The sequence below is a fragment of the Kitasatospora sp. NPDC093679 genome (assembly GCF_040683455.1).
Taxonomy (GTDB): domain Bacteria; phylum Actinomycetota; class Actinomycetes; order Streptomycetales; family Streptomycetaceae; genus Kitasatospora; species Kitasatospora arboriphila.
Window position 1 is genome coordinate 1 of sequence record NZ_JBFBDW010000006.1, and the last position, 219,070, is coordinate 219,070.

General features: G+C 74.6%; 192 protein-coding genes, 1 tRNA gene, 6 pseudogenes and 1 riboswitch. Of the genes and pseudogenes, 87 read left to right on the forward strand and 112 right to left on the reverse strand.

Annotated elements, in window-relative coordinates; all coding sequences use genetic code 11:
- Nucleotides 1-78 precede the first annotated feature (78 nt).
- On the reverse strand, nt 79-786 hold the full coding sequence (locus AB0O09_RS07235) for a hypothetical protein (RefSeq protein WP_363540579.1): 708 nt from the start codon (nt 784-786) through the stop codon (nt 79-81).
- Between the two features lie 199 nt (nt 787-985).
- Here AB0O09_RS07235 and AB0O09_RS07240 point away from each other — a divergent pair, with 199 nt between their 5' ends.
- Nucleotides 986-1,492: a DinB family protein gene (locus AB0O09_RS07240; protein ID WP_363540580.1), complete on the forward strand. Its 507-nt coding sequence runs from the start codon at nt 986-988 to the stop codon at nt 1,490-1,492.
- A 64-nt stretch (nt 1,493-1,556) separates the two neighbouring features.
- Nucleotides 1,557-1,940, forward strand: coding sequence for a VOC family protein (locus AB0O09_RS07245; RefSeq protein WP_363540581.1), 384 nt, complete (start codon nt 1,557-1,559; stop codon nt 1,938-1,940).
- Between the two features lie 29 nt (nt 1,941-1,969).
- Here AB0O09_RS07245 and AB0O09_RS07250 read toward each other — a convergent pair whose 3' ends face one another.
- A complete protein-coding gene (locus AB0O09_RS07250) occupies nt 1,970-2,362 on the reverse strand; it encodes a YciI family protein (RefSeq protein ID WP_363540745.1) in 393 nt (130 codons plus the stop codon).
- A gap of 209 nt (nt 2,363-2,571) precedes the next feature.
- Nucleotides 2,572-3,057: a carboxymuconolactone decarboxylase family protein gene (locus tag AB0O09_RS07255; RefSeq protein ID WP_363540746.1), complete on the reverse strand. Its 486-nt coding sequence runs from the start codon at nt 3,055-3,057 to the stop codon at nt 2,572-2,574.
- A 171-nt stretch (nt 3,058-3,228) separates the two neighbouring features.
- Here AB0O09_RS07255 and AB0O09_RS07260 point away from each other — a divergent pair, with 171 nt between their 5' ends.
- The gene (locus tag AB0O09_RS07260) at nt 3,229-4,149 is read left to right on the forward strand and encodes an RNA polymerase sigma-70 factor (protein ID WP_363540582.1); all 921 of its coding nucleotides are present in this window, start codon (nt 3,229-3,231) and stop codon (nt 4,147-4,149) included.
- 54 nt (nt 4,150-4,203) lie between these two features.
- On the opposite strand, the gene AB0O09_RS07265 is transcribed toward AB0O09_RS07260, so the two are convergent.
- From AB0O09_RS07265 to AB0O09_RS07310, 10 genes are all read right to left on the reverse strand, one after another.
- Nucleotides 4,204-5,034 (reverse strand): hypothetical protein, encoded by an 831-nt coding sequence (locus AB0O09_RS07265; protein ID WP_363540583.1) that lies wholly within the window; start codon nt 5,032-5,034, stop codon nt 4,204-4,206.
- 73 nt (nt 5,035-5,107) lie between these two features.
- Nucleotides 5,108-6,259: a hypothetical protein gene (locus AB0O09_RS07270; RefSeq protein WP_363540584.1), complete on the reverse strand. Its 1,152-nt coding sequence runs from the start codon at nt 6,257-6,259 to the stop codon at nt 5,108-5,110.
- A gap of 354 nt (nt 6,260-6,613) precedes the next feature.
- Nucleotides 6,614-7,438 (reverse strand): sigma-70 family RNA polymerase sigma factor, encoded by an 825-nt coding sequence (locus AB0O09_RS07275; RefSeq protein WP_363540585.1) that lies wholly within the window; start codon nt 7,436-7,438, stop codon nt 6,614-6,616.
- 548 nt (nt 7,439-7,986) lie between these two features.
- Nucleotides 7,987-8,463: a hypothetical protein gene (locus AB0O09_RS07280; protein WP_363540586.1), complete on the reverse strand. Its 477-nt coding sequence runs from the start codon at nt 8,461-8,463 to the stop codon at nt 7,987-7,989.
- Nucleotides 8,460-9,464 carry an SCO0930 family lipoprotein gene (locus AB0O09_RS07285; RefSeq protein WP_363540587.1) on the reverse strand — a complete coding sequence of 335 codons (1,005 nt, stop codon included), beginning with the start codon at nt 9,462-9,464 and terminating at the stop codon, nt 8,460-8,462. Before AB0O09_RS07285 ends, AB0O09_RS07280 begins: the two co-directional genes overlap by 4 nt.
- 173 nt (nt 9,465-9,637) lie before the next feature.
- Entirely contained in the window at nt 9,638-11,074 is a 1,437-nt protein-coding gene (locus AB0O09_RS07290) for an NADH-ubiquinone oxidoreductase-F iron-sulfur binding region domain-containing protein (protein WP_344623297.1), read from the reverse strand.
- A complete protein-coding gene (locus AB0O09_RS07295) occupies nt 11,071-11,730 on the reverse strand; it encodes a hypothetical protein (protein ID WP_344623298.1) in 660 nt (219 codons plus the stop codon). Before AB0O09_RS07295 ends, AB0O09_RS07290 begins: the two co-directional genes overlap by 4 nt.
- A gap of 310 nt (nt 11,731-12,040) precedes the next feature.
- Nucleotides 12,041-13,426 (reverse strand): DUF1996 domain-containing protein, encoded by a 1,386-nt coding sequence (locus AB0O09_RS07300; protein ID WP_363540588.1) that lies wholly within the window; start codon nt 13,424-13,426, stop codon nt 12,041-12,043.
- 70 nt (nt 13,427-13,496) lie between these two features.
- A complete protein-coding gene (locus AB0O09_RS07305) occupies nt 13,497-14,159 on the reverse strand; it encodes a DUF4142 domain-containing protein (protein ID WP_363540589.1) in 663 nt (220 codons plus the stop codon).
- A gap of 262 nt (nt 14,160-14,421) precedes the next feature.
- Nucleotides 14,422-15,189, reverse strand: coding sequence for a helix-turn-helix domain-containing protein (locus AB0O09_RS07310; protein ID WP_344623301.1), 768 nt, complete (start codon nt 15,187-15,189; stop codon nt 14,422-14,424).
- A gap of 524 nt (nt 15,190-15,713) precedes the next feature.
- Between AB0O09_RS07310 and AB0O09_RS07315 the strand changes: the two genes are divergently transcribed.
- From AB0O09_RS07315 to AB0O09_RS07325, 3 genes and pseudogenes are all read left to right on the forward strand, one after another.
- Entirely contained in the window at nt 15,714-16,622 is a 909-nt protein-coding gene (locus tag AB0O09_RS07315; protein ID WP_363540590.1) for a LysR family transcriptional regulator, read from the forward strand.
- Nucleotides 16,623-16,752: 130 nt separating this feature from the next.
- Nucleotides 16,753-16,908 (forward strand): hypothetical protein, encoded by a 156-nt coding sequence (locus AB0O09_RS07320; RefSeq protein ID WP_344623303.1) that lies wholly within the window; start codon nt 16,753-16,755, stop codon nt 16,906-16,908.
- Nucleotides 16,905-17,096, forward strand: a pseudogene (locus AB0O09_RS07325) (heavy metal-associated domain-containing protein); the annotation flags it as partial. The gene AB0O09_RS07320 and the pseudogene AB0O09_RS07325, both read left to right, overlap by 4 nt.
- A 482-nt stretch (nt 17,097-17,578) precedes the next feature.
- Here the strand turns inward: AB0O09_RS07325 and AB0O09_RS07330 are convergent.
- The gene (locus AB0O09_RS07330; protein ID WP_363540591.1) at nt 17,579-19,126 is read right to left on the reverse strand and encodes an alpha-L-arabinofuranosidase B; all 1,548 of its coding nucleotides are present in this window, start codon (nt 19,124-19,126) and stop codon (nt 17,579-17,581) included.
- A gap of 639 nt (nt 19,127-19,765) precedes the next feature.
- Here AB0O09_RS07330 and AB0O09_RS07335 point away from each other — a divergent pair.
- The 6 genes from AB0O09_RS07335 to AB0O09_RS07360 all read left to right on the forward strand — a co-directional run bounded on the left by AB0O09_RS07335 (nt 19,766) and on the right by AB0O09_RS07360 (nt 27,010).
- The gene (locus AB0O09_RS07335) at nt 19,766-20,746 is read left to right on the forward strand and encodes an ABC transporter substrate-binding protein (protein ID WP_363540592.1); all 981 of its coding nucleotides are present in this window, start codon (nt 19,766-19,768) and stop codon (nt 20,744-20,746) included.
- 87 nt (nt 20,747-20,833) lie between these two features.
- The gene (locus AB0O09_RS07340) at nt 20,834-22,351 is read left to right on the forward strand and encodes a sugar ABC transporter ATP-binding protein (RefSeq protein ID WP_363540593.1); all 1,518 of its coding nucleotides are present in this window, start codon (nt 20,834-20,836) and stop codon (nt 22,349-22,351) included.
- Nucleotides 22,348-23,391 (forward strand): ABC transporter permease, encoded by a 1,044-nt coding sequence (locus AB0O09_RS07345; protein ID WP_363540594.1) that lies wholly within the window; start codon nt 22,348-22,350, stop codon nt 23,389-23,391. The genes AB0O09_RS07340 and AB0O09_RS07345 overlap by 4 nt, the downstream gene beginning before the upstream one ends.
- The gene (gene yjfF / locus AB0O09_RS07350) at nt 23,388-24,362 is read left to right on the forward strand and encodes a galactofuranose ABC transporter, permease protein YjfF (RefSeq protein WP_363540595.1); all 975 of its coding nucleotides are present in this window, start codon (nt 23,388-23,390) and stop codon (nt 24,360-24,362) included. The genes AB0O09_RS07345 and yjfF overlap by 4 nt, the downstream gene beginning before the upstream one ends.
- Nucleotides 24,363-24,582: 220 nt before the next feature.
- Nucleotides 24,583-25,281 carry a histone-like nucleoid-structuring protein Lsr2 gene (locus AB0O09_RS07355; RefSeq protein ID WP_363540596.1) on the forward strand — a complete coding sequence of 233 codons (699 nt, stop codon included), beginning with the start codon at nt 24,583-24,585 and terminating at the stop codon, nt 25,279-25,281.
- A gap of 229 nt (nt 25,282-25,510) precedes the next feature.
- Nucleotides 25,511-27,010, forward strand: a complete 1,500-nt coding sequence (locus AB0O09_RS07360; RefSeq protein ID WP_363540597.1) for a multicopper oxidase domain-containing protein — start codon at nt 25,511-25,513, stop codon at nt 27,008-27,010.
- Nucleotides 27,011-27,056: 46 nt separating this feature from the next.
- Here the strand turns inward: AB0O09_RS07360 and AB0O09_RS07365 are convergent, their stop codons facing one another.
- Nucleotides 27,057-27,980 (reverse strand): NADP-dependent oxidoreductase, encoded by a 924-nt coding sequence (locus tag AB0O09_RS07365; protein ID WP_363540598.1) that lies wholly within the window; start codon nt 27,978-27,980, stop codon nt 27,057-27,059.
- A 139-nt stretch (nt 27,981-28,119) separates the two neighbouring features.
- Here AB0O09_RS07365 and AB0O09_RS07370 point away from each other — a divergent pair, with 139 nt between their 5' ends.
- Nucleotides 28,120-29,169 (forward strand): helix-turn-helix domain-containing protein, encoded by a 1,050-nt coding sequence (locus AB0O09_RS07370; RefSeq protein WP_363540747.1) that lies wholly within the window; start codon nt 28,120-28,122, stop codon nt 29,167-29,169.
- Nucleotides 29,170-29,505: 336 nt separating this feature from the next.
- Here AB0O09_RS07370 and AB0O09_RS07375 read toward each other — a convergent pair.
- The 3 genes from AB0O09_RS07375 to AB0O09_RS07385 form a co-directional block, all read right to left on the reverse strand.
- Nucleotides 29,506-29,582, reverse strand: a tRNA-Met gene (locus AB0O09_RS07375).
- On the reverse strand, nt 29,560-30,111 hold the full coding sequence (locus AB0O09_RS07380; RefSeq protein ID WP_363540599.1) for a hypothetical protein: 552 nt from the start codon (nt 30,109-30,111) through the stop codon (nt 29,560-29,562). Before AB0O09_RS07380 ends, AB0O09_RS07375 begins: the two co-directional genes overlap by 23 nt.
- Before the next feature lie 95 nt (nt 30,112-30,206).
- A complete protein-coding gene (locus AB0O09_RS07385; protein ID WP_363540600.1) occupies nt 30,207-31,298 on the reverse strand; it encodes a vWA domain-containing protein in 1,092 nt (363 codons plus the stop codon).
- Nucleotides 31,299-31,520: 222 nt separating this feature from the next.
- Here AB0O09_RS07385 and AB0O09_RS07390 point away from each other — a divergent pair, with 222 nt between their 5' ends.
- The 3 genes from AB0O09_RS07390 to katG all read left to right on the forward strand — a co-directional run bounded on the left by AB0O09_RS07390 (nt 31,521) and on the right by katG (nt 35,276).
- Nucleotides 31,521-32,651, forward strand: a complete 1,131-nt coding sequence (locus AB0O09_RS07390) for a nucleotide disphospho-sugar-binding domain-containing protein (protein ID WP_363540601.1) — start codon at nt 31,521-31,523, stop codon at nt 32,649-32,651.
- Between the two features lie 116 nt (nt 32,652-32,767).
- A complete protein-coding gene (locus AB0O09_RS07395; RefSeq protein WP_363540602.1) occupies nt 32,768-32,962 on the forward strand; it encodes a hypothetical protein in 195 nt (64 codons plus the stop codon).
- Between the two features lie 124 nt (nt 32,963-33,086).
- Nucleotides 33,087-35,276, forward strand: a complete 2,190-nt coding sequence (katG, locus tag AB0O09_RS07400) for a catalase/peroxidase HPI (protein ID WP_363540603.1) — start codon at nt 33,087-33,089, stop codon at nt 35,274-35,276.
- An 85-nt stretch (nt 35,277-35,361) separates the two neighbouring features.
- On the opposite strand, the gene AB0O09_RS07405 is transcribed toward katG, so the two are convergent.
- The 4 genes from AB0O09_RS07405 to AB0O09_RS07420 all read right to left on the reverse strand — a co-directional run bounded on the left by AB0O09_RS07405 (nt 35,362) and on the right by AB0O09_RS07420 (nt 39,931).
- Nucleotides 35,362-36,735 (reverse strand): MFS transporter, encoded by a 1,374-nt coding sequence (locus AB0O09_RS07405; RefSeq protein ID WP_363540604.1) that lies wholly within the window; start codon nt 36,733-36,735, stop codon nt 35,362-35,364.
- On the reverse strand, nt 36,732-37,535 hold the full coding sequence (locus AB0O09_RS07410) for a glycerophosphodiester phosphodiesterase (RefSeq protein ID WP_363540748.1): 804 nt from the start codon (nt 37,533-37,535) through the stop codon (nt 36,732-36,734). The genes AB0O09_RS07405 and AB0O09_RS07410 overlap by 4 nt, the downstream gene beginning before the upstream one ends.
- A gap of 128 nt (nt 37,536-37,663) precedes the next feature.
- Nucleotides 37,664-38,695, reverse strand: coding sequence for a glycosyltransferase family 2 protein (locus AB0O09_RS07415; RefSeq protein ID WP_363540605.1), 1,032 nt, complete (start codon nt 38,693-38,695; stop codon nt 37,664-37,666).
- 339 nt (nt 38,696-39,034) lie between these two features.
- Nucleotides 39,035-39,931, reverse strand: a complete 897-nt coding sequence (locus AB0O09_RS07420) for an alkaline phosphatase family protein (protein WP_363540606.1) — start codon at nt 39,929-39,931, stop codon at nt 39,035-39,037.
- Nucleotides 39,932-40,380: 449 nt separating this feature from the next.
- Here AB0O09_RS07420 and AB0O09_RS07425 point away from each other — a divergent pair, with 449 nt between their 5' ends.
- Complete coding sequence (locus tag AB0O09_RS07425) at nt 40,381-41,715, forward strand: L-serine ammonia-lyase (RefSeq protein ID WP_363540607.1); 1,335 nt, start codon at nt 40,381-40,383, stop codon at nt 41,713-41,715.
- A 36-nt stretch (nt 41,716-41,751) separates the two neighbouring features.
- Here AB0O09_RS07425 and AB0O09_RS07430 read toward each other — a convergent pair whose 3' ends face one another.
- Entirely contained in the window at nt 41,752-42,768 is a 1,017-nt protein-coding gene (locus AB0O09_RS07430; protein WP_363540608.1) for a hypothetical protein, read from the reverse strand.
- 387 nt (nt 42,769-43,155) lie between these two features.
- Here AB0O09_RS07430 and AB0O09_RS07435 point away from each other — a divergent pair, with 387 nt between their 5' ends.
- Entirely contained in the window at nt 43,156-43,359 is a 204-nt protein-coding gene (locus AB0O09_RS07435; protein WP_363540609.1) for a hypothetical protein, read from the forward strand.
- A 40-nt stretch (nt 43,360-43,399) separates the two neighbouring features.
- On the opposite strand, the gene AB0O09_RS07440 is transcribed toward AB0O09_RS07435, so the two are convergent.
- The gene (locus AB0O09_RS07440; RefSeq protein WP_363540610.1) at nt 43,400-44,542 is read right to left on the reverse strand and encodes an acyltransferase family protein; all 1,143 of its coding nucleotides are present in this window, start codon (nt 44,540-44,542) and stop codon (nt 43,400-43,402) included.
- Nucleotides 44,543-44,775: 233 nt separating this feature from the next.
- Here AB0O09_RS07440 and AB0O09_RS07445 point away from each other — a divergent pair, with 233 nt between their 5' ends.
- Nucleotides 44,776-45,363: a GNAT family protein gene (locus AB0O09_RS07445; protein WP_363540611.1), complete on the forward strand. Its 588-nt coding sequence runs from the start codon at nt 44,776-44,778 to the stop codon at nt 45,361-45,363.
- Between the two features lie 81 nt (nt 45,364-45,444).
- Here AB0O09_RS07445 and AB0O09_RS07450 read toward each other — a convergent pair whose 3' ends face one another.
- From AB0O09_RS07450 to AB0O09_RS07480, 7 genes and pseudogenes are all read right to left on the reverse strand, one after another.
- Entirely contained in the window at nt 45,445-46,128 is a 684-nt protein-coding gene (locus tag AB0O09_RS07450) for a DUF998 domain-containing protein (protein WP_363540612.1), read from the reverse strand.
- 109 nt (nt 46,129-46,237) lie between these two features.
- Nucleotides 46,238-47,029, reverse strand: a complete 792-nt coding sequence (locus tag AB0O09_RS07455; RefSeq protein ID WP_363540613.1) for a maleylpyruvate isomerase family mycothiol-dependent enzyme — start codon at nt 47,027-47,029, stop codon at nt 46,238-46,240.
- 234 nt (nt 47,030-47,263) lie between these two features.
- Nucleotides 47,264-49,108: a hypothetical protein gene (locus AB0O09_RS07460; protein WP_363540614.1), complete on the reverse strand. Its 1,845-nt coding sequence runs from the start codon at nt 49,106-49,108 to the stop codon at nt 47,264-47,266.
- Nucleotides 49,109-49,415: 307 nt separating this feature from the next.
- The gene (locus tag AB0O09_RS07465; RefSeq protein WP_363540749.1) at nt 49,416-50,531 is read right to left on the reverse strand and encodes a chitinase; all 1,116 of its coding nucleotides are present in this window, start codon (nt 50,529-50,531) and stop codon (nt 49,416-49,418) included.
- A gap of 42 nt (nt 50,532-50,573) precedes the next feature.
- Nucleotides 50,574-51,128, reverse strand: a pseudogene (locus AB0O09_RS07470) (carbohydrate binding domain-containing protein); the annotation flags it as partial.
- 339 nt (nt 51,129-51,467) lie between these two features.
- Nucleotides 51,468-52,970: a long-chain fatty acid--CoA ligase gene (locus AB0O09_RS07475; protein ID WP_363540615.1), complete on the reverse strand. Its 1,503-nt coding sequence runs from the start codon at nt 52,968-52,970 to the stop codon at nt 51,468-51,470.
- Complete coding sequence (locus AB0O09_RS07480; RefSeq protein ID WP_363540616.1) at nt 52,967-54,064, reverse strand: TauD/TfdA family dioxygenase; 1,098 nt, start codon at nt 54,062-54,064, stop codon at nt 52,967-52,969. The genes AB0O09_RS07475 and AB0O09_RS07480 overlap by 4 nt, the downstream gene beginning before the upstream one ends.
- A gap of 162 nt (nt 54,065-54,226) precedes the next feature.
- Between AB0O09_RS07480 and AB0O09_RS07485 the strand changes: the two genes are divergently transcribed.
- The 7 genes from AB0O09_RS07485 to AB0O09_RS07515 all read left to right on the forward strand — a co-directional run bounded on the left by AB0O09_RS07485 (nt 54,227) and on the right by AB0O09_RS07515 (nt 62,703).
- On the forward strand, nt 54,227-55,240 hold the full coding sequence (locus AB0O09_RS07485; protein ID WP_363540617.1) for an AraC family transcriptional regulator ligand-binding domain-containing protein: 1,014 nt from the start codon (nt 54,227-54,229) through the stop codon (nt 55,238-55,240).
- A 336-nt stretch (nt 55,241-55,576) separates the two neighbouring features.
- A complete protein-coding gene (locus AB0O09_RS07490) occupies nt 55,577-56,635 on the forward strand; it encodes a 3-keto-5-aminohexanoate cleavage protein (protein ID WP_363540618.1) in 1,059 nt (352 codons plus the stop codon).
- Nucleotides 56,636-56,686: 51 nt separating this feature from the next.
- Nucleotides 56,687-57,661 (forward strand): quinone oxidoreductase, encoded by a 975-nt coding sequence (locus tag AB0O09_RS07495; RefSeq protein ID WP_363540619.1) that lies wholly within the window; start codon nt 56,687-56,689, stop codon nt 57,659-57,661.
- A gap of 82 nt (nt 57,662-57,743) precedes the next feature.
- The gene (locus tag AB0O09_RS07500; RefSeq protein ID WP_363540620.1) at nt 57,744-58,658 is read left to right on the forward strand and encodes a TauD/TfdA family dioxygenase; all 915 of its coding nucleotides are present in this window, start codon (nt 57,744-57,746) and stop codon (nt 58,656-58,658) included.
- Between the two features lie 31 nt (nt 58,659-58,689).
- On the forward strand, nt 58,690-60,021 hold the full coding sequence (locus AB0O09_RS07505; RefSeq protein WP_363540621.1) for an MFS transporter: 1,332 nt from the start codon (nt 58,690-58,692) through the stop codon (nt 60,019-60,021).
- On the forward strand, nt 60,018-60,602 hold the full coding sequence (locus AB0O09_RS07510; RefSeq protein ID WP_363540622.1) for an alpha/beta fold hydrolase: 585 nt from the start codon (nt 60,018-60,020) through the stop codon (nt 60,600-60,602). The genes AB0O09_RS07505 and AB0O09_RS07510 overlap by 4 nt, the downstream gene beginning before the upstream one ends.
- A gap of 97 nt (nt 60,603-60,699) precedes the next feature.
- Nucleotides 60,700-62,703 (forward strand): acetoacetate--CoA ligase, encoded by a 2,004-nt coding sequence (locus AB0O09_RS07515; protein WP_363540623.1) that lies wholly within the window; start codon nt 60,700-60,702, stop codon nt 62,701-62,703.
- Nucleotides 62,704-62,721: 18 nt separating this feature from the next.
- On the opposite strand, the gene AB0O09_RS07520 is transcribed toward AB0O09_RS07515, so the two are convergent.
- Nucleotides 62,722-63,822: a putative sulfate exporter family transporter gene (locus AB0O09_RS07520; RefSeq protein ID WP_363540624.1), complete on the reverse strand. Its 1,101-nt coding sequence runs from the start codon at nt 63,820-63,822 to the stop codon at nt 62,722-62,724.
- A gap of 71 nt (nt 63,823-63,893) precedes the next feature.
- Here AB0O09_RS07520 and AB0O09_RS07525 point away from each other — a divergent pair, with 71 nt between their 5' ends.
- On the forward strand, nt 63,894-64,871 hold the full coding sequence (locus AB0O09_RS07525) for a LysR family transcriptional regulator (RefSeq protein ID WP_363540625.1): 978 nt from the start codon (nt 63,894-63,896) through the stop codon (nt 64,869-64,871).
- Between the two features lie 141 nt (nt 64,872-65,012).
- Nucleotides 65,013-65,447 carry a DUF5959 family protein gene (locus tag AB0O09_RS07530; protein WP_363540626.1) on the forward strand — a complete coding sequence of 145 codons (435 nt, stop codon included), beginning with the start codon at nt 65,013-65,015 and terminating at the stop codon, nt 65,445-65,447.
- 140 nt (nt 65,448-65,587) lie between these two features.
- Here the strand turns inward: AB0O09_RS07530 and AB0O09_RS07535 are convergent, their stop codons facing one another.
- Both AB0O09_RS07535 and AB0O09_RS07540 read right to left on the reverse strand, forming a co-directional pair.
- Complete coding sequence (locus tag AB0O09_RS07535; RefSeq protein WP_363540627.1) at nt 65,588-66,292, reverse strand: metal-dependent hydrolase; 705 nt, start codon at nt 66,290-66,292, stop codon at nt 65,588-65,590.
- Nucleotides 66,293-66,966: 674 nt separating this feature from the next.
- A complete protein-coding gene (locus AB0O09_RS07540; protein WP_363540628.1) occupies nt 66,967-68,652 on the reverse strand; it encodes a GAF domain-containing SpoIIE family protein phosphatase in 1,686 nt (561 codons plus the stop codon).
- A 663-nt stretch (nt 68,653-69,315) separates the two neighbouring features.
- Here AB0O09_RS07540 and AB0O09_RS07545 point away from each other — a divergent pair.
- On the forward strand, nt 69,316-69,546 hold the full coding sequence (locus AB0O09_RS07545) for a DUF6458 family protein (RefSeq protein WP_363540629.1): 231 nt from the start codon (nt 69,316-69,318) through the stop codon (nt 69,544-69,546).
- A 336-nt stretch (nt 69,547-69,882) separates the two neighbouring features.
- On the forward strand, nt 69,883-71,991 hold the full coding sequence (locus AB0O09_RS07550) for a cellulose binding domain-containing protein (RefSeq protein ID WP_363540630.1): 2,109 nt from the start codon (nt 69,883-69,885) through the stop codon (nt 71,989-71,991).
- 163 nt (nt 71,992-72,154) lie between these two features.
- On the opposite strand, the gene AB0O09_RS07555 is transcribed toward AB0O09_RS07550, so the two are convergent.
- Nucleotides 72,155-72,703, reverse strand: coding sequence for a GNAT family N-acetyltransferase (locus AB0O09_RS07555; RefSeq protein ID WP_363540631.1), 549 nt, complete (start codon nt 72,701-72,703; stop codon nt 72,155-72,157).
- A 195-nt stretch (nt 72,704-72,898) separates the two neighbouring features.
- Nucleotides 72,899-73,318 (reverse strand): VOC family protein, encoded by a 420-nt coding sequence (locus tag AB0O09_RS07560; protein ID WP_363540632.1) that lies wholly within the window; start codon nt 73,316-73,318, stop codon nt 72,899-72,901.
- Between the two features lie 33 nt (nt 73,319-73,351).
- Between AB0O09_RS07560 and AB0O09_RS07565 the strand changes: the two genes are divergently transcribed.
- Nucleotides 73,352-73,477, forward strand: a complete 126-nt coding sequence (locus tag AB0O09_RS07565; RefSeq protein ID WP_363540633.1) for a hypothetical protein — start codon at nt 73,352-73,354, stop codon at nt 73,475-73,477.
- A gap of 126 nt (nt 73,478-73,603) precedes the next feature.
- Nucleotides 73,604-74,110, forward strand: a complete 507-nt coding sequence (gene msrA / locus AB0O09_RS07570) for a peptide-methionine (S)-S-oxide reductase MsrA (RefSeq protein WP_363540634.1) — start codon at nt 73,604-73,606, stop codon at nt 74,108-74,110.
- 56 nt (nt 74,111-74,166) lie between these two features.
- Here msrA and AB0O09_RS07575 read toward each other — a convergent pair whose 3' ends face one another.
- Nucleotides 74,167-74,889, reverse strand: coding sequence for a flavodoxin family protein (locus AB0O09_RS07575; protein WP_363540635.1), 723 nt, complete (start codon nt 74,887-74,889; stop codon nt 74,167-74,169).
- Nucleotides 74,890-75,104: 215 nt separating this feature from the next.
- On the opposite strand from AB0O09_RS07575, the gene AB0O09_RS07580 reads away from it, so the two are divergent.
- Nucleotides 75,105-75,593 carry a glutathione peroxidase gene (locus AB0O09_RS07580; protein ID WP_344623375.1) on the forward strand — a complete coding sequence of 163 codons (489 nt, stop codon included), beginning with the start codon at nt 75,105-75,107 and terminating at the stop codon, nt 75,591-75,593.
- 92 nt (nt 75,594-75,685) lie between these two features.
- On the opposite strand, the gene AB0O09_RS07585 is transcribed toward AB0O09_RS07580, so the two are convergent.
- Together AB0O09_RS07585 and AB0O09_RS07590 are read right to left on the reverse strand one after the other, a co-directional pair.
- A complete protein-coding gene (locus tag AB0O09_RS07585) occupies nt 75,686-76,330 on the reverse strand; it encodes an HNH endonuclease family protein (RefSeq protein ID WP_363540636.1) in 645 nt (214 codons plus the stop codon).
- Nucleotides 76,331-76,525: 195 nt separating this feature from the next.
- Nucleotides 76,526-76,882 carry a DUF1330 domain-containing protein gene (locus tag AB0O09_RS07590; protein WP_363540637.1) on the reverse strand — a complete coding sequence of 119 codons (357 nt, stop codon included), beginning with the start codon at nt 76,880-76,882 and terminating at the stop codon, nt 76,526-76,528.
- 339 nt (nt 76,883-77,221) lie between these two features.
- Between AB0O09_RS07590 and AB0O09_RS07595 the strand changes: the two genes are divergently transcribed.
- The gene (locus tag AB0O09_RS07595; protein WP_363540638.1) at nt 77,222-79,312 is read left to right on the forward strand and encodes an amino acid adenylation domain-containing protein; all 2,091 of its coding nucleotides are present in this window, start codon (nt 77,222-77,224) and stop codon (nt 79,310-79,312) included.
- On the opposite strand, the gene AB0O09_RS07600 is transcribed toward AB0O09_RS07595, so the two are convergent.
- The 4 genes from AB0O09_RS07600 to AB0O09_RS07615 all read right to left on the reverse strand — a co-directional run bounded on the left by AB0O09_RS07600 (nt 79,275) and on the right by AB0O09_RS07615 (nt 84,135).
- Nucleotides 79,275-80,663, reverse strand: coding sequence for a hypothetical protein (locus AB0O09_RS07600; protein ID WP_363540639.1), 1,389 nt, complete (start codon nt 80,661-80,663; stop codon nt 79,275-79,277). The genes AB0O09_RS07595 and AB0O09_RS07600 overlap by 38 nt on opposite strands.
- A 91-nt stretch (nt 80,664-80,754) precedes the next feature.
- Nucleotides 80,755-81,345, reverse strand: a complete 591-nt coding sequence (locus AB0O09_RS07605; RefSeq protein ID WP_363540640.1) for a TetR/AcrR family transcriptional regulator — start codon at nt 81,343-81,345, stop codon at nt 80,755-80,757.
- 97 nt (nt 81,346-81,442) lie between these two features.
- The gene (locus tag AB0O09_RS07610) at nt 81,443-83,380 is read right to left on the reverse strand and encodes a M12 family metallo-peptidase (protein ID WP_363540641.1); all 1,938 of its coding nucleotides are present in this window, start codon (nt 83,378-83,380) and stop codon (nt 81,443-81,445) included.
- 128 nt (nt 83,381-83,508) lie between these two features.
- Complete coding sequence (locus tag AB0O09_RS07615; RefSeq protein ID WP_363540642.1) at nt 83,509-84,135, reverse strand: hypothetical protein; 627 nt, start codon at nt 84,133-84,135, stop codon at nt 83,509-83,511.
- Nucleotides 84,136-84,249: 114 nt separating this feature from the next.
- On the opposite strand from AB0O09_RS07615, the gene AB0O09_RS07620 reads away from it, so the two are divergent.
- On the forward strand, nt 84,250-85,323 hold the full coding sequence (locus AB0O09_RS07620; protein WP_363540643.1) for a nitronate monooxygenase: 1,074 nt from the start codon (nt 84,250-84,252) through the stop codon (nt 85,321-85,323).
- A 15-nt stretch (nt 85,324-85,338) separates the two neighbouring features.
- Here AB0O09_RS07620 and AB0O09_RS07625 read toward each other — a convergent pair whose 3' ends face one another.
- Entirely contained in the window at nt 85,339-85,569 is a 231-nt protein-coding gene (locus tag AB0O09_RS07625) for a hypothetical protein (RefSeq protein WP_030273247.1), read from the reverse strand.
- Nucleotides 85,570-85,725: 156 nt separating this feature from the next.
- On the opposite strand from AB0O09_RS07625, the gene AB0O09_RS07630 reads away from it, so the two are divergent.
- Nucleotides 85,726-86,298: a hypothetical protein gene (locus tag AB0O09_RS07630; protein ID WP_363540644.1), complete on the forward strand. Its 573-nt coding sequence runs from the start codon at nt 85,726-85,728 to the stop codon at nt 86,296-86,298.
- Nucleotides 86,299-86,464: 166 nt separating this feature from the next.
- A complete protein-coding gene (locus tag AB0O09_RS07635; protein ID WP_344627514.1) occupies nt 86,465-86,833 on the forward strand; it encodes a YkvA family protein in 369 nt (122 codons plus the stop codon).
- An 18-nt stretch (nt 86,834-86,851) separates the two neighbouring features.
- Here AB0O09_RS07635 and AB0O09_RS07640 read toward each other — a convergent pair whose 3' ends face one another.
- From AB0O09_RS07640 to AB0O09_RS07670, 7 genes are all read right to left on the reverse strand, one after another.
- Nucleotides 86,852-87,418, reverse strand: coding sequence for a GNAT family N-acetyltransferase (locus tag AB0O09_RS07640; RefSeq protein WP_344627515.1), 567 nt, complete (start codon nt 87,416-87,418; stop codon nt 86,852-86,854).
- 127 nt (nt 87,419-87,545) lie between these two features.
- A complete protein-coding gene (locus AB0O09_RS07645) occupies nt 87,546-88,481 on the reverse strand; it encodes a Gfo/Idh/MocA family oxidoreductase (RefSeq protein ID WP_363540645.1) in 936 nt (311 codons plus the stop codon).
- Between the two features lie 52 nt (nt 88,482-88,533).
- Nucleotides 88,534-89,202, reverse strand: a complete 669-nt coding sequence (locus AB0O09_RS07650; protein WP_363540646.1) for an O-methyltransferase — start codon at nt 89,200-89,202, stop codon at nt 88,534-88,536.
- A gap of 59 nt (nt 89,203-89,261) precedes the next feature.
- Nucleotides 89,262-89,993 carry a DedA family protein gene (locus AB0O09_RS07655; protein WP_363540647.1) on the reverse strand — a complete coding sequence of 244 codons (732 nt, stop codon included), beginning with the start codon at nt 89,991-89,993 and terminating at the stop codon, nt 89,262-89,264.
- A gap of 119 nt (nt 89,994-90,112) precedes the next feature.
- Nucleotides 90,113-90,988 carry a class I SAM-dependent methyltransferase gene (locus AB0O09_RS07660; protein ID WP_363540648.1) on the reverse strand — a complete coding sequence of 292 codons (876 nt, stop codon included), beginning with the start codon at nt 90,986-90,988 and terminating at the stop codon, nt 90,113-90,115.
- A gap of 140 nt (nt 90,989-91,128) precedes the next feature.
- Nucleotides 91,129-91,998, reverse strand: coding sequence for a fused MFS/spermidine synthase (locus AB0O09_RS07665; protein ID WP_363540649.1), 870 nt, complete (start codon nt 91,996-91,998; stop codon nt 91,129-91,131).
- Nucleotides 91,995-92,960 carry an alpha/beta hydrolase gene (locus AB0O09_RS07670; RefSeq protein ID WP_363540650.1) on the reverse strand — a complete coding sequence of 322 codons (966 nt, stop codon included), beginning with the start codon at nt 92,958-92,960 and terminating at the stop codon, nt 91,995-91,997. The genes AB0O09_RS07665 and AB0O09_RS07670 overlap by 4 nt, the downstream gene beginning before the upstream one ends.
- 244 nt (nt 92,961-93,204) lie before the next feature.
- Between AB0O09_RS07670 and AB0O09_RS07675 the strand changes: the two genes are divergently transcribed.
- A complete protein-coding gene (locus AB0O09_RS07675; RefSeq protein ID WP_363540651.1) occupies nt 93,205-94,110 on the forward strand; it encodes a hypothetical protein in 906 nt (301 codons plus the stop codon).
- A gap of 14 nt (nt 94,111-94,124) precedes the next feature.
- Here AB0O09_RS07675 and AB0O09_RS07680 read toward each other — a convergent pair whose 3' ends face one another.
- The 7 genes from AB0O09_RS07680 to AB0O09_RS07710 form a co-directional block, all read right to left on the reverse strand.
- Nucleotides 94,125-95,234: an AI-2E family transporter gene (locus AB0O09_RS07680; protein ID WP_363540652.1), complete on the reverse strand. Its 1,110-nt coding sequence runs from the start codon at nt 95,232-95,234 to the stop codon at nt 94,125-94,127.
- 186 nt (nt 95,235-95,420) lie between these two features.
- A complete protein-coding gene (locus tag AB0O09_RS07685; RefSeq protein WP_363540653.1) occupies nt 95,421-97,148 on the reverse strand; it encodes an ABC transporter ATP-binding protein in 1,728 nt (575 codons plus the stop codon).
- Complete coding sequence (locus tag AB0O09_RS07690) at nt 97,145-98,887, reverse strand: ABC transporter ATP-binding protein (RefSeq protein WP_363540654.1); 1,743 nt, start codon at nt 98,885-98,887, stop codon at nt 97,145-97,147. Before AB0O09_RS07690 ends, AB0O09_RS07685 begins: the two co-directional genes overlap by 4 nt.
- Nucleotides 98,888-98,945: 58 nt before the next feature.
- The gene (locus AB0O09_RS07695) at nt 98,946-100,055 is read right to left on the reverse strand and encodes a winged helix DNA-binding domain-containing protein (RefSeq protein WP_363540655.1); all 1,110 of its coding nucleotides are present in this window, start codon (nt 100,053-100,055) and stop codon (nt 98,946-98,948) included.
- Nucleotides 100,052-100,750: a glycerophosphodiester phosphodiesterase gene (locus tag AB0O09_RS07700; RefSeq protein WP_363540656.1), complete on the reverse strand. Its 699-nt coding sequence runs from the start codon at nt 100,748-100,750 to the stop codon at nt 100,052-100,054. Before AB0O09_RS07700 ends, AB0O09_RS07695 begins: the two co-directional genes overlap by 4 nt.
- Nucleotides 100,751-100,785: 35 nt before the next feature.
- On the reverse strand, nt 100,786-101,202 hold the full coding sequence (locus tag AB0O09_RS07705) for a TOBE domain-containing protein (RefSeq protein WP_359988571.1): 417 nt from the start codon (nt 101,200-101,202) through the stop codon (nt 100,786-100,788).
- 165 nt (nt 101,203-101,367) lie between these two features.
- Entirely contained in the window at nt 101,368-102,561 is a 1,194-nt protein-coding gene (locus AB0O09_RS07710) for an ROK family transcriptional regulator (RefSeq protein ID WP_363540657.1), read from the reverse strand.
- Between the two features lie 88 nt (nt 102,562-102,649).
- Between AB0O09_RS07710 and AB0O09_RS07715 the strand changes: the two genes are divergently transcribed.
- Entirely contained in the window at nt 102,650-103,840 is a 1,191-nt protein-coding gene (locus AB0O09_RS07715) for an MFS transporter (protein ID WP_363540658.1), read from the forward strand.
- A 110-nt stretch (nt 103,841-103,950) separates the two neighbouring features.
- Nucleotides 103,951-104,979: a S66 peptidase family protein gene (locus AB0O09_RS07720; protein ID WP_363540659.1), complete on the forward strand. Its 1,029-nt coding sequence runs from the start codon at nt 103,951-103,953 to the stop codon at nt 104,977-104,979.
- Nucleotides 104,980-104,997: 18 nt separating this feature from the next.
- Here AB0O09_RS07720 and AB0O09_RS07725 read toward each other — a convergent pair whose 3' ends face one another.
- Nucleotides 104,998-106,326, reverse strand: a complete 1,329-nt coding sequence (locus AB0O09_RS07725; RefSeq protein WP_363540660.1) for a cytochrome P450 — start codon at nt 106,324-106,326, stop codon at nt 104,998-105,000.
- Between the two features lie 77 nt (nt 106,327-106,403).
- Here AB0O09_RS07725 and AB0O09_RS07730 point away from each other — a divergent pair, with 77 nt between their 5' ends.
- The 6 genes from AB0O09_RS07730 to AB0O09_RS07755 all read left to right on the forward strand — a co-directional run bounded on the left by AB0O09_RS07730 (nt 106,404) and on the right by AB0O09_RS07755 (nt 111,678).
- On the forward strand, nt 106,404-107,348 hold the full coding sequence (locus tag AB0O09_RS07730; protein WP_363540661.1) for a deoxyribonuclease IV: 945 nt from the start codon (nt 106,404-106,406) through the stop codon (nt 107,346-107,348).
- A complete protein-coding gene (locus AB0O09_RS07735; protein ID WP_363540662.1) occupies nt 107,345-108,043 on the forward strand; it encodes a VTT domain-containing protein in 699 nt (232 codons plus the stop codon). The genes AB0O09_RS07730 and AB0O09_RS07735 overlap by 4 nt, the downstream gene beginning before the upstream one ends.
- Before the next feature lie 130 nt (nt 108,044-108,173).
- Entirely contained in the window at nt 108,174-108,683 is a 510-nt protein-coding gene (locus AB0O09_RS07740; protein WP_363540663.1) for a DinB family protein, read from the forward strand.
- A 278-nt stretch (nt 108,684-108,961) separates the two neighbouring features.
- Nucleotides 108,962-109,357 carry a cell division protein SepF gene (locus AB0O09_RS07745; RefSeq protein ID WP_363540664.1) on the forward strand — a complete coding sequence of 132 codons (396 nt, stop codon included), beginning with the start codon at nt 108,962-108,964 and terminating at the stop codon, nt 109,355-109,357.
- A 147-nt stretch (nt 109,358-109,504) separates the two neighbouring features.
- Nucleotides 109,505-110,059, forward strand: coding sequence for a helix-turn-helix domain-containing protein (locus AB0O09_RS07750; protein ID WP_363540665.1), 555 nt, complete (start codon nt 109,505-109,507; stop codon nt 110,057-110,059).
- Complete coding sequence (locus AB0O09_RS07755) at nt 110,056-111,678, forward strand: MFS transporter (protein ID WP_363540666.1); 1,623 nt, start codon at nt 110,056-110,058, stop codon at nt 111,676-111,678. Before AB0O09_RS07750 ends, AB0O09_RS07755 begins: the two co-directional genes overlap by 4 nt.
- Before the next feature lie 52 nt (nt 111,679-111,730).
- On the opposite strand, the gene AB0O09_RS07760 is transcribed toward AB0O09_RS07755, so the two are convergent.
- From AB0O09_RS07760 to AB0O09_RS07815, 12 genes are all read right to left on the reverse strand, one after another.
- Complete coding sequence (locus AB0O09_RS07760; RefSeq protein WP_363540667.1) at nt 111,731-113,044, reverse strand: hypothetical protein; 1,314 nt, start codon at nt 113,042-113,044, stop codon at nt 111,731-111,733.
- A 254-nt stretch (nt 113,045-113,298) separates the two neighbouring features.
- Nucleotides 113,299-114,321: a citrate/2-methylcitrate synthase gene (locus tag AB0O09_RS07765; protein WP_363540668.1), complete on the reverse strand. Its 1,023-nt coding sequence runs from the start codon at nt 114,319-114,321 to the stop codon at nt 113,299-113,301.
- A 251-nt stretch (nt 114,322-114,572) separates the two neighbouring features.
- Nucleotides 114,573-115,595: a DMT family transporter gene (locus AB0O09_RS07770; RefSeq protein ID WP_363540669.1), complete on the reverse strand. Its 1,023-nt coding sequence runs from the start codon at nt 115,593-115,595 to the stop codon at nt 114,573-114,575.
- 52 nt (nt 115,596-115,647) lie between these two features.
- Nucleotides 115,648-117,261, reverse strand: coding sequence for a class I adenylate-forming enzyme family protein (locus AB0O09_RS07775; RefSeq protein WP_363540670.1), 1,614 nt, complete (start codon nt 117,259-117,261; stop codon nt 115,648-115,650).
- A 3-nt stretch (nt 117,262-117,264) separates the two neighbouring features.
- A complete protein-coding gene (locus AB0O09_RS07780) occupies nt 117,265-118,809 on the reverse strand; it encodes an arginine decarboxylase (protein WP_363540671.1) in 1,545 nt (514 codons plus the stop codon).
- An 864-nt stretch (nt 118,810-119,673) separates the two neighbouring features.
- Nucleotides 119,674-120,579, reverse strand: a complete 906-nt coding sequence (locus AB0O09_RS07785) for an NADP-dependent oxidoreductase (protein WP_363540672.1) — start codon at nt 120,577-120,579, stop codon at nt 119,674-119,676.
- 115 nt (nt 120,580-120,694) lie between these two features.
- Complete coding sequence (locus AB0O09_RS07790; RefSeq protein WP_363540673.1) at nt 120,695-121,663, reverse strand: leucine-rich repeat domain-containing protein; 969 nt, start codon at nt 121,661-121,663, stop codon at nt 120,695-120,697.
- Between the two features lie 43 nt (nt 121,664-121,706).
- On the reverse strand, nt 121,707-123,176 hold the full coding sequence (locus AB0O09_RS07795) for an oxidoreductase (protein WP_363540674.1): 1,470 nt from the start codon (nt 123,174-123,176) through the stop codon (nt 121,707-121,709).
- Nucleotides 123,177-123,273: 97 nt separating this feature from the next.
- Nucleotides 123,274-127,974, reverse strand: coding sequence for a tetratricopeptide repeat protein (locus AB0O09_RS07800; protein WP_363540675.1), 4,701 nt, complete (start codon nt 127,972-127,974; stop codon nt 123,274-123,276).
- A gap of 109 nt (nt 127,975-128,083) precedes the next feature.
- Entirely contained in the window at nt 128,084-128,401 is a 318-nt protein-coding gene (locus AB0O09_RS07805; protein ID WP_363540676.1) for a trypco2 family protein, read from the reverse strand.
- A gap of 118 nt (nt 128,402-128,519) precedes the next feature.
- Nucleotides 128,520-130,076 carry a glycerol-3-phosphate dehydrogenase/oxidase gene (locus AB0O09_RS07810; protein WP_363540677.1) on the reverse strand — a complete coding sequence of 519 codons (1,557 nt, stop codon included), beginning with the start codon at nt 130,074-130,076 and terminating at the stop codon, nt 128,520-128,522.
- 72 nt (nt 130,077-130,148) lie between these two features.
- The gene (locus AB0O09_RS07815) at nt 130,149-130,745 is read right to left on the reverse strand and encodes a TetR/AcrR family transcriptional regulator (protein WP_363540678.1); all 597 of its coding nucleotides are present in this window, start codon (nt 130,743-130,745) and stop codon (nt 130,149-130,151) included.
- A 77-nt stretch (nt 130,746-130,822) separates the two neighbouring features.
- Between AB0O09_RS07815 and AB0O09_RS07820 the strand changes: the two genes are divergently transcribed.
- The 3 genes from AB0O09_RS07820 (at nt 130,823) to AB0O09_RS07830 (ending at nt 133,792) form a co-directional block, all read left to right on the forward strand.
- Entirely contained in the window at nt 130,823-132,397 is a 1,575-nt protein-coding gene (locus tag AB0O09_RS07820) for an FAD-binding oxidoreductase (protein WP_363540750.1), read from the forward strand.
- Between the two features lie 35 nt (nt 132,398-132,432).
- Nucleotides 132,433-133,338, forward strand: coding sequence for a diacylglycerol kinase (locus AB0O09_RS07825; protein ID WP_363540751.1), 906 nt, complete (start codon nt 132,433-132,435; stop codon nt 133,336-133,338).
- A 67-nt stretch (nt 133,339-133,405) separates the two neighbouring features.
- Nucleotides 133,406-133,792 (forward strand): MmcQ/YjbR family DNA-binding protein, encoded by a 387-nt coding sequence (locus AB0O09_RS07830; RefSeq protein ID WP_344625853.1) that lies wholly within the window; start codon nt 133,406-133,408, stop codon nt 133,790-133,792.
- A 6-nt stretch (nt 133,793-133,798) separates the two neighbouring features.
- Here AB0O09_RS07830 and AB0O09_RS07835 read toward each other — a convergent pair whose 3' ends face one another.
- The 8 genes from AB0O09_RS07835 to AB0O09_RS07870 form a co-directional block, all read right to left on the reverse strand.
- Nucleotides 133,799-134,299: a hypothetical protein gene (locus AB0O09_RS07835; protein ID WP_363540679.1), complete on the reverse strand. Its 501-nt coding sequence runs from the start codon at nt 134,297-134,299 to the stop codon at nt 133,799-133,801.
- 121 nt (nt 134,300-134,420) lie between these two features.
- Nucleotides 134,421-136,892 carry a SpoIIE family protein phosphatase gene (locus tag AB0O09_RS07840; RefSeq protein ID WP_363540680.1) on the reverse strand — a complete coding sequence of 824 codons (2,472 nt, stop codon included), beginning with the start codon at nt 136,890-136,892 and terminating at the stop codon, nt 134,421-134,423.
- 129 nt (nt 136,893-137,021) lie between these two features.
- Nucleotides 137,022-137,681: a TetR/AcrR family transcriptional regulator gene (locus tag AB0O09_RS07845; RefSeq protein ID WP_363540681.1), complete on the reverse strand. Its 660-nt coding sequence runs from the start codon at nt 137,679-137,681 to the stop codon at nt 137,022-137,024.
- Nucleotides 137,682-137,727: 46 nt separating this feature from the next.
- Nucleotides 137,728-139,326 (reverse strand): AMP-binding protein, encoded by a 1,599-nt coding sequence (locus AB0O09_RS07850; protein WP_363540682.1) that lies wholly within the window; start codon nt 139,324-139,326, stop codon nt 137,728-137,730.
- 322 nt (nt 139,327-139,648) lie between these two features.
- Nucleotides 139,649-140,830, reverse strand: coding sequence for an acyl-CoA dehydrogenase (locus tag AB0O09_RS07855; protein ID WP_363540683.1), 1,182 nt, complete (start codon nt 140,828-140,830; stop codon nt 139,649-139,651).
- A 70-nt stretch (nt 140,831-140,900) separates the two neighbouring features.
- A complete protein-coding gene (locus AB0O09_RS07860) occupies nt 140,901-142,829 on the reverse strand; it encodes a biotin carboxylase N-terminal domain-containing protein (RefSeq protein WP_363540684.1) in 1,929 nt (642 codons plus the stop codon).
- A 23-nt stretch (nt 142,830-142,852) separates the two neighbouring features.
- Nucleotides 142,853-144,451, reverse strand: a complete 1,599-nt coding sequence (locus AB0O09_RS07865; RefSeq protein ID WP_363540685.1) for a carboxyl transferase domain-containing protein — start codon at nt 144,449-144,451, stop codon at nt 142,853-142,855.
- On the reverse strand, nt 144,448-146,145 hold the full coding sequence (locus tag AB0O09_RS07870; RefSeq protein WP_363540686.1) for an acyclic terpene utilization AtuA family protein: 1,698 nt from the start codon (nt 146,143-146,145) through the stop codon (nt 144,448-144,450). Before AB0O09_RS07870 ends, AB0O09_RS07865 begins: the two co-directional genes overlap by 4 nt.
- Before the next feature lie 430 nt (nt 146,146-146,575).
- Between AB0O09_RS07870 and AB0O09_RS07875 the strand changes: the two genes are divergently transcribed.
- On the forward strand, nt 146,576-146,806 hold the full coding sequence (locus AB0O09_RS07875) for a chaplin (protein ID WP_363540752.1): 231 nt from the start codon (nt 146,576-146,578) through the stop codon (nt 146,804-146,806).
- 86 nt (nt 146,807-146,892) lie between these two features.
- On the opposite strand, the gene AB0O09_RS07880 is transcribed toward AB0O09_RS07875, so the two are convergent.
- A complete protein-coding gene (locus AB0O09_RS07880; RefSeq protein ID WP_363540753.1) occupies nt 146,893-147,789 on the reverse strand; it encodes a Gfo/Idh/MocA family oxidoreductase in 897 nt (298 codons plus the stop codon).
- 216 nt (nt 147,790-148,005) lie between these two features.
- Between AB0O09_RS07880 and AB0O09_RS07885 the strand changes: the two genes are divergently transcribed.
- A complete protein-coding gene (locus tag AB0O09_RS07885; RefSeq protein ID WP_363540687.1) occupies nt 148,006-148,896 on the forward strand; it encodes an alpha/beta fold hydrolase in 891 nt (296 codons plus the stop codon).
- 18 nt (nt 148,897-148,914) lie between these two features.
- Here the strand turns inward: AB0O09_RS07885 and AB0O09_RS07890 are convergent, their stop codons facing one another.
- Both AB0O09_RS07890 and AB0O09_RS07895 read right to left on the reverse strand, forming a co-directional pair.
- The gene (locus AB0O09_RS07890; RefSeq protein ID WP_363540754.1) at nt 148,915-149,547 is read right to left on the reverse strand and encodes a response regulator transcription factor; all 633 of its coding nucleotides are present in this window, start codon (nt 149,545-149,547) and stop codon (nt 148,915-148,917) included.
- Nucleotides 149,548-149,561: 14 nt separating this feature from the next.
- Nucleotides 149,562-150,902, reverse strand: coding sequence for a sensor domain-containing protein (locus tag AB0O09_RS07895; RefSeq protein ID WP_363540688.1), 1,341 nt, complete (start codon nt 150,900-150,902; stop codon nt 149,562-149,564).
- A 218-nt stretch (nt 150,903-151,120) separates the two neighbouring features.
- Between AB0O09_RS07895 and AB0O09_RS07900 the strand changes: the two genes are divergently transcribed.
- Nucleotides 151,121-153,034 carry an FtsX-like permease family protein gene (locus AB0O09_RS07900; protein ID WP_363540689.1) on the forward strand — a complete coding sequence of 638 codons (1,914 nt, stop codon included), beginning with the start codon at nt 151,121-151,123 and terminating at the stop codon, nt 153,032-153,034.
- A 13-nt stretch (nt 153,035-153,047) separates the two neighbouring features.
- Here AB0O09_RS07900 and AB0O09_RS07905 read toward each other — a convergent pair whose 3' ends face one another.
- The gene (locus AB0O09_RS07905) at nt 153,048-153,641 is read right to left on the reverse strand and encodes a dihydrofolate reductase family protein (RefSeq protein WP_363540690.1); all 594 of its coding nucleotides are present in this window, start codon (nt 153,639-153,641) and stop codon (nt 153,048-153,050) included.
- Nucleotides 153,642-153,711: 70 nt separating this feature from the next.
- Between AB0O09_RS07905 and AB0O09_RS07910 the strand changes: the two genes are divergently transcribed.
- On the forward strand, nt 153,712-154,290 hold the full coding sequence (locus tag AB0O09_RS07910; RefSeq protein ID WP_363540691.1) for a TetR family transcriptional regulator: 579 nt from the start codon (nt 153,712-153,714) through the stop codon (nt 154,288-154,290).
- 21 nt (nt 154,291-154,311) lie between these two features.
- Here the strand turns inward: AB0O09_RS07910 and AB0O09_RS07915 are convergent, their stop codons facing one another.
- The 4 genes from AB0O09_RS07915 to tdh all read right to left on the reverse strand — a co-directional run bounded on the left by AB0O09_RS07915 (nt 154,312) and on the right by tdh (nt 160,013).
- The gene (locus AB0O09_RS07915; RefSeq protein ID WP_363540692.1) at nt 154,312-155,229 is read right to left on the reverse strand and encodes a LysR family transcriptional regulator; all 918 of its coding nucleotides are present in this window, start codon (nt 155,227-155,229) and stop codon (nt 154,312-154,314) included.
- Nucleotides 155,230-155,312: 83 nt separating this feature from the next.
- The gene (locus tag AB0O09_RS07920; RefSeq protein WP_363540693.1) at nt 155,313-157,310 is read right to left on the reverse strand and encodes a phosphatase PAP2 family protein; all 1,998 of its coding nucleotides are present in this window, start codon (nt 157,308-157,310) and stop codon (nt 155,313-155,315) included.
- Nucleotides 157,311-157,671: 361 nt separating this feature from the next.
- Nucleotides 157,672-158,865: a glycine C-acetyltransferase gene (locus AB0O09_RS07925; protein ID WP_344625869.1), complete on the reverse strand. Its 1,194-nt coding sequence runs from the start codon at nt 158,863-158,865 to the stop codon at nt 157,672-157,674.
- A gap of 119 nt (nt 158,866-158,984) precedes the next feature.
- Nucleotides 158,985-160,013 carry an L-threonine 3-dehydrogenase gene (tdh, locus tag AB0O09_RS07930; protein WP_344625870.1) on the reverse strand — a complete coding sequence of 343 codons (1,029 nt, stop codon included), beginning with the start codon at nt 160,011-160,013 and terminating at the stop codon, nt 158,985-158,987.
- A gap of 278 nt (nt 160,014-160,291) precedes the next feature.
- Between tdh and AB0O09_RS07935 the strand changes: the two genes are divergently transcribed.
- On the forward strand, nt 160,292-161,209 hold the full coding sequence (locus tag AB0O09_RS07935) for a tyrosine-protein phosphatase (RefSeq protein WP_363540694.1): 918 nt from the start codon (nt 160,292-160,294) through the stop codon (nt 161,207-161,209).
- Nucleotides 161,193-161,534 carry a DUF5713 family protein gene (locus tag AB0O09_RS07940; protein ID WP_363540695.1) on the forward strand — a complete coding sequence of 114 codons (342 nt, stop codon included), beginning with the start codon at nt 161,193-161,195 and terminating at the stop codon, nt 161,532-161,534. The genes AB0O09_RS07935 and AB0O09_RS07940 overlap by 17 nt, the downstream gene beginning before the upstream one ends.
- Before the next feature lie 83 nt (nt 161,535-161,617).
- On the opposite strand, the gene AB0O09_RS07945 is transcribed toward AB0O09_RS07940, so the two are convergent.
- Both AB0O09_RS07945 and AB0O09_RS07950 read right to left on the reverse strand, forming a co-directional pair.
- Complete coding sequence (locus AB0O09_RS07945) at nt 161,618-164,065, reverse strand: glycoside hydrolase family 9 protein (RefSeq protein WP_363540696.1); 2,448 nt, start codon at nt 164,063-164,065, stop codon at nt 161,618-161,620.
- Nucleotides 164,066-164,381: 316 nt separating this feature from the next.
- On the reverse strand, nt 164,382-165,440 hold the full coding sequence (locus tag AB0O09_RS07950; RefSeq protein WP_363540697.1) for an ATP-dependent DNA ligase: 1,059 nt from the start codon (nt 165,438-165,440) through the stop codon (nt 164,382-164,384).
- A 69-nt stretch (nt 165,441-165,509) separates the two neighbouring features.
- On the opposite strand from AB0O09_RS07950, the gene ligD reads away from it, so the two are divergent.
- Complete coding sequence (ligD, locus tag AB0O09_RS07955) at nt 165,510-166,508, forward strand: non-homologous end-joining DNA ligase (RefSeq protein WP_363540698.1); 999 nt, start codon at nt 165,510-165,512, stop codon at nt 166,506-166,508.
- A 246-nt stretch (nt 166,509-166,754) separates the two neighbouring features.
- Nucleotides 166,755-167,471, forward strand: a complete 717-nt coding sequence (locus AB0O09_RS07960; RefSeq protein WP_363540699.1) for a hypothetical protein — start codon at nt 166,755-166,757, stop codon at nt 167,469-167,471.
- Nucleotides 167,472-167,490: 19 nt separating this feature from the next.
- Here AB0O09_RS07960 and AB0O09_RS07965 read toward each other — a convergent pair whose 3' ends face one another.
- Both AB0O09_RS07965 and AB0O09_RS07970 read right to left on the reverse strand, forming a co-directional pair.
- Nucleotides 167,491-168,036: a YrhB domain-containing protein gene (locus AB0O09_RS07965; protein ID WP_363540700.1), complete on the reverse strand. Its 546-nt coding sequence runs from the start codon at nt 168,034-168,036 to the stop codon at nt 167,491-167,493.
- Nucleotides 168,037-168,089: 53 nt separating this feature from the next.
- Nucleotides 168,090-168,824, reverse strand: coding sequence for a histone deacetylase (locus tag AB0O09_RS07970; protein ID WP_363540701.1), 735 nt, complete (start codon nt 168,822-168,824; stop codon nt 168,090-168,092).
- A 155-nt stretch (nt 168,825-168,979) separates the two neighbouring features.
- On the opposite strand from AB0O09_RS07970, the gene AB0O09_RS07975 reads away from it, so the two are divergent.
- From AB0O09_RS07975 to AB0O09_RS07985, 3 genes are read left to right on the forward strand one after another with little or no spacing between them, the layout of a single operon-like run.
- Entirely contained in the window at nt 168,980-169,408 is a 429-nt protein-coding gene (locus AB0O09_RS07975) for a hypothetical protein (protein ID WP_363540702.1), read from the forward strand.
- 23 nt (nt 169,409-169,431) lie between these two features.
- The gene (locus AB0O09_RS07980; RefSeq protein ID WP_363540755.1) at nt 169,432-169,635 is read left to right on the forward strand and encodes a helix-turn-helix transcriptional regulator; all 204 of its coding nucleotides are present in this window, start codon (nt 169,432-169,434) and stop codon (nt 169,633-169,635) included.
- Nucleotides 169,632-170,600: an NAD(P)-dependent alcohol dehydrogenase gene (locus AB0O09_RS07985; RefSeq protein WP_363540703.1), complete on the forward strand. Its 969-nt coding sequence runs from the start codon at nt 169,632-169,634 to the stop codon at nt 170,598-170,600. Before AB0O09_RS07980 ends, AB0O09_RS07985 begins: the two co-directional genes overlap by 4 nt.
- A 9-nt stretch (nt 170,601-170,609) precedes the next feature.
- On the opposite strand, the gene AB0O09_RS07990 is transcribed toward AB0O09_RS07985, so the two are convergent.
- The 3 genes from AB0O09_RS07990 to AB0O09_RS08000 form a co-directional block, all read right to left on the reverse strand.
- A complete protein-coding gene (locus tag AB0O09_RS07990; protein WP_363540704.1) occupies nt 170,610-171,419 on the reverse strand; it encodes an alpha/beta hydrolase in 810 nt (269 codons plus the stop codon).
- Between the two features lie 127 nt (nt 171,420-171,546).
- The gene (locus AB0O09_RS07995; protein WP_363540705.1) at nt 171,547-172,038 is read right to left on the reverse strand and encodes a tyrosine protein phosphatase; all 492 of its coding nucleotides are present in this window, start codon (nt 172,036-172,038) and stop codon (nt 171,547-171,549) included.
- A 158-nt stretch (nt 172,039-172,196) separates the two neighbouring features.
- The gene (locus AB0O09_RS08000; protein ID WP_363540706.1) at nt 172,197-173,123 is read right to left on the reverse strand and encodes a MerR family transcriptional regulator; all 927 of its coding nucleotides are present in this window, start codon (nt 173,121-173,123) and stop codon (nt 172,197-172,199) included.
- 93 nt (nt 173,124-173,216) lie between these two features.
- On the opposite strand from AB0O09_RS08000, the gene AB0O09_RS08005 reads away from it, so the two are divergent.
- The 3 genes from AB0O09_RS08005 (at nt 173,217) to AB0O09_RS08015 (ending at nt 177,288) form a co-directional block, all read left to right on the forward strand.
- Entirely contained in the window at nt 173,217-174,719 is a 1,503-nt protein-coding gene (locus AB0O09_RS08005) for an alpha/beta fold hydrolase (RefSeq protein ID WP_363540707.1), read from the forward strand.
- A 145-nt stretch (nt 174,720-174,864) separates the two neighbouring features.
- On the forward strand, nt 174,865-175,947 hold the full coding sequence (locus AB0O09_RS08010; RefSeq protein ID WP_363540708.1) for an alpha/beta fold hydrolase: 1,083 nt from the start codon (nt 174,865-174,867) through the stop codon (nt 175,945-175,947).
- 336 nt (nt 175,948-176,283) lie between these two features.
- Nucleotides 176,284-177,288, forward strand: a complete 1,005-nt coding sequence (locus AB0O09_RS08015; RefSeq protein ID WP_363540709.1) for a magnesium and cobalt transport protein CorA — start codon at nt 176,284-176,286, stop codon at nt 177,286-177,288.
- Nucleotides 177,289-177,448: 160 nt separating this feature from the next.
- Here AB0O09_RS08015 and AB0O09_RS08020 read toward each other — a convergent pair whose 3' ends face one another.
- Together AB0O09_RS08020 and AB0O09_RS08025 are read right to left on the reverse strand one after the other, a co-directional pair.
- Nucleotides 177,449-178,777 (reverse strand): divalent metal cation transporter, encoded by a 1,329-nt coding sequence (locus AB0O09_RS08020; protein WP_363540710.1) that lies wholly within the window; start codon nt 178,775-178,777, stop codon nt 177,449-177,451.
- Nucleotides 178,774-180,141, reverse strand: a complete 1,368-nt coding sequence (locus AB0O09_RS08025; RefSeq protein WP_363540711.1) for a CBS domain-containing protein — start codon at nt 180,139-180,141, stop codon at nt 178,774-178,776. Before AB0O09_RS08025 ends, AB0O09_RS08020 begins: the two co-directional genes overlap by 4 nt.
- Nucleotides 180,142-180,452: 311 nt before the next feature.
- Nucleotides 180,453-180,627, reverse strand: a riboswitch (M-box (ykoK) riboswitch).
- Between the two features lie 169 nt (nt 180,628-180,796).
- Between AB0O09_RS08025 and AB0O09_RS08030 the strand changes: the two are divergent.
- Nucleotides 180,797-181,015: pseudogene (locus AB0O09_RS08030) on the forward strand (LysR substrate-binding domain-containing protein); the annotation flags it as partial.
- Nucleotides 181,016-181,100: 85 nt separating this feature from the next.
- Nucleotides 181,101-181,166: pseudogene (locus AB0O09_RS08035) on the forward strand (recombinase family protein); the annotation flags it as partial.
- Nucleotides 181,167-181,364: 198 nt separating this feature from the next.
- Here the strand turns inward: AB0O09_RS08035 and AB0O09_RS08040 are convergent.
- From AB0O09_RS08040 to AB0O09_RS08050, 3 genes are all read right to left on the reverse strand, one after another.
- Nucleotides 181,365-181,862 carry a hypothetical protein gene (locus AB0O09_RS08040; protein ID WP_363540712.1) on the reverse strand — a complete coding sequence of 166 codons (498 nt, stop codon included), beginning with the start codon at nt 181,860-181,862 and terminating at the stop codon, nt 181,365-181,367.
- Between the two features lie 142 nt (nt 181,863-182,004).
- Nucleotides 182,005-182,853 (reverse strand): SMP-30/gluconolactonase/LRE family protein, encoded by an 849-nt coding sequence (locus AB0O09_RS08045; protein WP_363540713.1) that lies wholly within the window; start codon nt 182,851-182,853, stop codon nt 182,005-182,007.
- A gap of 140 nt (nt 182,854-182,993) precedes the next feature.
- Complete coding sequence (locus AB0O09_RS08050; RefSeq protein ID WP_363540714.1) at nt 182,994-184,169, reverse strand: 8-amino-7-oxononanoate synthase; 1,176 nt, start codon at nt 184,167-184,169, stop codon at nt 182,994-182,996.
- Between the two features lie 304 nt (nt 184,170-184,473).
- Between AB0O09_RS08050 and AB0O09_RS08055 the strand changes: the two genes are divergently transcribed.
- The 5 genes from AB0O09_RS08055 (at nt 184,474) to AB0O09_RS08075 (ending at nt 189,394) form a co-directional block, all read left to right on the forward strand.
- Nucleotides 184,474-186,054 (forward strand): PucR family transcriptional regulator ligand-binding domain-containing protein, encoded by a 1,581-nt coding sequence (locus AB0O09_RS08055; RefSeq protein ID WP_363540715.1) that lies wholly within the window; start codon nt 184,474-184,476, stop codon nt 186,052-186,054.
- A gap of 84 nt (nt 186,055-186,138) precedes the next feature.
- Nucleotides 186,139-186,954: a YncE family protein gene (locus AB0O09_RS08060; protein ID WP_363540716.1), complete on the forward strand. Its 816-nt coding sequence runs from the start codon at nt 186,139-186,141 to the stop codon at nt 186,952-186,954.
- 149 nt (nt 186,955-187,103) lie between these two features.
- Nucleotides 187,104-187,343: a hypothetical protein gene (locus AB0O09_RS08065; protein WP_363540717.1), complete on the forward strand. Its 240-nt coding sequence runs from the start codon at nt 187,104-187,106 to the stop codon at nt 187,341-187,343.
- Between the two features lie 114 nt (nt 187,344-187,457).
- The gene (locus AB0O09_RS08070; RefSeq protein ID WP_363540718.1) at nt 187,458-188,039 is read left to right on the forward strand and encodes a TerD family protein; all 582 of its coding nucleotides are present in this window, start codon (nt 187,458-187,460) and stop codon (nt 188,037-188,039) included.
- Nucleotides 188,040-188,359: 320 nt separating this feature from the next.
- Nucleotides 188,360-189,394, forward strand: coding sequence for a hypothetical protein (locus AB0O09_RS08075; protein ID WP_363540719.1), 1,035 nt, complete (start codon nt 188,360-188,362; stop codon nt 189,392-189,394).
- An 8-nt stretch (nt 189,395-189,402) separates the two neighbouring features.
- Here the strand turns inward: AB0O09_RS08075 and AB0O09_RS08080 are convergent, their stop codons facing one another.
- From AB0O09_RS08080 to AB0O09_RS08090, 3 genes are all read right to left on the reverse strand, one after another.
- Complete coding sequence (locus AB0O09_RS08080; RefSeq protein WP_344622933.1) at nt 189,403-189,930, reverse strand: PadR family transcriptional regulator; 528 nt, start codon at nt 189,928-189,930, stop codon at nt 189,403-189,405.
- 52 nt (nt 189,931-189,982) lie between these two features.
- On the reverse strand, nt 189,983-191,632 hold the full coding sequence (pgm, locus tag AB0O09_RS08085) for a phosphoglucomutase (alpha-D-glucose-1,6-bisphosphate-dependent) (RefSeq protein WP_363540720.1): 1,650 nt from the start codon (nt 191,630-191,632) through the stop codon (nt 189,983-189,985).
- Between the two features lie 174 nt (nt 191,633-191,806).
- Nucleotides 191,807-192,028, reverse strand: coding sequence for a hypothetical protein (locus tag AB0O09_RS08090; RefSeq protein ID WP_363540721.1), 222 nt, complete (start codon nt 192,026-192,028; stop codon nt 191,807-191,809).
- A gap of 229 nt (nt 192,029-192,257) precedes the next feature.
- On the opposite strand from AB0O09_RS08090, the gene AB0O09_RS08095 reads away from it, so the two are divergent.
- The 5 genes and pseudogenes from AB0O09_RS08095 (at nt 192,258) to AB0O09_RS08115 (ending at nt 196,178) form a co-directional block, all read left to right on the forward strand.
- The gene (locus AB0O09_RS08095) at nt 192,258-192,899 is read left to right on the forward strand and encodes a restriction endonuclease (protein WP_363540722.1); all 642 of its coding nucleotides are present in this window, start codon (nt 192,258-192,260) and stop codon (nt 192,897-192,899) included.
- A 62-nt stretch (nt 192,900-192,961) separates the two neighbouring features.
- Nucleotides 192,962-193,297: pseudogene (locus AB0O09_RS08100) on the forward strand (hypothetical protein); the annotation flags it as partial.
- A 194-nt stretch (nt 193,298-193,491) separates the two neighbouring features.
- Nucleotides 193,492-193,863 (forward strand): hypothetical protein, encoded by a 372-nt coding sequence (locus tag AB0O09_RS08105; protein ID WP_363540723.1) that lies wholly within the window; start codon nt 193,492-193,494, stop codon nt 193,861-193,863.
- Nucleotides 193,864-194,059: 196 nt separating this feature from the next.
- Nucleotides 194,060-194,659: a carbonic anhydrase gene (locus AB0O09_RS08110; RefSeq protein WP_363540724.1), complete on the forward strand. Its 600-nt coding sequence runs from the start codon at nt 194,060-194,062 to the stop codon at nt 194,657-194,659.
- A 49-nt stretch (nt 194,660-194,708) separates the two neighbouring features.
- The gene (locus AB0O09_RS08115) at nt 194,709-196,178 is read left to right on the forward strand and encodes a SulP family inorganic anion transporter (protein WP_363540725.1); all 1,470 of its coding nucleotides are present in this window, start codon (nt 194,709-194,711) and stop codon (nt 196,176-196,178) included.
- Between the two features lie 69 nt (nt 196,179-196,247).
- Here the strand turns inward: AB0O09_RS08115 and AB0O09_RS08120 are convergent, their stop codons facing one another.
- Nucleotides 196,248-197,675 (reverse strand): FAD-binding oxidoreductase, encoded by a 1,428-nt coding sequence (locus AB0O09_RS08120; RefSeq protein ID WP_363540726.1) that lies wholly within the window; start codon nt 197,673-197,675, stop codon nt 196,248-196,250.
- A 139-nt stretch (nt 197,676-197,814) separates the two neighbouring features.
- Nucleotides 197,815-199,056 carry an erythromycin esterase family protein gene (locus AB0O09_RS08125; protein WP_363540727.1) on the reverse strand — a complete coding sequence of 414 codons (1,242 nt, stop codon included), beginning with the start codon at nt 199,054-199,056 and terminating at the stop codon, nt 197,815-197,817.
- 58 nt (nt 199,057-199,114) lie between these two features.
- Here AB0O09_RS08125 and AB0O09_RS08130 point away from each other — a divergent pair, with 58 nt between their 5' ends.
- Nucleotides 199,115-199,867 (forward strand): TioE family transcriptional regulator, encoded by a 753-nt coding sequence (locus tag AB0O09_RS08130; protein ID WP_363540728.1) that lies wholly within the window; start codon nt 199,115-199,117, stop codon nt 199,865-199,867.
- 125 nt (nt 199,868-199,992) lie between these two features.
- On the opposite strand, the gene AB0O09_RS08135 is transcribed toward AB0O09_RS08130, so the two are convergent.
- From AB0O09_RS08135 to AB0O09_RS08150, 4 genes are all read right to left on the reverse strand, one after another.
- Nucleotides 199,993-200,652: a lactate utilization protein C gene (locus tag AB0O09_RS08135; protein ID WP_363540729.1), complete on the reverse strand. Its 660-nt coding sequence runs from the start codon at nt 200,650-200,652 to the stop codon at nt 199,993-199,995.
- Nucleotides 200,649-202,091 carry a lactate utilization protein B gene (locus AB0O09_RS08140; RefSeq protein WP_363540730.1) on the reverse strand — a complete coding sequence of 481 codons (1,443 nt, stop codon included), beginning with the start codon at nt 202,089-202,091 and terminating at the stop codon, nt 200,649-200,651. The genes AB0O09_RS08135 and AB0O09_RS08140 overlap by 4 nt, the downstream gene beginning before the upstream one ends.
- Nucleotides 202,088-202,930 (reverse strand): (Fe-S)-binding protein, encoded by an 843-nt coding sequence (locus AB0O09_RS08145; protein ID WP_363540731.1) that lies wholly within the window; start codon nt 202,928-202,930, stop codon nt 202,088-202,090. The genes AB0O09_RS08140 and AB0O09_RS08145 overlap by 4 nt, the downstream gene beginning before the upstream one ends.
- 247 nt (nt 202,931-203,177) lie before the next feature.
- Nucleotides 203,178-204,542: a M64 family metallopeptidase gene (locus tag AB0O09_RS08150; protein ID WP_363540732.1), complete on the reverse strand. Its 1,365-nt coding sequence runs from the start codon at nt 204,540-204,542 to the stop codon at nt 203,178-203,180.
- 278 nt (nt 204,543-204,820) lie between these two features.
- On the opposite strand from AB0O09_RS08150, the gene AB0O09_RS08155 reads away from it, so the two are divergent.
- Nucleotides 204,821-206,191: a helix-turn-helix transcriptional regulator gene (locus AB0O09_RS08155; protein ID WP_363540733.1), complete on the forward strand. Its 1,371-nt coding sequence runs from the start codon at nt 204,821-204,823 to the stop codon at nt 206,189-206,191.
- 22 nt (nt 206,192-206,213) lie between these two features.
- Here AB0O09_RS08155 and AB0O09_RS08160 read toward each other — a convergent pair whose 3' ends face one another.
- On the reverse strand, nt 206,214-207,578 hold the full coding sequence (locus AB0O09_RS08160; RefSeq protein WP_363540734.1) for an SMI1/KNR4 family protein: 1,365 nt from the start codon (nt 207,576-207,578) through the stop codon (nt 206,214-206,216).
- A gap of 82 nt (nt 207,579-207,660) precedes the next feature.
- The gene (locus AB0O09_RS08165; RefSeq protein ID WP_363540735.1) at nt 207,661-208,140 is read right to left on the reverse strand and encodes a zinc ribbon domain-containing protein; all 480 of its coding nucleotides are present in this window, start codon (nt 208,138-208,140) and stop codon (nt 207,661-207,663) included.
- Between the two features lie 250 nt (nt 208,141-208,390).
- On the opposite strand from AB0O09_RS08165, the gene AB0O09_RS08170 reads away from it, so the two are divergent.
- The 6 genes from AB0O09_RS08170 to AB0O09_RS08195 all read left to right on the forward strand — a co-directional run bounded on the left by AB0O09_RS08170 (nt 208,391) and on the right by AB0O09_RS08195 (nt 216,061).
- A complete protein-coding gene (locus tag AB0O09_RS08170; protein WP_363540736.1) occupies nt 208,391-209,740 on the forward strand; it encodes a transaminase in 1,350 nt (449 codons plus the stop codon).
- Between the two features lie 91 nt (nt 209,741-209,831).
- The gene (locus AB0O09_RS08175) at nt 209,832-210,272 is read left to right on the forward strand and encodes an Lrp/AsnC family transcriptional regulator (protein WP_344622952.1); all 441 of its coding nucleotides are present in this window, start codon (nt 209,832-209,834) and stop codon (nt 210,270-210,272) included.
- Between the two features lie 156 nt (nt 210,273-210,428).
- Nucleotides 210,429-212,903, forward strand: a complete 2,475-nt coding sequence (locus AB0O09_RS08180) for a DUF3376 domain-containing protein (protein ID WP_363540737.1) — start codon at nt 210,429-210,431, stop codon at nt 212,901-212,903.
- Nucleotides 212,904-213,571: 668 nt separating this feature from the next.
- Nucleotides 213,572-214,093: a SigE family RNA polymerase sigma factor gene (locus tag AB0O09_RS08185; RefSeq protein ID WP_363540738.1), complete on the forward strand. Its 522-nt coding sequence runs from the start codon at nt 213,572-213,574 to the stop codon at nt 214,091-214,093.
- On the forward strand, nt 214,093-214,944 hold the full coding sequence (locus tag AB0O09_RS08190) for a hypothetical protein (protein ID WP_363540739.1): 852 nt from the start codon (nt 214,093-214,095) through the stop codon (nt 214,942-214,944). The genes AB0O09_RS08185 and AB0O09_RS08190 overlap by 1 nt, the downstream gene beginning before the upstream one ends.
- Nucleotides 214,945-215,317: 373 nt before the next feature.
- Entirely contained in the window at nt 215,318-216,061 is a 744-nt protein-coding gene (locus tag AB0O09_RS08195; RefSeq protein WP_363540740.1) for a carbohydrate-binding module family 20 domain-containing protein, read from the forward strand.
- Between the two features lie 89 nt (nt 216,062-216,150).
- Here the strand turns inward: AB0O09_RS08195 and AB0O09_RS08200 are convergent, their stop codons facing one another.
- Nucleotides 216,151-216,429: a hypothetical protein gene (locus AB0O09_RS08200; RefSeq protein WP_363540741.1), complete on the reverse strand. Its 279-nt coding sequence runs from the start codon at nt 216,427-216,429 to the stop codon at nt 216,151-216,153.
- Nucleotides 216,430-216,558: 129 nt separating this feature from the next.
- Here AB0O09_RS08200 and AB0O09_RS08205 point away from each other — a divergent pair, with 129 nt between their 5' ends.
- Entirely contained in the window at nt 216,559-216,816 is a 258-nt protein-coding gene (locus AB0O09_RS08205) for a LapA family protein (RefSeq protein WP_363540742.1), read from the forward strand.
- 207 nt (nt 216,817-217,023) lie between these two features.
- Here AB0O09_RS08205 and AB0O09_RS08210 read toward each other — a convergent pair whose 3' ends face one another.
- Nucleotides 217,024-217,806: an SDR family oxidoreductase gene (locus tag AB0O09_RS08210; RefSeq protein WP_363540743.1), complete on the reverse strand. Its 783-nt coding sequence runs from the start codon at nt 217,804-217,806 to the stop codon at nt 217,024-217,026.
- A gap of 193 nt (nt 217,807-217,999) precedes the next feature.
- Between AB0O09_RS08210 and AB0O09_RS08215 the strand changes: the two genes are divergently transcribed.
- From AB0O09_RS08215 to AB0O09_RS08225, 3 genes and pseudogenes are all read left to right on the forward strand, one after another.
- Complete coding sequence (locus AB0O09_RS08215) at nt 218,000-218,305, forward strand: GNAT family N-acetyltransferase (RefSeq protein WP_344622960.1); 306 nt, start codon at nt 218,000-218,002, stop codon at nt 218,303-218,305.
- A 35-nt stretch (nt 218,306-218,340) separates the two neighbouring features.
- Nucleotides 218,341-218,847, forward strand: coding sequence for an OsmC family protein (locus AB0O09_RS08220; RefSeq protein ID WP_363540744.1), 507 nt, complete (start codon nt 218,341-218,343; stop codon nt 218,845-218,847).
- Nucleotides 218,840-219,070, forward strand: a pseudogene (locus AB0O09_RS08225) (pirin family protein); the annotation flags it as partial. The gene AB0O09_RS08220 and the pseudogene AB0O09_RS08225, both read left to right, overlap by 8 nt.

The window sequence follows — 219,070 nt, forward strand, 5'->3', positions numbered from 1 at the left end:
CGTGTGTCCCCGGGTTGGCGGCGCCCCCGGCCGGGGGGGCCCGCGCCGACGGTGGGGTCCCGACGGTGGCCCCGGGGCTCAGGAGGAGCGGACCTCGCTCAGGCAGAGCGTGTAGACCTTCGAACCGCGCTCCTGGACGTACGCGGCGTCGGTCTGCGGGTAGCCCTTGCAGACGTCGGCGTCGGACACCTCGAACCGGGCGATGATCCGGAACTCGGCGTCCCAGCCGGAGCAGTCGACCACGCTGAGGTCGGGCCGGTAGTCGCTGCCGGTGTTGTTGACGCAGTCGCCGACGTCGGCGTAGTCGGGGTCGCGCTGCGCCGCGAACGCAACGGCAGCGACGACCAGCACCGGCAGCAGCAGGCCGAGGATCTCCACCCGCCGCAGCAGCGGCCGGCCCGGCGTCAGCGGGACACCGGGGGCGCCCGGGACGGGCGGGGCCAGCCTGCGGATCTTCGCCAGGGCCACCAGGTTGACCAGCATGGTGACCGGGTTGATCACCATCGAGGCGATGCCCCACCAGCCCTGCCAGAGGCTCTTCGCCGTCATGTCCCGGAAGACCGCGGTGCCGCAGTCGCGGCAGAACGGGCCGCGCAGTTTCAGGAAGCGCATCACCACCAGGAATCCCTGGTGGCCGCGGACGGTGGCCTGCACGGCCGGCACCGAGCCGCAGCAGCGGCAGAACGGCCCCGCGGCGAAGCCCCCGCCGGGGCCGGGAGCCGCCGCCGACGGGTCGGGAACCGTCGCGGACGGGTCGGACGGGAGCTGCGGTGCGGGTACGGACATGCGGATCCTCTACGGGGGCGGGGTGGGTGAGCAGGGCGGATGCTATCGGTGCGCACCGCCGCCGCGTCACCCCTTTTCTCCGCGGCCGGCGTGCGGTCCCCGGAGGCTCCGTCAGATCGCCTGCGGCGAGCAGGGATCGGTTCTGCGGGTGTGCGAAACCGCTGGACAGGCGGGCGCCGCATGGAAGATCATCCAGTCGATGACTACACGAACCGACGTACCCGCGGCCCTGGACGAGCGCACCCAGCTCACCACCTTCCTCGACTACGCCCGCGCCACCGCACGGGCCAAGTGCGAGGGAGTCAGTGCCGAGAACGCCCGGCGCGCTCCGCTGCCCGGCTCGCCCCTGATGACCCTCGCCGGCCTGATCAACCATCTCCGGTGGGTCGAGCACTGGTGGTTCGAGGTCATGTTCCTCGGCGAGGAGGACCGCGGCCCCTGGACGGACGAGGACCCCGACCGGGAGATGCGGATCGCCGTCGACCGCCCGCTCGACGAGCTGCTCGCCGAGTACGAGGCCGCGTGTGCCCGCCACCGCGAGCTGGTCGCCGCCCACCCCCTCGACACGGTGGCCAAGCGCACCCGCGGCGACGGCGGCCGGTTCGACCTGCGGTGGATCCTGCTGCACATGACCGAGGAGACCGCCCGGCACAACGGACACCTCGACATCCTCCGCGAGCTCGTCGACGGCACCACCGGCGCCTGACGGAGCGTCCCGCGGCACACCGCGGGCGGGCCGGGGACCCGGGTCGTCGCCGTACACTGACGGCATGGCATGCCGCATCAGTGAGCTGGTCCTCGACGCGGCCGACCCCGGCCTGCTCGCCGCCTTCTGGAGCGAGGTCCTCGGCTACGTCGAACTCGGCCGCGAGGACGACGGGAGCATCGAGATCGGGCCGCCCGGCACCGGCTTCGGCGGCCCGCAGCCCACCCTCGTCATCGGCCCCACCACCGACCCCCGGCCGACGAAGCTCCGCCTGCACATCGACGTCAGCGCCACCGACCGCGACCAGGAGGCCGAACTGGCGCGGCTGCTCGCCCTCGGCGCCCGGCACGCCGACGTCGGCCAGACCGGCACCGAGAGCTGGTACGTCCTGGCCGACCCGGAGGGCAACGAGTTCTGCCTGCTGCGCCGCCGGATCGAGCCCGTCTGACGGGCGTCGGCCCAGCCGCTGCCGTCGGATCAGCCGGTGCCGTCGGCCGCGCCCATGCCGAACGAGTCGTGGACGGGCCGCACTTCGACCGCCACGACGTGGAAGTCGACCACCCGTCCGGCGATCTCGCGGGCCCGCTCCGGGCTCGCGCAGTCGAGCACGTAGTAGGCGGTCAGCTGTTCTGCCGCGGCGGTGAGCGGCCCGTCCGACGCGACCGCGCCGCCGTCCCCGCCGACCCCGCCGTCCCCGCGGGCCGGCCGGAGCGTGGTGGTGTCCGCTGGGTAGGCCAGCCCGGCACCGTTGAGCAGCTCGCCGGAGTCCGCCAGGTCCCGGTGCAGCGCCTCGTGCCGGGCGAACACCTCGGCCCGCTGCTCGGCCGTCATCGCCGCGGTCGCCGCCGGGTCCGCGTACATCAGCACCATGTACTTCACGGCGCCCAGCCTGACACCGATGCGGGCGCTCCGGCGCGCACATCCCCGAGCTGCCGCGCCGGGCCGGACGCGAACGAGTGGCACCACCGGCCCCGGCGGCGGGCGGTGGACGCCGGCCCTCGTCCCGGAGGACTGAACCGGCCCCGGACCGGGCCGGTCCGGGGCCGTTCGCGGCAGTCCGGGGCCGTTCAGGTCGGTGGTCAGCCGAGGGCGGCGGCGAACATGCCGGCCTCGTAGGAGCCGCCCTTCTGGTGCACGATCACGGCGAGCCGGTTGGCCGCGTTGATCAGGGCGACCAGGGCGACCAGCGCCGCGATCTGGTCGTCGTCGTAGTGCTTGCGCACCAGGGCCCAGGTCCTGTCGGACACGCCCTCGTGGGCGTCGGCGAGCCGGGTGCCCTCCTCGGCGAGCGCGAGCGCGGCCTGCTCCGCCTCGGTGAACACGGTGGACTCGCGCCAGGCGGCGACCAGGTGCAGCCGGGCGGCGTCCTCGCCGGCGGCCGTGGCCTCCTTGGTGTGCATGTCGATGCACCAGCCGCAGCCGTTGATCTGGCTGGCCCGCAGCGAGACCAGTTCCTGGGTGGTCCGCGGCAGCGGCGACTGGTGGATCACCAGGCCGGCGTTGGCGAACCGCTTGGCGAACTTCGCGGCGAGCTCGTTCTCGAACAGGTTGAACCGGGCGTCCATGACGTCGTCCTCACTCGTGGTGTGCACTGGCGACCACAAGATGCCGCCGCCCCGGCCCGCGTGACGGCCCGTCGGTGTGACGAGCGCCACGTCCCGCGGGTGTCACGCGGCGGCCGCGGGCGGCGTCCTGTGGGCGTGACGCGGACGCGAGCGAGCGGGCAGGAGCAGCCGGTGGAGAACGGGCAGAGCGGGCGGAGCGGGGCCCCGGCGGGGACGGATCCGGCGACCGAGGCGTTCGTCGAGCATCGCAACCTGCTGTTCACCGTCGCGTACGAGATGCTCGGCTCGGCCGCGGACGCGGAGGACGTGCTGCAGGAGACCTGGCTGCGGTGGGCGGGCGTCGACCTCGCCGAGGTGCGGGAGCCCCGCGCGTACCTCGTCCGGATCACCACCCGGCAGGCGCTCGGCCGGCTGCGGACGCTCGGCCGGCGCCGGGAGTCCTACGTCGGGTCCTGGCTGCCGGAGCCGCTGCTCACCGCACCGGACGTGGCCGAGGACGTCGAACTGGCCGACAGCGTCTCGATGGCGATGCTGCTGGTGCTGGAGACGCTCGCGCCGACCGAACGGGCGGTGTTCGTGCTGCGCGAGGTGTTCGACCTCGAGTACGGGGAGATCGCCGAGGCCGTCGGCAAGAGCCCCGCGACCGTACGCCAGATCGCGCACCGGGCGCGGGCGCACGTCGCGGCGCGGCGGCCGCGCGGGGCGGTGTCCCCGGCCGAGACCCGGGACGCACTGGACGCGTTCCGGCGGGCGACCGAGACGGGCGACCTGCAGGGCCTGCTCGACGTCCTCGCGCCGGACGTCGTCCTGCTGGGCGACGGCGGCGGGATCAAGCAGGCGGTGCTCCGGCCGGTCGTGGGCGCCGACAAGGTGGCCCGGCTGCTGGCCGCCGGCTTCGGCAGGCTCACCGCCGACCGGGCGCTCCAGCCGGCCCAGGTCAACGGCTGGCCGGCGCTGGTGCTGCGGCTCGACGGCGAGCTCGACACCGTCCTGGCGCTGCGCTTCGAGGACGGCCTGGTCACCGGCCTCTACGCGGTCCGCAACCCCGAGAAGCTGTCCCGGATGGGGCAGGAGACCGAACTCTGCCGCTGAGCCACGGGCCGGGCCGGCCGCCGCCCGGCGCCCGGTGAGGGGAGCAGAAGGGGCTTACGGGGTCGGAGGTCCGGCCGAGTGGGCGAGGTGGCGGGCTCGGGCCGCGGCGAGGGCGCGGCGGAGGTCGTCCTCGGGGACCTCGGGGGCGAGTCCGGTCCGGCCGGGGTTCTGTCGTAGGCAGTCGCAGGGGCGACGGTAGGTGCGGTCGTCGGTCGAGGTGTCGAGCAGGTCCGGCAGGGCGGCGAGGCGGGGGTGGGCGCGGACGGCTTCGCGGGCCCGGTGGGCCGCGTCGAGCAGTCGCAGCTCCCACCGCAGGACGCAGTACGAGCAGGCAGGGACGGCCGCCCGGTCGGCCTCGGCCAGCTCGGCGAGGGCGGCGCGGGCGGTCGCGGGCAGGGACTCGTCGGCCGCGGCCTGCCGCAGCAGGAGGCCGCGGGACTCCCGGTCCCGCGGGTCGCACCAGGTGAGCCTCAGCAGGGCGGAGGCCAGCAGGTGGTCGCCGCCGTCCGGAGCGGGTGCGACGAGGTGGATCCGGGTCAGCAGTTGCCCGTCCCCTGCCGTCTCCCGCTCGTCCGGTGCGCGCCGGACCTCCCAGTCCAGCTCGAAGCGTGCGGCGTCGGCCTCGCCGTCCACCGGGAACTCCAGCGTGCACCGCCGCCCGCCGTGCACGGTGGGCACGAGCTCCAGGTGCGTCGCCGGGCCGTCGGCGGTGTCGTGCCTCCGGCGCACCCGCACGACCGGGCGGGCCGCGGGCATCACCAGCCGCAGCACGGGGCCGCGGGCCGGCCACCCCGGGGCCGGCGGCACCACCCGGAGCAACGACCTGCCGCCGTCGAGGCCGAGCGGCACCATCTCGTCGTGCGTGACGTCCAGTTCCCAGTCCATCCGCGCTCCCTTCCCCGGCTACCGACGTGCTTCCGGGCGGCACCGGTTGCATCCGGCCGGCCGTGCGGGCCGTTCACGGGGACGCGAGGTCGCCGACGAGCCGTTCGAGGCTGCGGCGCAGCACCTGGCAGGCGCGCCGGTCGGGTCCGGAGTGGGCGGGCTCGGCGGTCATCGCCGCCCAGTGGGCCAGCCGGGTGACGGCCCGGTGGTGGAGTTCGGGGCGGGGCGTGCCGGCGGGGAGGCCGAGCCGGGCGGCCGGGTCGGTGCCGTACTCGCCGGCCACGCGGCGGAGTTCGAGCCGGTCGGGGTCGGAGAGGCCGGTGAGGCGCCCGTCGTAGCAGTCCCGTAGCACGGTGAGTTCGCGGAAGGCGTGCTGCTGCACCTCCAGGTCGACGAAGCGGCCGACGGCCCGGTCGACGGCGGCCCGGTCGCGGGCCGCGGCGGCGTCGGTGGCGGGCGGCAGGAGGGCGGGCAGGGTGTGGGCGCGGTCGACGATGCGGCGCAGTTTGAGGAGGTCGGCGCGGGCCCCGAAGTGGTCGGCGAGCAGCAGGCGGAAGTCGGCGAGGCCGCTGCGCCGGTCGAGTTCGGTGCGCAGCTCGGGCAGCCGGTGGACGCCGTCGCGGACGAGCCCGCAGGCGAGGGTGAGGCCGTAGCCCGCGAGGAGGCCGAAGAGCCGGGCGCGGCGGTCCGCGGGGACGGGCAGGTCGGGGTAGGGGCGGGTGGTGAAGTACGGTCCGCGGGCGGCCCGTTTGGCGAGCAGGGCGGGTTCGACGGCGGCGAGGGCGGTGAGGTCGGCGAAGTCCTGCTCGGTGAGCTGTCCGGCGGCCGCGCCGACGAGGCTGCAGACCGGCCGCAGGTCGTACATCAGGCGGGTGCCGCCGCCGGCGGTCATGACCCGGTCCGCGACGCGGCGGCCCTCGGCGAGCGGGTCGGGGTGCTCGGGCCAGTACAGCTCGGCCTTGGTGAGCCGGCCGCCGAGCGGGACCGGGGCCCGTTCGCCGAGGTCGCGTTTGAACTCGTCCCGGTAGGAGCCCGGTTCCGCCCGTTTGCGGTTCTCCGCCGCGGACCCGACGAGCAGTCTGCCGTCCTCGCCGACGGAGACCGCCGACGGCCACGACAGCAGTCCGCTGGACGGCTCCTTCACCAGCCGCTCGCCCCGGTCCGCCACCACGGCCGCGGCCGAGGAGGACGTCCCGAAGTCCACCACGAGCACCGGCGCTGCCATGCCCCACCCCCTGGACGCATCCGGCCGGTCACAGAGCGTGCCGATCTGGATGTGCCGCGAGACTAGCAGCGCGGAATCCTCCGGCTCCGGCGCTTCCCGGCCCCCGAGGGACACCGATGCGATCTCGTAATCGACCGTCCAAGCAAGAATGTTGATGGACCGTCAGACAATGTGAGCGAGTCGTGCCGACCTCGTCGGACACAGGAGCGGGGGTGCTGCGGGCCTGACGGGCCGGCGGGGATCCGCCCCCGGCGCCGCCCGGGGAGCGCGACCGCGGGGACGGGCCGCCGGTGCCGCCCGTGCGGGCCCGGCCGGCACCGGCGGCGACCGTGGCGGCCGGGCGGCCCGCCGGGGTCAGCAGGGCGCCACCGCCTCGGGCCCGATGGGTATCAGGGACGAGGTGACGATGCGGCGGTTGGCCTGGCGGAACTCCTCGGCCACCCGGCCGCAGCTCAGGCACTCGTCGAGGTGCCGCGCCAGCTCCCGTCCGCGCCGCCGGCCCGGGCGGCGCACGGCGCCGGCCAGCAGCGAGGTGAAGTAGCGGCACTCCAGGCCGGTGCCCTCGTCCACGTGCGCCCGCAGGTACGCCTCGCGCAGCCCGGACCGGGCGCGGGCGGCGAGGGAGCGCACCCCGCTCGGCGTCATGCTCATCCGCTTGCCGACGGTGGCGGCGGACTCGCCCTCCACCACGAAGAACCAGAGCAGCACCTGCCAGCGTTCGGGCAGGGCGCGGAAGGCTCGCGCGATCAGCTCCGCCTCCTCGGCGGCGAGCTGCGCACCCTCGGTGGCCGTCTCGTCGGCCAGGTGGTCGGCCCAGCTGTGGAAGTCCTCCGGCAGCAGGACGCGGTCCGTGGTCTGGGCGCTCCACTCCATCGCCGTCCGGCGGACGCACGCCTTCAGGTACGGGCGCCAGGCGTGCCGCGGCCCTCGGCCGCGGGCGACGGAGTGGTAGGTGCTGGCGTAGGCCTCGGCGGCGAGGTCCTGCGCGGTCTGCAGGTCGCGGCAGTAGCGGCGGGCGTAGGCGAGCACCGCGCCGTGGTGCCGCGTGAACACCTCGGCCATCACCTCCCGGATGCGGGAGGTTCCGGTCGGGGTCGGGGCGGCGATCGCCTCCGCGAGTTCGGCGTCGCTCAGCGCGCTCAAACCGGACTCGGGGGTACTACTGGTACGAGGGGTCACCCTGTTCCTCCTCAGCTCTGGCCTTCTCACGGGGGGAGTTCGCGGGGCCTGGCCGGCGTGTCGGCCGCACGGGCCGGGACGGGGAACTGCCTGAACGAAAGGCATCGACGGCGTTTCGCTGCTGGGGCCGTCGGGACGGTGTGGCGGAAGGGCCACAGCACACCAGTCCCACGGGTTTCAGTGCAACAGTCTTCAAAACGGCAGCGCGCCGGACGATTCCGGATCCGAATGTGGGGGAATCGCGTGCATCGCGTCACGGCTGCGTCTCGATGCCGCCGGACGCGCTCCCACCGCTGGTGGGCGCGTCGGCCGACACTCTGGCGCGACCGCGTCAAGTGGAACGGCCGCGAAAAGTGCGGAAAGTTCATACAGCATTTGCATGGTTGAGCGCCCCCGGCGGGCTTCTTGTGTGACAGAGTGTCAGCAATTTGGGTGACGCTCCGACACATCCCGTGCAGCGCACAGCGACAACACGCGTGCAAGAGGGCGGGGTCACCCCCGGCCGCTGCCGGCGGTGACCCCGCCCTCTGGTTGCTGTGCGTGCCCGGCTACCCCCCGCCGGTGTGCTCGTGCGTTCCGCTGTGGTCGGCCCCGTTCACCACCTTTCCGCCCAGGAGGCCGTGGAGTTGGTCCGCGGTGGCGTCGGAGAGCACCACCACCCAGTCGTCGCCCACCAGATAGGACCCGCCGTAGGCCTCGGCTTCGGTGATCCAGGCCTGCTGGGCCCGCGCCTCCGGGAAGGTCGCGATCCAGATCTCCTCGCCGCCCGAGGTGCACAGTCCCTGGCGGAGGTCGGCCGTGTCCGCGGTGATCTCGGCCGTGCAGCCGATCCGCCGGGCCAGCAGTTCCACCGAGTTGTCGGCGGGGCGCTGGGCGGCCTGCGAGGTGCCGGCCAGTCCTCCCGGCCCCCAGAGGAGTTCGAAGACCCCGAGGAGGAGCAGGAGGACCAGCGCGGACCACTTCAGCGCGGTGCGGACGGAACGGCCGTCCCCGGGCGGCTCGAGGGCCGCGCTCAGGGCCCTCACTTGCCGGCCGCCGCCTTGCCCTGCGGGTTGATGGCCGTCCACAGGCCGTTGGCCAGGCCGTTCCCGAGCGCGTCGCCGGCGCTCTTGTCACCGGTGTAGAGGTAGGCGGGCGTGCAGTTGATGCTCAGCTGCCAGGAACCGTCCGAGCGCTGCATCTTGCCGATCAGCTTCGGGTCCACGCCCTTGATCTTCTTGGGGTCGACCGGCGGCGCGGGCGTCCAGGTCTTGAGGCACTCCCCCTCGCAGTTGGACTTCATCGGCCAGGCGGTGTCCTTGCCGAAGTGGTAGAGCGTCATGCCGTTGGCGTCCACCATGATCGGGCCGAGCTGCGGGTGGTTGAAGATCGAGATCTGCACGCCGGCCGGGGCCTGCTGGGTCATCGACGGCATGGCGGTCGGCTGCGCGGACGCGGTGGCGCCGCCGGCCTTGGCCTTGCTCCCGTCCGGAGCCAGGGCGTGCCAGGTGCCGCCCACGCCCTCGCCCTTGGTGTCACCGGGCGCGGAGTCCTGCGCGTAGCGGTAGGCGGGCCAGCCGCCGACCGTCAGCTGCCGCGAGCCGTCGGCCCGGGTGATCTCGCCGAGCTTGCCGGCGTCGACGCCGGTGCCCGCCGTGGTGGCGTCGTCCTTCAGCACGGGCGGCCAGGTGGTGGCGCAGGTCCCCGCGCAGTTGGACGCCGGCGGCTTGGCGGTGTCCTTGTCGAAGCGGTAGAGGGTGAAGCCCTCGCCGTCCGTCAGCACCGGGCCGAGCTTCTCGTCGACGCGGACGGCCAGCTGGCCTCCCGGCTTGCCCGCGGTGCCCGCCGGCGCGGAGGACCCGTAGTCGCCGTAGGCGCCGCCTCCGCCCGCCGGGGCCGGGGTGCCGCCCGCCGCGGCCAACTGGCCGGTGTCGGCCTTGCCGTTGGACGGGCTGGCGCTGCTGTTGGCGCTCCCGAAGGCCGCCATGAGCACGAGGCCGGCCAGCAGGAGGCAGACCGCCACGAGGCCGTATCGTTTCGTGGTCATCGTCAAGATCTTCCTAGCCTTTCCATCGGTGGTGCTGTTCGAGGGATCGCTGGTCGAGGTCGTTCGGTCAGGGGTGTCGTAGGTACAGGTGGGTCGGGGGTGTCGGTACAGGGGTGTCGTAGGTACAGGGGGTGTCGTGGGTCAGGGGTCGTTCGGTCGGGGAGGTGCGGGGATCACTGGATCTTCAGGGCCAGCGCCGGGCACCGGTCGACCGCGCGGGCGGCCTGCTGGAGCAGCTCCGGCGGGACGGGCATGACGCCGGCCGCGGGGAAGCCGTCCGCCTCCAGGCTGATGACCTCGGGAAGGACGCTGGTGCACAGGCCGTGCGCCTCGCAGAGGGTCCAGTCCACGACGATCGTCCCGGCGCTCTCCATGACCGGCATGGGGAGCACGTCCTGGACGGGCCGGCCGCAGCCGTACTGGTAGGTGTGCATCTGCAGGTCCTCGTCGAAGACCTCCAGCGCCGAGGCGACGAACCGGGCGGCGGCGTCGGGATGGCTGCACGCACCCCGGCCGGTGACCGCCTTCATCCGGGACTCGACGGCCTCCAGGGCGGGCCGGCCGCCGCCCTTCACCACCTGCTCCAGCTCCTTCACCAAGGCCGGCAGACCGAGGTAGCAGGGCCCGCACTGGCCCGCCGTCTCGTCCGCCAGCCAGCGAGCGACCCGGAGGACCTCACCGAGCGGGCAGGTGGTGTGCGGCAGCGGGAGGAGCGCCCCGGCGCCCAGTGCCCCGCCGAGGCTCTGCAGGGACTGCCGGGAGACCGTCGCCTTGCCGGCCGCCTCGGGGCTGAGCCACTTGCCGTGGTAGCCGCCGGTCAGCACGCCCTGGCCGATCTCCAGGTCGAACAGCGCAAGCAGTTGCGGGAGCGGGACGCCGAGGGGCGTCTCCACCACCTGGCGGCCGGCCAGGGTGAGCAGGACCGTCCCGGGCTCCGACGGGGTGCCGGACTCCCGGTAGGGCAGCGCCCCCAACCGGGCGGCGACGGCGAGCTGCGCGTACGTCTCGGCGTTGGACAGCAGGGTCGGCAGGCCGCGGACGCCGCTGTCGCTCGTCCGGACCTTGCCGCCGCGCGGCAGGGCGATCCCGCTGGTGATGCCACGGGCCAGCGAGCTGCCCTCGCCCGAGACGAACCGCTCGGGCAGCCGGGCGACGTTGACCGGCACCCGGGTCGTCCGCCGCTCGGCCAGCGCCCGGCGCAGCGACTGCTCGGTGTCGGCGCGGGTGACCCCGAGCACCACCTGCTCGGCGTCCAGGGCCTCGGCTGCCAGCAGGGCCCCGTCCACGACGAGGTGGGGGGTGCGCAGCAGCAGGGCCGCGTCCTTGAGACAACTCGGTTCTCCTTCCGTTCCGTTGACCACCACGACCGGGCGGGTGCGGCGCCGGGCGGCCGACTTGACGACGGCCCGGAGCTTCCTCGCGAACGGGAAGCCGGCGCCGCCGCGACCCCGAAGGTCGACGTTCTCGGCGAGGTCCGCGAGGTCCTCGGCCTTCATCGGGGACAGCCGGCCGTGGACGACCAGGTGTTCGCGGTAGTCCAGTTGCTCGCTGTGCTCCAGGCCGGCGAAGAGCACGGGCCGGCCGAGCCAGGCGATCGGGGCGCCGCTCATCCGTCCTGCCTGCGTCGTCCGGTGCCGGCCCCGACCGTCGGCCGGCCGGCCGTGTCGGGCCGGACGGCGGTGGCCGGGCGGCGCGGGGCGCCGCGGTCCTGGAAGGCCATCCGCAGCCCGAGGGCCACGATCACGCCGACCACGGCCACGCAGTACATGACGGTGATGTAGGTGGCGGGCAGCCGGCCCGCGTTGAGTCCGTGGACCAGGCCGGCGCCCCAGGCCGGGTAGGCGAGGACGTGGACGATCCGCCAGCGCCGCGAGTCGCCGGTGCGGGCCAGCAGGCCGCGGGCCGCGCCGGCGAGTGCGACCGTGAGGAGCACGTAGCCGGAGAGCACGCCGAGGCCGTAGAGCACCGGCTTCTGCGGGTCGGCGAAGGGGACGAACGCGCCGAGGGCGCCGATCTGGTCCTGGATCAGGTTCATCCACACGTGCAGGACGAGGAAGACCACGCCGCTGATGCCCATCACCCGGTGGATCGCCTGGGCGGCGAGCCGATGGACGGGGTACAGCAGCAGCCGGTCGGTCGCCGCCAGCCCCCACAGCACGGCGGAGGTGAACGACACCAGGGCGAGCACCCCGGCGGCGATGCCGAGGAAGGCCTGCAGTGCGCCGTTGACGGCGACGGCCGTGAGGCCGAGCCCCGCCGCCAGCACGGGGAGGAACGACCAGACCGAACGGGGCTGCCGGCCGCCGGCCTCGGGCCGGTCCGCCGCGACCGCGGCGGGTGCCTGCTCGCTGCGCGCGGCCCGGTCCGACCGGTTCGCCTGGCGTGTTCGGGCCGCTCGGCCCGCTCGCGCCGGCCCTGCGGCCGAATGCCAGGATCGGCGTCCTTGACCTGTCAACATCGCTGAGCCCTCCGGCTGTGTCCTTGCTCTGCTCGAATGGCGCCCGGTCCCACCGGGCCGGCCGCGCGAGGGGTCGCGGCCCGGGCCGCCCGGGGTGAGCCCGGGGCGGCCCGACGAATCAGCCGCAGCGGCGACCCTCGTTGATGCAACTCACCATCTGGTCCAGCAGGTTGCGGTTCATCACGTTGATGAAGTCGCCGTGGTCGGTGATCGGGTTGTGGAGCTGCTCGGGGAAGCTGTCGACGGCGAACTTGGCGCCGGACGGCACGTCGTAGGCGACGCGCTCGACCAGCTGGGGGATGGCCCGGAAGTTCCGCGGGCAGCTGCCGTTCTTGGAGAAGGCGGTGTGGGTGCGGTGGTTGGCGCTGTCGATGTTCTTGCCGTCCCAGCAGTCCGGGAACTTCAGCGTCCGCACGACCCGGCTGCCGCCCGGGCAGATCGGGTACTTGTCGGCGAGCTGGCGGTCCTCGAAGCCGGTGCAGCTCCAGGAGGCGTGGGCGTTGGCCGGCCCGTTGGTGAGCGCCTTGGCGTCACCGGTGATGATCCGCAGGAAGCGGGTCATCGGCTGGACGCGGCTGCCGTTCGGGGAGCTGTAGGTGATCCCGACCTCGGCGGGCTGCAGGATGCGTCCGACGTTCTTGTCCTTGCCGCCGCCCGGTGCCTTGGCGTCCTTGTCGTTGGTGCCGTCGAGGAGCCGCAGCACCGGCCAGTAGTAGGCCGACTGGTCGCCGTTGGAGCAGGTGGTGCCGGCACCGGCGAGCTTCCCGTTGGAGGAGAAGCCGTCGGTGATGCGGTTGCCGACGTAGTCGTGCATGTGGTGGGCGCCGTTGCCGACGCCGGGCGCGACGATGACGTTGTCGGGGTTGAGGTGGCGGTTCTCGTTGCGTCCGCAGCGGGAGGTGAAGGTGCCGGTGGCGGGTCCGCTGCGGGTGGGCCGGGCGGTGTTCGGGGCGACGTTGCGGATGTCGACGAAGCCGCGGCCGGGGCCGGACTTCGACCCGCCGGAGCTCTTGCTCTGCGCGGCGACGTTCTGCGCGTCGTTGGCGTAGTCCTTGGTGGAGGCGTCGACCACCAGGTCCTTGCGGATGGCGCAGTTCGCCAGTCCGGACATGTCCTGCGGCAGACCGGAGTCCTTTCCGGCGCTCGCGGCGAGCTTGCGCAGGGTGTCGGACCGTTTGGCGGCCAGGTCGCCCATGACCCGCTTCTCGCCGCCCCCCGAGCCGGGCTCGGAGAGGCTGCGGTAGGCGTCCGCGACCTGCACGTCGAGGTCGGCGAGGTCCCGGTCGACGTCCGCACGGGCGTTGTCCGGCACCGCGGTCAGACCCAGGCCCACGTCCGCGCAGGCGACCGTGCCCGTCTGCCCGTTGGCCTGTTGCGACCTGGAGGGGCGCTGCCCGGCGAACGCGGCCGCGGCGATGACCGAGCCACCGCCGACCGCCAGCACTCCGGCGAGCAGCAGGGCCAGCATTCTGCGCCCGGCCTTGTCACGTTTGTGAGTCCTCATGTTCGCACTCTCGGTAGTGGTGGACAGGGTATTTACTGCATGTGTCCGGCGCTGCGGACCACGGCTTCGTTCAGCGCTGTCCGGCCGGCTTCGGGCTCGGCGAGGCGGATCCCGCGGGCAGCGCGGAAAGTCCGCCGTAATTGACCAGCCGGGTTTCCTCCAGCACCGTCATGTGGTCGAGCACCGTGGAATTCGCCACGGTTGCCAGGTCCCGGACGGTGGAATTCTGGGTACTGGCGCGCACCTGCGCGACCACCGCGAAGACCTGCCCGTGGGCATTGCGCACGATGTTCGCGAAGAGCCGGTCGAACTCGGCGCCCTGGGCCGCGTCCAGCTGCTGCAGCCAGCCCTTCTGCTGGTCGTTCGGCTCGCTGGGGACGTCCATCCCCAGGGCCGCGGCCGCCTCCAGGTCGGCCCGGTCGAGCGCGGCGTGCCCGTCGACCAGGTGCTGGCCGGCGGTCTTGACCTCGGGCGTGCCACCCTTGGCGAGGGCCATCCGGCCTGCGGGGATCTCCCAGAGTCCGGCCAGCCGGACCCGTTTGACGAAGTCCCGGTCGAGCGCCGTCAGCGGACCCGTCGCGGTCTGCGTCGTCGTTCCCGGCGACGCGCCGCCCGCCTGCGGCGTCCGGTAGGAGCCCGCCGACTTCACGACGGGGACCACCAGCGCGGTCACCGTGGACATCATGGCCACGATGATCGCGAGCGTGGCGAACGACCGCGGGAGACGGCTCACCCTGGGAAGGCCGTAGACGCCTTTCTCGGTTCCGCGTTTCTTCCTGGAAGATGACATCGGTTTCCTATCACGCCGGAGAGGGTGATCGCACCGGCCGCCGCCGGAATTCCTTTTCGGACGGTCCCGACGACCGCGGTGAAAACCCTACGGAACGCGGGGGCGCCCCGTCGGTGAATTCATCAACAATGGACAGATATGGCGACGGCCAGGGACACCGGTCGAAGGTCACGGAATCCGGGGGCGGTCGGGGCGCGCGCAGCACTCACCGGCTGCGGCGGACGTCCTGGCGGGGGCCGAACGTCCGGTGCGGGGGCAGTTCCTCCGCTCTGCGGCGCAGCCGCGCGCATTCGGCGGCCGTGCCGTGGATCTTCAGGGCCAGCAGGATCTCGAAGCGCGCCTGCGAGGTGCGCAGGCTGCTGCCGAAGATCCGCTCCAGCTTGCGGAGCCGGTACCGGACGGTCTGCGGGTGGATGCGCAGCAGCACCGCCGCCTCGGTGGCGCCGCCGCCCTCCAGCCAGGCGAGCAGGGTCTGCTCCATCCGTTCGCGCTGGCGCGGTGTCAGGTCGTTCAGCCGGCCGAGCCACTTGGCCGACAGGCGGCCGGCCAGCAGCGGGTCCTGGAGCAGGAGCACCTCGGCCAGGTGGTCCTCGACGAAGAGGAGTTCCCCTGCGCCGTCCGGCCACTGCGGAGACAGCGAGAGCAGGGTGCGGGCCCAGCGCAGCGAGGCTCCGGCGTCGGACCGGGAGACCACCGGGCCGACCACGGCCGCGCGGCCCTGCAGCCAGCGGGTGAGGTTGCGGCGCATGCTCGGTGCCGGGTCCGGGATCAGCAGGTAGGGCTCGGGTCCGTGCAGGTAGGCGACGACCTTCGCGGTGGAGAGTCCGGGCGGTGGCGGTCCGGGGACGGCGGAGAGGGCCACCGCCTGGACGACTCCGGGGCCGGCCTGCGGCCGGGGCTTGTCGGTGGGCGCGGAGGGCGGGCGCCGGACGAGTTCGCCGCGGCCGCCGCCGGGCAGGGTCAGTGAATCCACGACGCCTCCTTCCACGGCCTGCCGGGCCTGCACCGCGGAGGGCGGTCGCCCGACTCGGCGACGTCGGCGCGGCGGCCGGCCGGGGCGGGCGTCCTGCGCACGGGGACGCCGGAGGACTGGGCGGGTGTCCGCCGCACGGATGCGCCGGACGGGGAATGCACTGCCGGTCGACCGCTGGGGCAAGCGTGCACCGGACCACCTCCCGAGGAACTGCCGGCCACGGGCGGGCCGGTCACCGTGAGAAGAGGGCCGGATCGAGGTTTCGTCCCGCGCCTTTGCCAATCCTTTGCCATTCGCCGGGTTCCGGGCCCGGCGCGACCCGGGGGCGTCGCGGCGGCCGCCGACCGGCCCGACCGCTCGTCAACCCGGGTGCGGGGCAAGGAGAACGGGCGCACACGACCTGTTGATCTTGCAGGTGAACCGCCTGTGACACGGGCCCGGTGCACGGTACATTGCCGTACCGGCCGGTACCGCGGCTGCCGCGCCGGCCCCTGTGTCCCAACCCTCCGGACGCGAGCGAGGCCATGATGCGACTGAACCTCAACCAACTGGCGGTTTTCGCGAAGGTCATCGAGTGCGGAGGGTTCTCGGCCGCCGCACAAGTGCTGTTCCTGAGCCAGTCCTCGGTGTCGAAACAGGTGCAGAACCTGGAGATAGCCCTGCGGACCCAGCTGGTCGACCGCTCGGGTCCGAAGATCCGCCCCACCCTGGCGGGCGAGATCCTGCTCGCGCAGAGCAAGGAGGTGCTCGCCGTCGCCGACCACGCCGTCGAGGCCGTCCAGGCGGCGGCGCTGCTGCGGACGGAGCCCCTGGTCATCGGCAGCACCAGCACCGTCAGCGGCCAGTTCCTGCCGTCCGTCCTGCGGGAGCTGCGGCGCCGCGAGCCGGCCGCCCAGTTCAACCTCGCCATCGGCACCGCCGACCAGCTCGCCGAGGCGCTGGAGGAGGGCCGGACGGGCATCGGACTGAGCGGCGGTCCGCTGCCGCCCGGCCGGTACCGCTCCGAGCGGCTCGCCGAGGACGACATGCTGCTGGTCTGCCCGGCCGACCACCCGCTCGCGGGCCGGACCGTCACCCCCGCCGACCTGGCGGGCGAGACCTTCCTGCTGCGCGAGTGCGGCTCGCAGACCCGCCGCCAGCTCACCGACCTGCTGCACAGCTGGGAGCTGACCGGCGCCCGCACCCTCGACCTGTGGGGCACCGAGGGCGTCAAGGAGGCCGCCCGGATCGGCCTCGGCGTCGGACTGGTGCCGCGCTGCTCCGTCCGGCTGGAACTCCGGCACGGCGTGCTCGCCGAAGTCCGCGTCCGTCCGGCGCCCGAGCGCCGCGCGGTGCTGGTCAGCTGGACGCTGGCCCGACCGCTCACCGCCTACGAGCAGCTGCTCCTCCCCCTCCTGCGGGACGTCGCGGGCACGGCGGCGAAGGCGGCGTGACCGCGGTGCGGCTCCACCCCGGTCGGTCCGATCCGGGATGCCCGGGAACTCACCGCCGCCCCGCCCCGACTGCTGGGGTGTGGAGACTTCGGAGCCGGGTACCCGGCCGCATCGTGTTCTGACGGGCTTCGTGCTGCTGCTCGTCCTGGTGTTCGGCGGGGCGTTCGCCCTGGGCAGGGCGGTCGGCCCGGTGGCACCGGGGCTGCGGCCCGCCACCGGCGGCACGCCCGGCACCGGTCATCCGGGCGGCGGCATGCCGGGCCATGCGGCGGGGGCGGCCCGGTGAGCGCCGCGACCGGCCGCGTGGTCACCGACCTGGCCGTGGGCGGCATGACCTGCGCGGCGTGCGTCGGCCGGGTCGAGAAGCGGCTGGCCCGGATCGACGGCGTGACGGCGACGGTGAACCTGGCCACCGGCCGCGCCCGGGTCGTCCATCCGGCCGGCGTCCCGTTCGCCGACCTGGCAGCCGCGGTGGTACTCCGGGTGTGCGGCCCACACCTCCGCGGTGCTGTCCGGGAGCAGGTCGAGCGGCCGGCGGCCCACCTGCCTGGAGTGGCGCGAAGAGCCGTACTGACCCCGGGCCCCCGGCCCGGACCGGCCCACCACGGCCCGGCCCCGCCGGACAGGCGCTACGGCACCCGCAGGGTGACGGCCGCGGTGTGCAGGCGGCCACCGGTCTGGAACTGCAGGAAGACCCACCAGTTCCCGGCTTCGCGAGGAGGGCGTAGAAGGTCAGCACCGGGCCGCCGCCGCCCGCGGTGACCGGGGTGATCGGGGTGATCGGCCGCACGATCAGGAGATCCGCCCGCACCGCGCCGATAACCGAAATTCGGCAGCCTCTTGCCGGGGCGTCACGTCCGGACGGGGCCGGCACCGCCGAGGAGCAGGCGGTGCCGGCCCGCCGAGCGGCATGGCGGGCCTCACGACCGGGGCAGGCCTCAGGACCGTGACGGGGCTCAGGACCAGGGCTGGGCGGCGAGCCAGCTGGTGTCCTCGCTCCAACTGGTGGCGTTGTCCCAGGTGTTGCTGCCGCCGTCGCCGGCGAGGTAGCCGGTGTAGGCGTAGTGCCGCAGGTACTTGTTCGGGTAGTTGACCGACTGGAAGGAGAAGCCCTGGCCGCTGTGGCCCGCCTGCGGACAGAAGGTCGCGTCCTGCATGAACAGGGCGGTGCCGTCGCTCGCGGCGGTGTGGAGCTGGAAGCCGGAGTGGCGCAGGTACTGGCCGGGGGCGGCGGCGGACTCGAAGGACAGGCAGCTGCTGTCGGCCAGTCCGGCGCGGACGGTCCAGCCCGCGGCGGTCCTGTCGGCGGCCGGGCTGACGGCGTTGATCGGCGAGATGGCCACCGTGCCGTCGGTGTTGCGGCGCAGCGAGTCCGCGGTGCAGCAGGCGGTGGTGGCCCGGAGCGAGATGCGGGAGCCGACGGTGAGCGAGCTCGACGTGACGGGGGCCGTCTGGTAGCCGACGGCGTTGATGTTGGCCTGCACGGCGTTCTCGGTGGCGTCGGAGGGGTAGCCGGAGGTCATGACGCCCTCGTAGAAGGTGCCGCTCGAGGATTTGCTGTTGTCGCCGCCGATGCCGAGGATGATGGCGCCCTCCTTGTGCATCGGGTTGTAGCCGGACGCGTTGGGGCGGGCGCCGCTGTAGAAGGTGGAGAGTCCTCCCGAGCGGGCGTTGCCGGCGCGGATGGCCCACTGGTTCGGGCCGCCCTTGACGACGGCGGTGAGGAAGCGGTGGCCGACGCTCGGGTCGTTGGCGTTGTAGCCGACGTCGGCGCCGGAGAACAGGCCGTTCTCGAGGTCGGCCATCACCCAGGGGCCGTTGCCGGCTCCGGTGCCCCAGATCCGGCTGTCGCCGAAGTAGACGGCCTCCATGTGGCCGTTTCCGGTGTCGAGGTTGTTGGTCTCGGCGTTGCCGTAGTCGAAGCAGCAGCCGCCGCCGAAGTGCGTTCCGTCGAGGACGGCGTACATGCCTTCGGGCTGGTCGCCGGTGGCGATCCCGGAGGTGTGGTTGTTGCGGTAGCCGGTGCCGGCGGCCACGTAGACGCCGTAGACCGGGTGTCCGCCGGCCTTCACGGGTGCGGCCGTGGCGGGCGCGAGGTCGTCGGGGCCGCCCGCGGCCCCGCCCGCGGGTGCCTGGGTGAGGTTGTTGCCGCGGCCCGACTGGTCGTAGACGACGGTGATCAGGCAGGTGGTGGCGGCGCAGAAGGTGTCCTGGGCGGCGGCGGCGTAGCCGCCGGCGCTCAGCGGGCCGATGTCCCTGGTCGCGCCGTCCGAGGCGCGCCGGACCTGGTAGAGGGCTCCGTTGTAGGCGCCGTAGAGGGCACGGGTGGTGCTGTGGGCCGCGACGCAGGGCGTGCCGCCCGCGGCGTAGATGTCGCACGGCCCCTGGGTGGCGGCCTGCGAGGTTGCTTCCGTGCCGGCGAGGAGGGCCGCGGCGAGGACGGCGGTGGTCCCGGACGCGAGCAGGGCGCGCCGGGCGCGGCGCAGCCGTGTTCGAGCAGCCAAGGGTGGGCTCCTTTGCTGGTGGCGGGAGTTGAGTGTTAGCGCTAACAATCTGAGCCGGCGGCAACGCAAGGCAGCTGGGGTGATCGAGAGTTCGGCTCAGAGGCGGCCGGGCATCACTATGAACACTCCGTATGACCGCGTCAAGGTGCCCGACAGCTCCCGACGCACAACCGCCGGTCGCCACCGGTCGCCACCGGAACGGCCCCTCCCCGCACCACCTAGGCATTCGCGACCCGCTACACCCAACGGGGCGACATCCGCACCGGTGCAGCAGGCGCCGGCCACGGATCCCCTGCCCGACGTCCCGGACCCCCGACGCCGTCGGCGACCGGACGAGCGGGCCGGCCCGCAGCGGTCAAGATTCGATAAAGCGGTGCACCACTCTTGCCCCCGCCATATGTGAGCGCTAACAATCATCGGGCGAAGACGCCGGTGCTCCCACCCCAGCGCACGCCGGTGACGCATCGGTACGCCGAAGGATCATCCTCACACCGTCTTTGACGATCCGTCCGATCGCTTCAGGGCCCGGGCCGGCGGCTGCCGCCCGCCCGGACCAGCACACCCGTCCCTCCGCCGACCGCTGCCTGCCGCCCGCTCCGCAGCCCCCGGCCCGGAGGGGACCATCGAGAGGAAGCCCAGATGTCCAAGAGAGCCGCTGCCGCCGTCCTGGCCGGCGTCATGATCGTCGGCCTGTCCGCCTGCTCGTCCACCGGCGGTTCGTCGGACGGCAAGAAGCCGGGCGGCAAGCTCGTCCTCGGCTTCGCCCAGGTGGGCGCCGAGAGCGGGTGGCGCACCGCGAACACCAAGTCCGTCCAGGAGGCGGCGAAGAAGGCCGGCATCACCCTCAAGTTCTCCGACGCCCAGCAGAAGCAGGAGAACCAGATCAAGGCGATCCGCTCGTTCATCCAGCAGAAGGTCGACGTGATCGCCTTCTCGCCGGTGGTCGAGTCCGGTTGGGACACCGTGCTGAAGGAGGCCAAGAACGCGCACATCCCGGTGATCCTCACCGACCGCGCGATCGACTCCGAGGACACCTCGCTCTACGCCACCTTCCTGGGCTCGGACTTCGTCGAGGAGGGCAAGAAGGCCGGCGACTGGCTGGTGAAGGAGTACCAGGGCAAGCCGGGCGAGGTGAACATCGTCCAGCTGGAGGGCACCACCGGCTCCGCCCCGGCGAACGACCGCAAGTCCGGCTTCGCCGACGTGATCAAGGGCGACCCGAAGTTCAAGGTGGTCGCCTCGCAGACCGGCGACTTCACCCGGGCCAAGGGCAAGGAGGTCATGCAGGCCTTCCTGAAGGCGCAGCCCAAGATCGACGTCCTGTACGCCCACAACGACGACATGGCGCTCGGTGCGATCCAGGCGATCGAGGAGTCCGGGAAGAAGCCCGGCACCGACATCAGGATCGTCTCCGTGGACGGCGTCAAGGACGCCTTCACCGCCATGTCCCAGGGCAAGATCAACTTCGATGTGGAGTGCAACCCGCTCCTCGGCGACCAGCTGATGGAACTGGCGAAGAAGGTCAAGAACGGCGAGAGCGTCGAGCGCCGGATCAAGACCGTCGAGGGCACCTTCACCCCCGAGCAGGCCACCGCCGCGCTGCCGACCCGTCAGTACTGACCGGCCGGCGCACCGGGCCGCCCGCCGCGCCGCAGCCCCACGGCGCGGCGGCCGCCCCGGTCCCGACCGACCACGAAAGGAGGACCGATGCAGCAACCGGTCCTGGAAGTACGCGGGCTCCGCAAGGAGTTCCCCGGCGTGCTGGCACTCGACGACGTCGACTTCCGGCTCTTCCCCGGGGAGGTGCACGCGCTGATGGGCGAGAACGGCGCGGGCAAGTCCACCCTCATCAAGGTCCTCACCGGCGTCCACCCCGCGGACGGCGGCGAGGTCGCCCTGGCCGGCCGGCCGCTGCGGATCGCCGGTCCGCTGCAGGCGCAGCAGGCCGGCATCTCGACGGTCTACCAGGAGGTCAACCTCTGCCCGAACCTGTCGGTCGCGGAGAACCTCTTCATCGGCCGTGAGCCGCGCCGCCGCGGTCTGATCCACTGGTCCGAACTGCGCCGCCGCGCCGCGGCCTCGGTCGCCGCACTCGACCTGGACATCGACGTCACGGCCCCGCTGGAGAGCTTCTCGATCGCCGTCCAGCAGCTGGTGGCGATCGCCCGGGCGGTGGACGTCGAGGCCAAGGTGCTCGTCCTGGACGAGCCGACGTCCAGCCTCGACCGCGACGAGGTCGCGCAGCTGTTCGCCGTCATGCGCGGGCTGCGCGAGCGGGGCGTGGCGATCCTGTTCGTCTCGCACTTCCTCGACCAGGTCTACGAGATCTGCGACCGGATGACCGTCCTGCGCAACGGCCGGCTGGAGGGCGAGTACCTCACCCGGGACCTCAGCCAGGTCCAGCTGGTCTCCCGCATGATCGGCGCCGAACTCGCCGACCTGGAGGGGCTGGCGACCGCGAGCCGCCGCACGGACCGGCCCGCGCCGGAGCAGCCCTTCCTCAGGGCGGAGAAGCTCGGCCGGCGCGGCGCGGTCGAGCCCTACGACCTGACCGTGCGGCCCGGCGAGGTCGTGGGGCTGGCGGGGCTGCTCGGCTCCGGGCGCACCGAGGCCGCCCGGCTGCTCTTCGGCGCCGACCACGCGGACAGCGGCACCGTGCGGATCGACGGCCGGCCCGCCGCGCTGCGCACCCCGCAGGCCGCGGTCGCGCACGGCATCGCCTTCTGCTCCGAGAACCGCAAGTCCGAGGGCCTGGTCGGTGAACTCACCGTCCGCGAGAACATCGTGCTCGCCCTCCAGGCCTCCCGCGGCTGGCTCCGGCCCCTGTCGCGCACCGCGCAGGACGACTACGCGCTGCGCTGGATCAGGGCGCTGAACATCCGCCCCGGCGATCCCGAGGCACTGGTGCGCAACCTCTCCGGTGGCAACCAGCAGAAGGTGCTGCTCGCCCGCTGGCTGATCACCGACCCCAAGCTGCTGATCCTCGACGAGCCGACCCGCGGCATCGACGTCGGCGCGAAGGCCGAGATCCAGAAACTGGTCGCGGACCTCGCCGAGAAGGGCATGGCCGTGCTGTTCATCTCCGCCGAACTGGAGGAGGTCCTGCGCCTCAGCCACCGGATCGGCGTGCTGCGCGACCACCGCATGGTCGCCCAACTGGCCAACGACGGATCGCTCACCCCGGAGCACCTCATGGAGACCATCGCGAGCGGAGCCCGGCGATGACGAAACACCGGCTCTTCTGGCCCGCAGCGGTCCTCGTCGCCATGCTGCTGACCAACCTGCTGTTCACCCCGGACTTCTTCGCCGTCCACACCAAGGAGGGGCACCTCTACGGCAGTCTGATCGACATCCTGCACTTCGGCGCACCGCTGGTCCTCGTCTCCCTGGGCATGACGCTGGTCATCGCCACCGGCGGCATCGACCTGTCGGTCGGCTCCACGGTCGCCATCGCCGGCGCCCTGGCCTGCCTGCACATCAGCGAGGCCGCCGACCCCGGCAGCGTCTCCACCGTCCTGACCGCCGTGGCACTGGCGCTGGCCGTCGCACTCGTCCTCGGCACGGTCAACGGCCTGCTGGTCTCCCGCATCGGCGTGCAGCCGATCGTCGCCACCCTCATCCTCATGGTCGCCGGCCGCGGCGTCGCCCAGCTGATCACCGACGGCCAGATCATCACCGTCACCAGCGACCCCTACCGGCTGATCGGCGGCGGCTACTGGCTGACCGTCCCGTTCTCGGTGCTGCTCGCGGCGGCCGCCGTCACCCTGGCCGTGCTGCTCACCCGCTCCACCGCCCTGGGCCTGCTGCTGGAGTCGGTCGGCGGCAACCCCGTCGCCAGCCGGCTGGTCGGCATCCGCGCCCACCGACTGACCACCCTGGTCTACGTCGCCAGCGCCGTCTGCGCGGCCGTCGCCGGACTGATGATCAGCTCCAACGTCTCCGCCGCCGACGGCAACAACGCCGGCCTGTGGATCGAACTCGACGCCATCCTGGCCGTCGTCATCGGCGGCACCTCGCTCAACGGCGGACGCTTCTCGATCGGCGGCACCGTGCTCGGCGCCCTGGTCATCCAGACCCTGTCCACCACCGTCTACACCATCGGCATCCCGCCCGAGACCACCCTGGTCTTCAAGGCCGCCGTGGTCATCACCGTCTGCCTGATCCAGTCGCCGCAGTTCCGCGCCAAACTCGCCCGCCGTCGCACCACCGCGCACGGCGGCCGGCAGCCGAAGCCCGCATCCGCCGATCTGAAGGTGGGCGCATGAACACCACCCTCGCCGCAAGACTGCGCGGCCACGTCCCGCTGCTGGTCACCACCGTCCTGCTCGTCGCGATGTTCGGCGTCGGCTCGGTGCAGTACGAGGGCTTCTTCTCCGGCCAGGTCCTGCTGAACCTGCTGATCGACAACGCCTTCCTGCTGGTCGTCGCCGTCGGCATGACCTTCGTGATCCTCACCGGCGGCATCGACCTGTCGGTCGGCGCGGTCGTCGCCCTCTCCACGATGGTCTCGGCCTGGCTGGTGGAACAGCACCACTGGCCGATCCTCGCCGTCGTCCCGCTGGTGCTGGCGATCGGCACCGGGCTGGGCTGGGCCATGGGCTGGGTCGTCCACACCTTCGAGATCCAGCCGTTCATCGTGACGCTGGCCGGCATGTTCCTCGCCCGCGGCCTCTGCTACACGATCAGCGTCGAGTCGATCTCCATCACCGACCCGTCGTACACCGCGATGGCGCAGACCCGCGTCCCGCTGCCCGGCGGTACCTTCCTCTCCCCCAGCGCCGTCATCGCCGTGCTGGTCGCCGCGGCGGCCTTCGTGGTCCTGCACCACACCCGGTTCGGCCGCAGCGTGTACGCGCTGGGCGGCAGCGAGCAGTCCGCGCTGCTGATGGGTCTGCCGGTGGCCCGCACCAGGATCACCGTCTACGCGATCAGCGGCTTCTGCTCCGCCCTCGGCGGCGTCCTGCTGACCTTCTACATGCTCTCCGGCTACGGCCTGCACGCCGTCGGCCTGGAACTGGACGCCATCGCCGCCGTCGTCATCGGCGGCACCCTCCTCACCGGCGGCTCCGGCTACCTCGTCGGCACCGTCCTCGGCGTGGCGGTCCTCGGGCTCATCCAGACGATCATCAGCTTCCAGGGCACGCTCAGCTCCTGGTGGACGAGGATCGTCATCGGCGCCCTGCTGTTCGTCTTCATCGTGCTGCAGCGCGTCATCACCGCCCGCCGCCGCACCTAGGAGTGTCGTCGAAGGCGTACGGATGCCACGCAGGTGCCCCCACGCGCCCCTGAATCGACCACCCGAGCGCCCTTGAAGCCAGCTCTCCCAGGAGTCTTCGACCGGCACTCGGGGCGCGATTCAGCGGGCGCGCCCCGCGCCCTCACGTGTCGGAGTCGTGGGCTACCGTGCCTCCTGTCCTGACCCGATCCGTGGTCAGGACAGGAGGAACGGGGGCGGCATGGACGAGGGCGGATCACAGCCGGGGGACGTCCTGCGGGAGTGGGAGCGGATCGTCCGCCGGGTTCGGCGGCACGCGCCGGAGGCGGTCGCCGCGCTCGACGGCCCGGGGGACCCGGCGGCGATCGAGGCGGCGCAGCGCCGCACGGGCGTCGTCTTCCCGCCGGAGCTGCGGGCGTGGCTGGCGGCGAGCGGCCTCGGCCGGCTCCGGGCGGACGGCGGCCGCGAGACGCTGGTGGCGTTCGGACACGAGGGGGTCCTGCCGACCGGGGGGCTGCTGCTCGGCCTCACGGACATCGAGCGGGTCCACGGGTTCAAGCAGTCCCTGGAGGAGTCCGACCCGCCGGACGGCGACGACGTCAACTGGCGCAGCTGGTGGGTGCCGATCACCGCCGAGTGCGACGGGTTCTCCGGGCGCTTCCTCGACGCCCGCACCGGCGCGGTGGGGGCGTGGAGCGAGGGGGAGCTCCCGTCGGAGGGCCTCCACCCTTCGCTGTCCGCGTTCCTGCGGGCGGCCGCGGACGAGCTCGAAGGAGTCCCCGCCGCACCGGGGTCCGGCCCGGGCTCCCGGGTCCGGCAGGGGCCGGACGACGAGGCCGTCCGGGCCTGGGCGCGTCGGAGCGGCTACGCGGTCAACGACCGCGGCAGGATCCCGTCCGCCCTCCGCGAGGCCTGGCGGGCGGCGCGGGCCGGCGGCTGACGGGCCGCCACCGGTGGTGGTTCCCGCCGGGCAGGGCCGGCGGGCCCTCGTACGAACGGGTGGTCTACCGCGGCAAGCGGTGGGCTCGGCCCGGTTCGACCACGACCGGTGCCTTCGGCGGGTGTTAGTTTCGAACTCCTCGTCGGGTCGGGCCGGCGCCGGCCGACGGCGCGCGGACGGCGTGTCCGTCGAGCGGTTCCCTGTCCGATCGGCGTCGTGAGGTGGCCGGGTGGGTGTGTGGTCGCGGCGTGCGGTGCTGGCCGGTCTCGTCTCCGCCCCGGTCCTGACGGCGGGTTGTGTCGCCGGACCGGCCGGCAGGGCGGTGCCTGACGGCGAGTCGGGCAGCGGGGCGGCGTCGGAGGGCCCGGGGCCCGCCGGCTACCGGCGGCTGCCCGTCCCGCCGCTCGCGGAGTCCCGCACGGAGGACGGCGTGCGGTGGTTCACGCTGGAGGCGCGGCCAGGCCGGGCGGAGATCGTGCCGGGGAGGTCCACGCCGACCTGGGGCTACTCGCAGGACCTGCTCGGTCCGACGCTGCGCGCCCGCACCGGTGAGACGGTGGGCGTGCGGGTCCGCAACCGGCTGCCCGAGCCGACGTCCGTCCACTGGCACGGCATGCACCTGCCCGCGGCGTGCGACGGCGGCCCGCACCAGCCGATCGCCCCGGACGCCGCCTGGGAGCCGTCGTGGACGATCGCCCAGCCCGCGGCGACCCTCTGGTACCACCCGCACCCGCACGGCTCGACCCAGCTGCACACCTACCGCGGTCTGGCCGGTCTGTTCCTCGTCGACGACGGGGCGGGCGCGGGGGCCGCCCTGCCGCACGAGTACGGCGTCGACGACCTCCCCGTCATCCTGCAGGACAAGAAGCTCAACGCCGACGGCACCCTGGACGAACGCGACGAGGCCGGGACGGGACTGACCGGCCCGACGGTGACGGTGAACGGGATCACGGGCGCGTACGCACCGGTGGCCACCGACCGGGTGCGGCTGCGCATCCTCAACGGCTCGACGATGCGGATCTACAACCTCGGTCTGGACGACGACGGCGAGTTCGAGATGGTGGCCTCCGACGGCGGGCTGCTCGCCGCGCCCGTCCGGCTCCGCCGCCTCGTCCTGACCCCCGGGGAGCGGGCGGAGGTCGTCGTCCGCCTGCAGGCGGGCCGGCCGCGCACCCTGCGGTCCTTCCCGGCCCCGCTGCCCGCCAGGAAGGGCCGCGGCCCGTCCGCCGGAGCCGCCCAGGGCGAGGAGTTCGAGCTCCTGCGCCTGGACCCGCGACCGCAGCTCCGCGCGGGCACGGCGACGCCCCCGGCACTGGCCGTGATCCCCCCGCCGGTGACGGCGTCCGCGGTGGCGCGCGCCTTCGAGCTCGACGGCAACACCATCAACGGCCTGCCGATGGACATGGAGCGGATCGACGTCACCGCCACCGTCGACGTCCCGGAGGTCTGGACGGTGACGAACACCCACAACCGGGTGCACAACTTCCACGTCCACGACAACCACTTCCAGGTCCTCGACGTCAACGGCGGCCCTCCCCCGCCGGAACTCGCCGGCTGGAAGGACACCGTCTCCGTGCCGCCGTCCGGTTCGGTGCGCCTCGCCGTGGTCTTCCGCGACTACGCGGACCCGCGGAGCCCGTACATGTACCACTGCCATCTGATGCGCCACGAGGACGACGGCATGATGGGCCAGTTCGTGGTCGTCGGGAAGGGCGGGCGGACGGGCTGAGCACTCCCCGGGCGGGGGCGGCGCCCCCGGTCCCGGGTGCGGCGGATCAGTCGACGGTGAGGACGATCTTGCCGGTGGTGCGGCCCTGCTGGCCGATCTCGTGCGCCTTGGCCGCCTGCGCCAGCGGCAGGACGGTCTCGACCACGGGCTTCAGCGCGCCGCGCTCCGCCAGGGCGGCGATCTCGCGCAGGCCGAGGTGGTCCGGCTCGACCAGGACCCAGGACGCCCGCACGCCGTCCGGAGCGGCCGGGACGTCGTCCGGGCCGGGCAGGGTGATCAGCCGGCCGCCGGTCCTGAGCACCTTCAGGGAGCGTTCGGCAGTCTCGCCGCCGAGGCCGTCCAGCACCACGTCGACGTCGGAGACCACGTCCTCGAACCGGACCGCGCGGTAGTCGACCACCTCGTCCGCGCCCAGCTCCCGCAGCAGGTCGTGCTTGCCGGCACTGGCCGTGCCGATGACGTACGCGCCGCGGGCCTTGGCGATCTGCACGGCGAAGTGGCCGACGCCGCCGGCCGCCGCGTGCACCAGCACCCGCTCCCCGGGGCGGACGTCGGCCGCGTCCACCAGGGCCTGCCAGGCGGTCAGCGCGGCCAGCGGCAGCGCCGCGGCCTCCACGTGCGTCAGGTTGGCGGGCTTGGGCGCGAGGTGGCGGGCCGGTGCGACCACGTACTCGGCGTACCCGCCGGCCTGGCGGGGGAAGAGCGGCATCCCGTAGACCTCGTCGCCGGGGCGGAAGATCCCGACGCCGGGGCCGACGGCCTCGACCGTGCCGGACACGTCCCAGCCGACCGCCGGCACCGCGCCCCACTCGATGAGGGCGCCGCCGGCCCGGGTCTTCCAGTCCACCGGGTTCACCCCGGCCGCGTGCACCCGCACCAGGACTTCGTTCAGCCCGGGCTCGGGCCGCTCGACCTCGCGCTCGACCAGGTTCTCGGGTCCGCCCCACTGCTCCACGACCACCGCACGCATGTCTGTTCCTCGTCCTTCGTCTGCGTTCCCGTGCGCCGGGCTCCCCCGGCGACGCAGTCAACGATCCGGCACCCGGGCCCGGCACGGTGTTGGCCGTTCGGTCACCATGTGACAGGATCTGGCCATGGCCGGATCACGGATGGACATGACGGAGAGCGAGCGGAAGCGGACGCCGGGTGCACCGGGCCGGCCGCACCGGATCGCCGTGCTCGCCCTGCCCGGGGTCCCGCCCTTCGAGCTCGGCATCCCGTCCCGCGTCTTCGGCAGCGCCGAGGACGCCGAGCGGCGCCCGCTCTACGAGGTCACCGTCTGCACGGCCGACGGCGCCCCCGTCCTCAGCGACGCCGGCTTCACCGTGCAGCCGGCCGCCGGCCCCGAGGCGCTGGCCGCCGCGGACACCGTGATCGTCCCGCCGACGCACGCCATGCCCGAGCTCGGCCACGGCGGCCCCCTGCCGCCCGAGGTCTCGGCGGCCATCGCCGGGATCCGGCCCGGCACCCGGCTGGTGTCGATCTGCACCGGCTCGTACGTGCTCGCCGCGGCCGGCCTGCTCGACGGCCGGCCGGCCACCACCCACTGGAACCTCGCCCCGGAGTTCCGCCGGGCCTACCCGGACGTCAAGGTCGACGAGGACGTCCTGTTCGTCGACGACGGCGACGTGCTGACCTCCGCCGGTGTCGCCGCCGGCGTCGACCTGTGCCTGCACATGATCCGCCGCGACCACGGCGCGGCCGTCGCCAACCGGGCCGCCCGCATGTGCGTCGTGCCGCCGTGGCGGGACGGCGGGCAGGCGCAGTACATCGACCGGCCCGTCCCGGAACCCACCGTCGCCAGCACCACCGCCACCCGCGCCTGGGCCCTGGAGCACCTCGGCGAGCCGCTGCCCCTCGACCGGCTCGCCGAGCACGCGCGGATGAGCCTGCGCTCCTTCACCCGGCGGTTCCGCGACGAGGTCGGCATGACCCCGGTGCAGTGGCTGACCGCCCAGCGCCTGGAACTCGCCAAGCACCTGCTGGAGACCACCGACCTGCCGATCGACCTGGTCGCGCACCGGGCCGGCCTCGGCTCGGGCAACTCGCTGCGCACCCACATGCGGACGGCCTTCGGGGTCTCACCCGCCGCCTACCGCCGCACCTTCAGCCCCCACGACACCGTCACCGCCGTCCCCGCCGCCGGGGCGCGCCGCTGACGGTCCGGCGGGCGGCACCGCGCCGCCCGGGCGGGTGGCACGCCGGCGGCGATCCGCGCGGACGGCCCCGGGGCAGCGGTGGGGCGCGCCCCGGGACCCGCGAGGCGGCCGGCCACTGCTCGGCCGGCCGCCCGTTCGTCGCGACGACCGCGGCTGTGCGCCGATGTTAGAGCCGGTCGGCGCCGCTGTCACCGGACCGCGCGATGGACACCTTCGATGCGTCGCTCCCGCCCACTGCCGTACGGGCGGCCGCGCCGGACGGGAGGGCGGTCGGGGTCCTCGGTGCACGGCAAGCGACCGGGCCCGGTGCGCTGATGCGCACCGGGCCCGGTCGGTTGGTAGCGGGGACAGGATTTGAACCTGCGACCTCTGGGTTATGAGCCCAGCGAGCTACCGAGCTGCTCCACCCCGCGTCGGCGAAGGCGACTCTACGGCACGGGGGCCGCGGAACGCGAACCGCTTCCGCCGGGTCGGCGCGTCGGCCCGCGCGGGGGCGGCGATCGCCGTCGGCGGCGTCTCCAGCCAGCGGCGGTGGGCGGCCTCCTGGTCGGCGGCGGTGGCCGCCAGGTGCGCGGGGGCGGGGGCGAGGATCGGCAGGGCGGGAAGCTCGGTGCCGGCGGCGGGCGGCAGGAGCAGGTAGGCCTCCTCGCCGCCGCTCTCGCGCAGGAACCCGCTGGGCCACGCGTCGCGGCGGGCCCCGGCGACGGCGAGCAGCCAGCCGAGCGGCTCCAGTCGGCGGCGGGCGTCGAGGAGGGCGCCGAAGCCGTCCCATCCGGTGCCCTCGACGTGCCCCCAGGGGCCGTCGGCCCGGATCGTGTAGGTCTGCCGCCGCGGGGCGTCCTCGTCGAACCAGCAGGCCAGACGGCAGGGGGCGGTGCGGCCGCGGTCGGTGGTGGACAGGGCGAGGGCGCTCGGGTTCTCGGTGCGCAGCTGGGGGCTCACGGTCGGTCGGTCCGTCCTGGCGGCAGGGCGCCCGGTCCCGGTGCGGGCTCGGGTGCGGTCGTCGTGGTGGGGTCGGTGCGGTGGCCGTCGCCCCGTCAGAGGAGGACGAGCAGCTTGGTGCCCGGCACCAGCTTCCGGTTCACGGAGGTCGACTGGACGAAGACGGTGTACGAGGGGTTCTCGCCCGGCTTGACGGTGGCCTCCGAGGCCGGCAGGCCCAGGAGTTGACGGGCCGCCGGGCCGGAGAACACCCTGCCCGTCATCCGGCCGGTCACCGGGTCCTTCTCCGCCACGGCGAGCTGCTTGGTGCCCTGGATCTTCTCCCGCTTGGAGAGCTCGTAGAAGGCGCAGCCGGTCGTGTAGGCGTGGCCGGCGCTGGTGACGAACTCGCGGATCGGCAGCTGCTGGTCGACCGGGACGAGGATGTACTTGCCGGTGTCCAGCGCGTCGAGGTTGGCCTTCACCTCGTCGGTGCTCAGGTCCTGGCCCATGGCGAAGAGGTTCCTGGTGCCGCGGACGCCCTGCTCGCGGCCGCGGAGGAAGCTGGTGGCGGCGGACTTGACGGTGCCGATGGCCTCCTCGACGCCCTTGCTGGAGTCGGCGTCCCAGATCGCGATGTTGCCCGCCGGGAAGCCGTACTCCTGGGCGGTGCGCTTGGCCAGGGAGTTGGGGACGAGGATCGCCGACGTCCAGTGGTCGGGGAGGTCGTCCATGGCGCCCTTGATCCGGTTCATCCAGGTGCGCAGGGTGGCGGCGCCGCGGTCGCCGCCGACGCGGGTGTGCATCCGGCCGGTCTCCGACCAGCCGGAGGCGTTCTCCTCGCCGTCGGTGACGACGACCTGGAGGAAGGAGTGCTCGCCGTACCCCTCCCAGATGTTCTTCAGGTCGTCGACCGACTTCACGGCCGCCTCGATCAGCGCCGTCGCACCGCCGTCGACCGCGTAGAGGCCCCGCAGGGACGGCAGGTGCTTCACGTCCATGTCCCAGACCAGGTTCTCCACCTCGTGGTCGAAGGCGTAGAGGCTGATCCGGGTCTCGTGACCGAGCCGGTCGGACTCCTCCTGGAGGCCCTTCACGAACTCGTCGACGACGCGGACGAGCTGCGCCTCGTGCTGACGCATCGAGCCGGACTTGTCGACTACCAGCGAGACGTGGTTGACCTTGTGCTTGATCCTGTTCGCAGACATGGTCCGCCCCTTTTCCAACGCAATTCCGGCGCCGTTCCCGGCGCCCCCTCCGACGTTGGTTCCACCGTAGGGCGGGGCACTGACAGCCCCCGGGCCTCCGGAACGGCCGATTGTCGACGGTGGTGGGAACACGTACTGACGGTCCATCAGTTCGTCCGGGCGGGGCCGGCCCGCGGGCCGGCCCCGGAATCGTCCGAGCGACGCAACACCCGGGAGACACACGTGCGCATCCTCTTCACCGGCCCGGCAGCGCCGAGCCACCTGTACCCGATGGTGCCCACCGCGCAGGCCCTGCGGGCCGCGGGACACGACGTGCTGTTCGCCGTCCCAAGGCCGATGGAGCAGCTCGGCCTGGCGGGCTTCCCGATGGTCGGGATCGGCGACGGAACGTCCCTGCAGGAGGCGTTCGAGGCCTTCAGCGGCGAGGAGGCGGTGAGTTACGCCAAGCCCGACCTGACCCAGGACCAGATCCTCGAACGGGCCGCGGCCGCCTTCGCGTACGCCTCGCGTCCCACCGTCGACGACCTGCTGGAGACCGCCCGCGGGTGGGGGGCCGACCTGCTGGTCCACGACTCCTGCCTGGCCTCCGCGCAGCTGGTCGCAGCCCGGCTGAAGATCCCGGCGGCGCTGCAGAACTTCGGTTTCAGCTCCGGCCTGGACATGGCCGCGCGGCTGGCCCGCCGGGTCACCGACCTCTACGAGCGGTACGGCGTGTCCGCCCCGGCCGCGTCCACCCCGCTGAACATCGTCCCGGCCGCGCTGGGCGGCGATTCGGGCGGCCTGCGGATGCGCTACGTGCCCTACAACGGCGGCGGCGCCGTGCCCGTGGAGCTGCTGCGCCGGGGCGACCGGCCGCGGGTCGCGGTGACCCTCGGCACGGTGATCACCCGGATCGACGGCCTGCGGGCGATCACCCGGCTGATCGGGGCGGCCGCGGCGGTCGACGCGGAGTTCCTGCTCGCCGTGGGTGACGCGGATCTCACCCCGCTCGGTACCCTTCCGGCCAATGTCCGGCCGCTGCCGTGGGTGCCACTGGCCGAGCTGCTGCGCGTCTGCGACGCGGTCGTCCACCACGGCGGTGCCGGCAGCGCGCTGACCGCGCTGCAGGCCGGTGTGCCGCAGCTGCTCCTCCCCCAGGGCGCCGACAACTTCACCGTCGCCGACGTCCTCACCGCCACCGGCGCCGCCCTGCGCAGCGGCTCCGAGGACGTGGACTCCGGGCTGCTCGACCGGCTCGTCACCGATCCGGCGCTCCGGACGGCCGCCGTGCGCCTCCGGGCGGAGAACGACGCCCTGCCCACCCCGGCCGCCCTCGTCCCCGACGTCGAGGCGCTCGTGACCGCCCGCCGCTGACCGGGGCGGGTCCGGACGGCCCCGGCGCCGCAACCCCCGACGCGTCGGCACCTGCGGCGGCAGGCGCCGATCGGACCCGGTCGGCCGCCGCGACCGGCGCCGGCCGTCCGAGCCGGATGCTCGACGACGTCGAGAAGACCGTGCTCCGCGCCCCCTTCGCCCCCGCACCGCGCGGCCTGTTCACCGGCTCGCCCTCCCTCGCGCCGCGCCCGCCCCACTTCGTCACCCACCGCTCCGGACGCGCCGCCCTGGAACGCCTGCCCCCCGCCCGCCGGCTGCCCGGTCTGCTCGCGTCCGCCCTGCGCGGCTGACCGGTCACCCGGCTCGGCGTCGACGAAATCGGACGCTCTGCGTGTTCCTTTCACCCGCGCGGACCGAGGTGGGGGACGATACGGGCAAATCCGAACAAAACCGAGGAAGGAAGAAGGGGCGGACGTGTCCGGCAGCGAGAGCGAGAACCCAGCAATCCCCTCCCCCACCCCCGCATCGACCCGGCCCCGGACGAACCGGGACTGGTGGCCCGACCGGCTGGACCTCCAGGTGCTGCGCCAGCACTCGCCCGGTTCCGGTCCGATGGACGAGGACTTCGACTACGCGGCGGAGTTCGCCACCCTGGACGTGGCCGCGCTGAAGCGGGACGTCATCGCACTGATGACGCAGTCGCAGGACTGGTGGCCCGCCGACTACGGCCACTACGGACCGCTGTTCATCCGGATGAGCTGGCACGCGGCCGGCACGTACCGCATCGCGGACGGCCGGGGCGGCGGCGGCAGCGGAGCCCAGCGGTTCGCGCCGCTCAACAGCTGGCCCGACAACGCCAGCCTGGACAAGGCGCGACGGCTGCTGTGGCCGGTCAAGCAGAAGTACGGCCGGAAGATCTCCTGGGCCGATCTCCTGGTGTTCGCCGGCAACTGCGCCATGGAGTCCATGGGGTTCAGCACGTTCGGCTTCGGCTTCGGACGCGAGGACATCTGGGAGCCCGAGGAGATCTTCTGGGGCCCCGAGGACACCTGGCTCGGCGACGAGCGCTACAGCGGCGACCGCGAGCTGGCCGATCCGTTCGGCGCCGTGCAGATGGGCCTCATCTACGTGAACCCGGAGGGCCCCAACGGCACCCCGGACCCGCTGGCCGCGGCCCGCGACATCCGGGAGACCTTCGCGCGGATGGCCATGAACGACGAGGAGACCGCCGCGCTGATCATCGGCGGCCACACCTTCGGCAAGTGCCACGGCGCCGTCGACCCGTCGTACCTGGGGCCGGAGCCCGAGGCCGCTCCCGTCGAGCAGCAGGGACTGGGCTGGCACAACACGTACGGCAGCGGCAAGGGCGCCGACACGCTCACCAGCGGGCTGGAGGGCGCCTGGACCAACGAGCCGACGAGGTGGGACAACGGCTACCTGGACAACCTGTTCCGGTACGACTGGGAGCTGACCGCCAGCCCCGCCGGGGCCCACCAGTGGAAGCCCACCGACCCGGCGGCGCAGGACACCGTGCCGGACGCGCACGACCCCTCGAAGCGGCACGCCCCGATGATGCTGACGACGGACCTCGCCCTGCGGGAGGACCCGGTCTACGGGCCGATCTGCCGCCGCTTCCACGAGAACCCGGACCAGCTCGCCGAGGCGTTCGCCAAGGCCTGGTACAAGCTGCTGCACCGCGACATGGGCCCGGTGTCCCGGTACCTGGGGCCGTGGGTCCCCGAACCGCAGCTCTGGCAGGACCCGGTCCCCGCGGTCGACCACGAACTGGTCGGGGACGAGGACGTCGCCGTGCTCAAGGAGCGGATCCTCGGCTCCGGCCCGGGCATTCCGCAGCTGGTCACCACGGCGTGGGCGGCGGCGGCGAGCTTCCGCGGCACCGACAAGCGCGGCGGGGCCAACGGGGCGCGGATCCGGCTGGCGCCGCAGAAGGACTGGGAGGTCAACGACCTGCCCGAGATCTCCGGGACGGTCCGGCGGCTGGAGGAGATCCAGCGGGAGTTCAACGGCGCGCAGACCGGCGGCAAGAAGGTCTCGCTCGCCGACCTGATCGTCCTCGGCGGCTGCGCGGCGGTCGAGCGGGCCGCGCGGAACGCGGGGCACACCGTCACCGTCCCGTTCTCTCCGGGACGCACGGACGCCTCGCAGGAACACACCGACGTCGAGTCGTTCGCCGTGCTCGAACCGCGGGCGGACGGGTTCCGCAACTACCTGCGGGACGGCGAGAAGCTGTCGCCGGAGACCCTGCTGCTCGACCGGGCGAACCTGCTGACGCTGACCGCGCCCGAGATGACGGTCCTGGTCGGCGGCATGCGCGCGCTGGACGCCGGCTTCCGGGGATCCCGGCACGGCGTCCTCACCGAGCGACCGGAGGCACTGACCACGGACTTCTTCGTCAACCTGCTCGACATGCGCACGGAGTGGCGGGCGTCGGAGTCGGAGGCGAACGTCTTCGAGGGACGGGACCGCGCGACCGGCGAGGTGAAGTGGACGGCCACCGCCGTCGACCTGGTCTTCGGGTCGCACTCCCAGCTGCGCGCCCTCGCCGAGGTCTACGCCTCCGGGGACGCGGCCGAGAAGTTCGTGCGCGACTTCGTGGCGGCGTGGAGCAAGGTGATGGACCTCGACCGGTTCGACCTTCGCTGAGCCCTCGAACGGCGCCGGGCCGTCGCACGGCGGTGCTCGGCCGGCCCTGTGGGCCGAGCAGGCACCGCCGTGCGACGGCCCGCCGTCAGAGCCGCTCGGGAACGGGGTTGCCGACGGCCTCGACGGCGCGCCGGAGCGGGACCTTCACCAGCACGGCGAAGCCGATCACGAAGAACACCAGCAGGGAGATGATCGCCGAGCGGTAGCTGCCGGTGATCTGGTACGCGAGGCCGAAGACCAGCGGGCCCATCCAGCTGGTGCCGCGGTCGCTGACCTTGTAGAAGCTGAAGTACTCGGCCTCCTTGCCGGGCGGGATCAGGTGGGAGAAGAGCGAGCGGGAGAGCGCCTGGCTGCCGCCGAGGACGAGGCCGATCATGCAGGCCAGGGCGAAGAACCAGATCGGCTTGTGGGCGGGCATGACGTAGCCGAGGGCGAGGGTGAACACCCAGGCGACCAGCGAGCCGAGGACGGTCCGCTTGGCGCCGTACCGGCCCGCGATGCGGCCGAGCAGCAGGGCGCCGCCGATCGCCACGATCTGGACCAGCAGCACGGCGGCGACCAGCGAGGTCTGGTCCATGCCGAGTTCCTCGCTGCCGTAGAGCGAGGCCTGCGAGACGACGGTCTGGATGCCGTCGTTGTAGCAGAGGAAGGCGGCGAGGTAGAGCAGGGTGAGCGGGTACTGGCGCATGCCGCGCAGGGTGCGGGCGAGTTCGCGCAGGCTGCCGCCGGCGGGCCGGTCGGCCGCGGCGGGGTCGGGGGCGGCGCCGGCCCGGGAGGGCAGCCGCAGCATCGGGACGACCGTGAACAGCGCCCACCACAGGCCGGCCGAGGCGAGGCAGATCCGCACGGCGGTGCCGGAGGACAGGCCGAGCGCGTCGTGCCCCTCGAACAGCGCCAGGTTGGCGATCAGCAGGAGTCCGCCGCCCGCGTAGCCGTAGGCCCAGCCCTTGGAGGAGACCGCGTCGCGCTCGTCGGGGGTGGCGAGGCGCGGGAGGTAGGCGTAGGAGAGCGCGACCGACACGGCGTACGCGATGTTGGCGACCACCAGCAGGCCGCCGCCGAGCAGGTAGCGGTCGCCGCCGAGGAAGAACATCGCCATGGTCGCGATCGCGCCGACGTAGGCGAAGCCGCACATCAGTTCCTTGTGCCGCCCGGTGCGGTCCGCGACCGTGCCGGTCAGCAGCATCACCGCGACGGACACCAGCACGGAGAAGGAGACCGTGTACGGGAAGAACGAGCCCGCGCGGATCGTCAGTCCGAGCGGGTGCACGTCGCCGGCCGCGTCGGCGGCGTTCTTGGCGACGGAGGTCAGGTACGGTCCGAGGAACACCGTCAGCACGGTGGCCGAGAAGGCCGCGTTGGCCCAGTCGTTGATGTACCAGCCGAACTGCATCCGGCGCAGGGTCCGGCCGTCGGTGGAGGTGTCGAGGTGGTCCGGCAGTCGGGCCGCTGTGTTCATGGGGCTCCTGTCTCCGTGCTGGAGCCGGTGCTGCCGTCGGTCCAGCAGCCGCGCTCACCGAGGACGTCCCGCAGGACGTCGATGTGATCGGCCATGATGCCATCCACGCCGAGGTCGAGGAGAGCCCCGATCCGTACCGGATCGTCGACCGTCCAGACGTGCACCTGCAGGCCGAGCCGGTGGGCGGCGCGGACGAAGGCCCGGTCGACGACCGGCACGCCCCGGTGACGCTCCGGGACCTGCGCGCAGATCCCGGCGAACGGCGTCCCGCGGCCCCGCAGCAGCGGGCCGGCCAGTGAGCGCAGCCGCAGCCGGGCCACCTCGCGCGGGCCGAGCGAGGTGGCCAGCCGGGGGCCGGCGGCGGCGCGGACGGCGGCGAGGCGGCCGTCGGAGAAGCCGCCGACGCAGACCCGGTCCCAGGCGTCGGTCCGCCGGACCGCCTCGACCAGCGGTCCGACGGCCTGCGCCGCCTTGACGTCGATGTTGAAGCGGGCGCCGGGGAAGGCGTCGAGCAGGTCCTCCAGCAGCGGCACGGGTTCGGTGCCGCCGATCCGGGCCTTCCGGACGGTGTCCCAGGGCAGTTCGGCCACCGCGCCGGAGCTGTCGGTGACCCGGTCCAGACGGGAGTCGTGGAAGGCCACCAGGACGCCGTCGCGGGTGGCGTGCACGTCCGTCTCGAGGTAGCGGTAGCCGAGGGCGACGGCGGCCTCGAAGGCGGCGAACGAGTTCTCCGGGCGTCCGAGGTCGCCGCCCCGGTGCGCGAAGGCGAGCGGCCCCGGGTGGTCGAGGAAGGGGTGCATGGCGTGCTCCGGGGTGCGGGAGGGGCCCACGCGGGGCCGGGTGCTGCTGCCCGCTCCGAGCCGCCTCGGACCGCGCGCGTTACAGTATGACGCAAGGTGTCAAGCAGTAACGCGCACGGCCCGCGGGCTCAGCCCCGGGCGACGGCCTGCCGGGTGCGCCGGGCGAGGCGGTGCAGACGCTGCACGGCGACGAAGCGGCGCATCCGATCGGCCAGCGTCAGCCGGTACTTGAGCCACAGCTGGGTGTTCAGCCCGGCCAGCCGCTCGGGGCCGATCGCCCGGACCAGCCGGCTGACGTGCCGCTGGTAGGCCTCCCGGTAGGCGCGGTCGCCGTCCGGGACGGACCAGAAGAACATCGGGATCTCCTCGACCAGGCAGTTCCGGTCGTAGGCGCGCAGGTGCTCGGCGAACACCGGTTCGGGGCGGCCGAGCAGCCACTCCCGGACGAGCTCCATCGAGCGGACCCGGTCGGCCAGGCCGCGCGGGTCGGTCTTCTTCTGGGTGATCGACGGCTCGCCGTCCTCGCGGACCCGCCAGTGGTAGACCGGGTCGGCGAGCACGTCGACCCGCTCGGCCAGGAAGTGGTGCGGCACGCTGACCGGCGCGTCCTCGTACAGGATGCCCTCGGGGTAGAGGATGCCCGCGACGTCGAAGAACGAGCGCCGGTAGACCTTGTTCCAGGCGGTGCGGTCGGTGACCAGGGCCGGCAGTTCGCTGACGTGGGTGCGCAGCCGCGTCTCGCGGAACGGGCGGCGGTGCGCGTGCGAGGGGGTGAGGCCGTCGCGCCGCAGCCGCATGGCGTTGCCGGAGGCGAAGTCGGAGCCGGTCTCGTCCAGCGTACGGATCATCAGCTGGTACGCGTGCGGCGGCAGGGTGTCGTCGCTGTCCACGAAGGCCAGGTACTCGGTGCCGGGGGTGAGGTGGCGCCAGCCGGTGTTGCGGGCGGCGCCGAGGCCCTTGTTCTCCTGCCGGACCAGCCGGAAGCGGGGGTCCTCGGCGGCGCGGGCCTCGGCGATGGCGGCCCCGCCGTCGGTCGAGCCGTCGTCGACCATGACGCACTCGAAGTCCTCGAAGGTCTGGGCCGCGATCGAGTCGAGGCACTCCCGGAGGTAGCGCTCGACGTTGTGGATCGGAACGACGACGGAGAGGCGCGGGGCCATCCAACGGCCTTTCGCTCAGGGGCGGCCGCGCCGGGCGGGCGCCGGCCACCGATCACCGCAAGTGACTGGTCGCCACCGGTAGCGGCCGAGCGTAGGGAACGCGCACGACCGGCGGATGAACGGCGGTTGGCGGTCGGCCTGCGACTCGGTGCGGCGGCCCCGGCCGGCCGGGCCGGGTCACCCGGCCTTCGCCGGGGGACGGACCGGCCCGGAGATGACACGGCCCGAACGCCCGGAACGCCGAGGAGGGCGCACCCCGGTGCCGCGGAACGCCGTCGCCCGGAACCCCGGCGCCCCGGCCGGGCCGGCCGGGGCGACGGTGGTCCGCTCGGTGTGCCGTCAGTTCCAGACGCCGCTGATGTCGGAGGCACCGGCGGCCTTGCCCGCGTGGCTGCCGACCCCGGCGAGGTCCTCCAGGGTGCGGAGCATGTCGTAGTGGTTGTACTTGGTGGTCGGCTGGGAGCCGGCCTTCACGGGCTGTCCGTAGAGGACGGTGGGGATCTGGTTGCCGCTGTGCTTGTTGTCCTCGTCGTAGGTGATGACGAGCAGGCTGTTGTGGGTCTTGGCCCAGGAGGCGTAGGCGTCGAGGTTCTTCTTGAGCCAGCCGTCGCCGGTGCCGATCGAGCAGTCGTGCATGTCGGAGCAGAGGTTCGGGACGACGAAGGAGACCGTGGGCAGCTTCGAGAAGTCGGACGGGAACTGCCCGAAGGTGTGGCCCGTGTTGGCGGGCACGTTCTTGAAGGCGAACCAGGGGTTGTGCTTCTGCGCGTACTTGCCGCTCTTGCAGGTGGTGGAGCCCTCGCCGGGCAGCCCCTCGTTGTAGCTGCCCCAGGTCTTCTTCGCCGCGATCAGCTCGGAGCCCAGGTTCGCGGCGGTCATGGAGCCGGCCTGGTAGCAGCCGTCGCCGCTGATGCCCTGGGTGCCGCCGGAGAACAGCGCGAAGTAGTTCGGCTGGCTGGGGTGGGTGATGCCGTACGAGGCCTTCAGCACGGCGCCGCCCTTGGCGAGCTGGTTGATGTAGGGCGCGTCCTTGCTGCCGATGATCTGGTTGTACGCGTGGTTCTCCATCACGACCACGACGACGTGGTCCGGCTTCGGCACGGTCGCCGCGGCAGAGGCCGCACCGGTGCCGGTCAGGGTGGTGGCGAGGCCGGCGGCCGCGGCCGTCGGCACGGCGACGGCGAGCGCGATCTTCTTCCGGCTGCGGCGATGGCGGCCGGGGGTGCTGATGGGCATGCCTGTCTCCTGTGTGAGGGGAGGATGGGGGTGGCCCGGTACGTCGGCGGCGGCGCCCGGCTGCCGGTCCGAACCGGACTCGACAGTTCTCCACCGACCGGGGTGCGTCAAGCGCTCGTCGGCCGGCGTCCTCCGCTCTGTCGAAACCGGATCAAATCCTTGAACGGCCGTGCCCGTGCGGGGCCGGGGCACCGCCGGGTCGACGCCCCGGCGAGCGCCGCCAAAACTGTGTTGGCCAACCGGGCACGGACGGGGGCCGGTTCGGGCGGCGGCACCGACTCCGATCGTCCACGTCGATGACGGAGCGTCATGAACCACCCCTGAAAGGCCTGGTGCGGGGTGCAGGGGGCCGGTCGCGCCCGTTCGCGCCGGTGGCGGTCGCGCGCCACCGCACGGGACCGGTCGGCGGTAGACCGGCAGCCCCTGACCGACCGTTCCTGGAGTCCACTGTGATCAGCGTGTTCGACCTGTTCCGCATCGGCATCGGACCGTCCAGCTCCCACACGGTGGCGCCGATGCGTGCCGCGCACCGCTTCGTCCGGACGCTCGGCGAGGACGGCGTGCTGGCCGACGTCGCGACCATCGAGATCGAACTGTTCGGCTCACTGGCCGCCACCGGCGTCGGCCACGGCACCGACAAGGCCGTGCTGCTGGGACTCGCCGGCGAGCAGCCGGAATCGGTCGACGTCACCACCGCCGACGAGCGGTTCCGCCGGCTCAGCGCCGAGCACCGGGTCCGGCTGCCGGGATCGCCGACCGCCGTCGACTTCACCCTGGTCCTCCACCACCGGTTCCGGCCGGCCGCCCACCCGAACGCCATGACCTTCACGGCGTTCGGCCGGAACGGCACCGTCCTGGGCAGCCGGACCTTCTACTCCGTCGGGGGCGGCTTCCTGCTCCACGAGGCCGAGGACGCGCCGCAGGACGTCCCCCACCCCTTCACCGACGCCGGGCAGCTCCTCCGCCTGGCCGGGGACGGCCGGATCAGCGACGTGATGCTGGCGAACGAGACCGCCCGCCGGCCCGAGAGCGAGGTCCGCAGCCGACTGCTGCACCTGTGGGACGTCATGCGCGACTGCGTCGACCGCGGTTGCCGTGCGGAGGGGACCCTGCCCGGCGGACTCGACGTCCCCCGCCGCGCCCCGGCACTGCACCGCCGGCTCCAGCAGCACGGCGCCTCCGCCGACCCGCTGCAGGCCATGGACTGGGTGGCGCTCTGGGCGCTGGCGGTCAACGAGGAGAACGCCGCCGGGGGCCGGGTCGTCACGGCGCCGACCAACGGCGCGGCGGGTGTCCTCCCCTCCGTGCTGCACCACTACCACCGGTTCGTCCCCGGCGCCGACGAGGACGGCACCGTGCGCTTCCTCCTCACGGCCGCCGCCGTCGGCATCGTCGTCAAGCGCAACGCCTCCATCTCCGGCGCCGAGGTCGGCTGTCAGGGGGAGGTCGGCACCGCCGCCGCCATGGCCGCCGCCGGTCTGACGGAAGTCCTGGGCGGCAGCCCCGGACAGGTGGAGAACGCCGCGGAGATCGCCCTGGAGCACCACCTCGGCCTGACCTGCGACCCGGTCGCCGGCCTCGTCCAGATCCCCTGCATCGAACGCAACGCCGTCGGTGCGCTCAAGGCCGTCGCCGCGGCCCGGCTCGCCCTGAACGGCGACGGGCGGCACCTCGTCCCGCTCGACACCGCCGTCCGCACCCTGCGCGACACCGGGGCCGACATGAGCAGCAAGTACAAGGAGACCGCGCGCGGCGGCCTCGCCGTCAACTTCCTCCGGTGCTGACGGAACGGCGGAACGGCCGACGGTTCCAGTGCCGCGTCAGGAGGCCGGGCCGTTCACGGGGGCGGAGCCGGCCTGCGGCTCGTCTCCCCACTCCCAGTACAGCCCGTAGACGCCGGGGCCGGCCTCGGGAACGACCCCGCAGGCCTGGCCCGTCGACGAGATCCGCACCTCCTCCAGGGTCTGCAGCGGGGCGTCGTGGCTGGGCCGCCAGGCGAGCTCGCAGCCCGCCGGCAGCATCCGCCGGTGGAATCGCGCCCGCAGCACCAGGTTCTTGCTGGGGAAGCGCACCATCCGCTCGTACTGCGTCTCCACCTCGGACGACGGGTACGCGTAGCTGTACTCGATCACCGTGGCCTGGCCGCGGCGCAGCGGCAGGTCGAAGAGGAGCTCGGCGGCGGCGAAGCCCTCCTTGCCGGCCGCCGTGCGCCGCCGGCCGAGCCGGCATCCCACCAGGTCGGTGACGCCGGGCGCGCCGTCGGTGGAGGAGTCGGCGCGGGTGAGCAGGACCAGCCGGTCGGCGCCGTCGTCCAGGGCGCGGAGGATCTGCAGCACGTCGACGCGCTGCTCCTCGCGCTGTTCTCCGATGTGGACGTCGATCCGGGTGTGGAGGTTCTCCAGGCGGGCGTTGTTCCGCGGGTCGAAGTCGGCGAGGACACCGCCGACCTCGGGGTCGCCGAAGGTGCTGGCGTAGTCGATCGATCCGGGTATGTGGTTGATCCAGCGGCCGCGGGGGCGCCGCGGTCCGAGCAACACGATCAGGGAGTCCGGTCGCAGTGCCAGCACCTCCTCCAACGCCCGGACGACGGTGAGCGATTCGGCGCGTTCGGGCCGGCTGCGGCCGCGCTGCCAGTAGCTCAGGCTGGAGACGCTGACCTGCAGTCCGCGGCCGGCCAGTCGGCGCTGGATCCCTTCGAGGCCGAGTCCGCTCTCGCGGATGGCCGTGCGCAGCGCGAGGTCGAAGGGCCCCGTGCGCAGCGCGTGGAGGAGTTCGGCCGACGGTGCCGGGGAGGTCTGCCGGGAGGATGAACGGGTCAGGATGCACCTACCTCGCACAGGGACCGCACCGGTCGGCGGTCACTCCGATTGTCCGGGAATGTACCGGCGATGATCATGAAAATTCAACACGGACCGGACTTACCGGTCAGTAGCCGACCGGGGAGGACCACCCGCCGCACCTGCGGGCGGTCGGGACGGGCGGCGCCACCCGGGCACGCGCCGGGGCGATCACAGGCCGGATCCCGAAACCCCTGGCCGGATCGGAGAATTGACTATCAGTCGCCATCCTTGCCAGGAACGCCCATTCCCGCCGTGGGCACCGATGGGCGGCCGGACGGGTTTCCTCCGGACAGATCCGGGACGTCCCCGGATCCTCCGCGGCCCGGCCACCGCCGCCGTCCACCTGGACGTGACGGACACCGGGGCGGGCCGATCCGGGTGGCGGTGGCCGGTCATACGACCCTCCTGCGGCTGCCGCGGGTCCTCGACACCCTGGAGGCGCTGCCCCGGGACCGGGCGATCGAACTCGACCTGAGCGCGCTGCGCCACCTCGACCACTCCTGCCGCACCGCACTCCAGGAGTGGGCGGGCCGCCACGACGAACACGGCGTCGAGGCGGTCCGGGTGCCGGAGTCGGTGCTCGGCTGACCGCACGGCCGGCCGGCACCGGCCCACCGGCCCACCGGTGCTACGGCACCAGCCGGGCCACCCCGGTCGCCCGGTGCATCAGCGCCTCCAGCGGACCGCGGGCGAAGCGTGCCGTCCACAGCCCGGCCGCCACCAGCGTCCCGGCGACGAACGCGGTGAACAGCGGCAGCGGCGGCCCCGGATCCAGCCGGATCCCGAGCAGCACGACCACCAGGACGTGCGCCACGTACGCCGTCAGCGACAGCCGTCCCACCGCGGCCACCGCCGCCACCACGGCCGCGCCCGTGCCGGTCGCCGCCGGGCCGCTCCTCCCGGCGGGCCGTGCGGTGAGCTCCAGGCAGCCGGCGACCAGCAGCAGGGCGAACCCCAGGGCGCCCAGCACCTCGAAGCTCGTCCCGGTGTGCGGCGCCGCACCCAGCAGCCCGGCCGCGTCCCCGGGGTCGACGGCGCCGGCCCCCTCCTGCGGCACCGCCGCACCCAGCAGCCGCACCGCGAGCCAGGAGCCCCCGTACCCGAGGGCCAGCAGTCCCGCACCGACGGCCGCGGCCCGGCGCCGGACGGCCGGCCCGGAGGGGTCGAGGCGGGCCAGGGCCATCCCGGCGAGCACGAACGGCATCCAGGTGGCGGCCGGGTAGGCGCCGGTGAGCAACGGCTCGGCGAGGCGCTGCGGCAGGAGGTCGGCCGCCCCGGCCGTCCGCAGCGCGTACGACAGCTGGGGGGCGAGCAGGGCCCAGGCGGCGGCGAGGCCGGCGAGGACGCCGGCGGGCAGCCGGAGCAGCGGCAGGGCCAGCAGGAAGTAGGCGCCGTACGCGGTGAGGATGAGGCTGATCGGCGGGTCGAGGGCGTCCAGGGCGGTGCCGAGGGCGATCAGCAGGACGGCTCGGACGGCGATCCGGGCGGCCGACCGCCGGGCGTCCCGGCCCGTCCCCGGGCGGCGGCCGGCGAGCAGGACCAGCGAGCAGCCGGCCAGCACGGCGAACAGCGCGGAGGCCCGCCCATGGGCGAGGCCCATGGCGGCACCGACCGGACCTCCCGTCTCCGGGTCGGGCCCGAGGTGCGCGGCGAACATCCCGAACACGGCGAGGCCCCGGGCCAGGTCGAGTCCGGCCAGGCGGGCGGGACGCGGCCCCGGCCGCTGGTCGCGGCGCTCCGCGGCGGTCGCCGGCCCGGCGGTTTCTGACATGCCGTCCACTCTGCCGGGCCGGCCCGGGGGGTGCATCGGGCGATCGGCGGACGCCGTCACCCGCCGACCGGGGGGGGTGGCACGGCCCGCCCCCGGGCGGGACCGACGGCCGGACGCCGCCCGGGCCTGCGGGGTGCGGGCCACCCGGTCCTGCCGGGTGCGGGCCGCCAGGTGCAGGCCGGGCTCCGGCATACCCCTGTCAGGAATCGCGGGGCGGGGTTAGCCTGCTCGGCATGGCACCACGGCCCCTCGCGCCCGTCGTCCTGCACGGCCGGTACGTCCGGCTGGAGCCGCTGACCACGGCGCACGTACCCGACCTGCACCTCGCGGGCAGCCGCGACGACGGCCTCTGGCAGTGGCTGCCGGTGGTCACTCCCTACACGCTCGGCGAGATGCACATGCTGGTCGAACAGCGGCTCGCCCAGCAGTCGGCGGGGAACGCGGTGATGTTCGCGATCGTCCCGGCGGGCTCCACCCGGGCCGCCGGCTGGATCGCGTACACCGACATCGCGATCGTCGACGAGCGTTTGGACATCGGCTGGCACTGGGCCGCGCGGAACACCTGGGAGACCCCGATGACCGCCGAGGCCCACTTCCTCCTGCTCCGCCACGCCTTCGACGACCTGGGCTTCGGCCGTGTCCAGTGGCAGGTCGACCACCTCGACGTGCGCACCCAGCTCACGCTGTCCGGCCTCGGCGCCGTCCGGGAGGGGCCGCTGCGCCGCCACGCGCGGCGCTCGGACGGCACCTGGCGCGACACCCTCGTCTACGCGGTGCTCGCCACGGAGTGGCGGGACGGCCTCCGTGCGGGGCTGCTCTGAACGCGGCCCCGCGCTCCCCGGGAACGGTCCCGGGGAGCGCGGGGCGACGGGGGCGCGGTCCGCGCCCGGGGATGTCCGGAATCAGGCCGGAGCCGGACCGGGTGAGGCCGTGGACGCGATCGCGCCGATCGCCGCGCTCTTGACGAGCCACGCGACACCGAACGCGAACACCGACACCGCCTCGCCGACGTAGGTCAGGGTCAGCGGGAGGTCCCACGCGAAGTGCAGCACGCCGGCCGCGGCGATCATGACGGTGCAGCCGACGACGACCCAACCGCACACCAGGTAGACCGCGTTGTGGATGCGGTGTCCCGGCCGGCCCCGGCTGTCGCCGAACAGCCGCAGGCAGAAGAACGCGAGCAGGCCGAACAGCCCTGCGGCGAAGCAGAGGTGGAGGATGCCGACCGTCGTCTGCACCTGGGTGGGGTGCGGGGTGACGGACGTCGGCGGCAGGGTGGGGAACATCGCCACCAGGATCGCGAACACCCCGGCCAGTGAGCTCAGCCGGTCCTCGCGTCGGTCGTGGCGGTAGCAGATCAGGAAGACGCCGATGGCGCACAGACTGCCGACGAAGACGTTGCGCATGTGCGTGTAGTACGACGCGCTCATGGAGGCGAGCAGTGTGAGCCGCGCCGACGTGATGATGTTTCCGACGAGGAGGACGATCGGCAGGAGGAACCCGATGACGCCGACGCCGAAGCGGAGGCGCTGAACGGTCTGCGGGTCCTGGGCCTGCGGGTCGAATCCGGAGTCACGGTGGGTCATGAGACGCTCCCTCAGCCACCCGGAATGCTCAGTACCTCCCGATTTTCCCGGACCCGTGTACCTCGAAACCGCGCCACGCGCGCGTCGAATTCACGCCATCCCCGCGGACTCAGAAAGCGGAGTGGGCGAACCAGTGCGCCAGCAGCTCCGCATCCCCCTCCCGGGCGACGGCGTCCGCACCGAGGGAGGGCCGTCCGTACACGAGCAGCAGCAGGTCGGCGGCGGCTCCCCGGACGGTCGCGTCGGCGGGGGCCGATCCGTCGTCGGCGGGGTCGAGGCCGAAGCCGTCCGGCCGCAGGCGGACCAGCCAGCTCTCGTCCCCGTCGGTCGCGCGGAAGCGGATCGTGCGGTCGTCCGCGCGGAGCTCGGCCACCCCGGGGGCGAACAGGCCCGCGAACGGGAGGTTGGTCAGGAACTCGTCCACGCCGTCGGCGGCGAGCGTGCGGTCGACCTCCGGCCGCACCCCGAGGGCCAGCTCCGCGTCGACCCGGTGCACCAGGGTCTCGAACAGCATCCGGCGCGCCCAGAACCGGGCGTGCCGGTCGGCGCCCCAGGCCCACATGGGGGCGTCCGGGTCGGTGGCCCGGAAGGCGTCCGCCGCGACCGCCGCGCTCCCGGCCAGCCAGTCGGCCCACCCGTCGTCGCCGGCGGGCAGCTGCAGGTCGACGTCGCGGCTGCGCGGCGGCTCCTGGATGCGCCCGTGCAGCAGCACCGAGAACCAGCGGTGCACGCTGCCCGCGTGCCGGACCAGGTCGGCCAGCGTCCAGCCGGGGCAACTCGGCACCGGGGTCGCGAAGTCGGCGCCGTCGAGGGCCGCCGCGAAGCGGGCGGTCTCCGCGGCGACGGCCGCACGGTGGTCGATCGGGGCGGTCCCGGGGAGCCGGAGGCCGGACGTCGTCATACCAGTTGCGCCTCTCTGGAGGGAACGGCGCTCCCGGTGGATCGCGGGCTTCCACGGATGCGGACCTCGTGCGCCGACTCGACCGTAGACTCAATGGTTCATATGGTCAACCATTGAGCCCACCATTCGATCTGTGTCCGACATCACCCATGTCGTCGCGGGCGCCGGCTTCCGCTCCGCACCGTCCGACGGCACCGGCGGCGGCCCGGATGCCGGGTCGCCGCCGATCGACCGCTAGTTCACGTCGAAGGCGTAGTAGTAGGCGTCGTACACCGTCCCGTCGGCGTCCGTCTGATAGACGTAGACGAGGTGCTGCCCACTCGTGTCGGGCGCCCACGACACCTGGGCCGTGCCGTCGGCCCCGGGGGCGACGGTCGTCTCCGGCCCCCAGTCGAAGGAGTAGGTGTAGGAGGCCACGTCCGGCATCGTCGGGGCGAAGGTGAAGGTACCGGTGACGCCGACGCCGCCGGCGTTGACGGGCGTGCCGGTGTCCTCCGGGTAGACGTCCGAGGTGACCGTCGGCGAGGTGTCCACGAAGGCGAACCAGCGGTAGGGGGAGCTCACCCAGCCGTTCGTGCTGTGGCTGCGCACCTCGATCTGGGTCGGCCCGGTCACCGGCGGGAGCGTGATCGACGCGGTGCCGTCCGCGGCGGCGGTCACGGTCTGCGCTTCGGCGTAGCCCACCTTCACCGTGTAGCTGTCCACCGGCCGAACGTTCGCGTTCGGCGCCATGTGGAGGGTCACCGGCACCCCGGGGCGCACCTTGGGCGGGTCGGGCGTCACGACGGGCGAGGTGTCACCGACGAGGACCCGGTAGGTCGTGACCGCCGACACGTTGTACGCTCGGTCGAAGGTGCGGACCGACAGCGTCCGCGGACCGGAGTCCGGCGGGAACAGGCTCACCGAGGCCGACCCGCCGAGGGTGTCGGCACGGACGTAGCCGGGACCGCTGAAGGGGTCGCGCCACTGCGGCACCCCGTGGTCACCGGTGTTCACCACCCCGGGGACACCGAGGTCGCCCCAGGCGTACTGATAGGCCGCCACGTCTGGCACGCCCGCCGCGGCGAAGGTGAACTGCACCGGCTCACCGCCGGGTGTCCACTGCTCGGCGGGGTAGTTCGCCGACGTCACCACCGGAGCGGCGGACGGCGCAGTGGCGTCGACGTGGAAGTAGCAGGGCCGCGACCACGCGGAGGTGTCGGCGCGGTCGTCGCCCTGGACCTGCCAGGCGTACGTCCCGCCGTCGGCGAGGAGACCGGCCGGCACGTGCCCCTCCCCCTCGTAGCCGCTGCCCATCGAGTCCTGGGTGAACTCCGTGCGCTGTTCCTTGTGCCCCACCGGCCAGACGGCGAAGCGACCCGTCAGCGTGCGGTCGCCGGCGTCCGCGTCGTGCAGCATGGCCCCCAGCACCGGGGTCAGGGTCCTGACGTACGGGTACGGCTCCTCGGTGGCGCAGGGCTGGTACTGGGTGAAGAGGTCGGTGGGCGCGCCGGGCGGCGTGTTGTACGTGGGGTACAACCGGATCCCGCGCGAGCCGCTGAGCCGGCGACCCAGGGCGGTGTTCGCCTCGTCGGCCGCGGGCAGGCGCAGTTCGATCGACAGCGTCGGGCGGTTCGCCGCCACGGCGGCCGCGGCGGCGCTCGTGAGGTCGAACTGCAGGTACTGGGCCGGACAGGCCTGGCTGCCACCGACGGTGCCGAGCAGTTGCTTCTCGGTCGGGGCGTTGCGCCAGGTGATGTCGTCGGTCTTCGGCACCGTCTGCCAGACCTCGATGGCGCGCTGCGCGCAGGCCTGCGCCTGGGACTCGCCGAAGGTGAGGTTGGCCTTGAGCACGTGTGTGGCGGCGAACCCGGCCAGGTCGAAGGTCGCGTAGACACGCGACGTGTGCGCGGTGCCCGCCTCGTCGAGCCAGGCTCCGAGCGGGATGTCCTCGCCGGAGGACACCGGATGGGCCGTCAGGGGCGCCTGCGCATCGGTGTACGCCAGGGAGAGCCGCGGCGCCTCCTGGATGACGGAATCGGCGGCGGCGGGCGGGGCGGGGACGAGCACTCCCCCCAACCCCAGTGCGGCCGCTGCCATGCCGGCCGCGGCGGATCGTATGCCCAGTCTTCGTCTCAAGCCGAGAACTCCTTCTGAGGCCCCGTGGGGCGTCGTCGATTGGCGGCGACCATAGTGTCAGAACGTATGCGGAGCAGGGGGACCGGCCACCTGCCTGCGCACGGCGGCTCATCGCCCCCGGTCCACCGGCCGGGATCGCGGCGACGCCCGACGGCCCGCGCCCCGGGCCCGGACCGGAGGGCAGGTCGGTCGGTGACCGACTGCGGCTCGGGGCCGTGCACCGGGGGCGCGGGGTTCAGCGGGACGTCGACGGGACGCCAGTGGGAGGTCAGCGGCCCTGGAGGGCCTTGGCGTTGTCGCCGAAGGTCCAGCCCTTCGAGCCGTCCCAGTTGATCGACCAGGTCATGAGTCCCTTCAGCGAGCCGCCGAAGGCGTTCCACGACTGGCCGACCAGGCTCGGCGCCATGTAGCCGCCGCCCGCACCGGACTGGGCCGGCAGGCCGGGCACCTGCTTGTCGTAGGGCACCTTCACGGTGGTGCCCTGGATGACCAGGCCGTTGTTCAGGCAGGTGGTCTGCGCGGTGAAGCCCTGGACGGTGCCGGCCTGGTAGGAGTCGCCGGAGCAGCCGTACATGCTGCCGTTGTAGTACTGCATGTTCAGCCACCAGAGGCGGCCGTTGTCGACGTACTTCTTGATGATCGGCAGGTAGGCGCCCCAGATCGAGCCGTAGGTGACGCTTCCGCCGGTGACGTACGCGGTCTCGGGCGCCATGGTCAGGCCGAAGCCCGGGGGCATCTGGGCCAGCACGCCGTCGATGATGCGCACCAGGTTGGCCTGGGAGGCGGAGAGGGTGGTGATGCTGCCGCTGCCGGAGAGGCCGGTCTCGATGTCGATGTCGATCCCGTCGAAGTTGTACTTCTTGAGGATCGGGACGACGGTCGCGACGAACCTGTCGGCGACGGCGCTGGAGCTCAGGTCGATGCCCGCGGCGGCACCGCCGATGGACATCAGGATCGTCGCCCCGGCCGCCTTGGCCTGGCACATCTCGGCGGGGGTCGAGACCTTGACGCCCGCGTCCATGCCGTCCTGCCACAGGACGGTGCCGTCCGAGAGGATCACCGGGAAGGCGGCGTTGACGACGTTGTAGCCGTGCGCGGCGATCCGGCCGTCCGTGATCGGCACCCAGCCCATGCCGGGGTGGACGCCGTTGGAGGCGCCGTCCCAGTTCTCCCAGTAGCCCTGCAGGACCTTGCCGGACGGCTTCGGCTTCGTGGGGCAGGTGTCGCCCGTCGAACTGCCGCTGGGCGAGGCGCTGATGGTCGGGCTGCCGGACGGGCTGGTGCTGGTGGAGGGAGAGGTGCTGGTGCTCGGCGAGGCGCTGGTCGACGGGCTGGCGCTGGAGCTCGGCGAGGGGCTGCTGCCGCCGGGGCCGGTGAGCGACACGTCGTCCGCGTAGTACGCGGGCTGCCCGTACCAGCCGTGCACGTAGACGGTCACCGAGGTGGTGGTCGCCCCGGTGGTGAAGCTGACGCTCAGCTGGCCGTACGACGCGTTGTTCGGCGTCCAGGTGGAGGGGGCGGTGGTGAGGCCGGTGCCGGTGGCGCCGAGGTAGACGTAGCTGCCCTGGACGTAGGCGCTCAGCGTGTACTGGGAGTTGGGCTGCACGCTGACGGTCTGCGCACACTGGGCGGTGTCCTGGCCGGTCGGCGTGGCCTTGAGCGCGGAGGTGCCGGCGTGGACCGGGCTGCCGACGGCCGTGCCGGAGCCGCCGGAGCAGGTCCAGCCGGAGAGCCCGCTCTCGAATCCGGGGTTGGCGAGCAGGTTGGTGGTGGCGGCCCCGGCCGTGACGGAGCCGGCCACCGCGATGCCGCCGCCGATGACGGCGGCGGCGCTCACCCCGGCGACGGCGCGCCTCAGGACGGTCGAACCGTGCGCGGCGTGGCGGGCGCGGTGCACCTGCGGGGCGCGTTCGAAGCCGGGCTCCGGACAGGGGCGGACGTCGCCCGGGGGACGCGGGGGCCGCGACCTTCGACGGAACATGCAGTGCTCCCTTCCCGCCGGACGTCAGTCATGGGCATGACTAGTACGTGGGGGTGTGACGCCCGGCTGCGGGTGAGGTGGGGACATGTGGGGGCTGTGCCGGTCCGGATCGTAGGAGGGGCGACGAGGCGCGGTCAATAGGTCTGGACCAATAGCGCGGGCTGCGGTCCGGCCGAGCAGGGGTAATGCCCGCAAGTTCCGTTTACGGGAAAGCCGATGAGTACTCCTCGGCCACCGCGGGCAGGTCGACCCGAACCGACGCATCCTTCAACGCGACCAGCCCGGAAGGCCGTTGTGCGGTCGACCTGCCGCTGCGGCCCGCGGCGGAGCGGAGCCGGGTCAGGTCGCCGCGGGCTGCTCGACCACGATCTCGCGCTTGAGGATCTTGCCGGTGGCGCCCTTGGGGAGCTGCTCGACGAAGGTGACGATCCGGGGGTACTTGTAGGCGGCGACCCGGCGCTTGACGTGCTCGCGGATCAGGTCGGCGGTGGCGTGCGCACCCTCCCGGAGGACGATCACGGCGGCGATCTCCTCCCCGTGGTGCTCGTGCGGGACACCGACGACCGCCGCCTCGGCCACCGCCGGGTGCTCGTACAGCACCTCCTCGACCTCCCTCGGGTAGACGTTGTACCCGCCGCGGATGATCAGGTCCTTCTTGCGGTCGACGATGTAGTAGTAGCCGTCCTCGTCGACCCGGGCCAGGTCGCCGCTGTGGAACCAGCCGTCCTGGAAGGCCTCCTCGGTCGCCTCCGGCCGGTTCCAGTACCCCTTCATCACGTTCTCGCCGCGGATCGCGATCTCGCCGACCTCGCCGGGCCCGGCCGGGCTGCGGTCGGCGGCCACGAGCCTGAGTTCCACGCCGCGGACCGGGAGACCGATCGAGCCGGCCCGGCGGGGCCGGCCGGGGTGGTTGAACGAGGCCACCGGGGCGGTCTCGGAGAGTCCGTACCCCTCCAGCACGACGGTGCCGAACGAGCGCTCGAAGGTGTGCAGCACCTCGACGGGCAGCGCGGCGCCGCCCGACACGGCCAGCCGCACCTGCGGGAGGTCCCGGCCGTCCGGGGCGACGGTGTTGAGCAGCGCGGTGTACATGGTGGGAACGCCGAGGAAGACGGTGGCGCCGTCCCGCCGGAGGATCTCCAGGGCCTGCCGGGGGTCGAAGCGCGGCAGCAGGGTGAGGGCGGCGCCGGCCGCGACGGCGGCGTTCATCGCGCAGGTCTGCCCGAAGGCGTGGAACAGCGGGAGGCCGCCGAACAGGACGTCCTCCGGACCGAGTTCGAAGAGCGTCTCGACGCAGGTCACGGCGTTGCTGAGCAGGTTGCGGTGGGTGAGCTCGGCGCCCTTCGGCGTACCCGTGGTACCCGAGGTGTAGAGGATCACCGCGGTGTCCTCGGCGGCCCGCTCGGCGACCCCGTGCAGCGGCGGGATGCTGCCGAGCAGGGTGTCGAAGGCGGTGGCCTCGACGACCAGGCTGCCGACCCCGGCGTCCGCGGCGGCCTCGGCGACCTCGTAGGCGAAGGGCGGGGCGGTCAGGACGGTGCGGGCCCCGGAGTCCCGCAGGACGAAGGCCATCTCACGGGCCTTCAGCAGCGGGTTCATCGGCACCACGACGGCGCCGGCGCGCAGCACGGCGTAGTAGGCGACGGGGAAGAGCGCGACGTTGGGCAGGACCAGGGCCACCCGGTCGCCGGGCCGGACGCCGTCGGCGTGCAGCAGGGCGGCCAGCCGGGCGCTGGCGTCCTCCAGCCGGGCGTAGCTCAGGACGGTCCCGTCCTGCCGGACGGCGGTCCGTTCCCCGTGCTCCCGGGCCGAGGTCACCAGGAGCGAGGCGAGGTTGGTCATGGCGTGGTCTCCTTCGGGGCGAGCCGGTGGTGGCTCCGGTACGGGAGGCGGACCGTGCGGTCCGCCCGGTGCTGCGGGGTGATCACGTCGCGGGGCGGGACGCCGCCGCGGCCGGGGGCGGTGTCGGCCCGGTGCGGGTCCGCCCACAGGGCGGGCGGCAGCGGCCGGCCCTGGCGCAGGGCGAGCCAGAGCCGCAGCAGGTGGCGGCGGTGTCCGGGACCGTCCCGGTAGGCGGAACGGGAGTGCAGGACGGCGAGGTTGTTGACCAGCAGCAGGTCGCCGGCCTCCAGGTCGAGGTCGAGGCGGGCCGCCGGGGAGGAGGCCGCCCCGTCGATCAGGTCGAACAGTTCGGTGTCGGCCGGCTCCAGCCGCGGCGCGTCGGGGAACCGCTGCGCGGACTCCAGGTGGCACCGGTGGTAGCGCAGGCTGAGCCGGCCGGCGTGCCAGCAGGCGAGGGGCACGGTGTCGTAGGGGCGCTCGCCCGGGCCGTGCTCCTCCCTGCGGTCCACGGCGTACCGGCGGTAGAGGCGGCGTGCCAGGTCGGGGCGGTGCGCCAGGACGGCGTTGTGGACGGCGGCGGAGCTGGCCAGGCCGATCCGTCCGCCCGCGGCGGCCGGGCGCAGGCAGAGCAGGGCGAGGACGTCGGAGCCGTCGGTGTGGAACCCGAGGGCGTTGCGGGTCTGGTAGCCGCGGGTCGCGGGATCGGCCGGCGTCCGGCCGGTGTCGCGGACGTGGCCGAGCAGGTGGCCGGCGGCGTTCTGGGAGACCGGGGTGCCGAGGTGCCGGCCGATCCCCCAGAGGACGTTGGCCGCCGCGCCCGCGCCGTACCGGTCGACCGGCAGGCCCTTCACCAGGACGAAGCCCCGGCCGTTCTCCAACTCATCGGCGATGCGGTCCAGTTCGGCGGTGAGGGTCGGCAGCGGGAAGTCCGCCGCGGTCGACCTCAGCAGGGTGGTTCCGCGACTGCGTGCGGTGTGCAGTGCGGCGTCCAGCTCGGCGAGGTGCGCCGGCGACAGCCGGACGGTCCACGCGTCGCGGCCCGCCAGGTCGGGGCCGTGCCAGGCGGCCGGTCCGGTGAGGTGCTCCTGCAGCATTCCGTGGGCTCCTTCCCCCGCCGGGCGGCCGTCCGCCGCCGGGGGCCGGACTGCCGACCTGCTCGGCGGTGGTGCAACGCTAGGAGTCCGCCGATCGCACTGCTTGACTTCACGTGACAGTTGGCTTACCACTTGGGGACATTCTCCGAGGGAGTTGATCCCGTGAGGCCACTGGTCCGCACCGCCGCGCTGAGCGGATACGTCGAGCTGAGCCGGTCGCTCGGCCTCGACCCGCAGCCGCTGATGAAGCGGGTCGGTCTGGACGCCGCCGGCCTCGCGGTGCAGGACCGGTGGATCTCCGGCGCGGCCGTGGTCCACCTGCTGGAGCTCTCGGCCGCCGCCGCCCGGCACGAGGACTTCGGCCTGCGGATGTCCGAGTTCCGGCGGTTCTCCAGCCTCGGCCCGATCAGCCTCGTCCTGCGCGAGGAGCCGGACGTGCGCAGCGCGCTCGGGCTCATGCTCCGGCACGAGCACATGTACAACGAGGTGCTGCACACCCGGCTCTCCGAACGCGACGGCCTGGCGACGATCAAGGTCGGGCTGGACCTCGGCGAACCGATGGAGCACCGCCAGGCGACCGAACTGGCCGTGGGGGCCTTCCACCGCGTCCTGCTGGGCTTCCTCGGCGCCCACTGGCGTCCGCTGTCCGTCTGCTTCACCCATCCCGCCCCGGCGGACACCGGCACCCACCGGCGGGTCTTCGGTTCGACGGTGGAGTTCGGCCGGGAGTTCGACGGCATCGTCTTCTACGCGGGCGACCTCGACTCGCCCAACGCGATGTCCGACCCGCAGCTGCGGACGTACGCCCGGCAGTACTTCGAGGCGATCGCCGTCCCCCGGGACACCACCGTGCCGGACCGGGTGCGCGAGCTGATCGAGGTGCTGCTGCCGACCGGGCGCTGCTCGATCGAGCAGGTCGCCCGCAGCCTGGGCGTGGACCGGCGCACGGTGCACCGCCATCTCGCGCAGTCGGGCGAGACCTTCTCCTCGCTGCTCAACGCGACGCGGGTGCAGCTCGCCGAGCAGTTCGTGGCCAACGGCCGGCGGTCGCTCACCGAGATCGCCGACCTGCTGGGGTTCTCGGCGCCCAGCGCGTTCTCCCGCTGGTTCCGCGAGCGGTTCGGCTGCACCGCCCGGGAGTGGCGCGAGCGCCGGGGGCAGACCGCGGAGCACTGACCGCGTCGGCGCCCGGGGACGGTGTCCCCAAATGGAAAGTCCGCTGTCACCCACGGTCAAGCACGGCCGCCCGGCGCGCCCTACCTTTGCTGCACCGCGAGAGACCGCCGGCCCCGCAACGACGGGCCGGGCGGCGGCCCACCCTCAGCCTCCGCCCCGCCGGCCGGGAGCACCACGCCGTCCGGGCCCCGTCCGCCGGGCCGGACCCGCACCGCCCCGCCCCGCAGCGCTCAGCACCGCAGCGCCCAGCACCGAAGCGGCTCGCGCCACGGCGCCCCGTACCGCGGCGTCCCTCGCCGCACCGGCGCCCACCCCATCCGACGAAGGAGACGGACCGTGCACTTCCTCGACGACTCCCTGCTGCCCGAGAACCAGCAGAAGCTGGTCATCCAGGCCGCGCCCTACGGGCCCGAGTGGCTGCCCGGCGACGCCCCCGACCTGCCGCTCACCATGGACGAGCACGTGCAGGCGGCCGTCGACTGCTACAACGCGGGCGCCACCGTCCTGCACATCCACGTCCGCGAGCTGGACGGCAAGGGCTCCAAGCGGCTGTCGATGTTCAACGAGCTGGTCGGCCGGCTGCGCCAGGCGGTGCCCGACATGGTGCTGCAGATCGGCGGCTCGATCTCCTTCGCCCCCGAGGGCGAGGGCGCGGACGCCGAGTGGCTGTCCTACGACACCCGGCACATGCTCGCGGAGCTGGACCCCAAGCCGGACCAGGTCACCATCGCGATCAACACCAGCCAGATGAACATCGTCGAGATCATGACGGCGGACGACCTGGAGGGCACCTCGATCGCCAAGCCCGAGTACTACCGCGCGTACCGCGACATGTACCTGGAGGCCGGGCCGGAGTTCTACCTGGAGCACCTGGCGCGGCTGCGGGACAAGGGCATCCAGCCGCACTTCCAGCTGGCCACCATCGCCCAGCTGGAGACCGTCGAGCGGCTGATCCGCTCCGGCGTGTACACCGGGCCGCTGGTGCTCAACTACGTGGCCATCGGCGGCGGTTTCGCCGGCCGGCACCCCGCCGACCTGATCGAGTTCGTCCGCCGCACGCCGGACGGCGCGGTGCTCACCATCGAGAGCTCGATGCGCGCCGTCGCCCCGATGAACGCCATCGGCATCGCCCTCGGCTGCCACGTGCGCGTCGGCAACGAGGACAACCTGTGGGGCCGCAAGGGCGAGCGGATGACCTCGGTGCAGCAGGTCGAGCAGATGGTCACGATCGCCGACGCCCTCGGCCGCGACGTCGCGACCGGCGCCGAGGCGAAGGAGATCTACCACCTCGGCGAGTACTACGCGGACACCGAGGAGACCCTGGCGCAGCTCGGCATGGTGCCGAACCGCCGCCCCGGGCAGCGCGGCTTCATGCTCCGCGACGTCAAGCACTGACCCCCGCGGCACACCACGACCAGCCCCGAGACCAGAGCAACGGAGCACCCCATGGCCCACGCCATCCGCTTCCACGAGACCGGCGGCCCCGACGTCCTGCGCTGGGAGGAGGTCGAGGTCGGGGCGCCGGGCCCGGGCGAGGTCCGGATCCGCCACGCGGCGGTCGGCCTCAACTTCGCCGACACCTACTTCCGGACGGGGCTCTACCCCGCCCCGCTGCCCGCCGGGCTCGGCGTGGAGGGGGCCGGCACGGTGGAGGCCGTCGGCCCCGGCGTCACCGGCTTCGCCGAGGGCGACCGGGTCACCTACACCGGCAGCCCGCTCGGCGCCTACAGCACCGAACGGGTCATGCCCACCGGCTCGTTGATCAAGCTCCCCGACGCGATCGGCTTCGAGACGGCCGCCGCCATGACCATGCGCGGCCTCACCTCCGCCTACCTGCTGCGCCGGATCCACCCGCTGAAGGCCGGCGACACGGTGCTGCTGCACGCGGCGGCGGGCGGCGTCGGCCTGATCCTCTGCCAGTGGGCCAAGCTCCTCGGCCTCACCGTGATCGGCACGGTCTCCAGCACCGAGAAGGCCGAACTCGCCCGCGCCCACGGCTGCGACCACGTCGTTCACTACCGCGAGGAGGACGTCGCCGCCCGGGTGCGGGAGCTCACCGGCGGCGAGGGCGTGCCGGTCGTCTTCGACAGCGTCGGGCGGACCACCTTCGCCGGGTCGCTCGCCTCGCTGCGGCGACGCGGGCTGCTGGTCTGCTTCGGCACCGCCTCCGGACCCGTCCCGCCGATCGACGCCATGCAACTCGCCCTGCACGGGTCGGTGTTCGTGACCAGGCCGGCACTCGCCGACTACATCGCGGACCCGGCCGAACGCGCCGAGCTCGCGGGCGAGCTCTTCGGCCACGTCGCCGCCGGCCGGATCAGGATCGAGATCAACCAGCGCTACTCGCTCAAGGACGCCGCACAGGCGCACCGCGACCTGGAGGGCGGCCGGACCACCGGCTCCTCCGTCTTCGTCCTCTGACCCGCGCCGCGGACCCCACCCGCACCGCGGACCCCGCACCCGCGCCCGGCGCGGACCCCACCGCCTCCCCCGGAGGATCCACATGAACCAGACCGCCCTCCCCGGCCCGGCCGCACCGGCCCTGGTGCGCCCATCCGTCCGCCGCTCGATCAAGGTCGAGCCGCTGACCTGCACCATCGGCGCCGAACTGTCCGGGGTGAGCCTCGGCGACGCCTCCCGCGACGCCGACCTGTTCGCCGAGATCAGGGAACTCCTGCTCCGGCACAAGGTCCTGTTCCTGCGGGACCAGGACATCACCCGGGCCGAACACGTCGCCTTCGCCCGGCTGTTCGGCCCGCTGGAGGACCACCCGGTGGCCGGCAGCGACCCCGACCACCCCGGGCTGGTGCGCATCTACAAGGAGCTCGACAGCCCGCCCGAGCACTACGAGAACGCCCTGCACACCGACGGCACCTGGCGGGAGACCCCGGCGATGGGCGCGGTCCTGCGCTGCGTCGTGACCCCGCCGGTCGGCGGCGACACGCTCTGGGTCAACATGGCCGAGGCGTACCGCCGGCTGCCGGACCACGTCAAGGAGCAGATCGAGGGCCTGCGGGCCCGGCACAGCATCGAGGCGACGTTCGGCGCGGTGATGCCGACCGAGGCACGCCACCGGCTGAAGGCCCAGTACCCGGACGCCGAGCACCCTGTGGTGCGCACCCACCCCGAGACCGGCGAGAAGATCCTCTTCGTCAACGGCTTCACCACGCACTTCGTCAACTACCACACCCCGGAGAACGTCCGCTTCGGCCTGGACTACGCCCCGGGCGCCGCCAACCTGCTGACGTACCTGATCAGCCAGGCGGCGATCCCCGAGTACCAGGTGCGCTGGCGCTGGCAGCCGAACAGCGTCGCGATCTGGGACAACCGCTCCACCCAGCACTACGCCGTGCAGGACTACTGGCCCGCCGTCCGCCGGATGGAGCGCGCCGGAATCGTCGGAGACAGACCCTTCTGAGCCCGTCCCAGCAACAGGTGAGGTGGTAACAATGGCGTTTCACACCGATGCGGAGCCGGCGGCGGCTCCGGCCGCCGCCCAGGCGCCGGCCGTACCCAGGCGCTACGCCTGGGTGGTCTTCGCACTGAGTTTCGGACTGCTCCTCTCGGACTACATGTCACGGCAGGTGCTCAACGCGGTCTTCCCGTTGCTGAAGGCCGAATGGCTCCTGACGGATGCCGAGTTGGGCTCGCTCAGCGGCGTCGTCGCCCTGGCGGTCGGCGTGCTGGCCTTCCCGATGTCGCTGCTCGCCGACCGCTGGGGCCGGGTGCGGAGCCTGGTGGCCGCCGCGATCACGTGGAGCGTGGCGACCCTCGGCTGCGCGGTGGCGGCGGACTACGGCCAGATGTTCGTCGGCCGTCTCTTCGTCGGCATCGGCGAGGCCGCCTACGGCAGTGTGGGCATCGCCGTGGTGCTCAGCGTCTTCCCGATCGGCATGCGGGCCACCCTCTCGGGGGCGTTCATCGCCGGCGGCGCGTTCGGCTCCGTCCTCGGCGTCGCGATCGGCGGCGCCGTCGGCCAACACCTGGGCTGGCGCTGGGCGTTCGGCACCATGGGGATCTTCGGGCTGGTCCTGGCGGTGGTCTTCGCCCTGGTGGTCACCGAGAAGCGGCTGCACCCCGGGCCGCTCCCGAGCCGGGCGGAGCGGGCCGCGGCGGCACCGCTGCGCGCCCTGCTGCCCAAGCTGTTCTCCTCGGTCTCGGTGGTCGGCGCGTACGTCGGCAGCGGGCTCCAGCTGTTCATCCCCGGAGCGCTGATCGCCTGGCTGCCCAGCTTCTTCAACCGCTACTACGGGATGCCCACGGCCAAGGCCGGCGGCACGGCGGGGCTCTACGCCCTGCTCATCGGCGTCGGAATGATCGGCGGCGGCATGGCGTCCGACCGGATCAGCCGGTCCGACCCGGCCCGCAAGTGGCTCGTCGCCCTCGCCTGCAGCCTGGGATCACTGGTGCTGCTGACGGCCGCGTTCCGGATCCCGACGGGGGCGCCCCAGCTCCTCCTGCTCGGCGCCGGCGCGCTGCTCTCCGGCGCGACGGCCGGCCCGGCGGCCGCCATGGTCGCCAATCTGACCCCGGACGCGATCCCGGCGACCGCCTTCGGCACCCTCACCCTGGCCAACAGCCTCCTCGGCCTGGCCCCCGGGCCCGCGGTCACCGGGATGATCGCGGACCGCACCGGCCTGCTCGGCGCGCTGCAGCTCGTCCCCCTGGTCGCCCTGCTGGCCTCGGCCTGCTTCCTGGTCGGCCGCAGCCACTACCGCACCGACCTGCGCCGCCTGAACGGCCTCGCCCCGGCCCCCCACGAAGCGGAGACACCCGCATGAGTTCCCCCCTCCCTCCCCCGGTCGTGATCGTCCCCGGCCTGCGCGGCCACGTGGCCGACCACTGGCAGACCGTCCTCGCCGACGGGCTCGCCGCCGCCGGCCGGGACGTCCGCACCGTCCCGCCGCTGGCCGGCGACGACGACCGGATCGACTGCGAGGCCCGGGTCGCCGCCCTCGAGGAGACCGTCGCCGAGGCGCCCGGGCCGCCGATCCTGGTCGCCCACAGCGCCGGGGTGATGACCACCGTCCACTGGGCGCTGCGGACCGGACGCCCGGTCCACGGCGCGCTGCTGGCCACCCCGCCGGACTTCGACACCCCGCTGCCCGAGGGCTATCCCACCCCGGAGGCGCTCCGGCAGAAGGGCTGGGCCCCGACGCCGAGAACGGCCCTGCCGTTCCCCAGCATCGTCGCGATGAGCGACGACGACCCGCTCGGCCACCCGCAGAGGGTCGCCGGGATGGCGGCCGCCTGGGGCAGCCGCCTGATCGGGCTCGGAGCGGTCGGCCACCTCAACCCCGCCTCCGGCTACGGTCCTTGGCCGCAGGCGGCGGAGCTGGTCCGCGAACTCGAGTTCGGCTGACGACACCGGCACACCGGGGCGTGTCCGACGGCTCCCGCCAGACGCGGGACCGTCGGGCACGCCCCCGTTTTTCCACCCGCACCACCGGAAGGCGACGATGAGCACCGATACCGACCTGCTGTGGTCCCCGAGCCCGGCCTCGACGGAGAGGTCCGGCGTGGCCGGCTTCCTGAGGCGGCTGGAACGCACCCGGGGGCTGCGCTTCCCGGACTACGCGGAGCTGTGGAGGTGGAGCACCGACGACCTGCCCGGCTTCTGGTCGGCGGTCTGGGAGCACTACGGCCTCGACGCCGTCTCCGGCTACGAGAGGGTGCTCGGCGGCACGGCCATGCCCGGGGCGGACTGGTTCCCCGGGGCGCGGCTGAACTTCGCCGAGCGCTGCTTCGCCCGGGCCACCGACGAGCGGCCCGCCCTCGTCGCACTGACCGAGGACGGCGGGCCCGAGGAGACCTCCTGGCGCGACCTCCGGCGCCAGGTCGCGGCCCTGGCCGCCGGGCTGCGGGAGATGGGTGTGCAGCCGGGCGACCGGGTCGCCGGCTACCTGCCGAACACCCCGCACGCCGTGGTCGCACTGCTGGCCTCCGCGGCCGTCGGCGCGGTGTGGACCGTCTGCTCACCGGACTTCGGCACGGCCGGCGTGCTCTCCCGGCTCCGGCAGGCCGAACCGACCGTCCTGCTCGCCGTGGACGGCTACCGCCACGGCGGCAAGGAGTACGACCGGCTCCCGGCCGTCGCCGAGATCACCGCCGGGCTGCCCACCCTGCGGCACCTGGTCACGATCGACCACCTCCGCCCGGCGGCGCCCGCGCCGGCGTCCGCGTGGTCGGCGCGCGGGGACGTGCGGCAGCACCGCTGGGCCCCGCTGACGGCCGGGGACGTCCCGCTCGACTTCGCCGACCTGCCCTTCGACCACCCGCTGTGGATCCTCTGGTCCTCCGGCACCACCGGCCGGCCCAAGGGCATCGTGCAGGGCCACGGCGGCATCGTCGTCGAACTGCTCAAGGCGCTCGGCCTCGGCTGTGACCTGCGCGCCGAGGACCGGTACTTCTTCCACACCACCACCGGCTGGATGGTGTGGAACTTCATGGTCGGCGGCCTGCTGCACGGCAGCACCCTGGTGCTGTACGACGGCAGCCCCACCCACCCCGACACCGACGGCGTCTGGCGGATCGCCGAACGGACCGGCGCCACGGTGGTCGGGGTGGGCGCGGCCTACCTGACCGCCGCCGAGCGGGCGGACTCCCGTCCCGCGGCCCGCCACGACCTCCGCGCGCTGCGGACCGTCCTGCAGACCGGGTCCACGCTGCCGCCGAGCACCTGGCGCTGGGTGCACGACCGGCTCGGGCCGGACGTGTGGCTGCAGTCCATCTGCGGCGGCACCGACATCTGCTCGGTCCTCGCCGGTGCCAGCGCCCTGCTGCCCGTCCGGGTCGGCCGGATCCCGTGCCCCGCGCTCGGTGTCGCCCTCGCCTCCTGGGACCCGTCCGGCCGGCCGCTGACCGGCCGGCAGGGCGAACTGGTGGTGACGGCGCCGCTGCCGTCGATGCCGCTGCACTTCGTCGGCGACCCGGACGGCTCGCGCTACCGGGCGAGCTACTTCGACACGTACCCGGGCGTGTGGCGGCACGGCGACTGGGTGACGGTCGGGGACGACCTCACCGTCGTGGTCGCCGGACGTTCCGACTCCACTCTCAACCGGATGGGCGTGCGGATGGGGTCGGCCGACATCTACGCCGTGGTGGAGCAGCTCCCCGAGGTCGCGGACAGCCTGGTCGTGGGGGCCGAACTGCCCGACGGCGGCTACCACATGCCGCTGTTCGTGGTCCTCGCGGAGGGCGCCGTCCTCGACGACGCGCTGCGGGCCGCGATCACCGCGGCGATCCGGCACCAGCTGTCGCCCCGGCACGTGCCGGACACCGTCACCGCAGTGCCCGCGGTGCCGCGCACCCTGACGGGGAAGCGGCTGGAGGTCCCGGTCAAGCGCATCCTCCAGGGCGCGGACGTCGCCGAGGTGAGCGGCGAGGGGGCCGTCACCGCCCCGGAGATGCTGGCCTGGTTCGCCGAGTACGCGCGCGGTGTCCGGCAGTCGCGGACCGGGTGAGTCCGCCCGGGAGCCGGGTCAGAGCGTCCCGGTCAGCCACTGCAGCCCCAGGCTGCCGGCCGTCACGACGAGCCACAGGCAGCCGCCGAGGACGAGCGGCCGGGGCCCGGCGCGGCGCAGTCCGCCGAGGTCGGTGGAGAGCCCGATCGCCGACAGCGCCACGGTGATCAGGAAGACCGCGAGCCCGCCGAGGCCGTGCCGGGCCCCGGCGGGCACGAGCCCGGCGGTGTTCGCCCCGGCCACGGCGAGGAAGGCCAGCAGGAATCCCGGCACCAGTCCGGCCACCCGTACCCGGGTGACGGCGGCGCCCGCCCCGCGGCGGGCCCGCCGGGCGACCAGTGCCGACAGCACCAGGCAGATCGGGATGATCATCAGGGTGCGGGTGAGCTTCACGACGACGCCGTAGTCGGCCGCGCCCGGGCCGTAGGTGGCGGCCGCGGCGACCACGGACGACATGTCGTTGACCGCCGTCCCGGCGAACAGCCCGAAGGCGTGCTGGCTCAGCCCGAGCAGGTGCCCGACCACCGGGAAGACGAGGACCGCGGCGATGTTGAACAGGAAGACCGTGGAGATCGCGTACGCGACCTCGGCGCCGGCCGCGCCGATGACCGGCGTCACCGCGGCGATCGCCGACGCGCCGCAGACACCCGTCCCCACGCCGATCAGGGTGCGCAGGTCGCCGACCACCCCGAGCCACCGGCCGAGGCCGTACGCGGCGGCCAGGCACAGCACCAGGGTGCCGACCATCACCGGCAGCGAACCGGCCCCCACCCTGGCGATCTGCACCAGCGACAACTGGGAGCCGAGGACGACGACCGCGGCCTTCAGCACCGGCTTGCCGGCGAAGTCGATCCCGGACCGCAGCCGCGGGCGCGGCCCGGCGAGGAGGGCGACCAGCACGCCCAGCACGATCCCGGACACCGGGCCGCCGACGACCGGCACCAGCCGGCCGACCGCGGTGCCCGCCACGGCCACGGCCAGCGCCGCGGCCAGGCCCGGCACCCGGGCCGCCCAGGCGCTCCGGCGGGACGGCCGGGGCACGTCCGCGAGCTGCGGCGTGCGCCGGTCCACAGGTGCGGCGGTCGGCGCCGCGGACTGGAAGTCGAGGGCATCACTCATGTCCGCGACTGTTCCGGGCGCCCGCACGTCCGCGTAGCCCCCACTTGCAGAGGAGGTCATAGCCCATGGGCATGAGTCCGACGACCGCCACCGCCGTCGGTTCACCGGTGACGAGCGGGGCGGGGCCCGGTCCGCTCGACCCCGCCGGGTCCGGCCGCCTGCCGGACCCGGAGTCGCTGCGGCTGCTCGTCCTCGTCGCGGAGACGGGCAGTCTCGGCGGCGCGGCGGCACGCCTCGGCATCGCCCAGCCCTCGGCGAGCAAGCGGCTCTCCGCGCTGGAGCGCCGGCTCGGTCTCGTCCTGCTCGACCGGACCCGCCGCGGCTCCCGGCTCACCGACGCCGGCGCGGCGGTGGTCGAGGGCGCGCAGCGCGTCCTGCTCGAACTCGACCGGCTGGTCACCGGGGCGCAGGCGCTGCGCAGCCGGCGCGACGCCGAGCTCAAGGTCGCGGCGAGCATGACAGTCGCCGAGTACCTGCTGCCGGCGTGGCTCGGCGAGCTGCGCCGCAGGCGGCCCGAGCTGCAGGTGAGCCTCCAGGTCACCAACAGCGAGCACGTCCCCGACCTGGTGCGCACGGGCGCGGCGGGCCTCGGCTTCATCGAGGCGCCGCAGCCGCCGATCGGGCTGTCGACCCGTCAGGTGGCGGGCGACCGGCTGCTGGTCGTGGTCGCCCCCGGCCACCCCTGGGCCCGGCGGCGCCGGCCGCTGGACGCCGCCGAGCTCGCCGCCACCCCGCTGGTGCTGCGCGAACGGGGGTCGGGCACCCGCGACACCCTCGACCGGGCGCTGCGCCGGGCGGGGGCGGGCGACTCCCGGCGTCTGCTGGAGCTCGGCTCGGCGACGGCCGTCCGCAACGCGGTGATCGCCGGGACGGGCCCCGCCGTCATGAGCGAGCTCGCCGTACGGACGGCCGTCGTCGACGGCCGTCTGGTGGAGGTGGAGACGGAGGGGATCGACATGCGGCGGTCCCTGCGCGCGGTCTGGCCCTCCGGCCGTACCCCGACCGGACCGGCCGCCGAACTGCTCGCCTGCACACGGGCCGGCCGGTGACCCGGTGCCGTCCGCCGGTGTCCGCGGGCCTGCCCCGGGGCCGGGGCCCGTTCGGGGCGCTGCCGGTCGGACCTGGCGGGATGCGGGTGGCGGGCCGGGGTCGTGGTGCCGGGCCGGAGTACGTGAGGAGGAGGGGCGCGGGTGGGGGATCTCGATGTCGTGAGGTTCGCGGACCGGACGCAGAGCGTCGCGGTGGTGCTGGAGGGCGCGGCGGGCGGCGGCCCCCACGAAGGGTGGCACGAGGCCGGGATCGAGATCGAGACCGGCTTCGTCCGGGCGTACCTGCCGTTGCGCTTCACCGATGCCGATCTCGCGGACCTCACCGGCTACCTCGCCGCCCGCGCCGCGGCCGAGGAGGACGGCGCCCTGCCGGACGGCTCCGCGGTCGACTGGCCGGAGGCGGGCCGCAGCGCCTACCTGCGGCTGCGGGCCGCCGACCCGTTCGTGGTGGAGGTCCGCGACCCGGTCCAGAGCGGGGTGACGGTGAGCGTGCCGCTGCACCTGCGCGACGGCTGGGCGGCCCGCGCCCTCACCCGGCTGGACCGGTTGCGCGCCGCGCTCGGCGAGGGTCGCTGAGCGGGCCGGCGGCGGACCGCGCGGCGGTCACGGCCGCGTGGGCCGTTCCCGGGGGAATCCCGACCCCGCATCCTCTCCCCCGGTGCAGGCCGGCCTGCACCGCCGGGCTGCGGCCGGGCGGGTGAGCAGCCCCGGCGGTCTCAACCGGTGAGGGCGGTCGGCGCGAAGGCCGCCGTCCACGCCGCCACGAACGCCCCGGCCGTCATGAGCGGCACCAGGATGCGGGTTTCGAAGCGGTTTCCCGTGCGATCGATCAGCACGATCTCGAACCGCCGCCCGTACGGCCACAGCAGTGGGGCGCCCCGCCGGGTGAGGCAGTCGCCCAGGACGTGCGCGAGGGTGCCGAGCACCAACGCGTAGGGCAGCCATGTGCCGGTCCCGGGGAGCCAGGTGTGCACCGAGGCCGTGCCGATCGCGGCCAGGCCGACGGCGGTGGCCCGCACGGGGGCGCGGTGCCCGGAGGGGTGCGAGCGCAGGGCGTGGACGGCGAGGAGGAGCAGGGCGAAGGTCAGGCCGTCGGTGAAGCCCCGCTCCCAGCGGGCCACGCCCGCCCGACAGCCCGCTCCTGCCAGTGCCACGAACACCAGGGAGTGGGTGGCGTGCCGGTGCCCTCCCGACAGCCGGGCCACCGTGCGGCACACCAGCCGGGTGATCGGCCCGAAGAGGTTCGCCACCGTTCCGTCGTGGTGGTCGAGGTCCGGCAGCACGGCCGCGCCCGCACTCAGCAGGGCACCGACGAGCACCTCCCCGGGTTGCAGGGGACGGCCGATCACCAACGGCGGCAGGAAGGGTGCCGCCGCCGAGAACACGAGTGCTCCGCTGACGGCGTGCGAGTGGCCCATCATGTGTGTCTCCCCCCTCTGCACGCTCCGTCCGTGGCCAGGGTGGCGTGCTCCTGTCGGCGGCCCCGGAGCCGGTGTGTCCGCGGCCGCGTTCCGTCGTCCCCCGGTACGGGTGCGCTGCTCCTCCCGGCCGTCCGGGTGGCGGCTGCCCGGCCCGCAGCCGGCCGTCGCAGATCCCGTGTGTCCGGGCACCACGGGTATCCGCCAGGACGTCGGCACCGGGGACTTCGAGCCGCTCGGCGTGCGGCACCCGACAGCCGTCGGCTGCCCGCTGCACGGCCGTCCATGCGCGGGTACCGCGGGCCGTCCGGCGCCGGAGCCGGCCTGCGGCACCGCAGTGCCGTGCGTGCGTCCCGCTTCCGGGACTCCGGGCAGCGCCGGTGTCCGGGGCGGACGGCCGCCGACGGGCCGTCATTGCGGTGACGGGCCGGTGGGACACCGCGGCCACGGTCCGCCGCCGTGGTTGTTCCTCCGGGGTGCCGCTGAGGGAGCACCGACCCGTGCGGCCGAAGCGGTCGGGCGGGGGCGAGGACCGCCGTGCCCGGGCGGGCGCTGCGCGGTGGGGCGAGCACCGGGCCTGCCTCCGGAACCTCCTGGGGTGACGTCCTCGTCCCCGTGGCGCGTAACGGGGCGTTGACCGGAGCGTGTGGTGAGCGCTGTGGCGGGCGGCCTCCGCCTCAGCGGCGGGGGATCCGCAGGGCCAGGAGGGCGACGTCGTCGTCGTTGTCCGAGGGCCGGACGTGTTCGAGGAGACCCGCGCAGAAGGCTTCGAGGGTGTGGTGGGCGAGGGCTGCGGCGTGGCGGCGGAGGCGGACCAGCCCGGGGTCGATGCCGTCGGCGCGCGATTCGACGAGGCCGTCGGTGTAGAGGAGGAGGGTGGAACCGGGCGGCAGCCGGACGGAGGCGTCGGCGCGGTCGGCGGGGACGCCGGTGCCCAGGAGCAGGCTGCGGGGCGCCTGGAGGTAGTCGGCGCGACCGTCGTGGGTGACCAGGAGGGGCGGCGGATGGCCGGCGTTGCTCCAGGTCCACGTCCAGCCGCCGGCTCCGGGGTCGGGGGTGAGGCGGCCCAGGACGAGGGTGGCGCCGGTCAGGTCGGTGACGCGGCCCATGGCATGGTCGAGCCGGTCGACGACACCGCTGGGCGGGCCCTGGTGGGACCAGGCGAGGGCACGGAGCATGTTGCGCAGTTGCGCCATGCCGGCGGCGGCCTCCAGGTCGTGGCCGACGACGTCGCCGATGACCAGGGCGGTGGCGCCGTCGGGGAGGGTGAAGGCGTCGTACCAGTCGCCCCCGACCTGAGAGGCGTCCGGTGCGGACAGGTAGTCGGCGTGCAGCTCCACCCCGGGCAGCTCGGGCAGGTGGGGCAGGAGGTGGCGCTGCATGGTCTCGGCGACCCGGCGCTGACGCTGGTAGAGGCGCGAGTTGGAGATCGCCAGGCCCACCCGGCGGGTGATGTCCTCGAGCAGGGACAGGTCTCGGGTGCCGAACGGCACGGGGTTGCCGCTGCGTCCCAGCGTGAGCGCGCCGAGGACCTCCCGGGCTCCACGGATCGGCGCGATGACGGCCGAGTGCATGCCGGTGGCGGCGAACAGTTCGTGCTGCACGACGGCGATGCCGGAGTCGGGTTCGCCCTGGTAGACCTCGGGGCCGGCGAGGGAGGCGGCGTTGCCGCGCAGGGCGCGCGACAGCGGCATCGGGGACTGCTCCAGCACGGCGGGCATCGGCCCCTCCAGCTCCGGGTTCCGGACCGGGCGGCCCTCCCGGTACTCGATCACCCTGGTGCGCCGGATGTCCCCGACCTCGTCGATGAGATCGACCACGACCCAGTCGGCAAGGCGCGGCAGCACCAGCTCCGCCAGCCGGTCGACCGTCTCCTGCTCGTTCATGGTCGACGTCAACGAGGTGGTGGTCTCGGCGAGCAGCGCGAGCCGTTCGAGTTCCGGCAGCGTCCCCGGCGGGGCGGCCGTCACGTCGGCCGTCCCGGGGTGGAACAGCACCAGGGTGCCCGCGCCGTTCTCCCCGGAGAGGGGTGTGGCCGTCCAGTGCACCGGCAGCAGCAGGCCGTCGCCGCGCACGAAGCACATCGCCGCCCCGCTGCAGGAGGCACGGGCCAGGACGGCGTCCATGATCGGGCACTGCGCCCGCGGAGCCGTGCTCCCGTCCGCGCTGCGGTGCAGCAGCTCGTGGTGGTGGCGGCCGAGCACGTCGGTACGGTTCAGCCGCAGCAGCCGAAGGCCGCGACCGTTGACGGCGGTGATCCGGCCGCTGTCGTCGATCATGTAGGCCCCGAGATCGCCGACCTCGGGCGCCGCCTCCGAGGCCGCCTCCGACGGCGCGGTCGGCGCCGGCTCGTGCCCTGGCATCGATGCACCCTTCCTTCCCCGGACGAGTGGTGTGCACACAGAGGATCCCTCACGGCCCCGGGTGTCCGAAGACTCGGCGCCCGGCAGGAACCCGCCGGTCACCGTCAACGGACCCGCTCCGACGCACACCGTCGGCGTGTACCGGCCGACTCGACGCCGTACCGGTGACGGTCTGCTTCTGACCGTTCCGGCGGTCTTCATGCCGCGCCGTTCGAGCGGCCCGCCGCGTTCCGGATCTCCCGGTGCTCTCCGGCGCTCGGTGCGACGCCCGCCGATGCGCTCCCGGTCGGGTACCCGTGGCCGCTCTGCGGCGCCCACCCGTGGGCGACACGAAAATATCCCACCCCCACTCGAAAGGAGGACTAGGAATCGCGTATCAGGAAAGACGAATCCTGCAGGACCCTCATCAACCCGAGGCGGTCCGAGATCGCAAGACAGTTCCCTCCTGGACGGCAGGCGGGCCCGTGGTGGCCGACGGTGTTCCTCGGAGTGATCGGCACCCGGTCCGGCAACGCGCCCACCGGCGGGCGCCGCACCTGGCACACGGGCGGCGCGGACCGGATCCGGCACTCGTTCCAGGTGGGCTCCGCCGTCGCGGTCGCCGCTCGTGCGGCACCGAGAGGCGAGGCCCGCGGGCCCGACGGTAGATCAGGAGAAGAAGCGATGGGACTGGGTGTTTCCATATTCCTGCTCGCAGCGGGCGCCGTTCTCGCCTTCGCGGTCAGCTGGAACGTCTCGGGAGTCGACCTCGACACGGTCGGCATCATCCTCATGGCAGTCGGAGCGCTGGGAATCCTGCTCTTCCTCGGCCTGCGGTACCGGGCCCACTACGTGATCCGCGACCGCATCGTCGACGAGCCCCCGGTGGAGCGCCGCCGCGACCGGGGCCTGTGACGATCCCGGCCGCCCGGGGGTGGCCCTTCACCGGGGCGGCGGCGGACGCGGGTCGTACGGCAGCACCGGGCCGCTCCCGCCGGGGGACGACCGCGCCCGCCCGATCACGCCCGTCCGACCTCGCACCCTGATGCGCCCCGATGCACCCCGATGCACCCCGATGCGCCCGGAAGATTGACATGCCCGGCGCCCCCTCTCATCATGGGAGCGCTCCCAAGACCCATCCGCCGCACGCATCGTCGACGGTCGACGCGGCACCGCACGCCGCGCAGCCCCCGTCCACCGTCCCGCCCGCGGCGCACCCCGGGCCGGCGCATCCCCCGGGAGGAACACGTCATGCCGTTCCGCAGCAGACCAGACGGGCCCCGTCGCCCCCTCGCCGCGACGGCCTCGGCCGCCCTGGCCGTGGTGGCCGCGGCACTGCCGCTGTCCGCCCCCGCCGTCGCGGCCGACCCCGCCGCCACCGGTCGCACCACCGTCACGGTCAACGCGAGCGCGGGTCTGGGCACCGTCGGCTCCACCGCGCTCGGTGCGAACACCGCCGTCTGGGACTCGTACATGAACGACCCCCATGTGGTCTCCCTGTACAAGGCCGCCGGGATCGGCGCGCTGCGCTACCCGGGCGGCTCCTACTCCGACGTCTACCACTGGGTCGACAACACCGCACCGGGCGGGTACGTCGCCCCCGGCACCGGCTTCGACGCCTTCATGGGCACCGCGAAGGCCTCCGGCGCCCAGCCGATCCTGATCGCCAACTACGGCTCCGGCACGGCCCGGGAGGCCGCGGACTGGGTCCGGTACGCCAACGTCACCAAGGACTACGGGGCGAAGTACTGGGAGATCGGCAACGAGATCTACGGCAACGGCGTCTACGGCAGCGGCTGGGAGAACGACGTCCACGCCGACAAGACGCCCGACCAGTACGCCGGGGAGGTCAAGGCGTACGCCGCGGCCATGAAGGCCGTCGACCCCACCGTCAAGATCGGCGCGGTGCTCACCATGCCCGGCAACTGGCCGGACGGCATCGTGGCCGCCGACGACACCGGCGACTGGAACCACACCGTGCTCGCCGCCGTCGCCCACGACGTCGACTTCGTCAGCGTCCACTGGTACCCCAACACCGGCACCGGCGACCAGTCGCTGGCCGCCGTGCAGCAACTCCCCGGCGAGCTCCGCCAGGTGCGCACCCTGCTGGACCGGTACGCGGGTGCCGACTCCGCGCGCATCGGCATCGCGATGACCGAGGTGAACTCCGACTCCGGCAGCGGCGCCTTCACCAGCCGCCCCAACGGCCTGTTCGCCGCGGAGGCCGTGATGACGGCGCTGGAGAACGGCGTCTTCACCGTGGACTGGTGGGACACCCACAACGGCGCGGGCGCCGTCACCACGGTCGGCGGTGAGACCGACTACGGCGACATGGGCATGCTGTCGAACGGCAGCTGCTCCGGCAGCGTCTGCGAGCCCGCGGTGAACACCCCGTTCGCGCCCTACTGGGGCATCAAGGCGCTGGGCGCCCTCAGCGACCCGGGCGACAGCATGGTGGCCTCCGGCACCTCCGACCCCGAAGTCTCCTCCCACGCGGTGCTCCGGGCCGACGGCGACCTCAGCGTCCTGCTGCTGAACAAGAGCTCCTCCGCCGAGCACACCGTGGACCTGCGGTACCCGGGCTTCACCGCGGGCGCCGCAGCGCCCTCCGTCCAGCGGTGGGCACCCGGCGACGACGGCCTGGTGGACGCGACCGGCACCGCCACCTCCTCCTCGGCGACGCTGGCCCCCTACTCCGTCACCGTGCTGACCATGCACCCGAAGAGCGGCACCGGCCCGTCCGCCGCCACCGTCGGCACCCCCGGTGCACCCCGGACCACCGCGGTCGGCGCCAACACCGCCTCCCTGAGCTGGCCGGCCACCACCGGCGCGGTGGACCGCTACGAGGTCTACGAGCAGCTCGGCACCACCGTCCAGCTGCTCGGCTCGTCCACCGGCACCTCCGCCACGCTCCACAACCTGCCGCCGGGCTCGCGGCACACGGTCAACGTGCTGGCCCGGGACCAGGCGGGGCACCTCTCCCGGCCCTCCGAACCGCTCACCTTCACCACCGGCACCCCCGACGACAGCACCTGCACCGTCGCGTACCAGGTGACCACCGGCTGGGGCAACGGCTTCGTCGCCGACGTCGTGGTGAGCAACCCCGGCCCGGCGGACATCAACGGCTGGACACTGGACTTCGACTGGCCGTCGACCGGGCAGTCCGCCGACTCCTGGTGGAACGCCGACATCACCTCCGAGGGGCAGCACGTCCGCGTGACCAACGGCGCGTACAACGCCAGGCTCGCCCCCAACGGCGGCAACTCCGTCAACTTCGGCTTCGTCGGCGGCAACAACGGCGCCAACCCGTCCCCGACGGTCTTCCGGCTGAACGGAACGGTCTGCCGGACCGTCGCCTGATCCCGGCCCGGGTCCGACGAGAAGCGCCCTTCTCGTCGGACCCGTCCGTCGTGGGTCCGTCCGTCGTGGGTCCGTCCGTCGTGGGTCCGTCCGTCGTGGGGCCCCGTCCGTCGTCGGGCCGTCCGCCGTTTCCGGCCCCTCCGCCGGCGGGACGGGCTCCGGCTCACACCGGCGGCGTGACCGCCGGCCGCAGGCCGAGCCACTGCTCGGCGTCCCAGGCCCGGAACCGCTCCACCTCGATGAACCCCAGCTTCGCCGCGAGTCGCATCGAACCGACGTTCGCACTCTGGGTCGTGAGCACCACCGGCTCGCCGGGGAGGACACCGTCGAACCAGCCGAGGGCCGCCCGGCACGCCTCCGCGGCGTACCCGAACCCCCACGCCCGCGGCAGGAACAGGTACCCCAGATCGGCCTTCCCCACCGCGGCCGGGCGACGGTGCTCCGTCGCCCTCCTGAGCAGGATCTGACCGATCATCGCCCCGTCGAGCTCGACGACGAAACTCCCGGGCCACCCCTCGGGCACCCCGGACGTCTCACGCATCTCGCGCTCCACCTCGTCACGCGGCCGGGCACCCCCGAGGTAGGTGTGCACCTCCGGCGACGCCAGCAGATCGACGAACGCCGCCCGGTCCCGGTCCTCGGGCGCCCGGAGCACGAGCCTCTCGGTCCCGATCGGCTCGGGCGGCCAGGCGATGCGTCCCAGGTCTGACATGTACGCAGGCTAACAGGTGCCGCCAGGGTTCATTCTTCGCGACCTCGGGGCCGGGGGAAGTGGGATGCCGTTCCGTCAACTGACGACCGTTTGGGAGAGCCTCCCCCGGGAGGGCGGACGCGGTGCGCAGCGCCCCGGCGGAGGCTCGCAGCCGCCGCGGTGGCCGGCCTGGGAGCTGTTCGGTTTCGGCGGCGGTCAGAGCACCAGATCGTCGTGCTCGTCGAAGATCCAACCGTCCTCGTGGAGGACCTCGAACAGGTGGCCGTCCGGATCGGTGAAGTATCCGCTGTGTCCCCAGGGATTCGGGCCGGCCGGGCGGGTGACGGTGGCGCCCAGCTCGGCGGCCTTGGCCATCACCCGGTACACCTCTTCGGCGCTGCGGGCCACGTACGCCAGGGCGAAGCCCGAGAACCCGCCCGGCTCCCGATCGGGCAGACCGGCGTCGGCCGCGAAGGCCGCCCGGGACTGGAACCCGACCGCGACCCCGCCCAGTTCGAACAGCGCGAACTCGTCCGATCCCGCCGTGGACCTCCGCCACCCCAGCGCCCGGTAGAACGCGACCGAGGCGGCGACGTCGCGCACACCGAGCAGGATCAGATTGAGTCGCTGCCGCATGACTTCCTCCCGAGAACCGGAACCCGGCCCGTCATGCTGCCATCCCCCACCGACACCACCACGGCCGGCCGACGCCGCCGGCTGCGGGTGGCCCGGCTCAGCGGCGCCGTCCTCGTCGGTACGGCCGTCCTGCGCCCGCGACCGTCGATCACGCCCTGAACCGGCCGGTCCTGCGTCCTTACGGAACCCTGACGAGGGCCGGTCGGCGCGTGCACAGGAATACGGCGGCCCCGTAGGTTGTCAGTACCAACGCAAGTCGATGTCCGTTACCTGAGGGAGAAGACCATGGCGACCGAGAAGGCCGTCCTCGCCGGGGGTTGTTTCTGGGGCATGGAGGAGCTCTTCCGCCGCCGACCCGGGGTGGTGTCCACCCGCGTGGGCTACACCGGCGGCGAGGTCCCGAACGCCACCTACCGCAACCACGGCGACCACGCCGAGGCCATCGAGGTGGTCTACGACCCCGCCCGGACCGACTTCCGGGCCCTGCTGGAGTTCTTCTTCCAGATCCACGACCCGTCCACCAGGGACCGCCAGGGCAACGACATCGGCACCAGCTACCGCTCGGGGATCTTCTACCTCACCGACGAGCAGAAGCGGGTCGCCGAGGACACCATCGCCGACGTCGACGCCTCGGGCCTGTGGCCGGGCAAGGTCGTCACCGAGGTCACCCCCGCCGGGGACTTCTGGGAGGCCGAGCCCGAGCACCAGGACTACCTGCAGAAGTTCCCGAACGGATACACCTGCCACTTCCCCCGCCCGGGCTGGAAGCTGCCCCGCCGCGCGAACGCCTAGGGCAGCCCCGGCCTCGGCCGGCCCGGGTCCGCTCGAGGTCGTCGGCCCCGCCGATCTCAGCGGTGTTCGGGGTTCTCGAAGTCGAAGCGGCAGCCGGCGTCCCACTCGGAGCGCTGGTTGCCGTGGGCGGGGATGCCGCCGGCGTCCTTGAGCATCCGCGCGAGGTGCATCAGGTTCCAGGTCATGAAGGTGGTGTTCCGGTTGGTGAAGTCGTTCTCCGGCCCTCCGGAGCCCTCGTCGAGGTAGGACGGGCCGGGGCCGGCCGGGCCGACCCAGCCGGCGTCGGCCTGCGGCGGGAGCACGTAGCCGAGGTGCTGCAGGCTGTAGAGGACGTTCATCGCGCAGTGCTTGGCGCCGTCCTCGTTCCCGGTGATCAGGCAGCCGCCGACCCGCCCGTAGTAGGCGTACTGGCCCCGGTCGTTCAGCAGCGACGAGCAGGCGTACAACCGCTCGATGACCTTCTTCATGACGGAGGAGTTGTCGCCGAGCCAGACCGGGCCGCACAGCACCAGGATGTCGGCGGACATCACCTGGGAGTAGATCACCGGCCACTGGTCGGTCTCCCAGCCGTGCTCGGTCATGTCGGGCCAGACGCCGGTGGCGATGTCGTGGTCGACGGCGCGCAGCAGTTCGGTGGTGACGCCCTGTCGTTCCATGATCCCGCGGCTGATGTCGATCAGGCCCTGGGTGTGGCTGCGCTCCGGGGAGCGCTTGAGGGTGCAGTTCACGAAGAGGGCCCGCAGGTCCTCGTAGTGGGCGACGCCGTCGGGGTTGGTCATGGCGGTCAGCACAGCACACGCAGGGCGACCGGCCGAGCACCCTCCGCCGTCCGGGTGGCGGGGGCGCGTCGCCGCGGCGGCGCGCCGACGGGTGCGGGAACAGATCGCCTCCGCGCCGGGTTGTGCGCTGTGGCGCATCCTGTGCGCCGCGTGCCGAAGCCGCGTGCCGAAGCCGCACGACAAGCCGCACGACAACGCCCCGAAGGGACCCTCCGTTGAGCCTGTACGACATCCCCCTGCGCACCCTCGCCGGTGAGCCGACCTCGCTCGCCGACCACAAGGGCAAGGCGCTGCTGCTGGTCAACGTCGCCTCGAAGTGCGGTCTGACCCCGCAGTACGCCGGGCTGGAGCGGCTGCAGCAGCGCTACGCCGACCGCGGCTTCACAGTGCTCGGCTTCCCGTGCAACCAGTTCCTGGGGCAGGAGCCGGGCAGCGCCGAGGAGATCCAGACCTTCTGCTCGACCACCTACGGGGTGTCCTTCCCGCTGTTCGAGAAGATCGACGTGAACGGCGAGGAGCGGCACCCGCTGTTCGCCCGGCTGACCGAGGTGGCGGACGCCGAGGGCACGGCCGGCGACGTGCAGTGGAACTTCGAGAAGTTCCTGCTGTCCGCGGACGGCACGGTGGTCGGCCGGTTCCGTCCGCGCACCGAGCCCGAGGCGGACGAGCTGGTCGCCGCGATCGAGGCGCAGCTGCCGGCCTGAGGCCACGGCTCCGTCCGGACGCCCGGGCGCTCCCACCCCGAGGGAGCGTCCGGGCGTCCGCCTTCTCCGGGCACGGAGCGGACGGGGACGGCTCAGCAGCCGTTGAGCACCGAGGTGAGGGCGGACTTCTCGGCGCTGTCGACGGACAGGCCGTAGTAGTACTTCACCTGCACCCAGGCGCGGACGTAGGTGCAGCGGTAGGAGGCCTGCGGCAGCCAGGTCGACGGGTCCTGGTCGCCCTTGGAGCGGTTGGAGCTCGCGGAGACGGCGATCAGCTGCGGGCGGGTGAGGTCGTTGGCGAGGTTCTGGCGCTGGGCGGTCGTCCAGGCCCAGGCGCCGGAGCGCCAGGCTTCGGCGAGCGGCACCAGGTGGTCGATGTCGAAACTGGACGCGCTGGTGGTCACCACGTTGTCGTAGGCGGAGGTCCAGGTGCCGGCGGTGGCGGCGCAGGCGGAGTCGGTGGTGACGCCGACGCCGTCCCTCTTCAGCACGGTCTCACGGGTGTTGCAGGTGCCGGAGATGGTGATCCAGTGGGGGAAGAGGGTGCGGTCGTAGGTGGACTCGTGGGACTCGGCGGCCACCGTGAGGCTCGCCAGGTAGGTCTTCGCGGTGCTGGTGGAGACGGGGGTGGGCAGTGCGGCCTCGGCGGTGCCGGCACTGGTCATCAGCGCGGTGGCGGCGAGGGCGGCGGCGCCGAGCGCGGCGGCGGTGCGGCGCAGCGGGCGTATCGAGCGCATGCGTGACTCCAGGGATGGGGGAAGCGCGAAGAGCACCCGGACGGACTGGTTCCGGGCGCTCAACAAGCTTGCTGCTCCCAGGGTTTACGCGAGTAGACCGAGGAGGTTAATTCTTCGCGGCGGGCGTGCGCACCGCGCGTGCACGCCGCCGCCAAGATTTGATGGGCCGTCAGTTCGCTTCGGTCGGACGGACGGTCAGGCCCCGCCGTCGTCCTTGTGGGCGGGCAGCAGCTTGGCCAGCGCGTCCTCACCGCGGTAGCCCTCCCCCACCCCCTCGACGATGATCAGGTCGGCGGTGGAGTGGTCGGTGCGCAGGGCGATGATCTCCCGGTAGACGGGTGAGTCGTACCAGGCGTGGGCGCGCTCGCCGTCCGGGAAGGCGATGACGATGGTGTCGCCCGACCACTCCCCCTCCAGCACCCGGTAGGCGCCGCCGTGGACGACGAAGCGGCCGCCGTAGGGCTCCAGGGTGGCGTCGATCCGGCGCAGGTACTCGACGATGTCCGGGCCGAAGTCGATGGCGCGCATCCGGGCGATGGCGTAGGCGGTCATGGTGGTCCCCCTCGGGTGCGGTGTCCGGTCTGCCGGTGGCGGCTGCCGGTGGACTCCACCGTAGGCGGCGGGAGTTGGCGCCGCATCGGTCACCCATCGGTCGCCCGTCGGTCGTCCACCGGTCACCCGTCCACAGGTGATCGGCCGGCCGTCGGCCGATCACCGGTCGGCCGTCGGCACCCACCGGTAGCCGACGCAGGTCCGCGGCACGTCCCGATCCGGTGACGGACCCGCAACTACCCGGTGCTCCCGGCCGGTCACCCAGGCGTACTGGCTGCACACTGTCAGTGGGGGCGGGCAGGCTCAGGGCGGTACCGCCGACGAGGGAGGGGTTGGACCATGCAGGGGGAGGCGCAGACCGTGCACGGCCTGTTCGAGGAGCAGGCGGTGCGCGCACCGGACGCATCGGCCGTGGTCTGCGGCGAGGTCCGGCTCACCTACGGGGAGTTGGACCGGCGGGCGAACCGGCTGGCCCGGCACCTGGCCGGCCTCGGGCTCGGCCCGGGCGGCTGCGCCGCGGTCGCGCTCGGCCGCAGCACCGAACTGATCACGGCACTGCTGGCGGTGCTCAAGACCGGTGCCGCGTACGTGCCGTTGGAGCCGACCGGACCGGACCGGACGATCCGGCACGTGCTGGCGGACGCGGCTCCGGCCGTGGTGGTGACGGAGGAGGTGCACCGGGTCCGGCTGGCCGACTCCGGCGAGGGTGCGCTGCTCTGCCTGGACACCTCGGCGGCCGCGGTCGCCGCCGAGGACGACGGGCCGCTCGCCGTCGGGCTGACGTCCGGCGACCCGGCCTGCGTCTTCTACACCTCCGGCTCCACCGGGCTGCCCAAGGGCGCCCTGGTCGAGCACCGCAATCTGCTGCACTCGCACCGGGGTTGGCGCGAGGTGTACGGGCTGACCCCGGCGGACCGCTTCCTGCAGACCGCCACCCTGGAGTTCGACGTCTTCACCGCGGACTGGATCCGCGCCCTGTGCACCGGCGGCACCCTGGTGATGGCCAAGCGCAACTTCACGCTCGACCGCACCGCGGAACTCTCCGAGCTGCACCGGCTGGTGGTCGACGAGCGGATCACCGTGATGGAGACCAACGTCCACACCGCGCGCCGCCTGCTCGACCACCTGCAGCCGCGCGGCCTGGAGCTCGGGGCGCTGCGGCTGCTCACGGTGGGCGCCGAGAAGTGGTACCTGGACGAGCAGTTGAGGATGCAGCGCTACCTCGGCCCCGGTGTCCGGGTGATCAACGTGTACGGCGTCGCCGAGGCGGGCGTCGACAGCACGTACTTCGACCCGGCGGACCTCGGCGGGGACGTGGAGCAGCCCGAGCGGATCTCCCTGATCGGCCGGCCGTTCCCCGGCAACGGCGTGCACCTGATCGGCCCGGACGACCGGCCCGTCCCGGACGGCGACATCGGCGAGATCTGCCTCACCGGGCCGGGCGTCGGCCGCGGCTACCCGCGTCTGCCCGACCTGACCGGGTCCCGCTTCGCCTTCCTGCCCGGGATCGACGACCGCGCGTACCGCACCGGCGATCTGGCGCGGCGGCGCGCCGACGGGCTGCTGGAGTACATCGGCCGGGACTCCGGGGCGGGCACCGCGAACGCGGCCGAGGCGGAGGCGGTGCTGCGCGGCCACCCGGAGGTGCGGGAGTGCGCGGTGACCTCCCTCGGTCCCGAGCAGGGTTCCGCGAAGCGGCCGTTGGTGGCCTACGTGGTCGCGGCGGAGGGCACCCGGCCGGAGGCCTCCGCCGTCCGGGAGTACCTCGCCGAGCGGCTGCCGAAGCAGCTCGTGCCGGAGGCCGTCGTCCCCGTCCCGGCGCTGCCGCGCACCCGCGCCGGGAAGCTGGACCGAGCGGCGCTGCCGCTGCCCGCGCCGCGCGGCCACGCCGACGGCGCGGGCAGGACCTCGGGCAAGACCTCGGCCTCCGCCAAGGGCGGTGGCGGCCGGGTCGAGGCCGACGGTTTCACCCGGGGGTGCCTGGTCGTGCTGGTCGTGGTCTTCGCCTTCTTCGGCAGTGCGTCCCTCACCTCCGCTCTCTGGCCGGGCTCCACCGACCTCTCGGCGGTGCCCGGGAGCTACACCCTCGCGTTCTCGGTGCTGTACGGGGCGGAGTGGCTGGGCTTCGCCCTGGGAACGGCGTTCCTCCTCTTCGGGCACCCCGCGGTCGCGCGGCTCGGCCGGGGGCCGGTGCTCACCCGGTTCACCCATCTCGCGATCGTCTGGCTGCTCGCCGCCTGGTGGCCGCAGGACAACATGTACCGGCTGACGAGCCCGACCGACTGGGGACGGCAGGCGTTCATGGTCTACACGTTCAACGTCACGCTGATCGTCGCCGCGGCGATCGTGGGATCGTTCATGCTTTCGCAGGGGTCGGCGGCCGCGCGGACGGTCACCGGGCGGCGCGGCCCCTCGGAGGACGGGCGCTGACGCCGGGTACGTCGGGGGCGACGGCGTCGAAGGGGTCGGCGAGGGCCTCGCAGGCCGCCCGGACGACCGCCTCCGCCGCGTCCAGTGCGTCCAGGGCCGTCACCGTGTCGGGGGCACGGGCGGCCAGGGCCACGCCCGCGGTCGGCAGTTCCTCCCAGCTCGCGGTGGGGATCGTCGGCAGCAGGCGCACGCCGAACCGCTCGCAGCGCTCGGCGAGTTGGGCCAGGTGCGCGAGCAGCGCCTGCTGCGGCAGCCGGGCGCCGAGCGGCAGCATGTCCAGGGTGCGGACCCGATGGCCCGGGCCGTGCACCGCGTCGAGGCGGGCTGCGAGCACGAAGGCGACGGCGGGGCCGGTGAGCCGCAGGTTGGCCTCGGTCGGGGCGAGCCGACCGGCCGGGTCGGTGACGAAGTCGACGTCGTACCAGCCGCGGTGGCCCGCCCGGGCGAGTTCGGCGCCGACGGCGAGGCCGAACGCCTCCGCGGTGGCGGCCGCCCGCGGCGGCACCGCGCCGGGGCCGGCGGTGGCGCCCCGGTAGCTGGTGCCGTCGACGTGCATCACGGCGGTGCCGACCGGGTGCACGGTGCCGTCGTCGGCGATCACCGCGTCGAAGGTGAGGTTCCGCAGCCGGCCCCACCCGGGGACGTACTCCTCCACCAGCAGTCCGCCGCCGGGCGGCAGGACGCCCTCGGCGGCGAGGCCGCGCAGCAGCGCCCGGGCGCCGCCTGCCGCAGCGGTCTCCTGCGGGGTGACGACGGCGGTGCCGTACCCGCCGACGCCGTGGTGGGCCTTGAGGACGGCGGTCTCGCCGCGGCGGGCCAGGGCGGCGAGCAGCCGGGCGGCCCGCCGGGCCGAGCGGGCCGGTCGCTGACGGGGCACCAGGACGCCCGGGTGCCCGGCCGCGGTGCGGGCGAAGAGCTCGTGCGAGGCGGCCTTGGACTCGTAGTGGTGGACGGCCTCCAGGCCCGGCCCGGCGGTGCGGCCCCAGGGGCGGACGGGCAGACCGAGCCGCTCGATGCCCTCGCGCAGGGCCGGGCGGACGGCGAGCGTGCCGCGGACGGTGCCGTGCTCGTCTGCGAGTCCGGTGTGCAGCTCGACCGGGCCCCAGGCCAACTCCCGTGCCAGCCAGGCGGTCCAGCCTGCGTCGGGTTCGCCGGGCAGCAGCAGCGCGGCCGGGTCGGGGGTGTAGAAGGCGGCGAGGCAGGAGTAGTGGTGGGCCTGTCGGCGGGCGGCCGGGCTCTGCGGGACGAACTGGGCGTTGAAGTCGGCGACGTCGCCGATGTGGACGGCGCGTCGTCCGCCGTCCGTCCAGGCCTGCTGCCACTGCGATGCGTCCACCTGCCGGGTCCCCATCGGTCAAGCCTACGGCCCCGGCCGGACCGCGCACGGCGTGTCCGGGCGAAAGCCGGAGGGGCGCCGCTCGGTCGGAGCCGGAGGGCCCCGCTCAGGCGGACCGGACGAGGCGCTGCACGGCGGGCCAGAGGCCGTCGAGCCGGGCCGGGTCGTCGGCGAGCTTGGCGAACAGCACCGCGCCCTCCAGCTGGGCCACGACCGCGCGGGCCGTCCCGGTGTCGGCGGCGACCGGCGCGGTGGCGGCCGCTTCGGCGAGGACGCCCTGCACCAGGGCTGCCTGCTCGTCGAAGATCTCGGCGAGCCGGTTCTGGATCTCGGGCTCGCGGCCGCTGAGTTCGAGGGCGAGGTTGCCGAGCAGGCAGCCGCGGACGCTGCCGCCGCCGGCCTTGTCGGCCCGCTGCGCCGCCGCCTGGGCGTCCAGCAGGTGCCGCAGGCGTTCCAGCGGAGGCCGTCCGGGGGTGCCCAGCAGGGTCTGCCAGACCTGCCGCTGCTGCGTCCAGTGCGCGTCGACGGCGGCGAGGGTCAGCGTCTGCTTGGAGGCGAAGAAGTGGTAGAAGCTGCCCTTCTTGACCTCGGCCCGGGCGCAGATCTCGGCGACGCCGACGGCCGAGTAGCCGCGGGTGTGCAGCAGGTCGCCGGCGGCGTCGAGCAGTCGTTCCTGTGCCGTGCTGCTCCGTCCCATGCGGCGAGTATACGGTCGGTCAACTACTCCGCCCGCGGCATGCCGGCGCCCCGGACCGGGAGGTCCCGGTCCGGGGCGTCGTACGTGCGCTCGGCGCTCAGTGCTCGGCGGTCGGTTCCCGGTGCCACTCGGAGTTCCGGTCGACCCGCAGGACGAGGTACTCGTCCGTCTCCTGGTTCTGCGCGTGGTCGACGGACCGGTAGAGCAGCCGGTGCTTGCCCTCGCCGGTCACCACGATCGGGCCGGTGTAGGTCTGCCAGCCCCTGCTGTCGAGGTTGTACTCGGTCATGGCGACGCCGGAGAGGTCGTCGGTGGCGGTGAGGACGACCCGCACCTCGCCCTTGTGGCCGCCCTCGCCCTGGTGGCCGCCGTCCTTGTGCGGGTGCGCGCTCGTCCGGGCGGTGGTGACCGGCGGGGTGACGTCCACGGGGAGGTCCATCGCCTCGTCCTGGGGCGTCGCCTCGTTCTCGACGGTGGGCGCCGGGACGCCGGCGGACTCCGCCCCGGAGTGCCCGACCGCGCCGCCGCGCAGGACGAGGGCGTTCCAGTCGTCGTGCCCGGCGAGCGAGGTCCGGCTGCCGTCGCCGTTGACGTCGACGCCGACCTCGGTGTCGGAGATCCGGCCGTCGCAGTTCCAGTCGACGGTGGCCTTGCTCGACTGGACGGTGACGAACTTGCCGACCGTCCCGTCGATGCCGGGGCAGAAGTGGCTGACGTCGTAGAGCGGGCTGGTCGGCGGGTAGACCCGCTCGTCCAGGGCGGTCTCGTTCAGCGACAGGTTCTGCCGCGAGAAGTCGACGAAGCCCTTGGTCGTCCCCACGGTCAGGCCGAACTGGTAGCTGTAGTTCATCACGCTGAAGTACTGCGGCTCGTGGTTCGGGACGTCGGAGTCGCCGCTGTGCCGCAGGCCGAGGTTGTGGCCGAGCTCGTGCATCAGCGTGCCGGCCTGCTCGTCGACGGTGCCGACGTCGTTGGTGAAGCTGCCCAGGCTGACGATGAGGTCGCTGCCGGGCGTGCCGGCCGAGATCCCGCTGGAGGAGGAGCCGGACTCCAGGTTGTGGGCGGAGATCGCGTAGTGGAAGATCGGCCCCCGCGCGGTGCTGCGGAAGCCGCCCGTGGCGTTCTTCAGCGCGGTGAAGGCGTCCCACTGGTAGAGGCCGTTGACGGTGGTGCCGAGGTTGGCCGTCTCGGTGAGCTGCCTGGCCCGGCTGAGGGTGCCCCAGGTGGTGTTGGTGGTGAAGTTCATGATGCTGGTGGGCCCGGCGTCGATGTGCAGGTTGATGCCGGTACCGGTCTGCCCCCGCTTGTTGTACGGCGCGTTCTTGAAGGCGTCCACGACCTTCTTGATCGCGGCGGGGTCGATCGCGTGGCTGTGCGCGGTGCCGGCCATCCAGTCCAGCTGGACGAAGACGTCGGGCCGGTCGACGTCGGCGCCCATCGCCTTGAGGTCGATGAACTTGGCGCCGCTGCCGTCACCGGGGTCGAGGGTGACGCCGTTCAGCTTCCACGCGTCCGGGATGCCGTCGCAGGTCTTGGAGTTGCAGTCGAAGGTCCAGCGGACGGGGGTCTGCGGATCGGTGCCGCCGGTGTGGCCGATCACGTAGCCGGTGGGCGCCGACTCGGTGTAGGCGTTGGCCCCGGTGAAGGGCACGTCCCAGCCGATCCGGGTGGTCGCGCCGTTCTCCCCCTGCACGGTGTAGTCGATCGTTCCCCGGGTGCCGTACGCGGACTGGCACGGCCCCACCGTCCAGGTGGCGGTGGTGCCGGCCTGGATCGTGGCGGGTGCGAAGGGGATCAGGCACCCCTCGGGCACGTTGACGGCGAAGCCCGTCAGGTCGCGGTCGCTCTTGTTCTCGAACTGCACGGACACGGTGCCGCCGACTCGGCGCGCGGCCGCGGCCGCGGCCGGCGTGATCGCCGCGGCGACGGTGAGCAGGGCCAGGACCAGCACGAAGAGCGCCGCGAACCCGCCTCGCCGGGGCGCCCCGGCGAGGCCCGGCCCGCCCGGGGCGGCGAGGGAACGATCTGCAGTCATGCCCGTCACGCTAGGCAGGCCGTTGACGACACTCCGTCACGACTCGACGGAGTGTCACTCCGACGGCCGCCACCGACCGCCCGCCACGGCCCCGCGAACGGGCGGGTGGGCGCGGCGACGGGCGGGCCTCAGTGGAAGACGATCGCCCGTCCGGTGGCCAGGCTCTGCCGGCAGGCACCGTGCAGCACGTACCAGGCGAACTGCTCCGCCTCGTACGGCCCGCCGGCCGCCCCGGCGGTGCCGGTGTCCGCGGCGGCGTCGGCGGCCTCGGGGCAGATGCCGATCGCCGGTGCCAGGCGCCGGAGTTCGGCGAGCAGCTGCCCGGTGGAGCCGACCATCCCGCCGCCCGCGACCGCAGCCTCCTCCGGCAGGAACACCGGATCGTCGAAGTCGGCGGGCACGTAGTAGCCGGCGCAGTCCGAGTGGCAGAGCAGGTGCGAGGAGAACATCAGCGCCTCCTCCTCGACCTCGCCGCGGTCGCAGTCGTACTGCTCGGGGTCGGTGCTCGCGGCGGGGGTGACGGCACCGCGGCGGCGCAGCACGAACGCCCGCCGCAGGTGGTGCAGGTACCCGTAGGGGAAGCCGCCGCTGTGGGCGGCGCGACCGGTGCCCGCGGGCGCGGGCTCCTGCCAGTCGATGCCCTTGGCCTGCAGCGCGTCGGCGAGCACGGCGAGTTCACGGGCGTGGTGGGCGGCGCCCTCCGGGTCGTGGCGGTCGAGGTCGTCGAGCAGGCCGACGGTGATCGAGAGTCCCATGGACGGACACGGTAGGGCCCGCCTCCGACACGGCCGGGTCCGGGGCGGTCACCACGAATAGTTGACCGGTCGTCTAGCATGGCGGGAACGTCGACAGCGAGGGAGCGCATCGTCATGAACACACGCGCCGTGGGCCGGTTCTGCGAGCTGGTGGGCCTGGAGCACCCGGTGGTGCAGGGCCCGTTCGGCGGAGGGGCGTCGTCGGTGGCCCTGGCCGCCGCCGTCTCGGAGGCCGGCGGCCTCGGCTCGTTCGGGGCCCACCACCTGCAGCCGGACGCGCTGACGCAGCTGGTGAAGGACCTCCGCGCCGCGACCTCCCGGCCGTTCGCGGTCAACCTCTGGGTGCCGCAGCCGGGCGAGGGCGAGACCCGCGCCACCGCGGAGGACGTCGAGCGGCTGCACCCGTACTACGCCGAACTGGGGATGCCCGACCCGTCCACCGAGCTGCGCCGGCCGGACTTCGACGAGCAGGTCGACGCCCTGCTGGAGGCGGCTCCGCCGGTGATCAGCCTGGTGATGGGCCTGCCGCCGGAGCGGCTGGTGGCCGGGGCGCGGCGCCGCGGCATCCCGCTGATCGGCACCGCGACCACCGTCGCCGAGGCCGAGGCGCTGGAGCGGGCCGGTGCCGACGTGGTGGTTGCCTCCGGCAGCGACGCCGGCGGGCACCGCGGCGCCTTCCTGGCGCCGGTGCGCGAGTCGCTGGTCGGCACCTTCTCGCTGGTGCCGCAGGTGGTGGACGCGGTCCGGGTGCCGGTGGTGGCGGCGGGCGGGATCACCGACGGGCGGGGCCTGGCCGCCGCCCTGCTGCTCGGTGCGGACGCGGTGCAGATCGGCACCGGCTTCCTGGCCTGCGTCGAGTCCGCGGCGAGCGAGGTGCACCGCCGCGCCCTGCTCTCTCCGGAGGCCCGGACGACCGTGCTCACCCGGCTGTTCTCCGGCCGGACCGCGCGCGGCATCGCCAACCGCCTCGTCCGCGAGATGGCCGCACACGAGGAGACCGTCCCGCCCTATCCGGTGCAGAACGCGCTGATGCTGCCGCTGCGCGCCGAGGCGGCCGCCCGGGGCAGGTCGGATCTGGTCAACCTGTGGTCCGGGCAGGCCGCCGGGCTCGCGGTCGGCGGAGCCGCCGCCGACTACCTGTCGGGGGTGCTGGCGGAGGCCGGGCGGCTGCTCGGCCGTCCGCTCTGACCCGCCGACGGTCGGTCAGGCCTCGCCGGGGTGCCAGGCGGGCCACTCCCACGGACGGTCGACCCAGTGCACCAGGACGGGGTCGTGCGGGTCGAGCTCGGGGAAGGCGTGCTTGACCTCGGGCTCGAACTCCTCGGGGGCGAGCGGCTTCCAGCCGCTGCCCTTGAAGTGCACCAGCCGGTAGCGGCTGTCGGTGCGGAACTCGGCGACCTCGACCAGGGGCTCGGTGGTGCTGTTGCTGTTCATGCCCCCCAGCATCGTCCGGGGCCCGGGGGCGCGCACCCGCACCGCACCACCGTGTCCGCCGCCCGGTGCCGTTCCGCGCCGGCGGGCCGCCTCGTTGGGCACGGCGGGCCCCGCCGCGACCCGCGGGGCGGCCCGCCGTACGGACGGGAGACCGGGATGGACGAACAGTGGAAGGCGCCGTGGACGTACGGCTGGGAGACCCCGGAGCCGCCGCCCGGCCCGCCGCCCGCTCCCCCGGTGCCGGCGCGGCGCCGGCCGCGGAGGACGGTCGGCGCCGCGGCGGCCGTACTGGGCGGGGCGGCCCTGCTCGGCGGGATGCTGGCCACCTGCGGGCCCGACGGCCCGGACGGCTCCGGTGAGCTCACCGGCGTTCTGGCCAGCGCGGCCCCGCCCGCCGCCCCGGCCGCGTCCGTGCCGGCCCCGCCCTGGAACGAGAGGCCCGCCGGCCCCTCCCCCGACGGCACCGGCGACGCGGCCACCGCATCGCCCACGGCCGGCCCGAGCGCAGCCCCCTCGGCCGACGACGTCCCGGCCGCCGCCCCGAGCCGGACGGCCCGCCCGGGCCCGGCCCGCTCACCCCTCCACCCCCGCCCGGGCACCCGTCCCCGGGCGACGGCCGCCGTGCCGCACCCCACCACGATCAAGGTGTGCGCCGAGGCGGAACGCCAGGGCCAGTGGGCACCCGGCTCCGAACAGGCCGGGATCTGCCGCAACCTCTACGGCGGCTGAGCCCTGACGGCGACCGCAGGGAGCAGGAACCGCGGGAACCGGCCGGACTCCCCCGTTGTCCTGGCTGACACGGGGGAAGAAGACCCTACGGCGGAACGGGCGGCGTCCCGTACCGTGGATCGGCGGGCGCGGCAGGCGCGTCCCACCGGAGAGTGAGGAGGACGCCGTGGCCAAGCCCGTTCCGAAGCGGTTGCAGGGGATCGACCGGGCCGCGGTGTCGCGGTCGGCGTGGGGCCTGTACCGGGAGACCCAGCGGCCGGGCGCGCCGGGGCTGGGAGCCCGGGTCGCGGCCACGCCCCGGCTGGTGCGCGACGCGCTGACCGGCCGCTACCCGGGCGTCGGGCCGGGCAAGCTGGCGGCGCTCGCCGTGCTGTGCGCGGTCTACCTGCTGAGCCCGATCGACGCGGTGCCGGACATCATCCCGTTCGTCGGCTGGACGGACGACACCGCGGTGCTGGTGTGGTTCCTGGCCGGCCTGACCCGGGAGTCCGGCCGCTACCTGGAGTGGTCGCAGAAGCAGGTCCGGGCGGACTGAGTCCGCCCGGCGGCCGCGTCAGAGCGCCTTCACCAGGCGCTCGAAGCGCAGGTCCGGGCGGAGCGGGACGCCGAAGCGCTCGTCGCCGTAGGGGAAGGGCTCGTACTCGCCGGTGCGCACGTAGCCGCGCCGCTCGTACCAGGCGATCAGGTCGGCGCGCTGCTCGATGACGGTCATCTCCATCCGGTCGATGCCCCACTCCTCGCGGGCGTGCCGCTCGGCGCGCTCGAGGACGGCCCGGCCGATGCCGCCGCCCTGCATCGCCGGACGGACGGAGAACATGCCGAAGTAGGCGGCGGCGCTGCGGCGTTCCAGGTGGCAGCAGGCGAGCAGGTCGCCCTCCGCCTCGGCGAGCAGCACCACGGACCCGGGGCGGGCGACGACCTCGGCGACGCCGGCCTCGTCGGTGCGCTGCCCGTCGAGCAGATCGGCCTCGGTGGTCCAGCCGGCCCGGCTGGCCTCCCCGCGGTAGGCGGACTCGACCAGGGCGACGACGGCGGGTACGTCGGCCGGTCCGGCGGCACGGAAGGCGGGTTCGGGCTGCACGGGCTGCTCCGGGGTCGGCGGCGGGCTGGTCCCTGCCATCGTGCCATGCGCGGGTGTGCGCACGGAAAGGGCGTCGGGGTACGCGGGTGGTGCGCCGGCGGCGGGTGGGCGTGCGCGGCCGCTACCGGGCGCAGCCTGATGGCGCGTCAACGCAGCGCGCCCGCGGTCAGGCCCCGGTGTCCGGGGGCTGCGGGGTGACGGGGAGGGGCTGCAGCGGGACGGTGGCACGCTCGGTGAGGGACTGTTCGGCTGCGGCGAGGATCTCGACCACGCGCAGGCCGAAGGCGGCGTCGCAGGGGTGCGGCGTGCCGCTCCGCGCGGCGGCGAGCAGTCCGTCGACGGCGTGGCCGAAGGCCTCCACGGGCGGGACGCCCGCCTCGGGCAGGCGGTGCACGCCGGCCTCGCCGCGCAGTTCGAGCGCCACGCCGGCGGCCTGCGGGGGTGCGGTGAGGCTGACCGTCGTGCTGCTGGACGCGCCGCCGGTGTGTCCGATCACCAGGTGCACGGTGTCGGCGGGCCCGGCGGCCGCGGTCACGGTGGCGGCGTCGCCGAGAACGGGCAGCAGCAGCGACAGGGCGTGCGGGCCGATGTCCCACAGTGCGCCCTTCTCGCGCCGCCAGGGTGAGGCGGCGTAGGGGCTGTCGGTGGTGAAGACGGCGCCGAGCCAGTCGCAGCGGGCGGTGAACCAGCCGTCCCGGGCGGCCTGCTCGGCGATCCAGCCGACGCGTTCGCCGCCGAACCGGAGGGTGAAGAAGACGACCGAGGCGAGCCGTCCGGCGGCGACGGCGTCGGCGATCCGTCGGGCCTGCGGCACGGTGAGCGCGACGGGCTTGTCCAGCAGCAGGTGCCGGCCGGCCTCGGCGGCGCGCAGCGCCAGCTCGGCCTGGGCCTGCGGGGCGAGCGCGACGGCGACCGCGTCGACGTCGGCGATCAGCTTGTCGGCGTCCTCGTAGGCCGGGACGCCGTGCTCGGCGGCGATCTCGGCGGCGGCCTCGGGCCGGCGGCCCCACACGCCGGCGAACTCGACGCCGGGGTGGCCGGCCAGTGCGGGTGCGTGCACGCCGCGCGCCCAGGGGCCGGTGCCGAGCAGTCCTATCCGCATGGTGTTCCCCGTGCTTTCTCGGTGTGTGGGGTCGCTCGCCGGGTCGGGGCGGTCAGGCCCGGACGCGGATCAGGGTGAAGCCGTCGTAGCCCTTGGAGCCGACGGTCTGGATCGAGGTGGCGGAGACCCGCGGCTCGGCGGCGATCGCGTCGTGGAGGCGGCGGACGCCGACCACGGCGGGGTCGGTGGAGTCGGCCTCGGCGACCTTGCCGCCGCGGACGGTGTTGTCGACGACGATCAGCGAGCCGGGCCGGGTGAGGCGCAGCGCCCAGGCGAAGTAGACCGGGTTGCCGGGCTTGTCGGCGTCGATGAAGACCAGGTCGAAGGGGTCGGTGCCCTCGTCGGCGAGCTGCTGCAGGGTGCCCGCGGCGGGGCCGAGGCGTACCTCGGCGACCTCCGCGAACCCGGCGTTCGCGAGGTTGTCGCGGGCGACCTCGGCGTGCACCGGGTCGATCTCCAGGGTGACCAGCCGGCCGCCGGCGGGCAGGGCACGGGCCATCCAGATGGCGCTGTAGCCGCCGAGGGTGCCGACCTCCAGGATGCGGCGGGCGCCGAGCGTCTCGGCGAGCAGCTGGAGCTGCTTGCCCTGGGGTGCGGAGACGGCGATCCGGGGCAGTCCGGCCTTGTCGGCGGCCTGCTGGGCCGCGTCCAGCACCGGGTCGTCGCCGATCAGGACGTCGGTGAAGTAGTCGTCGACCGCTGTCCACTGCTGCTGGCTCACGCCGTCTCCCGGTCCGTCGTCGGTGTACGCGTGCCGAGCCTAGCCGACGGAGCTGACGGTCAGTCGGCGGCGGGCTCGGCCGCGGCGGCGGTCACCGGGGCCGGCTTCCCGGCGGCCGGGACGGCGGGTGCGGGCGTGTCGGTGGCGCCCTCGGGGACGCTCTTGCCGCCGGACTGCTCGGGGTGTTCGGCCCGGGCCTTGGCGGCCCTGCGCTTGACCAGCCAGGCGGAGCCGGCGCCGGCGAGGGCGGCCACCACGAGGCCGGCCCAGGAGAAGCTCTTGAGCCAGTGCTCGGCGACCTTGCCGACCTGGTAGATCAGCAGGGTGGTGCCGCCGGCCCAGGCGATGCCGCCGAGCACGTTGGCGATCAGGAACTTCCAGTAGGGCATCCGCAGGGCACCCGCGAGCGGGCCGGCGAAGATCCGCAGCAGGGCGATGAACCGGCCGAAGAAGACCGCCCACATGCCCCACTTCTGGAAGGAGCGTTCGGCGGTGGCGAGGTGGTCGGGCCCGAAGTGCTTGGGGAAGCGCCGGCCGAGCTTCTCGAACAGCGGTTTGCCGCCGCGGCGGCCGATGGAGTACCCGATGGAGTCGCCGATCACCGCGCCGGCGATCGCGCAGGCCGCCACCCACCAGGGGCTGACCACGCCGCGGGCCGACAGCAGCGAGGCCGAGACGAGCGCGATCTCGCCGGGCAGCGGGATGCCCAGGCTCTCCAGGCCGATGATCAGGGCGACGAGGGCGTACACCGAGGTCGGCGGGACGCTCTCGATCCACTGGTCGATGTGCAAGGCGGGTACCTCCGTGGCGGGACGAGACCGCGTCTCGGCCGGACTGGCTGGGCCGCGGGCGCGCCCGGCGCCCTCAGGGCAGGGTAACGGGTTGACCCGGCCTTTACCTTATACGCCGATCATCGGACGGCAGTTCCCGCGGCCCCGTCGCGGCCGGCCCGGGCGGAGAAGCGCAGCGCCACGACCGACGGCCTGAACGCGCCCAGGACGGGCAGCCGGGCCGCGTAGGGCAGCAGTGCGCCGACCGGGCCGCGGCCGCCGGTCGGCAGCACGTCGCGGATCTCGGCGACCGCGGGGTGTGCGGTGGCGAGCTTCCACTGCTCGTCGGCGTCCATGCCCCAGGGCATCGGCGGGGCGGTGTAGCCGCGGTCGTGGAGCTTGCCCTGCGAGGCGGCGCGGCTGAACCAGCGCGGTACGGCGTCGAAGACGAAGGTGCCGTCGGGGAAGCGTTCGGCGCAGCGGGCGATGAGGTCGCGGACCTCGGTGGGCCGCAGGTACATCAGGAGGCCCTGGGCGGTGATGAGCACGCCGTGGGTGGGATCGACCTCGTCGGTCCAGGCCGGGTCGGTGGCGGAGCAGGCGAGCAGCCGCTGCCGGGGTGCGGGGGGCAGCAGGCGTTCGCGCAGGGCGACGGCCTCGGGCAGGTCGACGGAGAGCCACCGGGCGCGGCCGTTGTCGACCCGCCAGTACTGGGTCTCCAGGCCCTCGCCGAGGCAGACGACGGTGCCGCGGGGGCGGCGGACGAGGAAGTCGGCGACCTCGCGGTCGAAGGCGCGGACCCGCAGGGCCTGGATCTGGCCGATGACGCCGCCGTCGGGGCCGAAGCGCTCCTCGAAGGGGTAGTCGATCCGTTCGACGAGTTCGACGGCCCGCGGGTCGGGCAGCACGGTGTCCCACCGGCGGGCCTCGACGGCCCGGTGGTAGAGCGTCCACAGGGCGGTCTCGGGGACCGCGCCCAGGGCGGCGCCGATCTTCTGCGGCTGCTGGCCCGTCATCGTGCGGCTCCCTCCGGCGGTCCGGCGGCGGTCGCCGGGCCCGGCTTGGCATTCTGCCCGCCCGGTGGTCCGTCCGGCGCTGAACGCGCCGTGGGCGGGCGGCCGGATCGGGGCGGCGGGGTCGGGGCGGCGGCCGGTGGTCAGCCGACGCTGAAGGCGCCGTCGGGGGGTGGTGGGGAGTCGACGGCGTGGGTGTCGTGGACGGGGCGGGCGGCGCCGGTGAGGGCGTCCAGGTCGGGGCCGTCGGCGAGCCGGGCGGGGAAGGGGTCGCCGGCGAGGCGCCGGGCGAGTTCGGCGGTGGGCAGCGGGGCGGTGGAGCCGATCAGCAGGACGTTGCCGTAACGGCGGCCGCGGAGCACGGCGGGTTCGGCGGCGAGGCAGGTGTGCGGGAAGACGGCGCGCAGGGTCGCGGCCTGGGCGGCGGCGAAGGCGAGCGGTGGGCCGTCGGCGAGGTTGGCGGCGTAGCAGCCGCCGGGGCGCAGGGCCGCGGCGGCGAGGGCGACGAACTCGACGGAGGTGAGGTGGGCGGGGGTGCGGGAGCCGTGGAAGACGTCGGCGACGACGAGGTCGGCGGCGGCGGGCGGGGCGGCGGCGAGGGCGGTGCGGGCGTCGCCGACGGTCACCCGGATGCCGTCCGGCCAGGGCAGGCGGTCGGCGACGAGGTCGACGAGCGGGCCGTCGGCCTCGACGACGTGCTGCCGGGAGCCGGGACGGGTGGCGGCGAGGTAGCGGGGCAGGGTGAGCGCGCCGCCGCCGAGGTGGAGGGCGTCGAGCGGCTGCCCGGCGGGGGCGATCGTGTCGGCGAGGTGGCCGATCCGCCGGGTGTACTCGAATTCGAGGTGGGTGGGGTCGGCGAGGTCGACGTAGGACTGCGGGGTGCCGTCGAGGGTGAGCAGCCAGGCCTGCGGCCGGTCGATGTCGGGCAGGAGCCGGGCGGTGCCGAGGGCGGTCTCCCGGTGGACGGGGAGCGGTTCGTCCTCGGGCGGGCCCGGCTGCTCGTGGTGCGTCATGCGGCGGCGACCTGCTCGGGCAGGTAGGCGGCGAGCCAGCGGTCGAGTTCGGTGAAGACCTGGTCGCGGGCCTGCTCGCCGGAGAGGACGAGGTCGTGCACGCCGCCCTCGATCCGCAGGACGGTGACGTTGCGGCCGAGGCGGGGGCCGAGCGCGGCGATGTCGTCGGCGCGCAGCACGCCGTCGGTGGTGCGCAGGGCGTCGTCCCAGCGGTTGGTGACGGTGGAGGCGGTGGAGGCCATCAGCAGGACGGGGCAGTCGACGGCGAGGCCGCGGCGGACGGCGCGGTGGCCGCGCTGGATGGCGGCGAGCCAGCCGGCGTAGAGCGGGAAGCCCTCGGCGGGCTTGAGGGAGAGGTCGAACTCCCAGCTGCCCTTGTGGGCGCGGTGCAGGCTGTGCACGTAGTGCGGGTTGAGCGGGGCGGGCAGCTTGCGCAGGCCGGCGACCCGGCCGAGGGCCTCGACGGCGGGGGCTCCGAGGGTGCGGACGGCGGCCGCGGCGGGCATGGAGAGGAACGGGCTGTTGAGGAAGAGCGCGTCGACCAGGCCGCGGCCGGCGCGGCGGTCGGCCCAGAGCGCGGTGACCAGGCCGCCGGTGGAGTGGCCGTTGACGAGCAGCCGGGTGTGGCCGTCGACCTCGCGGATCACGCGCACCGCCTCGTCGAGCTCCTCGTCGTAGGCGCCGAGGTCGCGGACGAAGTTGGGCGACTGGTGGGGGCGCAGCGACCGGCCGTACTTGCGCAGGTCGAGGGCGTAGAAGGAGTAGCCGGCCGCGGTGTAGTGGTCGGCGAGGTGGGTCTGGAAGAAGTAGTCGACGTAGCCGTGCACGTAGAGCACGGCGCGCGTCGACCCGGGCACCAGGCGGCGCACCAGGGTCGCGCTGACGGCGCCCTCCTCGTCGTCGGCGAGCGGCAGCTCGACGGCCTCGTACGGCTCGCCCAGGATGTCCGTCCGGAAGTCCATGCCGCTTCCCCGTTCCCCTCGTGGTCGGTCTCCGAGCCCGACCATACCGCCCGGTAGCCCCCGGTGGACGGGCAGCCCGCCGGACGGGCCGCGCACCGCCCCTGATCAGGGCGTACACCGAGCAGCCGGGCGTGGCACGGAGCGGCCCGCGGGGTGCCGCCGGGCTTTTGTGGGCGGGGTGCCCCTTTCGCTAGCCTCCGGGGGCATGCCGATCTTTGGACGACGCCGAAGTACCGCACCGCGCTTGGCTCCTGAGCTCGACGACGCCGAACTCGGCCGGGTCCGGCGGCAGCTGTCCGGGCCGCAGTTGCAGGGCCAGCTGGACCTGTCGGCGGGCTTGGTGGAGCAGGTGCTGCGGGACGCCGGCCGGGACTGGGACCGCCGTACGCACCGGCTGGCGGTGCTGGCGCAGGTGGCGTCCCCGGCGCTGGCGCGGGTGTGGCGGCGGCAGCGGCCGCAGGAGGCGGACGCGCTGGTGCTGCACGCCTGGGTGGACGTGGCGCAGGCCCGGCTGGCGGGGGCGCTGGAGGATCCGCAGGGCACGGTGGACCGGTGCCGCCGGGCGGCCGAGATGCGCCCGGACGACCCGGCGCCGTGGGTGGCGCTGCTGGCGGTGCACCGGTTGCTGCGGCGTCCGGAGCAGGAGATGTACCCGCTGTGCCGGGAGATCGGTGCGCGGGACGCCTGGAACCGGGTCGCGCACCTGGAGATGCTGCGCTACCTGTCGCCGGAGGAGTGCGGTTCGCACGGGCAGGTGCTGGACTTCGTGGCGGCGGTGCGGGACGCGGCCCCGCCGGGGTCGCCGGTGGCCGGGCTGGAGCTGGTGATGCTGACGGACCGCTACCGGGCGGCGCTGGCGGCCGGCGGGGTGACCTCGCTGGGTGCGCGGCGGCGCTGGGCGATGCCGGACGCCGAGGCGGCGCTGGCCCGGGCGGTGGCGGACTGGCCGGAGCCGGGTTTCCTGCGGCACGCGGCGGCGCTGTCGGATCTGAACGTGCTGGCGTACGCGCTCGGCCAGGCGGGCCGGATCGGTGAGGCGGCGGGGGTGTTCGGGGCGCTGGACGGGGTGGTCACCATCTGGCCGTGGGGGCTGGACGGCGACGCGGTGCAGCAGTTCGCGTTCTGGCAGGACCAGGCGCTGGTGGAGTGAGGGCCGGGCCGGGGTCACGGCGGGGTGGCGCCCGGCCCGTCCCCCGCGTCGGCGGCCGTTGCCGCGTCCGGTCCGACCGGGCGCCGCAGCACGGTGATCACGCCGAGGCCGGCCGCGCAGAGCGGCACGGCGAGCAGGGCGCCCATGATCCCGGCCACGCCGGCCCCGGCCACCACCGCGACCATGATGGTGGCCGGGTGGAGCGCGACGGTGCGGCTCTGGATGAAGGGCTGCAGCACGTTGCCCTCGACCGCCTGCACGGCCAGCACCACGCCGAGCACCCACAGGGCCTTGGCGAAGCCGCCGTCGGCGAGCGCGACCAGCACGGCCACCGTGCCGGAGAGGAAGGCGCCGACGAACGGGATGTAGGCGCCCATGAAGACCAGTGCGCCGAGGCCGGCCGCGCCGGGGACGCCGAGCACCACCAGTCCGATCGTGATGAACAGTGCGTCGATCAGGGCGATCAGGGTGGTGCCGCGCATGAAGCCGGCGGTGGCGGCGAAGGCCTGCCGGGCGCAGGCGATCACGGTCTCGGCCGGGCCGGGCGGCAGCCAGGCGCGGACGGCGTCGGCGGTGCGGTGGCCGTCCCGGAGGAAGAAGAACACCAGGGCGAGGGTGAGGACCGCGCCGGTGAGCAGTTGGGTGGCCAGGCCGAGGCCGGAGAGCACGCCGTTGGCGAGCGAGTTGACCAGGTCGCTGCCGGAGCCGGAGCTCTGCTGGAGGGCGTACTGCAGTCTCTCGCCGAGCGGGCCGAGCCGGTCGGCGATCCGCCGGCCGGCCTCGCTCAGGGCGGCGGCGATGTCGGGTGCGCTGTGCACCAGCGAGTTGACCAGCAGGGCGATCACCCCGCCGACGGCGAGCACCAGGACGGTGCAGGTGAGCCCGGCGGCGGCGGCGCGGCGCAGGCCGCGGCGGACCAGCCAGGGCATCACCGGTTCGAGCAGGGCGGTGCCGAGCAGGGCCACGACGACGGGCACGGTGGCGGCCTGCAGTTCGACCAGCGCCCAGACGAGCAGGGCGGCGACCGCGACAACCAGCAGCACCGCGGCCGACCAGGCGGCGGCGAGGCGCACCGGGCGGGGCAGCGCGGCCGGTCGGCCGTCCTCCGGGGGCTCGGCCGGCATGGCACCTCCGGGGTCGGCGGTCACCCTCACTCAGCCCCATGTCAGCACATGAGCGGATGAATCGGCCGGTCCCCGGGGGCGATCGGCGCGCCCCGCACGGCCGCCGGTTCGCGGGGGCGGGAGGGACCGCGCCGCCGGCCGTGCACCCGGCGGTGGGGCGCGGGTGGCGCAGTCCCTCTCACCCCGCTACCGGTTCCACGACTGCCAGAGGGCGGCGTAGGGGCCGTTCTCGGCGACCAGTTCCTCGTGCGGGCCCAGCTCGGTGAGGCGGCCGTCCTCCATCACGGCGACGCGGTCGGCGTCGTGGGCGGTGTGCAGGCGATGGGCGATCGCGATGACGGTGCGGCCCTTCAGGACGGCGGCCAGGGCGCGCTCGGTGCGGCGGGCGGCCGTCGGGTCGAGCAGCGCGGTGGCCTCGTCCAGGATCACCGTGTGCGGATCGGCCAGCACCACCCGGGCCAGGGCGAGTTGCTGCGCCCGGGCGCCGTCCAGCCGGTGTCCGCCGGCGCCGAGCTCGGTGTCCAGGCCGTCCGGCAGGTCGTGCGACCAGCCGACGGCCGCCAGGGCGGCGAGCAGTTCGGTGTCGCCGGCGCCGGGCGCGGCGATCTGCAGGTTGTCGCGCAGGGTGCCGAGGAAGACGTGGTGCTCCTGGGTGACCAGGACGACCTGGCGCCGCAGCCGGTCGGGGGCGAGGCCGGCGATCGGGACGCCGCCGACGGTCACCGTGCCGGTGCGCGGCTCGTCCATGCCGGCCAGCAGCCGGCCGAGCGTGGTCTTGCCCGAGCCGGACGGGCCGACCACGGCCAGCCGCTCGCCCGGACGGATCGTCAGTCCGACCCCGTGCAGGACGTCGTCCCGGCCGTGGTAGGCGTAGCGGACGTCGGTCAGCTCGATCCGGTCGTCGGCCGGCGCGGCCGGGCGGGCCGCCGGGATCTGCGGGGCGTCGGCCAGTCCTTCGACCCGGGCGAAGGCGGCGCCGCTGCTCTGCAGCTGGTCGATCCAGACCACGATGGTGTCGAGCGGCGGCTCCAGCTGGCGGACGAAGAGCGCGGCGGCGACCGCCGAACCGAGGCTGACCATGCCGTGCGCGTGCAGCAGACCGCCGGTCAGCAGGACGACCACCACCGGCACGGTGTAGGAGGCGCTGACGATCGGGAAGAAGACGTTGCGCAGGAACAGGGTCCGCTCGCGGGTCCGGCGGCACTCCTCGACGGCGGCCTCGCCCGCTGCGATCCGCTGCTCCTGCAGGCCGAGCGCCTCCACCGTCCGGGCGCCGGAGACGGTGGCGGAGAGGACCTCGGCCAGCGCGGAGTTGGCGGCGCCCTCGTCCAGGTAGCCGGAGCGGGCCCGGCGCAGGTACCAGCGGGCGCCGAACCAGACGCCGGCCATTCCGAGCGTCCCGCAGGCGCCGAGCAGCGGCTGGACGGCGATGATCGCGCCGACCACGAACACGATCTGCACCAGGGAGACGAACACGTCCGGGGCGGCGTCCCGCAGTGCGGTGCCGACGGCGGCGACATCGGTGGTGCCGCGCGTGGCCAAATCGCCGGTGCCCGCCCGTTCGACGGTCGCCGGGGGCAGGGCCAGGGCACGGTCGGCGAACTGCTCGCGGACCCGGGCCGAGGTGCGTTCCCCGAACCGGTGGGCGACGTACCGGGCCTGCCGGGACAGCAGCAGCTGGGCGAGCGCCCCGGCCACGATGGCGAGCGCCAGCAGGTCGACGGTGCGGGTGCCGGTGCCGGCCGACACCTCGTCGATGATTCGGCCGAGCAGCCACGGGCCGGCCAGCCCGGCGAGCGCGGCCAGCGCGTTGAGGGCGAGCAGGGCGGTGAAGCCGCGGACGTCCCGGCGGATCAGCGCCCGGGTGGCCCGGCGGACGGCGGCGGGGCCGGCGACGGGGAGGCGGGCGCTCATCGGACGGTCTCCTCGGTGTGCCGGGGGGCGGGTACGGCGGTCTCCTCGACGTCGGCGCGGGAGACCAGGGCGCGGTACCCGGGGTGGTCACGGAGCAGGTCGCGGTGGCGCCCGGTGGCGGCGACCCGGCCGTCGACCAGGTACTGCACGGTGTCGGCCCGGTCCAGCAGGAGCGGCGAGACGCCGGTGACCAGGGTGGTCCGTCCGGCGCGGGCGCGGCGCAGGCCGGCGGCCATCGCCGCCTCGGTGTGCGCGTCGACGGCGGAGGTCGGTTCGACGGCGAGCAGGACCTCGGGGTCCGCGGCGATCGCCCGGGCCAGCCGCAGGCGCTGCCGCTGGCCGCCGGACAGGTTGCGGCCGTCCGTCTCGATCGGGGAGTCCAGGCCGTCCGGCAGTCCGCGCAGGACGTCGAGGGCGGCGGCGGCCTCCAGGGCGGCGAGCAGGGCCGCGTCGTCGGTCCGGTGGCGGCCGGAGAGGACCTCGCGCAGCGGGCCGGCGAAGAGGGCGGCCTCGTTGTCCGCGACCAGGATCTGGTCCCGGACGGCGGGCAGGGCGAAGGAGTCGAGCCGGGCGGTGCCCCACTCGGCGGCGGTCTCGGCGAAGCGGCCGAGCCGGTCGACCACGGCGGCGGCGTCCTGCGGCCGGGCGCAGGCCAGGACGGTCAGCCCGCCGGGGAGCAGTTCGACGCCGGAGTCCGGGTCGCGCAGCACGGCGGACACGTCGGGTGCGTCGGCACCGTCCGGGCGGATGCCCGGGTCCAGCGCCAGGAAGCGGACCACCCGGGCGGCGGCGACCAGGCCGCGGCTGATGTCCTGTCCGCTCTCGAGCAGGAACTGGACGGGGAAGACCAGCACCGCCACGTAGCCGTAGACCGCGATCAGTTGACCCACCGTGATCTCGTCGGTGGCGGCGAGTCGGGCGGCCAGCCAGGTCACCGCGGCGAGGAACAGCGTGGGCAGGCCGACGCCGAAGGACTGCAGCCAGCTGGTCACGGCGCCGACCCGGTAGCCGTCGGCGCGCAGCTCCTGCGAGTCGCGCCGGTAGCGCCCGGCGTAGGTCTCCTTGCCGCCGAGGCCGTTCAGCACCCGCAGCCCGCCCGCCATGTCCTCGAACCGGGAGGCGAGCCGGCCCTGCCGTTCGCGGTAGCGGGTCTCCGCGCCGCGCAGGCGGCCGAGCAGCGGCCCCACCAGCACCGCCATCAGCGGGACACCGAGCAGCACGACGGCGGCCAGCAGCGGGGACACGGAGAGCAGCAGGACGGCGACCGTGCCGATCGCGATCAGCGAGCCGACGCCGGGTCCGACGAAGGTCAGGGTCCGCGCGATCTGTCCGACGTCGCCGATGCCGATGGTCACCACCTCGCCGGAGGTGACCAGCCGGGGCAGGGCCGCGCCGAGCCGGACGGACTGCCGGACGACCAGCCGGACGGTGCGGAAGGTGGCGTCCATCCGCAGCCTGGTCATGGTCCGGTGGCGCAGCATGCTGATCCAGGCGTTGAACAGGCCGGCCACCAGGATGGCGGCGGTCCAGCCGACCAGGGTGCGCGGGCTGCCGGCCCGGAGCCCGTCGTCCACGGCGCGGGACAGCAGGTACGGCTGCAGGGTCAGCATGAGCATCCACACGATGCTCAGCACGGCCCCGGTGGCCACCCGCCGTTTCTGCCGGGCGGTCAGCCAGCACAGGTAGCGGGCGGCGCTGCGGATGTCCGGCGTCCCCGGACCGTCATGTCGATCGTGCACCGTCGCACCATACGCGCCGCCCCCGGCGCGGAGTCCGGCGGGAACGGCGGGACGGAGCCTACTCGACCGGTGCGATCACCGTCCGGCCGTCCGTCGCGCCGGTGAAGGCCAGCACCCGGGCGGCCTCCTCCTCCACGCCGGCCCGCGCACCGCGCGGCAGCGGCGCGAACGGACGGACGGTCAGCACCCCGTCCTCGGCCTTCCAGCTGCCCGCCACCAGGCCGTCCACCAGCACGGTGCCGAGCACGATCCCGTTCACCGTCATCACCCGGGTGCGGTACTCCTCCGGCAGCACCCGACTGCGGTCGGCGTGCGAGAGCAGCAGGTTGTCGAAGGGGGCGAGCAGCCGGACGGGGGCCGGCACCGAGGCGTCCGGGCGGGGCGCCCCGGGCAGGTCGTACAGGGTGCGGCCCCGATCGTCGCGCAGCCGTACCAGCCGGTCGCCGAGCCGGGTCAGCACCGGGCCGATCCGGGTGAGGCCGGACCACTTCTGCACGTCGGCGGCGGTCGCCGGGCCGAAGGCGGCGAGGTGGCGCAGCACCAGCCCGTCCAGGTCCGGTGCCGGGTCGAGCGGGCGGCCGAGCCAGTGCTCGGCGGTGGTGTGCGCGGCCGGACCGCCCCGCCCCCACAGGCCGCGCGGCGGCACCTGGACGAGCGGCAGCGCGCACCGGGCGGCCTGGGCGAGCGCCGCCGGCTCGCTCGCCGGGTACGCCGGGGCGAGCAGCGGGCCGAGCTGCCGGAAGGTCAGCGGTTCCGCCTCGACGAGCGCCCGGGCCCGGTCGGCGAGCGCGGCGAGGTCGCCGGCCGGGTCGGCGAGGTCGAGGTCGGGCAGCCGTTCGGCGTACGAGGTGCGCAGCCAGCGGTGGTGCACCGGCTGCAGCAGCGGACGCAGGGTCAGGCAGTCCTCGGCGGTGACCAGGTGGATGGTGCCGCGCTGCAGGGCGATCCGGACGGCCGCGCGCTCCTCCAGCAGGGCGGTCAGCTGCTCGGGGCGGAAGCCCTCGATCCGGCTGAGCAGGCCGAGGTAGGGCGGTTCGGGGGCGGCCTGGGCCTGCAGGCCCACCAGGTGGCGGACCATCGCCGCGGCGTCCAGGGTGCTGCGTTCCAGCAGGTGCTGACGGGCCAGCAGTGCCCGGCCGAGGGCGCGGGCGGTCAGCGGCGCGCTCACGCGTCGAGCTCCCGGCGGAGCATGTCGATGCGGTTGCTGGTGACCGAGTCGACGCCGGTCCTCAGCATGCGGCGGACGGTGCGGCGCAGGTCGACCGTCCAGGTGGAGACGAGCAGGCCGGCGTCGTGCGCCGCGTCGACGATCCGGGGCTCGACCATGCCGAAGGGCGGGTTGAGGTAGCGGGGCCGCAGGTCGTCGAGGAGCGGGCGGCCGGGCAGCCGCGGCTGACGCCAGGTCAGGGCGATCTCGGCGTCCGGGTCGAGGGCGCGGACGGCGAGCATGGCGGCGGTCGGCCCGCAGTAGGCGACCCGGTGCGCGGCGCCGAGGTCGGCGACGGCGTGGTGCGCGGCGGCGGCCGGGCCGGGTTCGTCGAGGTCGATCAGCAGGCGGGTGGCGGGCGTCTCGGCGACCGCCTTCAGCGCCTCGGTGAGGGTGGGCACCCGGGGGCCGGCGGGGTCGCCGACCTCGGCGAGCTCGTCCAGGGTGAGCCGGTGCACCGGCCGCGGGTCCTCCCAGAGCCTTTCGAGGGTGGGGTCGTGCAGCAGGACGGGCACGCCGTCGCGGGTCAGCCGGACGTCCACCTCGACGGCGTCGGCACCGGCCGCGGCGGCCGACTCGACGGAGCGCAGGGTGTTCTCGCGGTACCGGTAGGGGTCGCCGCGGTGGGCGACGGCGAGCACGGGCGGGCGGCTCATGGGGCGGGCGTCTCCTCGGACGGGGTGGCGCCGCGTCAGCGCCGTTCGATCACCACGTTGGTGGACTTGATGACGGCGGTCGCGGGCGCTCCGGGCACCAGGGCGAGCTCCTCGGCCGACTCCCGGCTGATCAGCGACACCACCCGGAACGGGCCGGCCTGGATCTCCACCTGCGCGGCGACGTCGCCGAGCACCACGTCGGTGACGATGCCGGGGAAGCGGTTGCGGGCGGACGACGGCCGGCCCTCGGCCTCGGCGTTCTCGGGCTTGGCGAGTTCGCGGGCGAAGGCGGCGAGCCGGTCACCGGGGATGATCCGGTGGCCGTGGTCGTCCCTGGTCGCGTCGAGCCGGCCCGCGTCGACCCACCGCCGCATGGTGTCGGCGCTGACGCCGAGCATCGCGGCGGCCTCGCCGATGCGGTACGGGTGGACCGGCCGGTCGGGCTGGGCCATGGGGCTCTCCTGGCGTTCGGTTCGGGTGGTGACACCGGTACAGGGGTGCGCGCCGGATGTCCGCGGGCCATCCTGCCCTACCCCGAGGCCCTGCGGGTAACCGGCCGCGGGGGCGGGCGGGCAGCACCTCGGGTGCGCGTGGGGCACCTCCCGGCCCCGGGTCGGTCAGGCGCCGCCGAAGAGGTCGCGGCGGACGGCGTCACCCGCGGTGAGCACGGCGCCGGCGAGGACGGCGCCGCCGCCCGCGGTGCCGGCCCGGACCTCGGTGCGCAGCGGGACGAGCCGGGCGATCTCGCGTTCGACGCGGCTCGCGAGCCGATCACCGCCGGCCCGGCCGATCTCGCCGCCGAGCACCACGCAGCCGGGGTCGAGCACCGCGCAGACCGAGGCCGCGCCGAGCGCGATCCGGCGGGCGTACTCGTCGAGGAAGGCGTCGACCGCGGGGCCGCCGGCGGCTGCGGCGCGCCGCACCACGTCCTCGCCGAGCGGGGCGCTGGTCGGCGGGCCGGCCGGTTCGGGGACGGGCAGGCCGTGGGCGCGGGCGAGGTCGCAGACCGCGGCGGAGGAGACGAGGGTGTGGAAGCCGCCGGAGTCGCAGCCGCCGTCGCCGCTCGGCAGACCGGAGCCGTGCACCGGGAGGTAGCCGATCTCGCCGGTGCCGCCGGTGGCGCCGCGCCGCAGCCGGCCGTCGAGGACGACGGAGGCGCCGACGCCGTGGCTGAGCCAGATCAGCACGAAGGTGTCGCGGTCGCGGGCGGCGCCGAGCCGGTGCTCGGCGATGCCGGCGAGGTTGACCTCGTTGTCGACGGTGACCTCGGTGCGCGGGTCGGCGCGCAGCGCGGTGAGCAGTTCGGTCTGGTGACGGGAGAGGGCGCCGGAGTTCTGGTGCTCGCCGGTGGCGGGGTCGAAGAGGCCGGGTGCGCCGACGGCGACGGTGTGCAGGCGGTCGGCGCCGGCTTCGCGGGCGGCCCGGGCGAGGGCGTCGAGGGTGCGTTCGGCGAGCCGTTCGTCGGCGCCGGCGACGGTCGCGGCGGCCCGGGTGCGTCCGGTGAGGTCGGCGACGACCAGGTCGACGCCGGTGGTGCGGACGTCGACGCCGGCGAGGAAGGCGCGGTCGGCGACGAGGGCGTAGAGCCGGGCGTTGGGTCCGCGGCGCTGCTCGCCGCTCTCGCCGACGACGGCGACCAGGCCGGCCCGCTGGAGCCGTTCGAGCAGGTCGGCGACGGTGGGGCGGGAGAGTCCGGTGAGGCCGCGCAGCTCGGTGGCGGTGAGCGGGCCGCTCTCCAGCAGGAGGTCGAGCGCCAGCCGGTCGTTGATGGCCCGGGCGGTGCTGGGCGTCGCCGTGCGCGCGGTCGTCATGGAAGCGCATCTTTCCAGAGGTTTTTATCAGGGTCCCTTCCTGATAGTTTATCGGAGTCATGCTGGACAGACCGGAGAGGACGATCGCATGGCAGACGAACTGCACGGCGTACGGCGCGCCAGAGTGGGCATCGCCCTGGTCTTCGCCGTGCACGGCGCGGTGACGGGCACCTTCGCCACCCGCATCCCCTGGCTCCAGGACCACCTGGACCTCGGCCCCGGCGAACTGGGGCTCGCCCTGATCGCGCCCGCGGTGGGCTCCTTCCTGGCCATGCCGCTGGCCGGACGGATCGTGCACCGCTACGGCGAGCGGGCCGCCGTCCGCGCCCTGCTGATGGCGTGGACGCTCGCCCTCGCCCTGCCCGCCCTCGCCCCGAACCTCGCCGCGCTCTGGCTCGCCCTCTTCGTGTACGGCGCCAGCGCCGGCATGTCCGACGTGGCCATGAACGCCCAGGGCGTGGCGGTCGAGGAGCGGCTCGGCCGGTCCGTCATGTCCGGGCTGCACGGCATGTGGTGCGTCGGCGGCCTGGTCGCCTCCGGCTTCGGCGTGCTCGCCGCCCATCACGGCCTCGACGCCCGGGTGCAGTTCGCGCTCGCCGCGGCGGTGCTCACCGGCCTCGCGGCGGTCGTCACCCGCCCGCTGCTGGACGTCCGCCCGGAGCCGGAGGAGGAGGCGCCACCGCGGTTCGCGCTGCCGCCGCGCTCGGCCCTGCTGATCGGCCTGGTCGGCTTCTGCGCGGTCTTCGCGGAGGGCGCCAGCATGGACTGGGGCGGCGTCTACCTGCGGGACGTCACCGGCGCCTCGGCCGGCACCGCGGCCGCCTGCTACTCGGCGTTCGCCGCCACCATGGCCGCGGCCCGGCTGGCCGGCGACACCGTGGTGGAGCGGCTCGGCCCGGTGCGCAGCGTCCGGCTCGGCGGCACGGTCGCCACCGCCGGCGGCCTGCTGGTGGTCTTCTCGACCGGCGCCTGGACGGCCATCCCCGGGTTCGCGCTGATCGGCATCGGCATCGCCGTGGTCGTCCCGCTCGCCTTCGCCGCCGCCGGCAGGTCCGGCGGCAACGCCAGCCAGGCCATCGCGGGCGTCGCCACCGTCACCTACACCTCCGGCCTGGTCGCCCCGGCGATCGTCGGCGGCATCGCCCAGGCCACCTCGCTCACCGTGTCCTTCGCGGTGGTGACGGTGCTGGCCGCCGCACTGATCCCGTCGGCCGGCGCCCTGCGCCGCAGGACGACCGCGAACCGCACCCCCGTCCGCGTCCCCGCCCACGTGGACTGACGGACCGGGTGGCCCACGAGGGGCGCGTGGGGGCACCCCACGCGCCCCTGACATCGCCGCCCCCTGAATTGGCCCACCCTCGCACCGCTGCCGATGCCATGATCACCGGCATGCCGATACGTTTCCCGCAACCCCTGCTCCCCGGCGACCGGATCGCCGTGACCTCTCCCTCCAGCGGTGTCCCCGAGAACCTCCGCAAGCGCCTGGACGTGGCCGTCCGCACGGTCGAAGACCGCGGCTTCGAGGTCGTCCTCGGCCGCTGCATGGACGGATCCGGGCACGTCAGCGCACCGGCGGCGGAGCGCGCGGCCGAGCTGACCGGCATGCTGACGGACCCGGCCGTGCGGGCCGTGGTGCCGCCGTGGGGCGGCGAGACCGCGATCGACCTGTTGCCACTGCTCGACTGGGACCGCATCCGTGCCGCCGAGCCGACCTGGCTGGTCGGCTTCTCCGACCTGTCGACCGTGATGACCCCGCTCACCCTGCGGACCGGGATCGCGACCCTGCACGGCAACAACCTGATGGACACCCCGTACGAGGTGCCCGAGGGCCTGCTGTCCTGGCTGGACGTCGTCTCGCTGCCGGCGGGCGGCCGCTTCGCGCAGACCCCGCCCGACCGCCACCGGGTGAACGGCTGGGTCGACTACGCCGAGTTCCCGGAGGTCCGCGAGCTCGTCCTCGACGGCCGGGGCACCTGGACCCGCCTCGACGGCGACGGCGGGCTGGACGTCGAGGGCCGGCTCGTCGGCGGCTGCGTCGAGACCCTGTGCAACATCGCGGGGACGCCCTACGGCGACGTCCCGGCCTTCGCCCGCGAGCACGCCCCCGAGGGCCTGCTGGTGTACGTCGAGGCGTCCGGCGACGACGCCTACACGATCTGCCGCAACCTGCACGGGATGCGGCTCTCCGGGTTCTTCGACGCCGCCAACGCCGTGCTGGTCGGCCGCACGGCCGCGCCCGACGGCCGGTCGCTGACCCAGCACGAGGCGGTGCTGGACGCCCTCGGGCCGCTCGGCGTGCCGATCCTCGCGGACGTCGAGTGCGGCCACGTCCCGCCGTACCTGCCGATCGTCAACGGCGCCCTCGGCCGGGTCGTGCACACCGCCGACCGCCGGGCGCTCGTGCAGACCCTGGCCTGACGGGACGGCCGCCGGCCCTCACACCCGCACCGGCAGCGCGGTCAGGGAGCGGCTGCGCAGCGACCGCCGCCGGGTGAGGACCGCGGGGTCGGCGTCGAGGGCCAGCCGCGGGAAGCGGCGCAGCAGCGCCCCGACGGCGATCTCGTTCTCCGCCCGGACCAGGGCCGCGCCGACGCAGAAGTGCGGGCCGCGGCCGAAGGCGAGGTGCGGCGGGCCCCGGCGCGCCGGATCGAAGACGTCCGGATCGGGGACGTGGGCGGGGTCGCGGTCGGCCGCGGCCCAGGACAGCCAGACCCGCTCGCCCGCGCCGATCCGGGTGCCGGCGACGGTGAGGTCCTCGGTGGGGAAGCGGCGCACGGCCAGCATGGCCGGCGGGTCCCACCGCAGCACCTCCTCGGTCACGGCCGGCAGGCCCAGCCGCCCCGCGCGGACGGCCGCCAGGTGCTCCGGCCGGGTCAGCAGGGCCAGCACGGTGCCGGAGATCAGGCCGACCGTGTTGTGGTAGCCGGCGAAGAGCAGCAGGAAGGCCATCGCGAGGAGCTCCCGTTCGGTGAGGCCCGGCTCCCCCGTGGGGCGCTCCCCCGCCGGGCCGTCCCCCACCCGGCTGTTCCCCGCCGGGCACTCCCCCGGCTGCCCCTCCCGTTCGGCGGCGATCAGTTCGGACAGCAGGTCGTCGCCCGGTGCGGCCCGTTTGTGGGCGATCAGCTCGCCCAGGAAGCCGTGCATGGCCCGCATCGCCTCGCGCGATCGTCCGGGGGCGCCGGGGTCGGGCGAGAGCAGGGTGTCCGTCCAGGCCCGGAAGTCGACCCGGTGTCCGGCCGGGACGCCCAGCAGGTCGCAGATCACGGCGACGGACAGCGGGGCGGCGAGGTCGGCGACCACGTCCCCGCGGCCGCGGGCCTCCACCGGGTCGAGCAGCTCCTCGGCCGCACGCCGGATCGGTTCGCGCAGCGCCTCGGTGCGCCGGGGGCCGAGTGCCGCGGCGACGAGGCGGCGCAGTCGGGCGTGGTCGGTGCCGTCCCGGTTGAGCAGGTGGGCGTCGAGTTCGGGCGGCAGGGAGTCGCCGGCCGTGCCGCGGCTCCGGGCGTGCCGCTTGTCGAGGGCGAACCGGGGATCGGCGGCCGCCTCGCGGACCTGCTCGTACCCGGTGATCAGCCAGACCGGCGCGGCGTCGGGGGCGACCGCCCGGTGGATGGCGCCGCGGCGGTGCAGGGCCGCGCAGGCACCGTGCGGGTCGGTCAGGAAGGCCCCGTCCAGCGGGACGGGCTCGTCGGCGGTCGGCAGCACCGCGTCCTCCTCGGTCTCGGCACGGCACACCGCGGACGGGGCGACGTGCGACGGCAGCATGATCGCAGAGCCTGCGGCGGGCCGGGGCGGGTCGGCGGATTTCCGCCTGCGGGGCCGGATCGGGCATGCTCGCCGCCATGGACCTCCCCGTCGCCGTCCCCGCGCAGCGCAATCCGGTCGGCGCCCACGTGCCGGTGGCGGGCCGCGGGCTGGTCGGCACCGGGCTGGCGTACGCGGCCCGGGTCGGCGCGGAGGCCGTGCAGGTCTTCGTCGCCAACCCGCGCGGCTGGGCCACCCCGCCGGGCAATCCGCGGCACGACGAGGACTTCCGCACGGCCTGCGCCGAGCTCGGCATCCCGGCGTACGTGCACGCCCCCTACCTGATCAACTTCGGGTCGGAGTCGGCCGTCACCCGGGAGCGCTCGGCCGGGTCGCTGCGGCACTCGCTGCACCGTGCGCACGCGATCGGCGCCCTGGGCGTGGTGGTGCACACCGGTTCGGCGCTCTGCGGCCCGCGCTCCGCGGCGCTCGCGCACGTCCGCTCGCACGTCCTGCCGTTGCTGGACGAACTCGGGGCGTTCGGCGTCGGTGCCCCGCAGCTGCTGCTGGAGCCGACCGCCGGCCAGGGCAGTTCGCTGTGCGGGCGGATGTCCGACCTCGCCGACTACACCGACGCGTTGGACGGCCACCCGCTGGTCGGGGTCTGTCTGGACACCTGCCACGCCTTCGCCGCCGGGCACGACCTGGCCGCCCCGGGCGGGACGGCGGCCATGCTGGCCGAGCTGACGGATGCGGTCGGACCGGGCCGGCTCAAGCTCGTCCACGCCAACGACTCCCAGGACGTGCTCGGCGCCCGCAAGGACCGGCACGCCAACATCGGGGCGGGTCACATCGGGGCGGACGCCTTCGGCGAACTGCTCGCCCACCCGGACACCGCCGGTGTCCCGCTGATCATCGAGACCCCGGACGGCCGGCACGACCCCGACCGGGTCGAGGGCGCCCGGCACGGCCAGGACATCCGCCGGCTCAAGGAGCTGCGCGCGGCCGCGGGCGCACCGGCCCTCACGGGCGTTCCGGCATGAGCGGCGCAGGGCCGGCAGCCGCACAGGACGTGCAGCAGGACGAACAGGAAGCCGAACGGGACCGCCGGGCCGGCCGACTGCGGCCGGTGCTGCTGGTGCTGGTGCTCGCGGCGGCGGCCGCCTCGCTGCTGCTGTGGAGCCCGGTCGACGCGCTGGGCGGCGGGCACGGGCCCTGGCGGCTGCCGATCGCACTGGCGGTGTACACCCTGGGCACGCTGGCCTTCGTCCCGAAGCCTGCGCTCAACGCGGCCGCCGGGCTGCTGCTGGGCACCGCGGTGGGCCTGCCGCTCGCGGTCGCCGGGACGACCCTGGGCGCGGCCGCGGCGTTCTGGCTCGGCCGCACCCTCGGCCGGGACGCGCTGCGCCCGCTGCTGCGCGCCCGGGCGGCGGCCGCGGTCGACCGGCGACTGACCGAGCAGGGCTTCCGCAGCGTGCTGCTGCTGCGACTGGTGCCGGGCGTGCCGTTCCAGCCCGCCAACTACGCCTGCGCGCTCTCCGGTGTGCGCCCGGCGCCCTACCTCGCGGCGACCGCCCTCGGGGTGCTTCCGGGCACCGCGGCCTCCGTGGTGGCCGGTGCGAGCGCCTCCTCGCCGACCTCCCCGGCCTTCCTGCTGTCCACCGGGGCGGTCGTGCTGATGACGGCGGTGAGCGGCGTCTCGCTGCTCCGCGCCCGCCGGGCGGCCGCCGCGGGCTGATCCGCGGAGCACTCCGCCGGCGGGCCGGCCGGGGCCCGCGGCGCGCCGACGTGCCGCGGACCGGGTGCCGGGCGCGACACGCCCGATAATCGGTGGCAGCCGCTCCCGACGCTGCCTCAGGATGTCCGGCATGACGACCGAACGCATCGATCCGCCCCTCGCCGCCGACGAGACCTCCATGCTCACCGCCTGGCTGGACTACCACCGCGCCACCCTGCTGCTGAAGACCGAGGGCCTCGGCCACGACCGGCTCCGCGAGCGCTCGGTGCCGCCGTCCTCGCTCAGCCTGCTCGGCCTCGTCCGGCACATGGCCGAGGTGGAGCGGTACTGGTTCCTCTCCGTCCTCCAGGGCCAGGAGTTCGAGGAGGGCATCTTCTGGACCAAGGACGACGAGGACGGCGACTTCAACCAGGTCGACACCGCCGACGTGGAGGCCGACTTCGCGACCTACCGCACCCAGGTCGAGCTGGCCCGGGCGGCCGCCGCCGGGCTGCCGCCGGAGACGGTGGGCAAGCGGCCGCGCCGCGGCGAGGAGGTCACGCTGCGCTGGATCCTCGTCCACATGATCGAGGAGTACGCGCGGCACAACGGACACGCCGATCTGATCCGCGAGCGGATCGACGGCGCCACCGGGGAGTGAGCAGGGGCTGACGCCGTTACAGCTTCGTTGACGGATCGTCAACTTCCCGAAGCTGCCTCCCCATATGGTCTACACGCGGAACCGTCCGGCGACCTGCGGCGTCGCACCGGTTGTCGGGATCACCCGGCGATCGGGCGCGCCACGACCCGGACGGCGGTCGCGTGCGGGCACCGAACCGGTGATCAGTGCGATACTCGGACAGTTCCAACAAGTGGATGACGTGTCAAAAAGACACGCCCACGGGGGGCGCGTACGGGTCGGGAGAGGGAGGCGCGGCAATGGGAGCACTTCGCGACGAGCACCACAACGGGTGGCTGATGCCCTCCGGCAACTACCCCGCTGCGGCGTACGAAGACGCGTGGGACACCGAGGACACCCTGCCGTCCGTTCCGGCGCCCGCGGCGAAGATCGTGTCGCTGAAGCCGACCGGCTTCGAGGCGGCCCGCACCGTCGGCGAGCACCTGCGCACCGGCACGCCGGTCGTGATGGACCTGAGCGAGATGGAGGACCCCGAGGCGAAGCGCATGATCGACTTCGCCTCCGGCCTGGTCTTCGGCACCCGGGGCGGCATCGAGCGGATCGCCCGCCGGGTCTTCCTGCTCACCCCGCCGGACGTCGAGGTGACGGTGATCGACCGCCCGCTCGACAGCGGCGGCTTCTACAACCAGAGCTGATCCACCCCTCCCCGACCGGGGGCGGCACCCGCCGTCCCCGGTTTTCCGTTGCCCGGAAACGGGTGCATCACGGCACGACCCCGTCTCAGCCAGGATTCTGCGCTCCCGTTTGAGACATTCATGTCTCACATGCTCTACACTCGACTCATGGCCACCGATCGCGACTCCGTCCTCGAGGCAGCCGTGGGCGTGCTCTCCCGCCGCCCCACCGCCCACCTCGACGAGATCGCCCGCGCCGCCGGGATCAGCCGTGCCACGCTGCACCGGATCTTCCCGGGCCGCGAAGCGCTGATCCGCGAGGTCGGCATGCTCAGCCTGCGGAAGTTCGCGGACGCCTGCGACACCGCCGTGATCGAGGACGGACCGGCGGACACCGCCCTGCGCCGACTGGTCGACGCCGTCGTCCCCGACGCCGCACTCTGCGCCTTCCTCGCCGGCGAGAACCAGCTCTACGACGACCCCGAGATCAACGACCTGTGGGAGGCGCAGGACGCCCGCGTCCGCGCGCTCTTCCTCCGCGGCCAGCAGCAGGGCGTCTTCCGGATCGAACTCGCGGCCGGCTGGCTCAGCGAAGCCTTCTTCGACCTCGTCGCCGGCGTCGGCTGGGCCGTCCAGGACGGACGTCTGGCCCCCCGCGACGGCGCGTACTCGCTCACCGAGCTGTTCCTCGGCGGAGCCCTCAGGAGATCGGAACCCTCATGACCGGCACCCACGTCCAGGCCCGTGCGCAGCACCGCTGGGCCGGCCTGGGCGTACTCGTCCTGGCCGTCACCCTGGTCGCCCTCGACGCGACCGTCCTCTCCCTCGCCATCCCGTCGATCAGCGAGACACTCCGCCCGAGCGGCACCCAGCTGCTGTGGATCGGCGACGCGTACTCCTTTGTCCTCGCCGGACTGCTCGTCAGCATGGGCGCGCTCAGCGACCGGATCGGCCGCAAGCGGCTGCTGCTGCTCGGCTCCACCGCCTTCGGCGCGGCCTCGCTGCTCGCCGCCTACGCGCCGAGCGCCGGCTGGCTGATCCTGGCCCGCGCCCTGCTCGGCGTGGCGGGTGCCACCATCATGCCGTCCACCCTGTCGCTGATCCGCGCGCTCTTCCCGGACGCCCGGGAGCGGGCCACCGCGATCGGGATCTGGGGCGCGGGCGCCACCGCGGGCGCGGCGCTCGGCCCGCTGGTCGGCGGCCTGCTGCTGGAGCACTTCTGGTGGGGCTCGGTCTTCCTGCTCAACCTGCCGGTGCTGGTCCTGCTGCTGGCGTTCGGCGCCTGGCTGCTGCCGGAGTCCCGCGACCCGCGGCCGGGCCGCTGGGACGTCGCGAGCGTCGCCCTGTCGATGGCCGGTGTGATCGGCGTCGTCTACGCGGTCAAGGAGGCCGCGGCGCACGGCCCGTTCGAGCACTGGACGGTGCCCGCCGCGTTCGTCGTCGGTGCCACCGCGCTGGTCCTCTTCGTCCGCCGGCAGCTGCGGCTGGAGACCCCGCTGCTCGATGTCCGGCTGTTCGCCGATCGCCGGTTCACCGCGGCCGTGGTCGCCACCCTGACCTCGCTGATCGGGCTTTCCGGCGTGATCTTCTTCATGTCGCAGTACCTGCAGCTGGTCCGCGGGCTGTCCCCGCTGTCGGCCGGCATCGCGGAACTCCCGGCCTTCGCCGGCGCCGTGGTCGGCGGTCTGCTGACCGTCCGCGCGGCCCGCCGGTTCGGCACCCGTGCCACCCTGACGGCCGGTCTGCTCGCCATGGGCGCGGGCATCGCCGTCCTGGGCCTGATGCACCGCGACAGCACCTATCTGCTGCTCGGCGCGTCCTTCCTGGCCGTCGGCACGGCCGAGGGCGTCGTCTACACCCTCTCCTCCGACCTGGTGCTCGGCGCCGCCCCGGCGGAGAAGTCCGGCGCGGCCTCCGCCGTCTCGGAGACCGCCTACGAGCTGGGCACCGCGCTCGGCATCGCGCTGGTCGGCTCGGTGGTCACCGCGATCTACGCCGGTGCGGTGACCGTCCCGGCCGGGGTGGACGCCGCCGCGGGCGAGCAGGCCCGCGAGTCGATCGGCGGCGCGGTCGAGACCGCGGCCGCCCTTCCCGGCCCGCTCGGCGCCCGCCTGCTCGACGACGCGCAGCTCGCCTTCGTGCACGGCGTCAACGTGGCGGCCTGGCTCTCCGGCGCCCTGCTGCTGGTCGCCGCGGCCACCGGCTGGTGGCTGCTGCGCACCCGCCACGGCCACGGCCCGGCCGCACCGGCCGCCACCACCGACACGACCGCGGCCACGGCCACGGCCGGCGCCATCGCCGGTGAACGGCCCGGGGCACGGGCCGCCGAGAAGGTCTGCTGACCCGGGCAGCACGCGGCCGGGGCGGGTCGGCCGTCCGACCCGCCCCGCCGGTTCAGGCGAACTTCGAGCTGGGCACCGGGCCCGCCGACCGCACCCGGTCGCGCGGGCCGGTCAGCCAACTCCCCCGGACCCGGGCGGCGAAGGCCGCGAGCAGCTCGTCCGGGTCGGCCGGGGTGGCACCGTCGCCCTCGTCGGGCTCGGGCTCGGCGGCGCAGATCTCCTCGGCGAGCTCCTCGGCCGTCCGGTCGTCCGCCGGGGTGCGCTCGGGTTCGCCCGAGTCGCCGATCCGCAGCGACGGCTCCCAGGGCGCGACGACGTGCTGCACCAGCAGGGTGCAGACGTCCGCCGAGACCGCCGGGGTGTCCGTCCAGCAGGTGGCGTGCTCGAACAGCACCTCGCCGTCGGCCCGGTCGCGCAGCGCCGACAGCACCTCCGGCTCGCACGCGTTCAGGTCGTACGCCACCACCAGGGTGTCTGGGGTGCCCGGCCGGTAGGGGGCGGCGGGCAGGCCGAGCAGGTGGGCGGCGGCGAGGCCGAGGGCCCGGCTGCCGCGGTCGGGCAGCAGCGCCACCGAGGCCGGCCGCCGCCCGGTCGCCTCCAGCACCACCGCCAGCCGGTCGAGGCCGCGGCGGCAGGCGTCGAAGCCGTCCTGGTAGAAGGCCCAGCGGCCGGTCATGCCGTCGGCGAAGCCGTACGGCGAGAGGGTGGCCAGCAGGCCGCCGGTCAGCGTGTAGTGCCAGCCGCGCAGGTCGCGGCGGTCGGCCGGGGTGGCGTCCGCGGAGCGGCGCAGCACACGGCGGACGCGGTCCGCCGCCGGGCGCCAGGTCTCCGAGGGCTCGCCGAGGCCGGCGAACACCCGGCCCGCGGTGTCGAGCCGGCCGTCCATCAGGGCGTTGTGGACCAGCAGGTAGCGGCCCGGCCAGTCGGTCAGCAGACCGTCGTGCTCGGTCAGCAGCTCGACGGCGGCAGCGTGCCGCTGCTCGTCCTCCAGCGCGACGGCGAGTTCCAGCAGGATCTGCTGCGGAGCGGTCCGCGTCTCGGGCGCGCGGCGGAACAGGCCGCCGCGGCGCGGCGCCAGGGCCAGCCGCAGCGCCTCCCGCAGGGCGGGCACGGCGAGGTCGGACGCCCCGCGCTCGATGCAGGCGTAGCCGTAGGCGTAGAGCGCGTCCGGCCGGTCGGCGTGGGCGGCGACGGCGGCCGACGCCTCGGCGAGGTCCTCGAATCCGGCGCCCTCGGCGAGCCGGCGGACGAGCGGTGCGCAGTCGGCGGGCGCCAGCGAGTCGGCGGCGTGCCGGAGGGTGCGCATGGCGCCCTGCGGATCGCCCGAGTCGAGGAGGTCCCGGGCCTTGGCGAGTTCGGTGGTCATGAGTCTGCTCCGGAGTGGGCGGGCGGGCACCCACGTCCCGCCGGGCTGGGCCTTGCGGCGGGACGTGGAGCACGACGGCGCGTCGCATGCGGTGCCGCCGACCCTCGGGGCTGCGGCACGGCGGCGGTCATCGGGACGGGCGGCGGCCGCCCTTCCGGTCGTGGTCACACATGCAGGCGATCATGTCGGCCGTCCTCCGCCCGGGGCAATCGGTTTTCCTCCCGTCCCGTCGCCCGGTCGAACCCGACGGGCCGTCAGGCGGCGGCCGGGACGGGGCGGCGGGTGCGTTTCTGGTCGAGGATGTGGGCGGACCAGTCGGCGGTGCGGCCGCAGATGGCCAGGGCGGTGAAGAGGTGGACGGGGACGTCGGCGGAGTCGAGCAGGACGGCGGCCCAGTACTCGGGGCCGGCCGCGGTCGTGGCCGGGGCTGCGCCGACCTCGGCGAGCAGCTCGGCGGCGGCCTCCTCCAGCCGGGCGGCGGCCTCGTAGCGCGGGGCGGCCGTCCGCACCGCGGCGGCACGCAGGGCCCGGGCCCGCCGGGCGGCCGGACCGGCGGCCGGTGCTGCGAACAGCGGCAGTGCCTCCCCGTCGACCAGTGCGGCCCGCGCCACCGCCCGGACGTCCGCACCGTGTTCGGCCTCGGCGACCAGCCGGAGCACGGCGGCCGGGACGGCCCGGTGGCGGGGCCCGGCCATCGCGGCGACCGCGGTGGACAGGCAGGTGGCGACGTCCGCGCCGGTGGAGGCGATCAGCCGGGCCGTGGTGGTGGCGGTGTCGACGGGGTGGACGGCGACGGAGCACCAGTACGCGTCGACGGCGCGGACGTGCTGCGGTTCGGCGGTGCCGCGCCAGCGCAGCAGGAAGCGTTCGGCGGCGCTGCCGCCGGCCTCGATCGCCCAGTGGGGCACGGCGGGCAGGTGCAGGCCGCGGACGGACTGGGCGACGAAGGTGTGGGTGGCGATGGTGGCGCGTTCGAGGTCCTCCCGGGCCTGTTCGTCGCCGATGTCGTGCAGCGGCCCGAGTCCCCAGGCGGGGCCGAGGCCGGCGAGTGAGTTCTGGGTGTCCACCCGGACGTCGCCGTGGCGGACGGGCAGGGTGAGCGGCTCGCCCGGGCCGAGTCCGGGCCAGGGTCTGCCGTCGACGAGGATCCCCCAGACCTCGTCGAAGGTGTGACGGCCGATCAGTTCGGCGGGGTCGAGGGCGGCCGGGGCGAGGGCGGTGAGGTCCTGCGTGGTGGGGTCCTGCGTGGTGGGGTCGGGAGCGGTGAGGTCGGGCATGGGGCGACTCCTCGGTGCGGACCGGCTGCTCGGTCCGGGTGGTGCGGTCCTGGTCGTGCCTGGTCGCGCCTGGTCGTACGGTCCGGGTGGTGCGGGTGGTGCCGGCGGGGTCCGGGTGGTGCGGGTGGTGCGGACCCCGCGGACGCGGACCCCGCCGGGGGTGCCGCGTCCGGGGACGGCTGACGGGCACCGCCCGCCGCGGGCCGCGATGGCCTGCGGGGGACGGTGCCCGGGTGGAGCTCCGGTACGTCTCAGCGGCCGACGCCCGCCGACTGCCCGGCCGGACTGCGCTCGGCCGGCGCGGACGCCGCGGCAGCCGGGACCGCGGCCGGGGCGGGCGCCGCGGCCGCGGCCCGGCGCCGCAGGTAGAGGTTGTTGAGGACGAGGGCGGACGCGGTGAACAGCGCGCCGACCACCTGCATGCCGGCCGGGATCACACCGGTCAGCGCGGAGATGGTGAAGGCGGTGATCGGGACGACGTCCATGAACAGCACGCCGTTCAGCGGGCCGAGGTTGCGGTTGCCGATGTTCCAGGCGAGCACGCCGCCGAAGCCGGCGATCAGGCTCATGTAGGCGAGTTCGGGCAGGATCGTGACGACCGCGTGGCCGGTCGGCACCGCGACGGCGCCGGTGGCGAGCAGCACCGCGGTGATGACCACGGCGCTGCCGAGGCCCAGCACGGTGGTGACGGTCGTGTACTTGATGGGCGACCAGCTCGGGAAGTAGGTCGCGCCGGAGGTGTAGATCACCCAGCAGAGCGCGGCGAAGAGCAGCAGGGCGTCGGCGCCGTAGTTCTGCGGGGTGTTGAAGAGCGCGGCGATGTCGCCCTTGGTGACGACGAGGATGACGCCGACGAAGGACAGCCCGATGAAGGCGAAGGACCACTTGGGCGGCACGACCTTGCGCAGCACCCAGTTCACCAGGAAGCCCATCATCGGCATGGTGGCCATCATGATCGAGGCGATCAGCGCGCCCTGCTCGCCGATCAGGTCCTGGCCGAAGAAGACCAGGAACTGGAAGCCGGCGAATCCGGCGGTGCCGAAGAGCCAGGCGAGGCCGACCCGCTCGCCCTTGAGGCGCAGTCCGGCGACGCCCTCCCGGGCGCGCAGGACGACCACGAAGATCAGGCCGGCGATCCCGTAGCGCAGGCAGGTGAAGGTGAAGGGGTCGATGTACTTCAGCGTCACGTCCATGAGGGGGAACATGGCCCCCCACGAGAGCGTGGCCGCGAGGCACAGCAGGACCCCTCGGGCGTACTTCTTCTGGTCGTTCACAGTTCTCCTGTCAGGGAGTCGGGGTGAGGTGGGGCGGCACGCAGGACGGCGGTCATGCCGTCGCCAGCTCCATGCGGTCGGCCGCCGAGGCCGCGTTCTCCTGCCCGATCAGGTCGAGGACGGTCGACAGCAGCTGCGCGGTGCGCACCTTGCCGGTCGGGCTGTACGGGATCTCGGGGACGGTCACGACGCGCGCGGGCAGCTGCGGTGCGCGGCGCAGGCACGCGGCGAGGACGGCACGGGAGCCGCTCGCCTCGCGCTCGGGGGAGACGGGGGCGAAGGCCGCGACCAGCGTCGGGCCCTCGTCGGGGAGGTCGACCTTGAGGACGGCGGTCTCCCGGACGCACGGGAGCCCGGTGAGCTCGTCCTCGAGGGCGAAGATGTTGACGTCCAGCGGGTGCCGGCCCTCGGCCTTGGTGACGCCGTCGTTGCGGGCGCTGAGCTCGATCCGGCCGCCCTCGTCCATGACGCCGCTGTCGCCGGTGAGCAGGTACTTCTGGGTGCGGCCGGCGTGCTCGATCATCAGGAAGTCGGGCTCGGCGGAGGCGTAGCTGTCCATCAGCTGGTAGCTGGCGATGGCGATCCGGCCGAGCTGACCCTTCGGCAGCGGGCGGTGCTCCGGGTCGAGGACGAGGATGGTGCTGCCGGGCATCGGACGGCCGGAGCGGGCCGGGGCGACGTGCAGCTCCTCGGGGCCGATCATGGTGTTGAGGCCGGTCTCGGTGGTGCCGTAGTACAGGTGCAGGACGGGGCCGAGGCGGTCCCAGGTCTGGTTGATGACCCAGCGGTTGAGGTGGCGGCCGCCGGAGAGCAGGAAGCGCAGCCGGGACGTCCTGTGCAGGTGCTCGGAGGCCGGGTGGGAGACGAGCCGGTTGAGCACCGGGGGCACCATCAGGGTGGTGGAGACGCCCTCGGCGACGATCAGCTCGGCCATCTTCTCGGCGTCCTCGTACGGGCTGAGCACGACCGAGCCGCCGAGCGAGAGGAAGATCCGGGCCCAGCCGGGGCCGGAGGAGTGGTACAGCGGGACGGTGACCATGTGGACGTCGTCCTCGTCGAAGGAGTACTGGTCCACCAGGTCGGAGAGCCGGCGCGCCTCGAACGAGGAGTTGCGGATCACCAGCTTGGGGATGCCGCTGGTGCCGGAGGTGAAGGAGAAGGCGGTGAACGGCTGCTCGACCGGGGTGGTCGGGGCCGGCTCGTAGGCGGCGAGCGCCTGGAAGCAGACCGCGCCGGGGGCGGCCGGGCCGGTGTCGTAGTCGTCGTTCTCCGGGCCTGCCAGGTGGATGCTCAGGACGTCGCGCGCGCCCGGCCAGCCGGACTGCTCCAGCAGCGGGCGGCGCAGCGGGGTGCTGATGAGCACGGTCGGCTGCAGCTGCTCCAGGGCGCCGGCGGTGGCCTCGGGGGTGGTCGTGTAGTCGAGGCCTATGCAGGGCACGCCGAGGGTCGCGCAGGCGGCCATCACGACCACCAGCTCCCAGCTGTTGCAGGACATGAAGGCGGCGCGGGCGGGGCGCTCGGCGGGCAGGTGGTCGGCCAGGCCGGTGGCCACCCGGGCGACCTGCTCGGCGAGTTCGGTCCAGGTGAGGCGGAAGTCGCGGTCCACCACGGCCACGTGGTCGGGGCGCCGGGCGGCGTGCTTGCGGATGTCGTCGAGCTTGATCATGCGTTACTCCGATGCTGCGGTGGTGGCGGACGCCGTCTCGGGGGCCGGGGCGGCGGCGGGTTGCGGCTGGTAGAGGGTGTAGATCTCGCTGCCGCTGGCGCGCAGCGCCCGGATCTCGGCGCGGGTCGCGTCGCAGAGCTTCTCGCCGGGCACGGTGATGGGGATCCCGGGCGGGTAGGCGATGATGAAGTGGTCGGCACTGTCCTCGTGGAGGGCGGCGGAGGTGGTGCGGTAGGTGCGCTGGATGACCCGCAGCGCCTCCAGCAGCCGCAGCAGGGTGCCCTCGTCGACGCCGATGTGGACGTGGAAGAGGACGGCGCCGCCGCTCTCCCGGGCCACGTACAGGGCGTACTCGTCGAACAGGATGCGGCGGAAGTCGGCGGCGGTGATGCCGAGGGCGCGGATGTCGACCAGGACGCGGGTGGGGTCGTCGGAGACGAGCGTCGCCGGGTCGGTGAGGTGGCCCTCGGGGCCGAGGGTGCGGTAGGCGGAGAGCCGCGGGTCGGTGGCGATCTCGGTCCGCAGGGTGCGGGCGAGCATCAGCGACCGCTCCAGCAGTGCCTCGCCCTCGTGCTCCGCCTGCAGCCGGGCGAGGTCGAGACTGGCCAGCACCGGGAAGCTCGGCGAGGTCGTGTGGTGCTGGAAGAGCGCCTGCGCGGTGCGCTCCTGCGCCTCCCGATCGCCCACGAGGTGCAGGTACGAGCCCTGCCGCAGCGCGGACATCGACTTGTGCGCGGAGTGCGTGACGGCGACCGTCATGGGCAGTGACGGGTCGTCGGCCCGCAGCTGCTCGACGGCGGCGAGGGCGGTGAGCGGGCGCAGCTGCGGGTGGAAGCGGTGGATGGCGCCCCATGCCTCGTCGACCAGGACGTTGACGGTCGGGTGGATCCTGGACATCTCGGCGAGCAGCGTCGGCAGGTCGTAGCGGACGCCGTCGTAGGAGACCGCGGAGAGCACGACGGTGTCGAAGGGGCGTCCCTCGGCGGCGGCCTCGGCGAAGCTGCGGAGCAGCACCGGCAGGTCGGCGAAGGTGCGCGGGCAGGTGTCGCAGCAGCGCCGCATGGGGGCGTACTCGACGTCGACGGTCAGCGAGCCGAGGGCGAAGTGCACGGACTGGTGGCAGCTGCGGTCGGCGAGCACCCGGCCGCCGGGGCGGGTGAGGGCGGCGAGCGCGACCCGGTTGGCGGTCGAGGTGCCGGCCGAGAGGAAGAGCGTGGTGTCGGCGCCGAAGGTCCGGGCGGCGAGCCGCTGGGCCTCGCGCAGCGGGCCGTGCGGGCGGAAGAACGAGTCGAGCATGGTGCCGCTGTAGGACACGTCGGCGGCCAGCTGCGCCTGCCCGAACAGGGCCTCGTACACGGCCTTGGTCCGGGAGTTGAGGATGGACCGGCCGTGCGAGAGCGGCAGCGCGTGGAAGGACGCGATGTCGCGTCTGGCGACGCGCAGGACGGCGTCGGCGAGCGGGGTGGCGCTCGGCTCCGGGGGGCCGAGCTCCGACGCGGCCTGCGGGACGGCTTCCGGCCCGAGGGCGGTGCTGCTGGCTGGGGTCATGGGTGTGCACTCCAGAGGGGTATCGGAGCACCCGGGAGAGGGCGTGGGCTGAGTGCCTCGCCTCCCATGAAATAAAACCTTCGCGCCGGTATCAAATCTCATCGGGAATTCTGATGGCTGCGCGGACTTCCCGTAAGGCGCGTCGGACCGGCGCGCGGTGTACGGATGGGGCACCAGTGGCCGATGAGGGGAGCCATGACGGATCCGCGCGCCCCTGCCGCCGATTCACGCACGTCGCAACGCCCGGACGCGCACAACCCGGGCCGGATCGCGGCCATCGACACCGCCCGGCCTGCCTAGTTCCGACACGGAGCAGTTGCCGACCCGTCAAAAGTTCGCACGGCAAGTACGATCATCCGACCTGCGCGCAGGGTGGGTCGGGTTCCGCTTCAGACTTTCCGACCGTTCGGTCGGATCCAGGCGGGGGTGGCAACGGACGAACGAGCAGGTCGGCAGCACCCGCCGGCCGGCGCCTGCCGGAGGTGACGGCGTCCGGCGGAGTCGCCGTCGGAGTCCGGCCGCGACGAGGATGCGCTCCATCCGGTCCCGCGGCAGCACCGGCCCGGCCGCCGCGTCGTCGGCGCCCTGCGGTTCCGGGTCGGCCGGCAGCCGCTCCAGCAGGTCCGCGTCGGCGGGGATGCCGGGCCTCGGCCACCGCGTCCGGCAGTTGCCCCGGGCGCATCGCCGGTCCGCGCCGCGCGGCCGGCCGCACCAGGAGTGACACCGGAACGGCCGGGTTCCGCGCCGGTCCTGACAGGTGCGGCTGCCCGGGATTCACCACGGGTCCACGCCGGTGCCGCGTCAGGCCGCCGCCGAGGTCACCTGGAACGGGATGACGGCGGCTGCTCCTCCGGTGCGGGCGGGTCACGGCAGGAGGACGGCCTTGCCCCGGTTGCGGTGGGCCTCCAGGTCGGTGTGGGCGCGGGCCGCCTCCGCCAGCGGGTACGTCCGCCAGATCGGCACGGCGAGCTTCCCCCGGGCGGCCAGGAGGGCCAGCTCGGGCACCGACTCCTCGCCCTGGCCGGAGGTGCCCGCGCTGAAGCGGACGCCGTGCTCGGCGGCGGACAGGTCGGCGATGGTGATGACCCTGCCCGCGTCCCCGGTCAGGGCGACGGAGTCGGCCAGCACGCCCGCGCCGGAGGCGTCGAACACGAAGTCGACGCCCTGCGGGGCCGCGGCCCTCACCCGGTCCACCCAGCCCTCGCCGTAGCGGACCGCGGTGGCGCCCAGGGCGGTGACGCGTTCCAGGTCGTGCTCCGCCGCGGTGCCGACCACGGTGATGCCGCGCGCGACGGCCAGCTGCACCGCGATGATCCCGACGCTGCCGGCTGCGCCGTGGACGAGCAGGGTCCGCCCCTCCTGCACGCCCAGCTGCTCCAGCACCCGGTGCGCCGTCCGGCCGACGGTGACCAGCGAGGCGGCAGCCTCCCAGGACAGGGCTTCGGGCTTGGCCACCGGCCTGTCCAGCAGGGCGTACTCGGCGTAGCTGCCGCCGGCGGTGGAGCCGAGGACCTCGTCCCCCACCGCCGCGCCGGCGTTCTCGCCGACGGCGTCGACGACACCGGCCGCGTCCAGTCCGGGCACCACCGGGAAGCTCGCGGGGGCGACGGCGGCCATCCGTCCGGAGCGGATCTTCAGGTCGAGCGGGTTCACGGAGGCGGCCCGGACCCGGATCCGGACCTGGCCCGGTCCGGGCTCCGGCGGGTCGACCTCCGACAGCCGCAGCACCTCGGGTGCGCCGTACTCGGAGAAGGTGATCGCTCTGGACATCGGGAACTCCCGGGGTGAGACGGACGGACGGAACCGCAGGTGCCCTGACCCACTCTGCGGCGGCCCGGCCGGAACCGCCGCCCGGAGGCCGGCGCCGGGGAGCACGGGCCCGGGTTCAGAGCAGCACGGCGCAGCCGCGGTCGCGGAGGTCCGACAGCCAGTCCGGCAGGACCTCCGGCTTCGTCCAGCGCAGGTCGAGCTTCTCCAGGTCCGGCAGGGCGGCGAGCCCTGCGGGCAGCTCGGTGATCCGGGTGGCCCGCAGGTCGAGGTGCCGCAGCCGGGTGAGGCCGGCCACGGACTCCGGCAGCCGCCGCAGCGGATTGTTCCGCAGGTCCAGCACCCGCAGTTCCGCCAGTCCGCCGACGGCGGCCGGCAGCTCGGTGAGCCGGTTGTCGGCGAGGTGCAGCTCGCGCAGCGCGGGCAGGCGGCCGATGCTGTCCGGCAGCGCCGTCAACCGGTTGCGGTAGAGGCGCAGTTCGCGCAGGCCCGCCAGCCCGCCGATCGACGCCGGCAGTGCGCCGAGCCGGTTGTCGGTGAGGTTGAGGTAGGCGAGCCGGTCGAGGCGGCCGAGGCTCTCGGGGACGACGGTGAACCCGTTGTCGCTGAGGTAGAGGAAGTCGGTGAGTCCGGTCAGTTCGCCGACGGCCGCGGGGACGTGGTCGAGGTGGTTGTGCCCGAGGTCGAGCATCCGCAGGCGGGTGAACGCCCCTATGCCGTCGGGGACGCCGGTGAGCTCGTTCTCGGCCAGGTTCAGCGAGTGCAGGCCGGTCAGCCGCCAGAGGCTGTCCGGGACGTCGGTCAGGCCGTTGCCGCCGAGGCTCAGGTGGCGCAGGGCGGGCGCGTCGCCGAGTTCGGGCGGCACGGTGCCGATCCGGTTGCCGTACAGCAGCAGGGTGTGCAGCGCGGGCAGGGCGGCGACCGACGGCGGCAGGTCGGCGAGCCGGTTGCCGTCCAGGTCGATCAGCCGCAGCCCGGGGTACGCGGCGATGTCCGCGGGCCAGCGGGTGAGGTCGGCGTGCGGGGCGCGCAGGGCGGTCGGGGTGCCGTCCGCGTCGCGGCGGAGGGCATCGGCCGGGAGGGTCACGGGAACCGCCTTTCGGGTCCGTGCGGTCGGTCGGGCACCGTGCTCAACTGCGGTTCAGCGAGCGGGTGACGCCGGCCAGGGTGGCGGTGGTGAGCAGCCAGCCGGCGGCGATCAGGGCGTAGCCGAGCCACTGGTGCGGGCCCGTCCAGTACCAGGCGGTGCGCTGGCCGAAACCTCCGATGGGTATCAGCAGGTCCATCGTGTAGATCAGCGGGTTGAACGGCGCCCCCTGCCCGGCCTGGACGGCGGTCGGCGAGCCGTGGCTGAACGCCGCGGTGCCGGCCGCGACCAGCGCCGCCAGCCAGACCGCGGCCTGCCACGGGCGGTAGCCGTAGCCCACGGTCGCGTCGAGGAGCCGGCCCCAGACCCGGCCGAGCGGTCCGAGGGTGCGCCGGCGGCGGCGCTGCTTGGCCAGCAGCACCCGGCGGGCGTCGTCGTCGTGGCCGATCCGCCGGTACCAGGCCGCGAGCTGCTCGTACGGCTGCGGGGTGTAGCCGGGGGTGCGGCCCAGCCAGGCGAGGCGGTCGTCGAGGCCGGTGGCGCCCTGCAGGGAGGTGTACACGAGTCCGTCGAGCCGGGTGTCGGCACTGCGCGCGGGTGCGTTGTCGTGCAGGACGGCGACCTGGGCGGCGCTCAGGTCGACCGTGCCCCCGGGGACGGCGGCCGGGGTGAGGTGCAGGTCTCCGGCGGTGAGACGGGTGGCGTCCAGGGCGGTGGTGCCGTCGCCGTGCAGGCGGGCGCCGTCCAGCGACAGGCGGCTGCGGACGGTCGCCCCGGGCAGCCGCAGTGCGCCGTGCGCCTCGAACCCGTCCGTGAGGACCATGGTGGACGCGGTGAGGTCGTCCCCGGAGAAGGCCTCGCCGCCGGGGTTGTCGATCCCCGCGCCTTCCATGAACAGCCCGCCGCCGAAGTTCGCGCCGACCAGCCGCAGGCCGCCGCGGGAACGGAATCCCTTCCGGGCGAAGCAGCCGCCCTCCATGACCAGCCCGCCGGCCCAGAGCGACCAGGCCGGTGCGGGCAGCTCCCCCGGGCCCGCCGGCTCCAGCAGCTCCGATGCGGTCAACCGGACGCCGCTGAGCCGGAGTTCGCCGGTGATGTGGGCGCGGGTGAGGGTGAGCCGGCCCTCGATCACCGAGTCCTCGAAGAACAGGTTGCCGTCCACCCGCAGCAGCCAGCCGTCCAGGCCGGGCAGCCGGCAGCCGAGGAAGGAGGTCGAGCGCACGGTCGCCCCGCGCAGCAGCACCCGCTGCTCGAAGGTGCAGTCCCGCAGCTGCACCGGCAGCTCGACGGCGGCCCCGGTGAGGTCCAGCTGCCCGGTGACGGTGGCGCCGACGAGCCGCAGCCCGCCGACCCGCCCCCGCACCGCGGCCGGCCCACCGCCGAGCAGCAGCGCGGACACCACCTCAGCCCGGACGGCCGTGTCCGCCGCACCCCGCAGGTCGAGCTCCTCCCCCCGCGGGAACGCCTCCCACAGCCGCCGCTCCGCCTCGCCCAGTTCCTCGTACGCCGGCACCCGCCACTCCCCCGTCCGGTTGACACCGGGTCAGGAGCGTAGTGGACGGCGGGCGCGGTACCGCGGGACGGTCCTGGCGTCGCCCGGTGCGCCGCGGTCAGCCATGCAGACGCTTGCGGATCTCGACGGTCCTGCCGGTGAGCTGCTCCACCAGACCGGGCTGTTCCTCCCGCAGGAGTTCCAGGAGTTCCGTCAGCTCGTCCAGCGCCGCCGACGCACTCGTGGGATCCGTGCCGACTCGGGCCCGGACATCGGCGGCGGAGCAGAGTGCGTCGAGGAGTTCGGGCAGGTTGACGCGCCGGTCGACGTCGGCCGACTCCCGCGCCAGCAGCAGGGCCTCCTCGACGAGCGGGAGGCCCTCCGCGGCACGGCCGGCCTCAGCGAGGCGCGTGCCGTGCTGGGCCGCCGCGCGGGCCAGGCCGGACCGCCCGCGCACCGGATCCGCTGCCCGGAGCCTGCGGCCGATGGCCAGTGCTTCGGCCGTCGCCTCCAACGCCTGCTGCGGATCGGCCGGTTCGAGTGCAAGCGCTGCGCCCAGAGCGCCGAGGCAGCTGGCCATGAGGATCTCGTTCTGGGGCTCCGGAGCCTCCGTGTAGGGCCGGCAGAGGGCGACCGCCCGCCGGAGGCAGGCCAGTGCCTCGTCGCGCTGTTCCTCCTCAACCAGCATGGACCCTGTCATGAGCAGGACCCCCATGAGGGTGGGTGTCCGGTCCGGGTCGGACTCGGCGAGCTCTTCGGCGGTGACCAGCGACTCCCTGGCGAAGGAGAGTGCCTCGTCCCGGCGCCCTACGGTGTACAGGAGTTGGCCTCGCAGACGGTGGGCCTGCACGAGCGTCACCCGGTGGGCGGCTGCCTCCTCGGCCGAGAGCTTCTGCTCCTCCTGCTGCACCAGGTCGAGTGTCGCCAGCGCCTCGGACGTCCTCGCGCGCACTGTCATGATGTCGGCCAGTCCGGCCAACTCCATGACGAGCCGGACCCGCTCGGCGGCACCGCCCCGGTCGGCAAGCCTTCCTCGGACCTCGACCGCCCGGCGAGCCGCTTCCTCGGCCTCGTCGAAGCGGTCCACCAGATGGAGAAAGGTCCTGGCGGTCCCCAGTCCCTCGGCGAGGTCCCCGTCGTACCGCTGCGGATCGTCCACAGCGAGCCGCCCCAGGATCTCGGCCCGCTCCACCAACGCGTCCGCGGCTTCGCCGGACCGGCCGGCTCTGAAGGCGACCGCGCCGAAGAGCCGGAGCTGCTGGACCAGTTCGGCCGGCCCGGACCCGGAGGGCAGAGCGGCCTCCCGCCTCGCGACCTCCACTGCCCTTCCCATCGTCTCGACGGCCTCGTCCCAGCGGCCCGTCGGCTGGAGGCACATCGTGCGCGCGACCAGCAGCTTCAGTGTCACCGGGCGCATGGCGTCCGCCCGAGGGCCGTCGGGATCTGCGTAGGTCCTGAGCGCCTCGTCGATGAGGTCCATGGCCTCGTCAGTACGGTCCGCGGCCTGCAGGTGCAGGCGCAGGTTGTGCAGGGCGGATGCGAAGTGCTTGGCAATCGGGGCCGGATTCGACTCGGCGAGCCGTCGGAAGATCGTCACGGCTTCGAAGGAGCGCTCGATCGCCTCGTCGATCCGTCCCAGCGCGGTCAGGCAGCCCGCCACGGTGCCCAGGCTCATGGCTCGGTCGGCCGCGAACACCCCGGGAAGATCCTCGTCGAGGTCGGTGTAGATGTGGCAGGCCTCCTCGGCCGCGGCCAGCGCGCCGTCGTCGTCGATGTCACCACGCTGGTTCGCCAGCGTGTTGAGGGCCATCGCCAGTTCGTCCCGGCTGCCGTCCGCGTGCGACGCGGCCAGCTCGCGGTACAGCAGCACCGACCGCTCGGCCGCCGCGACCGCCTCGACGGCGTGACCCGCCGTTCCGAGGTCGGTCGCCAGTGAGTTGAGCCCCAGGGCCAGGCTGCGCCGATGGGCGTCGGGGCGTTCCCGGTAGAGGTCCTCACGGAGCGCAATGCACCGGCGCGCCAGCTCCAGACTCCGGTCGTGGTCCCCCAGGTCGCTGTAGCAGCTGGACAGCGTGCCCAGCACTAGGTCCAGGTCCGGCAGGTAGGCGTCCGGGTACTGCTCGGCGACCGGTTCGCACAGCGCCACCGCCTCGGCGGCCGCCTCGAACGCCGCCCGGTACTCGCCCGCCTCGGTGTGACGGACGGAGAGGTTGTTGAGCTGCGAGACGAGTCCGACCGCCGCCTCGGGTCCGCCGTCCGGTAGCAGCTCCCGCTGGGCCTCCACCGCCTCGACGGCGGTGTCGAGCGCGTCCTCGTGGCGGCCGAGCTGGCTCTGCACGGCCGAGAGACTGCTCAGCGCACGCACCAGGTGGCCACGAGCCTCCTCCGGGACAGGCTCGGTACCGACGACGACCCGGTACTGCTCCACCGCTCGCTCGGCCGGTTCGAGGGCCTCACCGCGCCTGCCCAGCGTGGCCAGGCACAGGGAACGGTTGTTCAGCGCGGCAGCCAGGTGGAACCGGACAGCCGCCGGATCGCTGTCCAGCAGAGGCCGCAGCAACTCCACCGCCTGTTCCGCGGCCGCGAGGGCCTCGGCCGGCCGGCCCACGTCCGCGAGCCGCTTGCCCAGGCGGCGGTACTCGACCCCGAGGTCGATCCGCTCCTGGACCGTGGCCGTCCCACCGTCCCGCCGGAGCTCGACCACCCGCTCCATCAGCCGCAGCGCCCAGTCCGCCAGGACGCGCGAGCTGCGCGGCAGCCGGTCAGCCAGACCTGCGAGCTCGGCGAGCGGCGTCGCCGGGTCCTCGATACGCATCCACAGGGCGTCCACCAGCGGCTGCGGCCGCTCCACCTGGGTGGCCACGTCCATGGTGGCCGTCCCGAGGCTGTCGGCGTGGCGGGTGCACAGATCGGTGATCAACCCGTCCAGTCGACCGAGCAGTGGCGGATGGGCTGCGGCCCGGGCGAGCACCGTGAGCGCCCGGACCGACATCCGGCCGGGCTCCGCCTCGGCCAGCAGGCTGTCGACGAGCTCGGGGTCGGACAGGACGTGCCGCCCGACGAAGCGCTCGGCCAGCCGGTCGGGCTGCAGGACCTCCCAGGGGTCCTCGGCGGCCACCGGGTAGACCGCCCCGACCCATTCACGGACCTGTCTGATCTCGTGTGCCCGGAGGTCGGCGAGGACGGGCGAGCGGCGCAGCAGGGCCTCCCGGTCCCGCCCGCCCAACGGGGCTCCGCCGAGCAGCGCGACCGTGGCCAGTGCGTCGGCCGGTGCACTCCCGCCGCCGAGTCCGTCCGGAAGCGGGCGCTCGCGTTCGACCTGGGCCCAGTAGAGCCTCTCGTGCTCGAGGATGCGGTCCTCGGCGTCCCCCTCGGTGTCGTGCCGCGCGGGATCCCCGTCCGCGACGCCTTCGTCCAGCAGGTCGGCCAGGGCCGTCATGTGCAGGGTCAGGACGTTGCCCGAGGCCAGCTTGCGTGGTGCGGGCGCGGGAAGCCGGTCGGCCCGGGCCTTCCAGGTCCTGCCCTCCGGCGTGCCGTCCGGGTCGGAGAGGCGACCTGCGAAGGCGGTCACCGCGTGCCGGTACAGGAGGGCACGTGTCGCCTCGTCGGCGGCGAGCGCGGGGAGTTCGTCGACGGGTGCCGGGCGCAGGGGCGCACCGTCGCGTGCCCACTTCGCGTTCTCCCACCAGCCGCCGGCGGTGCGGGCCAGCAGGATCACCTTGAGCGGGACGTTGCCCCGGTGGAGCCCACCCGCCTTCAGCAGGCCGGACAGTTGGTCGAGCCGCGCCTCGGCGTAGTCGAGCACCACCAGGACGGGGTTCGTACTGTCCTGCAGTCCTGCCAGGCCCTGCGGCGAAGCGGTCGCGTCCGGCCACAGCACCGTCCACCGGGGGTCGTCCGCCCGGAGTGCTTCCGCAAGGCGGGCGGCGAGCCTCGTCTTGCCCTGGCCGCCGGGCCCGTGCAGCAGCCGGACGCCGAAGCCGGCCGGCGTGCACCACTGCCTGAGCCGTTCGAGGATCTCCTCGCGACCGTGGAAGCCGACCACCTCCCGGCCCGCGTGCAGCAGGGCGGCGGGCGGCAGCGACCCGTCCGAGGGTGCGGGGACGTCGGTACGGCGCAGTCGGTCGAACTCCGCCTGGCCGAGGGTGCGGGAGTCGGCCCCGTGGGCCTCCAGGGCCTTCAGGAAGGTCTCGTCGGCGTGCAGCACGTGGGCCGGGACGACCTCCAGCACGGTGTGGCCGAACCTCACCAGGTCCGCCTTCACGACGCCGATCAGCAGTCCGTTGCACACCACTGCGGCGCCGGAGAGCCCCGCCCAGGGCACTCCGGTGCCGGACCACTGCGCCACGGCGTGGTCGGTGAGGGCGAGGAGGTGGCGTCCGCCCACGTAGCCGCTGCCCGGGTTGATCGTTCCCCTGAGCTGCATGGCTTCGGTGAAACGCTCGGTGCGGTCGGCGCTGCCGCCGTCCTGGACCACCCAGGGGACGCCCCAGGTCTCGGCCTCCTGGCCGGGTCGCATGGTGGCCAGTCGGCCCCAGGGTTCGGCCGTGCCCTCCGGTCCCTGCCACACGGCGGGCTCCACCCGTACCAGGGCCGCATCGGTGTCACCACCCGGATCACCGCGCCACACCACGGTCGACCGGTACCGGGGGCGTCGGCCCGGTTGCAGGATCCGCGCCGTCGTCCCGACCTCGCCGACGACGTGCGCCGAGGTGAGGACCAGGCGCGGTCCGATCAGGTACCCCGTGCCCCTGTTGTCCTCGCCGAGCACCTCGACCAGCCGCTCGCGGTCCACCGCTCCCCCTTGGGTGTTCGTCACCGCCCGGTGAATCGGCGTGCCTGGACCGTCCGCAGGGCTCAGGCGGACTCCGGCGGGCCGGGGCCGGGCGGTCGAGGCGTGGTGGCTCCCGGGCCTGCCGTGGGCGGCGTCAGTCGACGTCGTCCTCGTGGGGGCCGTTGTACGCGACGCAGTCCCCGATGTTCACCTTGGCCGAGTCGGTGCCGCGCGGGGTCAGCGTGAACGCCACCCGGTGGGTGCGGCCTCGGGACACCCCGGCCTCGGTCTCGGCGGAGACGACCCAGGCCTTGAACTTGCCGCCCGCCTTGGCCTCGGCGCGCAGTTCGATCTCGAACTCCATCTCGATCGGGCCGACCTCGAAGGAGAGCGGCTGGTCCGCTCCCCTTGAGGCCGCCTCCAGGAGTTCCTTGCGCACGGCGTCCACGGCATCCGCCAGACCGATCTCCATACCCCACCCCCACGACAGCCGGACGTGTCCCACGCCCGTTCGACTGGCCGTCAGGCTAGCGGCCGGACGGTCCGCGCCGTCGGCACTTGGCGAAGGTGGCAATGGATGTGATAGCGCCTCAGCCCGCCGCGATCTCCTCGACCGCGGGACGGGCCAGGTCGGCGTCGGCGGGGACGAGGCCGATGCGGGTGCGGCGGTGCAGGACGTCCTCGGTGTCGAGGGCGCCTTCGTGGGTGAGGGCGTAGGCGATCTCGGCGCGGGTGACGTCGAGGCCTTCGGCCACCGGCTCCAGGGGCCGGGGGACCGCGGCGGCGGCGACGTCGGCGGCGAGGCCGCCGTGGCGGGCCACGAGGGGGGCGGGCAGGCCGGCGGTGGGCCGGCTGTCGCTGCGGCCGGGGGCGCCGACCAGGGGCAGTCGGCGGGTGAGGCAGGGCCCGGCGGAGAGTCCGCGGAGGCGGACGGCGGTGTCGACGGCGTCCTCGGCCATCTGCCGGTAGGTGGTCAGCTTGCCGCCGACGACGGTGATGACGCCGTTCGGGGAGTCGAGCACGGCGTGCTTGCGCGAGAGGTCGGCGGTGGCGCCGCCGCCGGTGTCGATGAGGGGACGCAGGCCGGCGAAGGCGCCGCGGACGTCCTCGCGGGTGAGGGCGGTCTGCAGCGCGGTGTTCACGGTGTCGAGCAGGAAGGCGATCTCGGTTCCGGTCGGCTGCGGCTCGTCCGGGATCGGTCCGGGGGCGTCCTCGTCGGTGAGGCCGACGGCGACCCGGCCGAGTTGCTGCGGCAGGGCGAAGACGAAGCGGCTGGTGGAGCCGGGCACCGGCACGGTGAGGGCGGCGCGCGGGTGGCCGAGGGCGGCGGCGTCCAGCACCAGGTGGGTGCCGCGACTGGGCCGGAGCCGGACGGCGTCGTCGACCTCGCCCGCCCAGACGCCGGCGGCGTTGACGACGGCGCGGGCGGTCACGGTGAGGGTCTCGCCGGTGAGCGTGTCGGTGAGCCGGGCGGAGGTGCCGGTGACCAGGTCGGCGCGGACCCGGGTGAGGACGGTCGCGCCGTGGTGCGCGGCCGTCCGGGCGACGGCGACCACCAGCCGCGCGTCGTCGACGAGTTGGCCGTCGTGGGCGACGAGCGCACCGGACAGCCCGGCGGTGCGGACGGCGGGGACGAGCCGGACGGTCTCCTCGGCGCCGATCCTGCGGACCCGGGGCAGCACGGCGGCGGGCGTGCCGGCCACGGCCCGCAGTGCGTCGCCGGCCAGGAAGCCGGCCCGGACGAGCGCGGCCTGCCCGCGGCCGACGGAGGGCAGCAGCGGGACGAGCTGCGGCAGGGCGCGCACCAGGTGCGGGGCGGTGCGGGTCATCAGGATGCCGCGCTCGACGGCGCTCTCGCGGGCGACCCCGATCCGGCCGGAGGCGAGGTAGCGCAGGCCGCCGTGGACGAGCTTGGAGCTCCAGCGGCTGGTGCCGAAGGCGAGGTCGCGGGATTCGACCAGCACGGTGCGCAGCCCGCGGGCGGCCGCGTCGAGGGCGGTGCCGACGCCGGTGATGCCGCCGCCGACGACCAGCAGGTCGATGTCCGGGGCGTCGCCGAGGGCGGCGAGTTCGGCCGTCCGGCGGCGGGCGTTGAGGGCGCTGGTTCCGGCGAATCCGGCTGCGGAGGCGGCAGCGGCAGAGGTCACGGCGCGGGGTATCCGTTCGGGTCGGCGGCAGCGGGGGGTACGGCGGGCGGCGGCGTCAGGTGGCGGCGGAGGTCAGGGTGCGAGGTAGCCGTTCAGGGCGCGGGCCAGTTCGCGGCGCCAGGCGTGCTCGGGCAGCAGCTGCGCGACCATGCGGTGCGACTGGACGGTGGACTGGGCGATGAGCAGCACCATGGCGGCCATCTCGGTGGGTTCGCCGGCGCGGATGGAGCCGTGCCGCTGGCCCTGGAGGACGGCGGCGCCGATGGCGTCGAGCAGGCCGCGCTGGCTGGTGCCGAGCCGTTCGACGACGTACTCGACGATCGTGTCGGAGTGCAGCAGGGCGCCGATCACGGGGTGGTCGCGCAGCCGGACGGCGACCTCGACGACGGCGTCGACGAAGGCCTCGCGGTCCTCTCCGGTGAGGACGACCTGCTCCTGGGTGCGGCGGATCTCGCGGGTGAGCAGGGCGCCGATGACCGCGCGGACGTCCGGCCAGCGGCGGTAGACGGTCGGCCGGCTGACCCCGGCGCGGCGGGCGATCTCCGCCAGTTGGGTGCGCTGGACGCCGAGGTGGACGACCAGGTGGGCGGCGGCGTCGAGGATCGCGTCGTCGGTGCTCGTCGCCGGTGCGGCGGGGCCCGTCGGCCCGGTCTCGTTACTGCTTGACATAATGCGTAATACTGTAACGCATGGCATCTGAGACGCAAGCAGGTCAGGACGGCGCCGCCGCGCTGCCCCTCCCCCCGATGAAGTGGGACGCCTGGGGCGACCCGGCCCTCGCCAAGCCGCTCCCCGAGGACGTCAAAGGCCTGCTGGCCGCCGCCCTCGGCGTCTCGGCGGACGCCGCGGCCGCGCCGCTCGCCGCCGAGGACGTCCGGCTGCGGCCCTCCGCCCTCGCCGCCGAGGACGTCGCCGCCCTCGCCGCCGTGGTCGGCGCCGCGCACCTCAGCACGGCCGACGCGGACCGGCTGCCCCGGGCCGGCGGCAAGTCCACCCCGGACCTGCTGCGCCGCCGCAGCCGCGAGCCGCAGGACGCGCCGGACGCCGTGCTGCTGCCCGGCGGCGAGGAGGAGATCGCCGCCGTCCTCGCGGTCTGCGCCGAGCGCCGGATCGCCGTGGTGCCCTTCGGCGGCGGCACCAGCGTGGTCGGCGGCCTCGACCCCGTCCGCGGCTCCTTCGGCGCCGTCGTCTCGCTCGACCTGCGCCGCCTGGACGCCCTGCACGCGCTCGACGAGGTCTCCGGCGAGGCGGTGCTCGGCGCCGGCCTCACCGGCCCGCGCGCCGAGGAGCTGCTCGCCGAGCGCGGCTGGGAGCTCGGCCACTACCCGCAGAGCTTCCGCTACGCGACCGTCGGCGGCTTCGCCGCCACCCGCTCCTCCGGCCAGGACTCGGCCGGCCACGGCCGCTTCGACGAGATGGTCCGCGGTCTGCGCGTGGTCACCCCTGCCGGGGTGCTGGACCTGGGCCGCGCCCCCGCCTCGGCCGCCGGCCCGGACCTGCGCGAGCTGTTCCTCGGCTCCGAGGGCGTCTTCGGCGTCATCACCCGGGTACGGGTGCGGATCCACCCGCTGCCCGCCGCCAAGGTCCACGAGGCCTGGAGCTTCCCCGACTTCGCCACCGGCGCCGCCGCACTGCGTGCCGTCGAGCAGCAGGGCACCGGCCCGACGGTGATCCGGCTGTCGGACGAGGCCGAGACCGCCGTCAACCTGGCGATGACCGAGAAGATCGGCGGCACCCGGGTCACCGGCGGCTGCCTGGCCGTCACCGTCTTCGAGGGCACCAAGGAGCAGGCCGAGGCCCGTCACGAGCGGACCCGGGCCGTCATGCTCGCCGCCGGCGGCACCTCGCTGGGCGCCGAGCCGGCCGTCGGCTGGGAGCACGGCCGGTTCTCCGCCCCGTACCTGCGCGACGCGCTGCTGGACGGCGGCGCGCTCTGCGAGACCCTGGAGACCGCCACCGACTGGGCGAACCTGGACCGGCTCCGGACGGCCGTCACGGCCGCGCTGCAGGCCGGGCTCGGCGCAGGCGGCCTGGTGCTCTGCCACATCTCGCACGTCTACCCGACGGGCGCCTCGCTCTACTTCACCGTGGTCGGCGCCCAGCAGGGCGACCCGATCGCCCAGTGGGACGCGGCCAAGCGCGCCGCCTGCGACGCCATCATGGCGAACGGCGGCACGATCACCCACCACCACGCGGTCGGCGCCGACCACCGCCCGTGGATGGAGCAGGAGATCGGCCCGCTCGGTGTGAAGATCCTCCGCGCCGTCAAGGACGCCGTCGACCCGGTCGGCATCCTCAACCCCGGCAAGCTGATCCCGTGACCGCCGCCGCGGCCGGCCGGCCGCCGCGCAGCGTCATGGTGCTCACCAACCCCGCCGCGGGCGGCGGGCACGCCGAGAAGGCCGCCCGCCGGGCCACCGCCCGGCTGCGGGAGCACGGCATCGAGGTGCTGAACACGGCGGGCGCCGACCCCGAGGACGCGATCCGGCTCGCCCGGGAGGCGGTCGGCCGCGGTGTGGACGCCCTGGTCACCGCCGGTGGCGACGGCATGATCAGCCTCGCGCTGCAGGCCCTGGCCGGCACCGGCACCCCGCTGGGCATCGTCCCGGCCGGAACCGGCAACGACCACGCCCGGGCGTACGGGCTGCCGCTCGGCGACCCGGAGGCGGCCGCCGACGTGATCGCCGCGGGCCGCACCGCCACCGTCGACCTGGGCCGGGCCACCACCGCGGACGGCACCGGGCGCTGGTTCGGCTCGGTGCTCGCCACCGGCTTCGACTCGCTGGTCAGCGACCGCACCAACCGGCTGCGGTGGCCGCGCGGCCGGATGCGCTACAACCTGGCGATCCTGGTCGAGTTCGCCAACCTGCGGCCGCTGCCGTTCCGCCTGGTGCTGGCGGACGGCACGGTGATCGAGCGCGACCTCGTGCTCGCCGCGGTGGGCAACACCAGCAGCTACGGCGGCGGCATGCGGATGTGCCCGCAGGCCGACCCGGCCGACGGGCTGTTCGACCTGACGGTCGTCCGGGCGATGCCGCGGCTGAAGGTGGCCCGGTTCTTCCCGACCGTCTTCAAGGGCACCCACGTGCAGCACGAGGAGGTCGAGATCCACCGGACCTCCTCGCTGCGCATCGAGTCCCCCGGCATCACCGCCTACGCCGACGGCGAGTACATCGGCCCGCTGCCGGTGCAGGTCGAGGTGGTGCCGGGTGCGCTGCGCCTGCTGGTGCCGGCAGGCGCGCGGGGTGCGGACACCGCGTGACCGCACCCCTCCGCCGCACCGACGGCCCGTCCGACGGGCTGTCGGTGCGGCGGGGCAGACTGGGGGCATGACGCCCGAAGCCCTCAAGACGGCCTGCCTGGCACTGAACGGCGCCGAGGAGACCTTCCCGTTCAACGCCGAGACCTCGGTGTTCAAGGTCGGCGGGAAGATGTTCGCCCTCAGCGCGCTGGAGGGCTCGCCGTTGTCGGTGAGCCTCAAGTGCGATCCCGACCTGGCCGTCCGACTGCGGGCCGAGCACCCGGCGATCACCGGCGGCTGGCACCTCAACAAGCGCCACTGGAACACCGTGCTGCTGGACGGCTCGCTGCCCGCCCGGCTGGTCCTGGACATGATCGAGGACTCGTACGACCTGGTGGTCGCCTCGCTGCCCCGCGCCCAGCAGCTCCGCCTCGACTGGCCCGGCGTCAGGTCCCGCGGCACCGACGGCGGCTGACGCCCGCTACGGCCGGAACTCGTGGCCCCTCACCCGGACGGAGGGCCGGCCCTCGCCGGTGGTCCTGCGCAGCTTGTTGATCCCGGTGCAGGCACGGCCCACCTTGAAGGCGGTCAGGCCGCCGACGAACGAGACGGCCGTCGCCAGGACGAGCAGGCCGATGGTGCCGACGGTCGAGTCGGCCCGGGGCTCGTCCACCGTCTGCCCGCCGTAGTGCACCGGCATCGGCACCCAGAGCAGCAGCAGGGCGAGCAGCACCACGCCGGCCACCGGGTTGGCGAGCCGCTTCGCCCGGGCCTTGGCCAGGCTCTCCACCCGGACGGTGAAGTCCGTCCGGCAGGTCGGGCAGCGGAAGAGTGTCGTGGCGGCGCCCTCGCGCGGGCGGAGGTACTCCGGCGAGGACAGCCGGCCGACCTCCCACCGGGTGGTGACCACGGTGCCGGCCGGCTTCACCTCGGCCAGGCACGCGAAGGACAGCGTGTACCGCTCCCCCAGGTGCACGGGCATGCGCTCGGATCCCCCTCTGCCGCCGCGGGGCCGGTCGGCCGCGCGCCGCTCGGTGCTCGGACCTCCGTCGTCGGGCACGGCAGCGGGCACCGTGCGGGAAATCGGCGAATTCCTCGTACAACTACCCGGCTCGGTAAGGGAGTTCGACCTCGGCCCAGACCACTTTGCCCTCCTTGGTGGGGCGGGTGCCCCAGCGGTGGGCGAGTTCGCTGACCAGGTGCATCCCGCGGCCGCCCTCGTCCTCCTCGGCCGAGGTGCGCAGCCGCGGCGACTGGCTGCCGGCGTCGGAGACCTCGACGGTCAGCGTGCGGTCGTCACGGTAGAGCCGCAGCCGGCGCGGCGCGTCGGCGTGCAGCAGCGCGTTGGTGACGAGTTCGCTGACCATCAGTTCCGCGAAGTCCGAGTGCCCGGCGAGGCCCCAGGCCTGCAGGGTGGCCCGGGTGAAGCGGCGGGCCTGCGCGGGCAGCGGGCCCTCGCCGGGGAGGTCGAGGGTGGCGATCCGCTCGGCGGGGACGGGCAGCGCGCGGGCGAGGATCATCGCGATGTCGTCGTCCGTGCCTTCGGCGACCAGCGCGGCGAGCACCGCGTCGGCGCTCTCCTCCAGGGTCCGCGGCCGGCCGGCCAGGGTGCGGGCGAGCAGCGCGATGCCCTCGTCGATGTCCTGGCCCCGCCGTTCGATCAGTCCGTCGGTGTAGAGGGCGACGGTCGCACCGACCGGCAGGGTGAACTCGACGCTCTCGAAACCCGCACCGCCGATGCCGAGCGGGACGCCGGGCGGCAGGTCGACCGTGCTGGCGGTGCCGTCCGGGGCGACCCGGACGGGCGGCAGGTGCCCGGCCGAGGCCACCGTGCAGGTGCGGTCCACGGGGTCGTAGACCAGGCAGATGCAGGTGGCGAACTGGCCCTCGCCGATGGCGTTGGCGGTCTCGTCGAGGCGGGTGAGCACCTGCTCGGGCGGCAGGTCGAGGGTGGCCAGGGTGCGGGCGACGGTGCGCAGCTGGCCCATGGTGGCGGCGGCCCGGATGCCGTGGCCCATCACGTCGCCGACGACCAGGGCGACCCGGCCGCAGGAGAGCGGCACCACGTCGAACCAGTCGCCGCCGACCTCGGAGACCAGGCTGCTCGGCAGGTAGCGGTGGGCGATCTCCAGGCCGAGGGTGCGGTGGATCTCCTGCGGCAGCAGGCTGCGCTGCAAGGTGAGGGCGGTCTCGCGCTCGCGGCGGTACAGCCGGGCGTTGTCGATGGCCAGGGCGGCGCGGGCGACGAGTTCCTCGGCTAGCGCCACGTCCGCCGCGGTGAACGGCTCCGGGTTGCGGGTGCGGACGAACTCGGCGCCGCCGAGCACCATCCCGCGGGCCAGCACCGGCACCATCAGGTACGAGTGGACGCCCGCGGCGATGCCCGGACCGACCCGGTCGGAGGTCGGCACCAGGCCTCGCAGCACCTCCTCGTCGACGTGCGAGCGCAGCAGCGGCCGGCCGCTGCGCAGGCACTGGGTGTAGACGCGCTGGGCGTCGTACTCGGTCGTCGCCCCGACGGCGTCGGCGGCCCGGGTGAGCCCGGCCTCGTAGGCCTCGCCGACGGCGACGGCGCGGACGAGGATCGGCTTGTCGGGCTGGATGGGGGCGGGCTCCTCGCCGCGCAGCACCGGCTCCAGCAGGTCGACGGTGGCGAAGTCGGCGAACCGCGGGATGACCGCCTCGATCAGCTCCTCGGCGGTGCGCTGCAGGTCGAGGGTGGTGCCGATGCGGGCGGTGGCCTCGGCGAGCAGGGCGAGGCGCTCCTGGGCGCGGGCGGCGCGCGCCTCGGCCTGGAAGCGTTCGGTGACGTCGATCAGCGAGGAGCTGACGCCGAGCACCCGGCCGGTGGAGTCCTCCAGCCGGAAGTAGGAGGCGGACCAGGCGCGGTCGCGGCGCGGCTCGCCGGGGGTGCGGCCGTGCGAGCGGGCGTCGACGATCGGGCGGCCGGTGGTGAGCACCTGGCGCATCACGGCCTCGATCTCGGCACTGTTGAGGCCGGGCAGCACGCCGGAGACCCGGCGGCCGATGTGCTCGTCCACCGGCACGCCGTTGATCTTGGCGAGGGCGTGGTTGAGCCGGACGAAGCGCAGGTCGGTGTCGTAGACCGCCATCCCGATCGGGGACTGGTTGAAGATGCCGTCGAGGACGGCGAGGTCCGCCTCCACCTGGCGCAGCGCGCGCACGTCGGAGCCGGTGACCAGCAGCAGGTGCTGACCGCCGGGGCCGGCGATCGGGTAGGTGTGGAACTCGATCTCGACGTCGGAGCCGTCCCGGTGCCGGATCGGGTGGATGCCGGACCAGCCGGAGCCCGCCATGATCTGCTTGAACAGCTCGTCGGCCGCCTGCCGCCGGCCCTCGGGGACGAGCAGTTCGGCCGCGTAGGAGCCGACGGCGTCCTCGGCGGAGTGACCGGAGAGCGCCTCGGCCTCCTCGCTCCAGTGCAGGATGCGGCCGTCCTCCTGGAGGAGGGCGGTGGCGAGCGGCACCAGCCGGTGTCCGGCCAGGCGCGCCGAGGCGGCGCCCGCCTCACCGCGGCCGGCGCCGTCGGTGGCGGTCCAGTCGAATCCGTGCATCTTCAGGAGTTCACCTGCCCGGTACCTTCCCGGTGGGAGGCCGGCCAATCCGGTCCCCACCAGACTGCACAAAGCCCGGCCGGACGGCGACTGCGGGTCGCCGTCCGGTCGGGCGCGGTCTGTTCGTACTCAGCACGCCGGTCTCCTGCCGGCCGGACCGTCCGCGGCCCGTCCCCCGCCGGCCAGTGCCGCCTCCAGCAGCCCGGCCCACTGGCGGACGATGCCGGCCCGGCGGGCCCCGTCGTCGGTCAGCAGGTTGGCCAGACCGAGGCCCCGGGCCATGTCCATGGTGGCCTGCACGGTCTCCCGCACCCCGGGCCGGGACTCGTCCGCGCCGAGGAACTCCACCGCGGCCCGGTGGGACTCCCGGCCGACGTGGTTCTCCAGCGCGACGATCCGCTCGCGCAGCGCGTCCTCGGTGGCGGCGGCCACCCACAGGTGCAGCGCGGCGCGGAACAGCGGACCGGTGTAGAGCCGGACGATCATGGAGACCACGGCCTCGGTGCGCCCCGGACCGGCCGGCGGCAGCTGCTCGGCGCTGGCCCGCACCTGGGCCAGCCGCTCGTCGGCGACGTGCTCGACGGCCGCCGTGAAGAGGTCCTCGCGGGTCGGGAAGTGGTGCTGGGCGGCGCCCCGCGTCACCCCGGCCCGCTCGGCGACCACGGCGACCGTCGACCCCTGCCAGCCCAGCTCGGCCAGGCACTCCACGGCGGCCTCCAGCAGGCGGCGGCGGGTGGCGCGGCTTCGGTCCTGCTGCGGGGTGCGCAGGGCGGCGGCGTGGGCGGTCATGGCCTGGCTTTCCGGTGGCGGTGTACGGCGGTTGCGCCCGATCCTCTCAGATCGCGGGCGCGCCGGTGGCGGACGGGCGGGCCCGCAGCTCGCGGCGGAGGATCTTGCCGCTCGCGGACTTCGGCACCGCGTCGAGGAACTCCACCGCCCGCACCTTCTTGTACGGGGCCACCTGCGCCGCCACGTACTCCTGGACCTGGGCCCCGGTCAGCTCGCTGCCGGGGGCCCGCACCACGAAGGCCTTCGGGCGCTCGGTGCCGTCCTCGCCGGTGACACCGACCACCGCGGCGTCCGCGATCTCCGGGTGGGTGAGCAGCAGCGCCTCCAGCTCGGCGGGCGCGACCTGGTACCCCTTGTACTTGATCAGCTCCTTCACCCGGTCGACGACGAAGAGGTAGCCGTCCTCGTCGACGTAGCCGACGTCACCGGTGTGCAGCCAGCCGTCGGCGTCCAGCATCGCGTCGGTCTCCGACTGGCGGCCGAAGTAGCCCTTCATCACCTGCGGGCCGCGGAAGAGCAGCTCGCCGCGCTGACCCGTCGACAGGTCGGTGTCGGGGTCGTCCAGCGAGACGATCCTCAGCTCGGTGGAGGCCACCATCTTCCCGACCGTGCCGGGCGGCGGCGCCGGGTCGTCCAGCGGGACGACGTGGGTGACCGGGGAGAGCTCGGTCATGCCGTAGCCCTGGTGGATGCGCGGCAGGCCGAGCCGGCGGGCGGCGGCGTCCGCGAGCTCGGCGTCCAGCGGGGCGGCGGCGCTGAGCACGTACTTCACCGAGGACAGGTCGTACCGGTCGACCAGCGGGTGCTTGGCCAGCGCGAGGACCATCGGCGGGGCGGCGAAGACGCCCTCGATCCGCTGCTCCTGGATGGTGCGCAGGAACTGCTCCAGGTCGAAACGGGGCAGCACGACGACGGTCGAGCCGCAGCGCAGCGGGTGGTTGAGCAGCGCCGTCAGGCCGTAGATGTGGAAGAAGGGCAGCACGGCGATGATCCGCTCGCCGGCGGCGGTGGCGTGCACCGAGTCGGTCTGCGCCAGGTTCGAGCCGATCGACCGGTGGGTGAGCATCACGCCCTTCGGCAGGCCGGTGGTGCCGCTGGAGTACGGCAGCACGGCGAGGTCGCCGGCGTCGATCCGCGGGGCGGGCTCCGCCGCGGTGGTCGCGGCGAGGTCGGCGAGCGAGCGCTGGCCGGGGGCCTCGTCGCAGACGAAGACCTCCGCGATCGGGCGGCCCTCGGCGGCGAGCGCGGCGGCGGCCTCGGTCGCGACCGGCAGGAAGGCGGAGACGGTGACGATCCAGCGGGCACCGCTGTCGCGCAGCTGCCCCGCGAGTTCGCCCGCGGTGGCGAGCGAACTGACCGTGGTGACGGTGGCGCCGGTGCGGGTCGCGCCGTAGAAGGCGACCGGCCAGGCGATGGTGTTCGGACTGAACAGCGCGACCACGTCCCCCTGGCGGACACCCGCCTCGGCGAGGCCGGCCGCGGTCCGGCGGGCGGCGAGGTCGAGCTCGGCGTAGCTGAGGGTGCGGCCGGTGACGCCGTCGACCAGGGCGGGCAGCTCGGCCCGGCCGTTCAGGTCACCGAGGACGGCGTCGTGGATCGGCAGGTCGACGGGCTCGATCTCGGGGTGGTCGCTGCGGAACACCATGCATACCTCCGGCGGGGGTCGTGGGGAGCTCGCGGTGCTGCCAGGTTGCCGGGTGACAGCCTGCCCGTTTTCCGCCCCGCAGCCCAGAGGGCGTACAGCAATCCTTTACGTGGGCGGGCACCTCACCAGGGGCGCGGGGGGCAACCTGAGGAACCGAGGCAAAGCCGAAACAGGGGCGCTGGGGGCACCTCCCGGCCGAAGGCTGGGGGCGGAACTGCGCAGCTCGGATGCGGGCCACCGTACGGATCAGGGCTCGGCCCGTACCGTAGTGGTGCCCGCTCCCGGACTGCGCAGTTCCCCGCGCCCCTGACCTCGTGACCTCCTAGTACGAGCGGGGCAGGCCGAGGGTGTGCTGGGCGACGTAGTTGAGGACCATCTCGCGGCTGACCGGGGCGACCCGGCCGACGCGGGTGACGGTGAGGAGGGCGGCGAGGCCGTACTCCTGGGTGAGGCCGTTGCCGCCGAGGGTCTGGACGGCCTGGTCGACGGCCCGGCAGGCGGCTTCCGCCGCGGCGTACTTGGCCATGTTCGCGGCTTCGCCCGCCGCGAGGTCGTCCCCGGCGTCGTACAGGTGGGCGGCCTTCTGGGTCATCAGCCGGGCGAGTTCGACCTCGATGGCGCACTGGGCGAGCGGGTGGGCTACGCCCTGGTGGGCGCCGATCGGGGTGTCCCAGACGGTGCGGGTGCGGGCGTAGTCGACGGCGGTGTCGAGGGCGCGGCGGGCGGCGCCGATGGAGAACGCCGCGGTCATGATCCGTTCGGGGTTGAGGCCGGCGAAGAGCTGCAGCAGGCCCGCGTCCTCGTCGCCGACCAGGGCGTCCGCGGGCAGCCGGACGTCGTCCAGGAAGACCTGGAACTGCTTCTCCGCGGCGACCAGCTCCATCGGGATGGCCCGGTACTCGAAGCCGGGGGTGTCCCGGGGGACGACGAAGAGCGAGGGCCGCAGCCGCCCGGTGCGGGCGTCCTCGGTGCGGGCGACGAAGAGCACGGCGTCGGCGTGGTCGATGCCGGAGATGAAGACCTTGCGGCCGGTGAGCAGCCAGTCCTCGCCGTCACGGCGGGCGATGGTGGCGATCCGGTGGGAGTTGGAGCCGGCGTCGGGTTCGGTGATGCCGAAGGCCATCCGGCGGGTGCCGTCGGCGAGGCCGGGCAGCCAGCGGCGGCGCTGTTCCTCGGTGCCGTAGCGGGCGATGACGGTGCCGCAGATGGCGGGCGAGACGACGAGCATCAGCAGCGGGCAGCCGCCTGCGCCGAGCTCTTCGAGGACGATGGCGAGTTCGGTGATGCCGGCGCCCCCGCCGCCGTACTCGGCGGGCAGGTTGACGCCGAGGTAGCCGAGTTTGCCGGCTTCGGCCCACAGTTCGTCGGCGTACTCGCCGGCGCGGGCCTTGGCCTGGAACCAGGCGGGGCCGAAGCGGGCGGCGAGGTCGGCGACGGCCCGGCGCAGGGCCTGCTGTTCGGGGGTCTCGACGAGGGTGCCTGCGGTGGTGCGCGGTGCGGACATGCGGCGTCCTTCCGGGCGGTGAGGGTGGGGTGCCGTGCAGGGTGCGAGGGGTGTACGGGGTGTGCGGGGCTCAGGCGGGCTGGACGACGGCGAGGACGGCGCCGGGCTCGACCTGCTGGCCGGGGGCGACGCGGAGTTCGGTGAGCAGCCCGTCGGCGGGGGCGGTGACCCGGTGCTCCATCTTCATCGCCTCCAGCCAGAGCAGCGGCTGTCCGGCGGTGACGGTGTCGCCGACCGCGGCGGCGGTGCGGACGACGGTGCCGGGCATGGGGGCGAGCAGGGCGCCGGGGTCGGTCCGCTGCGCCGGGTCGGGGAAGCGGTCGAGGGCGGTGAGGGCGGTGGCGCCGTTCGGCCCGTCGACCCAGACGCCGCTGCCGTGGGCGGCGACGTGGAAGCTCTGCCGCAGGGTGTCCGTCTCCAGGACAACCAGGTCCGGGGCGGAGTGGAGCAGCCGGGTGCCGGGGTGGCCCTCGGCGTCGAGCCCGTGGCGGCCGATCCGGTAGCGGACCTCCCATTCGCCGCCGTCGGCGGCGCGGTACCGCTTGACCTGCGGCTGGGAGGGCAGGTTGCGCCAGCCGGAGGGCAGCGCGGTGCGGCGGGAGGCGGCGTCGGCGAGGGCGGCGGCGAGGGCGGCGAGCGGGGTGTCCTTGCCGTCGGGGGCGGTGAGGTCGGCTGCGTGTTCGGTGAGGAAGCCGGTGTGCAGTCGGGCTTCCAGGAAGGCGGGGTGGCGCAGGGCCCGGACGAGCAGGTCGCGGTTGGTGGCGGGGCCGTGGATCCGGGCGCGGCCGAGCGCGTCGGCGAGCCGGCGGGCGGCGGCGGCCCGGGTGGGGGCCCAGGCGACGACCTTGGCGAGCATGGCGTCGTAGTGCACGGTGACGGTGGTGCCGTCGTCGGCGCCGGAGTCCAGGCGCAGCCCGGCGGGGGTCCCGCCGGTGGTGAATTCGGTGTGCGGGTGGGCGAGGGCGAGGCGGTGCAGGGTGCCGGTCTGGGGCTGCCAGTCGCGGGCCGGGTCCTCGGCGTAGAGGCGGGCCTCGACGGCGTGGCCGGTGGTGGCGGGCGGTTCGGCGGGCAGGGCCTCGCCCTCGGCGACGGCGATCTGCAGGGCGACCAGGTCGAGGCCGGTGACGCATTCGGTGACGGGGTGTTCGACCTGGAGGCGGGTGTTCATCTCCAGGAAGGCGAGCCGGCCGTCGGGGGCGAGCAGGAATTCGGCGGTTCCGGCGCCGACGTAGCCGATGGCCCGGGCGGCGTCGACGGCGGCGCGGTGGAGTTCGGTGCGCTGCCGTACGGTGAGGCCGGGGGCGGGGGCCTCCTCGATCACCTTCTGGTGGCGGCGCTGCAGGGAGCAGTCGCGGTCGCCGACGGCCCACACGGTGCCGTGGGTGTCGGCCATCAGCTGGACCTCGACGTGCCGGCCGGTGGGCAGGTACGGCTCGCAGAAGACCTCGTCGGAGCCGAACGCGGAGAGGGCTTCGGCGCGGGCTGCGGCGAGCGCGGCGGGCAGTTCGGCGAGGTCGCGGACGATCCGCATGCCGCGTCCGCCGCCGCCGGCCGCGGCCTTGACGAGCAGCGGCAGGTCGGCCTCGGTGGGGTCGGCGCCGACGGTGAGGACGGGCACGCCGGCCGCGGCCATCAGCCGTTTGGCGGCGGTCTTGGAGCCCATGGCGGCGATCGCGGCGGGCGGCGGCCCGATCCAGGCGAGTCCGGCGTCGAGGACGGCCTGCGCGAAGTCGGCGTTCTCGGAGAGGAAGCCGTAGCCGGGGTGGACGGCGTCCGCGCCGGCGGCGCGGGCGGCGGCGATCAGCAGGTCGGCCCGGAGGTAGGTGTCGGCGGGGGCGGCGCCGGGGAGGCGGACGGCGGTGTCGGCCTCCCGGACGTGCGGGGCGTCGGCGTCCGGGTCGGAGTGCACGGCGACGGTGGCGATGCCGAGGTCGCGGCAGGTGCGGAAGATCCGCCGGGCGATCTCGCCGCGGTTGGCGACCAGCAGAGAGGTGATCACTTGGGTCGTTCCTCCACGAGAAGCTACATCCGGAAGACGCCGTAGCCGCGGGCGCCCTCGACGGGGCCGCTGTGCACGGCGGAGAGGCAGAGTCCGAGCACGGTCCTGGTGTCCCGCGGGTCGATGACGCCGTCGTCGTAGAGCCGTCCGGAGAGGAAGGCGGGCAGCGACTCGGCCTCGATCTGCTGCTCGACCATGGCGCGGATCGCCGCGTCGGCGTCCTCGTCGTACGGGGTGCCCTTGGCGGCGGCGGACTGCCGGGCGACGATGGACAGCACCCCGGCGAGCTGCTGCGGGCCCATCACCGCGGACTTGGCGCTCGGCCAGGCGAACAGGAAGCGCGGCTCGTAGGCGCGTCCGCACATGCCGTAGTGCCCGGCGCCGTAGGAGGCGCCCATCAGCACGGACAGGTGCGGGACGCGCGAGTTGGAGACCGCGTTGATCATCATCGCGCCGTGCTTGATGATGCCGCCCTGCTCGTAGGCCTCGCCGACCATGTAGCCGGTGGTGTTGTGCAGGAAGAGCAGCGGGATGTCGCGCTGGTTGGCGAGCTGGATGAACTGGGCGGCCTTCTGCGACTCGGCGCTGAAGAGCACGCCCTGCGCGTTGGCGAGGATGCCGACGGGGTAGCCGTGCACGGTGGCCCAGCCGGTGGCCAGGCTCGGCCCGTACAGCGGCTTGAACTCGTCGAAGTCGGAGCCGTCGACGATCCGGGCGATGACCTCGCGCGGGTCGAAGGGCACCCGCAGATCGCCGGGGACGATGCCGAGCAGCTCCTCCTCGTCGTACTTCGGCGGCTCGGCGGTGGTGTCGGGCAGCGGGCCGCTGCGCTGCCAGTGCAGCCGTTTGACGATCCGGCGGGCGATCCGGCAGGCGTCCGGCTCGTCCTCGGCGACGTGGTCGGCGAGGCCGGAGGTGCGGGCGTGCATGTCGGCGCCGCCGAGCCGTTCCTCGTCGGCCTCCTCGCCGGTGGCCATCTTCACCAGCGGCGGGCCGCCGAGGAAGACCTTGGCGCGCTCGCGCACCAGCACGGTGTGGTCGGACATGCCGGGCACGTAGGCGCCGCCGGCGGTGGAGTTGCCGAAGACGACGGCGATCGTCGGGATGCCGGCGGCGGAGAGCCGGGTGAGGTCGCGGAAGAGCGCCCCGCCGGGGATGAAGATCTCCTTCTGGCTGGGCAGGTCGGCGCCGCCGGACTCGACCAGGTTCACCAGCGGCAGCCGGTTGTGCAGGGCGACCTCGTTGGCCCGCAGCGCCTTCTTCAGCGTCCACGGGTTGCTGGCGCCGCCGCGCACGGTCGGGTCGTTGGCGGTGATGACGCAGACCGTGCCCTCGATCACCCCGATGCCGGTGACCAGGGCGGCGCCGACCGGGTGGTCGCTGCCCCAGGCGGCGAGCGGGGAGAGTTCCAGGAACGGCGAGTCCTGGTCGAGGAGGAGTTCGATCCGCTCGCGGGCGAGCAGCTTGCCGCGGTTGCGGTGCCGCTCGACGTAGCGGGGGCCGCCGCCGGCCAGCGCCTTGGCGTGTTCGGCGTCGAGGGCGGCGAGCTTCTCCAGCATCGCGGCCCGGTGGGCGGTGTGCTCGGCGCCGCCGGGGTCCAGGCGGGTGGGGAGGACGGTCACAGGAGGGCCTCCGGGATGTCGAGGTGCCGGGAGCGCAGCCACTCCCCCAGCGCCTTGGCCTGCGGGTCGAAGCGGGCCTGTGCGGCGACTCCCTCGCCGAGCAGCCCGGCGATGGTGAAGTTGACGGCCCGCAGGTTGGGCAGCAGGTGCCGTTCCACCGTCAGTGCGGCGGTCTCGGGGAGCAGTCGGCGCAGCAGGTCGGTGGTGAGGGTGTGGGCGAGCCAGCGCCAGCCGTCCTCGGTGCGGGCCCAGACGCCGAGGTTGGCGTCGCCGCCCTTGTCGCCGCTGCGGGCGCCGGCGACCAGGCCGAGCGGGGCGCGGCGGGTCGGCCCGGCGGGCAGCGGCTCCGGCAGCGGCGGTTCGGCGAGCGGTTCGAGCGGCCGGGTGCGGTCGGGTGCGGGGACGGGCCGGGCGGTGCCGTCGGGCAGCACCGCGGTGTGCGGGACGCCGCGCCGGTCGGTGTACGCGGTCTCGAAGACGCCGTACGGGGTGCCGGGGCCGGGCGGCGCGGTGAGGTGGAAGCCGGGGTAGCCGGCGAGGCCGAGTTCGACGGCGGCGGCGCCGACGGCCCGGCCGACGGCCCGCTCGTCGGGGTCGCGGACGGTGAGGCGCAGCAGCGCGGAGGCCGCCTCCTCGGTGTCGGCGTCGGGGTGGTCGGTGCGGGCGAGGGTCCAGCGGAGTTCGGCGGGCCGGCGGGTGAGCGCCTGCTCGAACTGGCGGCGCACCAGGTCGGCCTTGGCCTCGACGTCGAGGCCGGTGAGGACGAAGACGACCTCGTTGCGGTAGCCGCCGAGCCGGTTGAGGCCGACCTTGAGGCCGGGCGGCGGCGCCTCGCCGCGGACGCCCTCGACGAGCACCCGGTCGGGCCCCTGCTGGGCGAGCCGGACGGTGTCCAGGCGGACCGTCACATCCGGTCCGGCGTAGCGCGGTCCGGCGGTCTCGTAGAGCAGCTGGGCGGTGACGGTCTCGACGGTGACGGCGCCGCCGGTGCCGGGGTGCTTGGTGATGACGCTGCTGCCGTCGGCGTGGATCTCGGCGAGCGGGAAGCCGGGGCGGGGGTCGGCGCCGGGGCCGAGGTGCTCGCGGAAGAAGGCGTAGTTGCCGCCGGTGGCCTGCGCGCCGCACTCGAGGACGTGGCCGGCGACGACGGCGCCGGCGAGCGGGTCGAGGTCGTCGGGTCCCCAGCCGAAGTGGGCCATGGCGGGGCCGGTGACGAGCGCGGCGTCGGTGACCCGGCCGGTGACGACGACGTCGGCGCCGCCGCGCAGGCAGGCGGCGATGCCGGCCCCGCCGAGGTAGGCGTTGGCGGCGAGCAGGCCGGGCCGGGGGCCGAACTCCGCGGCGCGGGCGAGCAGGTCGTCGCCGAGGACGTGGCCGGTGCGCAGTGCGAGGCCCTGCTTGGCGGCGAGGTCGGCGACCGCCTCGGCGAGCCGGGCGGGGTTGAGTCCGCCGGCGTTGACGACGAGCTTGACGCCGCGTTCGGCGGCGAGCGCGAGGCACTGCTCGGCCTGCCGGAGGAAGGTCTTGGCGTAGCCGAGGCCCGGGTCCTTCAGCCGGTCGCGGGCGAGGATGAGCATGGTGAGCTCGGCGAGGTAGTCGCCGGTCAGCACGTCCAGCGGTCCGCCGGTGAGCATCTCCTCGAACGCGGCGAACCGGTCGCCGTAGAACCCGGACGCATTGCCGATCCTGAGCATGTCCGCCTCCCCTGCGCTGGTCGTGCAGCAGCCTGGCAGCGGCCCGTGAATAAATCAAGCATGCATGCTTGTTTTGGCCCGGAACCGGTTCCGGAGCCGGTTCCCGGCCGCCTCGGAACTCCGATCGGCGGGCGGCCCGGTGGAACGGTTCGTCCGGCGAGGGCCGGGGCCGTACGGGGGTGGTGCGGGCCCGAATCCGACGGGTCGTCACAGCCCGTAATCAGAAGCGGGGTCCCGAGTACCGCCGATGGCCCAGTGGGCGCGGAGATTCCCACCCGGGCGGGCGAACCTCGCGCGCGCCCGGAGGACCGTTCCGCCCCGCCGTGCCGAGACTGGGTGTCGGGCGCCGCCCGGCCGGCAGGCCGTCGGCCCGGCGCCCGGGTTCCACCCAGGAACGTCCCCTCCCGAATTGGAGAAGCCCGTGAAGGACATCCGCAAGGCTCTCGCGCTGACCGTCGCCGCCGGTGCTCTCGTGCTCGGCGCGGCCGGCGCGGCCAACGCAGACGCGAGCGCCGTCGGCACAGCCACCGACTCCCCGGGCGTGCTGTCCGGCAACGTGGTTCAGGTTCCGATCCACATTCCCGTCAACGCCTGCGGGAACAGCATCAACCTGATCGGCCTGCTGAACCCGACGGCCGGCAACGTCTGCACCAACAGCTGAGCCTCGCGCACGGGTGCCCCCGGCCGGCCCGCTCCACGGGCCGGCCGGGGGCGCCGCCGCGACCGCCACCGGCCGGTGGCGGACCGTCAGGCCTGGGCCTCGATCTGCTCGACGACGTGCTCGCACAGGTCGTGGGTGCGCAGCGCGTCCCGCGCGGAGAGCACCTTGCCGGCCCGGACGGACTCCAGGAAGGACAGCACGATCTGCTCGATGCCGCGCTGGCGCGCGACCGACACCCAGTCGCCGCGGCGGCGGACGGTCGGCTGGCCGCGGAAGTCGACGATCTCGGCGAGGTTGATGACGCTGCGCTTGGAGTCGCCGCCGGAGACCTCCAGCACCTCCTCGGTGGCGCCGCTCATCCGGTTCATGATGCCGAGGGCGGTGAAGCCCTGGCCCGCCAGGGTGAGCACGACGTGCTCCATCAGGCCGTCGCGGCTGCGGGAGCGGACGTCCACGTGCTCGATCTCGCCCGGCACCAGGAAGCGCAGGGTGTCGACCACGTGGATGAAGTCGTCGAAGACGGCGGAGCGGGCGGACTCCGGGAGTCCCTCGCGGTGCTTCTGAAGCACGATCAGGTCGCGCGGCCGTTCCTGGGCGAGCAGGTAGCCGGGGGCGTGCCGGCGGTTGAAGCCGACCAGCAGCGAACGGTCGGCCTGCTCGGCGAGGTCGACCAGCCGGCGGGCGCCGTCCAGGGTGTGGTCCAGCGGCTTGTCCACGTAGACGTCGACGCCGGCGGTCAGCAGCTGCTCGACGATCGGGACGTGCTGGCTGGTGGAGGCGTGCACGAAGGCGGCCCGGATCCCGCTGTCGATGACCTCGCCGAGGTCGGTGTAGCGGTGCGCGATCCGGTGGGCGTCGCCGAGGCGGTCCAGCTTGGCGCGGTCGCGGGTCATCAGCCTCAGGTCGAGGCCCGGCTGGGCGGTGAGCACCGGGAGGTACGCCTTCTGCGCGATGTCGCCGAGGCCGATCACCGCCACCGGCAGGGGTGCGGGGTCGATGTCGTGGTCGTGGCTCACGGGCTCTCCTGCTGAGGGTGTGGTGGCCCCTTTGCTGGGTGGTCGAGGGCCGGGCCGCCCAGCAGCATATGCCAGCCATGCCGTTGAGCAGTCCGGATACCGGAGATCGAGCCCGACGGGCCGTCAGATTCCGGTGCTGCCGTGGCGCGGGCACCATGGAGGGACACGGGAGGAGGCGCGGCGATGGTCGAGCGGACGATCGACGGGGACGGCGTCGAGCTGTGTACCGAGTCCTTCGGCGACCCGGCGGATCCGCCCGTCCTGCTCGTCATGGGCATCGGCGCCTCGATGCTCTGGTGGGAGGAGGGCTTCTGCCGGCTGCTCGCCGGAGGCCGCCGCTTCGTGATCCGCTACGACCACCGCGACACCGGCCGCTCGACCACCTACCCGCCGGGCCGCCCCGGCTACACCGGCGCGGACCTGGTCGCCGACGCCGCCCGGGTGCTCGACGGCTACGGCATCCCGGCCGCCCATGTCGTGGGCGTCTCGGCCGGCGGGGCGCTCGCGCAGCTGCTCGCGCTCGACGACCCCGGCCGCGTCCTCTCCCTCGTCCTCATCAGCACCTCCTCCGCCGTGCCCGGCGACCGGGCGCTGCCCGCGCCGGCCGAGGAGCTCATGGCCTTCCTCGCGGCCGCCGGCCCCGACCCCTCGGACCCGGACGCGCTGGTCGGCCACCTGGTCGCGTACGCCCGCCTGCTCGCCGGGGGCCGGCGTCCGTTCGACGAGGCCGCCGTCCGGGACCTGGCCCGCCGCGAGGTCGGGCGGGCCCGCGACATCGCCGCCGCCCGCAACCACGACGCGCTGCCGGAGGGCGGCCCCACCCGGGCGCCGCTCTCCTCGATCGCCGTGCCCGTACTGGTGGTCCACGGGACGGCCGACCCGATGTTCCCGCTCCCGCACGGCGAGGACCTCGCGGAGCGGATCCCCGGTACGCGGCTCCTGCCCCTGCCGGACGCCGGCCACGGGCTGGACCGGGCCGACTGGCCGACGGTCGCCCGGGCCGTCCTCGACCACACCGCCGCCGGGAAGGACCTCCCCGGGGAAGACCCTGCCGGGGAGGGCCCGGCCGGGTGAACGCCGCCGGCCCGCCGCTCAGGCCCGGAGGAACTCCAGCACCGCCAGGACGCGCCGGTGGGTCTCCTCCGCCGGGGGCAGGTCCAGCTTCATCAGGATGTTGCCGATGTGCTTGCCGACGGCCGCCTCGGACACCACCAGCTCGCGGCAGATCGCCGCGTTGGACCTGCCCTCGGCCATCAGCGCCAGCACCTCGCGCTCGCGCGGCGTCAGCCGGTCCAGCGGGTCGCGCCGGCGCCGCAGCAGCTGGCGCACCACCTCCGGGTCCACCACGGTGCCGCCGGCCGCCACCGTGCCGACCGCCGCCACGAACTCCTCGACCTGCCCGATTCGGTCCTTCAGCAGGTACCCGACGCCGGAACCGTCCCCCGAGTCCAGCAGCTCGGCGGCGTACGAGCGCTGCACGTATTGGCTGAGCACCAGCACCGGCAGGCCGGGGCGCCGGGCGCGCAGCGCGACGGCGGCCCGCAGGCCCTCGTCGGTCTGCCCGGGCGGCATCCGCACGTCGGTGATGACGACGTCCGGCACGTGCTCGTCGACGGCGGCGCTCAGCGCCCCGGCGTCCCCCACGGCGGCGACCACCTGGTGGCCGAAGCGCTCCAACAGGCCGATCAGGCCCTCGCGCAGCAGTACGCCGTCCTCGGCGAGCACCATCCGGAGCGGCCTCACGGGCGGTCCGGGGTGTGCGTGAGGTCCGAGGTGCGTGTGAGGTCCTCGGCGCGCGGGCCGATCGGGGTGCACGGGATCTCCACGCGCAGCAGGGTCGGGCCTCCGGGCGGGCTGCTCACCGTCAGGGTGCCGTCGACCACGGAGACCCGGTCGGCCAGGCCGGTGAGACCGGTGCCGCCCGCCGGATCGGCGCCGCCGCGTCCGTCGTCCGACACCTCGACGGTCAACAGCCCGTCGGCGTACCGTCCGTCGACGCGGGCGGAACGGGCACCGCTGTGCTTGGCGACGTTCGCCAGCGCCTCGGTGACCGCGAACCAGCCGGCCGACTCGACCGCGGCCGGCAGCCGACCGGGCAGCGCGAAGGTGACGTCCACCGGCACCGGCGACCGGTCGGCGGCGTCCGCGCAGGCGTCCGGCAGACCCCGGTCGGTCAGCACCTGCGGATGGATTCCGTTGATCAACTCCCTGAGCTCGGCCAGCACGTCCCCCGCCTCCCGGTGCGCCTGCGCCAGCCGGTCGGCGAGCGGGCTGCCGGGCGGCGCGTCCAGCCTGGCGAGTCCGAGCGTCATCGCCAGGGAGACCAGGCGCTGTTGGGCACCGTCGTGCAGGTCCCGCTCGATCCGGCGCCGTTCCGCTTCGAAGGCGTCCACCAACCGGGCCCGCGAGCGGACCAGTTCGCCGATCCGTGCCTCCTGGCCGCCCGGCGCCAGCACCGCCCGCACGAGTGCGGCCCGCCCCGCCGCCACCGCGGTCAGCGGATAGGCGAGCAGTGCCGCCGCCAGCACCCCGGCGACACCCAACGCCGCTGCCACGTACGGGGAGTGGACCTGCCAGAGCTTGAGGACGTTCACCTGCTCACCGTCGAGCAGCAGCAGCGGAAGCGCCGCCAGCAGGTAGCCGGGCACCGCGATCGCGCAACCCGCGACGGTCAGGTCGATCGGCCACAGCACGAAGGCGGCGAGCGCCGCGAAACCCAGCTCCCGCCAGGTCGCCCGCTCCCGGTAGCGCAGCCGCAGCCAGGCCGGGAGACCCGGGCGGGCCGGCACCTGGTGCGGTCCGGGCACCGGCGTGCCGTCCAGCAGCCGCACCAGCCGCCGTTCCCACGCCGCGAACGGCACCCCGACCAGACCCAGGCCCAGCAGCAAAGGCAGCCCGACCAGCAGGACGGCGAGCGCACCGGCGACCGTCCCCGCCAGCAGCAGCCCCGCACAGAGCAGCAGCCCGGCCGTCCCGGAGGCCAGCAGGTAGCCTGCGGCCCGCCAGGGCAGCCCGCCGCGCAGGAATCCGGGCCGGGCCAATGCCTGCCACGGCGCACCGCCGTACCCGTCCGTGCCCATCCCGCCGCCCCTCCGCCGTCCCGTCGCCCGTTCGGTTCGCCCCACCCAGGGCTTGTCCGACGATTCCCGCCGCGCGCGGCGTCGGGCGCCCATGCGACGCGAATCGTCGGACAAACCCTAGGCGGCCCCGGCGGCCCGCGCGGTAGGGCTGGCCCTACCCCGGAAGGTGGGCCCCGGCCTGCTGATCCGGCCCGGCGGCCGGCGGTTGGCTGGAGGGCATGAGGATGATGCGGATCGCGCTGAGGTCGCTGAGGGTGCGTTGGGTGTCGCTGCTGGGTGCGTTCACGGCCCTGGCGCTCGGAGCGGCGATGACGGCGGTGATGCTGCTCGGCCTGGCCACCGCGGTGTCCTGGCCCGGGGGCGGCGGCGAGGCGATGGTGTCGCTGGTCGCCGCGCTCGGCACGGCCGGCGGGGTGAGCGCCTTCGTCTCGGCGTTCGTCGTCGCCTCGACCTTCGCCTACACCGTGGCCCAGCGCCGTCGCGAACTCGGACTGCTGCGGCTGGCCGGCGCCACCCGCGCCCAGGTGAGGCGCGCGGTACTGGCCGAGGCGCTGGTGGTCGGCGCCGTCGCCTCGGCCGCCGGGTGCGTGCTCGGACGGCTCGGCGCGCCCGCGGCGGTGCGGTGGCTGACGGAGGTCGGGATAGCCCCGCCCGGGTTCACCGTCGACCAGCGGACCTGGCCCCTGGCCGCCGCGTTCCTGACCGGCCTGCTGGTCGCCCTCGGCGGCGTCCTCGTCGCCGCCCGCCGCGCCGGGCGCCTCGGCCCGCTGGACGCCCTGCGCAGCGCCGACCTCGACACCGGCGTGATGACCACCGGGCGCTGGATCTGGGGCCTCGGGCTGCTGGCGGCCGCGGCCGGGCTGATCGGCTCGGCCCTGCTCACGGACCCCGTCGACCTGCTGCACCGCAAGACGTACACCGTCCGGCCGATGGTGCTCGTCTCGGCCTGCGGACTGCTCGCTCCCGTGCTCGTCCGGCCGCTGCTGCGCCTGCTCGGCCGGCTGCCGGTCCGGCCGTCCCGCTGGTCGGGCCGGCTGATGCGGGAGAACGCCGCCGCCGCGGTGCGCCGCACCGGGGCGATCGCCGCGCCGGTGCTGGTGTCGGTCGCCCTGACCGGCTCGCTGGCCGGCGCCGTGGACACCGTGAGCGCCTCCCGGACGGCCGAGGCCCGGACGCGGACCGGCGCCGACTTCGTCCTCACCCCCGGTGCGGACACCCCCGGCGCGGGCCGCCCGGGGCTGGTCGAGGCCCTGCGGACACTCCCCGGGGCGGTCGTCTCCCCCACCGGACCGACCCGGCTCGCACTGGTCGAGCCGGACGGCAACGCGGTGCGCTCCGAGGCGCGGACGGCGGATCCCGCCGCACTGGCCGGAGTGGCCCGGCTGCCGGTGGTCGCCGGATCGGTCGCCGCGCTCACCGACGACGGCATCGTGCTGCCGCTGGAGTGGGGCCACCGGGCCGTCGGCGACCCGGTGCCGGTCGTCCTCGCGGACGGCCGCCGGGTGACCCTGCGGGTCGCCGCCCTCCTGCGGGACGGACTCGGCGACAACGGCCTGTACGTGACCGCCGCCAACGCTCCCGGGTCCCGGACGGACCGCATCGACGTCCGGTCCGCCCCCGGGTCGGACCGGGTCTCACTGGAGGCGGGGCTGCGCGCCACGGCCGCCCGCTTCGGCGCCCGGGTCGACACCCGCGAACGGTGGCTGTCCGCCACCGCCCCCGCCAACGGCCGGACCGCCCGGCTGAGGATCGTGCTGGTCCTCGGCCTCGCACTGACGTACACCGGCATCGCGCTCGTCAACATCCTCGCGATGGCGACCGCCGACCGCCGCCGGGAACTCGCCCTGCTGCGCCTCACCGGCGCCACCCGGACGCAGGTGGTCGGGCTGGTGACCGGCGAGTCGCTGCTCGTGGTGGCGGTGGGCGCCCTGCTGGGCTGCGCGGTCGCCGCCGTCCAACTCGGCGCCATGAACGCCGCTCTGGTCCTGCTCGGGAGTCCCCCGCCCCTGGTGCTTCCCTGGCGGCCGGTCGCCGCGGTGACCGCCTCCTGCCTCCTGCTGACCGCCCCCGGCGCGGCCCTGGCCGCACTCCGCGCCCTCCGTCCCCGCCCGGTGGACGCGGCCCGTGGGTAGGCACGGAGAGGTCCTAGCGGCGGACGAGGCGGGTGAGGGTGACGCCGTTGGGGAAGGCGGTGCGTTCGGCGACGTCGAAGACGGTCGGGTCGAAGGTGCCGTCGAAGGCCGGGATGCCGGCGCCGGCGACCACCGGGTAGTTCTTGATCAGCAGTTCGTCGACCTCGCCGAGCAGGGCTCCGGCGAGCCTGCCTCCGCCGCAGAGCCAGATGTCGAGGGTGCCGTTCTCCTCCTTCTTGAGGTCCCGGACGAGGGCGACCGGGTCGCCGGGGACGACGGTGACGGCCGGGTCGGTGTCGGGGGCGAGGGTGCCGGACACCACGTACTGGCGCAGGTGGGCGTAGGGGCTGGTGATGCCCGCGTCGAGGGCGGGGCGGTAGGCACCGAGGCCCATGAGGACGGTGTCGAAGCGCCGGTTGGGCGCGTCGGCCAGCCCGAGGGGGGCTCGCGCGACGGTCGGGACGGTCTCGGGGTAGAGCGTGTTGGTCCAGGCGGTGTAGGCCGCGGCCTGCTCCTCGTCCCCCTGGGGGAAGAAGTGGTACTCGCCACCGGGGCCTGCGATGCGGCCGTCGAGGGTGACGGCGACGTAGTACACGAGCTTTCGCACTCTGATGACTCCACATGTAGTACTCTGATTGAAGTGGTTTCAACATAGTACTACGCCTGGAGTGGTGTCAATGGTGAGACGGAACGACCAGCGGCGGGCCGCCCTCGTCGACGGCGCGATCGAGGTCCTGGCGAGGGACGGCGCACGGGGCCTGACCTTCCGGGCCGTCGACGCGGAGGCCGCCGTACCCGCCGGCACCGCCTCCAACTACTTCGCCAACCGCGACGACCTGCTCACCCAGGCCGGGGCGCGCGTCTACGAGCGGCTCCAGCCCGACGAGGCCACCGTCACCCGCCACCGCACGGCCGAGCGCGACCGCGAGACCTACGCCGAGCTGATGCGCGAACTGGTGGCCCGCGTCTCGTCCTTCCGCACCGGCTACCTGGCGCTGCTCGAACTCCGGCTGGAGGCGACCCGCCGCCCCGAACTGCGCACGGTCCTCACCGAGCGCGTCCGCGCCGACCTGGACGCCAACGTCGCCTACCACCTGGCGTCCGGCCTGCCCGGCGACGCCACGGCCGTCAAACTGCTCTACCTGGCCCTGAACTGGCTGATCGTCGAACAGCTCACCCTGCCCGACGTGCTCACCCCACAGGAGCGCGACGAACTCGTCGCCGCCGCGGTGGACCGCATCGTGGCGGCTTCCTAAACGGGCTCGCGGGGCCCGGGGTCACTGGTTGTCGAGGGTGCGGGCGGCGTCGGTGAGGGCGGTCAGGACGGGGGCGATCAGCGGGTGGTGCTCGGCGCCGGCGCGGACGGCGGCGAAGACCTTGCGGGTGGCGAGTTCGGTGTCCACCGGGCGGACGGCCACCGCGGAGAGGTCGGCGCCGGGCAGGGCCGAGCGCGGGACGAGGGCGACGCCGGCGCCCGCGGAGGCGAGGGCGACCACGGCCCGGAAGTCGTCCGAGGAGTGCACCAGCCGGGGCTGGAACCCGGCGTGTTCGCAGGCGAGCAGCACCACGTCGTGGCAGGGGTTGCCGGGGTAGGGGCCGATCCACGGCTCGGCGGCCAGGTCGGCGACCGGGACGGGACCCTCGCCGGCGGCCAGCGGGTGGCCGAGCGGCAGGACGGCGCGGAACGGCTCGGCGTACAGCGGCACCCGGGTCAGCCGCTGGTCGTCGGCGCGCGGGGCGCCGCGGTACTCGACGGCGACGGCGATGTCGGCCTGGCCGTCCAGCAGCATCGGCAGGCTGGCGTCGCCCTCGGCGTCGAGGACCTTCAGTCGGACGCCGGGGGCCGCGGCGGCCAGCCCGGTGATCGCGGGGGCCAGCACGAGCGCGATGCCGGTGGCGAACGCGGCGACGGTGACCTCGCCGGCGACCCCGGCGCTGTACGCGGCGAGGTCGGCCTCGGCGCGCTCCAGCTGGGCGAGCACCGCGTCCGCGTGGCCGAGCAGGATCTCGCCGGCCGCGGTGAGCCGTACGCCCCGGCCGTCCCTGGCGAGCAGGTGGTGGCCGGTCTCCTGCTCGAGCGCGGCGAGCTGCTGCGAGACGGCGGAGGGGGTGAGGTACAGCGCGGCCGCGGCGGCCGTCACGGTGCGGTGGTCGGCCACGGCCCGCAGGGTCCGCAGCCGTCGTGCGTCGATCACGGCTCAATTCTGCCAGCGGCCCGGAGCCCGTCGTTCCGCAGCCCCGGACACCTCCCGCAACGGCCCGTGCCGGGCGAAGCGTCTCAGGGGTCCCGGCGGCGTTCGGCGGGTTCGGTGCTCGGGGCGGGCGACGGAGGGCCGGGTGCCGGGTGGCGGTCGACCGCGGAGCCGGTGCCGGGCGTCGGCGTCCCGCCGGTCCGGGGCCGGCCGGACCGGGCGCGGAGCCCGGCCGCCGATGCGGCCGAGCGGTCGAACATCCGCCGGCCGGTGAGCACGTACTGGAACAGGCAGCCCGCGAGGACGACGGCCACCCCTCCGGCCGCGTCCAGCAGCCAGTGGTTGGCGGTGCCGACCACCACGAACAGGGTGAGCAGCGGGTAGAGCACCGCGACGGCCCACACCCAGCGCCGCCGGGTCGCGGCGATCACCGCCGCCGCGCACCAGAACGCCCAGGCGCAGTGCAGCGAGGGCATCGCCGCGAACTGGTTGGTGAGGGCGGTGAGCGCGCCGAGCGGCGAGCCGTCCGGCCCGCCGTACGGGCTGTCGCGCAGGCCGAGGCCGGGGGTGAGCCGGGGCGGGGCGAGCGGGTAGCCCCAGAAGCCGAGCAGGGCGAGGCCGGTCGCGGTGAAGAGCACCGTGCGGCTGGTGCGGTACCGGCGGGGGTGGCGCAGGTAGAGCCAGCCGAGCACGGCCAGCGGCCCGATGAGGTGGAAGGTCTTGTAGTACTGCAGCGAGAGGTCGAGCATGCCGTGGGTGTGCAGCACCCAGCCGTTGATCGCCCGTTCGACGTCGAGGTGCAGGAACCTCTCCACCCCGTAGACGTCGCGGGCGTTCTCGACGGCGGACTCGATCCGGTTCGGCGCGGCGTTGCGGATCTTGGTGTAGATGCCGTAGCCGACCTGGATGAACAGCAGCTCCATCAGCAGGTTGGGCCGGCTGACCGGGCGCAGCTTGGCGGGCAGCAGGGGCAGCCTGCGGCGGCCGAAGGGGTGGTGCGGCGTGGGTGCGGGGGTGCGGTGCAGCGTCCAGAGCGGGTCGGTGGTGCGGCGGAAGGGCAGCAGGGCGGCGGCCGCGGCGGCGGTCAGCGGGGCGGCGCCGCGCAGCAGGAAGGTGGTCACCGGTTCGATCTGCGGGTCGAGCATGCTGCTGGAGAGCAGGGCGACGGTGACGGCCACGACCGGCCACAGCGCCCGGTCCTCGGGTCTGCGGCCGAGACGGCCGACCGCGGCGGCGAGCAGCCAGCCGAAGTCGGCGGGCCCGGTGAGCGGGGAGACCACCACGGCGGCACAGCCGACCACGCCGGCGGCGAGCAGGTGCTGCCCGTCCGCGGCGAGGGCCGGGCCGCGGCGGAGCGCGAAGACGCCGACGGCGACGACGGCGGCCAGGCAGACGGCGGCGAGCAGCGGTCCGCGCAGGCCGAGGCGGAGCAGCAGGCCGTACGCCGACTGGTTGTCGGGGCCGACGGCGACCAGCGGTTCGATCAGCTGCCGCCAGCCGTTGGCGGTCTCGGCCGGCCGGGCGGCCCAGGCCGCGACGTTCAGGGCGAAGGCGAGGACGAGGGCGTTGAGGGCGTGCCGTCGGGACCCCCGGCAGACCAGCAGGACGGCGAAGAGGGCGAGCGCCGGTTCGAGGGCGATCGCCGCGCCGAGGGCGAGGCCGTCGGGCGGACGGGTGCTCGGCAGGACCTCGGCGAGGGCGAGCGCGACGGCGGCGATGCCGAGGACGGCGTCGACGGGCTGGCCGCGCAGGTCGGCGCTGAGCAGCAGGGCGCCGGCGGCGGTGCTGCCGGCCACGCCGGGGTGCGGCAGACCGGGCGGCGGGTCTCGGGCGAGCAGCAGGCCGACGGCGACGACCGAGGCGAGTGCGGCGGCCAGCAGCACGGTCCGGGTGCCGATCGCGTACCAGCCGCCGAGGCCGGTGGCGGCGAGGTCGGCGACCGGGCTGGGGCGGCCGACGGGTTCGGCGAGGGTGTTCCAGGTGACCGGGGCGCAGACGGCGAGCACGGCGAGGACGGCGGCCGCGGCGATCAGGCGGGCGGCGGAGGGGACGCGGGGCCGGGGCAGCGCGGACACCGGTGGCATCCCTGCTCCTCTCGCCGCGTGCGCCGGCCGGCGGGTCCGGTACCGCGGGAGTGGCTGCGGTCCGGTGGCCGGTCCTCCCTTGCGACTGTCCAGCGGCGGCGCCCGCTACGCATCCCGTGGGGTGCCGCCCGGGTGGCACCGGGCCGTGCACGGAGGGCGGGGCGTTCGCGGAGGGCGGGGCGTTCGCGAAGGGCGGGGCGTTCGCGAAGGGCGGGGCGGCGGCACCGGGAAACGCCGCCGGCCCGGCTGGGGAAGGCCGGGCCGACGGCGGAGCGGGGCCGGGGGTTGCCCCGCAGGGGCGCGGTGAGGGTAGGGCCGCGCCCCGCGGTGGTGGTCGGTTCGGGGCCTGGGCCCCGGGGTGCTACTTGCCCATCGCTTCGCGGGCGTCGACGAAGGCGGCGACGGCGCGCTCGACGTCCTCGGTCGAGTGGGCGGCGGACAGCTGCACGCGGATGCGGGCCTGGCCGTGCGGCACGACCGGGTAGGAGAAGCCGATCACGTACACGCCTCGCTCCAGCAGCAGCTCGGCCAGGCGGCCGGCCTCGGCCGCGTCGCCGATCATGACCGGGGCGATGGCGTGCTCGCCGGGCAGGATCTCGAAGCCGGCCTCGGTCATCTTGGTGCGGAACAGGTGGGTGTTGGCGGCCAGGCGCTCGCGCAGGTCGCCGGACTGCTCCAGCAGGTCGAGCACGGTCAGTGAGGCCGCCGCGATCACCGGGGCGAGCGAGTTGGAGAACAGGTACGGGCGGGAGCGCTGGCGCAGCAGGGCGACGATCTCGCGGCGGGCGGCGACGTAGCCGCCGGAGGCGCCGCCGAGGGCCTTGCCGAGGGTGCCGGTGATGATGTCGACGCGGTCCATCACGCCGTGCAGCTCGGGGGTGCCGCGGCCGGTCGGGCCGACGAAGCCCACGGCGTGCGAGTCGTCGACCATGACCATCGCGTCGTAGCGGTCGGCGAGGTCGCAGATCTCCCGCAGCGGGGCGATGTAGCCGTCCATGGAGAACACGCCGTCGGTGACGATGAGGCGGCGGCGGGCGTCCTGGGTGGCCTTGAGCTGCTGCTCCAGGTCGGCGAGGTCGCGGTTGGCGTAGCGGTGCCGGCGGGCCTTGGAGAGGCGGATGCCGTCGATGATGGAGGCGTGGTTGAGGGCGTCCGAGATGACGGCGTCGCGCTCGTCCAGCAGGGTCTCGAAGACGCCGCCGTTGGCGTCGAAGCAGGAGGAGTAGAGGATCGTGTCCTCCTGGCCGAGGAAGTGCGAGAGGCGCTCCTCGAGCTGCTTGTGCACGTCCTGGGTGCCGCAGATGAAGCGGACGGAGGCCATGCCGTAGCCCCAGCGGTCCAGGGCGTCCTTGGCGGCGGCGACCACGGCGGGGTGGTCGGCGAGGCCGAGGTAGTTGTTGGCGCAGAAGTTCAGCACCTCGCCGGGGCGGCCGCCCGCGGTGACGGTGACGGCGGCGCTCTGCGGGCTGCCGATGACCCGCTCGGGCTTGAAGAGGCCGGCCTCGCGGATCTCGTCGAGGGTGGCGGCGAGGTCTTCGCGCACGTTGTCGAACACGGGTGGTGTCTCCCTGGATGGAGGTTCGCTGACGGGGTGCCGGGCGGTCGGGCGGTGGTGCGGTGCTGGACCACCCGGCACGGGGCGGTGCGGGGCTGGGCGGTGCGGGCGGTGCGCGCTCAGACGGTCCAGTCGAGGATGATCTTGCCGCAGTTGCCGCTCGCGGCCTCGTCGAAGGCCTCGGCGAAGTCCGTGGCGGCGTACCGGCCGGTGATCACCGGGGTGAGGTCCAGGCCGCCCTCCAGCAGGACGGACATCGCGTACCAGGTCTCGAACATCTCGCGGCCGTAGATGCCCTTGATGGTGATCATCGAGGTGACGATCGACGCCCAGTCCACCGGGAACTCGTCGGCGGGCAGGCCCAGCATGGCGATCTTGCCGCCGTGCGTCATGTTGGCGATCATCGAGCGCATCGCCTCGGGGCGGCCGGACATCTCCAGGCCGACGTCGAAGCCCTCGCGCAGGCCCAGCTGCTGCTGGCCCTCCTCGATGCTGTGCTGCGAGACGTCCAGCGCCAGGGTGACGCCGACCTTGCGGGCGAGGTCCAGGCGGTACGGCGAGACGTCGGTGATCATCACGTTGCGGGCGCCGGCGTGCCGGGCGACCGCGGCGGCCATGATGCCGATCGGGCCGGCGCCGGTGATCAGCACGTCCTCGCCGACCAGCGGGAAGGACAGCGCGGTGTGCACCGCGTTGCCGAACGGGTCGAAGATCGCAGCGACGTCCAGGTCCACCGGCACCCGGTGCACCCACACGTTGGACGCGGGCAGCGCCACGTACTCGGCGAACGCGCCGTCGCGGCCCACGCCCAGGCCCACCGTGTTGCGGCAGAGGTGGCGGCGGCCCGCCAGGCAGTTGCGGCACTTGCCGCAGACCAGGTGGCCCTCGCCGCTGACCAGGTCGCCCACCTCGATGTCGGCGACGGCCGCGCCGATCGCGGCGACCTCGCCGACGAACTCGTGACCGATGGTCAGCGGGGTCTTGATGGTCTGCTGCGCCCAGCCGTCCCAGGAGCGGATGTGCAGGTCGGTACCGCAGATGCCGGTGCGCAGCACCTTGATCAGCACGTCCGCGGGGCCGATCTCCGGCATGGGGACGTCCATCAGCCAGAGACCCGGCTCGGCCTGGTGCTTGACGAGTGCCTTCACGGCGAGCGCTCCTGAGGGAGGGTGGAACGGAAGCCCGGCGCTGCAACCCCTGCCGCGCCGGGCACAGTGAAATCTGCCGTGCCGGAGCAGGTCCGGTCCATCGAGGAATTCTTAAGGGCGGTCTTAGCTGGGCTGAACGATCGTCCCCGAGCACCGGCCGCCGGGCATCCCGGCCACCCCCATGGCATGCCGAGCACCACCCGTCCGGGCTACCGCGGGCCGGTAACGGGACCCCGGGTATCGTCTGCCCGCGGAGCGGCGGCACGGGAGGGCACGGCGTGGAGATCGCGGAGGAGACCGTCCTCGGCCCGGCGGCGCCGGCCGTCGAGGTCGCGGGGGTGCGGAACGTCCGGGACGCGGGCGGGGTCGGCGCGCTGCGGCGCGGCGTGCTGTACCGGTCGGGGGCGCTGCACGGGCTGCGGCCCGAGGGGGCGCGCCGGCTCGCCGAGCTGGGCGTGCGGACGGTCGTCGACCTGCGGAGCGTCCCCGAGGTGGCGGAGCTGCCGGACGACTGCCGCGGCCTCGCCGTCGACCACCGGCACCTGCCGGTCTTCACCGAGCGGCGGTGGCCGGTCGAGCAGGCCGAGCTGTACCCCGCCATGGCGGAGCACGCGGGACCGGCCGCGGCCGCGCTCGTCCGACGGCTGGCCGAACCCGGGGCGCTGCCCGTCCTCGTCCACTGCGCCTCCGGCAAGGACCGAACCGGGGTGGTCGTCGCCGTCCTGCAGACCCTGCTGGGCGCCTCCGAGGCGGAGACCACCGCCGACTTCCTGCTGTCCAACGCCGCCCTGGGCCTGTCGGCGGCGACGGCCGGACCGGGCCACAACTCCCGTCCGGTCGCCGCCGTCCACCTGGACCGCGCGATGCGGTGGATCCGCAGCCGGCACGGCTCGGTCACCGACTACCTGCTGGCCCACGGCGCCCGGGAGGCCGACCTGTCCGCGGCACGTGCCGCACTCGGCGGCCGGGAAGTCGCCCGGGTGGTGCCCCCAGCGCCCCTGGACCGACCGCCCGGGCGCCGCTTGGAGACAGCTCCTGGGGCGTCGGCCCCCCTGCCAGCCGGACCGGAGCGCCGCGTAGGGGCCGTCCTGGGCGACCAGGCGGTCGTGGGGATCACGCCCGGTGTCAGCACCTGGGTGCCGGTACCCGGTGTCAGTGCCCGGAGGCAGGATCGGCGCCATGCCGATTGCCAATGACCGGATCGCCCGGCACCACTTCCTGCGCGCCCTGAACGCGGACACGTACTACCCGGACGCCGTCGTCGACCGCGGCCGCGGCATCCTGCTGCGGCTGTGCGAGCGGATCGAGGCGGAGCGGCCGTCCGGCCTGGCCGGGCTGTACGTCCTCACCCACGCCGCCACCGAGGAGTTCAACGTGCTGCAGGAGGCCTTCGAAGAGGCGGGCAGCGAGATCGAGACGTTCGCGCGGGAGGAGATCGCCGAGGACTTCGCCTTCGTCGCCGCCGCTTACGGCTTCACCGGCGCGGACGTCGAGGAGTTGATCGCCACCCGCGACTGGTGAGCGGGTGCTGTGCCGTCGGGCCCGGAGGGGTCCGCGGTCCGGCCCGCCCCCTCGGTGGGCCGGACCGCGGTGGGAGGGGTGGTTCAGGTGGTGCAGCCCCGGCCGTTGAGGCTGAAGGCGGGCAGGGCGGCCGGGCTTCCGGTGGCCTGGAAGCCGAAGGAGGCGGTGCCGCCCGGGGCGAGGGTGCCGTTCCAGCCGGCGTCGCCGGCGGTCACGGCCGCGCCGGACTGGGTGACGCGGGCGTTCCAGGCGTTGGCGATCTTCTCACCGCCCAGGTAGGTCCAGGCGAGCGCCCAGCCGGAGACGGTCGTGCTCCCGGTGTTGCGGACGGTCACGTCGGCGGTGAACCCGGTGCCCCAGGTGCTGCCCACCGTGTAGGCGACCGTGCAGCCGGCGATCGGCTGGGTGGGGCTGCCGCTCGGCGATGGCGAGGGCGAGGGAGACGGCGGGGGTGAAGGAGACGGCGACGGCGAGGGGCTGGGGCTCGGGCTCGGCGAGGGGGACGGCGACGGCGTGGTGCCGTCCGGTTCGGCGCCCCACTGCGGTACTCCCCCGCCCAGTAGCCGGATGTTCGGCGCGTTCACCGGCGTCGAGCCGGGTACCGGCGAAATTCCCTGGTACGACCAGTCGTTGGTCGGGTCCCAGGCTCCGGAGGAGGCGATCCGGAACTGGACCTCCTTGCGGTACGCGGACTGTCCGGCCGGCGCGATCACGGTGTTCGAGCAGTCGACGGTGACGTAGTAGGTGGAGCCGGAGTACGGGGTCGGTCCGCTGATCGCCCCGCACTGGTTGTAGTTGGTGGTGAGGGTGACCTGACTCGGGCTCACCCCCGGCTCCAGGGTGAACCAGTAGCGCAGCGAGGCGTTCTTCAGCGCGCGGGCGGGCCAGGCGGAGGTGTTGACGAGGTAGGCCTTGATCTCGGTGAAGTCGGTGCCGGAGGCGTTCACCGAGGCCTGGACGGTCGTCTCCGGCCCGTCCGGGGTCTCCGCGGGTGGGAAGGCCGCGAGCGGGCTGCCGCCGTACTCGCCGTGGAGCCGGGCGAGGGCGCCGGTGAAGGCGGCGTTGTAGTCGGTGGCGACCTCGTTGTTGACGTAGTTGGAGCGGTCGTCGGTGTAGGAGTCGTCGGGCGAGCTCGGTCCGCCGACCAGGGCGCCGATCAGGGTGTGCCGGCTGTTGACCGGGTTGGTGAGCTGGTCCGTCCAGGAGCCGTGGGCGGTGCGGTGGTGCGGGTTCTTCGGCGGGTTGGTGCCGAAGCCGATGAGGTAGCTGGACCTGCGGGGGTTGTCGCCGAGCGCGTAGTCGATCTGACGGACGGCGAAGTCGTGGTAGCGGGCCTTGCGGGTGGCGTCTCCGGCGAGCCAGTCGGAGTAGACCAGGGCGGCGAACGAGGTGTTGGCGGCGTAGCGCAGCGATCCCCAGGAGTCGAGCACGGCCTCGCCGCCGGGCGAGTACTTCACCTGGCTGCCGTTGACGCCGACCGTCCACCAGTCCAGCCAGCGGTTGGCGTCGTCGATGTACTGCTGCTTGCCGGTGAGTTGGGCGAGCAGCACGTATGCGCCGTAGGACTTGTCGTCCCAGGCGATCGTCCAGCGGTAGGACTTGGTGCTGGTCTGCGGCTCGGTGGAGAGGTCGGCGTAGTAGGTCTCGGCCTTGGCGAGGTAGCTGCTGTCGCCGGTGGCCTTGTACAGCCAGATCGCGCCCCAGACCAGTTCGTCGTTGTAGCCGCTCCAGGAGTTGTAGTAGCCCTGGGCGTCCTTGATGCAGTCGCTGTACTTGCCGCGGTAGGTGTCGGCGAAGGAGTACAGCTGCTTGGCGTGGGTGACCAGGGTGGCGGCGTACGCCGAGTCGCTGTCGGCGAAGACGATCGAGGAGGAGGCGAGGGCCGCGGCGGTCTCGCCGGCGAGGTCGGAGCCGGGGCAGGTGGCGTCGATCCTGTACGCGGGCCGGGCCATCGGCAGCACCTCGGCCGGACCCCACCAGGCGTGGTCGGCCGAGCTGTTGCCGACCTGGCCGTAGAGCACGTTCGGGGCGGCGTGCGCCTTGAGCAGGTAGTCGTCGACGAAGCGCAGGTTGTTCTTGAGGTACGGCATCTGGCCGGAGGCGGTGTAGCCCTGCTTCGCGGCGATGCCGCCCCAGGCCAGCATGGTGGTGGAAGCGGCCATCGGCAGGCCGAACTTGACGTGGTCTCCGGCGTCGTACCAGCCACCGGTGAGGTCGAGCCCGACGTCCTTGCCGTCGTCGAGGGCGGAGTCGCCGCGCCAGCCCACCCGGTTGGTGGCGGGCAGCTTGCCGGACTGCTGGGCCTCGTAGAAGAGCAGCGACTTCTGCAGCGCCTCACCGTAGTTGAACGCCGGGGCGGCGGCGCGGGCGGGCGCGGCGTGCAGCGGCAGCAGGGCGCCGGCGGCGAGCGCGAGGGCGGCGGCCGCCCCGAAGGCGGTGCGGCGGGCCGGGCCCTGCCGGTGGCGGCGGGCCGCCGGACGGGTGGGCGCGGGGGCGGACGGGCCGGGTGGGGGTGCGGCGGAGTGGGGCACGGGCGTCCTTCCGGGACGGCGGGGTGGGCCCGGCGGAGGGGACGCGGCTGGCGGCGCCGGGGGCAGGTGCGCGGGGGTCGGAACAGCGGGTGGGGGTGGGGGTGGGTGGGACCGGGGCGGAGTGCGGGCAGCCTCGGGGAACGCCCGCGACCTGCCGCAATGCCATGGGAGCGCTCCCATAACAGCCGACCGGGGTGGTGTCGGCAGGCAGCGGGCGGCGTCCATGGTGTCCGTGCCGCCGCGTCCGTGTCAATGCACAACACGGCACTCGGGCAGCGGAGTTGGCGATGCGATCGGCCCGGAGCCGGGCCGGGGTTCAGCGGAGGACGTCCGACAGGTCGTAGGAGACCGGCTCCTCCAGCTGCTCGTAGGTGCAGCTGACCGGCTCCCGGTCGGGGCGCCAGCGGCGGAACTGGGTGGTGTGCCGGAAGCGGGTGCTCTCCATGTGGTCGTACGCCACCTCGACGACCCGGTCGGGGCGCAGCGGCACCCAGGAGAGGTCCTTGGTGCCCGTCCAGCGGCTGACGGCGCCGGGCAGCCGGGAGGCGGCCTGGGCGCTCTCGTCGGCCCAGGCCGCCCACGGGTGGCCGGTGAGGTCGTCGAGCCGCAGCGGGGCCAGCTCCTCGACCAGTTCGCGGCGCCGGGCCATCGGGAAGGAGGCGCAGACCCCGACGTGCTGCAGCTGCCCGTCGCCGTCGTAGAGGCCGAGCAGCAGCGAGCCGACGACCGGTCCGCTCTTGTGCTCGCGGTAGCCGGCGAGGACGCAGTCGGCCGTCCGCTGGTGCTTGATCTTGAAGAGGGTGCGCTCGCCGGCCGCGTACGGGCCGTCCAGCGGTTTGGCGACCACGCCGTCGAGTCCGGCGCCCTCGTACTGGGCGAACCAGGTCCGGGCGAGTTCGATGTCGGTCACGGCGGGCGCCAGGTGGACGGGGGCACGGGCGCCGGCCAGGGCGGACTCCAGGGCGCTGCGGCGCTCGGCGAGCGGGCGTTCGGCGAGGGCGGTGTCGTCCAGCGCCAACAGGTCGAAGGCGACGAACGAGGCGGGGGTGCGCTCGGCCAGGGTGCGGACCCGGGAGGCCGCCGGGTGGATGCGCTCCAGCAGTTCCTCGAAGCGCAGCCGGCCCTCGCGGGCGATCACGATCTCGCCGTCGACCACGCAGCGGGCGGGCAGCTCGCGGCGGAAGGCCTCCACCAGTTCGGGGAAGTACCGGGTGAGCGTCTTGGTGGTGCGGCTGCCGATCTCGACCTCGTCGCCGTCGCGGAAGACGATCGCGCGGAAGCCGTCCCACTTGGCCTCGTACTGCATGCCGGACGGGATCTCGGCCACCGACTTGGCGAGCATCGGCTGCACGGGAGGCATCACGGGAAGGTCCATGCTCCGATCGTCGCCGCACGTCGCACGGCCCGCGCGCCGGATGCGGGGGGCCCGCCTAGCGTGGGAGGCATGGCCTCGACAGCGGTTGAACTGGAGGTGGACGGCCGGTCGGTCCGGCTCTCCAACCCCGACAAGGTCTACTATCCGGCGCGCGGCTTCACCAAGCGGGACGTCGCCGAGTACTACCTGGCGGTCGCGCCGGGCGTGCTGCGCGGGCTGCGGGACCGGCCGACCACGCTGCAGCGGTTCCCGGACGGCGTCGAGGGCGAGTTCTTCTACCAGAAGCGGGCGCCCAGGGGCCTGCCGGAGTGGCTGCCGACCGCCCGGATCGTCTTCCCGAGCGGCCGCAGCGCCGACGAGGTCTGCCCGAACGAGCCGGCCGCGGTGCTGTGGGCCGCCAACCTCGGCTGCCTGACCTTCCACCCCTGGCCGGTGCGCCGCGCCGACACCGAGCACCCGGACGAGCTGCGGATCGACCTCGACCCGCAGCCGGGCACCGACTTCCACGACGCGGTGACCGCCGCGCACGAGCTGCGCGCGCTGCTGGAGGAGCTGGGGCTGCGAGGCTGGCCGAAGACCTCCGGCGGGCGCGGGCTGCACGTCTACGTGCCGGTGGAGCCGCGCTGGACCTTCACCGACTGCCGGCACGCCGTGATCGCGCTCGGCCGGGAGCTGGAGCGCCGGATGCCCGGACGGGTGACCACCGCCTGGTGGAAGGAGGAGCGCGGCGAGCGGATCTTCGTGGACTACAACCAGATGGCCCGCGACCGGACGATCGCCTCGCCGTACTCGCTGCGGGCCCGGCCCGGGGCGACCGCCTCCACCCCGCTGCGCTGGGAGGAGATCGACGACGTCGTCCCGCAGGACTTCGACCTGCGGACGGTGCCCGCGCGCTTCGCCGAACTCGGCGACCTGCACGCCGAGATGGACGACTTCGCGTTCGGCCTGGACCCGCTGCTGGAGCTGTTCGCGCAGCAGGACGCCGTGGACCTGCCCTACCCGCCGGACCATCCGAAGATGCCGGGCGAGCCGATGCGGGTGCAGCCGAGCCGGGCGAAGAAGGGCTGAGCGCGGGGGACCGGGCCGGGCAGGAACCTCTCGTTCGCGGTCCGGAACCGTCGGATCCGGTCGATCCGCGCCGGTTCCGAACGCCGGCCCTCCGCCGCCCCGGTGCGTGGCTACGCTCGCGCACCTGACACCGCTTCGGGAGGGGACGGCGAGATGGGCGAGACCACGACGTGCGGCGGGTGCGCGGCCGCCGAGGTGCCGCGGCGGCCGTGCCCCGGCTGCGGCGACGAGGGCTGACCGGGCCCGGTGGACGCGTACGAGGAGCTGCTGGTGCTGGCCCGCGGCACCGCCCGGACGCTGCTGGCGCAGGGCGTCGCGCCGCTGTCGTTCCGGGACGACGAGGGCGCCGCGGTGGACGGCTGGGTGGTCGACCGGCTGCCCGCCTGGGACCGCGGCGGGGCGGCGGTGCGGACGCGCCGTACGGAGGTGCGCAGCAGCTGTGCGCTCGTCCTGGACGTGGACGGGCGGTTCCACCGCTACCGGGACAGCTCGCTGCGGATGCCCGCCGCCGGCGGCCGGACGGTGGTCACCCGTCGGCTGGAGCTGTCGCCGGCCAGCGCGCGGACGCTGGTCGCGCTCGGACCGGGCCGGCCCTTCGACCAGGTGACGGTGCTGCTGGAGCAGTTGCCGTGGACGGCCGTGCCGCACCGGCCCGCCGTCCGGCCGCAGCCGGTGGCCGCACCCCCGCCGCCCGCTCCGGTGCTGCCGTCCTGGGCACGGCGGCCCGGGTCGGAACCGGTCGCCGCCGTCCCGGTGGCCGGGCGTCGGCGGGCCGGTGCGGTCACCGGCCTGCTGCTCGGCCTCGCCGGCGGCTGCGTCTGCGCGACCGCGGCCACGCTGGCCTGCACCGCGCTGTGGGGTGGGGGCGCGAGGCCGGCCGGCCTCACGGCGGCCGGGGTCTGCGTGGCGGCCGGCACCGCGCTGGGGGCCGTCCGGGGGCGCCGAGCGGCGGGGCCGGGCTGACGGTCGCAGGTCCGTCCCGTCAGGTGAGCGGCTGCCCGGCGGGGCCGGTGAGGCGTTGGATGCCCGCACGCAGCCCCGGGTCGTCGGGCCGGGTGAGCCGGACCAGTTCCTCCGGCGGCCGGGTGCCCTGCGCGACGGCCGTCACGTAGGCCTTGGCCTGGGCGATGCCCAGCCGGGGGTGGAGCCGGCGCAGCCGGTGCATCGCCGCGACCGGCCCGGCGGACCGCGCCAGACCGCGGATCTCGATCACCAGCGGGTCGTCGTCCGTCCCGCCCCGGACCTCGCGGCGGTAGAACGTCTGCCAGTCCTCGTGCAGGCAGGTCTCGCGGACGAAGTGGACGCTTCCGTCCTGCCGGTCCACCAGGTACGGGCCGCTCCGGAAGCTGTCGTGTTCGTCCCGGGTGCGCAGCCACACCGCCGACTGGCAGAAGACGAGCCAGCCGACGGCGAGTTCGTCCACCCGGTGGGCGACGAACTCGGGCAGGTACGCCTTCCAGCTGTGGGCCAGCCGGTCGCGGGCCAGTTCGGTCTCGACCAGTTCGACGGCGCGCTCCTCGGTGATCACCGCTCCAGTGTCCCGTGCCGCGCAACCGGTTTCCTCGCCGCTCCGACGGGGCGTCACTGCTCCGACCGGGACCGGAGGGCGGTGAGGAGGGAGTCCGGGGTCCAGCGGCCGGCGGCACCCGGCCGGGTGCTGAGGTAGGCGGCGGCGCGCCGGGCGGGCCAGCCGTGGGACTCGGCGAGGCCGGTGGCGAGGTGGCGCAGGTAGCCGGCGGAGGGGCGCGTCAGCGGTGCCTCGCTGCTGCGCCCGGCGGCGGTGAAGGTGACCACCGGGTGGCCGTCCAGGGTGCCCGGGCAGAGCAGGGTCTCGTAGCGGCCGGGGCCGAGGGTGGCGCGGCCGTCGCGCAGGGCGGCGGCCAGGCCCGGGGCGGCGGACGCCCGCGGGGTGCGGTGCATCTCCTGGGCGGCGATGTCGAGCAGTTGGTCCAGGGTCAGCAGGTAGCCGCGGACGGGCAGTTCGCCGTCGTCCTCGGCGTCGAGGAAGGCCATGCCGCCGCCCCAGACCAGGGACTCCCGGGCGAAGTAGAGCCGGCCCGGCAGCAGCAGCGGCAGGTCGGCGGCGGGCGGGCGGGGATCGCGGCAGCCCGGGTAGCGGCGGGTGGCGCCGGGCGGGCTGCCGCCCGCGAGGTAGGCGTGCAGCCGGGTCCGGCGCATGTTGGAGCCGTACGCGGCGTACCAGACCGGGCGGGTCAGGTCGACCGGGTCGGCCGGGTCCACCAGCCCTGCGGGGTCGAGGAGTTCGGGTGGCCGCAGGCGGTGCGGGCGGGGCCGGCGCGGCACGGGGGTGGCCATGCCCGATGATGCGCGGGCCCGCGGTGCGCCCGGCGTCGGCCCGCCGGGCGGGCCGTGGGCTTCACCCGTCCGGCGGGAGCGCGCGTCGGCTCCTGCACGGCCCGGCGAGGTAAAGAATCTTTGACACGGTGTCCGGTCTGTTTTACCTTGCTGTCATGGCAGTCGAAGAGAAGCGGGCCTGGATCATGCTCCTGGTCACGCTCTGCAGCTACGCCGCGTACGCGGCAGTCGTCCTCGGCGGCGCCGGCTCCGGTCCGCTCACCGCCGCGCCGTACCGGGCGGCCCTGCTCTGGAGCGTCGGCCTCGCGATCGCGGCCTCGATCGTCCTGCACATCGCGGTCTCGCTCACCTCGCCGGAGGGCGACCGGCAGAAGGACCAGCGGGACCGCGAGATCCACCGGTTCGGCGAGCACGTCGGCCAGTCCTTCCTGGGGATCGGCGGAGTGGCCGTACTCGTCCTGGCCATGCTCCGCGCCGACCACTTCTGGATCGCCAATGCGACGTACCTGGCCTTCGTCCTCTCGGCCCTGCTCGGCTCGGCCGCGAAGCTCGCCGCCTACCGGCGGGGGTTCGGCCCGTGGTGAAGCCGACCAGGGTCACCAACAGCATCCGCGCGCTCCGGTTCGCCCACGGGGAGATGACCCAGGCGGCACTGGCCGAGCGGATCGGCGTCACCCGACAGACCGTCATCGCCATCGAGCAGGGCCGGTACTCGCCCTCACTGGAGATGGCGTTCCAGATCGCCCGGGTGTTCGGCGTCGCACTCGACGACGTCTTCCAGTACCCGCAGACCGAGGGGGAGGCACAGTGAAGGCCGTTGTGCAGGACAGGTACGGCGAGGCCGAGGTGCTGCAGCTCAGGGAGGTCGAGCGGCCGCGGCCGGGGGCGGACGAGGTCCTCGTCCGGGTCCGCGCGGCCGGAGTCGATCCCGGCGTGTGGCACCTCATGGCGGGCCTCCCCCGCCCCGTGCGGCTGGCGTCCGGGCTGCGCACCCCGCGCAACCCCGTCCGCGGCCTGGACGCCGCCGGGGTCGTCGAGGAGGTCGGCCCGGACGTCACCGCCTTCCGGCCCGGGGACGAGGTGTTCGGCGTCTGCGAGGGGTCCTTCGCCGAGTACGCCCTCGCCAGGCCCGGACGGCTCGCCCCCAAGCCCGCCGGGCTGACCTTCGAACAGGCCGCGGCCCTGCCGATCTCCGGCTGCACCGCGCTGCAGGCCCTGCGCGACACCGGCGGCCTCCGGGCGGGGCAGCACGTCCTGGTGATCGGCGCGGCCGGCGGCGTCGGCTCGTACGCGGTGCAGGTCGCCAAGCTCCTCGGCGCGGAGGTCACCGGGGTGTGCAGCACCGGGAAGGCCGAACTCGTCCGCTCGCTCGGCGCCGACCGGGTGCTCGACTACACCCGCGAGGAGATCACCGAGGGCGGGCACCGCTACGACCTCGTCCTCGACACCGCCGGGAACCGGCCGCTCTCCCTGTTGCGGCAGGTCCTCACCCCGCGCGGCACCCTGGTCATCGTCGGCGGCGAGGGCGGCAGCGGATGGCTGGGCGGCCTCGACCGGCAACTGCGGGCGATCGCGCTCTCGCCCTTCGTCGGACAGCGGCTGCGCACGCTGGTCGCGCAGGCCCGGACGGCGGACCTGCGTCACCTGGCCGAGGCCGCCGAGCAGGGCCGGCTGGTGCCCGTCCTCGACCGCGGCTACCCGCTGGACCGGGCGGCGGACGCGGTGCGGCACGTCCACGCCGGGCACGCCCGCGGCAAGGTGGTGCTCACCGTGTGACGGCGGCCGTCAGCGGTCCGGGCCGAGGACGGCGTCGGCGATCAGACGGGCCACCGCCGCGGGCTGTTCCACCATCATCAGGTGGCCGCTGTCCGCGACGGTCTCCAGGGTGACCGACGGGCAGGCCTCCAGCGCGGCGCGCTCCTCGCCGGTCAGCCCGACCTCGTCCCGGTCGCCGCGCACCACCCGGGCCCGGACGCCCGCACCGCACAGCCGCGGGACGAGGGAGCCGTGCCGGTCGAGGTAGGCGAAGTACTCGGTCATCGCCCGGCGGCAGAAGGCCGCCGAGTTCCGCTTCAGGTCGGCCAGCAGCGGCGCCCGCCGGGGCTCCGGAATGCTGTCCGCCAGGGCCTTCGGCGCCAGCCACAGCATCGCCGGCCAGACCGCCGCGCCGAGTCCCGGCACCCGGCCGAGCTTCGTCGCGACCGCCAGCGCCGTGGACTCGTCCGACCGCGAGAAGGTCGGCGAGAGCAGCACCACCGGCCCGGCGAAGTGCCCGCCGCCAACCATCTCCAGCGCGATGTTGGCACCGATGCTGTGCCCGACCACCGCCGTGCAGCCGTGCTCGGCGGCGAAGGCCGCGGTGATCGCCGCGTAGTTCTCCATCGAGACGTCACGCGGCGCGACCGTCCCCGCGTGGCCCGGGACGGTCGCCGCCACCAGCCGGATCGGTGCCCCGGCGAGCGGCTCGGCGGCCGTCAGGTCGTCGTAGAAGGCCGTGCTGCACAGCCCGCCCGGCAGCAGCAACACCCGGTGCGGCGCATCGGCCGGCCCCGACTCCCGTACGTCCCAGGCGTGGAACTGCGCGGCACCGCTCACGGCTCGGCCCTCCGTCTCGCTCGACCACCGCCAGTCTCCCGCGCCCCCGGCCACCGATCGCCCACCCTGCGCCGAACGCGGCATGTCGGGCCGCCCGCGGGTACGGACCGACCGGGACCGGCCGCGATCACGCCGTGTGCAGCAGCAGGGCGGTGGGCCAGGTGCGCTGGTCGGGGGTGTCGGGGACGGCGAGGCCGCGGGCCCGTTCGACCGCGGCCCAGGCGGTCCCGGGTGGGGTGTCGCCGAGGACGAGGAGGGAGACCGCGAGCAGGGAGGAGCGGCCGATGCCCGCCCGGCAGTGCGTCACCACGTGGGCGCCGTACCGCAGTCGGGCGGTCAGGCGGTGGAGGGCGGGCAGCACGGCGGCCGGGTCGGGAACCGTCCGGTCGGGGATCGGGAGGGCCACGTACTCCAGCCCGGCGGCGGTCGCGAGCTCGGGCTCTGCGGTGAGGCCGAGTTCCTCGCGTTCGTCCGCGGTGAGCGCGCAGACGAGCACGTCCGCGCCGGCGGCGGCCAGCGCGGCCATCTCGTCCGGCAGCCAGTCGTGGCCGCGCGGGCGGGCCATGGTGCTGAGCCGGCCGGGGCCGGGCAGGTCGACGGTGAACAGGGAGGCGCGCACGGCGGCACCGCATTTCGCTCGGGAGGGAGTGGGCCCCGGGCGGGACGTCGGGCGGCGCTCGGAGACCTGACGGAACGTCGAGGGAGCGGATCGCCCGCGTGGCGGTCACGGGGTGGGTGTCAGCGTACCCCCGTGTCGGGCCGGGCAGGCCCGACCGTTCAGGCCGGGTCGGCCGTCAGGGCGGCGCGGAGCCAGTCGTGGGCGGCGCCGAGGGTGGGGGTGGCCGGGTCGGCGAGTTCGCCGGCGAGCTGCCAGTAGCGGTCCATCACCGGGTGGGCGAGGGCGTCGAGGCGGCGGACGAGCCGGCGGCGGAACAGCGGGGTGTCCCTGTCCCCGTGGGCCCCGGCGTACGCGGCGACGAAGCAGTCGAGCGCCTCGCCCGGCTGCGGTGCCCCTCCGCTGCGCAGGGCCGGGGCGGCCAGCTCGTACGCCTCGCCGAGGCCGTCGTAGAGCACGGCCGGGCGGTAGTCGCGGGCGTCCGCCGGGGGCGGGGGCGGCGCGTCGCTGCCGCCGGCGGGGCAGGGCATGGTGGCGAGGGCGTGCATCCGGGCGAAGGCCAGCACCTGGGCCGGCCGCGGCTCGGCGGGCGGCTGCGGCACCGCCGCGTCGACGATCCACCGGATCTGCCGGGTGGACAGACCGCCGGGCAGGACCCGCCGCCAGTAGCGGGCCAGGGCGGTGGTGTCGGGCGGGGTGGCGACCGCGCCGATCAGCCGGAGCCGGTCGGCGCGTTCCTCGGCGGTGCAGTCGCGCAGCAGCTGCAGGGCGGCCTCCCGCCAGCGCAACGCGGCGAGTTGGGTACCCAGCTCCTTCAACTGCCGGGCGACGGCGTCCTCCAGCCCGTCGGCCCCGGTGTCGGTGTCCTCGCGGCGCAGGACGCGGTCGATCTCGGGGACGGGCAGGTCGAGGGCGCGCAGCGAGCGGATCAGCCGCAGCCGGTCGAGCGCCCCGGGCCCGTACCTGCGGTGGCCGCCGGTGCTGCGGGCGGCCTCGGGCAGCAGGCCGCGGTCGGAGTAGAAGCGGACGGTCTTCACGGTGACGCCCGCCCGTTCGGCGAGTTCCCCGATGCTCCACAGATCGGCCATGACCACGACTTGAACCTCCCTCAGGGGGAGTTCCTACCGTACCGGCACACGCGAGCGGCCGACCGGGCCGCCGGAGCGGGCGAGGAGGCGACGATGGCGGTGTTCGTGCTGGTGTCCGGCTGGTTCACCGGGAGCTGGATCTGGGAGGAGGTGGCGGACCGGCTGCGGGAGTCCGGGGCGGAGGTGCACCCGGTGGCGCTGACGGGCATGGACGGGCCGGCCGGGACGGCGCCGGCCGGCACCGACCTGGAGACGCACGTCGGGGACGTGCTGCGGGTGGTCGACGGCGTGGCCGCGCCACAGGTGGTGCTCGTCGGCCACGGCTACGGCATCCATCCGGTCCTGGGCGCCGCCGACCGGCGTCCGGAGCGGATCGCGCGGGTCGTGCACCTGGACGCCGGCATGCCCGGGGACGGCGACACGGCGGCGCAGTCGGTGCCGGACCAGGAGGTCCGTGCGCGGCTGCTCGGCGCCGGTCCGGTCCTCGCCGAGGTGCCCGCGCCGACCGCCGACGCGTGGCGGCGCTGGGGCAGCACCGCCGGGCTGACGGACGGGGCACTGGCCCGGCTGACCGCGCACGCCGTGCCACAGCCCGCCGGGACGCTCACCCGTCCGCTGAGGCTCTCGGGCGCCGCGGCCGCACTGCCCTCCACCGGGATCCTGTGTACCGGCAGCGGCACGACGATCGCCGTGCTCCGGGTGGTGGCCTCCGGCGACGACCCGGTCTCCCGGAAGCTCACCGACCCCGCGGTGCGCTTCTTCGAACTCGCCACCGGGCACTGGCCGATGCTCACCTGCCCCGGTGAACTGGCCGAGGTGCTGCGGCGGTCCGCCGCCGGGGAGGGCCACCGGCTCACCCCGACCGCCGAAGCGCCCCCGCATCTGCGGCCCTTCGTGCTGGAGGTGCCGGAGCGGCCGCGCGAGCGGACCGGCCGGGTCGACCTGTACCTCCCCGACGGCGCCGGCCCCCGGGGCCGCCCTGTGGTGCTGTTCGTCCACGGCGGCCCGCTCCCGGCGGAGGTGCGGCCCACCCCCCGGGACTGGCCGGGGCTGGTCGGCCACGCCCGGTACGCCGCGGAGCTCGGCGCGGTCGGCGCGGTGGTCGACCACCGGCTGCACGGCTTCGCCGACTACCCGCAGGCCGCCGGGGACCTCGCCGCGGCCGTCGACCTGCTGCGCGCCGATCCGCGGGTCGACCCGGACCGGATCGCCCTGTGGTTCTTCTCCGGCGGCGGGCTGCTGCTCGCGGACGCGCTCCGCAGGCCGGAGCCGTGGCTACGGTGCACGGCGGCGAGCTATCCGGTGCTCGCGCCGCTGCCCGCCTGGGGCCCGGTCGATCCCCGCTTCCGTCCGGTGGAGGCGGTCGGCGCGGCCGGACGGCTGCCGATCGTGCTGACCCGGGTCGGCCGGGAGAACCCCGGGATCGCGGCCGGCGTCGCGGAGTTCCTGGCCGCGGCCGAGAAGGGCGGGGCCGCCGTCGAGGTGGTCGACCTGCCCGACGGGCACCACGGCTTCGACACCGCCGAGCCCACCGGGTCGTCGCGGCGGGCGGTGGAGCGGGCGATGCGCTCCGTCCTGGCGCACCTGCGCGCCTGAGCCACCCTCAGTGGTGCACGGGGAACGGTCGGTTGTCGGAGGGAACGGACGGTTGTTGGACGCGGGCGGGGGCGGCTTGGTCTGCTGGGTCCTCCGGCGGGACGGCTCCCGCCGCCGCCCGTGCAGCCCGCAAGCGAGGACTCCGATGACCGACAGCCCCGACCTCTCCTTCCTCGACGCTCCCGGCGTGATGGCCGGCTACGCCGAGGAGACCCGCCCGCGGGCGCACGGTGCCGGCCTCGACGTCTGGGAGTACGGGCGGGTCGCGGCCGGTGTGGCCTCGTTGCGCGAGTGGCCCGCCGCCTGTCGGGCGGCCGCGCGGCGGCACCTGGCGGTCGCGGAGGCCGCCGCGGCCGCGGGCCGGACCCGGACGGCCGGCGAGGCCTACCGGACGGCGGCCCGCTGGTTCCACGTCGGCGGGCTCGTCCCCGACCCGGACCGGGCGGCGGCCGCCCGGACGGCCGGTGCGGCGGACGGGGCGATGCGCTCGGCCCTGGCCCTGCTCGAACCGGACGCCGAACGGGTCGAGGGCGAGGGCTTCGCCGGGTGGCTCCGGCGCCCGGCGGGCGGGCGGCCGGCGCCGGTGGTGGTGGTCGTGCCCGGGCTGGACTCCGGCAAGGAGGAGTTCCACGCCGTGGCGGAGGCGCTGCTCGCCCGGGGCACGGCCGTCCTCGCGATCGACGGACCGGGCCAGGGCGTCCTGGCGACGACCAGCACCTTCGAGCCGGACTACGGGAAGGTGATCGGCTGTGCCGTCGACCGCCTGGCCGGCCGGGAGGGCCTCGCCACCGAGGACGGCGTCGCGGTGATCGGGCTGAGCCTGGGCGGCTGGTTCGCCGCGGCCGCCGCCGCCCGGGAACGGCGGGTCCGGGCGGCCGCCCTGGTCAGCGGCCCGTACCGGCTGGACTGGGACGGACTCGTGCCCTTCGTCGTCGCCACCCTGGCCCAGCGCTGCGGCGGCCTGGCGGCGGCCCGGGAGTTCGCCGACCGGGTCGACCTCGGCACGATCACCGCGGAGCTCGACCTCCCGCTGCTGGTCGTCGAGGGCGGCGACGACCGGATCCCGGGCGTCACCAACGCCGACCTGCTGACCCGTCAGCTCGAGAACGCCGAACTCCTGCTCGTCCCCCACGGCAACCACCTGCTCGGCACCGCCCTCCCCGACTGGCTGCCCGCCACCGCCGACTGGCTCGCCGAGGCCGTCCGCACCGCGCCGCCACGGGCCTGACGCCGTGTGCCTCACCCGTGGAGATCGCCGACCGGGTCCCGTGCGCACCCGACGAAGTCATCCTGCGGCACCACGGCCGGCCGGCCCGGGCCGGCCGGCCCGGGCACCGGAGGGTCCTCTGACCGACGGTGCACGGCCGGAGCGCCGAGGCACTCCTCCGACGCCGCACCCGGCGATCGCGCGCCAGCGCCACACCGGGCGAACCCCCGGCGTCGGCGTCGGCCGGGGGCCAGGTCGGAGGATCTTCCGGGCGTCTTCGGTCGGCGCGTCCCAACGGGTAGGTTTGCTTGCCGTTGAGGGCGCCGGGCGCCGTGGCTGGGGAAAGCGGTGTGGGGAATGGTTGCACGGGCCGTTGTGGACTGCGCGCTGTACGAGGACGGGCTGCGCCTGCCGGAGCAGGTGGAGCTGGCGGACGTGCTGCAGCGGATAGGCGGGCAGGACGGCCGGTTCGTGTGGATCGGCCTCTACCAGCCGACCGAGGAGCAGTTCGCCGAGATCGCCGCGGCGTTCGACCTGCATCCGCTGGCGGTGGAGGACGCGGTCCGCGCCCACCAGCGTCCGAAACTCGAACGCTACGGTGACACGCTGTTCCTGGTGCTGAAGACAATCACCTATGTCGAGCACGACAAGGTGACGGCGACCAGCGAGATCGTGGACACCGGCGAAATCATGGTGTTCGCCGGCCCCGGTTTCGCGATCGTGGTCCGCCACGGCAGCGCCCCGCCGCTGGCGGCCGTGCGGCGGGACCTCGAGGCCGTGCCCGAGCTGATGGCGCTGGGCCCGGCGGCTGTGCTGCACGCGGTGGCCGACCATGTTGTCGACCGGTACCTGGAGGTCGCGGACGCCTTCGAGCGGGACGTGGAGGAGCTGGAGACGGCGGTGTTCTCCCACGAGCGCACCGACGATGCGGGCCGGATCTACCAGCTGAAGCGCGAGTTGCTGGAGTTCAAGCGGGCCGTGGTGCCGCTGGGCGTGCCGCTCCAGCGGCTGGCCGAAGGCACGCTGCCGCAGGTGCCGGCCGAGATAGCCGCCTATCTGCGCGACGCAGCGGACCACCACGCGCAGGCCAAGGAGCGGATCCTGGCCTTCGACGAGCTGATCTCCAGCATCCTGGACGCCAGCATGGCGCGGCTGTCGATGCAGCAGAACACCGACATGCGCAGGATCAGTGCCTGGGCGGCGCTGGCGGCCGTGCCGACGATGGCGGCGGGCGTGTACGGCATGAACTTCGACTACATGCCGGAGCTGCGCTGGACGTTCGGCTACCCGGCGGTGCTGGTCGTCACCGCGACGGTCTGCGTGTTCATCTTCCGGGCGTTCCGCCGCAACGACTGGTTGTGATCCGGTGCCGGCCGTGAGGGCTCGCACCGGCGGTTCACCGGTCGAGGTGGATCCACGCAGCGACGAACGCGACCCAGACGAACAGGGCCGAGAAGGTCAGCAGCGGGGCGAAGCGGCGCATGGCGTTTCCTCCTGGGGTCGGCGTGCTGAGCGGGTCGGGTCAGGCGAGCCCGAACCAGCCGAGGACGGTCTGGAGGAGCAGGACGGTGGACATGGCGGCCACGCCCGCGACCACGGCGGTGGCCGCGATGCGGTAGCGGGGGCTGTTGGCGGCGTCGCCGAGGACCGCGCGGCGGTTGGTGAGGACGAGGAGGTAGACCAGCACGATCGGGCTGATCAGGCCCTGGAGGACCTGAGTGCCGATCAGCAGCTGGATCACGTCCACGGGGGTGAGGGCGACGATCGCCCCGAGCGCGATCTGGGCGGTGAACAGGCCGAGGAACAGCGGGGCGTCGCGGAAGCTGCGCGAGACGGACCGCTCCACACCGGCGGCCTCTCCGACGGCGTAGCTCGCGGAGAGCGGCACGACCGCTCCGGCCAGCGCGGAGGCGCCGATCAGGCCGAAGGCGAACAGCAGCTCGGCGCCGTGCCCGGCCACCGGCCTGAGGGCCTCGGCCGCCTGGGCGGCGGACTCCAGCGGCCCGGTCCCACCGATCGCGGAGGCGGTGGCGATGATGATCGTCAGGCTGATCAGGCAGGCGAACACCGCGCCGAGGACGGCATCCGCGCGGATCAGCTTGTAGTCGCCTGGCTTGGCACCGCGGTCGACCACACCGGCGGCGGCGTAGAACTGCATGTACGGGCTGACGGTGGTCCCGATCAGGGCGACGGCGAGCAGGACGAAGTCCTTGCTCGGATCGATGTGCGGCACCGCGAGGTGTTCCCCGACCTGTCCCCAGTCGGGGTGGCCGAGGACCATGGCGACCGGGTAGGTGAAGAACGCCAGCGACATGACGAGGAAGATGCGCTCGGCCCACTTGTAGGAGCCGAACAGCACCAGTGACCACAGCAGGATCGCGGCCGGCGGGATGACCGTCCACTTGGGGACGCCGAGAAGTTCGAAGGCGGCACCGATCCCGGCGAACTCGCTGACGACCAGTCCGGTGTTGGCCAGCAGCAGGCAGAAGACGGCGAGTGCGGTGAGACGGAGGCTGAACTGTTCGCGGATCAGCGCGCCCAGGCCCTTGCCGGTGTGGGCACCGAGCCGCACGGCCATCTCCTGGACCATGACCAGGGCGACGGTGACCAGCACCATGAAGAACAGCGTGCCGTAGGTGAACTGGGAGCCGGCGCTGGCGTAGGTGGCGATGCCGGCGGCGTCGTTGCCGGCGTTGGCGGCGACCAGCCCCGGTCCGGCGACCATGGCGACGGCCGCGATGCGGCGCCAGCCCCGGCGGCGGGCGGCGGGTGCAGCCGGAGCCGGGAGCACGGCGGCCGGGGTTGGCACAGCGGGGGCAGGCACGGTGGGGGTGGTGAGGTCGCGGGTCACGTGAGGAACCTCCGGAAGTGCAGGCGGCCGCGCTCCGGGAGCAGGGCGTCGAGGATGTCGTCGGCGAGGATCCGACCCAGCGGGCAACCTGCGTCGTCGACCACGAGGAGGGAGCTGGCGCGGGCGGCGACCAGGTGGTCGGCGGCCTCGGCCAGGCGGGAGTCCGGGCGCACGGTGACCGGCGGCGCGAACTGGGCCAGCCACTCCACCAGGTCCCTGACCAGCGCGGTGTCCTCGGCCACCGCCAGGTCGAACAGCGGAAGGTCACCGATCACCCGGCCGTCCGGGTCCAGGACGGCGACCGCGTCGATCTCGGTGCGGTGCTCGGCCTGAGCGGCGAGCTCCGCCCGCACCTGGGCGATCGTCTGCTCCGGGCGGGCCGTCACCAGGACGGTGGTCATCGCGCCGCCGGCGGTGCCCTCGCGGTGGGTCAGCAGGGCGCGGAGCTCGGCCGCCTCGCCGGCGGGCATGCGGCTCAGCAGTGCTTCGCGCTCGCCCGGTTCGAGGTCGCGCAGGGCGTCGGCGGCCTCGTCCGGCTCCATCTCGTCGACCAGCCGCGCGGCGTGCTCCGGTGCCGCTTCGCGGAGCAGGTTCTCCAGCTCTGCCGGCTCCATCTCCTCCAGCGCGTCCGCGGCGTGCTCCGGCTCCAGCCAGCCCAGCAGCTGCTGCCGCTCGTGCCGGCCGAGGTCCTCCAGGATGTCGGCCAGGTCGGCCGGTCGTAGCCGGTGCAGCGCGGACCGGGAGGCGCGCAGCCTCACCTCGGCGGGCCCGTGGGTCGCCTGCTCGCCGAACGGGGCGACCGACTGCCAGTCCAGGACGCGGTCCGGGGTGGGGCGGACCTGCCACCGGCGCGGGCCGAGGCGACGCAGCAGCGTGGGCAGGGAGACATCGACCCCGACCAGAACGGTGCGGTCGGCCAGCGGCGCCAGGTACAGGTCGGCGGCACGGGTGACCTGGACGCCGTCGACGTCGACGAGCTGGTGGTCCATCACGTCCCGGGCGAGCAGCACCTCCCCGGGGCGCCGGACGTAGTCACGCAGGTCGACGCGCGAGGTGCGCAGCCGTACGCACCCGGCGCCGAGGGTGTCGACCGCGCTCGCGGCGAGGAAGGCCCGGCGCCGTCCGATGCGGATGATCAGGCCGGTGACCGGCGGGTAGGGATCGGGCCCGTAAAGGCGCGCCACCACGTCGACGACGCGGCCCAGCTCCTCCCCGGACTGGTTGGCGACCTGACCGCCGATCAGGCCGGCGAGAGACACCAGGGAGTCGCGGACGGTGCGGGTCGTGGTGCCGCGGCGCGCGACATCGGACCTGCGGTCGCGCAGCCGGGCCGTGGTGGTCATGAGCAGAGTGGTGGCAGCCACGGGGAACACCCCCTTGCCTCGGTTCGGGACGAGGCATCGGGCGGCCCGGGGCACACCACTGCGTCCTCCGGCCGGCCGTGGCACGCCGGACGCCACGGCGCACGGCACCGCGCCCGGTCGGCCCGGCACGGGACACCGCTGTGCGCGGGCCGTTCAGAGGAAGAGAGGTCGCCGCGGGTCGCTGAAGGACGGCGGGGACAACACGGTGAAGGGCCGACTATGGCCCGGACTACTGTCCATCTCGCCTCCTCCCGGTCCCGGCCGCGACTCGATGTCGCGGCGGCGCGGCAAGGGTAAGACCGGCATGACCCGGCACACCCCAACTCGTCAGAGCTTTGGCACTCCACGGCGTGTCCCCGGCGGTGCGGGGAAGCCACTTGGGGTCACCCCTTGGGCCGGGGAGACCTGTCCTGATCCGGAGCGTCTCTCGACGGGTGGGATCAGTGGCCTGTGTCCATGAAGACGCCTCACCGAACGAGGTGTCTGTTCAAACGCGCCCAAGCATAAGCCCCAGTTGACCTGGCAGCCCAATCCTTGACCGGGCCTTGACCCGGTCCCGCCCCACTGGAGCCGGGCACCGGAACGTCTCCGGCACGTTCCGGACGTCTCCTCGCAGCCTCGGGAGGCGCGCCCGAGGCTGCGTCCGGATCAGCCCGTGACGGTCGCGGGTTCGCAGCTGCCGCCACCCGAAGTCGTCGTCGGCAGCGGGGAGCCGATCGCCGTGCTGCGGGACGGCCGTGCCGATGTGGCGCTGCTGCGCAGCCCGTTCGACGGTCAAGGGCTGGATTCCCAGACGCTCGTGGTCGAGCCGCGACTGGCCGTTCTCCCCGCCGCGCACCGCCTGGCCGGACGCCGGCGACTGACCGACCTCAAGGGCGAACCGATCCCACGCTGGAAGGGGGCCGCGCGCTCCGCCACCGGTCGGCGAACTCCGCCGCCGCGAGATCGACTTCTGCTCGCTGCACGAACGCCCGGACACCGCCACCCCCGGCGGCCGTCTCGCCCTCCACGTCTTCGCCGCCCCCGCCGAGTCCATCCGCGAGCTCATCTTCTCCGGCACCCGCGAAGGCCTGGCACACCGCACGCGCCCGCGGCCGTGTCGGCGGCCGACCCACCGCCGCCACCCCCGAGATCATCCGCGCCGCCCGCGACCTGCTCCCCAACCCCGAGAACTCGATCACCTCGATCGCCAAGCTCCTCGGCGTCAGCCCCCCGAAGGCCGGTCAGCGGCGGTCGGCGAGCCGTCGCCGAAGTCCGCTGCGCAGACGGGCGGAAGCGCCCGGAAGGGTCCCGAGCCTCCTCACCTCGGAGACGTCGAGTTCGGTCCGGCCTGCCAGCGCCAGCACGGCGGCGTAGGGCCGTTCGCCCTCCGCGAGCTTCGCGGCCGCGGCATCCAGGACGGCTCGCAGGACGGCCCGGTCCGCCCCGGGGTGCTCGGCCAGCAGGAGCAGGAGACGGTTGTCGTTCCAGGAGCTGTGGCGGGCCGCGGCGAGCTCCAGCAGGGCGGCGGGTGGTGTGTGCGGATTGGCGGCCAGCGCCCGCCACACGAAGGAATGGGTGCACGGCACCAGCCCGTGCAGGACCGCCCCGTCGTTCGAGGCCTTCGCCAGGTCGAGGTAGTCGGCGGGTGTGTGCAGGCGGAACGGCTCCAGGGCGTCGTCGAACCCGCCGGCTTCAACGGGCGGGTTCCCGGGTCGGGCGGTCGTCCGGGAAACATCCATGGGGGCAGAGTGTGCCAGTCGTGGACGACGACGCCGTGAGCGCCCCCGACGCACACCGCTCCCCTTCTCTCCCGCACAAGCCGCCGTCGACGCGTCGGGGGGACGGACCTCCAGGAACCAGGCGGGCACGGGCCGGTCGAGGTCAGGGGCGGCGCGCCGGCGGGGCGGGGGCGGGGACGGTGAGGAGGAGGCCGGTGCGGGTGGCGGTGGCTCCGGCGGTGCCGGTCCATTCGGCGGCGGTGATGTAGAGGGTGGGGGTGCCGCCGGGGGTGCCGAGGGCGCAGGAGAAGCAGCCGCGGTCGGTCTCGACGGTCTGCAGGACGTCCCCGCCTTCGCGGACCCTGACGCAGCGCCGGTTCGGCACGTCGGCGTACCAGAGGGCGCCCTCGGCGTCGAGGCTGATGCCGTCCGGGGCGGAGCCCTCGATCTCGGCCCAGGTGCGGCGGCCGGTGAGGCTGCCGTCGGGGGCGATGTCGAAGGCGGTGATCCGGGAGGCGTACGACTCGGCGACGAGGAGGGTGGTGCCGTCGGGGGTGACGGCCATGCCGTTGGGGAAGCCGAGGTCGCCGGCGACGGTGCGGGCGGTGCCGTCCGGGGTGACGAGGGCGACCAGTCCGGGGGCGGGCGGTTCGCCGGACATCAGGTCGAAGCCGATGCAGTTGGCGTAGGCGTTGCCGCGGCCGTCGGCGGCGACCTCGTTCCAGGGCCGGTCGCAGAGCGGGCGCAGGTCGGCGTACGGCACGAGGGTGCCGTCGGCCTCGCGGCGCAGCAGCCGGCGGTCGCTGCCGGCGAGGACGAGCAGCCTGCCGTCGGACAGCGGGTCGATGCAGAACGGGAGGGCGTCGACGCGCCCGACGGTCTCGCGGGTGCCGGTCGCGTCGACGGTGATCAGCTCGTGGGCTCCCCAGTCGCAGAACCAGAGCCGGTCGTCGTGCCAGCGGGGCGACTCGCCTAGGACGAGTCCGTCCAGGAGGACGCGGGGTTCGGGCACGTCGGGGGCTCCTCGCTGGCGACGGTTGCGAGGCACCATCATGGCCAACCGGGGGGCCCGCGGCGGGCGCACGCGGGGGTGTGTCGGTACGGCCGTTCCGGGGGCGCCGGGACGGACCTGCCGCGCCCCCGGAACGGCCGTCAGGCGGGGCCGGTGGCGGCGATGATGCGGACGGCCTCGGTGATCTGGGCGACCGTCAGGTCGCCGCGGGCGGTGAGGCGCAGGCGGGAGATGCCGTCGGGGACGGACGGCGGGCGGAAGCAGCCGACCGCGAGTCCGGCGGTGCGGCAGTCGGCGGCCCACTGGACGGCGGCGTCCGGGCCGGGGGCGCGGACGGAGACCACCGCGGCGTCCGGGGTGGAGGCGTGCAGGCCGGCGGCGGTGAGGCGGGCGGCGAGGGTGTGGGCGACCTCGCGGGCGCGGTCGGCGCGGTGCGGTTCGGCGCGCAGCAGGCGCAGGGCGCCGAGCGCGGCGCCGACGGCGGCGGGCGCGAGGCCGGTGTCGAAGATGAAGGTGCGGGCGGTCTCGGTGAGGTGCCGGATGACGCGGCGGGGGCCGAGGACGGCGCCGCCCTGGGAGCCCAGCGACTTGGAGAGGGTGACGGTGGCGACGGTGTCGGGCGCCCCGGCGAGGCCGGCGGCGGCGAGGGCGCCGCGGCCGCCGTCGCCGAGGACGCCGAGTCCGTGGGCGTCGTCGACGAGCAGCGCGGCACCGTGGGCGCGGGCGGCGGCGCAGTGGCCGGCGAGCGGGGCGGCGTTGCCGTCGACGGAGAAGACGGAGTCGGTGACGACCAGGGCCCGGCGGTGGCTGCGGGTGGCGAGCACCTCGCGGACGGCGTCCGGGTCGGCGTGCGGGGCACGGTGGACGTCGCTGCGGGCGAGCCGGCAGCCGTCGATCAGCGAGGCGTGGTTGTACGCGTCGGAGACGATCAGGGTGTCGGGGTCGGTGAGCGCGGTGAGGGCGGCGAGGTTGGCGGCGTACCCGGTGGAGAACACCAGGGCGGCCTCGAAGCCGCAGAACTCGGCGAGTTCGTCCTCGAGTTCGGTGTGCAGCGCGGTGGTGCCGGTGACCAGGCGGGAGCCGGTGGCGCCGCCGCCCCAGCGGCGGGCGGCCTCGGCGGCGGCCTCTGTGACGGCGGGGTGGTGGACGAGGCCCAGGTAGTCGTTGCTCGCGAGGTCCAGCACCGGGTCGTCGGCGGGCCGGCTGCGCAGGGTGCGGGTGAGGCCGGCACGGGCGCGGAGGTCGGCGGCCTCGTCCAGCCAGTCGAAGACGGCGGAGGGCGCGAGGGTCGGCTGCGGCGCGGTGGGGTGGACCATGGCCGCACTCTGGCACGGCGGCGCTACGGGCGGCAACGTGCGCCGTCCCACAGTGACGGGGTGTGTCGGCCCGGCCCTCTCCATCGGGTCTTGTCGGATCGGCGCGCGGCGTTGGGCGCCCGGCCGGGCGTGCCGGCGGATCGTCCTTGTACTGGACCGTACTTGGAGGATCCGCCGGTGCGTCCGGCCGGGATGCCCGGCGTCGCGCGCCCGGCAAGACCCGATGGAGAGGGCCTGCCCCCCGGCGGGGGGTGCTGCGCGTAGACTCCCCCGACCGGCTGGAGTCCTGGCGAGGGGAGAGCTGGTGGAGAACGGCCGCCTGACCGTGCGGGACGTGCTGGCGCTGGAGCTGGTCGCGCCGTGGGACGCGGAGGTGGTCGCCTGCCCGGAGGGGCTGGACCGGGCGGTGCGCTGGCTGCACGTGGCGGAGGCGGCGGACGTCGCGGTGATGCTGACCGGCGGTGAGGTGGTGCTGACGACAGGTCTGCTGCTGGCCGGTGACGAGCGGGCGCAGGCCGCGTACATGGAGTCGATGGGGCGGGCCGGGGCGGCCGCGGTGGTGCTGGGGCTGGGGCGGGCGTTCTCGACGACGCCGGAGGCGATGCGGCGGGCGGCGCAGCGGTACGGGGTGCCGTTGGTGGTGCTGCACCGGCCGGCGCCGTTCGCGCGGTTGACGGAGGAGGTGCACGCGCGGCTGCTGCACGGCCGGTACGCGGCGCTGGACCTGTCGGACCGGATGGGCGGTGCGCTGGCGGCGCTGAACCTGTCGGGGGTGCCGCTGCAACGGCTGCTGGACGAGGTCGCGGGGTTCGCGGGCTGTCCGGCGGTGGTGGTGAACCTGGCGCACCGGGTGCTGGCCTCGGCCGGGGAGCCGGGTGCGCTGGGCGATCTGCTGCGGGACTGGGATCGGGTGTCGCGTCAGGTCGCGGAGCTGCTGGGGAACGGTCCGGTGACGCTGGGTCCGGACGGCTGGGTGGTGGCGCGGCTGGAGGCGCGCGGCCGGCAGTGGGGGCACCTGGTGCTGTTCGGGCACCTGGGCGGCGAGGAGACCGGGCGGGTGGTCGGCCGGCTGGCGGCGGAGGCGCTGGCGGTGCACCGGCTGCTGGCGGATCCGGTGAGCGGCCGGCAGCGCGGCTGGGAGGACCAGGCGGCGGAGGCGCTGCTCGCGGACCTGGCCTCGGGCACGGCCCGGCCCGAGCAGTTGCTGCCGCGGTTCCGGGCGGCGGGGCTGCCGACCGAGCGGCGGACCTTCGTGCCGGTGGTGCTGCGGCCGCCGTCCGGGTCGCGGGTGGTGTGCGAGGCGGTGCGCCGCACGCTCGCCGAGGAGGCGATGGCGGGGCTGGTGGCCCGGGTCGGGCCGGACGGGGCGATCGCGGTGCTGCTGAGCGTGCCGCCGGAGCGCGACGCGGACGCGGAGGTGGACCGGCTGGCGGCGCGGCTGCAGGAGGGCGCGGCGGGGTCGGTGCTGGGTGCGGGTTTCGGCTGCCGGGTGCTGGACGAGGTGCGGCGTTCCTTCCTGGAGGCGGTGCACGTGGCGGACGCGGCGCTGGCCGGTCCGCCGTCCGGCCCGGTGGCGCGGCTGCGGGACGTGCGGCTGCGCGGGCTGGTCCGGCTGCTGCGGGACGAGCCGGAGCTGCAGGCGTTCATCGGGCGCGAGCTGGGCCCGCTGCTGGGGCACCGGGAGCTGCTGGACGTGCTGCGCACCTACCTGCGGACGGGCCGGAACAAGTCGCTGGCGGCGCAGGAGCAGCACGTCAGCCGCCCGGCGATGTACCGGCGGCTGCAGAGCATCGAGGCGCTGCTGGGGATCGACCTGGACGACCTGGAGCAGCTGACCTCGCTGTACGTGGCGCTGCTGGCGCACGACGCACAGCGCGGGCCGTGACCGCGGCGGGACTGGTTTGCCCGGGCCGGTGGGGCGGGCGACCCTGGAGGTGCCGGTGTCCGCGGCTCGTCAACGGAGCAGATCATGGCAGTTCCCCGTCCCGTCCCGGCCGCTCCGGCCGACGGCCGGGGCTTCGAGACGGTCCCGGTCGGTGAGGGGCCGCACGGCGTGACGGTGAGCCGGGACGGAAGCCGGGTCTGGGTGACCTGTGCGCGGACGGGTTCGCTCACGGCGCTGGAGCCGACCCGGCGGCGGATCGCGGCGGTGCACCGGGTGGGGACGTCGCTGTACGGGGTGGCGGTGAGCCCGGACGGGGAGCGGCTGTACACCGCGGACCCGGCCCGTTCCGCGGTGTCGGTGGTGGCGGCGGAGAGCGGCGCGGTGACGGCCGAGACGGTGTTCGAGGAGCGTCCGTTCGGGCTGGTGGTGGCGCCGAGCGGGGCGCGGCTGCTGGTGTCGGCGCCGCGCGAGAACGCCGTCCTGGTGACGGACGGCCTGGGTGCGCCGCTGGGCCGGATCACCGGGGTGGACTTCGCGGTGGGGCTGGCGCTGAGCCCGGACGGCGGGCTGCTGTACGCGGCGAACCGCTTCGCGGGCACGGTGAGCGTGCTGGACGTGTCGGCGCTCGGCTCGCTGGAGGGCGGTGCGGCGGCCGTCGTGGTGGCCCGGATCCCGGTGGCCCGCGGCCCGTACGACCTGGCGGTGGGGCCGGACGGCGGGCGGTTGTACGTGGCGCACTTCCCGTTCGACCTGGTGTCGGTGGTGGACACCGACGAGCGGGCGGTGGCGGGCACCGTCGCGGTGCCGGACGGGCCGCGCGGGGTCGCGGTGAGCCCGGACGGCGCCAAGCTCTACGTGGCGAACGGCTTCGCGAGCACGGTGACGGTGGTCGAGCTCTGAGCCGGCCCGCCGGTCCGGCGCGAGGGCCCGGGGCTGTGACGATGACGGCCGGTTTCCGACCCGCCACCCGGCGCGTTCGCCCGCACCGGGGCTCTACAGGGCTGTAGAGTCCAACGGCCGGGTGCGAACGACACGGGAGGCGGTCGACGGTGGACGACGGGCGGGCGAAGGTGTGGGAGCCGCCGCAGGCGCAGGTCGAGCAGGCGTACCAGCCGGTCGAGGTCCGGTTCGAGGACGGCAGCTGGGCGGTCGGCCGGATCAACGCCTGGTGGCGCCCCGCGGACGGCAGCCCGTGGTGCCGGGTGCGGGTGCTGCGCCGCGGCGGCGCGGAGCGCTGGATGCCCTTCGACCCGGAGCAGCTGCTGCTCCTGCCCGCCGGCGGCATCTGACCGGGCCCGGCGGGAGTCGACCGGTCCTCCGGTGGGAAGATCCTCCCCGTCGGCGGGCGCCGCACGGGCCGGCCGACGGCACGGCGTCGATGCTGCGAAAGGGTGGCGGACCGGATGAGCGTGAACCTGGGCAAGGGCCAGAAGGTCGACCTCGGCAAGCCGGACGGCGGTGCGCTGGAGGTCGTACGGATGGGCCTCGGCTGGCAGGCCGCTCCCCGCAAGGGGTTCTTCGCCAAGCTGATGGCCCGTGACATCGACCTGGACGCCTCCGCGGTGCTGTTCGCGGGCCGCACGCCGGTGGACGTCGTCTACTTCCAGCACCTGACCAGCTCCGACGGCTCGGTGCGGCACGGCGGCGACAACCTGACCGGCGGCGCGGGGCAGGGCGCGGACGACGAGGTCATCACGGTGGACCTCACCCGGGTGCCGAAGAAGGTCGACCAGATCGTCTTCACGGTCAACTCGTTCACCGGCCAGACCTTCCAGGACGTGCAGAACGCGTTCTGCCGGCTGGTCGACGACGCCACCGGCCGCGAGCTGGCCCGCTACACGCTGACCGGCGGCGGCAACCACACCGCGCAGATCATGGCGAAGGTGCACCGCTCGAACGGCGGCTGGCAGATGACCGCGATCGGCGCGCCCACCCAGGGCCGGACCTTCCAGGACGTGATCCCGGACATCGAGCGGCACCTGTGAGCCGTCGCCGACCCGTCCCGGCCGCGGCTCCGGGTCACGGCGAGCCTCCGTCGCCGCGGCGGGCCACACTGGGGGCGAGGGCCTCAGGGCTCGTCCGACGATTCGCGTCGCATCGGCGCGCGGCATCGGGCGCCCGGCCGGGCGTGCCGCCGTATCGGCCTCGTCCTGGACGTGCTCGGGCGATGCGGCCGGGCGTCCAGCCCGGGGGCACCTCCCGGCCCCCTCGGGGCCGGGGGAGATGATCCGGCGTCGCGCGCGCGGCGGGAATCGTCGGACGAGCCCTGAAAGGCCCGCCGCGGCACGGGACGGAGGCAGCTCGGATGGGTGGTGCCGAGCCCCGTGCGCCCGAGCGCGGGCGTGCCCCGTGGCCGCCGATCGACCTGCTCGGACGGATCCGGCACGACCCCACGCACATGGCCGAGCGGGCCGCCCTGTTCGGTGTCGAGCGGCTCGGCCGGGAGTCGGTCGAGCGGCTGGCGAAGATGCGCGCGAAGGTGCCGCCGGATCGGCTCAAGGACACCGTGGTCGAGCGGGGCGTGCACACCGCGATCGCGGAGGGCGCCTTCGTCGGCGGGCCCTTCATGGGCCTGATCCCGGTGATGTTCTGCGCCGCGCTGCTCGCCCAGGGCCGGATGGTGCTGGAGCTCGCCGAGCTGTCGGGGCGGTCGGCCACCGATCCCGAGCGGGCCGTCGACATGCTGGTGCTGCAGGGCGCCTACCCCACCCGTGAGGAGGCCCGGCGGGCGATCGCCGAGCTGCCGGAGCCCGAGCCGGCGGCGCGCGTGCCCGAAGGCCCTGCGGAGGGCGCGGGAGAAGGCCCGGCGGAGGGCTCGACGGAAGGCCCGGCGGAGGGCGAGCCGGCGCCCAAGCTGTCGCTGCGCGAGTGGCTGCACGTGGTCGAGCGGATGGCGTACGTGCTCGGGGTGATCTCGCCGGGCGGCAGCAGCGCGGCGGCCGGGCGGCTGCGGTACCTGCGCTGGGCGGCGGTGGCGCTGCTGGTCGCCGTCGGCCTGATGCTGCCGTTCGTCTGGGTGCCGGTGCTGGGCGTGGCGTACCGCTCGGCCACGCTGCGGCTGGCGACCCGGGCGTCGATCCTGTTCGGGCTGGTCGAGGACGAGCGGGACGAGGCGACGAAGACCCGCGGCCGGGGCAGGGTGCGGCCGCTCGCGATGCTGGTCGCCCTGCGGACGATCGCGGTGCTGGTGGTGCCGTTCGCCGTCTCGGTGCTGATGGTCTTCACCGGCGCCCACATCGCGAACCAGCGGTGGCTGGCGGTCGCCGCCGGGGTGGTCGGGGTGTCGATCGGCTCCTGCCTGGTGTGGCGGTTCCGCCAGTGGCGGCGCACCGGGCACTGACGGCCGGATCACCCGAACTCGGCGAGCGCGGCCTCCAGCCACTCCACCCAGTGGGTCTCCAGGCCGATCCCGGCCTGCAGCACCAGGTGCTGCAGGCGGTTCTCGGCGTCCGCGCGCTCGGCCGGGAAGTCCCGCTGCTCGATCTCCCGGTACTCGGCCAACTGCTGCTGGTGCAGCTCCAGGTGGCGGCGCAGCTCGTCCTTCAGCGAGGCACCGGTGCCGACCGCGGCGGCTGCACGCAGGCGCAGCAGCAGCGGGTCGCGGTTGGGCCGCGGGTCCTGGGGCTGCCCGATCCAGTCGGTGAGGGCGGCCCGGCCCTCCGGGAGCACCTCGTACTCCTTGCGCTGGCCGCGGCTGGGCGGCTGGGGGACGGCGCGGATCAGGCCGTCCTTCTCCAGCCGCCCGAGCTCGCGGTAGATCTGCTGGTGCGTGGCGGACCAGAAGTAGCGGATCGACTTGTCGAAGCGGCGCGTCAACTCCAGCCCCGAGGACGGCTTCTCCAACAGGGCGGTGAGGATGGCGTGCGGCAGCGACATGGACCGATCCTAGATCGTCGGGGCACCGGCGGTGCAGGACCGGTCCGTGCGGTCAGTCCGTGCCGCCGAGGGCCTCGGCGACGACCGCGCGGGCCTCGGCCTGGACCTGGGCGAGGTGCTCGGGGCCGTGGAAGCTCTCGGCGTAGATCTTGTAGACGTCCTCGGTGCCGGAGGGGCGGGCGGCGAACCAGGCGTTCTCGGTGCAGACCTTGAGGCCGCCGATGGCCGCGCCGTTGCCGGGCGCCTCGGTCAGCACCGCGGTCACCGGCTCGCCGGCCAGCCGGTCGGCGCGGACCTGGGCGGGCGAGAGCTTCGCCAGGACGGCCTTCTGCTCGCGGGTCGCGGGCGCGTCGACCCGGGCGTAGGCGGGGTCGCCGAACCGGGCGGTGAGGTCGCCGTACAGCTCGGAGGGGCTGCGGCCGGTGACGGCGGTGATCTCGGAGGCGAGCAGGGCGAGCAGGATGCCGTCCTTGTCGGTCGTCCAGACCGAGCCGTCGCGGCGCAGGAAGGAGGCGCCGGCGGACTCCTCGCCGCCGAAGGCGACGCTGCCGTCGAGCAGCCCGTCGACGAACCACTTGAAGCCGACCGGCACCTCCACCAGCTCGCGCTTCAGCTCGGCGGCCACCCGGTCGATCATCGAGGAGGACACCAGGGTCTTGCCGACCGCCGCGGTCTCCGCCCAGCCGCCGCGGTGCCGGTAGAGGTAGTCGATCGCGACGGCGAGGTAGTGGTTGGGGTTCATCAGGCCGCCGTCGGGGGTGACGATGCCGTGCCGGTCGGCGTCCGCGTCGTTGCCGGTGGCGACGGCGTACTCGTCCTTGCGGCCGATCAGCGAGGCCATCGCGGACGGCGAGGAGCAGTCCATCCGGATCTTTCCGTCCCAGTCCAGCGTCATGAACCGCCAGGTCGGGTCGGTGAGCGGGTTGACCACGGTGAGGTCGAGGCGGTGGGTCTCGGCGATCCGGCCCCAGTAGGCGACCGAGGCGCCGCCGAGCGGGTCGGCGCCGATCCGCACGCCGGCGGCCCGCACCGCGTCCAGGTCCAGCACCTGCGGGAGGTCCTCGGTGTAGGCGCCGACGTAGTCGTGGCGGCCGGTGGTGTCGGCGGCCAGCGCCCGCGCGTACGGGATCCGGCGCACGCCCGCGAGGCCCGCCTCGATCAGGGCGTTGGCGCGGTCCTGGATCCAGCCGGTGGCGGCGGAGCCGGCCGGGCCGCCGCTCGGCGGGTTGTACTTGAAGCCGCCGTCGCGCGGCGGGTTGTGCGAGGGGGTGACCACGATGCCGTCGGCGAGCGGGCCGGCCGGGTGGGCCCGGTTGTGGGCGAGGATCACGTGCGACACCGCGGGGGTCGGGGTGTAGCCGTCCTCGCTGTCGAGCAGCACGGTGACGCCGTTCGCGGCGAGCACCTCCAGGGCGGTGGCCCGGGCCGGCTCGGAGAGCGCGTGGGTGTCGATGCCGAGGAACAGCGGGCCGGTGGTGCCCTGCGCCGCCCGGTACTCGCAGATCGCCTGGGTGGTCGCGGCGATGTGGTCCTCGTTGAACGCGGTGTCCAGCGAGGAACCGCGGTGCCCCGAGGTGCCGAACGCCACCCGCTGGCCGGGCTGCGCCGGGTCGGGGTGCAGCGTCCAGTACGCGGTCACCAGCCGGGCCACGTCCACCAGGTCCTCGGGGCCTGCGGGCTCACCGGCACGAGCGTGCACCATCGTCTCCACCTCCTGGTCACCGCCCGCCGTCCGGACCGGCGGGGCGGGGCGTGTGCGCCGCCTCCGTCGGCGGCCGCAGCGCGTACGCCTCCAGACCTACCCCGGCCACCGGCCCGCATTCGACAACCGACCCGGTCGGGCGCGTCGCACCCGCCCGGAGGTGCGCGGAAGGCGTCAGCGGGCGGCGGCGGTGGCCGCGCCGACGAGGTGGAGGACGGCCTGGCCGAGCGGGGTGGCGGCGATCAGGATGCCCAGGGTGGCCGCGCTGAGCACGGTGACCGTCTCGTCGACGCGCGAGCGGGCCTGCGTCTGCCTGCGGAGCCGGACGAGGACGACGATCGCGAGGAAGACGCTCGCGCTGACGCTGTACTGCATGCCCCACCCCTGGTCGTGCACCGACAACTCCGGGTGAGCATGCCAGAGCCCGTGCCAGGCGGGGGCCGAGACCCGGAAACCCGGCCGGTCGGGGCAGGTGGTTCGGCCACCGACCAACGCGATCCGGTCAACTCGCGCCGCCCGGCGCCGGGGTTCGTCCGTTCCCCGGCGCCCCGCCGGCGGCCGCTCCTACGATCACGGGCACGCCGTTGCCCGAGGTTGTCCGAGGTTGCCCGAGGGGGGAGACGCCGTGGCCCGCAGACCGGTACGACGACGCCGGAGCGCCGCGCGCAGGGCCCGGCAGGCCCGCGACAACGCCGTGGTGCTCTTCGGCAGCGCGCTGGCCGCACTCGCACTGGTGGCGGCCTTCGTGACCTGGCTGGCCCACCACCCGTTCCTGGTGCTCGGCCTGCTGGCCGCCGGCCTGGTCACGGCCGTGGTCGTCCTGCGCCGCCGGGCCGCCGCCGACCGCCGCGCGTTCGAGGCCCGCGCGGCGCAGCTGCGGCACATCGGCGCGTTCCTCGGGATGAGCCCGAAGGGGTTCGAGCAGGCGCTCGCGGACCTGTGCCGGCGGGACGGCTGCACCGGGGTGACGGTGGTCGGCGGGGCCGGCGACCTGGCCGCGGACGTCCTGGCGACCACACCGGGCGGCCAGCGGATCCTGATCCAGGCCAAGCGGTACGGGCCCCGGACGTTCGTGGGCTCCCAGGACGTGCAGAAGGTCAACGGCACCTACCGCGACGTCCACCGCTGCGACGTGGCCGCCGTGGTGACGACCAGCACCTTCACCAAGCCAGCGGCGGCGTTCTGCGCCCAGGTCGGCATCCGCACGGTCGACCGCCGCGCACTGGCCCTGTGGGCCGAGGGCACCGGCCGACCGCCCTGGAGCTGAGCATCGGGCCTGCGCGGCAGCCGCCCTGACGCCGCTTCCGGTGGCCGTCGCCGCCCGGGCCCGGCAGGACGGGGAGCCGGGGCGCACAGCTCTTCGGCCGGGCCCGGGTGCCGTCCGAGGGCGATCCCGGCTTCGACCACTACTGGCCGGCCTTCCGCCGGCGGTCCGACCACGTCGAGCGCTCCCGCCCCCTCGACGAGCCACCGACCGGGCCGATCGTGGTGATCGAGGCCGACCGGATCGTCTCCACCGAACACCGGCTCCGGCGCGAGGGATTCGCGCCCCGCCGATTCTGGACCGGGCAAACAACCGGGGCTTGCGGACGGGGTGGCCGGGGGGGGTGGGACGGCTCTGCTCCGGCGGACGGGGATTCGCCGGACGATCACACGGACGAGTGACGTCACCCCCGTGCGCCCTTCCTGCTCCCCCTCACTCTCCGTCACCGTGGCTCCCGGGCGGATCGCTCGGACACGTACCGATACCGGCCGCCTTCCTGTCACGATCTCCACATCTCGAGGAAACTGATCCGTCATCAGATGCGTTTATCACCGTGAACATGCCCAGCTGAACGGCGACGGAAGGGGGAGCACCGATGCGTACGCGCAGCTCGGTCACGGGCCTGTTGGCGGCCCTGCTCGGTCTCGCCCTGCTGCTGGGCGGGGGTGCCGCGGGGACGCTGAAGCCCCGCCAGTCCGTCCCGGTCGCGGCCTCCGCCAACGTCGCCGAGCACAAGGAGACGGAGAAGGAGCTGCCCGCGGGCGTGCCGTTGCGGCACGGCCCGCACGCCGTCGGCCGGCCCGCCCCGGGCGGCGGCGCCGCCCTGCGGCCGGTCGGCCAGCTCGTGGCGTCCACTGCGGCGTCCGGCCACGACGCCCGTCCGAGGGCGCCGGGGGCTCCCCTCCCCTACCCGTCCAGACCCACCGGTGGGTCCACCGCCTCCGTGTACCAGGTCTTCCGCTGCTGAGCGGGCCCGCGGCCCGTTCTTCGGGCCCAGCCGCGCGGCCCGCTGCCGTACCGCGCTGATCCTCGCCGATCCGCGCCGATCCGCGCCCGGCCGCGCCGCCGCACGCCCACGGCGACCATCGCCGTTGCGGTGTGAAGACCTCGTCGACACCACGCCCCCGCGCCGAGGCGCGCCGGGGCCATGGAGGTATGCCCCGATGGACCCCTTGATCGACCGTGCCCGTTCGTTCCGCGACCGTGCCGCCCAGGACGGCCGGCAGTTCCTCGGCCTGGCGGCCGGGCAGTCCCCGCAGGCCCTGTTCATCACCTGCTCCGACTCACGGGTCGTCCCGTCGCTGATCACCGGCGCCGACCCCGGCGACCTGTTCGAGCTGCGCACCGCGGGCAACATCGTCCCGCCGTACCGCACCGACCGCCCCTCCGGGGAGGCCGCGACCGTCGAGTACGCCGTGGAGGTGCTCGCCGTCCGCGACGTCGTCGTCTGCGGCCACTCGCACTGCGGCGCGGTCGGCGCGGTCGTCCGCGGCGAGGACCTCAGTGCCGTGCCGGCCGTCCGCGGCTGGCTGGCGACCACCGACCGCACCGCCCTCGCCGGGCCCACCGAGGTCTTCGACCCCACGGTGGCCGGACCGGTGCAGCGGCACGTCCTCGCGCAGCTCGACCGGCTGCGCGCCTACCCGGGCGTCGCGCGGCGCACGGCCGCCCGTGAACTGCGGCTGCACGCCTGGTTCTACGAGGTGCACACCGGCCTCGTCCTGGCCCACCGGCCGGACGCCGACGCCTTCCTCCCGCTCTGAGCGGCCCTTGAGCCGGCCGTTCCACGACCGACCCACAGAGGACCTCATGTTGCGTACAACCGCATTCGACCCGCCCGCCCTCCGGGCGGACTTCGCCGCCTCCCTCGTCGTCTTCCTGGTGGCCCTGCCGCTCTGCGTCGGCGTCGCCGTCGCCTCCGGCGTGCCCGCCGAACTCGGCCTGGTCACCGGCATCGTCGGCGGCCTGCTGACCGGTCTGCTGCCGGGCAGCAGCCTCCAGGTGTCCGGGCCGGCCGCCGGCCTGACCGTGCTCGTGTACGAGGCGGTCGCCGAGTTCGGCGTGGCCGCGCTCGGCGTCATCGTGCTGGCCGCCGGCCTGCTGCAGCTGCTGATGGGCGTGCTGAGACTGGGCCGCCTGTTCCGCGCCATCTCGGTGTCCGTGGTGCACGGCATGCTGGCCGGCATCGGCCTGGTGCTGATCGCCGGACAGCTCTACGCGCTGGCCGGCGCCAAGGCCCGGGGCAGCGGCCCGGCGAACATCGCCGGACTGCCCGGCCTGGTCGCCGACACCGCCCGCTCCTCCACCGGCCTCGCCTCGCTCGCCGTCGGCGCCGGCACCGTGGCGGTGCTGGTGCTGTGGAAGAAGCTGCCCGCCAAGGCCCGGGCGCTGCCGGCGCAGCTCGCCGCGGTCGGCCTGGCCACCGCGGTCGTCGCGGGGCTCGGCCTGCCGGTGGCCAAGGTGGAGGTGAAGGGCCTGCTCGGGGTGATCGAGCCGCCGTCCGCCTCCGGCCTCGCGGTGCTCGCCGACGCCGGGGCGATCGCCACCGTCCTGGCGTTCACCCTGATCGCCTCGGCGGAGAGCCTGTTCAGCGCCGCCGCGGTGGACCGGCTGCACGACGGCCCGCGCACCGACTACGACAAGGAACTGATCGCCCAGGGCGCCGGCAACACCCTGTGCGGTCTGCTCGGCGCCCTGCCGATGACCGCCGTCATCGTCCGCAGCGCCGCCAACGTCCAGGCCGGCGCCCGGACGAAGGCCTCCCGCGTCATGCACGGCGCCTGGCTGCTGCTGTTCGCCGCACTGCTGCCCGCCGCACTCGGGGTGATCCCGCTCGCCGCACTGGCCGGCGTCCTGGTGCACGCGGGGTGCAAGCTGCTGCCCGTCTCCGCGATCCGGCCGCTGTGGCGCTCGCACCGCGGCGAGGCCGTGGTGCTGGTGGCCACGGCCGTCGCGATCGTCGCCACCAACATGTTCGAGGGTGTACTGCTCGGCCTCGTCCTCGCGGTGCTGAAGACGGCGTGGGAGACCTCCTCGGTGCACCTGGAGGTCACGGACACCGCCGACGGCCCGATCCGGGTCGCGATCCTCGGCAACGCCACCTTCCTGCGACTGCCGCGCATCCTGGACACCCTGGAGGCGCTGCCCCGGGACCGCGCGATCGAACTCGACCTGAGCGCGCTGCGCCACCTCGACCACGCCTGCCGCACGGCGCTGCAGGACTGGGCGGGCCGGCACAACGAGTTCGGGGTCGACCCGGTGCACGCACCCGCGCTGCGCTGAGGCCGCCGCCCGCCGTGCCGCCGCCTTCCACGGCCGCGGTACGGCGGGCCGCCCGCCCGCGTACGGGCCTCAGTCCTCCGCGGGCGGGATGTTCTGGTTGAGACGGAACAGGTTGCCCGGGTCCCATCGCCGCTTCAGTGCGCGCAGCCGTCGGTACTTGGCGGCGCCGTACGCCTGCTCGATCCGTGAATCGCCTTCGTCCATCAGGAAGTTGACGTACACACCGGTGTGGTGCCGGGTCAGCGCCGACCAGAAGCCGCGGACCCACTCCTGTTCCTCCTCGAAGCCCTCGGGGCCGGCGCAGCTGCCGTTGATGTTGAAGGTGTGCCCGGCCGAACGGCCGCTGAAGGCGGTGTCGTCCTCGCCGGTGCGGGAGATCGCACCGCCGAGGTGGAAGATCGGGAAGCTGGTCAGCGGCGAGCGGATCCCGCGGACCCGGTCGGCGGTGATCTCGATGATCTCGTCGGTGAGTTCGGCGGTGTCGAAGGACTTGAAGTAGTACCAGCGACGCCGCGGGTAGGACGGGTCGAGCATCGCCTGGTGCTCGGTGAAGGGCTTCGCCCGGCACAGGTCGGCGACCGGCGGGCCGAAGCGGCGCAGCGGGCGCAGCACCCGCTCGCCCTCGTCGAGGTCGCCCGTCCAGCAGCAGATGACGACGGCGATCGGCCGGCCGTGCCACTCGGAGGGGATCTCGGGCAGCGGCAGGGCCTTGCGGTGCACGACCGCGGTGGTGAGCCCGTCGGGCACGTCGGCGATCCACTCGCGGTAGAAGCGCAGCAGCCGGGCGGAGTCCGCGGCGTCCCAGATGATCGGGCCGGCGAGGACGGCCGGGCCGACCGGGTTGAGGCGGAACTCGAACTCGGTGACGATGCCGAAGTTCCCGCCGCCGCCGCGGACGCCCCAGAACAGGTCGGGGTTCTCGTTCTCGCTCGCCCGGACGTAGCCGCCTTCGGCGGTGACCAGGTCGACCGAGAGCAGTTGGTCGATCGTCAGGCCGTGGCGGCGCATCAGCCAGCCGATGCCGCCGCCGAGGGTGAGGCCGGCGAGCCCGGTGTGGGTGACGATCCCGGCGGGCACGGCCTGGCCGAACTGCTGGGTCTCGTGGTCGAGTTCGCCGAGCAGCACGCCGGCCTGGACGCGGGCGGTGCGGGTCTGCGGGTCGATCCGGATGCCCTTGAGCCGGGACAGGTCGGCGACCAGCCCGCCGTCGCAGAGCGACTGGCCGGGGAAGCTGTGGCCGCCGCTGCGGACGGCGAACGGCACCCCGGTGGCGGCGGCGTGGCGGACGGCGGCGATGACGTCGGCGACCCCGGCGCAGTAGGCGATCGCCGCGGGTCTGCGGTCGACGGAGCCGTTCCAGATCTGCCGGGCCAGGTCGTAGCCGGGGTCCGCCGGCGTCACCAGGTCGCCGCGGAGTGCGGCGGCGAGGCCGTCGGTCTCCGGGTCGGGCCACGGCGCCGCGCGGTCGGTCGTGCCTGTGCCGGTCACCGTGTCCATGGCCACTCCCGTCTCGGGCAGCCCCCCGCCTCCCCAGTCTGGCACCGGGCCCGCCGCGGCACCGTCCGGTCCGCCGCGGACCCGGTCAGCCGACGTCCGGCCCGCCGCCGTGCGTCCGCCGCCGTCCGCTCCGGCGGTCTCAGCCCTGCGGGCCGACGTCCCTGACGTACAGCAGCCCGTCCACGGCGGCCAGGTGGGCCGGGTCGAGCGGGGCGTAGCCGAACCAGGGGGATTCCCGGGGTGCGGGCGGCGTCCCGGTGAGGGCGGCGGCCAGCCCGCGGGCATCGACGAGGACGTGGTCGTCCGGGAGTGCGTGCAGGAGTCCTTCGACGGTGTCCGGCGGCGGGGTGTCCACGCCGCGGTGCCGGATCGTGCCGAGGGCGGTGTGGACGAAGGCGTAGTCGGCGCCGGGGCGGGCGGCCACCAGCGCTCCTGCGCTCCACCACTCCAGCCGTACGCCGCCCATCCGCATGCTGCTCCTCTCCCGCTGCAGATGGCTGTTGTGGGCGAAGACCAGCACCGGGCGGCGTTCGGCGAGGGCGAGCAGGTTGTCGGCCATCATCGCGCCGCGCAGGCCGATCAGGCGGGCCATCCGGCCGGGCGAGGCGTCGGCCGTCCAGTGGTGGTAGCGCAGCAGGCCGACGGCGGTGCGCGCGTACAGGCGGGCACGGTCCCACTCCTCGCCCGGGTCCCGCTCGTCGCCCGGGTCCGGCTGCGCGCTCGGGTCGGCGGCGGTCGGCTGCGGGGTGAGGGTGTCGAGCAGTGCCACCAGGTCGTCGGCGATCAGCCGCAGCTGCGCCGCCTCGGCGGACTGACCCGCCGAGCGGGTCGGGTCCATCATCGCGGCGGGCTCCGTCCACCGGTCGTCGGCGCCGAGCAGCCGGTCGAGCGTCGCCGCGGTGCACGGGAGCAGGTCCGGGTCCGCGTGGTCCGCGAGGTGGCGGTGGAGCGCGGTGAGGGCCGCGCGGGGGCTCTCGGCGCCGGTGATCTCCAGCGGGCCGTCGAAGCCGGCGAAGCGCACCTGCTCGGCGGCGGGCCGGCCCTCGTTGTGGGCGCGCATCCAGCGGACGAGCTCGCGGTTGGCCGCGGAGGCCCCGAACCCGTGGCTGAAGCCGTGCGCCACGGCCTCGTCGAGGGTGCCGGCGCCGGTGGTGACGTACGCGTCGACGCGCAGGCCGGCGAGGCAGTCGCTCTCGATCGCGATCGTCCGGTAGCCCTCCTGTTCCACGAGCTGCCGGAAGAGCCGGTTGCGCAGGTCGAGCAGGTCGTCCTCGCCGTGCGTCGGCTCGCCCAGGGCGAGCATCCGCGGCCGGGACGGCAGCAGCGCCAGCAGCGCGGCAGCGTCGACCGGGCGGACGGATTCCTTGATGTCAGTCGCCATGCATTCAACGGTATCGTTGAAGCTTCGGTTGAAACTTTTCCCCGACACCACCAGGGTCATGGCACGAAACCTTCAAAGCGGTGAGCGGCTCCGGCCGGTCGACCTGGCGCGCGGGCACGGGCTGTCCACGCAGGCGGTCCGGAACTACGAGGAGGCCGGGATCCTGCCGGCCGCCGAGCGCAGCGAGCACGGCTACCGCAGCTACACCCCGCTGCACGCGGCGGCGCTGCACGCCTTCCTCGCCCTGCTGCCCGGGCACGGCCACCGGACGGCGACGGCGGTCATGCAGGCCGTGAACACGGGCGCGGACGAGGAGGCCTTCCGGCTGATCGACGAGAGCCACGCCCAGCTCCTCGGCGACCGGCAGACCCTCCGCGCGGTGGAGGACGCGCTCCGCGGCCTGGCTCCGGCGGCCGCGGAGGGTCGTGCCGGGCCGTCGGACGGACCGGGCGGGGCCGTCCGCGCGCGCGGCAGGTTCATCGGGCCGCTCGCGGAGGAGCTCGGCCTCCGGCCCGCGACGCTGCGCGCCTGGGAGCGGGCCGGGCTGGTGCGTCCGCGCCGCGACCCGCTGACCGGGTACCGGGTGTACGACGAGGCGGACGTGCGGGACGTCCGCCTCGTCCACCAGCTCCGGCGCGGCGGCCACCTGCTGGAGCGGATCGCCCCGCTGATCGCCCAGGTGCGGGCGGCCGGCGGGCTGGAGCCGCTGGAGGCGACGCTGCAGGACTGGCACGCCCGGCTGGCCGCCCGCGGACGGGCGATGCTGGCCGGGGCGGCCGTGCTGGAGGCGTACCTGCGGGCCCGCGGCTGAGCACCGGACATCCCGGCACCGGTGGGGTCGGGCCCGGCGGGGCGGGGTCGGCGGGGTCAAGCCCGACAGGGGCCGTCCCTGCCGGGCAGGGCCCGTGGGTCAGTTCCGGGGGTCAGTTCCGGGGGTCAGTTCCGGGGGGCGTGGTCCTCGACCAGGACGACGTCCAGGGTGCGGGGGCCGTGCACGCCCTCGACCCGGGTCAGTTCGATGTCGCTGGTGGCGGACGGGCCGGAGATCCAGGTGTGCGGGCGGGCCGGGTCCAGGCGGGGCAGGGCCTGCGGAACGGAGGCGACCACCTGGTCGGCGCGGACCACGCAGACGTGGTGGTCGGGGACGAGGGTGAGCACCCGGCGGCCCTGGCCGGGGCCGCCGTCGAGGATGATCGTGCCCGTCTCGGCGACGGCGAGGGCGCAGCCCGTGACGACGCTGTCGGTGGTGTCGAGCCGGTGGGCCGTCAGGGTGCCGTCGTCGGGTCGCCGTTCGGCCTCCGTCGCGGCGAGCCAGGCGGCGGGCAGGCCCGGGGGGACGGCGACGGACCGGGATCCGTGATCGGCGAGCAGCCGGGCGAGCAGGCCGGGCAGCGTCTCCTCGGTACAGCGGTGCACCCGGGCACGGTAGTCGGCCAGGTTCTCGGCGAGCAGGTCGAGGACGGCCTTGGGGTCGTCGAGGACGTGCGCGAAGCGGTAGTCGCGGCGGACGGGCGGGCGGCCGGCCTCCTCACCGGCGGGGACGTCGGTGAGGGCGCTTCGGATGCGGGCGAGGACGGTGTCGCGGGAGGTGCTCATGCAGGGCCGTCCTTGCGGTCGCGGTGCTCGGCCCACCAGGCGCGGAAGGATTCGGCGGGCAGGTCGGGGAGGTCGCGGGTGTCGGTCCAGGCCTTGGCGGGGCCGGGCAGCGGGAGCTTGCGGGGGTGCAGGGCGCGGGTGGCGGAGGCGGCGCGTTCGGCGGCGGCCAGCGCGGCCGGATGGTCGAGCAGCCAGGTCGCGGCCTTCATCGCGGCCTTCTCGACGCGGTGGCCGGGGCCCTGCTCGACGGCCTGTTCGCGCAGGTGGACGAGGACCTCGGGGATGTCGATGGCGACCGGGCAGACCTCGTAGCAGGCGCCGCAGAGGGTTGAGGCGAAGGGCAGCGAGGCGTCGAGTTCGGTGCCGAGCCCGCGCAGTTGCGGGGTGAGGATCGCACCGATCGGCCCCGGGTACGGGGAGCCGTAGGCGTGGCCGCCAGCCCGCTCGTACACCGGGCAGACGTTGAGGCAGGCGGAGCAGCGGATGCAGCGCAGCGCCTGGCGGCCGACCCGGTCGGCGAGGGTGGCGGTGCGGCCGTTGTCCAGCAGCACCAAGTGGAACGCCGTGGGGCCGTCACCGTCGGTGGTTCCTGTCCAGGTGGACGTATAGGGGTTCATCCGCTCCGCGGTGGACGAACGCGGCAAGAGCTGGAGGAAGACCTCCAGGTCCTGCCAGGTGGGGATCACCTTCTCGATGCCGACCACCGAGATCAGCGTCTCGGGCAGGGTCAGGCACATCCGGCCGTTGCCCTCCGACTCGACCACCACCAGGGTGCCGGTCTCGGCGACCAGGAAGTTGGCGCCGGAGACGCCGACCTTGGCCCGCAGGAACTTCTCCCGCAGGTGCAGCCGGGCCGCCTCGGCGAGTTCGGCCGGCGAGTCGGTGAGGCCCTCGGGCGCGGGGCGGCCCCAACGGCCCATCGCCTCGCGGAAGATGTCGCGGATCTCGCCGCGGTTGCGGTGGATCGCGGGGACGAGGATGTGCGAGGGCAGATCGTCGCCCAGCTGCACGATCAGCTCGGCGAGGTCGGTCTCGTAGGCGGTGATGCCCTCGGCGGCCAGCGCCTCGTTGAGCCCGGTCTCCTGCGTGGCCATGGACTTGACCTTGACCACCTCGCTCTCGCCGGTGGCCCTGACCAGGTCGGCGACGATCCGGTTCGCCTCGGCGGCGTCCGCGGCCCAGTGCACCACTCCCCCGGCGGCGGTCACGGCCGCCTCGGCCTGCAGCAGGTAGTGGTCGAGCCTGCGCAGCGTGCGGTCCTTGATCTCCTTGCCGGCGGCCCGCAGTTCGGCCCAGTCGTCGAGTTCGGCGACCGCCCGGGCGCGCTTCTCGCGGATGGTGCGGGTGGCGTGGCCGAGGTTGGCCCGCAGGGTGGCGTCCTTGGTGGAGCCCTTCGCGGCTTCGGGGAAGGCGGGCATGCCCAGGTACGCGGAGCTCATTCGGCGCGCCCTCCCGCACCGGCGGTGGCGGCCGTGACGGAGGCGACGGCCGTGGGTGCGGTGTGGGCCCGGCGGGGTGCGGGCGGTCGGTACGGGGCGGCCTCGGTAGCGGCGAGGATCTCGGCGAGGTGCACGGCCTGCATCGGGGCGCCTCGGCGGCGCAGGGTGCCGTCGAGGTGCAGCAGGCAGGAGTTGTCGGCGCCGCACAGCACTTCGGCGCCGGTGCCGAGGGCGTTGCGGACCTTGTCGGCGCCCATCGCGGCGGACACGTCCGGGTTCTTCACCGCGAAGGTGCCGCCGAAGCCGCAGCACTCCTCCGCCCCGGGCAGTTCGACCAGGTCCATTCCCTTCACCGCGGCCAGCAGCCGGCGCGGGCGGTCGCCGAGGCCGAGCATCCGCAGCCCGTGGCAGGACGGGTGGTAGGTGACGGTGTGCGGGAAGTACGCGCCCACGTCCACCACGCCGAGCACGTCCACCAGGAACTCGGTGAGTTCGAGCATCCGGGGGGCCAGCGAGGCGGCGGCGTCGGCGAGTTCGGTGCCGCGGCCCTCGGCCTGGGCCCGGGCGCCGATCCGCGGGTAGGCCTCCCGGACCATCGCCGCGCACGACCCGGACGGGGTGACCACGTGGTCGTAGCCGGCGAAGGCGGCGGCGGTGCGGCGCACCAGCGGCTCGGCCTCGCGCCGGTAGCCGGTGTTGTACTGCGGCTGCCCGCAACAGGTCTGCGCGGCCGGGAAGTCGACCGTCACCCCGAGCCGCTCCAGCAGCTCCACCACGGCCCGGGCGGTGCGCGGGCGCACGGCGTCGTTGACGCAGGTGGCGAACAGTGCGACACGCATCGCGGCTCCCTCGGCGGCGGTCGTTGGCGGCGTCTTGCGGTTCGGCGGTGCTGCTGCGCTGCGGGCACGGCGGTGCTGCGGCACGGCGGTTCGGCGGTGCGGTACGGCACTGGGCGGGGCGGCGGCGCGGGGCGTCGTCGCGGGGAGTGTACGGCTGCCGGGCGCCCCCCGGGTGGATCCGCCACGCATGTCGGCCGAGGTCGGCCGGATCCCGCCGCCCGGGGGCCTGCGGGATCCGGCCTCCGGGTCAGGGGGTGCCGGGGACCCGCCAGGTGAGGGTGTCGGTGGCGAGGTCCCGGATCTGCGGGTCACGGACGGCGGCGGTGCGGTCCACCGAGACGGCGGTGAGCCGGTGCGTCCTGCCGTCCGGGCGGACGCCGAGCGCAGCCGGCACGACCGAGGTGCGGCCGCGGACGGAGCGGACTTCGCCGCCGTCGAGGTACCAGCGCAGCTCGGGAGCGGCGAGGCCGGAGAGCGCGGCCGGGGCGACGGTGATCCGGGTGCTCCGGCGGACGGTGCTGCCGGTGGGCAGGTCGCTGCTCAGCCCGTTGGCCTTGCGGTAGAAGCCGGCGATCATCGCCTCGCGGCCGGGCAGGTTGAACTCGGTGCTGGAGAGCGCGCGCATGATCGAGGTCGCGGTCGGCCGGTAGAGGCCGTGCGGGTAGTAGTCGCTGCCCTCGTAGGTGCCGACGGTGCCGCCGGCGGGGTCGTCCGCGCCGAGCCAGCGGTACCACTTGGCGCGGTCGGCGAGCAGTTGGTCGGCGGTGCGCACGGTGGAGTTGGGGCCGTCCGTCTCGCCGCCCGTCCAGGTGCCGTAGGAGTCGTAGGCGTACTCGTCGTGGAGCTGCCCGACGGAGTGGCCTATCTCGTGGGCGGCGATCAGGCTGGAGGCGGCGTTGTCGGAGGAGAGGGTGGACACGCCGTCGAAGGGGTAGCCCTCGGCCTCCAGCCCGTAGTAGCCGGCGCCGCCGTACTTGGCCGAGTTGGCGACGACCACGACCAGGTCGGCGGCGGGTGCCTTGGCGGCGTAGGCGGCGACCTTGTCGAGGTCGGTGCAGACCAGTCGTTCGGTGTCGGCGCACCAGAAGTAGCTGCCGAGGGCGGTGTCCCGCACGGTGCCGGCGTCGGGGTCGCCGCTGATGCCGGAGTCGTGCGAGACGGCGTCGACCGTCCAGACGTTGAACAGTCCGCGGTAGCTGCGGTACGGCTCGATCGCGCTGATGGCGGCCCACTTGGCGGCGGCGGCCGCGTGGAAGGCGTCCTGCTGGTCGGCGGTGTAGCCGTCGCCGACGATCACCACGTCGAGGCGGTCGGCGGTGGGGCCGGTGACCGCGAGCCGGCCGACGGCGCCGTCCCCGGTGACGTCACCGGGTGCGGTGCGCCCGGATACGCCCTTGCGGTGTCCCGGTGCCGCGACCGGGACGCGCACTCTGCGGCCCTCCGCATCCGGGCCGGTGAAGGCCTCGGCCGTGACCGTCCGCCCGTCCGGTGCGGCGGTTGCGGCGGCCGGGCCCGCGGTCGGGGTGGGGGCGGCCGCGGCGGGGGCGGTCAGCGCGGCGGCGAGGGTGAGGCCGGCGGCGAGCGCGGTGTAGCGGGGCATGCGGGTGCGCACATGCCCTCCTCTCGGTCGAGGGCTTGTTAAGAGTCGAGTTAAGTGTGTTTAACTCGCCGCTGAACATAGGCCCGCCGGCGCTGACCGGCAAGGGGCGGCGCACCGATTCCCGTGCGGGCGGCGGCATTTCACTCCGTTGTCCGACGGCCCGTCGGCCGCCCGGACGCGGCGGCCCGTGCCCGGGACACCGGAGCCGGGGCGGCATCCGCGCCGCACGGGCCGGGCAGCGCATAGGGTGGCCCTCGCACGTCGGGGCCCGAGCGGACAGGGGGACAGCAGTGACGGACACGACGACCCCGGCGGAGCCGGACGCCTCCGGCACCGTCGGCCGGCGGGTGCACCGGCTGCGGGTCGAGCGCGGCCTCACCCAGCGCCAACTCGCCGAGCCCGCCTACACGGCCGCCTACGTCTCGATACTGGAGTCGGACCGGGTGCGGCCCTCGGAGGCCGCCCTGCGGCACCTCGCCGAACGGCTCGGCGTGACGTACGAGGAGCTCGCCACCGGGCGGCCGCCGCACATCGCGACCGGCCTGCGGGCCGAACTCGTCGACGCCCAGCGACTGCTGGCCCTCGGCGAGGGCGAGCCGGCGGCCGCCGCGTACCGGCGGCTGCTCGCCGAGGCGGAGCGGCACGGCCTGGAGGACGAACGGGCCGCGGCGCTGCTCGGTCTCGGCCAGTGCGCGCTGTTCGCCGGCGACCTGGCCGCCGCCCGCGGGCACTTCGAGGCCGCGGAGCCGCTGCTCGCCGGGGCGCCGCCGGTGCAGCGCGCCCGGGCCGTCCGCGGCCGCGCCGTCGCCCACCTGCTCGCGGGTGAACTGCGCTACTCCTGCTACCTGCTGGAGAGCGCGATCGACGGGCTGAACGCCGCCGGGCTGCAGGACCCGGACGCCCTCGTCCTGCTGTACACCGCCGCGATCGCGCCCTACCTGGACATGGGCGCGCACGCCCGGGCCGCCCAGGCCGCCGAGATCGCGCTCGGCCTGGCCCCGCAGGTGACCGACCCGGCGCTGGTCGCGGGCATGCACCGCACCGTCGCCCGCACCCTGCTCACCGAGGGCCGCACCGCGGAGGCCGACGCCTCACTGGCCAGGGCCGCGGCGCTGTACGAACAGCTGCAGATCCGCACCGAGCTGGCGCACTGCCACTGGATGCGCGGCTACGTGCACGCCCAGGACGGCGCCCTCGACGCGGCCGCCCGCGAACTCACCACCGCCCGCGACATGCTGGCGGCCGGACGGGCGGAGCTGTACACCGCCCAGGTGGAGGTGGAGCTCGCCGACGTGCTGCGCCGACTGGGCCGCCGCGAGGAGGCGGGGCAGCTGCTCGTGCGGCTCCTCGACCGGCTGCAGCCCGACCGCGGGCCGGTGCACCGCGCCGCCGCCCACCGACTGCTGGGCCTGCTCGCGGAGGACGGGGACGACAGCGCGGCGGCCGAGGAGCACTACGGCCGGGCCCTCGCGCTGCTGGAGCCCACCGGCGCGGCCGGCGACCTGGCCGACCTGTGCCGTCTGCTCGGCGACCTGCAGCGCCGGCTGGGCCGCACCGAGGCCGCGCTGGACACCTACCGGACGGGCCTCGGGCACGCCGCGGCGCCCGGCACGACCACCCTCGGCCCCGCTCCGGCGCAGCCGCCGTTCACCTCCGCCTGAGCTCGCGGACGGCTCGCGCCGCTCATGCCACGGGCCCGAGGTCGCCCTCCAGGAGGGTCTGGTCGATCGGGGGACGGCCCCACAGCGCCAGGATCTCGTTGGCGAGGTCCACGACGGGCAGGTGGTCGCCGTCGCCCACCTTGACGGCCGCGGCCGACAGGCTGCGGGGGACGGCTCCGGCGTCCAGCAGGACGCGCCACTCCCGGGGGCCGAGTTCGAGGAACTCCAGGCCGGTGAGCCCGGCGATCTCCAGCGGATCGGCCAGCGCGCCGGGCCAGGCGGTGAGGGTGCGCAGCCGGGGCAGTCCGATGACGGGCGCGAGGCTGAACGGCGGGCCGTCCGGCCTGTCGATCGACAGGACCTCCAGGTCGGGGTGGGCGGCGGCCCGGACGGAGTCGAGGCCCCCCTTCCTGACACCGGCCACGACCGGGAGGCCGCGCTCGGGACTGCCGCCGCGTCCGTCCTTCGTCCGCTCCAGCACGAAGTCGGTGAGGGAGTCTGCGAGGAGTTCGGCGCCGAGGCTCAGCTCGTGGCTGACCAGGATCACCTGCCCGAGGTGTCCGCCCGGGCCGGGCGTCAGGTCCACCGCCAGCTCGTCGCCGCCGTTGCTCCCGAAGACGATCCAGCCGGGCGAGCCGGCCAGGCCCTGCACCGGGGCGTCGGGCGGGGTCGAGAGCGCGTCCGTCGCCGAGAACCGCCAGCGGGAGTGGCGGGCCGCCGCGTCGACCGCGTAGAGGCTGTCCAGGTCGTGGATCTCGCAGCAGACCGCGTTGTTCACCTCGACCGCCGCCTCCCAGTCGTCGCCCCAGTCCTCCCACCGCGCCCGGGTGACCCGGTAGAGCGTCTTCAGCTCGTCGGAGAGCGTGACGCCGAGGCGCGTCTCGGCGGCGGCGATCTCCTCCTCCGTCGCTCCGACGGCGTCGGGCAGGCGCTCGCGGAGCGTCCGCTCCAGCAGTTCCGGGTCCGCCGTCGGGGCGGGCCGCGCGCCGGGGACGGGCTCGGGGAGGCGGCGCCAGGGCTCGGGGAGGGCGTCCCCGTCCAGGACGAGCACACCGAGGTCGGGGTAGCCGAGGCCGGATTCCACGGCCGGGCCGGGCCAGACCAGGCCGAGGGTGGTGCTGCCGTCCGGCCGGACCTCCGCCCGGAAGGCGACCTCCTCGACCCGGCCGCGTGCGAGTGCCCGCTGGATGTCCTTCACCGCCGTCCGCGCCACCGAGGACATGTCCCACGGCAGGGCGAGGCTCTGCCCGTACCGGCTGATCCGTCCCGCCGGGCGGGCGGAGCCGTCGGCACTGCGCCCGGTGTCGTGGGCCAGCAGGAGCCGCAGTATGGGCTCCCAGGTCGCGAAGGAGTGCAGCGACGACAGGGGCGGCGTCCGATCGATCATGCGCAGACCGTACCGAGGGGTAGTGACGGCCGGGCCACCCCGGAGGCCGCTCCGGTGCCCCGCGGCACCGGGCCGGGGGTCGTCAGCCCGCGCGGCGGGCGGCGGGGAGGACGGCCGGGCGGACGCAGCCGACCGCGCGGGTGGCGAAGAGGCTCTCCGGCTCGACCGGGCCGAGCTGGCCGGGTGCCAGCCGGAAGGCCACCAACGGGCCGCTGGAGACGGCGAGTTCCACCCGGGCACCGGCCGGCACGGCGCCGGGCATGGTGCCGGTGACCGCAGCCTGCACGGTGAACCCTTCGTCGAGGGCGACCACGTAGGGCATCGGCTCGCCGGCGCCGCGGCGGGCCGCGGGCAACAGCCGCCGGACGGTGCCGGTGCCGCGGCTGACCTCGTCGTCCAGGTCGGCGCTGCCGCACACCGGGCAGAGCATGCGGACGGGCGCGGTGGCGGCACGGCACCAGCGGCAGCGGCGGAAGACCAGCTCGGGGCCGGGCTGCTCGACGGCGGGTACCCCGGAGGGCGCGGCGGGTACCCCGGAGGGCGCGGTGGCGACAGGATTCATGGCGGCTCCTCCCGGTCCGGGCCAGGGCGCGCGCAAGCGGCCGCCGATGCCCGATCGACACGACACCGGGAGCGTATGGCACTGAGTGCCAATCAGTAAAGGCACTGAGTGCACGCTGCCGCATCAGACCCCATGGACGCTCGAATCGATTGCTTAAACAATTGAATCGAGCGTGATTCCTTGCTCGTACGCTCCATACCTGCCTACAGTCAGGGCATCTCCCCCGGACCCCCGACGCTGAGGTACCGCCATGGACCGCACCCGACTGCAGCACCTGCTCGCCCGCGAGAGCGCCGAGGCCGAGCGCCGCAATCCGCGGTCGAAGGCCGCCTACGCACGCGCCGACCACCTCTTCGGCCGGGTTCCGATGACCTGGATGAACAAGACCGCCGGCGCCTTCCCCCGCTACCTCGGCACCGCGAACGGCGCCCGGATCACCGACATCGACGGCCACGAGTACATCGACTTCTGCCTCGGCGACACCGGCGCGATGGCCGGCCACTCCCCCGAGGCGGTCGCCGTCGCCGTGCAGCGCCGCTTCGCCGAGCAGGGCGGCGCGACCGCGATGCTGCCCACCGAGGACGCCGAGTGGGTGGGCGCCGAGCTGACCCGCCGGTTCGGGCTCTCGCACTGGAGCTTCTCGCTGACCGCCACCGACGCCAACCGCTGGGCGATCCGCCTCGCCCGCGCCGTCACCGGCCGCAGCAAGATCCTGGTGAACAGCTACAGCTACCACGGCAGCGTCGACGAGTCGCTGATCGTCGTCGGCCCGGACGGCCGCGGCGCCTCCCGCCCCGGCAACGTCGGCGCGCCCTGCGACGTCACCCTCACCAGCCGGGTCGCCGAGTTCAACGACCTCGACCAGCTGGAGCGCGAGCTCGCCCACGGCGACGTCGCCGCCGTCCTCATGGAGCCCGCCCTCACCAACATCGGCATCGTGCTGCCGGAGCCCGGCTACCTGGCCGGTGTCCGCGACCTGACCCGCCGGCACGGCGTGCTGCTGATCAACGACGAGACGCACACCTTCTCCGCCGGCCCCGGCGGCTGCACCGCCGCCTGGCATCTCGAACCCGACATGCTGACCATCGGCAAGGCCATCGGCGGCGGCATCCCGGCCGGCGCGTACGGGCTCTCCGCCGAGCTCGCGGACCGGCTGCTCGGCCGCTCCGACCTCGACCTGGTCGACATGGGCGGCGTCGGCGGCACCCTGGCCGGCAACGCGCTCTCCGTCGCCGCGATGCGCGCCACCCTGGAGCACGTGCTCACCGACGACGCCTTCGAACGGATGGGCAAGCTCGCCGAGCGCTTCGAGGCCGGCGTCCAGCAGGCGATCGACGCACACGGCCTGCCCTGGTCGGTCAGCCGGCTCGGCGCCCGCACCGAGTACCGCTTCGCCAACCCCGCCCCCCGCACCGGCACCGCCTCCTCCCAGGTCGCCGACCCGGAGCTGGAGGACTTCCTCCACCTGTACCTGGCCAACCGCGGCATCCTGATGACGCCCTTCCACAACATGGCCCTGATGTGCCCCGCCACCACCGAGGCGGACGTGGACGCGCACACCGACGTCTTCTCCGTCGCCCTGGCCCAGCTCATCGGCTGACCCCCCGTCCGTCCGCAGGCCGCCGGCACCCTCCTCGGGCCGGCGGCCTGACGGTAGGGTGCGAAGGTCGACGGACCGAGGAGTTGCGAATTTGGACGAGATCGACCGGGCCATCCTGCGCGAGCTGCAGACGGACGGCAGGATCGCGTACGCCGACCTGGGCCCCAAGGTGGGCCTGTCGGCCTCGGCCGCCCGGCAGCGGCTGCAGCGGCTGATCGACGCCAAGGCCGTCCAGGTCGTCGGCGTGACCGACCCGATGGCCATGGGCGGGCAGGCGATGGCCATGCTCGGCATCACCGTGGACGGCGACCCGCGCGGCGTCGCCGACGAACTCGCCCGGTACGGCGAAGTGGTGTACTCGGTGCTGACCGCCGGCGGCTTCGACCTGTTCGCCGAGGTGGTCTGCCCAGGGCCGCGCGAGCTGCTGGACTTCGTCAACGACACCGTCCGGCCGATCCAGGGCGTCAAGCACATCCAGTCCTTCCCCTACTTCGGCATCCACACCCACCGGTTCTTCTGGGACGTCGGCTGACCCTGGCCACGCCCTGACACCGCGGGCCCGCCGGCCGGCCCCGCGCCGGCCGGGCCCGCGGCCACTGCGCCGCCCGGTGCAATCCGTTCCGCCGAGCGGCTGAACCGGCCGCCCGGCCCGGACGGTGACGCCCCGCCGGCCGCCTAGCCTGCCGCTATGACCGACCAGGACACCGCGGCCGGCGGCCCGCCGCAGGAGGTCCGGCTCGCCCTCGTCCTCAACGGCGGCATCAGCCTCGCGGTCTGGATGGGCGGCGTGGCCCACGAACTCGACCTGCTGCGCCGGGCCTCCCGGGGCGACGACGAGTCGGGCGTCGCCGAGCGCGACCGTCCCGCCTTCCGGATCTGGCAGCGCCTCACCCGGGAGCGGCACAAGCGGGTCGTGGTGGACGTGGTCGCCGGCACCTCCGCCGGCGGGCTGAACGGGGTGCTGCTGGCCACCGCCGTCGCCCGCGGCGCCGCCCTGCCCGACCTTCGCGCCACCTGGAACCGCACCGCCGACCTCGGCCGGCTGCTCTCCGAGGACGGATCCGACAGCCTGCTGCGCGGCGCCGCCGTCGAGGAGGCCCTCACCGAGGCCGTCGCCGCGATGGGCGGCGAACCGCAACTGGCCGAGCAGGTCACCCTCTTCCTCACCGCCACCGCCCTCGACGGCCGCCCCCGCCGGTGCACCGACGGCTACGGCGGCGCCTTCGACGTTCCCGACCACCGCCGGGTCTACCGGTTCCGCCACGACGACGAGGCCCCGGTCTACGAACGCACCCGCGCCGGCGCCTGGCAGGTCGGCAGGCGCCCGCTGCGCGACTTCCACGGCCCGGCCGGACGCCCGGCACCGGCCCTGCTGCGCGCCGCCCGCGCCACGGCCGCGTTCCCGGTGGCCTTCGCCCCCGTGCAGGAGGCGCCGATGGCCGACCACCGCGACCCGCCCTCCACCATCCCCAGCAGCTCCGTCATGGACGGCGGCGTCCTCGACAACGAGCCCTTCCGCCCGGTGCTCGACGCGATCGGCGAACGCCTCGCCGACCGTCGGCCCGAACGCGTCCTGGTGTACGTGGTGCCGTCCGCCGGCACCCTGCGGCAGGAGGCCGTCGGCCGCAAACGGCCCGAGGACATCACCTGGACGGAGGCCGCCGCCACCGCACTGCACCACCCCCGCGAGGCCAACTTCCGCTCCGCGACCGAGGACCTCGCCGAACGGATGCGCACCCGCGTCTCCGGCGTCCAGGAGCACCTCTTCCGCGAGCTGTACGAGAACCCCGTCCGGGCCACCCGCCTGCTGCACCGGGCCGCCGAACTCCTCGACGACTACCGCCGCAGCCGGGCCGCGGCCGTGGTCTGGGACGTCCGCCGGCAGGCCTCCGCGGACGGCGTCACCGCCCTGCTCGACCCGCCCGGCACCGCGGCCGACTGGCTGCCAGGCCGCGACCCCGCGTGGCTGCCGCCGGCCGCCACCGAGCACGACGACCCCGTGCACGCCGCCGACCCCGGCGACTGGCGGTGGGGGCTCGTCCCCACCGAACGCGTCCTGCGGATGATGCTCTGCGACCTGCAGCGCCGCCTGCCCGACTGCCAGCCCGCCGTCCGCCGCCAGCTGGCCTCGGCGGCCGGACTGGTCTGCCGCCGGCTCGCCGAGACCCGGGCGGTGGCGACCGCCGTCCGCACCGCCCTGCGCGAGGGGCCGCCGCCGGGCCCGTCCGACGCCGGGATCGCCGACCGGGTCAGCGAGGCCTTCACCCGCCTCGACGCCGCCCGCACCCTCGGCGGCCTCGTCCGGCAGGCCGCCGGCAGCTACCTCACCGCCCTGCACACCCTCGGCGACCAGCGCTTCGCCACCACCCGCGACGCCCTCGCCTGCTGCCTCGCCGTCGAGGTCCTCAGCCACGCCTACGCCCCAGCCGCGGCCGCCGTCGAACAGCCCACCCCCGCCTTCACCTTCCTCCGCCTCGGCCCCGACGACCTCGGCCCGCTCTTCCGCCAGGACCGCTACGCCGACATGGGCGACCGCAAGCTGTACGGCACCCGGCTCGGCCACTTCGGCGCCTTCCTCGACGAGGACTGGCGCAGCTCCGACTTCACCTGGGGCCGCCTGGACGCCGCCCGCCACCTGCTCCGCGTCCTCGTCCCCGAGCCGGGCGAACGGCAGGACGCCGAGCGGGAGTTGCACAGCGCGCTGCTCGCCGCCGAGATCGGGCGGGAACGGATGCAGCAGAACCTCGACGAACTGCTCGGCTCGGACTCCGCCCTGCTCGACCGCACCGTCGGCGGCCCCAGCGGCCGGGACGTCCGGCAGCGGACCGCACGGTCCGCCCGCGCCCTGCTGCTCGCCGAACCGGAGGCCGACGCCGCCGGCCCCACCCGGTGGGCGCAGCGCCGGCTCAACGTCCCGGCCCGCGCCGCCCTCGACCCGGAGCCGCCCGACACCGGCGGTCTCCCGCTGCGCCGACGGGTGGGCCTGTGGCTGCTGCGCCGCGCCACCCGCGGCGTCCGCCGGCAGTTGGACCAGGATCCGCTGCCGGGTGCGCTGCGCACCGCGTTGCGTCGTGACGCCGTCCGTACGGTCTGCGCGGCGGCGCTGCTCTGCGCGCTGCTCGGCGCGGGCATCGCGCTGGCGATCGCCCTGCCGCTGACGTGATCGCCGTTCGCGTACACGATGGCCCCTCGTTATCGTGATACCCATTCACTTTTGCGTTGATCAATCTTTTGGGTGATAATCACTCACTTTTGAGTGGCCGCGTGCTGATGTGACGGTGGCTCGCTACTCCGAGGGCTCTTCGCCACCCCGACAGCACCTCGCTGCTCCGACGGCCCCTCGCAGCTCGGATGACCCTTCGCCGCTCCGACTGCCCTTCGTCACTCGGCGGCCCGCTCACTGCCGCAAGCGCTGTTCGCCGCCCATGGCGGCATGTGCCGACCCGACAGGACCGACTTCCCGTCCGGCGGCAACCTTTCGCGCGTCGGTGGCAACCCGGGGGCAGCAAGGCGCCGATTCGAAGGAGGCTCCCCCATGCCCGGCCCCGCCCCCGAGAGACCGTTCGACCCGTGCCGTCCGTCCGTGCCGCCAGCCCGCGCCGGGGCGCGCGCCGCCCGGTCGGGTACGAAGGGGTGACGGCGCTGGGCACGGCACCCGCCGCCGACCCGCTCGGTCTCGGCCGGCGGGGCCGCACGACCTGGTCGGCACCCCTGCGACCTGCGGCGACGACTGGGGCACCCGGTGATCCGACGGTGGGAGCGATTGGTAGGCTGCCGCCCTCCCTACTGATTGAGAACGCTCACAACGGATCGAGAGGTCACGCCCCGGACATGATCGCCGATGATGCGTCCGCGGAGTTCCACGACTTCTTCGAACGCCACCACGCCGAACTCGCCCGGCTCGCCCATCTCCTGACAGGCGAGGCGGACGCGGCCGACGACCTCGCGGCGGACGCCATGGTTGCCCTCTGGCACCGCTGGGACCGGGTCCGCGGCGCGGACCACCCCGTCGCCTACGCCCGCGGCGTGGTCGCCAACCTCGCTCGCGGCCGGATCCGCACCGCCGTCCGCGAGCGGCGCCGGGTGCTGCTGTTCTGGTCGCACCGCTCCGAGCGGACGGACGGGCCGGACGTGGCCTCCGTACTGGACGTCCGGGCGGCGCTGGCCCGGCTACCCTTCCGCAAGCGGGCCTGCGTGGTGCTCCGGCATGCCATGGACCTCTCCGAGAAGGAGACGGCCCTGGCTCTCGGCATCTCGGTGGGCACGGTGAAGAGCCAGACCTCCAAGGGAATGGCGGAACTGCAACGGCTGCTCGGCGACCGGGCCGGCGAACTGACGGGAAGGAGGAGCTGATGGACGAGTTGCGCCGACAGCTGCGCGAGGCCGCCGAGGCCCACCGGCCGGACCGGGAGCGCATGCTCGCCCGCGTCGAGCGGGGCATCGCCTCCTCCGGCGCCCTGAACGCCGACGCCTCCGACCCGGCGGCCGGCCGCCACCGGGTACGCCGCGGCCTGCTCTCCTGGCCCCGGATGGCGCTGGCCGGGCTGGCCGCGACCGCGGCCCTGGCCGTCGGCGGTCTCGCGGTGGCCGCGATCGCCCAGCGACCGCAGACGCCGCCCGCGCCGTCCCCCTCGCCGAGCTCCGCAGCGAGCACCGCCCCGCCGTCCACCGCGCCCGAGGCGCTGCCGGCGCCGACCTCCGGGTCCCGGCCGCCGTCCGGCGCGCCCCGACCGAGCGCCTCGACGTCCCCCTCCGCCTCACCCTCCTCCGCCCGGCCGACGACGTCGGCGAGGCCCGCCGGGAGCCGGACGGAGGACGGCCCGCTGTGGGCGGACGGCTCCGTCGATCCGCACAGCACGGACTTCTGGGCGCAGAGCAACGTGACCTTCAAGACCCGTGAGGTGCTCACCGCGCTGACGCTGGAACTGCACGTGCCGCAGACCGGCGGGGTGAAGGACACCGGCCACTGGCAGACCCTGTCGGCGGACGACTTCACGGTGACCGTCCGGGAGGAGGGCGGCGTGCTGGTCTACCGCTGGGTGCTGAAGGCGGGCCGTACGGTCCCGGTCGGCCAGCACGTCTTCGCGGGCCAGTACGGGCACGACGCCGGCGGGCGGGACGCGGGCGGCGACTGGTACCGGATCGACGCCGCGACGGCGGGCGGCCGGGCCTCGGTCTGGGGCGACTTCGCCCGCACCGGCTGAGCCGGCCGTCCGGCGAGGGGCCGGGTTCCCGCCGTTGTCGCGCGGCCCGGTGTCACGCGCGGTGACGGCGGGGCCCTCGGCGGGTGCGTCCGGTGGCCGTCGGGTGGCCGTCGCGTTCCGGGAGGGCGGAGCCGGGGCGTGCCGGCGGTCCGCCGTCTTGGTGTCGTGCGCAGGTCAGGCGAGGTCGGGGCCCTGCCGCCCACCCGCCGATCAGGCGCGACCCCACCCTGGCCGGAAATCGCCCATTGGCATGAAAGTTGCTGCAAGACTTTGCAGCACTTCGGACCGCCGCTCGCCTCCGACGCCGCACGCGAGCCCCGGCCTCCCCCTCCGCGGCGCCCCGCGCCGCCATTCGACCTGGAGGACAACGGACATGACGCTCCCCCAGCCGCACCCCACCGCAGCCCGGCTGCGACCCCTCCTGCTACTCCCCGCCCTGGTCACGGCCCTGATCGCGAGCCTGCTCCTGCCCGCCACGGCCGCCCGGGCCGCCACCGGCGGCACCCTCGGCACTCCCGTGCACCTGCAGGTCACGGCCGCCACCGAGTACGGGGACACCGTGCTGGTCTCCGGCAGCACCGCCGAACTCGGCGCCTGGGATCCGGCCACGGCCGTCCCCCTCACCACCGACGCGCGGAGCTACCCGACCTGGTCGGTCGACCTCCTGCTGCCGCCCGGCGGCCAGCTCACCTACAAGTACCTGAAGCGGACCGCCGCGGGCGCGGTGGAGTGGGAGTCGATCCCGAACCGCTCCGTCTTCCTCTCCGGCACCGGCGGCGAGACCACCCTCTCCGACCGCTGGAACGTCACCGGCGAGCACCCGCTCACCGCCGTCTTCACCGCCACCGCCTCCACCACCTGGGGGCAGACCCTGTACGTCTCCGGCGACCTCGCCGAACTCGGCGCCTGGGACCCGGCCAAGGCCGTCGCACTCAGCACCAGCCACGTCGTCTACCCGGAGTGGACCGGCATCGCCTCACTGCCCCCGAACACCGCAGTCCGCTACAAGCTGCTGAAGAAGAACGCCGACGGCACCGTCGTCTGGGAGGACGGGCCGAACCACGCCACCGTCACCCCGCCGACCGGCACCCTCGTGCTGCACGACAGCTGGCGCTGAGCACCCGGCCGCTCCGGCTGCCCGGCCCGGTCCGACCGGGCCGGGCCGGGCAGCCGCTCGCTCGCCGGCCTACGACGACCGGCCGGCGCTCACCGGCCTCGCACCGCGGCGGCGCACTCCTCACAGACCCGCTGGGACCACCGGGAGGGGTACCAGACGGCGGCGTCCTCGGCGGGCTGCCAGGGGTCGCGTTCGAGGCCCGCGGTGTCCGAGCCGCAGAAGGTCCGCCGTTCGGGGCCGCCGTCGGCGGCGACCGGGGCCGCGTGCACGACCAGGGCCGCGCGGCCCTCCGAGGCGTGCTCGCCACCGCCGAGATCGTGGACCGTGCCCGGTTGCTCGATCTCCAGCATCACCACCAGCGCCGTCATCCTTCGAGCTTCCCGCGGACGGACCGCGGCCGCACCTCGCGCCGGGCCTCACCCGCCCGCGCGGCACCCGGAGGCCCGGCAGAGCCGTCCTCCGGGGACGAATCAGGCAAATCGCACGATACTGAAGCCATGTCGCAGAACACCCAGCACGAGCCGTCACGTCTCACGGTCAAGGGCCGCGAGGTGCGACTGCGCACCATCGCGGTCGGCGTCATCGCGGTCCTCGCCGTGTGGTTCATCGCGGTCAACACCGCGTCGGTGACCATCACCCTCTGGGTCTCCGACGTCACCATGCCACTCTGGGTCGTCCTGACCGTGACCATCCTGGTCGGCATGCTGATCGGCGTGTTCCTCGCCCGCCGCCGAGCCGCCCGCAAGGGACGGTAGCGACCCCGACGAGCCCGCGCCTCCGCCGCCCCGGGCCCCGTCCGGGAGTGACGGGGAGGCGCCGCCCGACCGGGGCCGGTCGCGGCCGCCCGGTCCCAGCCGCCGGTCCCGGCCCCAGGCCACGAACCGGACCACCAGCCACAAGTCACGGGCCGCAAACCACGAGCCACAGGCCTCGAACCATCAGCCACGAGCCACGGACGGGGGCTACCGGCCCAGCACGGCTCCACCGTTGACGCCGATCACCTGGCCCGTGATGTAGCCGGCCGCCGGCGAGGCCAGGTACGCCACAGCGGACGCCACGTCCCCGGGGGTCCCGGCCCGGCCGACCAGGGTGTCGGCGATCTTGCGGGCGTGGAAATCCTCCGACCACCCCGCGCCAAAGATCTCGGTCTCGGCGACGTAGCCAGGGGCCAGGACGTTGACGGTGATCCCGTCCGGGCCGAGCTGTCGGGCCAGGCCGAAGGCCCAGCCGTGCAGGGCGGCCTTGGCCGCCGCGTAGGAGCCGGCCGAGTGCGGGCCGGCGCCGCCGCGCTGGGCCGCCGCCGAGCTGATGACGATCAGCCGCCCGCCGGGGCGGCGCAGCCGGTCGGTGAGGGCCGTGGTGAGCAGGACGGCGCTGAGCAGGTTGGTGTCCAGGTCGTGCCGCCAGGCCGCGGCGAGGGCGTCGAGGCCGTCGTCGGCGGGCGGGGTGATGATCGCGCCGGCGTTGTTCACCAGGACGTCGACCGGCCCGAGCGCGCCGATCGCCTCGGCTGCCACGGCCACCTGGGCGGGCACGGTGAGGTCGGCGGCGATTGGGACGGCCTCCGCTCCCGGTACGGCCTCGGCGATCTCCTCGCAGGCCCGTTCCAGTACGTCGACGCGCCGGCCGACGACCGCCACCCGGCACCCCTCGGCGGTGAGCGCACGAGCGACGGCCTTGCCGATCCCCGTACCGCCGCCGGACACCACCGCGACCCGTTGCACCCCTGCGCCCCCTCGGTCCATGATCGAATCGTGTCGGGCCAGCGTAGCTCCTGACGGCCCGTCGACCACCCGGAGTCGCGGAAGGGGTCGCGAGGGGGTGCCGCCGACCCGCGCGGCGGGACCGGGGCCCCGGGAATGCGGTTGATCACCGATTGGTTTAATCGTAAACTACAAAGGCCGCGAGACCCGCGGTTCGATCGAGGAGGCAGGACCCATGGCGATTCGCGTGACGGACAATCAGGACAGCTCCCGCTTCGAGATCTTCGACGACGAGGAGCTCGCGGGCTTCGCCGAGTACCACCGCTACGGCACCGAGCTCGCCTTCATCCACACCGAGGTCGACCCGAAGTTCGGCGGCCGCGGCCTGGGCGGCAAGCTCGCGCAGGGCGCGCTGGACGCCGCCCGCGAGCAGGGCGCCGCCGTGCTGCCGTACTGCCCGTTCATCCGCGGCTGGATCACCAAGCACCCCGACTACGCCGAGCTGGTGCCGGCCGCCCAGCGCGACCGCTTCGGCCTGTGACCGCGCCCCGGACCGGGCACTCCCCCGAGGACACCATGGACACCACCACCGAGGCCCCCGCCTTCGTCCGCTCCGCGGCGGCCGTCGCCACCAGCACCGGCGAGGACTACCGCGTCGAGATCCGCTCCGGCCACCACAAGCTGGCCGCCGACGAACCCCCGTCCGCTGGCGGCGCCGACACCGCCACCACCCCGGTCGGCCTGCTGCTCTCCGCACTCGGCTCGTGCACCGCGATCACCCTGCGGATGTACGCCCAGCGCAAGGACTGGCCGCTGGAGACCGTCCGGGTGCACCTCGGCTACGAGAAGGGCCCGGAGAAGAGCGTGCGGATCACCCGGCGGATCGAGCTGCTCGGCGACCTCGACGAGGCGCAGCGGGCCCGGCTGCTCGACATCGCCGACCGCACCCCGGTGACCCGGGCGGTCCGCGGCGGCACCCCGATCGTCGAACAGGCGCACCACGGCGCGGTGCGCTGGCAGCACGCAGCCGGTGCGGGTGCCGGTGCCGGTGCCGACGGGCAGGAGGCCGGCCGCCATGAGTGACCTCGACCTGCGCCCCACCCCCACCACCTGCGGCGGCAACCGCGCCGAGGGTCCGGTGCGGGACCTGCTGGTCGCCCGCGAGACAGCGCTCGGCGGATCCACTGTGGTGCGCCGGCTGCTGCCGAGCATGGGGCGGCGGATGGTCGGTGCCTGGTGCTTCGTCGACCACTACGGCCCGGACGACATCGCCGACGAGCCCGGCATGCAGGTGCCCCCGCACCCG

Bases quoted from the DNA above. Each gene is read 5' to 3' on its own strand.
- AB0O09_RS07565 (WP_363540633.1), top strand. From the start codon at position 73,352: ATGCTGCCATCCCCCACCGACACCACCACGGCCGGCCGACGCCGCCGG.
- AB0O09_RS07710 (WP_363540657.1), bottom strand. From the start codon at position 102,561: ATGACGACCGCGCGCACGGCGACGCCCAGCACCGCCCGGGCCATCAAC.
- AB0O09_RS08210 (WP_363540743.1), bottom strand. From the start codon at position 217,806: ATGGACCGAGGGGGCGCAGGGGTGCAACGGGTCGCGGTGGTGTCCGGC.
- AB0O09_RS07745 (WP_363540664.1), top strand. From the start codon at position 108,962: ATGGGAGCACTTCGCGACGAGCACCACAACGGGTGGCTGATGCCCTCC.
- AB0O09_RS07765 (WP_363540668.1), bottom strand. From the start codon at position 114,321: ATGCCCGACCTCACCGCTCCCGACCCCACCACGCAGGACCCCACCACG.
- AB0O09_RS07730 (WP_363540661.1), top strand. From the start codon at position 106,404: ATGGACCTCCCCGTCGCCGTCCCCGCGCAGCGCAATCCGGTCGGCGCC.
- AB0O09_RS07805 (WP_363540676.1), bottom strand. From the start codon at position 128,401: ATGGAGATCGGTCTGGCGGATGCCGTGGACGCCGTGCGCAAGGAACTC.
- AB0O09_RS07840 (WP_363540680.1), bottom strand. From the start codon at position 136,892: ATGCACGGATTCGACTGGACCGCCACCGACGGCGCCGGCCGCGGTGAG.
- AB0O09_RS07535 (WP_363540627.1), bottom strand. From the start codon at position 66,292: ATGATGGGCCACTCGCACGCCGTCAGCGGAGCACTCGTGTTCTCGGCG.
- AB0O09_RS07670 (WP_363540650.1), bottom strand. From the start codon at position 92,960: ATGGACTTCCGGACGGACATCCTGGGCGAGCCGTACGAGGCCGTCGAG.
- AB0O09_RS07405 (WP_363540604.1), bottom strand. From the start codon at position 36,735: ATGAACACAGCGGCCCGACTGCCGGACCACCTCGACACCTCCACCGAC.
- AB0O09_RS07495 (WP_363540619.1), top strand. From the start codon at position 56,687: ATGGCCCACGCCATCCGCTTCCACGAGACCGGCGGCCCCGACGTCCTG.
- AB0O09_RS08170 (WP_363540736.1), top strand. From the start codon at position 208,391: ATGGACCGCACCCGACTGCAGCACCTGCTCGCCCGCGAGAGCGCCGAG.
- AB0O09_RS07910 (WP_363540691.1), top strand. From the start codon at position 153,712: ATGGTGAGACGGAACGACCAGCGGCGGGCCGCCCTCGTCGACGGCGCG.
- pgm (WP_363540720.1), bottom strand. From the start codon at position 191,632: ATGGTGCACGCTCGTGCCGGTGAGCCCGCAGGCCCCGAGGACCTGGTG.
- AB0O09_RS07825 (WP_363540751.1), top strand. From the start codon at position 132,433: ATGGTGCTCACCAACCCCGCCGCGGGCGGCGGGCACGCCGAGAAGGCC.
- AB0O09_RS07970 (WP_363540701.1), bottom strand. From the start codon at position 168,824: ATGGCCACCCCCGTGCCGCGCCGGCCCCGCCCGCACCGCCTGCGGCCA.
- AB0O09_RS07575 (WP_363540635.1), bottom strand. From the start codon at position 74,889: ATGACCAACCCCGACGGCGTCGCCCACTACGAGGACCTGCGGGCCCTC.
- AB0O09_RS07270 (WP_363540584.1), bottom strand. From the start codon at position 6,259: ATGGCAGCGCCGGTGCTCGTGGTGGACTTCGGGACGTCCTCCTCGGCC.
- AB0O09_RS07520 (WP_363540624.1), bottom strand. From the start codon at position 63,822: ATGAGTGATGCCCTCGACTTCCAGTCCGCGGCGCCGACCGCCGCACCT.
- AB0O09_RS07585 (WP_363540636.1), bottom strand. From the start codon at position 76,330: ATGCGCTCGATACGCCCGCTGCGCCGCACCGCCGCCGCGCTCGGCGCC.
- AB0O09_RS08000 (WP_363540706.1), bottom strand. From the start codon at position 173,123: ATGGCCGATCTGTGGAGCATCGGGGAACTCGCCGAACGGGCGGGCGTC.
- AB0O09_RS07940 (WP_363540695.1), top strand. From the start codon at position 161,193: ATGCCGATTGCCAATGACCGGATCGCCCGGCACCACTTCCTGCGCGCC.
- AB0O09_RS07480 (WP_363540616.1), bottom strand. From the start codon at position 54,064: ATGCTGCAGGAGCACCTCACCGGACCGGCCGCCTGGCACGGCCCCGAC.
- AB0O09_RS08160 (WP_363540734.1), bottom strand. From the start codon at position 207,578: ATGATCGATCGGACGCCGCCCCTGTCGTCGCTGCACTCCTTCGCGACC.
- AB0O09_RS07240 (WP_363540580.1), top strand. From the start codon at position 986: ATGACTACACGAACCGACGTACCCGCGGCCCTGGACGAGCGCACCCAG.
- msrA (WP_363540634.1), top strand. From the start codon at position 73,604: ATGGCGACCGAGAAGGCCGTCCTCGCCGGGGGTTGTTTCTGGGGCATG.
- AB0O09_RS07345 (WP_363540594.1), top strand. From the start codon at position 22,348: ATGACGAAACACCGGCTCTTCTGGCCCGCAGCGGTCCTCGTCGCCATG.
- AB0O09_RS07760 (WP_363540667.1), bottom strand. From the start codon at position 113,044: ATGACCACCGAACTCGCCAAGGCCCGGGACCTCCTCGACTCGGGCGAT.
- AB0O09_RS08205 (WP_363540742.1), top strand. From the start codon at position 216,559: ATGTCGCAGAACACCCAGCACGAGCCGTCACGTCTCACGGTCAAGGGC.
- AB0O09_RS08010 (WP_363540708.1), top strand. From the start codon at position 174,865: ATGACCGACAGCCCCGACCTCTCCTTCCTCGACGCTCCCGGCGTGATG.
- AB0O09_RS07895 (WP_363540688.1), bottom strand. From the start codon at position 150,902: ATGGGCACGGACGGGTACGGCGGTGCGCCGTGGCAGGCATTGGCCCGG.
- AB0O09_RS08120 (WP_363540726.1), bottom strand. From the start codon at position 197,675: ATGGACACGGTGACCGGCACAGGCACGACCGACCGCGCGGCGCCGTGG.
- AB0O09_RS08135 (WP_363540729.1), bottom strand. From the start codon at position 200,652: ATGAGCACCTCCCGCGACACCGTCCTCGCCCGCATCCGAAGCGCCCTC.
- AB0O09_RS08165 (WP_363540735.1), bottom strand. From the start codon at position 208,140: ATGAATCCTGTCGCCACCGCGCCCTCCGGGGTACCCGCCGCGCCCTCC.
- AB0O09_RS07420 (WP_363540606.1), bottom strand. From the start codon at position 39,931: ATGCCCATCAGCACCCCCGGCCGCCATCGCCGCAGCCGGAAGAAGATC.
- AB0O09_RS07395 (WP_363540602.1), top strand. From the start codon at position 32,768: ATGCTCGACGACGTCGAGAAGACCGTGCTCCGCGCCCCCTTCGCCCCC.
- AB0O09_RS07830 (WP_344625853.1), top strand. From the start codon at position 133,406: ATGACGCCCGAAGCCCTCAAGACGGCCTGCCTGGCACTGAACGGCGCC.
- AB0O09_RS07525 (WP_363540625.1), top strand. From the start codon at position 63,894: ATGAGTCCGACGACCGCCACCGCCGTCGGTTCACCGGTGACGAGCGGG.
- AB0O09_RS07300 (WP_363540588.1), bottom strand. From the start codon at position 13,426: ATGAGGACTCACAAACGTGACAAGGCCGGGCGCAGAATGCTGGCCCTG.
- AB0O09_RS07590 (WP_363540637.1), bottom strand. From the start codon at position 76,882: ATGACCGCCTACGCCATCGCCCGGATGCGCGCCATCGACTTCGGCCCG.
- AB0O09_RS08140 (WP_363540730.1), bottom strand. From the start codon at position 202,091: ATGAGCTCCGCGTACCTGGGCATGCCCGCCTTCCCCGAAGCCGCGAAG.
- AB0O09_RS07290 (WP_344623297.1), bottom strand. From the start codon at position 11,074: ATGAGCGGCGCCCCGATCGCCTGGCTCGGCCGGCCCGTGCTCTTCGCC.
- AB0O09_RS07340 (WP_363540593.1), top strand. From the start codon at position 20,834: ATGCAGCAACCGGTCCTGGAAGTACGCGGGCTCCGCAAGGAGTTCCCC.
- AB0O09_RS07685 (WP_363540653.1), bottom strand. From the start codon at position 97,148: ATGAGCGCCCGCCTCCCCGTCGCCGGCCCCGCCGCCGTCCGCCGGGCC.
- AB0O09_RS07975 (WP_363540702.1), top strand. From the start codon at position 168,980: ATGGCAGTCGAAGAGAAGCGGGCCTGGATCATGCTCCTGGTCACGCTC.
- AB0O09_RS07265 (WP_363540583.1), bottom strand. From the start codon at position 5,034: ATGGACTGGGAACTGGACGTCACGCACGACGAGATGGTGCCGCTCGGC.
- AB0O09_RS07820 (WP_363540750.1), top strand. From the start codon at position 130,823: ATGAAGTGGGACGCCTGGGGCGACCCGGCCCTCGCCAAGCCGCTCCCC.
- AB0O09_RS08005 (WP_363540707.1), top strand. From the start codon at position 173,217: ATGGCGGTGTTCGTGCTGGTGTCCGGCTGGTTCACCGGGAGCTGGATC.
- AB0O09_RS07445 (WP_363540611.1), top strand. From the start codon at position 44,776: ATGGCACCACGGCCCCTCGCGCCCGTCGTCCTGCACGGCCGGTACGTC.
- AB0O09_RS07615 (WP_363540642.1), bottom strand. From the start codon at position 84,135: ATGGGACTCTCGATCACCGTCGGCCTGCTCGACGACCTCGACCGCCAC.
- AB0O09_RS07500 (WP_363540620.1), top strand. From the start codon at position 57,744: ATGAACCAGACCGCCCTCCCCGGCCCGGCCGCACCGGCCCTGGTGCGC.
- AB0O09_RS07455 (WP_363540613.1), bottom strand. From the start codon at position 47,029: ATGACGACGTCCGGCCTCCGGCTCCCCGGGACCGCCCCGATCGACCAC.
- AB0O09_RS07700 (WP_363540656.1), bottom strand. From the start codon at position 100,750: ATGAGCCGCCCGCCCGTGCTCGCCGTCGCCCACCGCGGCGACCCCTAC.
- AB0O09_RS08080 (WP_344622933.1), bottom strand. From the start codon at position 189,930: ATGTCGCTGCCGCACGCCATCCTCACCGCCCTGTTGGAGAAGCCGTCC.
- AB0O09_RS07725 (WP_363540660.1), bottom strand. From the start codon at position 106,326: ATGCTGCCGTCGCACGTCGCCCCGTCCGCGGTGTGCCGTGCCGAGACC.
- AB0O09_RS07780 (WP_363540671.1), bottom strand. From the start codon at position 118,809: ATGACCCCAGCCAGCAGCACCGCCCTCGGGCCGGAAGCCGTCCCGCAG.
- AB0O09_RS07315 (WP_363540590.1), top strand. From the start codon at position 15,714: ATGATGCGACTGAACCTCAACCAACTGGCGGTTTTCGCGAAGGTCATC.
- AB0O09_RS07385 (WP_363540600.1), bottom strand. From the start codon at position 31,298: ATGTCTGCGAACAGGATCAAGCACAAGGTCAACCACGTCTCGCTGGTA.
- AB0O09_RS07510 (WP_363540622.1), top strand. From the start codon at position 60,018: ATGAGTTCCCCCCTCCCTCCCCCGGTCGTGATCGTCCCCGGCCTGCGC.
- AB0O09_RS08105 (WP_363540723.1), top strand. From the start codon at position 193,492: ATGCGTACGCGCAGCTCGGTCACGGGCCTGTTGGCGGCCCTGCTCGGT.
- AB0O09_RS07235 (WP_363540579.1), bottom strand. From the start codon at position 786: ATGTCCGTACCCGCACCGCAGCTCCCGTCCGACCCGTCCGCGACGGTT.
- AB0O09_RS07660 (WP_363540648.1), bottom strand. From the start codon at position 90,988: ATGACGGGCCAGCAGCCGCAGAAGATCGGCGCCGCCCTGGGCGCGGTC.
- AB0O09_RS07255 (WP_363540746.1), bottom strand. From the start codon at position 3,057: ATGGACGCCCGGTTCAACCTGTTCGAGAACGAGCTCGCCGCGAAGTTC.
- AB0O09_RS07605 (WP_363540640.1), bottom strand. From the start codon at position 81,345: ATGGGACGGAGCAGCACGGCACAGGAACGACTGCTCGACGCCGCCGGC.
- AB0O09_RS07900 (WP_363540689.1), top strand. From the start codon at position 151,121: ATGAGGATGATGCGGATCGCGCTGAGGTCGCTGAGGGTGCGTTGGGTG.
- AB0O09_RS08050 (WP_363540714.1), bottom strand. From the start codon at position 184,169: ATGGTCCACCCCACCGCGCCGCAGCCGACCCTCGCGCCCTCCGCCGTC.
- AB0O09_RS07885 (WP_363540687.1), top strand. From the start codon at position 148,006: ATGGTCGAGCGGACGATCGACGGGGACGGCGTCGAGCTGTGTACCGAG.
- AB0O09_RS07505 (WP_363540621.1), top strand. From the start codon at position 58,690: ATGGCGTTTCACACCGATGCGGAGCCGGCGGCGGCTCCGGCCGCCGCC.
- AB0O09_RS07870 (WP_363540686.1), bottom strand. From the start codon at position 146,145: ATGCTCAGGATCGGCAATGCGTCCGGGTTCTACGGCGACCGGTTCGCC.
- AB0O09_RS07245 (WP_363540581.1), top strand. From the start codon at position 1,557: ATGGCATGCCGCATCAGTGAGCTGGTCCTCGACGCGGCCGACCCCGGC.
- AB0O09_RS08185 (WP_363540738.1), top strand. From the start codon at position 213,572: ATGATCGCCGATGATGCGTCCGCGGAGTTCCACGACTTCTTCGAACGC.
- AB0O09_RS07600 (WP_363540639.1), bottom strand. From the start codon at position 80,663: ATGGGGACCCGGCAGGTGGACGCATCGCAGTGGCAGCAGGCCTGGACG.
- AB0O09_RS07515 (WP_363540623.1), top strand. From the start codon at position 60,700: ATGAGCACCGATACCGACCTGCTGTGGTCCCCGAGCCCGGCCTCGACG.
- AB0O09_RS08060 (WP_363540716.1), top strand. From the start codon at position 186,139: ATGGCAGTTCCCCGTCCCGTCCCGGCCGCTCCGGCCGACGGCCGGGGC.
- AB0O09_RS07550 (WP_363540630.1), top strand. From the start codon at position 69,883: ATGCCGTTCCGCAGCAGACCAGACGGGCCCCGTCGCCCCCTCGCCGCG.
- AB0O09_RS07440 (WP_363540610.1), bottom strand. From the start codon at position 44,542: ATGTCAGAAACCGCCGGGCCGGCGACCGCCGCGGAGCGCCGCGACCAG.
- AB0O09_RS07450 (WP_363540612.1), bottom strand. From the start codon at position 46,128: ATGACCCACCGTGACTCCGGATTCGACCCGCAGGCCCAGGACCCGCAG.
- AB0O09_RS07410 (WP_363540748.1), bottom strand. From the start codon at position 37,535: ATGCACCCCTTCCTCGACCACCCGGGGCCGCTCGCCTTCGCGCACCGG.
- AB0O09_RS07665 (WP_363540649.1), bottom strand. From the start codon at position 91,998: ATGACGCACCACGAGCAGCCGGGCCCGCCCGAGGACGAACCGCTCCCC.
- AB0O09_RS07750 (WP_363540665.1), top strand. From the start codon at position 109,505: ATGGCCACCGATCGCGACTCCGTCCTCGAGGCAGCCGTGGGCGTGCTC.
- AB0O09_RS07610 (WP_363540641.1), bottom strand. From the start codon at position 83,380: ATGACTGCAGATCGTTCCCTCGCCGCCCCGGGCGGGCCGGGCCTCGCC.
- AB0O09_RS08040 (WP_363540712.1), bottom strand. From the start codon at position 181,862: ATGGATGTTTCCCGGACGACCGCCCGACCCGGGAACCCGCCCGTTGAA.
- ligD (WP_363540698.1), top strand. From the start codon at position 165,510: ATGGCCTCGACAGCGGTTGAACTGGAGGTGGACGGCCGGTCGGTCCGG.
- AB0O09_RS07370 (WP_363540747.1), top strand. From the start codon at position 28,120: ATGGACATGACGGAGAGCGAGCGGAAGCGGACGCCGGGTGCACCGGGC.
- AB0O09_RS07740 (WP_363540663.1), top strand. From the start codon at position 108,174: ATGACGACCGAACGCATCGATCCGCCCCTCGCCGCCGACGAGACCTCC.
- AB0O09_RS08180 (WP_363540737.1), top strand. From the start codon at position 210,429: ATGACCGACCAGGACACCGCGGCCGGCGGCCCGCCGCAGGAGGTCCGG.
- AB0O09_RS08130 (WP_363540728.1), top strand. From the start codon at position 199,115: ATGGCACGAAACCTTCAAAGCGGTGAGCGGCTCCGGCCGGTCGACCTG.
- AB0O09_RS07640 (WP_344627515.1), bottom strand. From the start codon at position 87,418: ATGGCAGGGACCAGCCCGCCGCCGACCCCGGAGCAGCCCGTGCAGCCC.
- AB0O09_RS07775 (WP_363540670.1), bottom strand. From the start codon at position 117,261: ATGATCAAGCTCGACGACATCCGCAAGCACGCCGCCCGGCGCCCCGAC.
- AB0O09_RS07850 (WP_363540682.1), bottom strand. From the start codon at position 139,326: ATGGTGTTCCGCAGCGACCACCCCGAGATCGAGCCCGTCGACCTGCCG.
- AB0O09_RS08015 (WP_363540709.1), top strand. From the start codon at position 176,284: ATGGTTGCACGGGCCGTTGTGGACTGCGCGCTGTACGAGGACGGGCTG.
- AB0O09_RS07460 (WP_363540614.1), bottom strand. From the start codon at position 49,108: ATGGCAGCGGCCGCACTGGGGTTGGGGGGAGTGCTCGTCCCCGCCCCG.
- AB0O09_RS08220 (WP_363540744.1), top strand. From the start codon at position 218,341: ATGGACACCACCACCGAGGCCCCCGCCTTCGTCCGCTCCGCGGCGGCC.
- AB0O09_RS07755 (WP_363540666.1), top strand. From the start codon at position 110,056: ATGACCGGCACCCACGTCCAGGCCCGTGCGCAGCACCGCTGGGCCGGC.
- AB0O09_RS07475 (WP_363540615.1), bottom strand. From the start codon at position 52,970: ATGACCAACCTCGCCTCGCTCCTGGTGACCTCGGCCCGGGAGCACGGG.
- AB0O09_RS07735 (WP_363540662.1), top strand. From the start codon at position 107,345: ATGAGCGGCGCAGGGCCGGCAGCCGCACAGGACGTGCAGCAGGACGAA.
- AB0O09_RS07250 (WP_363540745.1), bottom strand. From the start codon at position 2,362: ATGGTGCTGATGTACGCGGACCCGGCGGCGACCGCGGCGATGACGGCC.
- AB0O09_RS07625 (WP_030273247.1), bottom strand. From the start codon at position 85,569: ATGAACAGCAACAGCACCACCGAGCCCCTGGTCGAGGTCGCCGAGTTC.
- AB0O09_RS08125 (WP_363540727.1), bottom strand. From the start codon at position 199,056: ATGGCGACTGACATCAAGGAATCCGTCCGCCCGGTCGACGCTGCCGCG.
- AB0O09_RS07720 (WP_363540659.1), top strand. From the start codon at position 103,951: ATGCCGATACGTTTCCCGCAACCCCTGCTCCCCGGCGACCGGATCGCC.
- AB0O09_RS07545 (WP_363540629.1), top strand. From the start codon at position 69,316: ATGGGACTGGGTGTTTCCATATTCCTGCTCGCAGCGGGCGCCGTTCTC.
- AB0O09_RS07815 (WP_363540678.1), bottom strand. From the start codon at position 130,745: ATGTCAAGCAGTAACGAGACCGGGCCGACGGGCCCCGCCGCACCGGCG.
- AB0O09_RS08110 (WP_363540724.1), top strand. From the start codon at position 194,060: ATGGACCCCTTGATCGACCGTGCCCGTTCGTTCCGCGACCGTGCCGCC.
- AB0O09_RS07595 (WP_363540638.1), top strand. From the start codon at position 77,222: ATGCAGGGGGAGGCGCAGACCGTGCACGGCCTGTTCGAGGAGCAGGCG.
- AB0O09_RS08200 (WP_363540741.1), bottom strand. From the start codon at position 216,429: ATGACGGCGCTGGTGGTGATGCTGGAGATCGAGCAACCGGGCACGGTC.
- AB0O09_RS07365 (WP_363540598.1), bottom strand. From the start codon at position 27,980: ATGCGTGCGGTGGTCGTGGAGCAGTGGGGCGGACCCGAGAACCTGGTC.
- AB0O09_RS08215 (WP_344622960.1), top strand. From the start codon at position 218,000: ATGGCGATTCGCGTGACGGACAATCAGGACAGCTCCCGCTTCGAGATC.
- AB0O09_RS07920 (WP_363540693.1), bottom strand. From the start codon at position 157,310: ATGCCACCGGTGTCCGCGCTGCCCCGGCCCCGCGTCCCCTCCGCCGCC.
- AB0O09_RS07715 (WP_363540658.1), top strand. From the start codon at position 102,650: ATGGCAGACGAACTGCACGGCGTACGGCGCGCCAGAGTGGGCATCGCC.
- AB0O09_RS08070 (WP_363540718.1), top strand. From the start codon at position 187,458: ATGAGCGTGAACCTGGGCAAGGGCCAGAAGGTCGACCTCGGCAAGCCG.
- AB0O09_RS07630 (WP_363540644.1), top strand. From the start codon at position 85,726: ATGGACGAACAGTGGAAGGCGCCGTGGACGTACGGCTGGGAGACCCCG.
- AB0O09_RS07335 (WP_363540592.1), top strand. From the start codon at position 19,766: ATGTCCAAGAGAGCCGCTGCCGCCGTCCTGGCCGGCGTCATGATCGTC.
- AB0O09_RS07645 (WP_363540645.1), bottom strand. From the start codon at position 88,481: ATGCGGATAGGACTGCTCGGCACCGGCCCCTGGGCGCGCGGCGTGCAC.
- AB0O09_RS08190 (WP_363540739.1), top strand. From the start codon at position 214,093: ATGGACGAGTTGCGCCGACAGCTGCGCGAGGCCGCCGAGGCCCACCGG.
- AB0O09_RS07415 (WP_363540605.1), bottom strand. From the start codon at position 38,695: ATGGCCCCGCGCCTCTCCGTCGTCGTTCCGATCCACAACGTCGAGCGC.
- AB0O09_RS08195 (WP_363540740.1), top strand. From the start codon at position 215,318: ATGACGCTCCCCCAGCCGCACCCCACCGCAGCCCGGCTGCGACCCCTC.
- AB0O09_RS07845 (WP_363540681.1), bottom strand. From the start codon at position 137,681: ATGACCGCCCACGCCGCCGCCCTGCGCACCCCGCAGCAGGACCGAAGC.
- AB0O09_RS07785 (WP_363540672.1), bottom strand. From the start codon at position 120,579: ATGTCCAGAGCGATCACCTTCTCCGAGTACGGCGCACCCGAGGTGCTG.
- AB0O09_RS07950 (WP_363540697.1), bottom strand. From the start codon at position 165,440: ATGGACCTTCCCGTGATGCCTCCCGTGCAGCCGATGCTCGCCAAGTCG.
- AB0O09_RS07560 (WP_363540632.1), bottom strand. From the start codon at position 73,318: ATGCGGCAGCGACTCAATCTGATCCTGCTCGGTGTGCGCGACGTCGCC.
- AB0O09_RS07855 (WP_363540683.1), bottom strand. From the start codon at position 140,830: ATGTCCGCACCGCGCACCACCGCAGGCACCCTCGTCGAGACCCCCGAA.
- AB0O09_RS07680 (WP_363540652.1), bottom strand. From the start codon at position 95,234: ATGCCGGCCGAGCCCCCGGAGGACGGCCGACCGGCCGCGCTGCCCCGC.
- AB0O09_RS07620 (WP_363540643.1), top strand. From the start codon at position 84,250: ATGAACACACGCGCCGTGGGCCGGTTCTGCGAGCTGGTGGGCCTGGAG.
- AB0O09_RS08145 (WP_363540731.1), bottom strand. From the start codon at position 202,930: ATGCGTGTCGCACTGTTCGCCACCTGCGTCAACGACGCCGTGCGCCCG.
- yjfF (WP_363540595.1), top strand. From the start codon at position 23,388: ATGAACACCACCCTCGCCGCAAGACTGCGCGGCCACGTCCCGCTGCTG.
- AB0O09_RS07285 (WP_363540587.1), bottom strand. From the start codon at position 9,464: ATGACCACGAAACGATACGGCCTCGTGGCGGTCTGCCTCCTGCTGGCC.
- AB0O09_RS07835 (WP_363540679.1), bottom strand. From the start codon at position 134,299: ATGCCCGTGCACCTGGGGGAGCGGTACACGCTGTCCTTCGCGTGCCTG.
- AB0O09_RS07705 (WP_359988571.1), bottom strand. From the start codon at position 101,202: ATGGCCCAGCCCGACCGGCCGGTCCACCCGTACCGCATCGGCGAGGCC.
- AB0O09_RS07555 (WP_363540631.1), bottom strand. From the start codon at position 72,703: ATGTCAGACCTGGGACGCATCGCCTGGCCGCCCGAGCCGATCGGGACC.
- AB0O09_RS07540 (WP_363540628.1), bottom strand. From the start codon at position 68,652: ATGCCAGGGCACGAGCCGGCGCCGACCGCGCCGTCGGAGGCGGCCTCG.
- AB0O09_RS07355 (WP_363540596.1), top strand. From the start codon at position 24,583: ATGGACGAGGGCGGATCACAGCCGGGGGACGTCCTGCGGGAGTGGGAG.
- AB0O09_RS08075 (WP_363540719.1), top strand. From the start codon at position 188,360: ATGGGTGGTGCCGAGCCCCGTGCGCCCGAGCGCGGGCGTGCCCCGTGG.